Source organism: Arthrobacter sp. Leaf234 (assembly GCF_001422665.1).
In the GTDB taxonomy this organism is placed as follows: domain Bacteria; phylum Actinomycetota; class Actinomycetes; order Actinomycetales; family Micrococcaceae; genus Arthrobacter_D.
In genome coordinates, this window is record NZ_LMLU01000001.1 from 1,411,963 (window position 1) to 1,642,648 (window position 230,686).

Consider the following 230,686-nt stretch of genomic DNA (forward strand, 5'->3'; position numbering starts at 1 on the left):
ACCGGATCTCGCTGACGGAGTCGATGACGCCCGTGGTGGACATGTCCTGCACGTAGGACTCGTAGCCCGACCAGTCGTCGAAGTGGAAGGGGAGTCCCGCGGTGGGCAGCTGCTGGAACATGAGGGCCCGCTGCGACGCATAGCCCGTGTCCTCGCCGCCCCAGAACGGCGACGATGCCGAGAGCGCCTGGAAGTGGGGGAAGTAGTTGGTCAGTCCGTCGACCACCGGCAGGGCCTTGTCCCGCGCGTCGAGGCCCACATGGACGTGCACGCCGTAGATGACCATCTGCTGGCCCCACCACTGGGTGCGGTCGATCAGCTTGGCATAGCGCTCCTTGTCCGTGACGGGCTGGGATCGGGGGGCGCTGAAGGGGTGGGATCCGGCGCAGAACAGTTCGATGCCCATGGGGTCGGTCACTTCCCGCACGGCGGCGAGGGAACGGGAGAGGTCCTCCTTCGCCTCCGCCACGGTGCTGCAGATCCCCGTGACCAGCTCGACGGTGTTGAGCAGCAGCTCCTGCTTGATGTGCGGGTGCTCCTCGTCCTCCTGGAGCTCGGGGTGGTTCGCGCTGACCCCGCGGAGCACCTGGTCGGCCACCGAGACGAGTTCGCCGTTGTACCGGTCCACGAGGGCGAGCTCCCACTCGACGCCGAGGGTGGACTGCGCTGACTGGGCGAAATCGATCTTCAAGGAGACGCTCCTGAAACGGTACGGGAAGGGGTGCGGACGCCTCGTCGATGCGCCGTCGCAGGGAGGACTGTCCCCAGTGTAGTGACGGAGCCGGGTGCGGCGATGCGTCCCCGCGTCGACGGTGGGACAGGATGGGGAGTTCTCCCCATCGCCCGGAACCCGCATCAGCACCTAGAGTGCAGGAGGGACGCGGCGCTCAGGCCGCCGTCCGGAGCTGAACGCATGGGGGAATGGATATGGCGATACCGGGGTACGACATCGACGTGGCCGCATGCCGGGGCGTGCTGGCCGGCGTGACGGCCGAGAGTGTGGAGATCGACACCGCGCGCGCCGACCTCAGCTCGGCGATCGATGCGGCGATGACGGCCTCCCGCAGCCAGCAGATCGGCGGAGCCCTCATCGCCCTCTGGAACAACGTGCTGGTCCTCCAGTGCGAGGCCGCGACGACCAGGGTGGAGAACGCCTTGAATGGTGTGGGTGCTGCGATCAACGCCTATGTGGAGGGGGACGCCGCCATGGCGGACACCGCCCGCGCCCGGGTGACGGAGATGCCCTCCCTCGACATCGACGACGCGAAGGAGTGACGGTGGGCTTCGACACGAGCGGCCTGGACGACTGGGCGCTGACCGCCGACCTCGACGCCGCAGCCGCGGAGATCGCCACAGCGGGGACCGCGGTCAGCACCGCCGTCGACGGCCTGGCCACCAGCTGGTCGGGACTGTCCGCCTCCTACAGCGCACCCGAGCAGGTCGACGTCCTCGCGGTGTTCAGCAGCATCACACCCCACGGGGACGTCCTCGAACTCGCCGCCGCGCAGGCGAAGACGGCGCTGACGGCCTTCGCGGACACCGTCCGCCAGCTCGAGGCCCGGCGTTCAGCCCTGCTCGGCGAGGTGGCCGCCTTCGAGGCGGACCCGCCACGCGTCGATCCCGCCGATCCTGATTCGGACGTCGACCAGCTGCAGCAGGGCCTGCTGCAGCACGACATCACTGCGCTGGCGCAGGACTACGACGACGCGGTCCTCGCGTGCGTCGCGGCACTCAACGGCATCGACGGCACCACCGACGACACCGTGAGCACCCTGAGCGGGCCCGAGGTGGGACTGGTCGTCGCGGGCGGAACCAACTACTCGGGCACCTACACGTTCAAGCGCGTCGACATCACGGCCTACCGCCAGGTCCCCATGCCGTGGCAGGACTTCAGGTTCACACCCCTCGATCCGAACCTGCCGCTCACGCCGGCGGAGATCGCGGGGAACCGGTACCTGACCATCGACGGCCGCGACGTCCACATCAGCAGCCCGGACCACCCCGACTACGGCCGCACGGTGTCCGAGGCCTACACGCGGAACGGGTTCGTGCCCGCGGTGGATTGGCGTCCGTCGGTGAACCAACGGCTCTACGACAGCTCAGCGGCCTACCGGGCGCGCGTGGACGCGAACCCCTCCAACTGGCGCATCCCCGATCCGGCGGCGCCGAGGCCCACCTTCGGCGAGCTGCCGAACGGGCTGAAGGGCATCAGAATCGGCGGCGGCGTGCTCGCGGTGGGGATGGCGGGACTGACCATCGCGGACGAGCGCGGCAAGGCCTACGACCGTCTGCTCGTCGAGCACCCGGAGATGAGCGAGGCGGACCGGAATGCCCGGGCCACCGAGCTCGGCGTGGTGCGCGGTGGGGCGAAGACCGCGTTCGACGTCGGTGCGGGTATGACGGGCGCCGCTGTCGGGACCATGATCGGCGGTCCGGTGGGTACGGTGATCGGCTTCGGCGTCGGCATGGGCATCTCCTACCTGGCGGACCAGGAACTGCCGGACTGGCTGGGCGGGGAGAGTGTCAAGGACGCCGTCGCGGACGGTGCGGAGGCGGCGTACGACGCCGGCAAGGAGGTCGTGTCCGACATCGGCGGAGCGATCTCGGACGGATGGGACTCGGTCTTCGGCTAGGCTGGCCGCGCCGCCGAGCGTTCGACGCCGACGCCCGGCCGAGGACCCTGTGATCCTGCCCGCCCCTTCGCCCCACGGAGCCCCTGATGTCCCCGATCCTCCTGTTCACCGCCCTCCCGCTGGGTCTCTTCCTGATCGTCGCGAGCATCGCGACGATCCGCCGGACCTGGACCTTCCTCGTGGTGGGGGACGGGTTCCTGCCGGGCAAGCCCAGCCTGGCGATGCTGCCGATCGGCGTCTTCCTGGTGGGTATCGCCGTCGATGACGCCCTGCTCGACCTGCCCCAGCCCGCAGCCGGGCTGGTCGGTCTCGTCCTGACCGCCTGCCTGGCTCTGGGCCTGCTCGGCTGTTTCTTCATGCCACGCTTCCTCCAGCCCCGCTGGATGAGGGAGTCCGACGACCGCATCAGGAACGGGACGGACGCCTTCTCCCGGAAGTACGGGCCGACGGACGGACAGGAGGGCGGGCAGCAGGACGGCGCACCCCGGGACCGGACAGCGACCCGGACGGACACCCCGATGCAGGACCCGATGCAGGACCCGATGCAGGACCCGATGCAGGATGCGATGCAGGACCCGACGCAGGACCGGAAGGCGCCATGACCACGCAGCTCGATCAGGGGTGGACCTGGGAGACGGCCGGCCCCGTCTCCGTCCCGCGGCTCGGCGCCTGGCAGCGGCTGTCCGAGCGCGGCGCCGCACTGGTGCTCGCGCATCCCGAGGTCCCCGAGGGGACGTTCCGGCCGAATCTCGTCGTGCGCCTCGGTGAGAGCGGCGGTGTATCACTCGCCCTGCTCGCGACGAGGGCCGTCATCTCCTCCCTCCGGTCCCTGCCGGGAGCCCATGTGGTCGGGCACGAGGAAGCGACCCTCGGCGGACATCCCGCCCGCCGCCAGAAGATCACGTACGAGGAGGCCGGCCAGGCCGTCTGCGCCGTGCGGTGGCTCTGCGTGATCGGCGGGCTGTCCCTCGAGATCACCTGCAGTTTCGCGCCCGAACAGCTGCTCGGGATGGAACCCCTCCTTCACCGGATGGTTTCCCTGGCGACCGTCGAGGCAGGGCCGACCACGCCGCCCACCACGCCGCCGGCCGGGGCTCCGGCGGCGACAGGTCCCGAGCCAGCCCTCGACCGGACCGCCTCCGAGCACCTGGGGCGTCCCCTCGAGGATCTCTCCCGCATCGCCGCCGTGCAGCCGTTCGTCGCCGGCGGCCACCTCGTCGGTGACGAGGCCCTCGGCCTGCTGATGAGCCGTGCCGAGGACCGCGTGGGCGCCGTCCATCCGGCCGAGGAGGGTCCGCTGCGTGCCGAACTCGTCGCAGCCGGTCTGCTCGACGCAACGGGTGTGCCGACGACGGCGGGACGGCAGCTGCTCGCCCCGCTGAGGGAGCGGACCTTCTCCTTCACGGTCGGCGCCTCCCGCGCCGATCTCGCGACCTCCCTCACGGCGTGGGTCGGCCCGGCCGGTGCCTTCCTGGTGTCCGGACCGGCCCCGGCAGGGGACCCTGCGACCCCGGCGCTCGGCCGGAGCCGGGTGCAGGCCGTGAACGCCGCGAGCCTGCCCGCCCTGATCGTCTCCTGGCTGGGCGTGGGACCCGCCTGGAGCTACACCGGCGAGCATCTCGCCCTGACCGCGGAGGCCTTCGCCCGCCGGCTCGAGAACGGCCCGGTCACCAGTCCGCCGGGCCGCGATCCGGGCCTGGTCCGCATGTGGCGGGAGCCGTGGCTCGCCTGGTCGCTGCAGGACGCCGGCTCGGAGGCGCCGGCGAGCACGTGGCTCTCGGCAGGCACGGCGGGTCAGCACCTCGTCTTCGTGAACGGGACAGGAGGCGTGGAGCTCGAACCGTTCCAGTCCGCCGCCGTGTGGAGCGTCCTGGCCCGTCACGTGCACGACGGCATGGTGCGCCTGGGCGCCTACTAGGCCGGACGCCGCACGGCAGGGAGAATGGCCGGGTGCCCATCCTGAACAAAGACATGACCCTCTGCATCTCCCTGGCAGCCCGGCCGAGCAACATCGGCACGCGCTTCCACAACTACCTCTACGAGGAGCTGGGGTTGAACTACATCTACAAGGCGTTCACCACCACCGACCTCCCGGCCGCCGTCGCGGGGCTGCGCGGCCTGGGCATCCGGGGATGTGCCGTGTCCATGCCCTTCAAGGAGGACGTGATCCCGCTCGTCGACCGGATGGACCCGTCGGCCACCGCGATCGACTCCGTGAACACCATCGTGAACGACGACGGCGTCCTGACCGCCTACAACACGGACTACCTGGCCGTCGAACGGCTGCTCCGCGAGCACGCCGTCCCGTCGGCATCCTCCGTGCTGGTCCGGGGTTCGGGCGGCATGGCGAAGGCTGTCGTCGCCGCCCTGCGGGACTCCGGGTTCGGGCGGGTCACCGTCGTCGCCCGCAACGAGCGGACCGGGCGGGCGCTCGCCGGCCTGTACGGCTTCGACTGGCGTGCCGAGGCCGGCGATGCGGTGGCCGATCTCCTGCTCAACGTGACCCCCCTGGGCATGGCGGGCGCGGACGCGGATGCCCTCGCCTTCCCGCAGGCCGCGGTCGACGCCGCGCGGGTGGTGTTCGACGTCGTCGCCTCCCCGTCGGAGACGCCCCTGGTCCTCGCCACGAGGGCGGCCGGGAAGCCCGTCATCACCGGGGCCGAGGTGGTGGCCCTGCAGGCGGAGGAGCAGTTCGTGCTGTACACGGGGATCAGACCCACGCCGGAGCAGGTCCGTGCGGCGGGGGAGTTCTCGCGCCGGGAGGCCTGACGCACGCGGCCGTCGCCGTCGTCAGACCCGCAGCCACCGCACGGCGTACGGTTCGAGGGTCAGCGCGGTGTCGAGGCGGATCACCCCGCCCCCGATGAGGTCGACGGCCGTCCGGGGCAGCCCGGACAGCGTGGTGGACGCGATCACCTGATGGGTGTCGGCGACATTGGCGAACACGACGACGGTGGAGTGCTCGCCGTCGAGCAGCCCGGGCCGCTGGTACCCCAGGACGTGCGGGTTGTGCGTGTGGAAGGGCAGGAGCCGCCCGCCGGCGAATTCGGGCGTGCGCTTCCGTATGCCGATGAGTCCCGACAGGCCGCTGAAGAGGGCGCCTGCCCCGGTGGCGGGGTCCGTCCTCGCGGCGTAGCGCTCGGCGGGGTAGGCGGGCCGTCCCACCCAGCGGCTGTCCCCGGCCTTCGCGGGATCGTCCACGTAGGAGTAGTCGTTCAGCTGGCCCACCTCGTCCCCGAGGTAGAGCAGCGGGATGCCGCCCGTGCTGAGGATGATGGAGTGGGCCAGGAGGATGCGGGCCACGGCGGCGCCGTCGCCGGCCTCCAGTCCCGCGAGGGAGGCCGTGGTGCCCGAGATACGGCAGTCGCCGGTGCGCGGATTGTCCTGGAACGGGACACCGCGCGCGAAGCTGTCCGGGAAGCGGTCCACGTAGAAGGCGTTGAGGAACCGGCGGTGGTCGTGGCCGTCGATCCCGAGTTCCGCGGCGTCCTCGTCGGAGAAGGTCCACCCGATGTCGTCATGGCTGCGGACGTAGTTGACCCATGCGGTCCCGTCGGGGAGGTCGTGCCGGCGTTCCAGCGCCTGGGCGAGGAGGGAGGCGTCCCGCGTGGCGAGCGAGTTCCAGATCAGGGCCATCTGCAGGGGGTTGTAGCTCAGCTGGCACTCGCCCGGGTCGACGTACTGCACCACCTCGTCGGGGTGCACGATCGCCTCCGACTTGAACAGGAGCGACGGCGCCGCGAGGCGGCACACGGCGTTGAAGGCCTGGAGGAGGAGGTGTGCCTCGGGCAGGCTCTCGCAGGCGGTGCCGAGTTGCTTCCAGATGAAGGCGACGGCGTCCATCCGGATGATGTCGACGCCCTGGTTCGCGAGGTGGAGCATCTCGCCGGCCATGGCCCGGAAGACCTTCGGATTGCGGTAGTTCAGGTCCCACTGGAAGGAGTAGAAGGTGGCCCAGATCCAGCGTCCGTCCTCGAGCTGCACGAAGGAGCCGGGGTGGTCGTCGGGGAAGATCTCGCGTACCGTCCGCTCGTAGGCGTCGGGCAGCTCGCGGTCCGGGTAGATCCAGTAGAAGTCGGCGTAGTCGGGGTCGCCGGCAACGGCCCTGCGCGCCCAGTCGTGCTCGTTGGAGGTGTGGTTGAAGATGAAGTCGACCACGAGGGCGATCCCCTCCTCGCGGAGCTCCCGGGCGAGGTCCGCGAGGTCGTCCATGGTCCCGAGCCGGGGATCGACGTCCCGGTAGCTGGACACGGCGTAGCCGCCGTCGGAGTTCGCCTCGGGCGCGAGGAAGAGCGGCATCAGGTGCAGGTAGGTGAGCCCGAGTTCGCGGAAGTAGGGGATGCGCTCGCGTACACCGGCGAGATCGCCGGCGTACAGGTCCACGTAGCAGACGCCCCCGAGCATCCTGTTCGACCTGAACCACTCGGGTGCCATGGCCCGCGAGGCGTCGATGTCCTTGAGGTCCGCCGGGCGCTCCTGCCAGGAGCGGGCGGCGTCCAGCACCACCTGCACCAGCTCCGCGTCCGCGTCCGGCCCGTAGATCCGGTGGAACAGGGACTGCAGGCGCGGGAACTCCGTGTCGAAGCGGGCCTCGAAGGACCTCCACTCGGCATCCGGCGTGTCCGCCGAACGGGCGGACTGCAGCTCTGCTCGGATGCGGTCCTCGGCCCGTGGCGTGGTCATCCGTCAACCCTATTCCAGGCGGATGCAGGAAGCGCCACGTCCCTTACGGGACGCGGCGCTCCATGATCTGGTGCTCGGCGCGGAGTTACTCCGAGACGGGGATCGACTGCGCCTTCAGCGAGTCGATCGTCTTCTGCTGGCCGGTCTCGAGGGCGTCCATCAGCGTGCCCGAACCACCGATGGCGGCACCGAACCCGTCGGAGACGTCGGTGTAGGTCTGCGTCATGGTCGGTCCCCAGGTGAAGTCCGGGTTCACGTTCGAGGAGGCTTCGGCGAAGACGTCGTAGATCTTCTGTCCGCCGTAGTAGTCGACACCGCCGGCGAAGGCTTCGAGCTCGGTGGCCGACTTCGCGGCCGGGTAGAGGCCGCCGAGTTCGTTGGCGAGGGCGAGGGCTTCGGGATCGGTGTTCAGCCAGAGCGCGAACTTCGCGGCTTCAGCCGGGTGCTCCGAGCCCTTCAGCACCGCGGTGGAGGAACCGCCCCAGTTGCCTGCGGTCTCGCCGCCGTCCTCCCACTGCGGCATCGGGGCCACGGCCCACTTGCCGGCGGTGTCGGGCGCGCCGTCGGACAGGGTGGTCGCGCCCCAGACCGCGGAGACCCAGGTCCACTGCTGGCCGGTGTTGAAGGACGCGTTCCACTCGTCGGAGAAGGAGGGCAGGGTGGAGACGAGGTCCTCGGACAGCAGGTCCTGCCAGTAGGTGGCGACCTCCTCGGACTCCGGGCTCGTCAGGTTGACGTCCCAGTTCTCGCCGTCGTTCGCGAACCACTGGCCGCCGTTCTGCCACACCATGCCGGCGAACCAGTTGACGTCGGTCTTCGGGAAGTTGGTGATATAGGAACCCTGGGCCTTGATCTCCTCGGCCGCCGCGGCGTACTCCTCCCACGTGGTGGGCACCTCGATGCCGGCCTCCTCGAAGAGGTCGGCGCGGTAGTACATGGCCATGGGACCGCTGTCCTGGGGGACCGCGTAGACCGAGCCCTCCTCGCCGAAGGTCACCTGGCCCCACGTCCAGTCCACGAACTGGTCCTGGGCGTCGGCGACACCCTCGCAGCCGGCGATGTTCTCCAGGCCGTCCTGGACGCGGAAGTTCGGCAGTGCGTCGTACTCGATCTGGCCGAGGTCCGGGGCGTTGCCGGCCTGGATCTGGTTGAAGAAGTTCTGGTACGTACCCGAGTTGCCGTTGGGCCCGGTCTGGACAGTGACCTGGATGTCCGGGTTCGCCTCGTTCCAGAGCTCGACGACCTGGTCCATACCCGGCACCCAGGTGGTGAACTCGAGGGTCACGGGACCGTCGGAGGCCTCGCAGGGGGCTGCCTCGGCCCCTGCCTCGGCTCCGGAGCTGTCTCCGCCGGCTGAACAGCCGGAGAGAGCCAGCGCAGAAATCATGGCAAAGGCCGCGGTGACTTTTCCGTAATGCGCGCGCATTGTCTTTCCTATCGGTTGATTGAGCAGTGCGGTGCGGGGGCGGACGCCCCGACACCTGTGGTGCTGGTCGGGAAGATCGGTGGTGCTACTTGACGCCGCCGGCGCCCAGGCCGCTGCTCCAGAACCGCTGGAGCGCGAGGAAGGCGATGATCAGCGGGACGATCGACACGAGCGCTCCGACGATCACGAGGGAACGCAGTTCGGGGATCTGGCTGATCTGGCTGTTCCAGGCGTAGAGGCCGAGGGTCACCGGGAAGAGCGCCTGGTCGCGGAGCATGATCAGGGGCAGGAAGAAGTTGTTCCAGATGGCCACGAACTGGAAGAGGAAGATCGTCACGAGGGCCGGTGCCATCAGGCGCGTGGAGACCGTGAAGAACGTGCGGATCTCGCCCGAGCCGTCGAGGCGGGCCGCCTCGAGCAGTTCGCCGGGAACGCTCGCCGCGGCGTAGATGCGTGCGAGGTACACGCCGAACGGGCTCACGAGGCTCGGCAGGAAGACGGCCCACATGGTGTTGGTGAGCTCGACCTGGCTGAAGATCAGGAACAGCGGCAGGGCGAGCGCCGTCGCCGGGACCAGGACACCGCTGAGGACGATGTTGAAGATCGCCTCGCGGCCCCTGAACTCGTACTTCGCCAGGGCGTACCCGCACATCGCCGCGATGACCGTGCCGATCAGGGCACCGACTCCGGCGTACAGGGCGGAGTTCAGCAGCCAGCGGCCGAAGAGGCCGTCCCCGTAGGAGAACAGGCGGCCGAGGTTCCCGAAGAACGTCCCGAAGGAGTTCGCCGTGAACCACAGCGGAGCCGTGGAGGTGATCTCGCCGCCGGTCTTCGTGGACGTGGTGAGGAGCCACCAGATCGGCGTCAGGAAATAGAGGGTGAAGACTCCCATGATGAGCATCGCGGCGCTGCGGGACATGATGCTCTGGCGCGGCCCGCGGGCATGCGTGTCGGCACCGGGCGCCGTCGTGCTCCCGCCGCGGCGGCTCCTGGGGGTGGTGGCTGGGGCTGCCGTCACTGGGTGACCTTCCGCTGGGTGGACTTCAGGAAGACGAAGGAGAGGATGAACGTGGCGAGGGCGAGGACCACGGAGAACGCCGCGGCGAGATTGTAGTTCGGCACCGACGCCGTGGTGTAGACCGCGAGGTTCGGGGTGAACGTGCTGTTGATCGCCGAGCTGAAGCTGCGCAGGGTCTGCGGTTCCGCGAGCAGCTGCAGGGTGCCGATGATCGAGAACACCGCGGTGAGGATGATCGCGGGGATCACGAGGGGGATCTTGATCCGCCAGGCGATCTGGAGGTTGCTGGCGCCGTCGAGCCGTGCTGCCTCGTAGATCTCGGTGGGGATCGCGAGGAGCGAGGAGTAGATGATCAGCATGTTGTAGCCGACGTAGACCCACGTCACGATGTTCGCGATGGCCCAGAGCACCAGGTTCCCGCCCAGGAAGTCGACGTTGGAGGTCACGGCGCCGAAGGGCGAGAGTGACGGCGAGTAGAGGAAGCCCCACATGATCGCCGCGATGACGCCCGGGACGGCGTACGGGGCGAAGAACGCGAGGCGGAAGAACTTCTTGCCCTTCAGCAGCGGGGAATCGAGGAGCAGGGCGAACAGCAGGGCGAGGCCCAGCATGATCGGCACCTGCACCACGCCGAACAGGAGGACGCGGCCCACGGATTCCCAGAACGCCGTGTTCTGGAAGACCTGCTCGTACTGCACGAGGCCGCCGAAGACCTGGCGCGGCGGTCCGAAGGTGCCGTCGCGCTCGACCGTGAGCAGTGACTGCACGATCGCGTAGATGATCGGGACGGCGTAGAAGGCGAGGAACAGCAGCGCGAACGGGGCGATGAACAGGGCCACCGCACGGCGCTGCGCTCCGGACGAGCGGTTCTTCCGCGTGGCCGGTGGCGCCTTGGGCGCGTCGGCCGGGGTGCTAATGACGGTCATGGCCTGCATCCTTTCGGCCCTGGGGCGAGCCGTCGGTGTGGGGGAGTGCTGATTCCGGGGTGTCGGTGCGGACGACGCGGACCGCGCCCGCGGGAACCACGACGACGTCGGCCACGGCCTCGGCGGTCAGCAGTTCCATCCCGCGGACCCGGTGCTTGCGGTCCTCGGTGGAATGGTTGATGAGGAAGACGTAGTCGTGGCCGTTGCCGCGCCGGGTCACGCACTCCAGCCCGGACTGTGCCTCCGGGAGGTGGACGCCGGCGGCCACGGCCGCCCGCAGCAGCAGGTCCTTCAGGACCCCGCCGTCGAGCACGGTCGCGGCGTACCAGGCCTCGCCGGCCCCGGCGCGATTGCGGGTCACGGCCGGAGCGCCTGCGTGGTGGCCGGTCGCGTAGCGGAGGACGGCCTCGGCCGTCGTGAGGTGGAGCGACTCGGACCAGAGCGACGCCGGTGACCCGTTGTCCATCGTCAGCGGATGTGCCGGGTGGAGCGGGAAGAACTCCTCGGACCGGATGCCGAGCAGGTCCCGGAATGCGCCCGGGTAGCCCCCCGGCCGCACGCGTTCGTTCTCGTCGACGATCCCGCTGAAGAAGGTGACGAACGCCGAACCGCCGGCGCGGACGAAGGCGCTGATCCTGTCGGCGTCCTCGTCGCGGATCAGGTAGAGATGGGGGACCACCGCGAGTTTGTAGCCCGAGAGATCCGCTCCGGGAGCGACGACGTCGACGGTCAGTCCCGCGTCCCACAGCGCCCGGTAGGCCGCGTGGACCTGCTCGATGTACCGGACGTCCCCGGAGGGGTGCGATTCCTGGTCGTGCGCCCACCAGGCCTCCCAGCTGAAGACGAGGGCCACGTCGGCGTGCACCGTGGTGCCGGCGAGCTCACCCAGCCTGCCGAGCGCGGAACCCAGGTCGACGACGTCGCGCCAGGTCTGCGAGTCGGTACCGGCGTGCGGGACCATCGCCGAGTGGAACTTCTCGCTGCCCTGCAGCGACGCGCGCCACTGGAAGAAGCACAGGCCATCGGCACCGCGGGCGAGGTGTGTGAGGGAGGTGCGGAGCATCTCGCCGGGTCCCTTGGCGATGTTGCGGGGCTGCCAGTTCACGGCTCCGGTGGAGTGCTCCATCAGCAGCCAGGGACGGCCCTGGGCGAGCCCCCGGGTGGCGTCCGCGGTGAAGGCGAGCTCCGCGAGGGGGGCCTCGAGGCGGTGGTCCACGTAGTGGTCGTTCGCGATGACGTCCATGTGCGGCGCCCAGGACCAGTAGTCCTGGTTCCGGATGTGCGCGGCGACCATGAAGTTGGTGGTGACGGGCGCATCGCTGGTGCGCCGGAGGACGGCCTCCTCCGCGCGGTAGTGCGCGAGGAGTTCGTCCGAGCTGAAGCGGTTGAAGTCGAGCGTCTGGGTGGGGTTGGTCGCGGACAGCGTGAGCCTCGGTGGGAGGATCTGCTCCCACGCGGAGTAGCGCTGGCTCCAGAAGGCGGTGCCCCAGGCGGCGTTGAGCGCGTCCAGGGTGCCGTAGCGCGTGCGGAGCCACCCGCGGAACGAATCCGCGGAGACGTCGCAGTAGCACAGCGAGTTGTGGCAGCCGAGTTCGTTGGAGACGTGCCACAGGCGCAGGGCGGGGTGGTGGCCGTAGCGGGTGGACACCTGCTCGACGAGGGCGAGGGCACGCTCGCGGTAGATCGGCGAGCTGGGGCAGAAGGCCTGCCGGCCGCCCGGCCAGCGGGCGGTGCCGTCGGCCGTCCGCGGCAGGATCTCCGGGTGTGCCGTGGTCAGCCAGGCCGGGGTCGATGACGTCCCGGTGCCGAGATTCACGCCGATCCTGTTCGCGGCGAGGAGGTCCATGACGGCGTCGAGGTCGTCGAAGCGGAAGGTGCCCTGCTCGGGTTCGATCTCTGCCCACCCGAAGATGTTGACGGCGACGAGGTTGACGCCGGCTTCCTTCATGAGGCGGACGTCCTCGTCCCAGACGGACCGGTCCCACTGCTCGGGGTTGTAATCGCATCCGAACACGAGCTGCCCGGTGCCGGACAGTCCTGCGACGGTGGTTGTGCGTGCCAAGCCTGCTCCTCGATGCTGCGGTGCCGATCCCGTCGTCGGGGAGGCGCCGGCGCATTCTGTGAACGCTCCCACAAGCGGGCGGCAGGACTCTCCTTCGAGGATCTGTGAACGTTCCCAGAGTAAGGCTCGTCACATGCGCTGTCAACGCGCGGTGCGCGCTGGTCGCTCGCGTGGTGGTCCGCATCGACGTGGACCAGCCCCCCCGCGGTCCCGAGATCATCACAGCGACGGCCCGCTCTCGCACAGCATCGGACGCGACGCCAGGGTCGGCCTGTGAATGAGGTGGCAGCGGCCGTGGGCAACAACGTGGACTGGTGCTCCGCCGTCTGTCGCGCCCACGGCGTCCCGGTCACGATGGGGAACGGCATCTGGCGGACCGGGACGACGCCCCCGCGCTTCTATCCCGACGCCATGACGCTCCGTCCGGGGCTGACATCCTCGGCACTCGTGGAAGGTCTGGGTGATCGCCCCGCCTGCGCCGTGAAGGACAGCTGGGCTTCGCTCGACCTCCGTGCTGCCGGCTTCGTGCCGCTCTTCACCGCGTCGTGGATCCGGCGGGTACCGGACGACGCCGCCGGCACGGCGCTCGCATGGACGCGGGTCGACGGCCGTCCCGGCGCGGCGGTCCGGGAGGACGCCGCCGAACTGCCCGGCCTGCTCCGTCCGGGACTCTTCAGCGAGACCGCGGTGCGGATCCTCCTCGCCCGCGACGGGGCGACCGTGGTGGGCGGGGCGATCCTCTTCAGGAGCGCGTCCGTCGTCGGGCTGTCGAACGTCTTCACCACCCCAGAGGGGCGCGACGCCGTCTGGGGTGACCTGCCTGCCGTCGCGCAGGCGATGGACCCCGGCGTGCCGGTGGTCGGTGACGAGCACGGCACCGATCTCGACCACGCCGTTGCTGCGGGATTCCAGGCGATCGGCCAGGTACGGGTCTGGCGTCGCGGCGGGGAGGACCGCTAGATCATCCCTGGACCGATCCTGCGCACCGATCCTGCGCACCTGTGATGCCGCCGACGCGCCGTTCCTTCGCTGCCGCCGTCGCACCGTTTCTTCGCACCGTTCTCGCGCTGCCGCCGTCGCACCGTTCCTTCGCACCGCTCCTGCGCTGCAGCCGTTGCATCCTTCCTGCGCCGCCGCCGGAGCGCCACCGAGGGCGGGCCGGACCAAGGCCGATCCGTCGTCGGTTGGACGCCCGTCGCACCGATCCGAGAAGCCGTTCGGAATCAGTGGCCGCAGCTACGGGAGCGGCTGTACGGTTCTCGCACCACCCGCTTCGGAAAGGTCGCAATGATGAGACGTCTCCTTCGAATGTCCGCGCTCCTCGCCACGTCGGCGGTGGCGCTCGCCGCAGTCGGCAGCCAGCCCGCCGCAGCCATCACCGGGGGTCAGCCCGACGGCGAGGCGCACCCCGCTGTGGCACTGATCCTCGCGTACGACGAGGACGGTTCGCGGTACCGCTGCTCGGCCACCCTGATCGAGCCGACGGTCCTCCTCACGGCCGCGCACTGCACGGAACCCGCCGTCGGCAGCACCCTGGTCACGTTCGACACGGTCGTCGCCGAGACGCCCCCGCTGCCGTTGCCCGTGGCCGCAGACCCCTCCGCCGGATACACCGACGAGGAGATCACGGCGGCAGGGTTCTTCTCCGGCACGGCCCTGACCCACCCCGAGTACTCGGACTTCACGGATACGGACAACTGGAACGACGTCGGCGTCATCGTCCTCGATGAGCCCGTTATCGGCATCGAGCCGGCCGTCGTCGCCCCGCTCCGGTACCTCGACCGGTTCGCGTCGCCCGTGCTCAACAGGACCCTCTTCGAGGTCGTGGGATACGGGACCGAGGTGCGCAAGCCGGCGACGGGTCCGCAGAAGCCGCAGCCCATGTCCTACCCTCTGATCCGGCGCAGCACCACCTCCCCGGGACAGAAGCTGACGCCGCAGATCCTGCAGCTGCAGGGCAACCCGAATGACAACCGCGGGGGAGGAGGGACCTGTTTCGGTGACTCCGGGGGGCCCGTCTTCCTCGATGGCTACCTCGTGGCGGTCACGAGTTACGGGTACACCTCGAACTGCCGCTACCTCGGCGGCTACCAGCGGGTCGAGATCCCCGTGGTCCAGGAGTGGCTCGAAGCGACCCTCTGACCCCGCCCGAGCCCACGCGGCAGGAGCCGTTCCCGTTCGTGGGGGCGGCTCCTGCCGCGTCCTGCACACCGGGCTCCCGCGCCGCCGTGCACGCCTTTTCGCGCGATCGTCCCTCATCACCGGCGTGTCCCGGCGCGACACGCACCCTGCCCCCGGAAAGCCGTGAACGACGCCGCGGGTCTGGACCCCCGGACCGGCCCAGGCCGGCTGCTGGTCCCCGCCCCGCGTCACGAGCGGCATTTCTGCGGGCGAGTGCTTGCTAAGCAGACTGAACAGGGCCACAGTGAGGTGGAAAACCTAGGGGAGGCCGACCATGAGTACTTCTGCCGAGCACGTGTCCGACGCTCCGACCACGACCGGCGAGCCGGAACTGAAGCGGGTCCTCGGACCGAAGCTGCTCCTGCTCTTCATCGTCGGCGACATCCTCGGGGCGGGGGTCTACGCCGTGACCGGGACCATGGCCGGCACCGTCGGCGGAATCGTGTGGCTCCCGTTCCTGCTGGCCTTCATCGTCGCGACCATGACCGCCTTCTCCTACCTGGAACTCGTGACGCAGTACCCCCAGGCGGCCGGGGCGGCGCTCTACACCCACAAGGCGTTCGGCATCCACTTCGTCACGTTCCTCGTGGCGTTCGCCGTCGTCTGCTCCGGGATCACGAGCGCTGCGACATCGGCCAATGTCCTCGCCCAGAACTTCTTCGGCGGCCTCGAGGTGAACGGGTGGCTGGAGATGCCGGGGCAGGGCGTCATCACCATCGTCGCCCTCGCCTTCATGCTGCTGCTGGCCGTGATCAACCTCCGCGGGGTCGGCGAGAGCGTCAAGTTCAACGTGGTGCTGACGCTCGTGGAGATGACCGCGCTGTGCATCGTGATCGGTGTCGGTTTCCTGGCGATGGCTCAGGGGAAGGGCAACGTCGGCGAGATCTTCGTGTTCACCGACGCGCAGGACAAGGGACTGTTCCTCGCCGTGACCGCGGCGACGTCGATCGCCTTCTTCGCCATGGTGGGGTTCGAGGACTCCGTGAACATGGTGGAGGAGACCCAGAACCCGGAGCGCATCTTCCCGCGCACCATGCTCACCGGCCTGGGGATCGCCGTCATCTTCTACATGCTGGTGGCCATCTCGGTGGTCACGGTGCTCAGCCCCACCGAACTCGCCGGGATCCGTGAGGCCGAGGGCGCGGCGTTGCTGGAAGTGGTCCGCGCCGGTTCGCCGGACTTCCCGATCGACAGGATCTTCCCGTTCCTCGCCGTCTTCGCGGTCGCGAACACCGCACTCATCAACATGCTCATGGCCAGCCGGCTGATCTACGGTATGGCTCGTCAGGGCGTGCTTCCCCGCCCGCTCGGCAAGGTGCTCCCGGTGCGCTGCACACCCTGGGCCGGGATCGCGTTCTCGACCGTCCTGGCCCTCGGGCTGATCCTGTACGTGACCAGCGACCCGGACAGCAACATCGTCGCCAACCTCTCCGGCACCACGGCCTTCCTCCTGCTGTGCGTCTTCACCGTCGTGAACATCGCCTGCGTGGTGCTGCGGCGGAAGCGCGATGTCAATCGCAAGGTCTTCTTCACCTCGCCCGGACCGCTGCCGATCGTGGCCGCGCTCCTCTGCGCCTTCCTGGCCGGTCCCTGGGTGGGGCGCGACGTCGTCCAGTACCAGATCGCGGGCGGCCTCATGGCGATCGGGGTGGTGCTGTGGCTCGTCACCTGGCTCGTCAATCGGCGCACCAACACGACCGCGGGTGACCTGAGCAGCCTGGACGGCTGAGCGACAGGACGCCGACCAAGCAGGCTCATCGCCCGGCAGCAGCGACCCGACAGGAGCGACCCGACAGGAGCGGGCACGCGCCGACCGGGACGTAGCGTGGGATCGAGTCCGAAGTGCCCGGCATTCTCGGTGATCGGCGAGACCTCGTGCACTCCGTTCGGCCCTCGCCGGTCGGACTCCGCCGTCAGATCATCCCGTCCGGCCGCGGTCCTCTTCGCCCCTGGTCGGCTGCGACCCGGCGTCTACTGAGCTTCGTTGTACGCGTCGATGATGGACTGGGTGATGCGTCCCCTCGAACTGGGGTTGTGCCCATTGTCCTTGGCCCACTGGCGGATCTGCTGCGTCTCCTCGCGCTTGGACTTGGTGGTCGACGTCGTCGTCGCCTGGCGACCCTGTCCACTCTGCCCGCGCCGGCCCGCCGTGGACTTCCGCCCCTTATCGACGTAGAGGGACAGGACCGAGCGCAGTTTTTCCGCATTCTCTGCCGTGAGATCGATCTCGTAGTCGGTGCCGTCGACGCCGAATCGCACGGTTTCCTGTGCTTCCGCACCATCGAGGTCGTCGACCAATTCCACCTGGACGCGCTGTGCCATTGTTCTGCTCCTGAATTACTCGTTATCGATGAATGTGTTCCCCTTCTCCTGACTCTATCCCGGAAATGACTAAGCCTGCTTCTGATCATCCACATCACCGCACACGACACCGCTGTGCTTTTCCTCCGTCGGCGCGTTCCGGGAGAACCGAGCGGCACATGCCACAACTCAGTCGACGTCGTCCGTCCGTGCAGTGGCGCTGTTCTGCGCGGGCTGCAGCGGAGGTGCACCCCCTCCGGCCGTGGACGTCGCCGGCGCGGAGGAATTCGAGCTCTTATGCCAGGTCTGACAGAAGTGGTAATCGGCTGCACCTGGTCTCTCCCTACGGCTGCCGGAATCGGTCCGGTCACGGCGGAGACCTTCCTCGACAGCGCAGATAATCGATCCTGCTCATTGCGGGGAAAGATATCCGACGGTGTGGCGTCCTTCCGGAGGAGGGATAGCCAGGCGAAGGGGTTGACCTGACATCGCCGATGGGATCTAGGTGCTCGTGACCGACGATATCGATGGTGCTCGGACTGCATACCGCTGGCCTTCACCGTCGGGGAAGACATCGCGCCGCTGACATCGGATGACGTGCCTCTGCATCTCACCGGTGAGGAGTCCTCCGCTCTGCCCCTTCATCGAGTCATCGACGTCGACGACAGCGGGCGACCCGCGCAGGCCCGGCGGACCACGCGGTGTGCCCGCTAGCCTGTGCGCATGGAGATCCTCCGCTACGCCGCCTTTACGGACACGCCCGACGGCGGTAACCCGGCCGGGATCGTGCTCGACGCCGACCATCTCGATCCGGCGGAGATGCAGGCCATCGCCGCGGACATCGGGTACGCGGAGAGCGCGTTCGTCCTGCGGCGATCCGCCGGTCGAGCACAGCTCCGCTATTTCGCCCCGGAGGCGGAAGTACCCTTCTGCGGCCATGCGACGATCGCCACGGGCGTGGCCCTCGCGGAGCGTGAGGGCATGGGGCGACTCCTGCTGGACACGCCGGTGGGGCCGATCGACCTCGTCACGGAGCTGGCGGACGGACGTCTCGTGGCGTCGCTCGTGACGGTCGAGCCGCGCGTCGAGGAAATCGACGGTGGTGTGCGCGCGGAGTTGCTGCTCCGCCTGGGGCTCGGTGGGACGGACCTCGACCAGAGCCTGCCCGTCCTGCTCGCCTACGCGGGCAACGTCCATCCGGTCGTCCCCGTGCGGAGCGCGGCCGTCCTGCGCGGGCTCGACTACGACTTCCCCGGTCTGAGGAAGCTCATGGCAGCCCAGGGCTGGAAGGCGACCGTCGCCGTCGTGCATCGGCGGGACACGCTCCTCTTCGACGCCCGCAATCCGTTCCCCCCGGGAGGCGTCCGCGAGGATCCCGCGACGGGATCAGCGGCGGCCTCGCTGGGCGCCTACCTGCGGCACCTCGGCGAAGTCGCGCCGCCGGCAACGCTGACGGTCCATCAGGGCGCCGACGTGGGCCGCCCGTCGCAGATCACGGTGCTCGTTCCACCCTCGGGGGGCCTGACGGTCCGGGGCGGCGCCGTGCCCCTCGTGGCGACGTCGATCCCCTGACAGGACGCAGACAGGACGCAGACAGGACGCAGACAGGACGCAGACAGGACGCAGGGCATTTCACGGAGTGGGCCGACCCCGTCCGGCCTCTGATCGATCGGACGCCGGCCGATCAGGTCCTGCGCCATGACGTCCATGACCTGGCACCCCACCTCGGGACCTACGTCCATGGACGAGTGGCGCTCGTCGGCGACGCGGCGCATGCCGTGCTCCCCACGATGGGGCAGGAAGCGAATTCCTCCCTGGAGGGCGGCGCGTGCATCGGTCTCCTGGTCGGCCGGCCCGTCAGGGAGAGAGAGTCCCTGGAGGTCGCACTAGGCAGGTTCGAGGCAGCCCGCCGCCCGCGTACGCAGAAGATGGTTAGCTGGTCACGGGGTGCCGGGCAGGTGGGAGCCGACGTCGAGGGCAGGACCCGTGTCGCCATCCGCAACACGATGATGAGGATGGTGCCGGCCGGACCGGCAGTGACGGCAGGAGCATCGGTCCTCGCCTGGAGAGCATCGCACTGAGCGGAAGCGAGCAGGATGAGGGCCTCAGGCCGGGGCGCCCGTCCTGCCCGGGGCCTGCTCCGCTGCCGGAATCGGGGCTCGGAGGACGGGCGGCCCCACCCCGGACGAGGACGCGACGGCCGCGGCCGGTCCAGGACGGGGCCGCGCGTCAGCGCTGGTCCAGGGGCAGGGCGATATCGGTCACCGCTGCTCCGATCGTGCCGCGGGAGGTCGCCGTGCCGCTGAGCAGGGCGATCTCGTAGAGGGAGCCGTTCACGGCGGCGAAGCCCGTGACTCCAACGGTGGTGCCGTCCCGGAGCGTGGAGTAGATGTCGAAGCCGGTATCGCCACCGGCATCGACACCGAGCATCCCTGTCGGGGCCAGCGATCCGGCATTGGCGGGAGACTGCACGGCGATCTGGTTCAGGGCGGTGTCCAGGTCGAACAGCGTGGTCGCGGTGTTCGGATCGAGGTCGTTGTTGGTGTAGGCGGCGCCGTTGATCCCGGTGGCGATCGCCGGCGCCGCATAGCTCAGCGCGCCGTCCGCGACGGTCGGCGCACCTGCGGTGGCGAAGGGCTGGCGCAGGTTCTGGCCGCTGTCGCTGGTGATCCTGAGCGCGTTCGCGGCGGGGTTGAAGTCGACGCCGAACGTCGAGCCGCTCAGGGCGACGGTGAGCCGGGTGACCAGGGTCGCCAGGCCTGTCCCCGCATCGATCCGGTACACGCCGGCGCCGGCGGCGTTGTTGCCCACGCCGTAGAGGTGGCCGTCCTGCACGCGGTAGTCGATGCCGATCAGGCGCGTGTCACCTCCGGTCAGACCGGTCACGCCGACCGCGCCGCGCACCTTGCCGGGCTTCGCGGTCTCGAAGTGCACCAGTGCGGTCCCGCCGTCGGCCAGGCCCACGACACGCAGCTTGCCGGCTCCGTTCCCGCCGCCGTTCGAGTGCTGCGCGGACGCACTGCCGGCCTGGGAGGATCCGCCCGTTGCGCTGGCGACGGCCGGAACCAGGCCCACCGCAGCGATCGTGGCGAGTGCAAGGACACCCAGTGTGGTCTTCTTCTTCATCGTGTTCTCCTCGGGAAGCGCCGGTCCCCGGGGTTCGGCGACTCGTGAGGGGTATACGCGTTCCGGGGGAGCGGCGTTCACGCCCCGCCCAGGGACGCGGGATGCGGCGCCTCCGTGCCCGACGGGACGTCGCGGATCCTGGCGTAGGACATGAGGTCCCGTCGTCGGCCGCCGATCTCGAGGTAGCCTCGCAGCAGCCCCTCGACCGCGAATCCCGCCGACGTGGCAGCGCTCGCCGAGGCGATGTTCCACGGCTCGACGTGCAGTTCCAGGCGGTGCAGCTCCGGGAGGGTCCAGGCGAACGGGACGAGGGCGCGCAGGGCGTCGGTGGCGACGCCCTGGCCGCGGGCCCGGGGCATGACGGCGTACCCCACCTGTGCGCGACCGAGGGCGCGGTCACGCAGCCACAGCCCGATCATGCCGAGTGCCTGGCCGCTGCCTGCCTCTGCGACGGCGAAGGAGAACCCGGCACCCTCGACGTGCCGTTGCCGCTGGCGCGCGATGTAAGCCGGGGCACCGGCGCGATCACACGACGGCGGGAGGGTCCCGATGAGGGGTACGTAGGGGGATCGGTCGAGAGCTCCTGCACCATCGGTACGTCCCGGTCCTCGAACCGCCGGAGCATCACCTGTCCGGCGGACGGCGCTGTGGCCGGCCACGCCGGTAGCTCCCACGGCGGATGGTTCACGGCCGGAGACCGAAGGCGGCGAGACCGAGATCCGCGTGTCGGCGGAAACCCATCGAGGCGTAGAAGGGGTGTGAGCCGGTGGCGTCCGGGGTGCCCTCGGCATCGGTGGTGAGCGCGAGGAACATGCACTGCTGGTAGCGGTGCCTGATGTCCTGCAGCAGTGCCCTCCCGATCCCGCTCCGCCGCGCGGCGGGCGCGACGAGGATGTCCTGCAGATAGCAGATGGATTCGCCGTCCGAGACGGTCCGGGCGAGACCGAGCAGCGTGCCGGCGTCGTCCCGGGCCGTGAGCACCAGGTGCGACCCGGCGAGGCTGCGTTCGAGCCGGGCTGGATCACGGGTGTACGCTGTCCAGCCGACCGCGGCGTAGAGCGTGAGGGCTTCGGCGGTCGGGGGGATGCTCTCGCTGATCGTGGTCACGCCTCCACCGTAGCGGCCGACAGCGGGCTCGGCGCGGGCGGCCGTGGCAGGCGCCGGATCAGTCGGCTCGGGTGTGGAGGCCCTGCCTCAGGGGTCGGCGATCGGGGCCGTCAGCGCACCGGTCACCGCGATGAGGTCCGCGGGGGAGAGCTCGACGTCGAGCCCCCGCTGCCCTCCCGAGACGAAGACGGTGGAGTGCTGCAGTGCCGTCACATCGATCACCACGGGCGAGGGAAGCCGCTGCCCGACCGGCGAGATCCCCCCGAGGACGTAGCCGGAGCGCCGCTGCGCGTCGGCCGGGTCCGCCATCACGGCCCTGCGCCGACCGAGGGCCGCTGCGAGTGCCTTCAGGTGCAGGGAGCCGCTGACCGGGACGACGGCGACGGCGAGCACCCCGTCCACACTGGCCATGAGGGTCTTGAAGACCCGGGACGGCTCGACGCCGAGCGCTTCGGCGGCTTCGAGGCCGTAGGACGAGACGCCGTCGTCGTGATGGTAGGGATGAGCGGTGAAGGCGATCCCGGCGTCGGAGAGGGCGGCCAGCGCGGGGGTGCTGCGCTGGCCGGCGGTCCGTCGGGCCACGGTGTCTCCTTCGAACGTCCTACGAGACGGTCGCGACGTCCCGTGCCGCGGCGAGGTCCCACAGATCGGGCTGGCCCCAGGCACCCGTGAAATCGCAGGTGAGGATGAATTCTGCCATCACAGCACCCGTGAGGACGAGTCCTTCGAGGCAGTCCACGCCGTTGTGCCGCAGGCGCTCCACGCCCTCCTGCGCGACGAGGGCCGTGATGAGGTCCTCGGTCGTCAGGGGAGTGTCGGTGCGGGTCGAGCACCAGTACAGGTACAGTCCCTCGAGCTCATCGGCAGGGACGAGGGACCCGTCGGCGGTGACGGCCGTGCAGTCCTGCAGGAAGGTGGGGATGTGCTGCGTCATGGGGGTGTCCTTTGCAGTATGGCGTACAGGTGCCGGGAAGGGATGGGCCGGCGGGGGTGGAATCGCTCGCAGGGGCCGAGGCAGGGGGGAATGACGTGCAGGGCCCGGAGCGGGAGGTGCGGGAGGAGTGCCACGATGGGCGTCCACCGCGTCAGGAGGGGGTGCGGATCCGGGTGCGGAGCACTGGGTCGACGATGTCGGGCGGGCACGGCAGGGCCGTGCGGCTCACGCCTGGACGGCGGACGGAAGGATCCGCAGGACGGCTGGTACGGCAGCCTGCGGGCGGCTGTGGAAGAAGGGCTTCCTGGTCGTTCATGGTGCACGCCCCCGATCGGGGATGGTGCTCTACTGACCGGCACGCGATCCGAGGATCGGCGACCAACGAGAAGAACCGAGGTCAGCCGCCTTCTTCTAGACAACTGCTCCCCACCCTACGCCTGTTCCACGCCGGCGGCCCCGGGGGCTCGGCTAAAGTACACGTATGCCCCCGCCCCGCACCCGGAACCGCCGGGCGACCATCAACGATGTCGCGACCGCGGCCGGGCTCTCCAGAGGGACCGTCTCCCGCGTCGTCAACGGCGAGCGCTATGTGTCCGACGAGGCGCGGATCGCCGTCGAGGAGGCGATCGCGAGCGTCGGCTACGTGCGCAACTCGGCCGCCCGGAATCTCGTCACGCAGGAGTCCCGCGCCATCGCGCTGATCATCCACGAACCCCACTCGCTGCTGTTCGAGGATCCCAACATCGGCTCGATCCTGCTCGGGGCCAACGAGGTGCTCTCGAGGGCGGACTACCAGCTGGTCTCACTCATCATCGACTCCGACCGCGACAGCCGCCGCGTGGCCGACTACCTGCGGGGCGGGCTCGTGGACGGCGCCGTCATCGTGTCCGCGCGCGCCTCGGATCCCATCGCGTCCGCCGTCCGCGACATCGGGGTACCGGCGGCGTTCGTCGGCCACCCACCCGGGACCCCGGACCTCCCCTACGTCGCCATCGACAACTCCGCGGCCGCGCGGTCCATCACCGAGCGGCTCGTGGCGACGGGCCGCAAGCGCATCGGGATGATCGCCAGTGCGATGGACCGCGATTCCGGACAGGACCGCTTCGCCGGCTTCCGCGAGGCGATGGGTTCGCGCTTCGATCCGTCGCTCGTGGTGGAGTACCCGCTCTACACCTACGCCGCGGGGCTTCAGGGGATGCAGGAACTGCTGCGCCGGTGCCCGGAGATCGACGGCGTGTTCGCCGCGTCCGATGCCGTTGCCGCGGGGGCCATGACGGCGCTGCAGGAGTCGGGGCGGAAGGTGCCCGACGACGTCGGGATCGTGGGGTTCGACGACAGCAGCTGGGCGCTGCGGACCCGCCCGCAGCTCTCGACGGTCCGGCAACCCGCTGACCTGCTGGGCAGCACCGCGGCCGAGCTCGTCCTCGCGCAGATCCGGGGCCTGCCCAGTGCGGTGCAGGTCCTCGACACCGCCGTCGTCTGGCGCGATTCCGCCTAGTAGCCGCAGGTCAGGAGCATCAGCATGTGGATCGGGTCCATCGAGTTCGACATCCTGCTGGGTGACGTGCATTCCCTCAAGGGCAAGCGGTCCGTGGTGCGGCCGATCGTCGCGGACCTCCGGCGCTCCTTCGAGGTGTCCGCAGCCGAGGTGGGCCACCAGGACCTGCACCGGCGGGCGATCGTGGGCGTCGGACTGGTCAGCGGCGACCGGCAGCACGTGGTGGACGTGCTGGACCGCGTGGAGCGCCACGTCGCGTCCCGCCCGGAGATCGAGCTGCTCAGTGCTCGGCGGCGACTGATCGACAGCGAGGACTAGGCGCGCTCACGGCTTCGCGCCGGCCGCTGCGAGCGGTGCAGCGCACCGTCGTCGAACGCGGTCAGGAGCGCCCGGATGTCCTTGTGCACCTCGACGGCCCCTGCCTCGCGGAGCTCGGCCGCGCTCGTGCCGCCGGAGGCGAGCCCGACGGTCGGGATGCCCAGTTCCGAGGCCGCCAGCACGTCCCAGACGGAATCCCCGACGAACACCGTGTTCGCGGCGTCCAGTCCGCCCGCCGCCAGCGCTGCCTGGAGGATGTCCGGATCGGGTTTACTGTTCTCGGCGTCTCCCGAACTCGTCGCGGCGCTGATGGCCTCGTCCGCGCCGATGATCCCGCGCGAGACGGCCAGCTCCTGGTGCGAGGCGGAGGAGGCGAGGACCACGGTGAGGCCCCCGTCGGCGCAGCGCCGCAGCAGCTCGCCCGCGCCCTCGAAGCTCCGGAGCCCGGGCCAGAAGGTCGAGAACACCGCGGAGCGCGTGGCATCGAGCTCGTCGTCCTGCTCGGTGTCGCGATCGTCGCCCAGCAGGTGGGCCACGAGCTTGTCCCCGCCCATGCCGATCGCACGGTGGATCTCCGCCATCGGCAGGTCGTGGCCGAAGCGGCGGAAGGCCTGCCACCACGCCATCGTGTGCTGGTAGTTGGAGTCGACGAGCGTTCCGTCCACGTCGAAGAGGACCCCGTGCCGTGTCGGCCGGTCGTCCGTGCTGCTGGCACTGTCCGTCATGCCTGTGCTCCTTCCCTCCGTCGCCCGTCCTGGTTCCCCACGAGTCTAGGAAGCCCGGCGTACCCGCGGGAAGGGCGCCGCCGGGTTGCGGTCGTCCCGGATGTGTGGCTCGGTCAGGGGGCGGGGACCGGCTCGACGACGATGACCACCCGATCCTCGCCGATCCGCGTCAGGACGAGGGTCGCCTTCCTGCGGCCCTTGCCGGACCCGGTCAGGAGCTGTTTCCGGACCTCCTCCGGGGTGACGGAGGTCCCCCGTTTCTTGATGTCCAGCACGCCGATGCCCTCGGACCGGACCCACGCCTTCAGCGCCTTCACGTTGTAGGGGCGGACCTCGAGGACGCGGTAGGCCCGGGCGAAGGGCGTGTCCGTGAGCGTGGGCGCGCAGATGTAGGCGATCATCGGGTCCAGCAGGTGCCCGCCCAGCTGCTGTGCGAGGTCCGCCACCAGCTCGGCGCGGATGACGGCGCCGTCGGGCTCGTAGAGGTAGCCCGCGGGTTCCCCGACCGCCGCCGTCGGGCCGTCCCCGAAGGATGCCTCCGACACCATTTCCGCCGCTCCCCGGGCCCCGAGCAGGAGCGCTGCGCGCCGGACGCCCGGCCGGCGGAGCGCGTTGAACCAGAGCGCCACCTCCGTGACATCGCCGTCCACGGAGACCCATTGCGCCTCGCACGTCCCGGGGACCGATTCGTGCGGCATGCCGGGGCCCATCTTCACGCCGACGGGCATGCCGCTGTCGGCGAGCTGCTGGACGAAGGAGAGCGGGGGGGAGAACGCCTCGGGATCGAAGAGGCGGGACGTGCCCGACGTCGTCGTCGTCCTCCGCGCCGGATCCAGCCACACGCCGTCGTACCCGGCGGTGTCAACGAAGGCGGCGTCGGCGTTCACCACGCGGGCGTTGGGGAACGGCATCAGGTTCATGGTGGCCGCGGCCGCCGTGGTCTCGTCGAGCTCGACGGCGGTGACCTCGCGGTCGAGGGTGGCCAGCGCCATGCTGTCGGCCCCCAGCCCGCAGCCGAGGTCCGCCACCTTGACGAGTCCGGCGTCGACGAAGCGCCGTGCATGTTGTGCGGCGACGCTCAGGCGTGTGGCCTGCTCGAGCCCGGCGGTGGTGAACACCATGTGGTCGGCGAACGGCCCGAACTTCGCCGAGGCCCTGGCCCGCAGGCGCGACTGCGTCAGGGCGGCGGCGACCACGCCGGGAGCGTGGCCGGCCTTCCGCAGCTGCTCGGTGAGGCGGAGGCTGTCGGCCTCGGTGTAGGGCCCGAGCGAGTTCAGCAGCTCCCAGCCCTCGGGGGTCAGGATGTCCGCGATGTTGTCCGAAGCCATGGTGCCAGCCTAGGCGACGCAGCCGTCGGACCGGGTCCGGCCGCCTGCGTCATCGCATCGTCGGACCGTCGACATTTGGCACTCGCCTTGACCGAGTGCCAGCCCTTGCATACAGTCAGAGTTGGCACTCACTCCCTGTGGGTGCTAGTCCCGAGGGAAGCGTTCGCCGGCACCGCGACGACGGTTCACGCCCATCCCGACGGCCCCAATCCATTGGTATCGAACGCAAAGGAGAGCCCGAGTGTCGGTCTCTATTAAGCCCCTTGAGGATCGCATCGTTGTCCGCCCCCTCGAAGCCGAGCAGACCACTGCTTCCGGCCTCGTCATCCCGGACACGGCCAAGGAGAAGCCCCAGGAGGGCGAGGTCGTGGCAGTCGGACCGGGTCGTGTCGACGACAACGGCAACCGCGTCCCCGTCGACGTCGCCGAGGGCGACATCGTCATCTACTCGAAGTACGGCGGAACCGAGGTCAAGCACGGCGGCCAGGAGTACCTGGTGCTCTCCGCCCGCGACGTCCTCGCAGTCGTCGTCAAGTAGTAACCCCTTGAGAAGCCCCGGCCCGCAGTGGCCGGGGTTTTTCTCGCTGCACAAGCCTGAAAGGAATCAACAATGGCAAAGCAGTTGGAATTCAACGACGCCGCCCGCCGTGCCCTCGAGGCCGGCGTGGACAAGCTCGCGAACACCGTCAAGGTGACGCTGGGCCCCCGCGGACGCAACGTCGTGCTGGACAAGAAGTGGGGCGCCCCCACCATCACGAACGACGGCGTCACGATCGCCCGCGAGATCGAACTCGACGACCCCTACGAGAACCTCGGCGCGCAGCTGGCCAAGGAGGTCGCCACCAAGACCAACGACGTCGCCGGTGACGGCACCACCACCGCGACCGTCCTCGCCCAGGCACTCGTCAAGGAGGGCCTCCGCAACGTGGCCGCCGGCGCGGCTCCCGGACAGCTCAAGCACGGCATCGAAGTGTCGGTCGAGGCCGTCGCCAAGCGCCTGCTGGAGAACGCACGCGAGGTCGTCGGTCAGCAGACCGCCAATGTCGCGTCCATCTCCGCCCAGAGCACCGAGGTCGGAGACCTCCTTGCCGAGGCCTTCGAGAAGGTCGGCAAGGACGGCGTCATCACCATCGAGGAGTCCTCCTCGACCGTCACGGAGCTGGTCCTCACCGAAGGCATGCAGTTCGACAAGGGATACCTCTCCCCGTACTTCGTGACCGACGCCGAGCGCCAGGAAGCCGTCCTCGAGGACGCGCTCATCCTCATCAACTCCGGGAAGATCTCCTCGCTGCAGGAGTTCCTGCCGCTGCTGGAGAAGGCCCTGCAGGCCGGCAAGCCGCTGTTCATCATCGCCGAGGACATCGAGGGCGAGGCCCTGTCCACCCTGGTGGTCAACAAGATCCGCGGCACCCTGAACGTCGTCGCCGTCAAGGCTCCCGGCTTCGGTGACCGTCGCAAGGCCATGATGCAGGACATCGCGACCCTCACGGGTGCGCAGGTCGTCTCGCCCGATCTCGGCCTCAAGCTCGACCAGGTGGGTCTCGAGGTCCTCGGCTCCGCCCGCCGGATCACTGTCACCAAGGACGCCACCACGATCGTGGACGGCACCGGCAGCGAGTCCGACGTCGCCGACCGCGTGGCGCAGATCCGCGCCGAGGTCGAGCGCACCGATTCCGACTGGGACCGCGAGAAGCTCCAGGAGCGCCTCGCGAAGCTCGCCGGCGGTATCGGCGTGATCAAGGTCGGCGCTGCCACCGAGGTGGAGCTCAAGGAGAAGAAGCACCGCATCGAGGACGCCGTGTCCTCCACGCGTGCCGCTCTCGAGGAGGGCATCGTCGCCGGTGGTGGATCCGCACTGGTCCACGCCGGCAAGGCGCTCGACACCGACCCTGCCGTCCTCGCACTCGAGGGCGACGCCGCCACGGCGATCGGCCTCGTGCGCCGTGCCCTCGCGCAGCCGCTGCGCTGGATCGCGGAGAACGCCGGACACGAGGGCTACGTCGTCGTCTCCAAGGTCTCCGATCTCGAGGTGGGTCACGGCTTCAACGCCGCGACCGGCGAGTACGAGAACCTCGTGGACGCGGGCATCATCGATCCCGTGAAGGTGACGCGCTCCGCACTGCGCAACGCGGCCTCCATCGCGGCGCTGGTGCTGACCACCGAGACGCTCGTGGTCGAGAAGCCCGAGGAGTCCGAGGGCGACGAGGGCCACGGCCACTCGCACTAGGACGCCTGCCTGAACGGCACACGATCCCGGCACGTCCAGCAGCACCCCGGCTCATCGAGCCGGGGTGCTGCTGCATGTGGCCTCTTCCGCGCAGTCACCCCGGATGCCCTGCCCGGCGCATCGAGCCCAGGCAGGATCCCGCGACAAGCGGCAGGGTCGAACACTCCCACTCCGCACAGCCCGCAGGGGGATCCGGGCGACGACGTCCCGACGACGACGAAGCCCCGGCCACTCCTTCGAGTGCCGGGGCTTCGGGCGCTGCGGGCGTCGGGCCCGGAGCGTGGGATCAGGCGTCGACGACGATCGCCGTGACGACCGGCTGGCGGTTGTAGAAGCGGCGCATCCAGTTGGCCGTGGCCCGTTCGATGATGTCCTCGGGGTCCTGTCGGCGGCCGCCCTGGCGGTTGGACGCGGCATCGCGCAGTGCCTTCTCGACGGCGGCTCCGGCCTTGTCGAGGTCCTCGTCGGAGCAGGAGAAGCCCTTCGTGAAGAACTCGGGCGACTCGACCATCTCCCCGTTGTCCGGGTCGATGATGGCGAGGACCGTGACCACGCCCTCCTCGGCGAGGCGACGGCGCTCCACGAGGTCCTCCTCGGTGATGCCGCCGACGCTGTCGCCGTCGACGAACACGAGGCCGGCGTCGACCTTGCCGGAGAGCGTGGCGCGGCCGCGCGCGAGGTCGACGGTCACGCCGTCCTGGGCGATGACCACGTTGCGGGGATCGACGCCGGTCGCGACGGCGATCTCCGAGTTCGCGCGGAGGTGGCGCCACTCGCCGTGGACCGGCATGACGTTGCGCGGCTTGACGATGTTGTAGCAGTAGGCGAGCTCGCCGGCGCTGGCGTGGCCGGAGACGTGCACCTTGGCGTTGCCCTTGTGGACCACGTTGGCGCCGATCTCGGTGAGGGCGTTGATGATGCCGTAGATCGCGTTCTCGTTGCCCGGGATGAGCGAGCTCGCGAGCAGGACGGTGTCACCCTCGCTGATCCGGATGGCGTGGTCCTTGTTGGCCATGCGGGACAGCGCGGCCATCGGCTCGCCCTGCGAACCGGTGCAGATCAGCACCACCTTGTGGTCGTCGCTGCGCTCGAGCTTCTTGAAGTCCACGAGCAGGCCCTGCGGGATGTTGAGGTAGCCGAGGTCCGCCGCGATGGTCATGTTGCGGACCATCGAGCGTCCCACGAACGCCACCTTGCGGCGGTGGCGGTGCGCGGTGTCGATGATCTGCTGGATGCGGTGGATGTGGCTCGCGAAGCTCGAGACGATGATGCGGCGCGGGGCGGTGCGGAACACGGCGTCGATGGCCGGGCCGAGGTCCTTCTCCGACGTCGTGAAGCCCGGGACGTCCGCGTTGGTGGAGTCCGTCAGGAACAGGTCCACGCCCTCGGCGCCGAGGCGGGCGAACGCGCCCAGGTCCGTGATGCGGCGGTCGAGCGGGAACTGGTCCATCTTGAAGTCACCCGTATGCAGCACCATGCCGGCGGCGGTGCGGATGGCGACGGCGAGGCTGTCGGGGATGGAGTGGTTGACCGCGACGAACTCGAGGTCGAAACCGCCCATGGTCCGGCGGTCACCCTCCTTGACCTGGACGGTCTTCGGGGTGATGCGGTGCTCCTTGAGCTTCGCCTCGATGAAGGCCAGCGTGAGGCGCGAGCCGACCAGGGGGATGTCCGCGCGCTCCTTGAGGAGATACGGGACACCGCCGATGTGGTCCTCGTGCCCGTGCGTCAGGACGACGGCCACGACGTCGTCGAGCCGGTCCCGGATGTAGGAGAAGTCCGGGAGGATGACATTGATGCCGGGCTGGTGCTCCTCGGGGAACAGGACTCCGCAGTCGACGATCAGCAGTTTGCCGTCGAACTCGAACACGGTCATGTTTCTACCGATCTCACCGATCCCACCCAGGGCGACAATGCGCATGGCTCCCTTGGCCAGGTCCCGTGGTGCTGTCAGTGCGGCAGGTCTTTTATTCACAGATTAGGTTTCTCTCAGTGGTGGCGGGCGCAGGGGAGGCCGCCGGACGTGTGTCGTCGAGGCCGGCCAACCCGGCAGATCCCTGAAGTGGTCCCGGTCGAGCCGGGCGGATACTCCTTCTAGGGTACGACGTCCGGTGCCGCATCGGCGGATCAGGTCCGGCCGGGCGGCTCGCCCGGCCGGTGACGTGAGCGCTGTCACCGGAATAGGGCACCCCGATGAACCGTTCTAGACTGGCAGAGCCCGCCGGCGTCAGCGCCGAAGGCCCCACCCCACTCCCATCGGGCGACACCGAAAGAGGCGCAGCAGTGAGCGAGCAGTCCGGCCAGAACCAGACCCACGACCCCTTCGGATTCATCGGCCTGACGTACGACGACGTGCTCCTCCTCCCCGGCCACACCGATGTCATCCCTTCCGAGGCCGATACCTCCTCGCGCATCTCGAAGCGCATCACGGTGCGCACGCCCCTGCTCTCCTCGGCCATGGACACCGTCACCGAGTCCCGCATGGCCGTCGCCATGGCGCGGCAGGGCGGCCTCGGCGTCATCCACCGCAACCTGTCCATCCAGGACCAGGCGGACCAGGTGGACCGCGTGAAGCGCAGCGAGTCCGGCATGATCACCAACCCGCTGACCATCGGTCCCGCTGCCACCCTCCAGGAACTGGACGAGCTCTGCGGCCACTACCGCGTCTCCGGCCTGCCCGTCGTCGACGACGCCGGGCACCTGCTCGGGATCGTCACCAACCGGGACACGCGCTTCGTGCTCGAGCGGGACTTCCCGACCACCCGCGTGCACGACGTCATGACGAAGATGCCGCTCGTCACCGGGCAGGTGGGCATCAGCGGTGACGACGCGATCAACCTCCTGGCGAAGAACAAGATCGAGAAGCTTCCGCTGGTCGACGGCGAAGGCATCCTCCGGGGCCTCATCACCGTGAAGGACTTCACGAAGGCTGAGCAGTACCCCCTGTCCACGAAGGACGACGACGGACGCCTCCGGGTGGGGGCCGCCATCGGGTTCTTCGGCGACGGCTGGGAGCGGGCCATGACCCTCGTCGAGGCGGGCGTCGACGCCTTGTTCGTCGATACCGCCAACGGTCACAGCGCGGGTGTGCTCGAGATGATCTCCCGCCTGAAGGCCGAGCCGTCGGCGGCGCACGTCGACATCATCGGCGGCCAGGCGGCGACGCGCGAGGGTGCCCAGGCGCTCATCGACGCGGGGGCGGACGGCATCAAGGTCGGCGTGGGCCCGGGTTCCATCTGCACCACGCGCGTGGTCGCCGGAGTCGGTGTGCCCCAGGTCACCGCCATCTACGAGTCGGCCAAGGCGGCCATCCCCGCCGGGGTCCCGGTCATCGCGGACGGCGGGCTCCAGTACTCGGGAGACATCGGCAAGGCCATCGTGGCCGGCGCGGACACCGTGATGCTCGGCTCGCTCCTGGCGGGATCCGCCGAGGCACCGGGTGAGCTGATCTTCGTCAACGGCAAGCAGTTCAAGACCTACCGCGGCATGGGCTCGCTCGGGGCCATGCAGACGCGCGGCAAGAACACGTCCTACTCGAAGGACCGCTACTTCCAGGCGGATGTCACGGGTGACGACAAGCTCATCCCGGAGGGCATCGAGGGGCGTGTGGCCTACCGCGGTCCGCTGGCGTCCGTGGCCTACCAGCTCGTCGGCGGCCTCCGCCAGACCATGTTCTACACCGGTGCGCGCACCATCCCGGAGCTGAAGGCGAAGGGCAAGTTCGTCCGCATCACGGCGGCCGGGCTCAAGGAGTCCCACCCGCACGACATCCAGATGACGGTGGAGGCACCCAACTACGGTTCCAAGTAGCGCAGCCCCCGGCATCAGCCCCCTCACCGAGGGGGCTGATGCCGTATGAGCGGACTGCCGCAGCCCGAGGCCACGGCCCGCCGCAAGCTCCGCCTCGGGCCCTACGCGCGCGCTGTGGGGCAGGTCCTCGCCGTCAGCGCGAAGGCGTCGCCGGGCGCCGTGGCGATGAAGGTCGCCGGCTCCCTGATCTCCGCGGTGCTGCCGCTCGTGACCACCTACTTCGCCTCACTCACGACGACGGCCCTCGCGGCCGCCTATGCGGGTGAGCCCGACGCCGGCCGGGCGGCCATCACCTACGTGATCGTCACCGCCGTCCTCGGGCTCCTGTGGGGTGCCTTCACGAGCGTGGACCGCTACATCCAGCAGGTCCTCAGTTTCCGCGTCGGTGCGATCGTCGGTGACCGCATGTACGAGCGGTTCCTCGCCCTCGAGTTCTGGCGGTACGACGACAAGGAGACGGTGGACCTCTACGACCGGGCGCGCCGTTTCTCCGACTCCTACGCGCGGGTGCTCGACCGCATCGCGGCCATCTTCACCCAGCTGGCGTCCGTGGTCCTCGCGATCGGGGCGCTCCTGCTCGTGAGCTGGTGGATCGCGCTGATCGTCCTCGTCGCCATCATCCCCAGCGTGTACCTGCAGTTCCGCCTCTCGCGCGAGCAGATGGCGCACTGGAACACGCAGGTGGATTCGCGCCGCCAGCGGCGCATGATCGAGAACAACCTCATGAAGCCGCAGCACATCGCCGAGATGCGCCTGTACGGGATCGTCCGCTACCTGATGGGGCTGCGCTCGACGCTGCGGGACGCCGACGAGAAACGGCGGCTCGATTTCCAGAAGCGCTACATCCCCAAGCAGCTCCTCGCCGATGCACTGCAGTACGGCGCGGAACTCCTCGCCCTGGTGTGGATCGTGGGGCAGATCATCGCCCGCGCGCAGCCCGTGGGCCAGTTCCTCTACGTGCAGCAGATCGTCAGCCGGGCCCTGAGCACCGCGAACAACCTCGTGTCCTCGCTGAGCTCCATCGACGAGGACCTCGCGAACCTCAAGGACTACGAGCAGTTCATGGACTTCCCGCTGTCCACCTCGGCGACGGGGCGCCTGGAGGCGGCTCCGTCCGCCGTCGAGCTCAGGGACATCCACTTCACCTACGCAGGCGGCGAGGCCGAGGTGCTCAGGGGCGTCTCGATGTCCTTCGAGCGTGGGACGCACGTCGCGATCGTGGGGGAGAACGGGGCGGGGAAGTCCACGCTGATCCGTGTCCTCGCGGGCCTCTACCAGCCCAGCAAGGGCGAGGTGCTGCTCGACGGACGCGACCTCCGGGACATCGGGATCGACGACTGGCACCAGCACCTGGCGGTGATGTCGCAGGACTTCCTGCGGTACGAGTTCGCCACCGCCGAGAACAACATCTACTTCGGCGATGTGCACCGCCCGCGTGACGACGAGCGGGTGCGCCGCGCCGCGCGGGACGCCGAGGCGATGGAGTTCATCGAGAAGATGCCCAACGGCTTCGAGAACTACGTGAGCAACTGGATGGAGGACCCGCGCGGCCGGAAGGGCAGCGGTCTCTCGGGCGGCCAGTGGCAGCGTCTCGCGATGGCCCGCAACTTCTACCGCGACGCGCCGTTCGTCGTCATGGACGAGCCGACATCGGCCATCGACGCCCTCGCCGAGCACCGCATCTTCACCCGCCTGTTCGCCGACCGGAGCCGCACCATCATCGCCATCAGCCACCGCCTGGCGACGATCGAGAAGGCAGATATCGTGCACATGCTCGAGGACGGGCGGGTCGTCGAATCCGGCACGCACCGGGAACTGGTGGCGCTCCGCGGACGGTACTTCCGGATGTTCGAGAGCCAGCTCCCCGAGGACTAACGGGCAGCGCCGCGTCACGGCCGGAGGAGGACGTCCTCACCCATGAGCGCAGCGCGGAACCCGTCGTCGCGCACCACGACGTCCTCGAGGACGAGACCCTCCGGCAGTCCCTCGATCTCGTGCTCGAGGGACACGGAGTTGCGGACGATCGCTGCGATCGCGCCGGAGAGGAAGTCCGGCCCCCCGACGTCGATGGAACGTGGCTCGAGGACGAGGCGGCCGTCCTCGACGTCGACGGTGCCGGTCGCGGTGACGCGCAGGTCGCGGCCGAGTGCCTCGACGGTGCGGACCACGGTAGCCTGACCGTCCTCCGCCGGGCGCACCTCCGCACCGCCGCCCAGGTCGGCCGCGACGACGTCGAAGGGGACGGTCGCGTCGACGGTGAGCTCCGCGGCGACCAGGCCGTCCGGGCCCGTCACCACGTCACGGCCGGCGGCGCGCACGTCCGTCAGCATCGAGCCCGAGGCGAGCACGGTACCCGCGTCGAGCCGGAGGTCCCCGAACCACACCTCGTCGTCGGACAGGTCCGCGGGCGGCGCAGGGGCGCCGGCACCGCCGTCCGGGGATGACGACGACGGCGCGGACGGGACGGGCCCGGCCGATCCGGCGTCGGCCGGCTCACTGACGATCCACCAGAGGACGCTGCCCGCGATGAGGACGAGCACCACCATCCCGGCCGCGCCGATCAGCCAGTCCCGGGCGCGTGTCCATGTCATGAGGCCAGTCTGGCGTGTCCGGTGGGGGAGGGCGAAACGCCGCCCGGCGCAACGGGCCCTGCAGGTCCCTGGCCAGGGGGCGGGATCGAGGCACGCGGCCGACCGTCGGGGCCGCGCCGGGCGGCGCGGACCGGCTGCGCCGGCGGGGACGGGCGGGACGGGCGACGCGCCGACTGCGCCGGCGTGGTGGTCATGGGCGGTCCAGGGCCGACGACGACGGCGGGCTGATCCCGACGGCGGGGCGGCTTTGCGCTGCGTCCGCGGCTCCTGAGAGGATAGCCGGGCAGGACGATCACGGAACGATGGTCGCGGAACAAGGACGGTTGAGCATGCTGGGGACCTCGAAGGCCCGGAGCGCCGCGGTGAGCGGGGTGGCCCGAAGGGGCTGCTGTGCGCCCCTGCCGTCGCCGGCCCACCAGCATGCAGCGGACAGCCCACAGGGCTGACACCGCAGGACCGCCCGCCTCGCGGCGGTTCCTCCCACGGGACCCCTCGACGCGGTCCCCCGTGCCCGGCGCCGGCAGAGCGCGCATCCCCTCGATCCTCCTCTGCAAAGGTGTTCATCCATGCTTCCTGTCTCCAGCTCCGCCATCCGTTCCTCCTTCATCAACGCCACGCGGTCCGAGGCCGCCAAGCTCACGCCGCCCAGGAACCTCGCCACCCTCGACTGGGACGGGCTCGACGTCCTCGGCTGGCGTGACGAGAAGATGCCGTTGCGCGGCTACCTGGTGCTGCCGACCGACCGTGGGCTCACGGGCATCCTCCTGCGCGCCCCCGAAGGCGGGGCGCGGAAGAACCGCTCGGTGCTCTGCGAGCTGTGCCGCGACGTGTACTCGAAGGAGGACGTCCTGCTCTGGGTCGCCCGCCGTGCCGGCCAGTCCGGGCGCGACGGCAACAGCGTCGGGACCCTGATCTGCGCGGACTTCGTCTGTTCCTCGAACGTCCGCCGGCAGCCTCCCGCGAGCGAGATCCACCCGGACCCCGCCGTCGTCGTGCGCCGCCAGATCGCCGGACTCCAGGACCGGACCGCGCAGTTCCTGGACCGCGTGCGGCGGCAGTAGTCCGGTCGGAGGTCCCGGCCCTGGGGCGGGACCTCCGACCTGGTAGGCCGGACCCGCCTGGTCACGCCGCCGGGACACCGGCGTCAGGCCGTCCCGGCGGCGTCACGGAGCGTCGACGCCGCCGGGACGGTACGCGTGCTGGGCTAACCTAGAGCAGTGACTTACGAGATCGAGATCGGCCGAAGCAAGCGCGGACGCAGGGCATATTCGCTGGACGACGTGGCGGTGGTGCCCTCCCGCCGGACCCGGGACCCCCTCGACGTCTCGGTCGGCTGGCAGATCGACGCCTACCAGTTCGAGATGCCCGTCATCGCGGCGCCGATGGACTCGGTGATGTCCCCGGCCACGGCCATCGCCCTGGGTCGACTCGGCGGCCTCGGTGTCCTGAACCTCGAAGGACTGTGGACCCGGTACGAGGATCCGCAGCCGGTGCTGGACGAGATCGCCGGGCTGAGTGCCGGGGACTTCAGCCCCGCCGCGACGCTGCGCATGCAGGAGCTCTACGAGGCACCGATCCGCGCCGAGCTCATCACCAGCCGCCTGGCCGAGATCCGCGAGGCCGGCGTGACGGTCGCGGGATCGCTCACCCCGCAGCGCACCCAGCAGTTCTACAAGACCGTCCTCGCCGCGGGCGTGGACATCTTCGTCATCCGCGGCACCACGGTGTCCGCCGAGCACGTCTCCAAGAACGAGCAGCCGCTGGACCTCAAGAAGTTCATCTACGAGCTCGACGTCCCCGTGATCGTCGGCGGCGCAGCCGGCTACACGCCCGCGCTGCACCTCATGCGGACCGGCGCCGCGGGCGTCCTCGTCGGCTTCGGCGGCGGTGCCACCACCACCACGCGCCGCGCGCTCGGGATCCACTCGCCACTCGCGTCCGCCATCTCCGACGTCGCCGGCGCCCGCCGCGACTACCTGGACGAGTCCGGCGGTCGGTACGTGCACGTCATCGCCGACGGCGGGATGGGCGTCAGCGGCGACATCGTGAAGGCGATCGCCATGGGGGCCGACGCCGTCATGCTCGGGTCTGCGCTCGCCCGGGCCGAGGAGGCGCCCGGGCAGGGCTGGCACTGGGGCCAGGAGGCGCACCACCACGAACTGCCGCGTGGCGACAGGGTCGCCATCGGCACCGTCGGACCGCTCAAGGAGGTGCTGTGGGGTCCCTCGCACCACACGGACGGGACCTCGAACCTGATCGGTGCGCTGCGCCGGGCGATGGCCACCACCGGCTATTCGGACCTGAAGGAGTTCCAGCGGGTGGAAGTGGTCCTCTCGCCCTATGTCTCCAACGACTGATGGGATTACAGTTGCCGTAGCTCCCCAGGGGCTCACAACCTCCCGACGAAGGGTATGGCCATGGCATCCGGTGCACTCAGTCCGCAGGACCGCGACGACGCGCTGAGGGCGCTCAGGGACACGACGGAGCCGGGCAGGGAACTCGACCTCCTGATCGTCGGCGGAGGAGTGGTGGGCGTCGGTGCCGCGCTCGACGCCGTCACGCGTGGACTCTCCACCGGAATCGTCGAGGCCCGCGACTGGGCGTCGGGAACGTCGTCGCGCTCCTCGAAGCTGATCCACGGCGGGCTGCGCTATCTGGAGATGCTCGATTTCGCGCTCGTCCAGGAGGCGCTGAAGGAACGCGGACTGCTGATCCAGCGCATCGCGCCGCACCTCGTCAAGCCCGTCCCTTTCCTCTACCCATTGACCAAGCGCTTCGTCGAGCGTCCCTACGTGGGCGCGGGGATCGCCCTGTACGACGCCATGAGCATGACCGGCGGCAACTCGCGCGGTGTCCCCTTCCACAAGCACCTGAGCCGGAAGGGCACGCTCCGCGCCGCTCCCAGCCTCAAGGACGACGCCATGGTGGGCTCCATCAGGTACTACGACGCCCAGGTCGACGACGCCCGCTACGTGGTCAACATGGTGCGCACGGCGCAGCACTACGGTGCCCGGGCCGCGAACCGCGTCAGCGTCGTCGACTTCCTCCGCGAGGGCGAGCGCGTGGTCGGGGCCCGGGTCAAGGACCAGGAGAGCGGGGACGTGTTCGAGATCCGCGCCAAGCAGGTCGTGAACGCGACCGGGGTCTGGACGGACGAGACCCAGGCGATGGTCACCGATCGCGGCCAGATGAAGGTCAGGGCGTCCAAGGGCATCCATCTCGTGGTACCCCGCGACCGCTTCCAGTCCACGGTGGGCCTGATCCTCCGCACCGAGAAGTCCGTGCTCTTCGTCATCCCCTGGGGACGCCACTGGATCATCGGCACCACGGACACCGACTGGGACCTGGACAAGGCACACCCGGCAGCCACCTCGAAGGACATCGACTACGTGCTGGAGCACGTCAACAAGGTCCTCAAGCGGCCCCTGACGCGCGAGGACGTCGAGGGTGTGTACGCCGGGCTGCGGCCGCTCCTCGCGGGTGAGAACGATTCCACCGCGAAACTGTCCCGCGAACACGTCGTCGCGCACCCCGTGCCGGGGCTCGTCGTCGTCGCCGGCGGCAAGTGGACCACATACCGGGTCATGGCGAAGGACGCCGTGGACGAGGCGACCCGCGCTCTCGACGAGAAGGTGCCCGAGAGCTGCACCGAGACCGTCCCGCTGCTGGGCGCCGAGGGCTACCGGGCGGCCTGGAACATGCGGGCCAGGCTGGCCGACGACGCCGGCGTGCACGTCGCGCGCGTCGAACACCTCCTGCAGCGCTTCGGCACGCAGGCCACGGAGGTGATGGACCTCATCCGCGAGGACCCCTCGCTCGGCCGGCCGCTGCCCGGCGCGGACGACTACCTCCGCGCGGAGGTCGTCTTCGCCGTCACCCACGAGGGTGCCCGGCACGTCGACGACGTCCTCACGCGACGCACCAGGATCTCCATCGAGTCCTGGGACCGCGGCGTGTCCGCGGCTCCCGTCGTGGCCGAACTCATGGCGCCGATCCTCGGCTGGAGCGAGCAGCAGGCCGAGCGCGAGGTCACGCACTACCGCGCGCGGGTGGATGCGGAGCGGCTCAGCCAGGAGCAGCCCGACGACGTCTCGGCGGACAGTGCACGCATGGGTGTGCACGATATTGTCCCGCTAAGCTAGGAGAGCCGGGCGGGCCGCGACGAGCGCTCCTCACCGGCGCGCGGCGACCGGGCACCCGGTGGCCGCGGCCGCGGGACCTTCGAAAGGCACACAGTGAGCGACCTGTCCTCCGAGCTGCACGACGCCCTGCTGACCACACCGGACCTCGTGATCCTCGAGATGGAGGCGGCCTCCAAGGAGGACGCGGCAGCGCAGCTCGCGAGCCGCCTGCATGCGGCCGGGCGCATCTCGGACCTGCAGGCCTTCCTCGACCAGGTGAACTCCCGCGAGCACCAGATGGCGACGGGCCTGCCGGGCGGCGTCGGCCTGCCCCACGCGCGCAGCGAATACGTGAACCAGACGTCGATCGCCGTCGGGGTCACGCGCTTCGGCCACAGCCTGGACTTCGGCGCGGTGGACGGGCCCGCCACCCTCGTGCTCCTCATGGCCACCCCCGCGCAGTCCTTCTCGGAGCACCTGGAGGTCCTCGCGACGATCGCGCGCAGCCTCTTCAAGGAGAACTTCCGCGAGTCACTGCGTCGCGCGCACGACGCCGAGGTCATCGCGGAGCTCATCAACTCCTCGCTGGTGTTCTTCGACCACTAGGGCCCCGGCGGGCGTCCCTTCGTCCGCACCGTCCGGTTCCTCCGGTCCTCCGACGCGGCGTGTCCTGTACCGACACGCCGGACCTGCCTCAGAACCCGGGAACGACGGCCAGGCCCGGCGGGAGGGCGGAGCCGCGGCTGCGGGGGTCCCGCCTCAGTGCTCCACCGACATGCTCCACCGACGTGCTCCGCTTACTCGCTCCGCCAGGAGTTCCAGAGCGAGGCGTACGCCCCACCGAGCGCCAGCAGCTCGTCGTGCGAGCCGAGCTCCGCGATGCGGCCCTCCTCCACCACGGCCACACGGTCGGCGTCGTGCGCGGTGTGCAGCCGGTGGGCGATCGCGACGACAGTGCGGCCCTCCAGGACCGCGTTCAGCGAGCGCTCCAGATCACGGGCGGCCTGCGGATCGATCAGCGACGTCGCCTCGTCCAGGACCAGCGTGTGCGGATCGGCGAGGATCAGCCGGGCCAGGGCGAGTTCCTGCGCCTGGGCCGGAGCGAGCTCGTAGGCACCGGAACCCACCTCGGTCTCCACGCCCTCCGGGAGCTGCTTGACCCAGTCCAGCGCCCCGACGCTGCGCAGCGCGTCCTCGATCTCGCCGTCGCCGGCGTCCGCGCGCCCGAGCCGCACGTTGTCGGACACCGAGCCCACGAAGACGTGGTGCTCCTGCGTCACGAGTGCCACCTCGCGCCGCAGGTCGTCGAGCGGCCGGTCCACGAGCGGCACGCCGCCCACGGTGACCGAGCCCGATGTCGGCGGGTGGATCCCCGCGATCAGGCGTCCCAGCGTCGACTTCCCGGCCCCCGACGGTCCGACGACGGCCAGGCGCTCCCCGCGCACCAGGGTCAGGTCCACCGCGTGCAGGACGTCGTGGCCGGGGCGGTAGGCGTAGCTGGCACCCGAGACCACGATGTCCTCGTCGACAGGCTCCGCCGTCGTCGCCCGGCGGTCCGGCTCGACGTCCTTGATGCCGACGATCCGCGCCAGCGAGGCAGCACCCACCTGGATCTCGTCGGTCCACATGATCAGCAGGTCCACGGGGTCGATGAGCCGCACCGCGAAGAGCGCGACGGCTGCCACCGCGCCCGGGGTCACGAGGCCCTGACCGGCGAGCCAGCCGCCCCACAGCAGCACCGCCGCGGCGGGCAGCCAGAAGGCGATGTCGGCGGCGGGGAAGAGCACGGAGCGCAGCCACAGCGTGTAGCGCTCGGCCCGGAAGCTCGACCCGAGGGCGTCGTCGAGGTCCTTGCGGCGCTGGCCCCCGAGGCTCAGCGCGTCCACGGTGCGCGCGCCCTCGATGGTCTCGGTGATGGTGCCGTTCACCACGGCGTACGTCTCGCGCTCACGCATGTAGCCGGCCGCGCTGCGCCTGAGGTACCAGCGTGTCGCCGGCCAGAGCAGCGGCAGCCCGACGAGGAGGGCGAGGGACAGCACGGGCGAGGTGACGACGGCGGCGCCGAGGGTCAGGACGATCGTCACGACGGACACGACGACCTGCGGTACGCCGAAGCGCACCGTGTGGGACACGGCGTCGATGTCGTTGGTGGTGCGGGCCACGAGATCGCCCGTCCCCGCTTTCTCGACGGTGGAGAGCGGAAGGGCGGTGACGTCCCGCAGGAAGTCCTCGCGCAGCTCCGCGAAGACACGCTCCCCGAAGACCATGCCCGAGCGGACGGCGAAGCGGCGGAGGACGGACTGGACGGCGAGGAACCCGAGCATGCCGAGCGAGACGGCCGCGACGAAGCCCGACGTCGTCCCCGCAGCGAGGGCGTCGATGAGGATACCGAGCAGCAGGGGCCCGGCGAGGCCCGCGACGGCCGACCCGACGTACAGGGCGATCACGGAACCGAGTCCCTTCCGGTGGTGCCGGATGAGGCGCGCCGCCTCGTCCCGCACCGTCCGGGGTGCGGCGACCGGGAGTTTCGCGGTGCTACTCACTGCGGATCACCACGTTCCTGTACTCGTCGTTGCGGGTCATGAGCTCCTTGTGCGTCCCCCGGTCCGTGACGCGCCCGTCCTCCATGAACAGGACGCGGTCCATCGTCCGCAGCACCAGGGGGCTCGCCGTCACCACCACGGTGGTCCGGCCCTCGCTCCGGCGTGCGCCGGCGAGGCGCGCGGCGATGCGCTGCTCGGTGTGGGCATCCACCGCGCTGGTCGGCTCCACCAGCACCAGGTTCTCCGCTTCGGTGAGATAGGCGCGTGCAAGGACGAGGCGCTGGCGCTGACCACCCGAGAAGCCCCTGCCACGCTCCGTGACCTCGTGGTCCAGCCCGCCCTCCAGCCCGTCGAGGATGTCCAGCGCGCTCGCCGCCTCGAGGGCGGCGAGGACCGCACCGTCGTCGTGCGTGCCGCGCGGGTCGAGCTGGGCACGGAGCGGACCGCTGAACAGGTGGGGGCTCGCTTCGCTGACGACGACACGCGCACGGATGTCGGCGAGCGGGACGTGCCGCAGGTCGGCGGCGCCCCAGCGCACGGTGGCCTCCTCGAGGACGGCGTCCTCGAAGCGGCCGAGGCGCGTGACGGCGTCGGTGGACTCGGCGGGTTCGCGGGAGACGACGGCGGTGAGCAGGCCGGGCTCGACGACGACGCCGGAGCGCTCGTCGACGAGGACGGACCCGGGCGGGGGCGCCGGGACGGTGGTCGCGCTCTCCGAGACGTTGGCGTCCACGGACAGCACGGCAATGATCTTGCGCGCGCCGACATGGGCGCGGATGAAGCGGGCCACGGAGTCCGCCGCTGCACGGACGGGGGTCATGAGGAAGATCGAGAAGCCGTAGAGGGCCACGAGTTCGCCCGGCGTGATGTCACCGGAGAGCACCAGGGACGCGCCGACCCAGGTGAAGACGACGCTGAAGGCACCGGCGATGAAGACCTGCGAGGCCTCGAGGTCCGCGAGGGAGTGTGCCACCCGGATGCCGGAGTCGCGGGTCGCGGCCGATTTCACGCGGTAGCGGTCGACGAAGATGTGCTCCCCGCCGATCCCGCGCAGCACGCGGAGACCGGCCACGGTGTCCGCGCCGACCGCCGTCATCCTGCCCGAGGCCTCGCGCTGCTCGCGTTGCCGCGCCTGCATGGGTTTCACCACGAACAGCAGCAGCGCGCAGCACACCGGGACGCCGATCAGCACCACGACGCCGAGGACGGCGGAGGTCTGCCAGATCAGGACGGTTACCACCACCCAGGCGGCGGCCGCCCCGGCCAGGCGGGTCAGGACCTCGTAGACCTCACCGAGCCGGAAGGCGTCCGAGGCCGCCGTCGAGACCACCTCGCCCGTCGAGAGTGCGGTGGGCAGGGCGTCCCCGGTCCGGGCGATCTTGTGGCCGACCAGGCGGACGGACCGGAAGGCCGCCTGCATCCAGTTGCTGACGCCGGCCCGGTGGGTCGCGGTGTCCGAGACCGCCTGCACCACCATGAGCCCGAGCAGTGCTGCTGCCCACCCGAGGAGCGCGCCTGCGTCCCCGCCGATCACGCCGTCGTCGATCGCCCTGCCGAGGACGAAGGGCATCACGGCCTGCGATGCCATCCAGACGGTGCCGAGGAGGATCCCCGCGGCGAGCGTCGCCTTCTGGAAGCCGCCCAGCCAGAGCAGGTAGCGCGCGGGGGAGCGCAGGTCCGGCTCGGAGGTCAGGGGATAGGGAAAAGCACGCACGAGGATCCATCCTAGACCGCGTCCGCACGAAGCGATAGGGATTTCCCAATCAGTTTTCGGGTCGCTGTGCCGGCAGTGATCCTCCTCATCGTCATTCGCTGTTCTACAGAGGTACGAAGTACCGTGGAGGGGTGTTGAAGACCGCGCTCAAGCCTCGATGGATCCTCATGCTGATCCTCGCGATGGCGATCGCCTCGGTCTTCGTGCTCCTCAGCCAGTGGCAGTTCACCTCCTCCCGCGAGGAGCCGCCGCCCGCACCGAGCACCACCGAGCAGGTCCGCCCTCTCACGGACGTGCTCCAGCCCCTCACCCCGCTCTACGCCACGGCCGCTGACCAGATGGTCTCGCTCGACGGCGAGTTCCTGCCCGGTACGCAGGTCCTCGTCCGGAACAGGCTCCTCGAGGGCGACGAAGGCTCCTGGGTGGTGCAGGGATTCGCCGTGACGCCGGCTGCGGGCGCATCCGACGCAGCTGCCTCGCCCGCGGAGTCCGCCTCCGGTGATACCGCCTCCGGCGACGCCGCGGCAGCAGGGGCTGCGGTCATACCCGTCGTGCTCGGCTGGGTGCAGGAGGACGGTGACGCTTCGGCGCTGCCGGAGCAGGAGGGACCTGCCTCCGTCGTCGGCCGGCTGCTCCCACCCGAGGCGCCCGAGGTGGAGCGACCCGTCGAGGGAGAGGTTCCCACGCTGTCCACGGCGGAGCTCGCGAATCTCTGGGACCTCCGGACCTACTCGGCCTTCGTCGTCGCCTCCGACGTGTCGGTGGGCGGTGCGGCGGTCCCGTTCGCTGCGGACATGGCCCGTGTCGTCGTCGGCCCGCAGCCACAGGAGACCCCCCTCAACTGGCTCAACATCTTCTACGCGATCGAATGGTTCGTCTTCGCCGGATTCGCCTTCTTCCTGTGGTGGCGGCTCGTCGCCGACGACCACCGCCGCATGCTCGAGGACGCGGCGGACGCCGCCGAGGAGGCCCGTGGCGCCCTCACCGAGGGCAGCCCCGGCGGCAGTTCCGAGAGCTTCGACGCCACCAGAACCACCACTCCTCACGAAAGCGGTGCCCACCGTGACTGAACCAGCACGCAACTCCTCCGCACGGACCACCGGGCGGTCCGCGCCGGCGAAGCAGAAGCGTCGGTTCGGCGGCACCCATGCGCAGATCCGCTCGGCCCTGAAGCTCTACAAGGTGCTGGCCTACGCCACCGGCGTGATGCTGCTCCTCGTGGTCGTCGAGATGGTGGCGAAGTACGGGTACGGCACGGAGATCGTCGCCGGGGGCGGGGCTCCGCTGCAGTTCCTGCCCGAGGTCGTCGCCGAGACCGCGGGCGGGTTCAATCTCTCGACGGCCGTCCTGATCGTGCACGGCTGGCTGTACGTGGTCTACCTCATCGCGGACTTCCGCCTGTGGCAATTCATGCGCTGGCCCTTCAGCCGCTTCATCCTCATCGCGCTCGGCGGTGTGGTCCCCCTGCTGTCCTTCGTCGTGGAGAAGCGGATCCATGCCCAGGCGGAGAAGGACCTCGCGGAGCACCCCGAGGCAGCGCCGCGCTACTGATCCTCCGACGGGCGCCCGTAGGTTCGCGTCGTCCCCGCCGTGACGACCGCAGGGACGGTCCGCAGCTCCCGTGGCCGGCGCGGCGACTGATGTGCGGCAGGGAAGTGCGCAGACTATTGTTGACGGGTGACTACCCCCGAGAACGGCTCCGAACACCGCCCTGTCCTCGTCGTGGACTACGGTGCGCAGTACGCCCAGCTGATCGCCCGGCGTGTCCGTGAGGCGGACGTCTACTCCGAGATCGTGCCGCACACCCTGAGCACGCAGGAGATCCTCGCGAAGAACCCCTCGGCCATCATCCTCTCCGGCGGTCCCTCCAGCGTGTACGCAGAAGGGGCGCCCAGGGTCGAGGCGGACCTGTTCGAGGCCGGTGTGCCCGTGCTCGGTATCTGCTACGGGTTCCAGGCCATGGCCAGCGTCCTCGGTGGCACCGTCGCGAAGACCGGGCTGAGGGAATACGGCTCGACGGACATCACCTCCGACGGAGTGTCCCGCTCCATCCTCGAGGGGACGCCCGAGCACCAGAACGCCTGGATGAGCCATGGCGACAGCGTGCAGGAGGCTCCCGAGGGCTTCGAGGTCCTCGCGAGCACGGCCGGTGCCCCCGTCGCCGCCTTCGCCAACGAGGCCCAGGGGCTGTACGGCGTGCAGTGGCACCCGGAGGTCAAGCACTCGCAGCACGGCCAGGCAGTCATCGAGAACTTCCTCTTCCGTGGTGCGCGCCTGGATCCGAACTGGACCACGCGCAACATCCTGGAGGAGCAGGTGGAGCGCATCCGTGAGCAGATCGGGGATGCGCGGGTGATCTGCGGTTTGTCCGGTGGGGTGGATTCGGCCGTGGCCGCGGCACTCGTGCAGCGCGCGGTCGGCGACCAGCTCACCTGCGTCTTCGTGGACCACGGGCTCCTGCGTGAGGGCGAGGCGGAGCAGGTCGAGCGCGACTTCGTCGCGGCCACGGGGGTCAAGCTCCACGTCGCCAACGAGCAGAAGCGCTTCCTCGAAGCGCTCGCCGGCGTCTCGGACCCGGAGACCAAGCGCAAGATCATCGGGCGTGAATTCATCCGTGCCTTCGAGGAAGCCGAGCGCGCGATCATGCGGGAGGCCGAGGCGGAGGGCGAGCCCATCCGGTTCCTCGTGCAGGGCACCCTGTATCCCGACGTCGTCGAATCCGGTGGCGGCGAGGGTGCAGCGAACATCAAGAGCCACCACAACGTGGGCGGGCTGCCGGAGGACCTGCAGTTCGAACTCGTGGAGCCCCTGCGCACGCTCTTCAAGGACGAGGTGCGGGCCGTCGGTGCCCAGCTGGGACTGCCGGCGGAGATCGTCGGACGACAGCCGTTCCCCGGCCCGGGTCTCGGGATCAGGATCGTCGGCGACGTCACGGAGGAGCGCCTCGCCCTCCTGCGCAAGGCCGACGCCATCGCGCGCGCCGAGCTCACGGCAGCCGGACTCGACAACGAGGTCTGGCAGATGCCGGTGGTCCTCCTGGCCGATGTCCGCAGCGTGGGCGTCCAGGGCGACGGACGGACGTACGGGCACCCGATCGTGCTGCGCCCCGTGTCGAGCGAGGACGCGATGACCGCGGACTGGTCGCGCCTGCCGTACGACCTCCTGGCGCGCATCTCCAACCGCATCACCAACGAGGTGGACGGCGTCAACCGCGTGGTGCTCGACGTGACGAGCAAGCCGCCGGGAACCATCGAATGGGAGTAAGCGGACCGGGGGATGGGGCCGGCCCCACTCCCGTCCGCCCGGGCCGCGTTGCTATCCGCGGGGTCCGTCCGCTTTTCGGATAGCTTGGAAGACATGCCCATCTGGTCGAGATCAGCTCGTGACAATGCAGGGAAGAAGGCCGCCGTGCCGGAGCAGGACCAGCGGGACGTGGCACGTACGCCGTCGGATCGCCAGCAGGACGCGGCGGGAGCATCGTCGCACGCCGCCGGAAGCACATCGGGTGTCGCCGGGGAACCGTCCGCCGACACGTCCGCGCAGGATTTCCTGGTGCCATGGCTGGAGGGCCTGGGCCCGCAGGCCGTCGGCAATACGCTGCTCCATTTCCGGCCGTCCGCCGGAACGAGTATCGACCTCACGCACGCGCATCCCTCCGGACTCGCCCAGCTCCTCGCCGGGCGGCGCACGCGCCTGTCCACCCTCCTGCGTGATCCCGTGCAGTACAGCGCGGCCAAGGCGGCGGCGCGGGCTCTGCGGGCGAAGATCTTCGAGCTCGGGACCGAGCGCGGCATCGACGTCGGCTACCTCGCCGCCGGCACGGCGTCGTGGCGCGCTGTCGACGGGTCCGGGCGTTCGGAGACGCTCAACGCCCCCGTCCTGCTCACCGCCGTGTCGTTGACGGTGCACCCCTCGCAGGACGACTACGAGCTGCAGATCACCGAACAGGCCCGGATGAATCCCGCGCTCGTCCGGCACCTCCGGAACCAGCAGGGACTCGACGTCGATCCGGGAGCCATCGCCCGCCTCGCCTACGGGACCGCACGGTTCGATCCGCACCCGGTCCTGGAGCGCATGCGCATCCTCGCCGACGGCGTGCGCGGCATGTCCGTGGAGCACCGCGTCCTGGTGTCCACCTTCGCGGACCTCGCCGGCGTCAAGGGAGATCCCGCCCTCCATCCGGACCACCCTGTGCTCTCGGCCCTCGTGGGAGCGGCCCGCGGTGACGAGGCCGCCGCGTCCGCCCTGAAGGGTGCGGCCGATGACCTCGCGTTCCCCGGCCCCGACGCGCGCGATCCCGGCCAGGAACTGCTGGTGCTCGATGCAGACCGGGCCCAGCAGGACGTTCTGGACCTCGTGGACGCCGAGGTCAGCCTGGCGGTCGCCACCCCTCCCGGGACAGGCCAGACGCAGACCGCCCTCAACGTCGCGGTGCGTGCCGCGGCCTCCGGTCGGCGGGTGGTCGTCGCGGCCGAGCGCCGTGGGACCCTCAACGAGTTCGTGCAGGACCTGGACGGGCTGGACCTCGGCTCCCTGGTGCTGCAGGTGGGCAGCCAGACGGGTCCCGCGCAGCTGCGCGAAGCGGTGATCCGCGCCCTGGTCCGCAACGAGAAGGCGGTCGAACCGCAGCTCGAGAGTCTGCACGCCACCCTGACCGGGCACCGGCACCAGCTGACGGAGCACGTCCGGAGCCTGCACAACGTGCGCAGCCGCTGGGGTTGCTCGCCCTATCAGGCCATGCAGTCCCTCGCGGGATTGACGGCGCTCGACCCGGCGCCGTCGACGACCGTCCGGCTCAAGCGCAGCGTCCTCGACTCGATCGCCAACCGGCAGGAACTCACGGAACGCCTTCGACGGGCAGCGGAACTCGGGAGTTTCAGCAAGGCCTCGACGGAGAGTCCCTGGTACGGGGCGCAGCTGCTCAACCGGAAGGAGACCGAGCACGCGCACGGGCTCGCCGAGCAGCTCTCGACCGAGCTCCCCGAGCTGCGCGGGAAGGTGCAGCGCGTCGCAGAGCACTCGCACATCACGCTGGGCGGAACGGTGCGGGAGTGGGGTGAGCAGCTCGAACTGCTCGTCGCCGTCCGCGAGAGCCTGGACAAGTTCACCCCGGACATCTTCGACCGACCCGTCACGGACCTCATCTCCGCGACGGCGCCCTCCTCCTGGCGCAAGGAGCGGGAGATCGAGATGAGCTCCATGACGCGGTCCCGGCTCCGGCGCGTGGCCAAGGAGTACATCCGGCCCGGCGTGCACATCTCGGACCTCCACACCTCCCTGCTCGAGGTCCAGCAGCAGCGCACGCTGTGGACACGGTACGCCCTCACCGAGCGTCACCCATCCGTCCCCACGGGACTGGCGGAGATCCACGCTTCCTATCGTGCTGTCGAGACGCGGCTCGCGGAACTGACCGGCATCCTCCGCCACACGGCGCGCCGACCCGATCTGGCAGGACTGGACCTCGACGGGCTGGAAGTGATCCTCGGCGACCTCGCTGCGGACCGGCAGACCCTCGAGACGCTGCCGGAACGGACGCTGCTCCTCGACGAGATGCGCGAGCAGGGCCTGGCCGATCTGCTCGACGATCTGGCGGAGCGGGAGATCGGCATGGACCGTGTGGGCTCCGAGCTCGAGCTGGCCTGGTGGCAGTCCGCCCTGGAAGCCATGATCAGTGGCGACGACTACCTGGCCATGTCCGACGGTGCGTCCCTCCGCACACTGGAGGCCGAGTTCCGCCTGGCGGACAACGCGCACATCGCCTCGGGACCGGCGCGCATCCGGTGGACGCTCGCGCAGCGGTGGCGAGCCGCGGTCGAGGATCATCCGGAGGACGCCGGCCGCCTCCGGCAGGAACTCAAGGACAGCACCCTGACCCTCGAGGCCTTCGCGGGCCTGCACCGGGATCTGGTCGCGGCCCTGCTGCCGGTGTGGGCCGTGAGTCCACTCACCATCCGCGGCGCGGTGCCCGAGGGCTACGGGTTCGATCTCGCCGTCGTCCTCGATGGTGAGTCGATGTCGCTGCAGAGCGCGGTGCCCTGCGTCGCACGGTCCCGCCAGGTCGTGGTGTTCGGCGACGACCGCCTCGCAGGGCCCAGCCGGTTCAGCATCGAGGTGCAGTCGGCCGATCGGGCGTCCGCGCTCGAGCCCCTGCCCAGTGCCTTCGATGCGCTCCGCGGCGTCCTGCCCGTCCGGGGTCTGACGGAGATCTACCGCGGGATCGATCGCAGCCTCGACACCTACCTCAGCGAGGCCTTCTACGACGGGAAACTCTCCCGCCTCCCGCAGGCGTCCGAGGTCACCGGCGAGGGGCGCGGACTGGTGGTCGAGTACCTGCCCAACGGCACCGGCATGCCGAGTTCGGAGCACGACGGCGTGGAGAGCGTGGCCGTCGAGGTGAACCGCGTGGTGGAACTGGTCTTCGAGCACATCCGCCACCGCCCCAGCTTCTCGCTCGCCGTCGTCACGGCGAGTGCCCGGCATGCGGCACGCGTGGGGGAGGCCATCCGCCTGCAGATGGCGGAGTTCCCCTGGGCGGCGGAGTTCTTCACGCCGGGCAGGGAAGCGTTCCGCGTGGTTCCCGTCGAGCGGGCAGGGGGACTGGTGCGGGACGACATCATCTTCTCGCTGGGCTTCGGGCGCACCCCCCACGGCCGCGCCCTGCATTCCTTCGGTCCCCTGTCCGCTCCCGACGGGCGGCGCAACTTCGTCATGGCGATGACCCGCGCCCGGCGACTCCAGCACGTCCTGACCTGCTTCCAGCCGGCGGACCTGGATCCCGAGCGGCTCACCGCGGGGGCCCTGGACTTCTTCGAACTCCTGCAGCGCGAGCTCGGTGACGGCGGGCATCAGGGGACGGCTGCATCGCAGAGCAACGAGGATCCGCTGGTGGCCGATCTGGTGGACCGCCTCCGGCACCGCGGGGCTCACGTCTGGGACCACTACGCCGGTGTCCTCGACATCGTCGCCGTGCGGCCCGCGGACATCGCCGCCGACGGCAGTGCGGCGAGCATGCAGGACGAGCAGCCCGCGCCGCTGGCCATCGAGTCCGACGGGACGGAGCGCTACGGCGCGATGTCCGTGCGCGAGCGCAGCAGGCTGCGTCCGCAGGTCCTCGAGCGCATGGGCTGGCGCTACCTGCCGCTGTGGACCATCGAGGTCTTCACCGATCCGGACGGATGCGCCGAGCGGGCAGCGTCGGTCATCGGACTGCCGCCGCGGGACGCGTCCGACCAGCCCGGAACACGGAAGGACACCGCGAGGATGCGACAGGACGAGCAGCACCCGGCCCGCGGTACCGCGGTGGGACGCGCGGGTGACGAGACGGAGACCTCCGCCGACGTCCTGCCGAAGCTCGCGGCGGAGGATGACGCGCGGTCATGGGGTGACGCCGAGGGTGACCACGACGAGTGGTTGAAGGAGCAGCGCCCGCCGCACTGGGGCTGAGGCAAGGCGGCATCGGGCGTGGTCCAGGGGCGACGGCGTCCACCCGGTCATGGAGCCGTCAGCACCAGATGGACGTCGCCGGCGCTCGACGAGCCGGCGAGGTCGAGAGCGGTCTGGGGAGATGCCGCCACCACGACGAGTCCGGCCTCGTCGCCCGCTCCGGGCCAGCCGCCCACGTCGCCGCCCGCGTCCGTCCAGAGCACGGCGACGGATCGCGCGAGGACCGTCGATCCAGCGGCGGACTCGTACCCGTCACCCGTCCGCAGGATGACGTCGACCAGTTGCCCCGGCGCGAGGAGTCGCACCACGGCGGGATCGGCCGGTCGGAGGGGCACCGCGACCGTCCCGGGCGGGGTGCCGGTGAGGAGTCCCTCGCCGATCAGCGACGTCCGGGACACCGGCGCACCCAGTGACACCGGCGCGGCGACCTGTCGACCCAGGACCTGCGTGGTGGTGGTGGCAGCGCCGACGGCGAGTGCTTCCTCGGGCAGGCGGACGACGGCGATGTCCGCATCCGTGAGGACCGTGCCGACGGCGAGATCCCGCGTTGCCGTGACCACCGCCGTCGTCGGGTAGTCCTGACCCACCGCCGCTTCCACGGCCACGCCTGCCGCCGCACAGAACAGCAGCGCCGCGAAGAGCCTCTTGTGTCGGTGCACGCTCCTGCGGAGACGATAGCGGAGGCGATAGCGGAGGGGTGGGCCCTGGGGGCGGCCGGAGCGGTCCATGTACCGACCGTAGGCGGGATGGTCCCGAGGCGGTGGTGCGTGCCGGGCTATGTGGGCAACGGAGGCTACGCGCCGATGCGGAGGTTGTGCAGGCAGCGTGCGGACATCGTGCAGGCAGGCCCGCCATGCCGGGCGGTGCGCGCGCGTGACGGGAAGCCGGGGAGAGCAGGTGGTACGGACACGCGGCCGGTCGATGCCGCGGTGCCGGTGCGTCAGGTCAGGAGGCCGCTGCGGTCCCGCCGCCGGACGAGGAGGCCGCCGGCTTCGCGGTCTGCGTCGCCTTCGAGGACGAGGACGAGGACGAGGAGGTCGAAGCGGACGAGTCCGGGGTGGAGGACGTCGAGGAGGACGGTGCCGCCGTCGTCCCGGCGTCCGTGCTCGTCGCGGTCGAGCGGGAGTCGTTGCGGTAGAAGCCCGACCCCTTGAAGACCACGCCCACGCTGTTGAACTTCTTGCGGAGCGCTCCGCCGCAGGCAGGGCAGACCGTCAGTGAGTCGTCCGTGAACGACTGCTGGATGTCGAAGGCGTGGCCGCAGTCCTTGCAGGCGTAGGCGTACATGGGCATGGAGTTCCTCCTGGCGAGCGTCGTGGTCCCCGGATGGCTCGGTGCGACTGTCGCTGGCACTCTCCGGGGGCGAGTGCCAGTCTACACCGCTGCACCCGACTGCCGGACGTACAGCGGCCCGTCCGCGGTGAAGATCCCGTCGAGCCGCTGGTCATGGGGCTCGACCGGGATGACGCCGTCGGCCAGCACCTCCGAGCGGTAGACGACACCCCACCGCGGGACGGCTGACGGCACCTCGGCCAGGAAGCGATCGTAGTAGCCGCCGCCCTGTCCGACGCGGTGCCCGGAGCGGTCGACGCCGAGGGCCGGAACGAGGATCAGTCCGACGCCGGCGAGATCCCCGAAGGCCCGTCGCGGCCCGACGGGCTCCAGCACCGGGGCGCGGACGGAGCGCTCCAGTGCGATGTCAGGGGACCACAGCACCCAGGACAGGCGGTAGCCGGGATAGCAGACGGGCAGGACGACGTCGATCCCACGGGCCCGGAGTTCGGCGAGGAGGGGAGCGGTGTCGGGTTCGGGGTCGCCGGCGAGGTAGGCCGTGACCAGGGGGCGCGGTCCTGGACGGGCCCCGGCACCGTGCAGCAGCCCGTCGGCGTGATCCGCCACCACACGCGCGAGGTCCACGGACTGTGCGCGCCGGTCGCCGGGCTCGAGGTCGGCCCGTGCGGTCCGGAGCGCGGAGCGCAGCCTGGCCTTGGCCGTATCACCTGGGAGAAGCGTCATTCCACCATTGTGCTCATCCAACCGGCGATCGGCCGCCTGTTATGTAGTGTGGTGCCATGACTTTGCGATCACGCGTGACGAAGGCCGTTATCCCTGCGGCCGGCCTGGGGACCCGCTTCCTTCCTGCAACCAAGGCGATGCCAAAGGAAATGCTTCCCGTCGTGGACAAGCCCGCCATCCAGTACGTGGTCCAGGAGGCCGTCGACGCCGGCCTCTCGGACGTCCTGATGATCACGGGGCGGAACAAGCGGGCGCTCGAGGACCACTTCGACCGCGTCCCCTTCATCGAGCAGACACTCGAGGCCAAGGGGGACCACGAGAAGCTGGCCGCCGTCCGCCGTCCGTCCGAGCTCGGTGACATCCACTACCTCCGGCAGGGTGACCCGAAGGGTCTCGGCCATGCGGTGCTCCGTGCCAAGCTGCACGTGGGGGACGAGCCGTTCGCCGTCCTCCTCGGTGACGACCTGATCGACGAGCGTGACGCCCTCCTCGAGACCATGATCGAGGTGCAGGCGAAAACGGGTGGATCGGTCATCGCCCTGATCGAGGTGGATCCCGAGCAGATCAGCGCGTACGGCTGCGCCGACATCACGGGTATCGACGGCGAGGACCACGTCCGGGTGAACCAGCTCGTCGAGAAGCCGGCGGTGGAGGATGCGCCGTCCAACCTGGCCGTGATCGGCCGTTACGTGCTGCACCCGCGCGTCTTCGACGTCCTCGAGACGACGGCCCCGGGACGCGGGGACGAGATCCAGTTGACCGACGCCCTGCAGACCCTCGCCGCCGCCGAGGGCGAAGGGTCAGGCGTGTACGGAGTGGTCTTCCGCGGTCGCCGCTACGACACCGGGGACAAGCTCAGCTACCTGAAGGCCGTGGTGACGCTGGCCTCCGAGCGCGAGGACCTCGGCCCCGATCTCCGCGCCTGGATCAAGGACTTCAGCTCGACCATCTCGGACTAGCACGCCATGTGGTCGGCGCTCGGCTGGCCTGTGACGCTCAGGACCGGGTCCCTGGTCCTGAGGCCCATCCGCCATCGGGACAAGGCAACCTGGACGGCGCTGCGCCATCGCAACGCGCGCTGGCTGGCGCCGTGGGAGGCGTCGAATCCGGACCCGGAGGGGTTCCTCCCCACCTACCACCAGATGGTGCGGTCCCTGACCGCGCAGGCCCGGGCTGGTTCCTCCCTGCCGTTCCTCATCACCGAGCAGGAGCCCGGCTCGCGCGATGCGCGGCTCGTCGGACAGCTGACGGTCTCAGGCATCACGTGGGGTTCGGCCATGTCGGCGACGCTGGGGTACTGGGTGGATTCCGCCCGCGCCGGCCGGGGGCTGGCTCCGACGGCGGTGGCTCTCGCCACCGACTTCTGTTTCAGGGACCTGGGCCTGCACCGTATGGAGATCAACATCCGCCCGGAGAACCGCGCCAGCCTGAGGGTCGTCGAGAAGCTGGGATTCCGCGATGAGGGGCTCCGCCCGCGCTACCTGCACATCGCCGGGGAGTGGGCCGATCACCGGAGTTTCGCGCTGACGGAGGAGGAGGTCCCGCGGGGACTACTGATGCCGTGGCTGGAAACCCTGCGGTCCCGGGGCCAGTAGGGCGCCGTCGAATTCCCCGGGCAGCATATTAGGGCCCGACACACCGGTCCCAATGCTGCACGGAGGACCCGAAAGCTCCTACCGTTCTGAGTGTGGTCTTCTCCCTGGATAGCTCGTTGGTGCTCGTCGCGATCGTCGGTCTCTGGCTCGTCTGGGTGGCGCCCTTCCTCCTCCGGAGAGCTGTGCCGGACCTCGCTGCACACCCCCTCCCCGTGACGAAAGCCGGGACGACACGTTCCAGGAAGACCGTGATGACGATGAGCGCGTTTCAGGATGACCGGCACCGCGGCCAGGGAGCGCCCCAGGCCGACTTCGCAGGAACCACCGCAGGCACCACCATGGGCGCCTTCGCGGACTCCGACGGCGCCGCCCGGTCGGCCCGCGTGGGACTCGGCTCCGTCCACTGGGGCCGCCTCTGCGTGGCCCTGGTCGGCGCACTCGCACTCCTGTCCGTCCCCGTCACGCTCGTGCTGACGGTGCTCGGTCTCGTTCCCGTGGCGACGCCCCTGATCGGCGTCGCAGTGGTCGCGGCCGCCGTCGTGACCCTGAGGACACTCACCCTCCGCAGTCGGCGTGCGCGGGTGGACCGTGCTTTCGCCGAGGCCATGGCTCCCGTCCGCCCCGATGCTGCCGTGACGGCACCTGCGGCGTCCGTCGTTCCCGCTCCGCGACGTCCGACCGCCCTGTTCGACGCCGACGAGACGCAGGTCCGCGTCCTGACGGCGATGGAGCTGCGGACCGCCGCCCTCGCCGTCGCGCACGGGTCGACCGTCGTCGACATCCGGCCGGAGGCCGAGGAGGCCGAGGGCTCCGTTCTCCCGGAGAACGAGCGCACGACGGGTGCCGCGTGGGCTCCGGTCGAACTGCCCCGCCCCACCTACGTGGACGCGGCCAAGGTCGAGCGCCAGGCGCCCGCGCCGCTCGACCTTCCCGAGGCGCCGAAGCCGTCGTCGAGGACGCCGATCAAGGCGGCCGAAGCGGCGGCCCGGTCCGCCGAGGCCCCGGACCCTTCCGCGGATCGTGCACCGGCCACCGGACGGATCAACCTCGATGACGTGCTGCAGCGACGGCGCGCCTGACCGGTGCCGGGACCAGCGGGTGGTCGCCTCCGCGGCCCGTGCCTGCGTTAGCCGGATCGCGGCCGGCGCGTGAGGGCCCGCGATGTGCGGATCACCCGCGAGCAGGGGACGCTGGTGCTCCTGGGTTCCGAGGTGCCGGGAGACATCCTGCGTGACCTCCTGGCGGACCGTGGCTGGGACCTTCGTTCGTGGCAGCCGGGATCCCTCCATCACCGACCCGGCGCCGGGGTGACGGGTGTGTTCCCGATCGAGGTCGTCGCGTCTGTCGCCCCCGGCCACCGCGGCGGTCCCCGCCCGACGCCGGCCCCGGGGTACGCCTGCATCACCTCCTGCACCCTCCGGGAGCCGGGTGAGGAGGTCCGGGTGATCCACCGGCGCGACGCGGACACGCTCTTCGCATGGATCCATCCGGCCGATCCCCGTGTGCCGGGACTGCCGCTCGCACTCGACGTCGGACGGGCCACCACGCTGGCGTTCGGCAGCAGCTACGACCCACGCGACACCGTGCTCGACCTCCGCAGCTACCGGCCCCTCCGCCGTGCCGTCGTCCACGTGCAGAACGGAGAGGACCGCCGGTACCTCAAGGCACTCCGGCGCAACGCCGCAGCACCCCTGGCGGAGCGCCACCGGCTCCTGCAGGAGGCGGGGGTACCGGCTCCTGTGCTCGACGGTGAGCCCGTCCAGGACGTCATCGCGATGCGTCCGGCGACGGGCAGGCCGCTCGCCGATCTCCTGATGACCGACGGAGCCGCAGAGGTGGACCCGCACGCGCTGGTCCGGGTCCTCACGTCGCTGCCGGCAGCGGTGATGTCCCTGCCTGTCCGCGCACCGTGGTCCGCGAGGGTGCTCGACTACGCCGAAGGCGCCGTGGCCGCCCTCCCCTCGGAGGCGGACCGAATCCGGAGGGTCGCCGCCGGCATCGATGGCGCCGTCCGGTCCACCGCGGCGGGCCCGCTGGTTCCCACGCACGGGGACTTCTACGAGGGGAACCTGCTGATCCGCGACGGTCTCGTGTCGGGGCTGCTCGACGTCGACGCGCTGGGGCCAGGTCGGCTCGTCGACGACCTCGCGTGCTTCCTCGGACACCTGGCCGTCCTGCCGGGACTCCACGAGGGCTACACGGAGGTTCCGGAGGCACTGCTGCGCTTCACCGATGCCTTCGAGCGCCACGTCGACCCGGCAGCCCTGCGCAGCCGAGCCGCGGCGGTCAGCCTCACGCTGGTCGCCGGCGCACGGCGACGGGCCGCGTCGGTGGCCGGGGAGGGCGCGGGGACGGCAGCGGGCACGGAAGCGGGCACGGAAGCAGGGACCGGAGCGGGGATCGGGACAGGTACGCCCTCCGGGAGGTACCCCGTGCCGGACGAGGGGCTGGGCGAGGCCGGATCGCGCTTGGCGGTGGCGGAACGCTTCCTCTCCGAGGCCGAGGACCTGGGAGCGCGGCGCCGCGGCGGGACGACCTGACGCCCGCAGGAGCCGTCCCTGCATCCCGTGGGCGGCAGGGGCCCGTCGGCCGACGGGACGAGGGCTGCCCGGTCAGGCCTGCGCCCGGGTGACCTTGGTGTCCATCTGCAGGACCGGTGTCCCGTCCGCCTCCTCGAGGTCCAGTCGGACGGAGACGCCGATGCCGGCCAGGGACGTGAGGTGCGTGCCGCCGCAAGGGATCTCGGCGCGCTCGCCCGGCAGGTCGCACACCCAGTAGCGGCGATCGGTCAGGCCGCCGCCGTCGCTGCGGATACTGATGGGAGCGCGTGTCGCCGTCCACGCGGCGAGCGTCTCGTTGACGGTCGCCGCGATCGCCGCCGGGTCGAGGTCCTCGACGCCGAAGCCCTTCCGCCGGAGCGACTTGCCCAGCCGGTAGCGGTCCCGGGAACCGAACGCGCCGATCACGGTGGTGTCGATCGCGAGGGCGTCGAAGTTCGGGGCGCCGAGGGCATCCACGGTGACGTCCTTCTTCCACCGGCCGGCGAGGGCCCGGTTCAGGGCGAGGGACGCCAGGTGGCAGCCCGTATGGCCCGCGGACACGGCGGCACGGTGCGTGGCGTCGACGCGCACCACGACGTCGTCACCCTCCGCGGGTGTCGACTCCGAGGCCAGGACATGCACGACGACGAACGCCCAGCCCTCGGTCCCCTTCCGGACCGGCGACTCGGCGCCGAGATGGAGGGTGGTGCCGTCGGTGGCTCCGACCACGCAGTCGCTCACCTCCCACACGCTCCCGGCGCCCGCCAGCACGCCGCGGTCCGGTCCCTGGTCAGGCCAGGCGGAGTCGACGGGATGGAAGGCCGTGGTGTCGAGCAGGACCACCCGCCGGCCGTCGTCGCGCATCTCGACGTGCAGCACGCGCGCCGTCGAGTCGACGGCGCCGGAGGGGTAGGTCACGAGCGTGTCGTGGCGGGGGAGGGTCATCGGAGCTCCTGGAGGGGTGGGCGGCGGCGCGGGTGCGTCGCGACGGTCGGGGAAGCGCGCGTCAGGCGCTGGGCGGCTGCTGTACCAGCCGCTCGAGAAGGGGTTCGGTGCGGTAGGGGATGTGCTCGTGCAGGGCGAGCACCGTCTCGGTGCGGATGACGCCCTTGATCCGCAGGACGGAGCGCAGCGCCACCTGCAGCTGGTGGGTGTCGGTGGCTGCGACGCGGCACCAGACGTCGCCGCGACCGGAGATCTCGTGCACCTCGAGTACCTGGTGGAGGGTCCTCAACCCGGCGATCACACCGTCGAGCTCGCGGTGCGCGACCTCGATGGTGATGAAGGCGACGACGTCGTAGCCGAGCGCCTCGAGGTCGAGCTCCCGGCCCCCGGGGCGGAGCGCCCCCGCGCGCAGCAGCCGGCGCATGCGGGCCTGGGCCGTGTTCCGGGCCACCCCGAGCAGGTCGCTCAGCTCGCTGACCTGCGCCCGGGGGTCACGGACCAGCTCGAGCAGCAGGCGCAGATCGAGGGTGTCCAGCTTGCTCATGTAGCTCACTTCCCGTCAGTCGCCGGCGTCCCCGTTGCGCACGCCGCTCAAAAACCGATGCAGCGACATCACAGGGAGTGCAGTGGACCTCATCCTATAGAAGTCCGGGCAGACCGCTGCCCCGGGAGGCGCCTACGCTGGGCGCGTGTGCGCGAGGAGAAGTGGTGGGATGAGCGTCATCAACGAGCTGCGGATGAGACCGGCGACGGTCGAGCGCCGCAGCTGGGATGCCTCGCTGGCGGTCCGCCTCGGGCTCGCCGTGACGGTGATCTCCACCCTCCTCATCGGCGCGAACCTCGCCACGCCGATCTATCCGCTCATCCAGGCGGACCTCGGCCTGACGCCCTTCGCCGTCACCGTGGCCTTCGCCTCCTATGTCCTCGCGCTGATCACCGGTCTCGTCCTCGCGGGCCACTGGTCGGACCACATCGGCCGGCGGGCGGCGCTCGTCGTGGCCGTCGTCCTCGGGCTGCTGGGAGCCGCGCTGTTCGCGGCCGCGACCTCGCTGCCCATGCTCGCTGCCGGTCGGGTGCTCCAGGGTGCGGCCGTCGCCCTCGCCACCGGTGCCAGTGCGGCGGCCCTGCGCGATCTGCTGCCCTCCCGGCCCGACTGGGCGTCGCGCTTCACCCTGATGGCCTCCGCCGGGGGAGTGGCCGCGGGTCCGGTGATCGGCGGCCTGCTCTCCCTCCTGCCCGCACCGACCCGGACGCCCTTCGTGATCTACCTCGGGGTCCTGGCCACGCTGCTCATCCCCCTCGTGCTGCTGCGTGCGCGCCCGGCCGTGAAACCGGCCGCCGGGGACAATCCGCTCGCGGTACTCCGGCCGCGCCGACCGGCGGTGTCGGCAGAGGCCCGGCGGGCGTTCTGGACGGCCTCGAGCGTCGGCTTCCTCAGTTTCGCGGTCTTCGGATTCACCCTCAGCCTGGCTCCCACCTGGTTCGCGGACATCGCCGGCACGCAGTCGCGCCCACTGATCGGGCTCCTCGCGGCGCTCGTGCTCGGGTCCTCGGCCGTCAGCCAGCTGCTGTCGCCGCGCGGACGCTTCGTCGTCCCGGTGGGACTCGCCGGGATGGCGCTCGGTGTCGGCCTGCTCCCTGCGGCCCAGTCGACCGGCAGCCTCCCGCTGCTGGTCGGGGCCTGCGTGGTCGCCGGATTCGGACAGGGCATGGCCTTCCGGGTGGTGTTCAACGAGGTGTCCGTCCGCGTCGACCCGGCGCACCACGCGCAGACCATCAGCGCCGTGTACGTCATCACCTACCTGGGCAGCGCTGTCCCCGTGCTCGGGCTCGGCGCCGCAGCGGGCAGCTGGGGGCTCACAGCGTCCGTGACGGTGTTCGCGGTGCTGGTGGCCGCGGTCTGCGCCGTCCTCGCCGTGGTGTCCCTCGCGGTACGCCTGCGGCGACCCCGCTGACCCTTAGGGTCCGGGAGCCACCGGTGCCCGGGACGGGTCGGCAGCCTGCCGGGGCGACGGGGCACCCCACCGCGGCTTTGTAGGCTGTAGCCATGCCTGACATCCCCAACGCCCCCTCCACCCCCCAGTCGTCGGGCCCGGGGGAGGCCGGCCCTTCGGCGGAGCCGACCACGTCCCTGGTCGTGGGACTGGACATCGGTGGCTCCAAGACCCACGGAGCGCTCTGGGCCGACGGCGTGCTCGTCGGCGAGGCACGAGCGGGCAGCGCCAACGTGCAGAACGTGACGCCCGACGATGCCGCGCGGAACCTGGCGGAGCTGTTCCTGGAGCTCACGCCGGCCGGAGGCGCGGACGTGGCGCAGGTCGTCGCAGGCTCCGGGGGAGTGGACACCGCGGAGGACGCCGAACGGCTGAGCGGGCTGATCCGTCCGCACGCCCCCGGCGCCGCCATCGACGTCGTGCACGACACGCGGCTCATCCTGGCGGCCGGCGGTGCCAGGACCGGCATCGCCGTCATCGCCGGCACGGGCTCCGTCGCCTGGGGCGTCGACGGGGACGGCCGGGAAGCCCGCTCGGGGGGCTGGGGATATCTCCTCGGGGACGAGGGCAGCGGCTACTGGGTGGCCCGCGAGGCCGTGCGGCGGACCCTGCACCGCCACGACGCCGGTCAGCAGCCCGACGACCTCGATGCCGCGGTCCTCGCACTCAACGGGGTCGCCACGCCCACCGAACTCATCGGGCTGTTCCATTCGGGTGCCGGGCGGACCTACTGGGCTGCGCAGTCGCGTGCCGTGTTCGACGCCGCACGGACCGGTCACACGGAGGCCGGTGGCATCATCGACCGCGCGGCGGAGGACCTCACGCAGCTCGTGCTCGACGTCGTCGACGTCATCGGGCTGCCGGGTCCCGTCGTCCTCGGGGGCGGGCTCGCGATGCACCAGCCCGACCTCCAGGCGCGCCTCCGGCACCGGTTCTCCGACCGCGGCATCGATGACGTCGTCTTCCTCGACCGGGACCCCGTGATGGGCGTGCAGTTCCTCGTCGCGGACGGCGGCCGGGCCGGGCGCTGACCCGCGGCAGCCGACGGACCGCCCGCAAACCCGTCATCGGGCCGCCGGGCCCGCCGTGGCGCGGGTGCCGACGTAATGGACCCGTGACCCATATGCGGTCTTGTCCGCTCCGAAGTCAGGGTTAGACTCAGAACTTCCGACAGCTTGAACTGACCGCTGCGCGCCCCGCCCAGTGACCATCCAGACGGCAAGCCGGACCCGTACCTCGTGCGGACCCGCGGGCGCAGCCCGGCCGAGAAGCTCCTGCCCGGAAAGGCACAGCTGCCATGACATCCCTAGAGCAATCGTCCGGCCCGCTCCCCATGATCCGGTTCAACGGCATCACCAAGACCTACGACGGCGGCCGACCCGCCGTCGACGACCTGAGCATGGACATCGACCGGGGCAGGATCACGGTCTTCGTGGGACCGTCCGGCTGCGGCAAGACCACGTCGCTGCGCATGATCAACCGCATGGTCGAGCCCACGTCGGGCACCATCCTCCTCGACGGGCAGGACGTCGCCCTGCAGAAGGCCGCCGAACTCCGCCGCTCCATGGGCTACGTCATGCAGTCCTCCGGTCTGATGCCGCACCGCTCGGTCATCGACAACATCGCGACCGTCCCCCGCCTGAACGGGGTGCCCCGGGCGGAAGCGCGGGCGCGCGCGACGGAACTGCTCGACGTCGTCGGCCTCGCGTCGGAGCTCGGGCGCCGCTACCCCGGGCAGCTCTCCGGCGGCCAGCAGCAGCGCGTCGGCGTGGCGCGCGCCCTCGCCGCTGACCCTCCCGTGCTGCTCATGGACGAGCCGTTCAGCGCCGTGGATCCCGTGGTCCGTGCGGAGCTGCAGGAGGAGCTGCTGCGCCTGCAGCGGGACCTGGCCAAGACCATCGTCTTCGTGACCCACGACATCGACGAGGCGACGATCCTCGGCGACAAGGTCGCCGTCTTCGCCGTCGGGGGCCGCCTCGCGCAGTTCGCTGCGCCCGAGGAGATCCTCCGAGCGCCCGTCGACGACTTCGTCGCCGGCTTCGTGGGGCGGGACCGCGGATTCCGGCACCTCTCCTTCCAGCAGGGGGACCACGTCACGGTGCATCCGATCGAGACCATCGAGGTGGATCAGCTCGCGGATCCGACGGTGTCGGTGCGGTCGGCGTGGACGCTCCTCGTCGACGCCGACGGACGCCCCCACGGCTGGGTCCCGCAGGCCACCCGCGGCAGCATCGCCACGCAGGCCGACGCCGTGCCGGGAGGATCGCTCTACACCCGCGGCGACACGCTCCGCCGAGCGCTGGACGCCGCCCTCTCGTCGCCGTCGGGCCTCGGGGTGGCGGTCGACGACGACGGGCGCGCGATCGGTGTCGTCCGGGCCGCCGAGGTCTTCGAGCTCATCGAGCGCGCCCGCCTCGACCGCGGACGCGCCGACCACAACACGGCGGTGTAGGGATGGACTGGGTCCAGGGAATCGTCGAGTACATCCCCGCCAACGCGGCCCTGCTGCGTGAGCTCACCGGGAACCACCTCGTCCAGTCGATCCTGCCGATCGTGTTCGGGGTCCTCATCGCCGTGCCCCTCGCGCAGATCGCCCGCCTCAACCAGCCGGCGGGTGCCGTCATGCTGACGGCGTCGTCGCTCCTGTACACCATCCCGTCGCTGGCGATGTTCGTCTTCCTGCCCCTCGTGCTCGGCACGAGCATCCTCAGCATGGTGAACGTCGTCGTCGCCCTGACCATCTACGCGGTCGCGCTGCTCATGCGCTCCACGGTCGACGCGCTGAACTCGATCGACGACGGCGTCCGGCAGGCCGCCGTCGCGATGGGCTACACGCCCCTGCGCCGGTTCCTGACCGTCGACCTGCCCCTGTCCGTGCCGGTCCTCATCGCGGGCGTGAGGGTCATCTCGGTCACCAACATCTCGATGGTGAGCGTGGGCGCGCTGATCGGGGTGCCGAGCCTCGGCCGCCTCTTCACCGACGGCCTCACGCGAAACTATCCCGAGCAGATCGCCGTCGGGATCCTCGTGACGCTGTTGCTCGCCCTGGTGCTCGATCTCCTTCTCGTGCTGCTGGAGCGGGGCCTCACACCTTGGACGCGCGCCACCCCGGCCCGCACCGCCCGGGCTGCGGCCCTCGAGGCGAGGACGGTGGCCGCCTGATGGACTACTCGAGCAGCAACCTCTTCGTCCAGATGGGCGAGTGGCTGTCCGACCCCGTGAACTGGAGCGGCTCCCGCGGGATCCCGATGCGCGTCCTGGAGCATTTGGGCTACGTGGGCCTGACCATGCTGATCGCCTGCGCCATCGCCATCCCGCTCGGCCTGTTCGTCGGGCACACCGGCCGTGGCCGGGTGCTGATCGTCTCGGGCATCGGCATCCTCCGGGCGCTCCCCACCCTCGGCATGGTGTTCCTCTTCGCCCTGCTCTTCTACCGGGGGGTGCTGCCCTCGGTCTGGGCCCTCGTGCTGCTGGCCGTGCCACCGGTGCTCAGCGGCGTGTACGCCGGGATCTCCTCGGTGAACCGCACCGTGGTCGACGCCGCCCGCAGCATGGGGCTGACCGAGCGGCAGATCCTCTTCCGGGTGGAGGTGCCCAACGGTCTCCAGGTGATGATCGGCGGCGTCCGCGCCGGGATCCTGCAGGTGGTCGCGACCGCGACGGTGGTCGCCTACGCGAAGGCGGACGGCCTGGGGGTGTTCCTCGTGGAAGGGACACAGATCAACGACAACGGCCGACTCTTCGGGGGAGCCGTGATCATCGCGGTCCTCGCGATCGCCGTCGACGGCCTGATGGCCCTCATCCAAAAGTTTGCGATCTCGCCGGGGCTGCGGGCCCAGCAGCCGCCCGCGGGACCGCTGAAGGAATCTGGCCGGCAAGAGGCCGTAGCCAGTGCACAAGGAGGAACAACATGAAGAACCTGTCACACCCGCGCGCCGCTCGGCGCGCCATGATGGGACTGGCCGGCGGCCTGACGGCCATGCTGGCGTTGACTGCCTGCGGTGCCAACAGCGACCCCCAGGGGGAGACAGAGAGCGCAGGGCCCGAAGGGTCCATCGTTGTCGGCTCAGCTGATTTCCCGGAGAGCCAGATCATCGCGGAGCTCTACGCAGGTGCGCTGAATGCCGCCGGCGTCGAAGCGACCACCAAGCCGAACATCGGTTCGCGCGAGATCTACTACCAGGCCATGGAGGACGGCTCCATCAACGTCATCCCGGAGTACAGCGGGAACCTCCTGCTGCTCGCCGACACCGAGGCGACGGCCGCCTCGGCCGAGGAGATCATGGCGGCCCTTCCCGACGCCCTCGCGGCCAAGTCCCCGGATGCGGACCTCGGTGTCCTCGAGCCCAGCGAGGCCGAGGACAAGGACGCGCTCGTCGTCACGGCGGCCACGGCCGAGGAGTACGGGCTGGAGTCCATCGCCGACCTCGCCGAGGTCTGCGGCGAGATCACCCTCGGTGCGCCGAGCACCTTCCAGGAGCGCTCGTACGGTCTGCCGGGCCTGAAGGAGAAGTACGGCTGCGAGCCGGGCAGCTTCGAAGCGCTGAACGACGGCGGCGGTGAGCTGACGCTCCAGGCGCTCCTCAACGACGATGTCCAGGTGGCCGACATCTACACGACGACGCCGTCCATCGAGGACAACGACCTCGTGGTGCTCGAGGATCCCGAGAACAACTTCATCGCCCAGCAGGTCCTCCCGCTCATCAACACCGGGACGGTGAGCGAGGAGGCACAGGACGTCCTCAACGAGGTGTCGGCGCAGCTGACCACCGAGGACCTGCTGTCCCTGAACCGCGAGGTCAGCGGCGAGGAGAAGCGCAGCCCAGCTGACGCCGCCGCCGACTGGCTGGCCGACAAGGGTCTCGCCGGCTAGCCCGGGAGCTTCCTGCCCGTGGACAGCAGGGGCCCGGGACGCGCATCGCCATGCCGCGTCCCGGGCCCCTGCTGTGGCATCCTGATCCAATGGCCACCTACAAGCAGTCGGAAAAGCTCCGGAACGTCCTCTACGACATCAGGGGGCCGCTGCTCGAGCACGCCATGACCATGGAGGCCCAGGGCCACCGCATCCTCAAGCTCAACATCGGCAACCCGGCGCCCTTCGGGTTCGAGGCGCCTGACGCCATCCTCGTGGACATGATCCGCAACCTGCCCAAGGCGCAGGGCTACAGCGATTCCCGCGGCATCTTCTCGGCGCGCACCGCCGTCGTCCAGTACTACCAGGGCCGCGGCATCAACTCCATCGACGTCGATGACGTCTACCTCGGCAACGGCGTCAGCGAACTCATCACGCTGTCCATGCAGGCCCTGCTCAACGCGGGCGACGAGGTGCTGATCCCCACCCCGGACTACCCGCTGTGGACGGCCTCGGTGGCGCTGGCGGGAGGCACCCCGGTCCACTACCTCTGCGACGAGGACAACCACTGGTGGCCCGACCTCGAGGACATGGCCTCGAAGATCACCCCGGACACGCGGGGGATCGTGCTGATCAATCCGAACAATCCGACGGGTGCCGTCTACCCCCGGCCCGTCCTCGAGGGGATCGTGCGCCTCGCCCGCGAGCACGGGCTGATCCTGTTCGCCGACGAGATCTACGAGAAGATCCTGTACGACGACGCGGTGCACGTCAACGCCGCGTCCGTGGCGGGCGACGACGTCCTGTGCCTGACCTTCAGCGGTCTCTCCAAGGCCTACCGGATCGCCGGCTTCCGCAGCGGCTGGATGGCGATCTCCGGTCCCAAGCGTGACGCCGCGAACTACATCGAGGGCATCAACCTGCTCGCCAACATGCGCCTGTGCGCGAACGTCCCCGCGCAGCATGCGATCCAGACGGCCCTCGGCGGGTACCAGAGCATCAATGACCTGATCCTGCCCGGCGGACGCCTCAAGCAGCAGCGCGACAAGGCGGCGCAGCTGCTCAACGCGATCCCCGGCGTCAGCTGCGAGGTGGCGCAGGGGGCGCTCTACCTGTTCCCGAAGCTCGACCCCGAGGTGTATCCGATCGAGGACGACGAGAAGTTCGCCCTCGATCTCCTCAAGCAGCAGAAGATCCTCGTCTCCCACGGCAGTGCGTTCAACTGGGTGAACACGGACCACTTCCGCATGGTGACGCTCCCGAGCGTGGAAGTCATCGAGGACGCGATCGGCCGGCTCGCCGACTTCCTCTCCACCTACAAGCCCTGACAGCCGGCAGGCGGGCAGCCTGTCCCGCCCCATCCCAGGAGGACCCATGGTGCCACCAGCAGATACCGCCGACGAGATGCGCAGGCTCCTCCTCGCGGGGCCGGACTTCTCCCTCGCCGCCGTCGACCCGCACTCGACCCCCGGGTTCGACGGCGGGAAGAAGAAGGGTGCCGCGGCGCTCGCGGACGGCGGGGAGGTCCTCTCGTCCCTGCAGGAGAAGCTGTTCGCCGAGAGCCGGGCCGGCAGCGAGATCGCCGTGCTGCTCGTCCTGCAGGGGATGGACACCTCGGGCAAGGGCGGGATCGTGCGCCATGTCGTCGGGCTCGTCGATCCGCAGGGCGTCCAGCACCATGCGTTCAAGGCGCCGAGCGAGGAGGAGCGCAAGCACTCCTTCCTGTGGCGTATCCGGCACCAGCTCCCGCGGCCCGGCATGATCGGCGTCTTCGACAGGTCGCACTACGAGGACGTGCTCATCCATCGGGTGCGGGGGTTGTCCCCCGCGGAGGAGATCGAGAAGCGGTACGGGGCCATCCGCCGGTTCGAGGCGGAGGTGGCGGCGTCCGGGACGCGCGTGCTGAAGGTCATGCTGCACATCGGCAGGGACGAGCAGAAGGCCCGGCTCGCCGAGCGCCTCGAGCGCAAGGACAAGTACTGGAAGTACAACCCGGGCGACGTCGACGAGCGCGGGTACTGGGACCAGTACCAGGAGGCCTACCAACGCGCGGTCGAGCGCACGAGCACCCCTGAGGCCCCCTGGTTCGTGGTTCCCGCAGAACGCAAGTGGTACGCCCGGCTCGCGGTGCAGCGGCTGCTGACCGCTACGCTCGAGGACATGCAGTTGAGCTGGCCCCGCGCCACGTTCGACGTCGAGGCCGAGAAGCAGCGCCTCGCCGCCACCTGACTGCTGACTGCCGGGCGGGACTTTCCTCCGGGAGCGGGGCGACGAAGGACGGACGGGCACCATGAGCGAGGAACGCCGGCGCGAACTCGGTGAGTCGGATGCGCCCGTCGAGGACGAACTCAAGGAGTCCTTCGACAACACGGTGATCGAGGGCGCGGAGCGTCTCCACCGCACCATGAGGAACATCCTCGTGACCGGGGTCTTCGGTGGCTTCGAGATCGGGCTCGGCATCATGGCCTACCTCGCGGTACTCCACGAGACCGGCGACGAGCTGCTCGCGGGACTCGCGTTCGGCACCGGCCTCGTGGCCCTCCTCCTCGCGCACAGCGAGCTGTTCACGGAGAACTTCCTCCTTCCGGTGGCCGCCGTCGTCGCGAAGGAGGGCAGCGTCGTCCAGCTCGCCAAGCTCTGGGGCGGCACCCTCGTCGCGAACCTCGCGGGCGGCTGGGTGTTCGTCTGGATCATCATGCAGGCGTTCCCGCAGTGGTCGGAGACGGTCTCGGAGAGCGCGCACCACTACGTCGACGCGCCCTTCTCCCTGCAGACCGTGGCGCTCGCAGTCCTCGGTGGCAGCACCATCACCCTCATGAGCCGGATGCAGCAGGGCACCGACGACGACGTCGCCCGGATCGTCGCCACGATGATCGGCGGCTTCCTGCTGGCCGGGCTCCAGCTCTTCCACTCCATCCTGGATTCCCTGCTGATCTTCGGCGCCATCCATTCGGGCGCCGACATCACCTACGGCCAGTGGCTCGGCTGGTTCGGGTACACCCTGCTGTTCAACATGCTGGGCGGCCTCGTGCTGGTGACACTGCTGCGGCTGGTCCGCAGCAAGGAGCTGATCGAGGAACGCCGTCAGCGCGCCCCGACCGATCCGGACGCGCCGCACAGCACCTAGCCGGCCCGTCGGATCCCGGCGCACCCGACCGCGCACCCGACCGCGTCCATGGACCGGATCGGACCGCATGCCGTCCCGCGCTGGTACACGGATCCGGGAGGCGGGTTTCAGGAGGCGGATTCTGGGCCGGGCATGGACCGGACGGACGCACCCGTCACCGCGCCCGTCAGCGCCGTGGACCGGGCACGGGCTGAGCTGTACTCCAGCGTTGCGCGACGAGGTCGTAGGTCGCCGCGACCACGTCGCCGTCCGGCCTCGTGGTCATCTGATCGATCGGATCGGCAGGATCGCTGATGCGGGCGCTACTGTCCCTCGGCCCTGTCCCTGGCAGCTGCCAGGCGGACCTTCGCTCCTTCGAGCCAGGATTCGCAGCGGTCGGCGAGTGCCTCCCCGCGCTCCCACAGGGCCAGGGACTCCTCGAGGCTCACGCCGCCCGCCTCGAGCCTGGCCACGACTGCCACGAGTTCCTCCCGTGCCTGCTCGTAGGACAGCGTGTCCACCGCTGCGGGGTCGGGGGCCGACGTCGTGCTCTCTGTCATCTGGGGTTCCTCGTCGTGTCGCCGTGCAGTGGTCGGGGTCCTGGTCCCACCCACCGTGCGCCGGGTGGCAGGTCGTGCTGGTCTACGTGGCCTTCGTGGCCTTCGTGGCGGAGCGGGGTCAGGGCGGACCGCCGGACGCTCTGCGGTCCGTCGCTCCAGCCGCTGCACCCTCCGCCTCGTCGGTCGCCGTCGCACCGAAGCGGCCACCCGCCACCCTGACCCGCAGGGTGTCGCCGGCGGTGACCTCCGAGGGGTCGGTCACCACGTGTCCGGCCGCAGTCTGCACGACGGCGTAGCCGCGGTCGAGCGTCTTCTGGGGAGACAGGGACCTGACCCGTTCGCGGAGGTGGAGGACTGCGTCGGCCTCGCGTTCCACGGCCGCCGTGGTGCAGCGCAGTGCCCGGGAGCGGAGGCGCCCGACGTCGGCCTCCCGGACATCGATCATTCCCTCCGGCTTCGCGAGCGAAGGCCGCGACCGGAGATTCGCCAGGCTTTCGCCCTCGCGCTGCACGAGGACCCTGATCGACCGCTCGAGTGCTCCGCGCGCATGACGGATGCGCCCGAGTTCCTCGGTCACGTCGGGCACCACACGCTTCGCGGCGTCGGTGGGTGTGGAGGCCCGGAGGTCGGCGACCTCGTCGAGCAGGGGGCGGTCCGCCTCATGACCGATGGCGCTGACGACGGGCGTCGAAGCCTTCGCGACCGCGCGGACGAGGGACTCGTCGCTGAAGGGCAGCAGGTCCTCGAGCGCTCCGCCACCGCGGGCGATGATGATGACGTCGACGCGCGGATCGGCGTCGAGCTGGGCCAGCGCGGCGGAGACCTGCGCGACGCTGCTGACGCCCTGGACCGCCACCTCCCTGACCTCGAACTCGACCGCGGGCCACCTGAGCGCGGCGTTGCGCATCACATCCTTCATGGCATCCGAATCGCGCCCCGTGATGAGGCCGATCCGGTGCGGGAGCAGCGGCAGCGGCTTCTTGCGCGCCGGGGAGAAGAGCCCTTCCGCCGCCAGCGCCTGGCGCAGGCGTTCGATGCGTGCGAGGAGGTCACCGATGCCCACCGGTCTGATATCGATCGTCTGCATCGAGAGGCGGCCCGTCTTCACCCAGAAGTCCGGCCGGAGCCGTGCGACGACGCGCGAGCCGCGCTCGAGCGGGGAGGACACACGGTCCATGACGGTCCCGTAGACGGAGAGGGAGAGGGACACCTCGGAATCGACGTCGCGGAGGGTGATGTAGCACATGCTCGCACGGCGGTTGAGTTCGATGACCTGGCCCTCGACCCACGCAGCCGGCGCACGCTCGATATGGGCCTTCAGCTTCTCCGACAGCAGATGCAGGGGCCATGGCGCATCAGGGGAGGTCTCCGCCGCCGTCGCGGGCACCGTGGAAGCTGCGCCGGCCGAGGGCGCGGGTACCCGCACGTGCTCGCTGGTCATCGGTGTCCTGTCCTCCTGGTGGTCCGGCGCGCCGTCCCGGTCGGAGAGCGGCAGCTATCATCTGTATCACCTGCGACCCCCGGGACGTCGCTCGGCCGGCGTCTATGTGCGTTTCGAGGCTACCGCCACCGGCCGGTCCCGCTGGGCCGCCGCTGCGGTGAACAGGCATAATCATGGGTCGGACCTCGAGCCTAAGGACTTCATGCGGACCCTCCTCTCTGCCCTGCTGGCCCTCCTCGCGCTCTGCGCGGCAGCGATCGGGCTGGCCTCGGCCTGGATCGACGAGAACCTCGTGCAGGAATCGGGGTTCGTCACGCTCGCTGCCCCCCTCGCGGAGGACGCCGACTTCCAGGCTGCGCTGTCGGACTCGCTCGTCGAGGAGGTGACGGGTAGCACGGGTCTGCCGGACCGGCTCGATTCCTTCGTCGAGCCCCTCGTCCGCAACGCGGCCGGCGCCGTCATGGAGGCATCCGGCTATCCGGCAGCCTGGTCGGAGACGCTCCGCCTGTCCCATGCCTTCACCTTCGCCCAGGCGCCCGACCCCGGCCCGGCCGTCCTGACACTCGATCTCGAACCCGTCGTGCACCTGGTCGCCGATGGCATCGGAGGCGGCCTCGGCGTGGACGTCCCGCTCCCGGAGGACACCACGATCGACATCGGATCGATCGAGCGCGGCGGGCTGCTGAGCGGGGTCGCCGACGTCGTGCAGTCCTGGGCGATGTACCTCGCCGGTGCGGGCATCCTCGCCGTGCTGGCGCTGCTGGCCGCCCGGCGGCGGGGTACCACCCTGGCGTTGCTCGGACTCGGAGTGCTGGGCATCGGAGGGCTGGGGCTGCTCGCCCGTGAGTGGGTCCCGGCCGCCCTCGACCGGGCCCCCGGGACGAGCGCGATCGCCGACGTCTTCGTCCGGGGTCTCGCCGAACGCGCCGGTGCCGACATCGCGGTGTCCAGCGTTCCCGTGCTCCTCGGGGGCCTCGTGGCCCTCGTGCTCGGAGTCGCCCTCCAGCTCGCCGTCGGGCGCCGGGGTAGGGCTTAGCTCACAGCGGAGCCGCACGCGGATCAGCCGGGCGTCTGTCCCCGACCCGGTAGAATCGAGGCATGACCAGTACCACCGTTCAGGTCCCCATGCCCACCATCCCGCGCCGACGCCGCTCCCCGGAGGACGTCGCCGCGGGCGCGCCGGTGGCGGGACCGAAGAAGGTGCTGCTCGCAGCGCCGCGCGGGTACTGTGCCGGCGTCGACCGCGCCGTGATAGCCGTCGAGAAGGCTCTCGAGCACTACGGCCCTCCGGTGTACGTGCGCAAGCAGATCGTCCACAACCTCCACGTCGTCTCCACTCTCGAGGCGAAGGGCGCGGTGTTCGTCGACGAGACGGACGAGGTTCCCGAGGGCGCCCTGGTGGTCTTCTCGGCGCATGGTGTCTCGCCCGCCGTCGTGCAATCGGCGGAGGATCGCGGACTGCGCACGATCGACGCCACCTGCCCCCTCGTCACGAAGGTGCACAAGGAGGCGCAGCGCTTCGCCCGCGACGACTTCGACATCCTCCTGATCGGCCACGAAGGTCACGAGGAGGTGGAGGGCACCGCCGGTGAGGCACCCGAGCACATCCAGATCGTCAACGGACCGGAGGACGTCGACAAGGTCCAGGTCCGCGACCCGGAACGGCTCATCTGGCTCTCGCAGACGACCTTGAGCGTCGACGAGACCATGTTGACCGTCAACCTCCTCAAGGAGCGGTTCCCCACGCTGCAGGATCCGCCCAGCGATGACATCTGCTACGCGACGTCGAATCGCCAGGCCGCCATCAAGAAGATCGCCCCAGAGTCGGACCTGGTGATCGTGGTCGGTTCGGCCAACTCCTCGAACTCGGTCCGCCTGGTGGAGGTCGCGCTCGAGTACGGTTCCAAGGCGTCACACCGGGTCGACTTCGCGAACGAGGTGGACGAGTCCTGGTTCGAGGGTGTCGCGACGGTGGGTATCTCCTCGGGTGCCTCCGTTCCCGAGAACCTCGTCCAGGACGTCCTCCGGCTCCTCGCCGACTACGGCTACGGGGACGTCGAGGAGGTTGTCACGGCCGAGGAGGACATCATCTTCTCGCTGCCCAAGGAGATCCGCGCCGCCCTCAAGGCGATGGGCGATCCCTCGCAGGGCCGCGGCGGTCGCGGTCCCCGGCCGGATCGCGGCTCGCTCAACTAGGCTTCGACGCGTTCCGCGGCCGTCGCACCGCATCGGCCGCCAGGGCAGACCCGATCGGCGTCGGAATCGCCAGAGTCCTCCGTAGCGATCGGCACGTCAACCCGCGGTACCCTCGAGCAGTTCATGGGCCGTCAGGGACCGGGGCGTCGCGTCGATGGTCGCAGCGGGCTGGGCCGAACCCGCAGCGCTGCTACCCGCGCGCTGCGCACGGGCGGTACCGAGCAGGCTTACTCCAGCGCCCTGTGGGCCTTCCGGGCCGTCATGTGCCCCGTCGGCCGCAGCGTCCACCGCATCGAGGGAGGCCGAGTCGAAAGCGCCGATCCGCCGTGCAGTCGGCAGGACCCTCGATTCGAGCGCGCCGACGAAGGAGTTGTAGCGCTCCACCGAGGTCTTGAGCGATGCGCCGAGACGCGTCACGTGGCCGCCCATCGTCCCGAGCCGTTCGTAGAGCTGCTTGGACAGATCGAAGAGTTCCCGGGCATTGTCCGTGAGAACAGCCTGCCGCCAGCTGAACGCGGCGCCCTTGAGGATCCCGAGCAGGGAGACAGGGGAGGCCAGGGCCACGTTCCTCGAGAAGGCATAGTCGAGCAGTTCGGGATCGGCACGCAGCGCCTCGGACAGGACCGACTCGACGGGAATGAAGCAGATGACCAGCTCGGGGGAGTTCGCGGCGCCTTCCCAGTACTTCTTCTTCGCCAGCGCATCGACGTGCGCTCGCAGCGCCTTCCCGTGCTGGCGCAGCAGCTCGGAGCGGCGTGCCTCGAGGGCTGCGGCATCCGCCTCTGCCCAGTCGTCGGACCTGCCGTCCAGTTCCTGAGCGGTGAGGAAGGCGCTCAGTGGCACCTTCGCATCGATCACCAGTTGCTTGTCACCGGGCAGCTGCACCACCATGTCCGGCCGCGCGCGGTCCCCGCCCTCGCCCCCGTCGAAGGAGACCTGCTCCATGAAGTCGACGCGGGAGAGCATCCCGGCAGCCTCCACGACCCGGCGCAGCTGCACCTCGCCCCACTGCCCGCGGGCGCTGGTGCTGCGCAGTGCTCCCGCCAGCGAATGCGTCGTCGAGAGCAGCCGCGCGTCGACCACCCGGGCTTCCTCGAGCTGCCGGGCGAGCTGTCCGTACTGCTCCACGCGGTCGCGCTCCAGCAGGCCGACTTGCCGCTGGACCTGGGAGAGCTTCTCCGCGACAGGGGCCAGGGCCCGCAGCACCTCCTGGTCCGTCGAGGTCTTCCCTGACAGCTCACGGTTGTGCTGCTGCAAGAGGTCCCGCTGCGCCGAGGCGGCCGCCAGGTCCGTCGTCGTCCTGCCGAGGCGGGCAGCGGCGTCGTCGAGCTCGGTCCGGAGCTCCTCGGCACGGGTGCGCTGAGTGCGGGCGACGAGGAAGGCGCCCACGGCGCAGCCGAGGACGAAGGCGAGGAGGACGAGAAGGAGGGCGGTGGTGCTCATGCCCACACTGTCGCAGGAACCTCCGACATTCAGGCCCACCACACCGGAGGAGGGTCCGTCGAGGCCCGGTAGACTTGTCTCCCGTGGCTCTTACTATCGGCATCGTCGGACTGCCCAACGTCGGCAAATCAACCCTCTTCAACGCGCTGACGCGCAACAACGTGCTGGCTGCGAACTACCCGTTCGCGACCATCGAGCCGAATGTCGGGGTGGTCAGCCTTCCCGATCCGCGTCTTGCCAAGCTCGCCGAGGTCTTCAGCTCGAAGCAGCTCCTCCCTGCGACGGTGTCCTTCGTGGACATCGCGGGCATCGTGAAGGGCGCGTCCGAGGGCGAGGGCCTCGGCAACCAGTTCCTCGCCAACATCCGCGAGGCCGAGGCGATCGCCCAGGTGATCCGCGTGTTCGACGATCCCGATGTCATCCACGTGGACGGCAAGGTGGATCCGCGCTCGGACATGGAGACCATCAACACCGAGCTCATCCTCGCCGACCTGCAGACGCTCGAGAAGGCGATCCCGCGCGTCGAGAAGGAAGTGAAGATCAAGAAGCGCGAGGCCGCCCAGCTGGCCGCGATGCAGGCGGCGCAGGCCGTGCTCGAGCGCGGCGACACGATCTTCTCCTCCGTCGCGGGCGACAAGCTGGAGATGGAGCACCTCCGCGAGCTCAGCCTGCTGACAGCCAAGCCCTTCATCTACGTGTTCAACGTCGACGACGCCGTCCTCGGCAGCGCGCACCGCCAGGCCGAGCTCAGTCAGCTCGTCGCTCCCGCCGACGCCATCTTCCTCGACGCCAAGCTCGAAGCGGACCTCGTGGAACTCGACGAGGCCGAGGCCCGCGAGATGCTCGAGATGAACGGCCAGGAGGAATCCGGCCTCGACCAGCTCGCGCGGGTCGGGTTCCACACCCTCGGTCTGCAGACCTACCTGACGGCGGGCCCGAAGGAGAGCCGCGCCTGGACCATCAAGAAGGGCGCAACGGCGCCCGAGGCCGCCGGTGTCATCCACTCCGACTTCCAGCGAGGCTTCATCAAGGCCGAGGTCGTCTCCTTCGACGACCTCATCGATGCCGGTTCGATGAGCGAGGCCAAGTCCCGGGGCAAGGTGCGCATCGAGGGCAAGGAGTACGTCATGTCCGACGGCGACGTGGTGGAGTTCCGGTTCAACGTGTAGCTCTCGTGTCCCGACATCCCGTGGGTGGTTTGTCGCCCGACGGAAGCCCGATCAGGCTTTGACGACCGGGAGGTCCGCCCACTTCGTCGTGTAGTGCGGCGAGAGCATGTCGCGCTTCATCGTCCACTCCGAGCCTGCCCTGAGGCCGGCGTGACCGAGACCGATGGAGGAGCGCCCGAATCTCTGGCTGATCTCGTGGAGCAGCGGGCCGGTGTCTTTCGCACCGGCTCTCCCGCCCTCCGGGTCCGCGTCGTCGCCCGAGCCCAGCTCGAGGTTCAGGAGCGAGTCCTGTGTCCCGACGGGCTGGAGGTCGGTGATGATGACGCCGGCGCGGATGTAGGAGACGCCTTCTTCGATGACGGGCAGCAGCCTGTGCGCAGCCCGTGTGAGCTCGAGCGGATCAGCGGTGTGCACAGGCAAGGGAATGCAGATGCTGGGCGAGCTCCTGGTGCCGGTGCTGAAGGGTGAGGTACCGGCGAACGCGGTGAGCACTCTGCCCTGGAGGTCTTTGCGTGCCAGGCGTGACGCAGCTCCCTGGGCGTAGACGCTCAACGCCTGCCGCATGGCCTCCGGAGTGCTGACCGGATGAGCGAAGGACCGGGAGAACATGACCTGCTCGTTGCCTGTGGACTCGTTGGACGTGATGCAGGGCGTGCCCTGCAGTTCCAGCACGGTGCGCATCAGCACCACCGAGAACTTCTTCCGGATCACCACCGGATCGGCCTGCGTCAGGTCCCACGCCGAGTCGATGCCGAGCGCGTTCAGGCGTGCAGCGCTCCTGGCGCCGACACCCCAGATGTCGGTGACCTTCAGCCTGCGCAGGAGCGCCTCACGCTGCCCGGCCGGGATGAGCTCCCAGTGGCAGACACCGTCGAGCTTCGTGTTCCCCTTGGCCCACCGGTTGGCAAGCTTCGCGAGTGTTTTCGTGGGCGCGATGCCCACGCAGACCGGGAGCCCGGTGTTCCTCTCTACCGTCTGCTTGATGGTCCTGCCGGTGGTGCGTTGTTCGAGGTGAGTACCGCGGAGGGTCAGGAACGCTTCGTCGATGCTGTAGATCTCGAGGTCGGTCGTGTGCCGGCCGAGGACTTCCATGACGCGGGCGCTCATGTCCCCGTACAGCTCGTAGTTGCTCGACCGGGCCTGCAGCCCCCAGGCCTTCGCCTGCTCCGCGATCTGGAACCACGGAGCCCCCATGGGGATACCCAGAGCTTTTGCCTCGGCGCTGCGGGTGATCACGCAGCCGTCGTTGTTCGACAGCACGACCAGCGGTTTCCCCTCGAGCGACGGGTCGAAAGCCCGCTCGGAGGAGACGTAGAAGTTGTTGACGTCGACCAGGGCCACACTCGACCTCGTGGGCGTCGAAGCCCGGATCCGTGACTCCGGGTCAGACACGGTGCAGGCACCTGGTCGCGACGCCCCAGATGACGAGATCCTCAGGATCCGGAACAGGGATGTCCGGGTAGACGGCACTGGCCGCGACGAGGGTGACCGCCCCGGCACCTGAGCCGGGATCACGGCTCGCGACTCGCAGCCTCCGGATGACGAACTCCCCGTCGAGGACGGCGATGACCACGGACCGGTCCCTGGGCTGCAGGGCCCGGTCGACGATCAGTTCGTCGCCGTCGGAGATGCCGGCACCCTCCATCGCGTGCCCGGACACCCGCACGATGTAGGTGCTGGTGATGTCCGGGATGAGATGCCTGTTGAGGTCGATCCTGTCCTCGAACCAGTCCTGTGCGGGCGAGGCGAATCCTGACGGCATGAGCTCGGTGCGGGCAGCAGCCGGAGCCGGCCGGCCGATCGTCGTCCCTGAGGCTCCGAACTCATCCACGCGTCCGCGCACCTCTTCCTTTTTCTTGCCGGCCCACCTGGAGCGCGGCCCCGGCTCAGGCACCTGATCCTAGACGTCGCCGGTGACACCCGATGTCCGCTCACGCCGGGGGGTCCTGCTGAGGCGACGTCCTGATCGGTCCGCCGAGCGTCAACCCGGTACCCGGTCAGTCGCCTTTCACGTCGAGGATCTGGCGGAGGGTGTGATCGACGCGGACGAGCACTCGCGCAGGGCACGCAGGTTCCGTGGGAGGTCGTGCGCGCTGTCCAGGGTGCGGACGGCGATCATGCCGCAATCGATGTCGACGCCGGCTGCGGCGGGGATGATGGTCCGCTCGGTGGGAAGGACGGTACCCGAGGCGCATCCCTTGCCGAGGTGCGCGTCGGGCACGCTGGCCAGGTGCGGGTACACGAAGGGCATGGACGCCGTCTCGATCAGCTGCTGCCGTGCGGCATCGTCGAGGACGCCGGCGAAGCTGAGGTACCTGGGGGCGAGGAACTGCTCTGGCATGTGTGCTCCTTCTCGACGGACACTCCTGCTGCCGGCGACGCTCCGGTCCGGCCCTCACCACATCCGGCTGTTGGTCTCCGAGACGAAACCCCGGCCGTCGGAGAACCAGTGGATGGTGGGGCTGTTGCGCGCGGTCGGGGTGGTGAGCTCCGCGAAGAGATCCGCATTGAACCGGTTGTTGAGCTCGGGCGAGCTGAGCACCGTCTCCCTGGTGATGACGAAGACGGGCCCCTTCAATCCCTTGCTCTGGATGGAGAGGTGCACCTCCCTGTGCTGGTCGAGCCGCGCCTTCAGGGCGCCGATGGCTGCCTGCACGTTGGCGTCGTCGTCCCACACCGCTGCATGCTGGTCGACGAACAGCCAGGCCATGATGCTCCTCATCCGTCTGGTCGCCCGCCCCGCCGGGGCAGCGATCCGTTGTCCGCCGGCCTGCCGGCGCCGCCGCGGTGTCCTAAGCAAAACACCCGCCGCGCGAGCGTTCAAGCCGCGGGCGGGCGACGACGTCGGACTGTACAGACCCGCGGCGGAGCGCCGGACCGCGGGTACGGTCGCCACCGGCGGGGGAGCCCGGCCCGGCCCACGCGGCGCTGAAAAGATGCTGGAGAAGACCTGTGAACATTTGGTTGCAGCTCGATAACAACAGGGGAGTGCCCAGTCCGATGGATACCTGCTGGTAACAATGTGCCCCTAGGCTGTCGCTCATGTGAGTGACATCACCCCCTGGGGGTCGCGTGTCGGCTGTCATGCAACACCGCGTGAAGCTGGAACCACACTGAGAAATAGGAGGCGGAATGCGTTTCGGACGTACTTCCAAGGCTTTGGGGGTTGCTGCTGTCGCGGCGCTCGCATTGAGTGCCTGCGCTGCGAACACGGGAACAGAGACTCCCGAGGAGAGCGCCGAGGGCGAAGCAACGGGCGGAAACATCCGCGTCGTAGAAGTGAATGCCTTCAGCTCGTTCAATTCGAACAGCTCCGAGGGCAACGTGGACATCAACGGCAAGATCGCCTACGCGACCCACTCCGGCTTCGTCTACATCAACAATGACCTCGAGGTGGAGAAAAACGAGGACTTCGGCACCATGGAGGTCCTCTCCGAGGATCCCCTGAGCGTGAAGTACACGGTCAACGAGGGCGTCAACTGGTCCGATGGCGAACCGGTCGACGGCGGAGACCTCCTGCTCTCCTGGGCCATCGGGTCCGGCTACTTCAACGACGCCACCACCGACGACGCCGGCGAGATCGTCTCCGGGGCGACCTACTTCGACTACGCGGGCGACACCGGCGGACTCGCCCTCACCGAACTGCCGGAGATCGGCGACGACGGACGGTCCATCACCCTGAACTACTCGGAGCCCTTCGCGGACTACGAGGTGGCGTTCGGCCTCATGACCGAGGGCGGCATCTCCACTCCCGCGCACGTGCTGGCCGAGAAGGGCGGCCTGGCCGACGAGGACGCACTGATCGAGCTCATCGAGACCGAGCCCAAGGGTGACCCCGAGAGCCCGGTCGAGCGTCCCGAGGTGCAGGCCCTCGCCGACTTCTGGAACACCGGCTTCGACACGAAGTCACTGCCGACCGACGAGTCTCTGTTCCTCTCGAACGGCCCGTTCATCGCCTCGGCCATCACGCCGGACCAGTCGATGACGCTGACCCGCAACGAGGACTACAGCTGGGGCCCGGAAGCCAAGGTGGACGAGATCACGGTCCGCTACATCGGCGAGGCTCCGGCGCAGGTCCAGGCCCTGCAGAACGGCGAGGTCGACATCATCGCGCCTCAGGCATCCGCGGACACGGTCGAGCAGCTCGAAGGGCTCGAAGGCGTCACGGTGGAGCAGGGCAACCAGCTCTCCTACGACCACCTCGACCTGAACTTCAGCGGTGTCTTCGAGGACGAGGCCGTGCGTGAGGCTTTCATGAAGACGGTTCCGCGCCAGCAGATCGTCGACACGATCGTGAAGAAGATCAACCCGGATGCGCAGCCGCTCGATTCGCAGCTGTTCCTGACCGACCAGGCTCCCTATGAGGAGTCCTCGTCCAACAACGGTTCCGAGGCCTACGGCGAGGTCGACATCGAGGGTGCCAAGGAGCTGCTCGACGGCGCCACCCCCGAGGTCCGGATCATGTACAACCGCGACAACCCGAACCGCCTCAACTCGTACACGCTGATCGCGGAGTCGGCCGCCCAGGCCGGGTTCAAGATCGTCGACGGTGGACTGGGGTCCTCCGACTGGGGGGCCGCGCTCGGCAACGGCACGTACGACGCCACGATCTTCGGCTGGATCAACTCGGGTGTCGGCGTGTCCGGCGTCCCGCAGATCTTCAAGTCCGGCAACGGCTCGAACTTCAACGGCTTCTCCAGCCCGGAGGCCGATGAGCTGATGGACGAGCTGATCGTGACCACGGATCCCGACGAGCAGGACGCCCTGCAGGTGCAGATCGACAAGTTCATCTGGGATTCGAAGTACGGACTGCCCCTGTTCCAGGTTCCCGGCGTGGACGCGTACAGCGACAACGTCACCGGCATCGAGTACATGCCGAACCAGACAGGCGTCTGGTGGAACTTCTGGGACTGGCAGGTCGTCCAGTAGCCTCACCGCTGCATCAGGCACGCTCGTAGAGAGGCGCCGGGACAGGGGAACTCGCCCGTCCCGGCGTCTTTTTTCGTGCCGTGCGCCGCGGTCCGCCGGCGTTGCGGAAGGGCCGACGCCGCTGGTCCCGGGCGGGCGGACTGATTGGGAAACGCCACATTCCGTACCCCGGGACCCTGCACTACACTTTCGCCAAAGCGCGGGTAGACCCCATCCGCATCCGACATTGAGGCTTTGAAACACATGGTGACCTACATCGTCCGGCGTCTCGTGACCGCCGTCCTCATCCTGTTAGGCGCGTCCTTCGTCGTCTACCAGCTCACCGCCCTCTCGGGGGACCCGCTGGAGGACCTCAGGGCCAGTAACGCGCCCAACAGGGAGCAGCTGATCCAGGCCCGCACGGAGCTTCTCGACCTCAACACCCCTGCGCCGCTGCGCTACTTCGGCTGGCTGTCCGGGGCCGTGAAGTGCCTGGTCCCCTTCGCGGCGACCTGTGACCTGGGAGCCAGCATCCAGGGGGAGTCCGTCACGACCTCGCTCGCCCGCGCGATGGGCAATACCATCACCCTCGTCAGCACCGCCACCGTCCTCGCCATCATCATCGGCATCTCGCTGGGCATCATCACCGCACTGCGGCAGTACAGCGGCCTCGACTACGGCGTCACCTTCATGTCCTTCCTGTTCTTCTCCCTGCCGATCTTCTGGCTCGCGGTGCTCCTGAAGGAGTTCGGCGCCATCGGCTTCAACAACTTCCTCGCCGACCCCGACATACCGGTCAGCACCATCGTCGTCGTCGCGATTGCGAGCGGCCTCATCTGGGCCCTGTTCGCCAGCCGGTCCTGGAAGCGGAAGGGCATCGCCTTCCTCCTCGGCGCCGTCGTCGCCGCCGCCCTGCTCTTCGTCCTGGACCTCGTCGACTGGTTCTCGACGCCGGGCCTCGGCCCGATCGTCATCCTGGTGACCGGAGTCGGCATCGCGTTCGGGATCGTGCTGCTGACGGCGGGGCTGCGTAACCGCAAGGCGCTCGTCTCCTCGCTGATCATGGTCGCGGTGGGGCTCGTGGCCTACTACGTGGTGAACCCGATCCTCAACGCCGCGACCATCTGGATGATCATCATCCTCGCGGTCATCACCGTGCTCGTCGGCATGGGCGTCGGATTCGCGATGGGCGGCTACGACCGGGGACAGAGCATGCGCGCGGCCGCCCTCACGGGCGTCCTGATGGGCCTGCTGATCGTGGTGGATCGCTTCATGGTCACGTGGCCCTCCTACGTCAGCAACTCACGCGTGCGGGGCCGCCCGATCGCCACGGTCGGCGCGGAGACCCCGGGCCTCGACGGGACCTTCTGGATCAACGGCCTCGACACCTTCACCCACCTCCTCCTGCCGACGCTCGCGCTCCTGCTCGCGTCCCTCGCCAGCTACAGCAGGTACTCCAGGGCCTCGATGCTCGAGATCATGAACATGGACTACATCCGGACCGGGCGCGCGAAGGGCCTCAGCGAGCGGACCGTCGTCATGCGGCACGCCTTCCGCAACGCGCTCATCCCCCTCGCCACCCTCGTCGCCTTCGACATCGGCGCCCTGATCGGCGGCGCCATCATCACCGAGCAGGTCTTCGCCTTCGCCGGCATGGGCCAGCTGTTCGTCCAGGCGCTGCAGCGGACCGATCCCGATCCCATCATGGGCTTCTTCCTCGTGGCGGGCATCCTCGCACTCGTCTTCAACCTGGTCGCCGATATCGTCTACTCGTTCCTCGATCCTCGCGTAAGGGTGAAAGCATGAGCATCCAGACTCCCTCGGACCTCCCGAGCGGCGAAGCGGCCACCGTCACCGGCCCCACGCATCCCGCACCCGAACCGGAGGCCAAGGGCCTGTCGCAGGGCCAGATCGTCCGCCGGAAGTTCTTCGACAACACCGCGGCGATCATCAGCCTCGTCGCCTTCGCCGTCATCTTCCTCATGGCGTTCACCTCCGTGGGCTTCGCGGGCATCCCGGGCTGGTGGAAGTACAACCACACCGAGTTCCTGCCCCTGCTCAACGGTGGGGCGCCCACCGTCACCGGCCCGTTCAGCTGGGGGGACCATCCGTTCGGGCAGGACTCGATCGGCCGGGACTACTTCGCCATGACGATGCGCGGGACGCAGAACTCCATCATCATCATGTTCATCATCGGCGCACTCGCGGGACTCGTCGGCGTGATCGTCGGCGCCTGCTCCGGGTACTTCCGCGGCTGGACCGAGGCCGTGCTGATGCGCTTCACGGACATCATCATCATCATCCCCGTGGTCCTCGCCGCAGCGACGCTCGGCCAGGCCGTGAACCGATACGTGGGGTCGGGGGCGCAGATCTGGCTCCTCGGCCTGTTCCTCGGCCTGGTGCTCTGGACGGGGCTCGCCCGCCTGGTGCGCGGCGAGTTCCTGACGCTGCGTGAGCGCGAGTTCGTGGACGCGGCCAAGATCGCCGGCGCGTCCAACACGCGCATCATCTTCAAGCACATCCTGCCGAACGCCGTCGGCGTGATCATCGTCAACACGACCCTGCTCATGTCCTCGGCCATCCTGCTCGAGACCGCCCTGAGCTACATCGGGTTCGGCGTCAAGGCGCCGGACGTGTCCCTCGGACTCATCATCAGCCAGAACCAGGAGGCCTTCCAGACCAGGCCGTGGCTGTTCTGGTTCCCGGGACTGTTCATCGTGCTGATCTGCCTGTGCATCAACTTCATCGGCGACGGCCTGCGGGACGCCTTCGACCCGCGGCAGAAGAAGTTCAACGCCGGCCGGGCGAAGGACGCAGGGAAGCCCGCGGCGTGAGGTCCCTCCTAGGAGACGACGCCGGGCGTCAGGGCCGTCGCGACGACCAGGAGGACGCCCACCGCGAGGGGCGCCAGGTTCCAGCTGCGCCGCGCCTTCTCCTGCCGGTCCACGTCGAGCCGGCCGGTCTCGACCAGGTCCTGCCAGTGCGAGCGGACGAGATACGCCGCGTGGCCGGAGTCGGTGTTCTTCAGGTCGCCGGGTCGAACCGACCCACCGGGTCCGTAGCTCGTCGACGGGAGGTTCGTCAGGTGCTCCACCTTGCCGGAGTGCGTGCCCCACACGCCGGGAGCGGGAGCTGCCCAGGCGGTGTACCCGCGCGACGGCGTGACCAGTTTCAGGGCGTACCTGGTATCGACGTCGACCAGGGCGTTCCACGGGACGCGCACCGTGACCAGGGGATTGCGGAGCGTGACGGCGTCTTCGGCGACGAGGACCGCCGGATACCAGAACAGCCACCACCCCCCGTAGGCGATGCCGAGGAGCGGCCACGCGGTCAGCAGGCCGGCCGGGCCGTCCGTCGCCACGACGGAGGCGAGGCCCCCTGCGGTCACCAGTACGGCGAGACCCGTGAACCACCTGCTGGTCTGCGCCTTGAAGACGGTGGCTCCGGCCACACTCGAGCTGTCCATGGCTCCATGGTCCCAGCACCGACGCCGCCCGCGGCAATCGAGGAGCCCCGGCCCACCGGCGCGGGCTCCGCCACGAAGGAGAACCCCTCATGAGTACACAGGTCATCGGCGGTACGCCAGAAGCCGGAGCGGGCGGCCCGGCAGCGCAGGGGCCCGTGCTCGAGGTCCGCAACCTCAGCGTGGACTTCGGCGTCGACAAGCAGTGGGTACCCGCCGCCATCGACCTGAACTACGAGGTCAACGCGGGTGAGGTCCTGGCGATCGTGGGCGAGTCGGGCTCCGGCAAGAGCGCGAGCTCGATGTCGCTCCTCGGCCTCCTGCCCTCCAACAGCCGCGTGACGGGGGAGGTGCTGCTCAACGGCAAGTCCGTCCTCACGATGTCCCCTGCGAAGCTGCGGCAGATCCGCGGCAACGACGTGGCGGTCATCTTCCAGGAGCCGATGACGGCGCTCAATCCCGTCTACACCGTCGGCTTCCAGATCGTCGAGACCCTGCGGCTGCACAACGAGATCTCGCCGGACGAAGCCAGGCAGCGCGCCCTGCGCCTCCTGCAGATGGTGGAACTGCCCGATCCCGACAAGGCCTTCCGCTCGTACCCCCACCAGCTCTCCGGCGGGCAGCGGCAGCGTGCCATGATCGCGCAGTCCCTCTCCTGCGACCCGAAGCTGCTGATCGCCGACGAGCCCACCACGGCCCTCGACGTCACCGTGCAGGCCGAGATCCTCGACCTCATGAGGAACCTGCGGAACCAGCTCAACAGCGCCATCGTGCTCATCACGCACGACATGGGTGTGGTGGCCGACCTCGCGGACCGGATCGCGGTGATGCGCAAGGGGCGCATCGTCGAGACCGGCACGGCGGAGCAGATCTTCAACAATCCGCAGCACGAGTACACCAAGGCGCTGCTGGCCGCCGTGCCGCACCTCGGGCAGGGTGACGGGAACGACGACGTCGACATCACCGCGGCGCTGGCGGCGGCGACGCACACCGAACTCCAGTCGGTGGACCACGCCGAACTCGAGCGGCGGGAGAACGAGGTCCTCGCGCAGCTCGACGACGAGGTGCGGGTCACCGCGCCGTCGGCCGAGCCCGTGCTCGAACTGGTCGACGTCGCCATCGAGTACCCGAAACAGGGCCGCGTGCCTGCCTTCCGGGCGGTCGAGGGGGCGAACCTCACGGTGTATCCCGGACAGGTCATCGGACTGGTGGGCGAGTCCGGCTCGGGCAAGACGACCATCGGGCGGGCGGCTGTGGGACTGCTGCCCGTCGCAGCGGGCTCCCTGAAGGTCGTGGGCACCGACATCTCGGGCTTCCGTCCGTCGTCGAAGGAACTGGGCGCCGTGCGACGGCACGTCGGCATGGTCTTCCAGGACCCGTCGTCGTCCCTGAACCCGCGGCTGCCCATCGGCGAGAGCATCGGCGAGCCCATGTTCCTCGCCGGCGAGGCGAAGGGCGGTGCCCTGCAGAAGCGCATCGAGACGCTGCTGGACCAGGTGGAGCTCCCTCGCTCCTATCGGAACCGGTACCCCCACGAGCTCTCGGGAGGGCAGAAGCAGCGCGTGGGTATCGCCCGGGCGCTCTCGCTCCGGCCGAAGCTCATGGTCGCGGACGAGCCGACGTCGGCCCTGGACGTGTCGGTGCAGGCGAAGGTGCTGGAACTGTTCCAGAACCTGCAGCGCGAACTCGGTTTCGCCTGCCTGTTCGTCACCCACGACCTCGCCGTGGTGGACGTCCTCGCCGACTACATCTGCGTCATGAAGCGCGGGCGGATCGTCGAGCAGGGCAGCCGTGACCAGATCCTGCGCAGCCCGCAGGATCCGTACACGCAGCGCCTCCTGGCCGCCGTACCGCTGCCGGATCCGGCCAAGCAGCGGGAGCGCCGCGAACTCCGGGCGAAACTCATGGCGACGAGCGACTGACAGCGCGCGCTCCCGCAGGGGATCGCCGGCTGCTCGCGGAAGCCCGTCCTGATGACTCAGGGCGGGCTTTCGCGTGCCGGGCCCGGGGTGGCCGGCCGGCGGTCGCCGCCGTGGACCCACAGGGCGCTGTACAGTATTCGAGGCCGGATCCCGCCAGTCGTTATCCAAGCGTGACCAGCACACGCCGGTACCGCTGGCCTGCGGAAAGACCCGGATGCCGCCTCCTGTCGGGACCCGGTTCAGCGCCCAGCCTCCCCAGATGTTCAGGGAAGCAACGAAACGGGCATATGATTTTTCGGTGTGAGTTGGCTCTCGCTCTCTGCGGAGCCACTAGACCGGCCACATCAGCGCCGGAAGAACCCAATACCTAGGAGGCGGAATGCGTTTCACGCGCACTTCCAAGATGCTCAGTGTCGCGGCCATCGCCGCGCTGTCGCTGAGTGCATGCGGCGGCGGAAGCAATGAATCCGGCACGAGCGAAGGCACCACCGATGCCGTCATCGTGGTGGACGGATCCGAGCCCCAGAACCCGCTGATCCCCACCAGCACCAACGAGGTGGGTGGCGGCGCCATCCTCGACCTCATCTTCGCCGGGCTGGTCAGCTACGACGCCGACGGCAAGCCGGAGAACGAGATGGCCGAGTCCATCGAGACCGAGGACGCCCAGAACTACACGATCACGCTCAAGGAGGGGAAGACCTTCACCAACGGCGATCCCGTCACCGCGAGCTCCTTCGTGGATGCCTGGAACTACGGAGCCGCCGCCAAGAACGCGCAGCTTTCCAGCTACTTCTTCGAGAGCATCGAAGGGTACGAGGAAGCCAGCGCCGAGGGCTCCACCGTGGAGACCATGAGCGGGCTCACCGTCGTCGACGACCGCACCTTCACCGTCAAGCTCTCGCAGCCCGAGTCCGACTGGCCGCTGCGCCTCGGCTACAGCGCGTTCTTCCCGCTGCCCGCCGCCGCCCTCGAGGACCCCGCGGCGTTCGGCGAGAACCCGATCGGCAACGGCCCGTACAAGTTCGCCGCCGAGGGTGCCTGGCAGCACAACCAGCAGATCGAACTCGTCCCCAATGACGAGTACGAGGGCCCGCAGGAAGCGCAGAACGGTGGCGTGACGTTCAAGATCTACCAGAACGACACGACGGCGTACCAGGACCTCATCTCGGACAACCTGGATGTCCTGAAGACGATCCCCACGAGCGACATCAAGAACTTCAAGAACGACCTCGGCGAGCGCTCGATCGAGTCGCCGTACGCGGGCAACCAGACGATTGCGATCCCGTACTACCTCCCGAACTGGGAGGGTGAGGCCGGCAAGCTCCGCCGCCAGGCGCTGTCGATGTCGATCAACCGCGACGAGATCACCGAGGTCATCTTCAACGGTGGCCGCGAGCCCGCCAAGGACTTCACCGCCCCCGTGCTCGAGGGCTACAGCGACGAACTGCCGGGGAGCGAGAACCTCGAGTACAACCCCGAGCAGGCCAAGAAGCTCTGGGAGGACGCCGAGAAGATCGCGCCCTACGACGAGTCGCAGCCCCTGACCATCGGCTACAACGCCGACAAGGGCGACCACAAGACCTGGGTCGAGGCCGTGGTGAACAACATCAAGAACAACCTCGGCATCGAGGTCGCGGGCAAGCCGTACGCGACGTTCAAGGAAGCGCGCACCGAAGCCACGGAGGAGACCCTCACCGGTGCACTGCGCGCCGGCTGGCAGGCCGACTACCCGTCGCTGTACAACTTCCTCGGGCCCATCTACGCCACGGGTGCCGGCTCCAACGACGCCCGCTACAGCAACCCCGAGTTCGACCAGCAGCTGACCGACGGTCTCGCCGCCAGCACTGTCGAAGAGGGCAACGAGGCGATGAACGCGGCGCAGGAGGACCTCCTCGAGGATCTCCCGGCCATCCCGCTGTGGTACCAGGTCGCCCAGGGCGGCTGGAGCAGCAACGTGGACAACGTCGAGTTCGGCTGGAACGGTGTTCCGCTCTACTACGCCATCACCGGCAAGTAACCCCTAACGGACGAGGGGGCCTGCCCGCCTGCGGGCAGGCCCCCTTTCCGTGCTCCAACGAAAAGGTCCAACACCTCATGAGCAACCCCCACCTGCGTCCCGTGCGGACGCCGTCGGCATCGGGAGGTCGGCGCTGATGGTCTGGTACATCGTCCGACGTTTCCTCCAGCTGATCCCCGTCTTCCTCGGTGCCACCCTGCTGGTGTACTTCCTGGTCTTCAGCCTCCCCGGTGACGCCACCGCCGCGATCTGCGGCGAGCGCGGCTGCACCCCCGCCGTCGTGGCCGGCCTGCGCGAGCAGTACAACCTCGACCAGCCGTTCTGGATCCAGTACCTGCTCTACCTCAAGGGCGTCCTGACCTTCGATCTCGGGACGAACTTCTCCGGCCGGCCGATCGCGACCATCATCGCGGAGGTCTTCCCGACCACTGCGAAGCTCGCCATCATGGCCCTCGTCATCGAGGCCGTGTTCGGGATCGTCTTCGGCCTCATCGCCGGTCTCCGCAAGGGGAAGATCTTCGACTCCTCCGTCCTCGTCCTCTCCCTGATCGTGATCGCGGTCCCCATCTTCGTGCTCGGCTTCCTCATGCAGTTCCTGATCGGCGTGAAGCTGCAGTGGACCAATCCGACCGTGAGCGGCGACGCCACCTTCACGGAGCTGCTCCTGCCGGCGGTGGTGCTCGGGCTCGTGTCCTTCGCCTACGTCCTCCGCCTCACCCGCACGAGCATCATCGAGAACGTCAACGCGGACTACGTGCGCACGGCAACGGCCAAGGGCCTCAGCCGCCGCCGCGTCGTCGTCGTCCATGTCCTCCGCAACTCGCTGATCCCGGTGGTGACCTTCCTCGGCGCCGACCTCGGCGCCCTCATGGGAGGCGCGATCGTCACCGAGGGCATCTTCAACGTCAACGGCGTCGGCAACACCCTCTACCGTGCCGTGCTCAACGGGGACGGGCCGATGGTCGTCTCGATCGTCACGTTCCTCATCCTCATCTTCTGCCTGGCGAACCTGCTGGTGGATCTCCTGTACGCGTGGCTGGACCCAAGGATTCGATATGCCTGAACCAACACACACCTCACCCGGCACGCAGGGCCCGGCGCCCGTGGTCCGCACCAAGACCTCCGCCTACCCGATCGAGCACTTCGTCGCGAACGTCGACGAGACGCCGGTCCGCGCGACGGACAGTACGGTGTCCGACGCCGCCCCCCGCAGTCTCTGGGGGGAGGCCTGGCGCAGCCTGCGCAAGCAGCCGCTGTTCATCATCAGCGCCGTCCTGATCCTCGCCGTCATCTTCGTGGCACTCTTCCCCGGTGTCTTCACCAACGAACCGCCCAACGAGAACTGCCTGCTCGAGAACTCCGACGGCGGGCCCGTCGCGGGACACCCGCTCGGCTTCACGGTCCAGGGCTGCGACATCCTCTCCCGCGTCGTCTACGGCACGCAGTCGTCCCTCACGGTCGGGCTGTTCGCCACCCTCGGCGTGGTCCTGATCGGTGGCCTCATCGGCGCCCTCGCCGGCTTCTTCGGTGGCTGGGTCGACGCGATTCTCGCCCGCATCGGCGACATCTTCTTCGCGCTCCCGCTCATCCTCGGCGCGATCGTCGTCGTGCAGCTGCCGGTCTTCCAGCAGAACCGCAACGTCTGGACGCTCGTCGTCATCCTGGTCACGTTCGGCTGGCCCCAGATCGCCCGCATCACGAGGGCCGCCGTGATCGAGGTACGCAACGCCGACTTCGTGACCGCGGCGCGCTCGCTCGGGGTGTCGCCGCTCGGTGCCCTCGTCAAGCACGTCATCCCGAACGCCCTGGCACCGGTCATCGTCATCGCGACCATCTCGCTCGGGACGTTCATCGTCGCGGAGTCCACGCTGTCCTTCCTCGGGATCGGGCTCCCGCCGGACGTCATGTCCTGGGGGAATGACATCTTCTCGGCGAAGCCCTCGCTGCGGAGCAACCCCATGGCCATCTTCTGGCCGGGCCTCGCCCTGTCCATCACCGTTCTGAGCTTCATCATGCTGGGCGACGCCCTGCGTGACGCTCTCGACCCGAAGGCGCGCAAGCGATGAGCCACAGCACAGGTCACCAGACCGCCACGCCCCAGCCGCTCCTCGAGCTCCGGGACCTGGCCATCACCTTCTCGACGTCGAACGGAGACGTACCGGCGGTGCGCAACGCGCACCTGACCGTCATGCCCGGCGAGACCGTCGCGATCGTGGGGGAGTCCGGGTCCGGGAAGTCGACGACGGCGCTGGCCGCGATCGGCCTCCTGCCCGCCAACGGACGCGTGTCCAACGGCAGCATCATCTTCGACGGCGAGGACATCACCCACGCCTCGGAGAAGCGGATCGTCGAGCTCCGGGGTTCGTCCATCGGCATGGTGCCGCAGGACCCGATGTCCAACCTCAATCCGGTCTGGAAGATCGGCTTCCAGGTGCGCGAGACGCTGAAGGCCAACGGCCTGCCGAGCGGGCCGCAGGACGTCGCGAAGGTACTCGCGGAGGCGGGCCTGCCCGACGCCGCATCGCGCGCCAACCAGTACCCGCACGAGTTCTCCGGCGGGATGCGCCAGCGCGCCCTGATCGCCATCGGGCTCTCCTGCAGGCCGCGCCTGCTCATCGCGGACGAGCCGACGTCGGCCCTGGACGTGACGGTGCAGCGGCAGATCCTCGACCACCTCGACACCATGACGGAGGAGCTCGGCACCGCGGTGCTGCTCATCACCCATGACCTCGGCCTCGCGGCCGAGCGCGCCCACAAGGTGATCGTCATGTACAAGGGTCAGGTCGTGGAGGCCGGGCCCGCGCTCAAGCTGCTCACCAACCCGCGCCACCCCTACACGCAGAAGCTGGTGGCCTCGGCGCCGTCGATCGCCTCCCGCCGGATCGAGTCGGCGAAGAAGGCCGGTGTCCGGACGCAGGACCTGCTGGCACCCTCGGTCACGGCAACCGCCGCGCTCGACCGGGTGATCGAGGTCGAGGACCTGACGAAGGTCTTCAAAATCCGCGGCAGCTGGGGCACGTCGACCGACTTCACCGCGGTGGACAAGGTGTCCTTCTCGATCGCCCGCGGCACCACCACGGCCGTCGTCGGCGAGTCCGGATCCGGGAAGTCGACCGTCGCGAAGATGGTCCTCGGCCTGGAGGGGGCGACGTCGGGCAGCATCCGGTTCGACGGCGTGGACATCACGACGCTCGGGCGCAAGGAGATGTTCGACTTCCGCCGCCGCGTGCAGCCGATCTTCCAGGACCCCTACGGCTCGCTCGATCCGATGTACAACATCTACCGGACCATCGAGGAGCCCCTGCGGGTCCACGGTGTCGGTACGGCGAAGATGCGCGAGAAGAAGGTCCGGGAGCTCCTCGACCAGGTGGCCCTGCCGTCCGCGATGATGCAGCGCTTCCCGAACGAGCTCTCGGGCGGGCAGCGCCAGCGCGTGGCGATCGCGCGTGCGCTGGCCCTCGACCCGGAGGTCGTCATCTGCGACGAGGCCGTCTCGGCACTCGACGTGCTCGTGCAGGCGCAGATCCTGAACCTGCTCGCCGACCTGCAGTCCGAGCTCGGGCTCAGCTACCTCTTCATCACGCACGACCTCGCCGTGGTCCGGCAGATCGCCGACCACGTGGCCGTGATGGAGAAGGGGAAGCTCGTGGAGCAGGGCACCACCGACCAGGTGTTCGACAACCCGACGACCGCGTACACCCAGGCGCTCCTCGCAGCGATCCCGGGTGCTGCCCTCGAGCTGCCGCCCGAGGTCGCCTAGTCCCACCGCGCATCGCGCGGCGCGGCCCGAGCCGGCCGCAGCACCACGACGACGGCGGTCCTCCACCCGGAGGGCCGCCGTCGTTCTGTGCCGGTACCGATCCGGACAGCCATTGACAGGCCGCATTAGGTCTGTTTTTCCCCAGCGCCTAGACTGGTAAGAGGGCGTGCAGTGCAGCCGCCGTCAATTTCCCCGCAGTAGATACCGAATTGAGTAATCACGCATGTCTGAAACCACAGGCAACACCGCTGTCCGCAGCGATCTCCGCAACGTAGCCATCGTGGCCCACGTTGACCACGGAAAAACCACCCTGGTCGACGCCATGCTGAAGCAGACCAATTCGTTCGCGGCCCACGGCGACGTGGCCGACCGCGTCATGGACTCGGGCGACCTCGAGCGCGAGAAGGGCATCACCATCCTCGCGAAGAACACCACGGTGTTCTACGACGGCCCCGCGGCCAAGGGCGAGACCATCACCATCAACGTCATCGACACCCCGGGCCACGCCGACTTCGGCGGCGAGGTGGAGCGCGGGCTGTCCATGGTCGACGGCGTCGTCCTGCTCGTCGATGCGTCCGAGGGCCCGCTGCCCCAGACGCGCTTCGTGCTCCGCAAGGCCCTCGCGGCCAAGCTTCCCGTCATCCTCCTGGTCAACAAGACGGACCGGCCGGACTCCCGCATCGAGGAGGTCGTCAGTGAGTCGATGGACCTGCTCCTCGGACTCGCCTCCGACCTCGCCGACGAGGTGCCCGACCTGGACCTCGACCTCATCCTGAACGTGCCGGTCGTCTACGCGGCGGCCCGCGTGGGTGCCGCGTCGATCGAGCAGCCGGCGAACGGCAGCGCGCCGTCCAACGACAACCTGGAACCGCTGTTCCAGACGATCATCGACCACATCCCCGCGCCCCGCTACAACCCGGACGGTGTCCTCCAGGCGCACGTCACCAACCTCGACGCCTCGCCGTTCCTCGGCCGCCTCGCTCTGCTCCGCATCTTCAACGGCACGCTCCGCAAGGGCCAGCAGGTCGCCTGGGCCCGTCAGAACGGTGAGCTCAAGACCGTCAAGATCACCGAGCTGCTCGCCACGAAGGCCCTCGACCGTGTCCCCACCGACTCCGCGGGACCCGGCGAGATCGTCGCCGTCGCCGGTATCGAGGGCATCACCATCGGCGAGACCCTGACGGACGTCGACAATCCCCAGCCGCTGCCGCTCATCACGGTCGACGACCCCGCGATCTCCGTCACCATCGGGATCAACACCTCGCCGCTGGCAGGCAAGGTCAAGGGTGCAAAGGTCACCGCGCGCCAGGTCAAGGACCGCCTCGACAAGGAGCTCATCGGCAACGTCTCGCTCCGCGTGCTCCCCACCGCCCGCCCCGACGCCTGGGAGGTCCAGGGCCGCGGCGAGCTCGCGCTGGCCATCCTCGTGGAGCAGATGCGCCGCGAAGGCTTCGAGCTCACGGTCGGCAAGCCGCAGGTGGTCACCAGGACCATCGACGGCAAGATCCACGAGCCGATGGAGCACATGACCATCGACGTCCCCGAGGAGTACCTCGGCGGCGTTACGCAGCTCATGGCCGCCCGCAAGGGACGCATGACCAACATGGCGAACCACGGTACCGGCTGGGTCCGCATGGAGTTCATCGTGCCCGCACGAGGCCTGATCGGCTTCCGCACCCGCTTCCTCACGGACACGCGCGGCGCCGGTATCGCCGCGTCCATCTCCGAGGGCTACGAGCCATGGGCCGGTGACATCGAGTACCGCACCAACGGGTCGATGATCGCCGACCGCGCCGGTGTCGTGACCCCGTTCGCGATGATCAACCTGCAGGAGCGCGGCTCCTTCTTCGTCCAGCCCACCTCCGAGGTGTACGAGGGCATGATCGTCGGCGAGAACTCACGCGCCGACGACATGGAGGTCAACATCACGAAGGAGAAGAAGCTCACCAACATGCGTGCGGCTTCCTCGGACACCTTCGAGAACCTGACGCCGCCGCGGAACCTCACGCTGGAGGAGTCGCTCGAGTTCGCCCGCGAGGACGAGTGCGTGGAGGTCACGCCGGAGTCCATCCGTATCCGCAAGGTCATCCTGGACGCCAACGAGCGCATGCGCGCATCGCGTTCACGCGCCCGCGCCTGATCACGGCTGTCCCCGCGCACCATGGTCCCTGACGACGCCGGCACCTCCCCAGCAGGGGAGGGCCGGCGTTCGTCGTTCCCGTTCGGGGATGGTCCCGGTCGGTCGACCGCGGGCGTCGCGCCCGCGGGACCGTCCCGGGAGGCGTCCGACGCCGTGAGAGGCGCTCCTCCCGGGCGTATCCCGTCGATCCTCGGGAGCGTGGCTGCGGGAGTCGTGGCGGCGGTCTTCGGGACCCTGCTGCACGGGCAGCTCCTGTACGTCGGCTCCGCCGCGATCCCGATCGGCGCGCTCGGGGCCCTGGTCCTCGCCGCGAGCCTCTTCCTGCTCAGCGGACTGTGGGCGCGCACCGTGATCCAGACGGCCGTCGCGGGGGCCGTGGCCTACGGCGTCGTGGCCCTGATCTCGACGTCCCCGAAGACCCTGATCCTCACCGGCGCCTCGGAGTCCGCCCCGGGGACGGCACTGGCCGGTAACCTGTGGCTCTTCGGTGTGCTGGTCGTGACGCTCGGCACCGTCGTGGTGGGGAGCATCGTGCTGAGGCCGGTCGGGTCCGCGGGCCGGAGGACCTGACGGGACCGGGTCCTATCCTCAGTCCGCGGTGCGGTCCAGATGGTGCGCGAGCATGATCGACGTGGCTGTGCCGTCGGGGTCCGGTTCGCGCCGCGCATAGTCCTCGAAGACCTCGCGGATGCGTCCCATCATCTCGGCGCGGTGGGAATCGTTGAGCTTGATGCCCATCCGCCAGACGTCGATGTCGGCGGGCTGCAGGCCCTCGATCTCCTGCAGGAACGTCTCGACGAGGACGGGCGCGGCATTGGGGATGCGGCTGTTCCAGGAGAGGCCGGTGGCGCGGTAGGGGATCTCCTTCGCGCCGCGGTTGCCCGTCCTGGCGTCGTCCGCGGCGAGGAAACCCGTGGACAGCAGGGTCCGGACATGATGGAGGGCCGTTGCCGGATTCAGCTCCAGGATCTCTGCGATCTCCTTGTTGGTCCTCGCCTTATGGAGGCACAGGCGCAGGATGCGGATCCTGACCGGTGAGCTGAGTGCCCGCCCTCGGGCCTGGAGATCCTCGTCGACAGTCATCCCCCGATTGTACGGGCACCCGGGTCATTGATTGATAGGTCCCAATCACTGTGACGGGTGATGACGTGCCGCCACACCGACTCCGGCCAGCGCCCGACCAGCACCCCACCAACACCCCACCAGCATCCGGTCGGCGCGTGGTCAGCGCCTCGGCGCCCGCCGAGGGGGCGGAGGTGGCACGGCCCTCGCGGCGGTGATGTCGGCGAGCGGGACGACGACGTCCCCCCGCCGCGTCCGCACCGTGCACGAGCCGGGATCGAGCGCCACCAGGTCCCCGAGGGAGTCCGAGAACCCGTCCCCGTCGCGGCGGCGCACCACCACCCTCGTGCTGAGGGGGAGCGAGGCGAGGAGGTCGGCGGGGTTCTGCACGCGTCAAGCGTAGGCGCACTGCACCTCCGACGTGCCGGCGGGTGGACCAGCGATCTCCGTGGATCCGGTCCGGGCGGGGCGGGGCCTTGCGTTAAGCTGGAAGCCGTACCCCAGGGTGCGTCAGCCGACCCCAGTCACCAGGAAAGGCGTGGGAAGTGACCTACGTAATCGCGCAGCCATGCGTGGATGTTAAGGACAAGGCCTGTATCGAGGAATGCCCTGTCGACTGCATCTATGAGGGCGAGCGGTCGCTCTACATCCACCCCGACGAGTGCGTGGACTGCGGTGCGTGTGAACCCGTGTGCCCGGTGGAGGCCATCTACTACGAGGACGACACCCCCGAGCAGTGGGCCGAGTACTACAAGGCCAATGTCGAGTTCTTCGACGTGCCCGCTCCGGCCGGTGCGGCGCTCGGGTCGCCCGGCGGAGCGGCGAAGGTCGGCAACGCCGGGTTCGACCACCCGATCATCGCGGCGCTCCCGCCCCAGAACCAGCCCGCCTAGGTGGTGGCCGGGGAGCCGAGACCGTTCGGCCTACAGCTGCCGGACTACCCGTGGGACGCCATGGCGCCCTACCGGGAGATCGCCGCACGGCACCCCGACGGCATCGTCGACCTGTCGATCGGCACCCCCGTGGATCCCACGCCCGGCCTCATCCAGGACGCCCTGGCCTCGGCGGCGGACGCTCACGGCTACCCGACGACCCACGGGACGCAGGCACTCCGTGAGGCCATCAGCGACTGGTTCGCGCGCCGCAGGGGAGTGACCGACCTCGATCCGCAGGACATCCTGCCAACTGTCGGTTCCAAGGAGCTCGTGGCGTGGCTGCCCCTGCTGCTGGGCCTGCGGGCCGGTGACGTCGTGGTGCGTCCCACGGTCGCCTATCCCACGTACGACGTCGGGGCCCACCTCGCCGGCGCCACCCCGGTCGCGGCCGACTCCCTCGACGAGCTCCCCGACGACGTCCGCGCACGCGTCCGGCTCGTGTGGATCAACTCGCCCGGCAATCCGACCGGAGAGGTGCTGGACGTCCCAGCGCTGAAGACGGTCGTCGACGACGCCCGCGCGCTCGGTGCCGTCGTCGCCTCGGACGAGTGCTACGGCGAACTGGGCTGGGGTGCGTGGGATCCCGCCGACGGCGGGGAACCGGTCCCGAGCGTGCTCGACCCGCGGGTCTCCGGCGGCTCGCACGCGAACCTCCTCGCGGTGTACTCGCTGAGCAAGCAGTCGAATGTCGCCGGGTATCGGGCCGCCTTCACGGCCGGCGACCCGGCGATCGTCGCCAACCTCGTCAACTCGCGCAAGCACGCCGGCATGATCGTGCCGTATCCGGTGCAGGAGGCCATGCGCACAGCCCTGGCGGACGATGCCCACGTCGCCGCGCAGAAGGACCTCTACCGCCGTCGTCGGGGGGTGCTCGTCCCCGCCCTGGAGCGCGCGGGCTTCACCGTCTCGGGTTCGGTGGCGGGCCTGTATCTCTGGGTGACCAACGGGCAGGGGACCTGGGACACCATCGGCATGCTGGCCGGGCTCGGGATCCTCGCGGGTCCCGGCGTGTTCTACGGGGACGCGGGGAACGGCTTCGTCAGGGTCGCCCTGACGGGCACAGACGAGCGGGTCGATGCGGCCGCCGCCCGGCTGGCGGACACTCTCCGCTGAGGACGCGTGCCGTTGCTGTTCCACAACGAAGGCCAGCAGGATTAGTGGTGGAGGGCTGCCGGACGGTAGCGTTTCAGCTGAATATGCGATCGCCGGAACGACGCGTGTCCTCCTGCGCAGCGATGATCGTGGCGACACCCCCGCTCCAGCTCCTGAAGGAGAATCAATGACAGAGCAGAAAGCTGCCTCCCTGCACTACGACGGAGGAGAGCTCAGCCTGCCGCTGGTGCCCGCTGTCGAGGGCAACAACGGCTACGACGTGTCGAAGCTGCTCAAGCAGACCGGCCAGGTCACCTTCGACCCCGGTTTCATGAACACCGCGGCCACCAGCTCCGCGATCACGTACATCGACGGCGACGCAGGGATCCTGCGGTACCGCGGCTACCCGATCGAGGAGCTCGCGAAGAACTCCAGCTTCCTCGAGGTGTCCTACCTCCTCATCTACGGCAACCTGCCCACGCCCGAGGAACTCGGCGCGTTCGACGGCCGGATCCGCCGCCACACGCTGCTGCACGAGGAGCTCAAGGGCTTCTTCGGCGGCTTCCCCCGCGACGCGCACCCGATGCCCGTGCTGTCCTCCGCCGTCTCGGCGCTGTCCACGTTCTACCAGGACTCCCTCGATCCGTTCGACGACGAACAGGTGGAGCTCTCGACGTTCCGCCTGATGGCGAAGCTGCCCGTCATCGCCGCCTACGCCCACAAGAAGTCCATCGGACAGCCGATGCTGTACCCGGACAACTCGATGAACCTCGTCGAGAACTTCCTGCGGCTCTCCTTCGGCCTGCCCGCCGAGCCGTACGATCTCGATCCGATGATGGTCAAGGCACTGGACCTGCTGCTCATCCTGCACGCCGACCACGAGCAGAACTGCTCGACGTCGACCGTCCGCCTCGTCGGAAGCTCCAACGCGAACATGTTCGCGTCCGTCTCTGCGGGGATCAATGCCCTGTTCGGCCCGCTGCACGGCGGGGCCAACGAGGCCGTGCTCAACATGCTGCGCGACATCCAGGCTAAGGGCATGCAGCCCGAGGACTTCATGGAGAAGGTCAAGAACAAGGAAGACGGCGTGAAGCTCATGGGCTTCGGGCACCGCGTCTACAAGAACTACGATCCGCGCGCGAAGATCGTCAAGGCCACGGCGCACGACATCCTCAGCAAGCTCGGCGGGAACGACGAGCTGCTGGACATCGCGATGAGGCTCGAGGAGAAGGCGCTGGCGGACGACTACTTCATCGAGCGCAAGCTGTACCCGAACGTGGACTTCTACACGGGCCTCATCTACAAGGCCATGGGATTCCCGGAGAAGATGTTCACCGTCCTGTTCGCCATCGGCCGCCTGCCCGGGTGGATCGCCCAGTGGCGCGAGATGATGCAGGATCCGCAGACGAAGATCGGCCGTCCACGCCAGCTCTACACGGGTGAGGGCGAGCGCCACTACCCGGCCAGCTAGCACCGCAGCACGGACCGTACGACGACGGCCGCCCACCTCGCGAGGTGGGCGGCCGTCGTCGTGGTACCGGGGCGTCAGGCGTTCTGGTGCATGGTGGCGTAGCCCTGCGGGTTGTTCCGCTGCCAGCGCCAGTGGTCCTCGCACATCTCGGCGAGCGTGCGGGCGGCGGACCAGCCGAGGTCGGCGAGGGCCGAGGAGGGGTCCGCGTAGCTGACGGCGGCGTCCCCGGGGCGGCGGGGGGCGAACTCGTACGGGATCTCGCGGCCCACGGCTGCCGAGAAGGCGGCGAGGACCTCGAGGACCGAGGACCCGTTGCCGGTGCCGAGGTTCCAGGTGTGCACGCCGCCGTGGGCCACGAGGTAGTCCAGCGCGGCGAGGTGGCCGGCGGCGAGGTCGACGACGTGGATGTAGTCGCGGACCCCCGTGCCGTCCGGCGTCGGGTAGTCGTTGCCGAACACCAGGACCTTCTCGCGGCGCCCCACGGCCACCTGCGCCACGAACGGCAGGAGGTTGTTCGGGATGCCGGTGGGGTCCTCGCCGATCGTGCCGGAGGAGTGCGCGCCCACCGGGTTGAAGTAGCGCAGCAGGGCGATGTTCCAGCGGGCATCCGCCGCCCCGAGGTCGCTGAGGATGTCCTCGATCTGCTCCTTGGTGCGTCCGTAGGGGTTGACGGCGTCGAGCGGGAGCTTCTCCGTGAGCGGTACTTCCTCGGACGCCCCGTAGACCGTGGCGGAGGAGCTGAACACGAGCGTGCGCACTCCGGCGTCGTCCATGACGCGCAGGAGGTTCAGCGTCCCGCCCACGTTGTTGTGGTAGTAGTACAGCGGCTTCTCCACCGACTCGCCGACCGCCTTCAGTCCCGCGAAGTGGATCACGGCGTCGACCTGCTCCTCCGCGAAGATCGCGCGGAGTCGGGCCTCGTCGAGGAGGTCGGCGTGGTGGAACACCGGGGAACGGCCGGCGAGGGTGGCGACGCGCTGCAGGGAGGTCTCGGTGGAGTTCAGCAGGTTGTCGACGACGACGACGTCGTGGCCGTTCTCGAGCAGGGTCAGGACGGTGTGCGAGCCGATGTAGCCACTGCCACCGGTAACGAGGATCTTCATGCTCCCATCCTAGGCGGGCGCTCACTCGGGCCCGCGGGATGACGGCGTCCCCGGCGGTCCCTGCACCTCTGGAGCGTCGTGGATCCGGAGGCTACTGTAGGACCAGCATGACCGGTCCGAAGGAGGCCCATGTCGTACCCCGACCCCGGCTACAGCACGTACTTCACCGTGGACACCTCGGAGGTGCTGCTCGTGGCGCTCTACCTGAGGGACTGCGCGGACTTCCGGGGGCTCGGGAGGCCGGCGCTGCCGCCGGTCACTCCTGCGGTCCGCCCGGTGGACCTCCGGCGCCTGGTGGAACCCGTCGGGGGGTCGGCCACACTGCGCGTCGAGTGGGAGGCGTGGTGGCACAGCCTCCTCTCGCACCGCATCAGTGACGCCGTCCTCCCGGTCCCGCCGCGCTTCGAGGCGCTCGACGGCATGGAGGCGCTGAAGGCCCTCCTGCGGGCCCGTGTCGGGGCGGCGACCGACTGGGCCGAGGAGCGGTGCGCGGAGTACGCCCTGCACGCCGGCTCACGCGGGGCCGAGAGCATTGAATACCTGCTGTCCCGCATGATCCAGGAGCGCGAACTCGAACTGGGCCGGGCGGCGCGGCGGTTCACGCTCCAGGTGATCGAGCTGCCCCTGGGGGTGCGCCGCGCCTGGTGGGTGGAACCGGACAAGCTCCTCATGTGCCAGGAACTGTTCGACGACGAACAGTCCTTCCGCAGTTACGTGGAGCCCGTGATCAGGATGCTGGCCTGACCTGCCCGTGGCTCAGGGAGTGGCGCCCGCGACGGTGATGGTCACGATCCCCGACTCCGTTCCGACCGTGCTCCAGCCGCCCTCGGCCCGGTCCCACTCCAGGCCCGAGTGGGAGACCGAGGTGATGTGGAGGGTCGAGGCATTCGCGACGGCCCACTGTGCGGCCGCCCACCCGAGGTCGCCCGAGACGTCCAGCCTCAGGAGGGTGCCGTCGGCGGTGCCGCCCAGCGGCCCGAAGGCCTCGTCAGCGGCGGCGGAGACCGCGAGGACATCGCCCGTCGTCGTCGGGTCGCGGAGCGTGCAGTCCAGTGCGGCGGGTGAGTTGCCCGTCAGGGCCGAGGCGAACGCGCGGCCCTCGGGCTCGTGGTCGGCGTAGGCTTCCGGGAAGGCCGAGCGCTGCACGGTCTGCGCCGCCTCGGTGATGGGCAGGTCCTCGTAGCCCGGGACCTGCACGAGTGCGTCGTAGAACGCGCCGGTGGCGTAGGCGGGCCTCATGATCTGCTCCTCGGTACCCCACCCCTGGGACGGACGCTGCTGGAACAGCCCCCGGGAATCCGGCCCGGCGTCGTCGCCGTAGTCGATGTTCTCCAGGCGCGACTCCTGGATGGCGGTCGCGATCGCGATCGACGCAGCGCGGGCGGGCAGCCCGCGCTGCACCGCGATCCCCGAGATGAGGGCGGCATTCCCCGCCTGCGTCGGAGTGAGCTCGAAGGTGTCGGCGCCCACCGTGGCGTTGCACCGCTCACGGACCAGGACCTCACTCCGGTCCAGCTGGGTCACCGCCAGCCCGGCGCCGCCCACGACGACGACACCGAGCACGGTGAGCATCGCCGCCGTCCGGACGCGCCGTCGACGCCGCCTGACGGCTGCGGACGGAGATCGGGGGGTCACGGGTCAGTTGGCATGCAGTGCCGGGTTGAGCGCGATGCCCTCACCCGTCCGCGGCTGCGCCTCCACGGCTCCGGTCGTGGAATTGCGACGGAACAGGATGCCGGGCTCGCCGGAGAGGTTCTTCGCCTTCACGACGCTCCCGTCCTGCAGCGTGACCTTGGTGCCGGCCGTCAGGTAGAGTCCGGCCTCGACCACGCAGTCGTCGCCGAGCGAGATGCCGACTCCGGCCTCGGCGCCGAGCAGGCAGCGCTCGCCGATGGTGATGCGTTCCGTGCCACCGCCCGAGAGGGTGCCCATGATCGAGGCACCCCCGCCGATGTCCGAACCGTCACCGACGACGACGCCGGCCGAGATCCGGCCCTCGACCATGGAGTGGCCGAGGGTCCCGGCGTTGAAGTTCACGAACCCCTCGTGCATGACCGTGGTGCCCTCCGCGAGGTGCGCGCCGAGGCGCACGCGGTCCGCGTCGGCGATCCGCACACCGGCCGGCACCACGTAGTCCACCATGCGGGGGAACTTGTCCACCCCGTACACGGCGACGGGTCCACGGGCGCGCATGGCGGCCCGCACCGTCTCGAAGCCCTCGGCGGCGGCGGGGCCGTGGTTCGTCCAGACGACATTGGCGAGGAGACCGAAGACACCGTCGAGGTTCACGGTGTTGGGCTGGACCAGCCGGTGCGAGAGAAGATGCAGCCGCAGGTAGGCGTCCTCGGTGCCGGCCGGTGCGTCGTCCAGCTCGATGGTGATCTCGACGACGCGCTGGGAGACTCCCCGGGCTGTGTCGACGCCGGCCCTTGCCAGTGCCTCGAGGGTGTCGCGGAGACCGGACCCGGTCGCGCCTGCCGCTCCGCCGATGGTTCCGTCCGAGGGCGCCTCTCCCAGCCAGGGTGCGGGGAACCAGGTGTCGAGGACCACGCCGTCCGTGGTGACCGTGGCGAGGCCCAGACCACCGGCCGGCCGCCGGGAGTCGCCGGGCAGGGGTGGGTTCGGCAGGGGAGTCGTCATGGGCAGCAGTCTACCGAGCGATAGTGTTTGAGCATGATTCAGACACCCTCCCCGGCGCTCGATCCGACCGCCGACGTGGCGCACCTGACCGCACGCCTGATCGATCTCGAGAGCGTCTCGGGGGGCGAGCGCGGGATCGCCGACGCCATCGAGCAGGTCCTGCGGCCCCTCACGCACCTCGAGGTGGTGCGCGACGGCGACTGCGTGATGGCCCGCACCACCCTCGGGCGCGCCGAACGCGTGATCCTGGCCGGGCACATCGATACCGTCCCGCTGCCCACGGCGGGTGGATCCCGGGGTACGGTCCCCTCGACCTGGGACGGGGACGTCCTCTACGGGCGCGGCGCCACGGACATGAAGGGCGGGGTCGCGGTGCAGCTGGCACTCGCGGCCGCCCTGACGGATCCGACGCGCGACATCACGTTCGTCTTCTACGACCACGAGGAGGTCGAGGCGTCCCTGAGCGGGCTCGGCCGCGTCGCGGCCTCCTTCCCGGACTGGCTCGTCGCGGATTTCGCCGTGCTGCTGGAACCTACGGACGGGACGGTCGAGGGCGGCTGCAACGGCACCGCCCGCTTCGACGTGCGCGTCGCGGGCCGCGCCTCGCACTCGGCCCGTGCCTGGATGGGCGTCAACGCCATCCACGGCGCGGCGGAGATCCTCGTGCGCCTGCGCGACCACGAGCCGGCGACCGTGCACGTCGACGGCCTGGACTACCGCGAGAGCCTCAACGCCGTGAAGATCGTCGGCGGGACCGCCGGCAACGTCATCCCGGACAGCGCGGTGATCGAGGTGAACTACCGGTTCGCCCCCGACAAGAGCCCGGAGCAGGCCGAGGAGTACGTGCGGGCGCTGCTCGAGGGGTTCGAGGTGGAGCGCACCGACGCCGCTGCCGGGGCGCGTCCGGGACTGCAGCATCCCGCCGCCGCAGCCTTCGTCGCCGCCGTGGGGGCGGAGCCGAAACCCAAGTACGGCTGGACGGACGTTGCACGGTTCAGTGCCCTCGGCGTGCCTGCGGTGAACTTCGGGCCGGGTGACGCGCTCCTCGCGCACACCGACGACGAGCACGTGCACGCCGACGCCGTCCGTGCGTGCCTCCGAGCGCTCACCACCTGGCTCTCCTGACAGCACCGTCGACAGCACCGTCGACAGCACCGACGAGGAAGGGCCCGGTTCTCCTGAACCGGGCCCTTCCTCGTCCGTGCCGCGTGCCCGGCCGGACAGGCCGGTCGCCGCAGCGTGGTGTGTGTCAGGTGGCGGCCGCCTCCGGCACGAGGGGTCCGGGCGCCACGGGCTTGCGGCCCTTCGTCCTGAAGCTCAGGAGGACCGACAGCCGGGTCGCGAGGGTCGACAGCGCGAAGTTGATGAGGATGAAGATCGCTGCCGCGACGAGCAGCGAGGGGATGACATTGCCCTCTCCGACGCCGAGCCGACGGGTGAACTGCAGCAGCTCGGGGTAGGTGATGATGAAGCCGAGCGCCGAGTCCTTCAGGATCACCACGAACTGGCTGACGAGCGCCGGCAGCATCGCGATGAGTGCCTGCGGCACCTCGATGTTCCGCAGCGACTGGTTGCGGGTCAGGCCGATCGCCATGCCCGCCTCGCGCTGGCCCCGGGGCAGGCCGTGGACGCCGGAGCGGACGAGTTCGGCGATCACGGAGCCGTTGTAGAGCGTGAGCGCGACGACGACGGCGATCAGGGGCGCGTCCTGCGGCTTCACGGCGCCCGAGCTGCCGAGGGCGAGCCAGAAGAAGATCATCATCAGCAGGACGGGTACGGCCCGCAGCACCTCGACGACGGAACCGGCGACCGCGCGGATCGGTGCGGAGTGGGACAGGCGTCCCACGCCGAAGATCAGGCCGAACAGGACGGCCGTGACGATCGAGATCCCTGCGGCCTTCAGGGTGTTCACGAGACCGGGGAGGATGAAGAACTCCCAGGTGCGGGACTCCAGGAACGGTGTCCACATGCTCGCGGCGAGCTGGCCCTTGCCGGCCAGTGCCGACAGGATCCAGGCGAGGACGGCGACGGCGACGAGGACACCCACGATGTTGCCGATGAGGATGACACGCCGCGCGCGCGGACCCGGTGCGTCGAAGAGGACCTGCTGCGCGCTCATCGTGCCACCGCCAGTCTGCGTGAGGCCCACGTGGTGAGGAGCCCGATGGGAATCACCAGGATCACGAACCCGAGGGCGAACGTGAGGAAGATGGGGATGACCAGGTCCGAACGGAACTCGATCATGGTCTTCATGAGTCCGGAGGACTCCGTGGCGACGGACCCCGCGGCGGCGACCGTCGAATTCTTGATGAGCGCGATCAGCACGTTCCCGAGCGGGGCGATGGCCCCACGGAACGCCTGCGGCAGGATGATCAGGCGCGCGGCGGGCAGGAAGCTCAGGCCGATGGCCCGGGCGGCTTCCGCCTGGCCGAGCGGGACGGTGTTGACGCCGCTGCGGATCGCCTCGCACACGAAGGCCGCGTGGTAGAGCGCGAGGCCCAGGATGGCGATCCGGAACAGGCTCGCGTTCAGATCGCTCGCCAGGCTGATCTGCATGACGGAGAACAGGCCGAGGAAACCGAACGCGAGGATGATGGTCAGCGGCGTGTTGCGGAAGATGTTGACGTACGCCGCCCCGAACCACTGGAGGCTCGGGATCGGGGAGATGCGGAACAGGGCCAGCACCGTACCGATGACGAGCGCGAAGATGGCCGCCCAGAACGACAGCTGGATGTTGACCCAGAACGCGGCGGGTACGTCATAGGTTTCGAACAGCGACAGGTAGTTCTCCACGGTTCACCTCTTTCCTGGTGGGGAACATGGCACGGGTGGGGCGGTCCATGCGGACCACCCCACCCATGGCAGCGATGCTAGGCGCAGGGCGCCGGGGTGGGCGGGTTGAGATCCGCGTTGAACTCGTAGTCGGCCCCTTCGGTGTTGCTCATGATCGCTTCCTCCCACGCGCCGTCCTCGATCATCTTCGTGATGGCCGCGTTGACCTCCTCGCAGCGCTCGGTGCTGCCCTTCGGCAGGCCGACACCGTAGTTCTCCTCCGAGAACGTGTTGCCGACGACCTTGAACTTGCCGGCGTTGGCCTCCTGCGCGGCGAGGCCGGCGAGGATGATGTCGTCGGTGGTGACGGCGTCGATCTGGCCGCCACCCATCGCCGTGACGCACTCGGCGTAGCCGGGCTGCTCGACCAGCTGGACACCGGGGTACTGGTCCTTGATCTTCTGCGCCGAGGTGGAGCCGGTGACCGAGCAGAGGTTCTTGCCCTCGAGGTCCTCGGGCCCGGTGATGTCGCTGTCGGTCGGGACGAGCAGGTCCTGGCCGGCCACGAAGTACGGTCCGCCGAAGTCGACGGTCTCCTTGCGGGTGTCCGTGATGGAGTAGGTCGCGAAGATCATGTCGACCTGGTTGTTCGAGAGCAGGTTCTCGCGGTTGGCCGACGGCGCCTCGACGAACTCGATCTGGTCCTCGCCGAAGCCGAGTTCGTTCGCCACGTACGTCGCGACGTCGACGTCGAAGCCGGAGTAGGTGCCGCCCTCGTCGTAGCCGAGGCCCGGCTGGTCGAACTTGATGCCGATGCGGACCATCTCGCCGCCGGACTCGCCGCCCTCGCTCTCGGCGCTGTCTCCGCCACCACAGGCGGACAGTGTCAGTGCGGCCACCGCGGCCACCGCGGCTGCTGCGTATCGGGTCTTCTGCATGGGTGCTCCTTGTGTTGCGGCCCCGGAAGGCCTTGGGTGCGAGTGGTGATGTAGGGGGATCAGTGGGAGAGGATCTTGCCCAGGAAGTCCTTGGCGCGGTCGCTCCGGGGGTTGGTGAAGAACTCCTCCGGGGTCGCCTGCTCCATGATCTGTCCGTCGGCCATGAAGATCACGCGGTCGGCGGCACGTCGGGCGAAGCCCATCTCATGCGTGACGACGATCATCGTCATGCCCTCCTTGGCGAGGGCGACCATCGCGTCGAGGACCTCGTTGATCATCTCCGGGTCGAGGGCGGAGGTCGGCTCGTCGAACAGCATCACCTTGGGCTGCATGGCGAGGGCGCGGGCGATGGCCACGCGCTGCTGCTGGCCGCCGGACAGTTGCGCGGGAAGTTTCTGGGCCTGGTTGTCGACGCCGACGCGCTTGAGCAGGGACATGGCGAGATCCTTGGCGGGACCGGGCTTCATGCCCTTGACCTTGACGGGGCCGAGGGTGACGTTCTCGAGGATCGACTTGTGCGCGAACAGGTTGAAGGACTGGAACACCATGCCGACGTCGGCGCGCAGTTTCGCGAGTTCCTTGCCCTCCGCCGGGAGCACCTTGCCGTCGATGGTGATCTCCCCGTCGTCGATGGTCTCGAGGCGGTTGATGGCCCGGCACAGCGTCGACTTGCCGGAGCCCGAGGGACCGATCACCACGACGACCTCGCCGCGCGCGACGTCCAGGTCGATGTCGCGGAGCACGTGCAGGTCGCCGAAATGCTTGTTGACCTTGCGGAGGGAGACGAGGGGACGTGTCGAGGACGCAGGCGTAGACGGTTGCGCTTCACTTGTCATGGGAGAAATGTAGCGAACTATTCCTCCTCAGCAAGACGGAGCAGCCCGGCGGCGCCGATTGTGATTCAAGAGCAACCAAATCCGCAGCGTGTGCCGCTCGTTGGTTAGCCTAGGGAAATGTCTCCTTCCCAGCACCCTTCGGCGTCCGGTGACGCGTGGCTCCCGGCAGCGGACGACGACGTCGCGGATCCGTCCGTCGTGGCGCCGTGGCTCGCGTCCGGCGAGGCACGTCCCCCCGGGCCGTCACAGGCCACGCGTCGTCGGGGATCGGTGGAACTGCGCCGCGGACAGGCGACCGGGCCGCAGTCCGACAACACCCTGCTCGACGCGCCGGATTCCGGTGCCTTCACGCGCACGGATCCGTGGCGGGTCCTGCGGATCCAGAGCGAATTCGTCGAGGGGTTCGGCACCCTGGCCGACCTCGGCCCGGCCATCAGCGTCTTCGGCTCCGCCCGGACGGCCCGCGACTCCCCCTTCTACGGTATCGGGGAGGAGGTGGGCCGGCGTCTGGTCGAGGCCGGCTACGCGGTCATCACCGGCGGCGGACCGGGTGCCATGGAAGCGGCGAACAAGGGTGCGTGCGAGGCCGGGGGAGTCTCCGTGGGGCTCGGCATCGAGCTGCCCTTCGAGCAGGGCATGAACGAGTGGGTGGACCTCGGCATCAACTTCCGGTACTTCTTCGCCCGCAAGACGATGTTCGTCAAGTACGCCAGCGGCTTCGTCGTCCTGCCCGGCGGCTTCGGGACGCTCGACGAGCTGTTCGAGGCCATGACGCTGGTCCAGACGGGCAAGGTGACGTCATTCCCGATCGTCCTGATCGGCGTCGACTACTGGCGGCCGCTGCTCGACTGGATCAGGGGCACCCTGCTCACGGAGGGGACCATCTCGGAGAAGGATCTGTCCCTTCTCCACCTCGTGGACACGGCGGAGGAGGCCGTCCGGATCGTCGCGGCGTCCGCCGGCCGTTCCGGCACTTCCTGAGCTTCACGCGGGCGCGCCTCTGGCACCATTGCCGTGTGACTATCTTCCTGGTGATCCTCGCCATCGTGCTGGTGGGTGCCACGGCGCTCCTCGCGTCCGGTCGGGAGGTGCCGGCGGTCCTGCGGCCCCGGGGCGCCCGGCGGGCGAAGCCGTCCGTCCTCCGCCGTGCCGCGGACGGGCCCGACGACGCGGCCGGGCGGGACCCGGCGGGCACCCCGACGGGTGACGACGACAGCCGGCTCCTGACGCCGGGCAGCGACGAGGACCCTTCGGCACGAAGAGACGGACTCGGGTTGGTCGAGCCGGTGGCGAGCCTCCCGCCGGTCCTGCTGCCCGATGATCCGTCGGGGACCGACGTCGATGCCGTGCGGTTCGGACTGGGCCTGCGCGGGTACCGGATGGACCAGGTGGACGAGGTCCTCGATCGACTCTCGAGCGCGCTCGAGGCCAGGGACGCCACGATCAGGGCCCTGCGGGCCGAGCTCGCGGGACGGGACGGACGCCGGTGAGCGGGGCTGTCCCGGGGTCGGACGGTCGCCTGCGCTGCGGCTGGGCCGTGTCCAGTGCGGAGTACGAGCGGTACCACGACCTCGAGTGGGGGCGGCCGGTCACGGGCGAGACGGCACTCTTCGAACGGCTGAGCCTCGAGGCGTTCCAGTCCGGCCTCAGCTGGATCACCATCCTGCGGAAGCGCGAGGCCTTCCGCTCCGCGTTCGCCGGGTTCGAGCCCCGCACCGTGTCCGCCTTCGGCCAGGCGGACATCGAGAGGCTCCTCGCCGACCCGGGCATCGTCCGGAACCGCCAGAAGATCGAGGCGACCGTCTCGAACGCCCGCGCGCTCCTCGCCCTGCCCGCCGGGACGACGCTCGGCTCGGTCCTCGCCGCCCACCGCCCTGCGCAGGTCGCCGCTCCGGCCACCCTCGCGGACGTCCCGGCCATCACGCCGGAGAGTACCTCCCTCGCCCGCACGCTCCGCGGTCTCGGCTTCCGGTTCGTCGGCCCGACGACGGCCTATGCCATGCTGCAGGCCACGGGCTACGTCGACGACCACCTCCAGGACTGCTGGGTGCGGGATGCACTGTCCGCCGCCGCCCCCGCGATCGTGCCGGGGAGCAGCGCGGCCACGGGGGCGCGCCGCCCGTGATCAGCCGCGGACGGACCGACACGGCGACGGCGGCCGGCCCCGCTCCCGTCGCACGGAGCGGGCGCGGGACCGTCGTGTCCCGGCTCCTCGCGCACTGGTCCGTCCAGGTGCTCGTGCTCTTCCTCGCGGGGCGCCTCGTCAGCACGGCGATCCTCCTCCTCGCTGCATCCCGCCAGGGGGCAAGTCCCTGGTCCGGGCCCGCGCCCGCCTACGGCACCTTCATCAACTACTGGGACAGCGGGTGGTACGAGCGCATCTTCCGTGAGGGCTATCCGACGGACCTGCCCACGGACCTCTTCGGCATCGTCACGCACAACCAGTGGGCCTTCTACCCCCTGTACCCGGGTATCGTCCGCAGCCTCGACGTCGTCACGGGCCTCGGTTGGGGCGTCCTCGCTCCGCTGGTCGCGTGGCTCGCCGCTGCGGGCGCGGCCCTCGTGATCTATCGGCTGTTCCGGCTGCGGGCCGGTCACCGCACCGCGCTCGCGGGTGTCGCGGTCGTGTCGCTCGCCCCGGTCTCGCCGATCCTGCAGGTCCCCTACGCCGAATCCCTGCACCTCCTGCTCCTCGCCTCCGCGCTGCATCTCGTGTCGACGCACCGGTACTACGCGGCGATGCCCGTCGTCGTCCTCATGTGCCTGTCCCGTCCGGCGGGAGTGCCGTTCGCGCTGGCCCTCGGCGTCCTGTTCGTCCACGAGGTGTGGACCTGGCGCCGCGCGGGGGCGGATCCGGTGCTCCGGAGGGAATCGGCCGGCCGGGTCCTGCCCCTGCTGCTGCTCGGTGGCGTCGCGTCGCTCTCCGCCGTGGCCTGGCCCCTCATCGCCTGGATCGCGACGGGTCGGCGCGACGCCTACGTCGCCACCGAGACCGCGTGGCGTGGCGAGGCGCTCACCCCCTTCCTCCCGTGGTTCGAGAACCCGGCGGCCCTCGTCGGGCCGGCAGCGGCGTCCCTCGTGGTCCTGGCGCTCCTCCTCGGCGGGATCGGACTGTTCTCCGCGCGCCCCGTCCGGTCGCTCGGGCTGGTCCTGAATGCGTGGTGCGCCGCCTACCTGCTGTACCTCGCGGCCTTCTGGGACCCGCAGTCCAGCACCTGGCGCATCCTGGTGCCGCTCTTCCCCCTCGCCCTCGCCGCTGCGTCACTGCAGCGAGGCAGGATCCTCTGGGTGCTCCTGCCGCTCTCGGTGGTCCTGCAGTTCCTCTGGGTCGACTCGCTGTGGGGCTGGACTCCCACGGGATCGAACGGGGATTATCCACCCTGAGTGTGATCCACGCCGCACCCGAATTAGCAGGAGCAGGGCTTGTGCTGAATAATGAAGGGGATGACGTGCACCGCCGGGCCTCTCACCGGGTCGACGGGACGGAGCACCGTTTACTGTCGCGCTACCGCTGACCGCGGTTGCGCCCTGTTGAAAGGGACACCCCTATGGCTGCCATGAAACCGCGTACCGGCGATGGACCGATGGAAGTCACCAAGGAGGGGCGCAGCCTCATCATGCGGGTACCCATCGACGGCGGCGGACGCCTGGTCGTGGAACTCAACGCGGAAGAGGCAGGCAACCTCAAGGACTGCCTGCTCACCGTCACCGGCTGACACCGCTCCGTCCACCCGCCGCCCCCGCTTCGCGATCAGGCCTTCTTCGCGGTCAGGCCTTTTGCTTGACGGCGAGGAGGAGTCCCGTGCCGGTCGGGAGGAGTGCCGAGACGAGGGAATCGTCGTCTCGGACCATCCGGCCCACCTGCCGCAGCGTGTTGGTCGACTGCTCTCGGACGGCGGGTTCCGCCACGCGGTCCTGGTCGAGGGCATCGTTGACGATGAGGATGCCGCCGTCCTTCAGCAGGCGGATCGCCTGCTCCACGTACGCCGGGAGTCCCGCCTTGTCGGCGTCGATGAAGACGAGGTCGTAAGCGCGATCCGTCAGCCGGGGCAGGACGTCCGCGGCGCGCCCCGAGATGGTGCGGGTCCGGTTGGAGGGTATGCCCGCTTCCGCGAAGGCCTCCCGAGCCGCCCGGAGATGATCGACGTCGGAATCGATCGTGGTCAGCACGGCGCTCCGTCCGAGCCCCCTCAGGAGGCAGACCCCCGAGACGCCGGCACCCGCGCCGACCTCGACCGCCGTCGTCGCCTTCGAGGCAGCCGCCAGCACGGTCAGGGCAGCGCCGACTGCAGGTGTCACCGGAGAGACGCCCAGCTCGTGGGACCTGTCGCGGGCACGGAGCAGGATGTCGTCCTCGTCGGGAAGCCCTTCCGTGTAGGACCAGCTGCTGTGTTTGTCGGCGGCCATGGGCATCCGTTCTGTTCTGGGATAAGGGGGACTGTCGGAGGCCGGAGCCCCGCCCCAACACTACTGTCTGGGCTGCTCGCACTTCCATGCGGGCGGCCGTTCCGGACCGTTCGCCGGTGAGCCGGAGAGTAACCGACAGCGAAGCCGATACCCGGAATCAACACGCGCCGGCCTGCCAGCTACCTCCCAGCTTGGTGCGAAAGACTTCGAACTCGGGACATCCGGCACGAGCACGGTCCCGAATCCCTGATACCACCGCCTGCTGCATGGGCATCGGCGTGGTGGCCCGATCGGGATACGCGGCGAAAAGGGGTAGATGATGTCCAGCGTGAAGGCGGCACAGCCCGCTGGTGGGTCCGCAGTGGCGGACGATCCCATCCTCGATGAGCACGGCAACCCGTGGGTGGCCCCGTCCTGGGAAGAAGTGGTCACCAACTACTCGCCGAAGGTCTACCGCCTGGCCTACCGCCTGACCGGGAACCGCTTCGACGCCGAGGACCTCACGCAGGAGGTCTTCGTGCGGGTCTTCCGGTCCCTCGCGAACTTCAAGCCGGGCACCCTCGACGGCTGGCTGCACCGCATCACCACCAATCTCTTCCTCGACCAGGCGCGGCGCAAGACCCGCATCCGGTTCGACGGCCTGACGGAGGAGGCCGAGAGCCGCCTCCCCAGCAAGCACCCCGGCCCCGAGCGCAGCTTCGAGTTCAACAACCTCGACATCGACGTGCAGTCGGCGCTCGAGGAGCTCCCCCCGGATTTCCGGGCCGCCGTCGTCCTGTGCGACCTCGAAGGCCTGGCGTACGACGAGGTGGCACAGGTGCTGGGGGTCAAGCTCGGCACCGTACGCTCGCGCATCCACCGTGGCCGCACGATGCTCCGCGAGAAGCTCGCCCACCGCGATCCGCGACCCACCGGAGGAAGCGGCACTGCCCTGGGCGTCCCGCGGATCGCCGGTCTGGGCTAGGGACGGTGCTTCACCCCCGTCGCCTCCTGCAGGACCTCGTGGACGGCGAACTGCCGGACCGGCGCCGGATCGGCGTCGAGCGCCACGTCGCCCGCTGCTCCGCGTGCGCTGCGACCGTGTCCAGGCTCCGCGCCCTCAAGAGTGCCCTGCTCGGCCTGCGCAGGCCCGTACCCGACCCGGAGTTCCAGCGACGACTGCTGGCTCCCACCGCCGCGGTCGAGGGTCCTCCGCGGTTCCAGCGGCGTGAGGACCGGGCAGGATCGAGTGCTGCGTTCGTCCGGGACCATCATGAGCGGACCGAGCCCCACCGGCGCCGTCGTACCGCCGTTGCCGCAGCCGGCGGGACCGTCGTCGTGGCCGGGGCGATCCTCGGCAGCGCCTATATCGTCGGGTCCGAGGCCGCCTCCACCACGATCGAGGCGGCCGACGGCTCCACGGCACTCCGTGCAGGCTGGGAGTCGGTGGCGCCGCGCACCCCGACGACCCTCGACGCCGAGCAGCTGGACACCCTCCGAGCCGGAGGGTGGTACTGCCCGGAGCTCGAATCGCTCGGCTTCACGCTCAGCAGCGCCGAAGGGATCACGGTGGACGGCAGGCCCACGCTCGAGCTCACCCTCGAGAACGACGGCTCCACCGTCACGGTCTACGAACAGAGGAAGGTCGGCGACGAGGGCGGGGGTGCGGCCGCACCCTTCAGCGCCGTGACAGGGCGCGTCGTCACGGCCGACGGCTTCGAGCACGTCGGCGGAGCCGACCGCGACCTGTGGGTGCGCTCGGGCGAGCCGTGGCAGGTGGTGCTGGATTCCCCGACGGTCACGTACACCGTGGTGTCTTCGATGCCTGCCGCCGCCATGCCGCAGACACTGAGCCAGCTCGTGACCACGGAGCACGCCCAGCTGGCCGTGACTCCACCCCGCCAGGAGGAATCGATGATGGAGCGGATCGTCCGGGGACTGTCGATGATCACGCACCCCGGGGGAAGCTCCCACTAGCCGCGGTCCACCGGCCGGTCGGATGACTCGGGCATGACGGTCCGGTGAATCTTCGGCGATGCATGGCGGGGTCCCACCGCGGGGACACCCGTGACGGTGACGGGCCTCCGGGCGGGAAGGTAGTCTTTTCAGGTGTTGGGAATCAACGGCCTCGAACTCGTGGTCCTGGCGATCATCGCCGTCGTGGTGCTCGGCCCGGAGCGCCTTCCGGAGTACGCCGCCCAGCTCGCTCGGCTCGTGAAGGGCCTCCGCCGCATGGCCAGCGGAGCACGCGAGCAGCTCCGGGAGGAAGTGGGACCGGAGCTCGACGAGGTCGACTGGCGCAAGCTCGACCCCCGCCAGTACGACCCGCGGCGCATCATCAAGGAAGCCCTCCTCGACGACATCGAGGACGTCTTCAAGCCGGTCAGCGAGGGTGCCCCGAGGCCTGTCGCCGCCGCCGCGCCCGCTGCCGCCGCACTCGCTTCTGCCCGACCTGCCGTGACGGTTCCCCTCGGGCCGCGTCTCGAAGCAGGACAGGCCGCCCCCTACGACCTCGAGGCGACCTGAGCCCTGCGTGCACGCCTACCGTGGCGTGACGTTCAGCCTCAGTCCGTAGAGGCCGCGGGGACGGCGGGCCAGCGCGCCGGCGATCCGCACGAGTTCGATACCCGCCCTGGATGCCAGGTGGTCGAGGACCAGGGGGACGCCGTCGTCCCCGCCCTGCCGGAGGGCGACGTCCAACGGGATGCTGCCGAGCAGGGGGATGTCGATTCCCAGCGTCGCCGTCAGGCGGCCCGCCACCGCCCCACCCCCGCCGCTCCCGAAGAGGTCGAGCCGGGTGCCGTCGGGCAGCTCGAGCCACGACATGTTCTCGATCACCCCCGCCACCCCCTGGCCGGTCTGCGCCGCCATCGCCCCTGCGCGCTCCGCCACGTCCGCCGCGGCGCCCTGCGGAGTGGTCACCACGAGCAGTTCCGAGGTCGGCAGGAGCTGGGCCACCGAGATCGCGATGTCGCCCGTGCCCGGCGGCAGGTCGAGGAACAGGACGTCCAGGTCGCCGAAGTAGACGTCCGTCAGAAACTGCTCGAGTGCACGGTGCAGCATGGGCCCTCGCCAGGAGATGGGCTGGTTGCCCTCGACGAACATGCCGATCGAGATGACCTTCACGTCATGGGCGACCGGCGGCAGGATGAGTTCGTCCACGCGGGTGGGCTGCTGGGTGATCCCCATGAGTGCCGGTACGGAGAACCCGTACACGTCGGCGTCGACGATGCCCACACGGAGCCCCTGTGCGGCCATCGCGACCGCCAGGTTGACGGTGACGCTGGACTTGCCCACGCCGCCCTTTCCGCTCGCGACGGCGTAGACCCGCGTCAGTGAGCCAGGATCGTTGAAGGGGATGCCCCGGCGGCCGCCGGCGCCCTTCAGCCGTTCCTTAAGGGCATCGCGCTGCTCCTGGTCCATCACGCCGAGGTCGACCTCGACCCGCCCGACGCCGGGGACGGCGGACAGTGCCGCCTCGGTGTCCTGCACGATGGTGTCGCGCAGCGGGCACCCGGCGATGGTGAGCAGGACGCGGATGCGCACCGTCGCCCCCTCGACGGACACCGTGTCGAGCATGCCGAGTTCGGTGATGGGGCGGCGCAGTTCCGGATCGATCACCGTGGCGAGGGCGGCGTGGACGGCGTCCTCCGGGGGCCCGCCGACGGGAAGGTCGCTGCTCACCGGACGGGCTTCCTCCCGGCCGACTGGACCTTGGGCATGGCCACGGTGTTCTCCGGGGGCTTCCGTGGCTTGCGCTTGTGGAGGGTCAGCTCCTGGCCGTCCGTCGTCTCCAGCAGTTCCTCGAGGACCGACCGCAGCTCCGAACGGACGTAGTCGCGCGTGGCGACCTCCCGCAGGGCGATGCGCAGCTCAGCGATCTCGCGGGTGAGGTACTCGGTGTCCGAGAGGTTGCGTTCCGCCCGTTGCCGATCCTGCCGCAGGGAGACGCGGTCGCGGTCGTCCTGCCGGTTCTGGGCGAGCAGCAGCAGGGGGGCGGCGTAGGAGGCCTGGAGGGACAGCATGAGGGTGAGTGCCGTGAAGCCCAGGGCCGCGCTGTCGAACCGGAGGCCCGCCGGACCGAAGGTGTTCCAGCACAGCCAGATGATGCAGAACACCGTCATGTAGAGCAGGAACTGCGGTGTGCCCATGAACCGCGCGAAATTCTCCGTCGCGCTGCCGAACCGGTCGGGGTTCGGCCGCGGGCGGTTGAGGAACCGCTTCCGCGTCTCCTTGGGCGTGTCCAGCCCCCGGGAGCTGGACCTCATCTTCTCAGCCACGGCGGCCACCCCGTTTCGGTTCCGGTGCATCGTCCTGCGCCCGCCAGTCGTCCGGGAGCAGGTGGTCGAGGACGTCGTCGACCGTCACCGCGCCGACGAGGCGCCCCTCGGTGTTGACGACCGGCAGCGAGTTCAGGTTGTAGGTCGCGAGGATGCGCGACACCTCGCTGACGTCCGCCTGATCGCCCACCGCCTCGAGACCGGTGTCGATGATGTTGCCGAGCGGCTCGGGCGGGGGGAAGCGGAGGAGCTGCTGGATGTGCACGACGCCCAGGTAGCGGCCCGTCGGCGTCTCGAGCGGTGGGCGGCAGACGAAGATCGAGGAGGCGAGGGCAGGTGTGAGTTCCTCCCGGCGCACGTGCGCCAGGGCCTCCGCCACGGTGGCCTCCGGCGGCAGGATGACCGGGACCGTCGTCATGAGGGATCCCGCGGTGTCCTCCTCGTACTCGAGCAGGCGGCGCACGTCCTCGGCGTCCTCGGGCTCCATGAGCTGGAGGAGCTCCTCCTTCTGGGCCTCGGGCAGCTCGTTGAGGAGGTCGGCGGCGTCGTCCGGGTCCATCTCCTCGAGGACGTCGGCCGCCCGCTCCCGGGTGAGCGAGGTCAGGATCTGCACCTGGTCGTCGTCGGGCAGTTCCTGGAGGACGTCGGCGAGGCGATCGTCCTGCAGCTCCCCGGCGACCTCGATGCGGCGCTTGTCGTTCATCTCGTGCAGGGCGTCGGCGAAGTCGGCCGCTTTCAGGTCGTCGTGCTGGGCGACGAACTGCGTGGCCCCCTGGGGCTCGTCGGTGGCGCCGTGGAAGGCGTGGAGCCAGTCGATGATGATGCGCTCACCGCCGCGCCGCAGCCCGCGCAGCGGGGAGGTCGAACCACCGCGTCGGACGAAGAGCTGCGACACGTGCCAGTCACCCGCGCGGTTGCGCTCCATGGCGACGTCCTCGACGACCGCGTTCCCGCTGCCGTCGCGCAGCGTCAGCCGGCGGTCGAACAGCTCCGCGACCACGAGCATCTCCGCCCCGCGCTGTTCGAACCGGCGCAGGTTGACCAGGCCGGTGCAGATGATCTGCGACGGATCCATCGAGGTGATCCGGGTCATGGGGACGAAGACGCGTTTCTTCCCGGGCACCTCGACGACGAGGCCGATCACCTGCGGCGGTTTGCCCGGACCGCGGTCGAGGACCACGGCGTCACGGAGACGCCCGAGGCGGTCACCAAGGGGGTCGAAGACGTCGAGGCCGAGGAGCCGGGCGACGAAGACGCGGGTCGGGTTGGTAGTCACTGCCCTAGGCTATCGGGCGGCACACGACCGGGTGGCATCCTGCGGCCGTGCGACGCCGGACGGTCGTCCGGCTCGTTCCCGGCAGGCGTGCGGCGGACACCGGGCGAACTGCCAGTTCACTCCCGGCGATACCGCCCCCACGGACGGCGGTGGTACGCAAGAATGGGGAGCATGTCGACACCACCTCTCGGAACAACTGCCTCCCGCGACCTGGGCCGCGTGCTGCCCACCGGCGAGACGATCGGGCGGTACACCAGCTACCTCGATGCGCAGAAGGCCGTGGACTACCTCGCCGACAACAAGTTCGCCGTACAGCGCGTCGCGATCGTGGGCAACGACCTGAAGGCCGTGGAGCGGGTCACGGGGCGCCTCAGCTACCCCCGCGTGGCCCTGAGCAGTGCGCTGTCCGGCGCCTGGTTCGGACTGTTCGTCGGCCTGATCCTGAGCCTGTTCGCGAACAGCGACATGGTCAGCACGGTACCGTCCTCGATCCTGCTCGGGGCCATCTTCTGGCTGCTCTTCGGCGTCATCACCTACGCGTTCCAGCGCGGCAAGCGGGACTTCACCTCGACGAGCCAGGTGGTCGCGACCAGCTACGACCTCCTCGTCGAGCCGAGCCTCGCCGGTGAGGCTCGCCGGTTGCTGCAGCAGCTGCCCATGAACGGTCAGGCCCAGCATCCCGGCAGCAACCCGGCGGCGTGGGGCCAGGGGCAGCAACCGCCCCAGCAGGGACAGGCACCGGAGCGACCAGCGTCCTGGAACGATCCGTTCCCCACCCAGCAGCCCCAGCAGCAGCCCGGACAGGCACAGCCCGCGGACGTCGAGGGTCAGGCGGCGGGCTCGACGGCCGGACCCGGCACCACCGGACCGCGGCGCGGACAGTTCCCGGACCTGCCCGACGGCCGCCCCCAGTACGGGGTCCGCGTCGAGGATCCGGCCGGACGTGCGATGCCCGGCCCCGACGGGCCGCAGGTCGGCGCCGATGGTTCCGCCGCAGGCACCGAGGGGCCGGGAGCGCACCAGCAGGGCGCGCAGGCGCCCGGGGACGGCGACGGTCCGGCCGGCTCCGGTTCCTCGGCGGTCGGCGGACCGCGCTAGTCGAGGGTGCGATCGACGCCGACGAGTCGGCGTCGATCGAAGCGAGAGAACGAAAAGGCAGGGACCCCGCGGTCCCTGCCTTTCCTGTCCCCCGGCGCCGGGGCCCGCGACTACTCCCTGGATGGCCCCCAGATCCCGGCCATCCAGTCCTCCACGTCCTCGGGCTTCCGCGGGAGGGCGGCACTCAGGTTGACCGGCCCGTCGGCGGTCATCAGGATGTCGTCCTCGATCCGCACGCCGATGCCCCGGTACTCCTCGGGCACGGCGAGGTCCTCGTCCTTGAAGTACAGGCCGGGCTCGATCGTGAACACCATGCCCTCGGTCAGCACGCCGTCCAGGTACAGTTCCCGCTTCGCCTGGGCGCAGTCGTGCACGTCCATGCCGAGGTGGTGGCTGGTGCCGTGCGGCATCCACCGTCGGTGGTGCTGGCCCTCATCCGCGAGCGCTTCCTCGAGCGTGACCGGCAGCAGTCCCCAGCCATCGAGGTTCTCGGCGAGGACGGTGACGGCGGCGAGGTGGATCTCACGGAACTTCCGGCCGGGCTGCGCTGCGGCGAAGCCAGCGTCCGCCGCGTCGAGCACCGCCTGGTAGACCTTCCGCTGGACGTCGGAGTACCGGCCGTTGACGGGAAGGGTCCGGGTGATGTCTGCGGTGTACAGGCTCTCCGCTTCGACGCCGGCGTCGAGGAGCAGGAGCTCCCCGGCCTTCACCTGCCCGGTGTTGCGGATCCAGTGGAGGGTGGTCGCGTTGTTGCCGGAGGCCGCGATGGTGTCGTAGCCGAGGTCGTTGCCCTCCTCCCGGGCCCGCGTGAAGAAGGCGCCCTCCACGACGCGCTCGCCGCGGGGGTGGCTGATGGCGCGGGGGAGGGAGCGGACCACCTCGTGGAATCCGCTGACGGTCGCCGCGACGGCGGCCTCCATCTGCTCGATCTCCCAGGCGTCCTTGATGAGCCTCAGCTCGGACAGGGCCTCGGCGAGCACGGCGTCCAGGGCGTCGGCCTTCTCCAGGTCCACCCCCGTGTTGATGCGTGAGGTGTCCACGAGGGCGTCGGCGTTGAGGTCCACCTCCCGGAGCAGGCGGATCCCGGTTCCGCCGATCTCGACCACACCGGCGTCCTGGGTGATGGCGACCTCGAGGTCGCCGAGGTCCGCGGTCTCGAGGGCGAGCTGAGCCCTGATCTGCGCCATGGACAGCCGCTGGCCGATCCAGAACTCGCCGTACCGGGCGTTGGCGTAGAACTCCGCGCTGTCCCGTCCCGCCAGTTCGCGGAAGTACAGCGTGGCGACGTGGTGGCCGCCGTCGTCGCCCGTCCCGGGATCGACGGGCTCGAGGACGAGGACGGCGTCCGGCTCGTGGTCGAGGCCGAGGCCCGTCAGGTGGGCGAACCCGGAGTGCGGGCGGTACCGGTAGTCGGTGTCGTTCGAGCGGACCTTGAACGGGCCGGCCGGGATCACCAGGCGCTCGCCGGGGAAGCGGTCGGAGACGGCACGCCGGCGTCGGGCGGCGTGCGCGGCGACGGGCGCCTCGGGCGGCAGCTCCTCCGAGGACCGGGCCCAGTCGCCGGCCATGAAGGCCTTGAAGGCGTCGGAATCGGGCCGCTGCGAGCGGTTCTCGTTCCGATCGGAGAGGGGCTGGCCCTCGGGGGAGTCGGTGGGATTCAGGCCTGCGGGTGCGGTGTCGTCGGTGCTCACCCCGTCATCGTCTCACCGGGGCGGCATGGCAGGAAAGTCGGGCCGTTGAGGAGTCCGGGCGCCGAGGTGTGGAGCAGCAGCAGGGACGACAGCGACAGGACACCCCACGACGACGATCGCGATCGCCATCGTCCGGGCAGGACAGCGGGCCGCGTCGTCGAGCGGCCGCTGCGGACGATCACCGCAGGAGCGAGGAGGGGCGTGCCGCGGGGAAGCTCGTCCTGCTCATCGCCGAACACCGCCGGGGAGTCGACAGGAGCTGCCCCCTCCCGGCGCGTAGATTGGATCCGGTGAGAATCGACCTGCACACGCACTCCAACGTCTCGGACGGCACCGAGGCCCCCGACGTCCTGATCGCCTCCGCCGCGACCGCAGGCCTCGACGCCGTCGCGCTGACCGACCACGACTCGACCGCGGGGTGGAGCAGGGCATTCACCGCGGCCGGCGCACTGGGAATCACCTTCGTCCCGGGTATGGAGGTCTCCTGCCGCACGGACACCGGCATCAGCGTGCACGTCCTGTCCTACCTGCACGATCCGCTGCACGCCGGGCTGGGCGAGGAGATCGCCAAGTCGCGGCACGCACGCCTCACGCGGGCCCGCCGGATGGTCGAGCTCATGTCCGAGGACTACCCGATCACGTGGGAACTGGTGCAGGAGCACGTGACCGAGGGCGCGACCGTGGGACGTCCGCACATTGCCGATGCCCTGATCGCGCTCGGGATCGTGACGAGCCGGTCCGAGGCCTTCGAGCGCATCCTGACCGCGCGGTCGCCGTACTGGGTCAGCCACTACGCACCGCATCCGGCAGCCGCCGTCGCGCTCATCCGCGAGGCGGGCGGCGTCCCGGTCTTCGCGCATCCGTCCGCGTTCAACCGCGGGGCCGTGGTGGGCGGCGCCGTCATCGACGAGATGATCGACGCCGGACTCCTGGGCCTCGAGGTGGAGCACCGGGACAACCCGGAGGGCGCACGCGTCGAGCTGCGGCGCATCGCCCGCGACAACGGCCTGCTCGTGACCGGCTCCAGCGACTATCACGGCACCGGCAAGCCGAACCTGCTCGGGGAGAACGTGACGAGCGCGGAGACCCTCGAGGCGATCATCGGTCTAGCCACCGGGACCCGGGCGGGCTGACGGGCGTTCCGGTCCGCCCTCCGGGCACCAGCGGCCTGCAGGACGGATGCCCGGTGGACCGGCTAGGGTGCTCCGGTCCAGGGGGCCAGGCGCCGCTCCATGATCCCGATGGCCTGCGGATTGCTGTCGACGCAGACGAAGCGCCGGCCGAGCTTACCGGCGACGGCGCCCAGGGTCCCCGACCCCGCGAAGAAGTCCAGGACCCAGTCGCCCTCGCGGCTGCTCGCGGCGACGGCACGCCGCAGCAGCCCCTCCGGCTTCTGCGTGGGATATCCGGTCTTCTCCCGGCCGGTCGGGGACACGATGGTGTGCCACCACACGTCGGTGGGCAGCTTGCCGAGCGCCGCCTTCTCCGCCGTCACGAGGCCGGGAGCCATGTAGGGTTCCCGGTCCACCTCGTCGCTGCTGAAGTGGTACCCGGCCGGGTCCTTCACGTACACGAGGATGTTGTCGTGCTTCGCGGGCCACTTCCGCTTCGCCCGGGCGCCGTAGTCATAGGCCCAGATGATCTCGTTCAGGAAGCAGTCGCGCCCGAAGAGGGCATCCAGCATCACCTTGGCGTAGTGCACCTCGCGGTAGTCGAGGTGCACGTAGAGCGTGCCGTCGGCGGCGAGGAGTCGCCAGGCCTCGGCGAGCCGCGGGGCGAGGAAGTCCCAGTAGTCCTCGAACACGTCGTCGTAGCTCGCGAGGATGCCCTTCACGGTCGAGTAGGACTGTCCCTTGAAGCCCACGCGGTCACCTGACCCCGGGGCCGCCCGCACCATCGAGGTCTGCTGCCGCCGCTGCGCACGGCCGGTGTTGAACGGCGGATCGACGTAGATCATGCTGAACGACGCATCGGGCAGGGTGGGCAGGTACTGGGCGTTATCGGCGTGGACCACGAGATTGGCGCCGTCCGCGCTCCACACGGGAGACACGGACGGCGCAGGAAGTTCCGTCACCGAGGACTAGTCCTCCGAGCCGCCGGCAGGGTTCCCGACGACCTCGCCGTTGCGGCGGCGCGTGCGGCTCCGGCGGGGGCGGTCGCCCGCAGCCGTCTCGCCGGACACGGCGTCGGCGGCACGACGGCGGCGTCCGCCCTCGGGGTCGGCTGCCCCGGTCGCTGCGGGTGCTGCAGCGGACGACGTCGACTCGGCGGGACCGTTGCTGTCCGCTCCGCGGCCGCCGCGGCCGCGGCCTCGCGAGCCCCTGCCGGAGTCGCGCTGCTGTCCGCCTGCTGCGCCGTCGCGGCTCTGGCCACCCCGCCCGCCGTCTCGGCTCTGTCCGCGACCGCCCGCGCCCGCGGCACCACCGGCGCCGTCCGGGCGCCCGCCGCCACGCTTGCCGGTCTCGCCGAGGTCCTCGAGGGTCTCGGCGTTGATCCCGGCGAGCTTGCGGTCCTTGCGGGGCAGCCGGCCCTTGGTGCCCACGGGGATGTCCAGATCGGTGTACAGGTGCGGCGACGACGAGTAGGTCTCGACCGGCTCGGGCGCGTCGAGGCCGAGCGCCTTGTTGATCAGGCCCCAGCGGGGCACGTCGTCCCAGTCGACGAAGGTGACCGCGGTGCCCTTCTTGCCGGCGCGGCCCGTGCGGCCCACGCGGTGCAGGTAGGCCTTCTCGTCCTCGGGGCACTGGTAGTTGATGACGTGCGTGATGTCCTCGACGTCGATGCCGCGGGCAGCGACCTCGGTGGCGACGAGCACGTCGATCTTGTCGCCGCGGAAGGCGCGCAGGGCCTGCTCGCGGGCTCCCTGGCCGAGGTCGCCGTGGATGGCGCCGGCCGCGAAGCCACGGTCGATGAGCTCCTCGGAGAGCTTCGCCGCGGTGCGTTTGGTCTTACAGAAGATGATGGTCCGGCCGCGGTTGCGGGATTGGAGGATCCGGGCCACGACCTCGGCCTTGTCGAGGTTGTGAGCCCGGTAGATGACCTGCCGGATGTCCTTCTTGGTGATGCCCTCGTCCTCGGGGTCCGCTGCCCGGATGTGCGTGGGCTGGGTCATGTAGCGGCGCGCCATCGCGATGACGGGGCCGGGCATGGTCGCGGAGAAGAGGAGTGTCTGGCGGACCGGCGGCGTCGCGGCGATGAGGGTCTCGACGTCGGGCAGGAACCCGAGGTCCAGCATCTCGTCGGCCTCGTCCAGCACCACGATCTTGACGTTCTTCAGGACCAGGAGCTTCTGCCGGTACAGGTCGATCAGGCGGCCGGGGGTCCCGACCACGATCTCGACGCCCCTCTTGATGGCCTCGATCTGCGGCTCGTAGGCACGCCCGCCGTAGATGGTGACGATGCGCGCGTTGCGCTTCTTCGCCGCCGTCGTGAGGTCACCTGCCACCTGCACGGCGAGTTCGCGCGTGGGGACGACGACGAGGGCCTGCGGTGCACCGGGGACGGGCAGCTTCTCGTAGCCGGCGTCGTCCGGCCCGACGACACGCTGGATCGCCGGGATGCCGAAGCCGAGCGTCTTGCCGGTTCCGGTCTTGGCCTGGCCGATGATGTCGTGTCCGCCGAGCGCGATGGACAGGGTCATCGCCTGGATGGGGAAGGGGTGGGTGATGCCCGCATCCGCGAGGGATTCCACGATGTCCGGGCGGACGTTGAAGTCGGCGAAGGTCTCCGCGACGGGAGCGTGGGGCTCCTCGGTGGTGACCAGCGTCTCCTCGACGTCGATGGCGTCCTCGGAGTTGTCGGCGACGAGGTGGTGGGCGTCGGCCGCGGGGGAACTGTTCGTGTCGTGATCTGTGTTGTGCACGTTCTACCGTTCATTCAGGCCGTACGGCCGCTGAGGCTCGACGCCCGGATGGAGTCCATCCGGTGCGGAGCGTATCGGCGGGCGCAGGGCGTCCAGTGGAAGCCGATCGCGGGCTTGCAACTGCGTGCGGGCTGCGGAGGGAGACCTGCGCCCGCGGGAAAACTCGGGATCGAGTAGGTACTGCGGGTTATCGAAGAGGGATAACGACCGGGCATCCATTACTACGCTCCAAGCCTACCCTGCCCGCCCCCGGGAGCGTGTCATCGCCCGCGCGTGCACGCCGCGCCGGGTGCGGGGTCACCGCGCGTCAGTGGGTTTGACCTCGAAGCGGAGGCGCCGGCGGGCGATGTCCGCCTCGAGGAGCACCACCGTCACGCGCTCTCCCGCCACCAGCTCCCCGTAGCACTTCGCCTCCAGCGGCGGCTCGGTGACCTGGACCGTGCCCGAGAGCCGCGGTGCCTGCTTCCCGGGTGCGTCCGCCACGGCGGGTGGGGAGGCCTGCAGGACGACGGCGGAGAACGCCTCGCCGATGCGGTTGCTCAGCAGCGCGGCCTGCACGGCGTCCATTGCTCCGGAGTCGAGGCGTGACGCCGTCTGGTTGGACGACGCCATGAGGGCGTTGAGGTCGGGAAGGACGTCCCGCACCCAGGCGGGCACCTCCTCGCCTGCACAGAGCGATGCACAGATCACGAGGACGAAGCGGTCGACGAGCCGGCGCAGGGGAGCGGTGGTGTGCGTGTACGGGGCGGCGATGGCGGACTGGACGACGGCCTCGGGCACCTCGCCGTCGAAGGCCGTGTAGCCGGCGCCGCGGAAGAGCGAGGCCGCGGCGTGCATGAGGGCCAGCTGCCGGGGATCGGTCACGTCCAGCGTGCGGAGGAACGCGCCGTAGGGGAGGTCCTCGGGCCACGGGTGGTCGAGCGCCTCCGACTGCCGCCGGAACTTGCCGAGCGCGCCGTCGTCGGGCTCGGGCATGGTGCGCAGGACGCCGATGCCGCCGTCGATCATCATGCGCGCGGCCGCCATGCCCGTCATGAGCGAGATCTGGGCGTTCCAGTCCTCGCAGGGGAGCGCCGGCTCGGTGAGGATGCTGTAGCTCTCGCCGTCGTGGATGATCTCCTGGCGGGGGAGGTTGAGGCTGGCTCCGCCGCGGTCGAGTTCCTGCTGGATGCGGAGCAGGCCGATCTCCTGCAGGAGCTCGAGCTGCGCGTCCGCCCTGCCGGCGTCCACGTCCGCCTGGACCTCCGCATAGGTGAGCTGGCGGCGGCTGCGCACCACGGCCCGCTCGACCGTCACCGATCGGACGACGGCGGCAGCGTCCAGCCGGAAGTGCCAGACGAAGGCGGGCCGGTCCTCCTCGGGCAGGAGACTTGCGGCGTCCTCGGAGATGACCTCGGGATGCAGTGAGATGCGGCCGTCCGGAGCGTACATCGTCTGTCCGCGCAGCCGTGCCTCGGCGTCGATCGCGCCGCCCGGAGCAACGAACAGCGGGACGTCCGCGATGGCGTACCAGACCTCGAACCCGCCCGCGGGCTCCGGGAGGCGGGCCAGATGGACGGCCTGGTCGAGGTCGGTGGACCCCGGCGGGTCGATGGTCAGGAACGGGAGGTCACGGAGGTCTGCACTCGGCGGGCGGTGCGCGGCAACCGCCTCCTCCGCCTCCCGCAGCACGTCGGCCGGGAAGTCCTCCCTGATGTCGAGTTCCTCGCGCAGGAGTCGCAGCGACTCCGTGAGGCGCTGCTGGGACTCCCGGTCCCTCAGATCCATATGCTGTGCTGGCACAGGGCTCAGGGTAATGCACGTCACAGACATCCGGTGCGAGCACGGCCCGGTGGCGCTGCGGACCCTGTCCGGTGTCGGCCGGGGCGCGCGGGCGTCCGGATCCTGCCGTCAGTCGGTCGGCGGGCGCAGGGAGTCGACGGCCTTCGCGACGCGGCGCGTCCGTGTATCCGCCCCCTTGGCCTGCTCGATCGGCACCACGAGGGCCTTCCGCCGGCTGACGGAAAGGGCGTCGAACGCGGCGACGAGCCGCGGATCCGACGACAGGGCGACGGCGAGATCCTCCGGCACGTCGACCGTCCGCTCGGCGAGGTCCAGTTCGAGGCGGACGTGTACGGTCTGGCGCGCGGTCAACCCTGCGGCAGTGCGGTGATCCCCGCTGACGGGGATCATCGCGCGGCCGTTCAGGGAACCGACGGTGGTGCGGAACGTGTAGGAGCCGAGCGTCACCCGGACCGGCGGGCGCCGTCCGCCGTCGAGCGCAGCAAGGACCTCCTCGGGCACCTCGATGCCGGTCGCGGTGCGGCCCGAAAGCTCGAGGACACCCGAGAAATCCATCCGGTCCTGCCTTCCGCCCGGCATCCTGCCGGAGCCTCGTCCGTCCGTGCGATGATCACCCGCCACGGTCCGGAGGTGATGATCCTAGACCGCTTCGGCGCGCCGGGGACAGAGGGATCCGCACACGGGCCTCGGACGCGCTTGCCGGACCTCCCGGAGTGCGTACTCTTAGCAGAATGAACAACGGCTCCTCCGACAGCACGGCCCTTTCCGCGACCGATACGGGCCGGACGCAGGACCGGTCTGCCGGAGCATCTGTCGGCGCCGGTGCGCCGACGTCACCGGCTGGACCCGGTGCGCGGCATGCATCGGTCCCGGCCGATGCCGGGCAGCTGCCGGCGAGTGCCGCGGACGACGCACTCGGCAACCCCCGCTACGCGAGCTTCGTCACCGACCTCCTCGGTGTCATCGCCTACGGTGAGCTGTCCGGTTTCGAGCGACTCTCCTCCGATGCCCGTTTCTCGCCCAGCCTCGCGGACCGGGCCAGCCTCGGGCGGCTCGCAGTCCTCGAGTTCGAGCACTTCGAGCTGGTCAGCCGGTTCGTGGCCGGTCTCGGCGTCACGATCGAGGACGCCATGGCGCCGTTCCAGGCCTCGATCGATGCCTTCCACGAGCGCACCCGCCCGGGCGACTGGTACGAGTCCCTGATGAAGGCCTATGTCATCGACGCCTTCTCCGGCGACTTCTACCGGGCGCTCGCCGACAGCCTGGACCCGAGAACCCGTGACCTGATCGGCGCGATCGACTCGGGCGACGGCGCCGCGCACCTCCAGCGGCGCCTGAAGGAGGCCCTGGCGGACGATCCGCGGCTCGCCTCCCGGCTCGCGCTCTGGGGGCGGAGGCTCGTGGGAGAGGCCCTCACGCAGGCTCAGCGCGTAGGGATCGAGCGGGAGTACCTGGCGGGACTGCTCTTCGCCAACGAGGCCGACCACACGCAGCACACCACCGCCCTGTTCTCGCAGCTCACGAGGAACCATTCGCGGCGCATGAGCGCGCTGGGCCTCACGGCCTGACGCCCGGCGCCGGTCGAGGGACCGGGCACCGGTGCCCGCCGCGCGGTCCGCACCCTGCCTCGCCCCGGCACAGCTCCCGACCAGGGGCCGGACACACGAGAACCCGCGGCCGATGATCGGGGCCGCGGGTTCTCGTCGGACGAAGGATCAGGAGTGCTAGAGGGCGCCGAACCCGACGCGGCGGGATTCCTCGGCGCCGATCTCCACGTACCCGAGGACGGAGGTCGGGACGATGACCTGGCGACCCTTTGAGTCCTTCAGGCGGAGCTCGGAACCGCTGCCCATGGCTGCTGCGACGAGGTCGGCGATGGCGTCGGCGCTCTCGGAGGACTCGAGCACGATCTCCCGGTTGACGTTCTGGATACCGATCTTGACTTCCACGGCGGATGCCTCCTGTGTAGTGAGCGTTACTGCTTCGAACCTACTCTAGATCTCCTTGGGGAAGCGGCTGATTCCGCGCCAAGCTAAACGGTAGATCAGCTCCGCGGCGGCATCGATGTCGAGGCTGCCCTCCGTCTCGAGCCAGTAGCGGGCGCTGATCTGTGCCATCCCGGCGAGGCCCCGGCCCAGGAGCGTCGCCTCCACCGTCGAGAGCTGGGTGTCGCCGGCGATCACGCCGGCGATCGCGCTCGCGAACTGCGCGTTGAACTCCTCGAGCCTGCTGCTGACGTCGGGCTCGTTGCTGATGTCCGACTCGAAGACGAGCCGGTGCGCCCGGCTGTCCTGGGCGATGAACTGGAAGTAGGCGCGCATCGTCGCGTGCACGCGCAGCTTGTTGTCGTCGGTGGAACGCAGGGCGTCGTGGAGCAGCTGGGTGAGCTCGGCCAGGTGGCTGTCCAGCAGGGCGAGGTACAGGTCCCGCTTCCCGGGGAAGTGCTGGTACAGCACGGGTTTGCTGACCTTGGCCGCGACCGCGATGTCGTCCATCGCGGCCCCGTGGTAGCCGTTGCCGACGAACACCTCCTGCGCTGCCGCCAGGAGTTGCCGACGTCGCTCGTCCCGCGGCAGCCGGACGGCTTTTCCTGCGGTGCTCGGGTCGGCGCTCACGGGGAATCCTTGGGTCCTGGGGGCGGATGGGGCCAGATCAGTCTACCCATCAGTCCTCCTGCGATGGCTCCACCGGTGCGCGGCGGAATACCCTTGGGCATGACCGCTTCACCGACCGCTCCGAACACTTCCGCCGACGTCGGGACACCGATCGGGACGCCGACGGGGGCGCCGTCCGGGCCGTCGGTCGGGGCGCGTTCCGGGACGCCGCCCACGACCGTGTCCGGTCTGCCCGCGCTCGTGGAGCCGGCAGCCGGCCTCACCCCCGAGGAGATCCTGCGCTACTCGCGCCACCTGATCATCCCGGACTTCGGCATGGAGGCGCAGCTGCGGCTGAAGAACGCCCGGGTGCTGGTGATCGGCGCCGGCGGCCTCGGTTCGCCCGCGCTGCTCTACCTCGCGGCAGCGGGCGTCGGCCTGCTCGGGATCGTGGACGACGACGACGTCGAGCTCTCCAACCTGCAGCGGCAGGTCATCCACGGCATGGCCGACCTCGGGCGGTCTAAGGCGGAGTCCGCCCGGGCGAGCATCCTGGAGCTCAACCCGCTCGTCGGCGTGGTGCTGCACGAGGAGCGGCTCGACCGTGGGAACGCGCTGGACCTGTTCTCGCAGTACGACCTGATCGTCGACGGCACCGACAACTTCGCCACGCGCTACCTGGTGAACGACGCCGCGGCGATCCTCGGCAAGCCCTACGTCTGGGGGTCGATCCTGCGCTTCGACGGCCAGGTGAGTGTCTTCTGGCAGGGCCACGGACCGACGTACCGCGACCTCTACCCGGAGGCGCCGCCGCCCGGCTCCGTACCCTCCTGCGCCGAGGGCGGGGTGCTCGGCGTGCTCTGCGCGCAGATCGGTTCGGTCATGGTCAACGAGGCCATCAAGCTGATCACGGGCGTGGGCACCACCCTCCTCGGGCGGGTCCTGGTGTTCAATGCACTGGACATGAGCTGGCGCGAGTTGCGCGTGCGCCCCGACCCGTCGGCGGAGCGGATCACGGAGCTGATCGACTACGAGCAGTTCTGCGGGGTGCCCTCGGTCGGTTCCGGTTCCGGTTCCGGTTCCGGCGACGCCGGCACGGCCGGGACGAGCGAGGACGGGCCGGTTCCCCTGGTCACGGTGGACGAGCTGGCGGAACTCCTGGCCGCACGGTCCGCCGGCAGCGTGGACTTCGACCTGCTGGACGTCCGGAACCCGGAGGAGTACGCGATCGTCGCCATCGAGGGAGCCCGGCTGGTCCCGCAGCACCTCATCCTCGACGGCGAGGACCGGATCGATGCCGCCCGTCCCGTGATCGTCCACTGCAAGTCAGGGGTGCGCTCGGCCGCCGTCGTCCGCTTCCTCCGTGCGCAGGGCCACCCCGACGCGCGGTCCGTGCAGGGCGGGATCATCGAATGGATCGGCCGGATCGAGCCCGGGAAGCCGGGGTACTGAGCGGCGTCCTCGGGGGGACGGGACGGCCGCGACGGTCGCAGGGGACTGGCGGAGTCAGGCGCTCCGGGCGGGGCGCCCGTGATCGACGGGGCACACGGCGCCATCGGGGTGGACATGGCCGGTGTGCGGCGGAACGGCAGGCGGCAGGGTCGCGTCCGAGGTCCCGGTCCCCTTCTCGGCCGCTGGAGCCACCTCGATGCCGTAGAGGGCCTCGAGTGCTGCGGTGTACTCGTCCTGGCGACCCTCGGCGGCGAGCTCACGCGCCCGTACGGTCGGGACGTGGAGAAGCTGGCGGACCATGCGGCGGAGGGCGAACTCGACCTCCTCGGCGGCAGCCGTGCACCCGTGCTGCGCCCGGACGCGCTCCATCTCGGAATCGAGCACGGCCTGCGTGTGCTGCCGGAGGGCGACGATCGCAGCGTTCATCGCGCGGGTCGCCTGCTGCTCCTCGAAGGTGCGGGCGGCGTCACGCACGAGGTCGCCGGCCTGGGCGAGCGCGTCCGCCTGCTCCTCGGGGGCCGCTGCTCGGACGGATTCGAGCGTGATGAGCTCGACGTCGTCGAGCATGCCGACGGCGGGATCGAAGTCGTGGCTGAGGGCGAGGTCGATCACGACGAGGGGCCGGTTGCCGCCCTCGCGGATCCGCTGGAGGTCGGCCGCATCGATCCGCGCGTCGCTGCCGCTGCAGCCGATGACGACGTCGGCGCGGCGCATCGCTCCGGGGAGGTCGGCGGCGGTGACGGCAGTGCCGCCGCGCGTGGCAACGAAGGCCTCGGCGCGACCGGACGAGGAGAACACCGAGATGTCGATGCAGCCGCGGTCCTTGAGTGCTGCCATAGTGGCGCCCGCGTAGGCGCCGGTCCCGAAGAGCACGACCGTCTTCCGTGACCAGTCGGCGTCCGCGGAGATGTCCCCGGCGAGTTCGAGGGCCACGGAGACGATCGAGCGGCCGCGGCTGCCGAGCGCGGTCTGCGCCCCGACGTCCTTCGCGGTCCTCGACGCGGCCTGGAAGAGACGCACGAGCCCGCCGCTCGCAGCCCCCGAACCCTGCGCGTCGATGAGGGCGCGCCGGACCTGGCCGGCGATCTCGCGCTCGCCGATCACGGCGGAATCCAGTCCGGCGCCGACGGCGAAGAGGTGCTCGGCGACGTCCTGGCCGGTATGGGTCTCGAAGGATGCCGAGACGGACTGCTCGGGAATGCCGGAGTACTCGCTGATCGTCGAGACGATGGCGGATCGTGCCGCTTCGACGTCGTCCTCGGACGGTGCCTCGGCGTAGATCTCGAAGCGGTTGCAGGTGGCCAGCACGACGGCGCCGGAGACAGCCCTGTCATCGGCGAGCACGGCGGCAGGGACCTGGGGGGCCCCGACGCTCAGTCGGGCGACCGTCTCCAGGTCCACATTCGAGTGTGTCGCTACAAGTGAAAGAAGTACCACAACCCCTCGATCATACCGAGAACGGCCCTTCCCCACTGAATAGGCCAGCCTTACCGGAGCTTGCAATCCGCGGAATCCTGCGGAATCCTGCGGAATCCTGCCCCACTCGGACGGGCGTGATCTTGGGCACGCCCGGCCGGCCCGTGGCGGCGCCGGTTATCCAAACGCTGTGAACTTCGGCAGAATCGGCGGTATGGACCTTGGAGCATCGCACCCGCTGGTCGACGGACGCACGTCCGGCTCGGCACTCATCTCCGCCTATCGCGGGCAGACGCCGCATCGGCGGCCCGTGTGGTTCATGCGCCAGGCCGGCCGCTCCCTGCCGGAGTACCGGGCCCTCCGCGCGGGGACCGACATGCTCGAGTCGTGCCTCGATCCGGAGATGGCCTCGGAGATCACCCTGCAGCCCGTCCGCCGCCACGACGTCGATGCGGGCATCTTCTTCTCCGACATCGTCATCCCGCTCAAGCTCGCAGGCGTGGACGTGGACATCGTGCCGGGTGTGGGCCCGGTCCTCGGCTCGCCCATCCGCTCCGCGGCCGACGTCGCCGCCCTGCCCACACTGACCGATGAGGCGCTCGAGCCGATCAGGCAGGCGGTGGCCCTGACCGTGGCGCAGCTCGGGACCACGCCGCTCATCGGGTTCGCCGGCGCGCCCTTCACGCTCGCCGCGTACATGGTGGAGGGGAAGCCCTCCCGGGACCACCTGGGTCCGCGCACCATGATGCACGCCGATCCCGGGACGTGGTCCGCGCTCACCGACTGGGCGGCGGACGCCTCCGGCGCCTTCCTCCGCGCTCAACTCGAGGCGGGCGCCAGTGCGGCCCAGCTCTTCGACTCGTGGGCGGGATCCCTGGGTCTCGCGGACTACCGCACGCACGTCGCGCCGGCCTCGCGCCGGGCCCTCGACCACGTACGGGGCTCCGGCGCACCCCTCATCCACTTCGGCACCGGTACGTCGGAGCTCCTGGTGGCGATGCACGAGGTCGGCGTGGACGTGATCGGTGTCGACTACCGGCTGCCGCTGGACGAGGCCAACCGGCGCCTCGGCGGCTCGGTGCCGCTCCAGGGCAACATCGACCCGGCACTGCTGCCCGCGCCGTGGCCGGTGCTCGAACGCCATGTGCGCGAGGTCCTCGCAGCCGGCGCCTCGGCGCCCGGGCACGTGGTCAACCTCGGGCACGGCGTCCCCCCGGACACCGACCCCGATGTGCTCACGCAGGTCGTGGAGCTCATCCACTCCGTGGAGCCGTAGGCATGGACCAGGGGGTCGGGCGTGGCCGGCGGGAGACGCCCGCCGGCGCCGCAGCAGCGGACCGCGGGGCAGGTGGCCGGACCGGCGCCGTCGTCGGGTCCGGTCCCGCCGCGTCCGCGGACGGGCCTTCGCTCGCGGCTTCCCCACCGGCGGTAGCTCAGGGAGCCCCGGCGACCATGCCCGCAGCGGCAGCGCCGCCCGCACCCGCACGGGAGGCGGCATCGGACGACGGCGCGGCCCCGGCACCCGCCCGCCGCCGGACCGTGGTCATCGGCGGAGGGCTGGCCGGCCTCGTCGCCGCGCGGACCCTGCTGGCCCGCGGACTGGCCGTCACGCTCCTGGAACGGTCCGATCGTTTCGGCGGGACCGTGGACGGCAGATCGCTCGGAGGATTCCAGCTCGACAGCGGTGCCGAGTCCTTCTCGACGCGCTCGGCCACCGTCCCGGCGCTCGCCGGAGAGCTCGGACTCGGTGACCGCATCGTCACGCCCGATGCCACGGGTGCCTGGGTGCAGCTGCCCGGCAGGGACCTCCGGGCGGCGGCGCAGCCCCTGCCGAACTCCGGGGTCCTCGGCATCCCCGCTGATCCGGGCGATCCCGCCATCACCGCGGTGATCGGCCGGGCAGGGTCGCTGCGCGCGGCCCTGGACAGGGTGCTGCCCGTGGGATCGCTGGCGACCCGCAGCGGAGTCAGCCTCGGTGAACTCGTCCGCACGCGGATGGGGGAGGAGGTGCTGACGCGCCTGGTCGCGCCCGTCGCCGGTGGTGTGTTCTCCGCCGATCCGGACGATCTCGACGTCGACTCCGTGGCCCCCGGGCTCCGGGCGACCATGGGACGGCTGGGATCCCTCGGTGCGGCGGCCGGAGCGCTGCGTAAGGCCGCACCGGCGGGGGCCGCCGTCGGTGGCCTCGACGGTGGCATCGCCCAGCTCCGCGATGCGCTCGTGGAGCAGCTCAGGGCCGACGGCGCCGACCTGCGGACGGGAGAGCAGGTCTCCGGCGTGACCCGCGACGGTGCGGGCTGGACGGTGACCACCGAGCACTCGACCCTGACCCGTCGCATCGGGGCGGACGCCGTCGTCGTGGCCACCGAGGGTCGCGCCGCCGTCGACCTGCTGGCTCCTGCCATCCCGGCCCTCGCCGACGAGCGCCCCGATCCGGTGCCCGGCGTCGCCCTGGTGACGCTGATCGTGGACGTCCCCGAACTCGATGCCCGGCCGCGCGGGACGGGCGTCCTCGTGGCCCGGGGTGTCGAGGGGGTCGCCGCGAAGGCACTGACGCACTCGACCGCGAAGTGGGCGTGGCTGCGCGACCAGGCGGGGCCGGGCTCGCACGTCCTGCGGCTGTCCTTCGGGCGGGTGGGGGACACCCCGGCCGACGTCGGGCTCGCCTCACCGGACGAGCTCCTCTACCGGCACGCGCTCGCGGACGCCTCGAACCTGCTCGGTGTCGGCATCGACGAGGCGGACGTCCTCGACTGGGACGTGGTGCGCTGGGCAGGCGCGCTGCCGCACGCCTCCGTGGGTCACCGCGAGCGCGTCGCCCGCATCCGGGGGGCAGTGGCCGCGGCTGCGGAGTCGCTCGCCGTGACCGGCGGATGGCTGGCAGGGACGGGACTCGTGGCCGTCATCGACGACGCGCGGGCGCGGGCGACAGCCCTTGCTGACGTCCTGCTGAGGGGCGACACCGGCGCCCCGATGTGACGTTCGTCTCTTCTACCGTTTGTAGAAGAGAAGGATTTCGAATCGTCTTCCGGCGGGGGCAGACTAGTACCATGACTGAGCCGAACGGTAGCAACCCCGCCCACGCTCCACAGCAGACCGGAGAGGGCGCCGAAGCCCCCGGTGAGCTGTTCTACACGCTCTGGACGGTCTTCAAGCGGGGTTCCGCGACGACCGATTCCGGTGCCCACACGCTCGACGAGGTCGTCGCCTCCTTCGAGCAGGACGGCGTGGTGCTCCGTGGCTTCTACGACGTCTCCGCGATGCGGGCCGACGCCGACGTCATGGTCTGGCTGCACGGGCCCCGCCCCGAGGACCTCCAGATGGCGGTCCGCAGGCTCAGGAGGACCGAGATGTTCGCCGAGACCACCATGGTGTGGTCCGCCATGGGCGTGCACCGCGACGCCGAGTTCTCGAAGTCCCACAGCCCGGCGTTCTCCCGCGGGGTGGCTCCGGCGGAGTGGGTCTGCGTGTACCCCTTCGTCCGCTCCTACGAGTGGTACATCCTGCCCACCGACGAGCGCCGGGAGATGCTCATGGATCACGGGCTGAAGGGCCGGAAGTATCCCCAGGTCATCTCCAACACCGTGTCATCCTTCGCCCTCAACGACTACGAATGGATCCTGGCACTCGAGGCTCCGGACCTCGTCGACCTCGTCGACCTGATGCGATACCTGCGGGAGACCGAAGCACGCCGCCACGTGCGCGAGGAAGTGCCGTTCTACACCGGCCGGCGGATCAACCACGACGAGATTGCAGAGGTGCTCCAGTGACGACACAGGCATTCAACCCCCTCGACGGAGTCGACGAGAACGGCCGCATGGCGCCGAAGGCGTACGACGCCGTCGTGCTCGCCTCCTTCGGCGGACCCGAGGGCCAGGACGACGTCATCCCGTTCCTGCGCAACGTCACCCGCGGCCGCGGCATCCCCGACGAGCGGCTCGAGGAGGTCTCGCACCACTACCGGGCCTTCGGTGGCGTCAGCCCCATCAACAGCCAGAACCGCGCCCTCCGCGCGGCGATGGAGGCCGAGCTGCGCAACCGCGGCATCGACCTGCCGGTCTTCTGGGGGAACCGCAACTGGGAGCCGTTCATCGCCGACACCCTGCAGGAGGCGTACGACGCCGGACACCGCAAGGTGCTCGCCGTCACCACGAGCGCCTACTCCTGCTACTCCAGCTGCCGCCAGTACCGCGAGGACCTCGGGATGGCACTCGTGAAGACCGGCCTCGAGGGACGCCTCGAGGTGGACAAGGTGCGCCAGTACTTCGACCACCCGGGCTTCGTCGAGCCGTTCGTGGAAGGTGTCACCGGGGGACTCGCCACGGTCCGTGCAGGTCTCGCGGAGCAGGGCACGCCTGACGCCCCCGTGCACATCATGTTCTCCACCCACTCGATCCCCATGGGTGACGCCGAGGCCGCCGGGCCGCGGAACGGCGACGGCGGGCCCGCCCACGAGGAGGGCGCCTACGTGGCCCAGCACCTCGCGACAGCGCAGGCCGTCCTCGACCGCATCCCCGAGGCCGCCGGTGTCGACTGGTCGCTCGTCTACCAGTCCAGGTCCGGTGCCCCGCACATCCCGTGGCTCGAGCCCGACATCAGCGATGCCCTGCGTGACCGCTACGAGGGCGGCACCCGCGGCGTCGTGATCGTGCCGCTCGGTTTCGTCTCCGACCACATGGAGGTGGCCTGGGACCTCGACACCGAGGCGCTGGAGACGTGCGGCGAGCTCGGTATCGTGGCGGACCGCGTCCCGACCCCCGGCACGCACGCCACGTTCGTCGCCGGCCTGGTCGACCTCATCCTCGAGCGGACGATCGACAACAACATCGCCGACCGTCCGTCCGCCACCGCGCTCGGCCCCTGGTACGACGTCTGCCGGCCGAACTGCTGCGCGAACCGGCGCGGGGAGAAGCCGACCATCGCCTCCGTCGACTCCACCGTGGGGACGCCGCTGCCCAACCCCGGTATGTGATGTCGGCGGGAACCATGGACACGCAGGCCGGGGCGACCGGCGCCATCCGGGTGGGGACCAGGGGCAGCGCACTCGCGATGACCCAGACGACGACGGTGGCCGAGCGCGTGGCCGACCTCGCAGCCCTGCCGTACGAACTGGTGCGCATCCGCACGGAAGGGGATGTCCTCCGGGGGTCGCTGTCGCAGATCGGCGGTACGGGTGTGTTCGTCGCGGCGCTGCGTGACGCGCTGCTCGAGGAGCGCTGCGACATCGCGGTCCACTCGCTCAAGGACCTGCCCACCCTGCCTGCTCCGGGCCTCACCGTGGCGTCCGTCCCGGAGCGGGAGGACGTCCGTGACGCCCTCTGCGCCCGTGACGGACTGACGCTCGCGACCCTGCCGGACGGTGCGCGCGTGGGGACCGGGTCGCCCCGCCGAGCGGCCCAGCTCCGTGCCGCGCGGCCGGGCCTGGACGTCGTCGACATCCGCGGGAACGTCGACACGCGCCTCGGACGCGTCGCGGGACTCGTGATCGGCGCGCCGGGTGATCTCGACGCCGTCGTCCTCGCCGCTGCCGGCCTCAAGCGGCTCGGCCGTGACGACGCGATCACCGAACTGATCGATCCCGCCGTGATGCTTCCAGCACCCGGACAGGGAGCGCTGGCCGTCGAGTGCCGCGAGGCCGAGGCCACCCCCGGGATGCGTGAGGCCCTGGCCGCCTACGACCACCTACCCACGCGCCTGGCCGTGACGGCGGAGCGGGCCGTCCTGCTGCAGCTCGAGGCCGGCTGCGCCGCTCCGATCGGTGCCCTCGCCCGGCTGCAGGGCGAGGAACTCGCGCTCGAGGCGGTGGTGTGCAGCCTCGACGGCCGGGCGATCCTCCGCGTGACGCGATCGGCTCCCGCAACGGACGCGGTGGCCGCCGCGCGGCTCGGGGTGGAGCTCGCCGAGGAACTGCTCGCTGCCGGCGCCGCCGATATCGCACCCCTGAGCAGCTGACCCGCGTGGTCGGCGGCCCGGCGGCGAGGAGCGTGATCGTCCTCCGCCATCCTGCACGGGCGGTCCGCATCGCCGATGCGCTCCGGGCGGCGGCGCTGTCCGTCTTCGCGTTGCCGCTCACGGAGACCGAGCTCCCGGGGGATGTCGACGCCGTCCTGAAGGGGCTCACGGCCCTGGCTCGGGGGGAGTACCGGTGGCTCGTGGTGACGAGCGGCAACACCGTCCAGGCGCTCGATGCTATCGGCCGGGCCCATACGGCGGGCCTCGCGGCAGCGGCGGGTGGGACCAGGGTCGCGGCCGTCGGTTCGGCGACCGCACGCCTGCTCGAGGACGCGGGTGTCGCCGTCGACCTGGTACCCGGCGACGCGACCTCCGCGGGCCTGCTCCGCGCCATCGGGCGAGGGCACGAGCGGATCCTCCTGCCGCAGGCAGACCTCGCACCCGACGACCTCCGGGCGGGCCTCACCGGCCTGGGCTGGCGGGTCGAGCGGATCGAGGCCTACCGCACGGTCCCGTATCCGGCGCACCCGTCCCGGCGCGTCCCCGGCGTCGTCCAGGACGGAGTTCCGCCGCCGCTGCTGGTCCCGGTCGACGTCGTCGGGCTGGCGACCGCCGGTGTCCAGCCCGCCGTCGTCTTCACCGCGCCGAGCACGGTGCAGCAGTTTCGTGAAAGGCTGGCCGCCGGGCCGTTGGCGTTCCACCCCGTCGCGATCGGTCCGACGACCGCGGCAGCACTGCGCGGGCAGGGCTGGGAACCGGGGGCGACGGCGACCGGACCCACCCCGTCCGCGATCAGGGCGGCGGTCCTGGAAGCTTTCGGGACCGAACCGGTGACCCTGCCATCGGGACGGCCGGTGTCCGGGTCGACGGCACCGCCCGCAGGACCCGCTCCAGAACCACCACCCGAACCCACCTCAGCACCCACCTCAGCACCCACCTCAGCACCCACCTCAGCACCCACCTCAGCACCCACCTCAGCACCCACCTCAGCACCACCGATCGGAGACCAGCCATGAGCTTCCCCCAGCACCGACCGCGCCGGCTGCGCTCCACGCCGGCGCTCCGCCGCATGGTCGCCGAATACCGCGTCCACCCGTCCGAGCTGATCCTGCCCGCCTTCATCCGCGAAGGACTCACGGAGCCCTCTCCCATCCTGTCGATGCCCGGCGTCGTCCAGCACACCACGGAGTCGCTCAAGCGCGCGGCGGCCGAGGCGGTGCAGCGCGGGGTCGGCGGCATCATGCTCTTCGGCATCCCCGAACACCGGGATGCGACCGGCAGCGCCGGCATCGACCCCGACGGCGTCCTCAACCGGGCGATCGCCGACGTCCGGGCCGAGGTCGGCGATGCGCTCGTCGTGATGAGCGACGTCTGCCTCGACGAATTCACCGACCACGGCCACTGCGGCGTCGTCGCGGGTGACGGATCGGTCGACAACGATGCCACGCTGGAGCTGTACGCGCAGATGGCCGTCGAGCAGGCGAACGCGGGGGCGCACGTCCTCGGGCCGTCCGGGATGATGGACGGGCAGGTCGCCGTCATCCGGCAGGCGCTCGACGAGGCGGGACACCAGGACACCGTGGTGCTCGCCTACGCGGCGAAGTACGCCTCGGCGTTCTACGGTCCGTTCCGCGAAGCGGTCGACTCGCAGCTCACCGGCGATCGCCGGACCTATCAGATGGACGCCGCCAACCGGCGCGAGGCCCTCCTCGAGGTCGAACTCGACATCGAGGAGGGTGCGGACATGGTGATGGTCAAGCCGGCCATGAGCTATCTGGACATCCTCGCGGATGTCGCGGCCATGTCACCCGTGCCCGTCGCCGCGTACCAGATCTCCGGTGAGTACGCGATGATCGAGGCCGCCGCGGCGAACGGCTGGATCGACCGCCGCCGCGCCATCGAGGAGTCCGTCCTCGGCATCAAGCGTGCCGGTGCGCAGATGATCCTCACCTACTGGGCCTCGGAGCTCGCGCTCTGGCTCGACGAATCCCACAGCTAAGGAACCCACCATGACGACGTCCACGACCTCGGACTCCCTCTACGAGCGTGCCCGCCACCTCATGCCCGGCGGCGTCAATTCGCCGGTCCGGGCCTTCGGATCGGTCGGCGGCACCCCCCGCTTCCTCGTCGATGCGCACGGCGCCTACGTCACCGACGCCGACGGCACGCAGTACGTCGACCTCGTCTGTTCCTGGGGCCCGGCGCTCCTCGGGCACTCCCACCCGGAGGTCATCGCCGCCGTGCACCGCGCCGTCGACCACGGTCTGACGTTCGGCGCATCGACGCCCGCAGAGGCGGACCTGGCGCAGCTCGTCAAGGAACGGGTGCCCGCCGTCGAGCTCCTGCGGATGGTGTCGACCGGCACCGAGGCGACCATGACGGCCGTCCGGCTGGCGCGCGGCTTCACGTCCCGTACCCTGATCGTCAAGTTCGCGGGCTGCTACCACGGCCACGTGGACAGCCTGCTCGCCGCCGCGGGTTCCGGCGTCGCCACGCTGGCGCTGCCCGGTTCCGCAGGCGTCACGGAGGCCACGACGGCGGAGACGCTCGTGCTGCCCTACAACGACGTCGAAGCCGTCGAGGAGGCCTTCCGCACGCACGGCGAGCACATCGCCGCCGTCATCACCGAAGCCGCACCGGCGAACATGGGTGTCGTGACTCCTGCTCCCGGCTTCAACGCCTTCCTCAGCCGGATCACCACCGAGCACGGCGCCCTGTTCATCGTCGACGAGGTGATGACCGGATTCCGGACGCACCCGGGCGGCTACTGGAAGCTGACCGGCGGGGCCGACGACGCCGAGCACCCGTGGACCCCGGATCTCCTCACCTTCGGCAAGGTCATCGGCGGCGGGATCCCGGCGGCGGCCCTGGGCGGTCGCGCCGACGTGATGAACTACCTCGCACCGATCGGGCCTGTCTACCAGGCCGGAACGCTCTCGGGGAACCCCATCGCCATGGCGGCCGGTGTCGCCACCCTCACCGCAGCGACGGACGACGTCTACCGCCACGTCGACGCACGGTCGCTCGAGGTGAGCGACGCCCTGTCCGCCGAGCTGACGAGGGCCGGGGTGGACCACTCCATCCAGCGTGCCGGCAACCTCTTCAGCGTGGCCTTCGGCACCGCCGAGCACGGTGTCCGCAACTACGCCGATGCGCAGGGCCAGGAGGGCTTCCGCTACGGCCCGTTCTTCCATTCCATGCTCGACTCGGGCGTCTACCTCCCGCCGTCGGTCTACGAGGCCTGGTTCCTCTCCGCAGCCCACGACGACGCCGCGATGGAGCGCATCCATGCGGCGCTGCCGGCGGCGGCGAAGGCCGCCGCGGAAGCCGTCCCGAGCGATTGAGCCTGACCGGCTGACGCCGGGCCGCCCGCCGATCGGCGCACATCAGGCGACGGCGGCGGCCTGCGGTACGGGGACGGCTTCTGTCGCCGGCATCGTGCCGGACGCGTCGTGGACTTTCCCGACGCCGGATCCGACGCCGGACTCAATGCCGGACTCGATGCCGGACTCGATGCCGGAGCGGGCGATGTCGGGACCGGCCGCGCCGGCGGTCGCCGTCGGTCCCGCGCCTGCGGGGAGGACCTCGACCGCTCCCGCGGGCAGGACCTCGACCGCTCCCGCGGGTGCGGGTCCGCCGGATGCGCCGGCAGCGGAGGTCCGTGTCGCGTCGTCCACCCGCTCCGCTCGGAGGTCGACGGAGTGTTCCGGCCGTCGCGTGTCCTGCTCGCGGGGCACGACGGGCCAGGCCCGTTCGATCACGGTGTCGGGCTCGGTCCGGCGCAGGTACTCCTCGAAACTGGCCGCTTGGCGGTCGGCCCACACGACGAGCGCGCTGTGCAGTTCCCGCGCCGGACGCTGGAGGAACGGGAACCGGTCGGCGAGGATGTCACCGACCCGCAGGGTCGCCAAAACATCCGCGGCGGATGTGTGGGCGTTGTCGAAGCGCACGCCGTAGTGCTCGCACAGTGCCGTCAGCGTCCGCTTGCCCCGCCGGTACCGGTCGGCCTGCTTGTCCATGATGAAGGGATCGATCACGGGCGAGGGCACCGGTACGGCGATGCCGTGCCGGCGTCCCTCCTCGGCGAGCACGGTGAAGTCGTAGCGGGCGTTGTAGGCCAGGACCGGGATGTCCGCGGCGAACAGGCGCGCGAGGACCGCGGCGATGCCGCCGACCACCGCGCCGGCGTCCAGGCCGAGCGAGCGGGCGTGGTCCGTGGTGATGCCGTGGATCGCCGCCGCGCCCGCCGGGATCTCGATACCCGGATCGGCCAGCCACTCGTGATGCTCCAGTACCGTTCCCGCGCCGTCGACGACGATGATGGTCGCCGTGACGATGCGTGCCGACAGGGGATCCCGTCCGGTCGTCTCCAGGTCGAAGGCCGCCCTCGGCGCCGTGTGCCAGCTCGTCATGGCATCACCGTAGTCGCGGGGTCCGACCAAATCGGTGCGCCGCTCCGCTGCCCGCCGGTCTAGGGTTGAGCCCATGCGACCACGAGCAGACGGCCGCCGGCAGCCGCCGGGCCCGCGAGAGGCCGCCGCGGGGTCTCGGCCGATGGCGCGGGCCGATCCCGCAGGCTACGCCGGGGCGGTCCTCGACGTGACGGCGATGATCCCTCCGGGGAAGGTGCTCACCTACGGCGACATCGCCGAACTGCTGGCCTGCGGAGGGCCGCGGCAGGTGGGACGGGCCCTCTCTCTCGCCGCCCGGGACGTGCCGTGGTGGCGCGTGCTGCGGGCCGGCGGTCGTCCTGCCCAGGGCCTCGCGCGGGAGGCACGGTCCAGGTACGACGACGAGGGCACTGCCCTGGCCGTACCTGCGGACCCCGTGGACGAGGACGACTACAGGGTGGTCCTCGCGGAGGCGCGCTGGTGGCCGTCCCCCGCCCAGCAGGACGCCCTGGCCCGTCTCGGCGCGTCCGTGAGCCGTCCCGCGCCGTAGCGCAGGACACCCGTTGCGGTACGCCTGATTGTCCGTGGGATGTGATGGTCTTGAACCATGACCAGCACGCTCCACGAAGGACCGCCCGCACCCGCGACCGGCGGCCGTCCCCACCGTGACGACGGGCTCAGGGACGGGTACGAGGGTGTGCTCGCCTCGCTGCAGGACCACGCCGGCCAGGTCCTCGTCCTCGGTGCTCCGGGCAGCGGCCGGTCGACGCTGCTGACCGATCTCGCGGTACGCCGGATCGAAGCCGGCGTCCTCGATCCCGACGGTCTGCTGCTGCTCGGTCCCACACGGGCTGCCGCCACGAGGTTGAGGGATGACCTGACCGCGAAACTCGACCGGAGCATCAGCACGGCTCCCGCGCGCACGTGGTCCTCCTATGCCTTCGACCTCATCCGTCGGGCGAGGGCGGAGGGCCGGACGCCGCTCATCACGCGGCCGCCGAGGCTCCTCTCGGGCGCCGAGCAGGATCTCATCATCAAGGAGCTCCTCTCCGGCCATGACCGGGCGGGCGCGCCGCGGCTCGTCTGGCCGTCCGACCTCTCCCTCGCCCTGCCGACCCGTGGGTTCCGCCAGGAGATCCGCGACCTGTTCGACCGCGTGAGCGAGTACGGCGTACCTGCCGAGGACCTGGCTGCCTGGGGAGAGCGCTTCGACCGCCCCGACTGGGTGGCCGCCGCCTTCCTCTACCGTGAGTACCGGGACGTCCTCGACCTCCGTATGCCGGAGGCCTTCGATCCGGCGGGCATCCTCACCGCAGCGCGGGAGATCCTCGAGACCGACCCCACGTTCCTCGATCAGGAGCGGGCCCGCCTGCAGCTCGTCCTCGTGGACGACTACCAGGAGGCCAACCCCGCGGTCCACGCGCTCCTCGGGCTCATCGGGGCAGGGAACGACGTCGTCATCACCTCCTGCCCGGACACCGTGGCGCAGGGCTTTCGTGGAGCCCGGCCCGAACTCGCGGGCCGGCTGTCCGGCCTCTTCGGTCGGCGCGATCGCTTCTCGACGGTGCTGCTGCCCGGGTCGCTGACGCTGTCGGGCGGTCTCGCCCGGGCCTGGGAGAAGGTGGCATCCCGCATCGCGACCACCGGAGTGAGCACGGCCTACCGGTCCCTGCCCGCGGCGGATGTCGAGCCCGCACCCGCGGGAGACCCCGTCGCGGGGATCCCCGGTGCGGGCGTGGCCTCCGCTCATGTCCTCGACAGCGCGTTCCACGAACAGCGCTTCATCACGCAGCGGATCCTCGAGGCACACCTGTTCGGGGAGCGCAGCCTCGATGACATCGCGGTGATCGTCCGCAACGGCGCGCAGGTCTCCGCAGTGCAGCGCTTCCTGTCGGCGCAGGGGATCGCGGTGAACGTCCCGGCCGCGGAGACCGCCATCAGGGAGGAACCCGCGGTCCGGCCCCTGCTCGATCTCTATGCCGTCGTGGTGGGGCGCGCGGAGCTCGACACCGAGCTCTGCATCTCCCTGCTGACCTCGAGGATCGGGGGAGCCGGCAGCCTCGACCTCCGACGGCTCCGTCAGATCCTGCGGCGGACCGAGCTGCAGCTGGGCGGGGGCCGGACGAGCGACGAACTGCTCACGGCCCTCTTCTCGTCGCCGGAGGAGATCGCCGCGCTCCCGGCGGAGGGTGCGCCGGTGCGACGCCTGCACCGGATGCTGGAGGCCGGCAGGTCCGCCGCCGCGGATGCCGGGCGCGACCCGGAGACCGTCCTGTGGGCACTGTGGTCGGCGTCGGGTCTCGCCCAGCAGTGGTCGGGGGCAGCCCTGGCGGAGGGCCCGTCGTCCACCCGGGCCGACCGCGACCTGGACGCCATGATGGCCCTCTTCCACACGGCCGAACGCTTCGTCGAGCAGATGCCGGGCGCCGATCCCGAACTCTTCCTCGACTACATCCTGAGCCAGGACATCCCCATGGACACCCTGGCCCAGCGCACCAAGCGGCAGGCGTCCGTCTCCGTGCTGACACCGGCGAGTGCTGCCGGCCGCCACTGGCCCATGGTGATCGTCGGTGGGGTGCAGGACGGCGTCTGGCCCAATCTCCGCCTGCGCGGGGAGCTCCTGGGTTCGGGGGAGTTGCGCGCCCTCCTGGACCACGGCGAGACCTTCCGCAGTACCCGCGACCCGGTGTCACTGCTGCAGGACATCCGCTTCGACGAGCTGCGGACCTTCTCGCTGGCCGTCTCGCGCGCCACCGAAGAACTGATCTGCTGCGCCGTGGCGTCTCAGGACGAGCAACCGTCGCCGTTCCTCGACGTCGTGGACCCCTTGCCGGCCGGTGTCACCGAGAGGGCCCGCACGCAGGTCCTCAGGCCGCTGACGCTCCGGGCCCTCGTCGCGGAGCTGCGCACCTTCGCGCAGGATCCGCAGGTGGCCGGCGTGCTCACGCGAGAAGCGGTCCGGCACCTCGGACGCATGGCGACCCTCGAGCCGCCCGTTCCCGGCGCGCATCCGGACCAGTGGTGGGGGGTGCTGGGCCTGAGCACGAGCGAACCCGTGGTTCCGCCGGAACAGCCCATCCCCGTCTCGCCGTCGAAGGTCGAGTCCGTGCTGGCCTCTCCGCTGAGCTGGTTCGTCTCGGCGGCCGGCGGCGAACGCACCACCGACTTCGCCCGTTCGCTCGGAACGCTCGTGCACCAGATCGCGCAGGACCTGCCGGACGCCACCGGCAGCGAATACGTCCGGGAGCTCGAACGTCGCTGGCCCCAGCTCGGCATCAAGGACACGTGGGAGGGACAGGCGGATTTCCGCCGCGCCGAGGGCATGGTGCGGAAGCTCGCCGCCTATGTGCTGGCGATGCGGAAGGACGGCAGGTCCTTGCGCGCCACCGAGGTGGACTTCTCGGTGGACCTGGAGGTCGAGGTCGCGGGCGCGGCGCGGGTCGCACGGCTCCGTGGGCAGATCGACCGGCTGGAGCTCGATGCGGAAGGGCGTTTCGTCGTCGTGGACCTGAAGACGGGCAAGAGCGCGCCCGCAGGAGGGGACATCGCCCGCCATCCGCAGCTCGCGGCTTACCAGACGGCTGTCGCTTCCGGCGCACTGTCGGGTGATCCGTCGGATGATCTGTCGGGTGGGGAGTCAGCAGGATCCGACGCCGGGCTCGAAGGACAGGGTGCGGTCGCGGGAGCGGCCGAGGACGGAGCGGGGCGCGCCGATCCGATGGCGAGCCTTCCCGGAGGGGCGTCGCTGGTGCAGCTGGGAACCACCGCGAAGAACGTGTCGGTGCAGGACCAGCCCGCGGTCGGGCCGGACGACGCCTGGGCGCGGACCATGATCGGGGATGCAGCGGCCCTGATGGCTGCCGCCTCCTTCGAGGCGGTCCACGACCCGCGGCGGTCGGGGTTCGGCGGCAGCGGTTGCCGGCTCCCCGAGGTGTGTCCGCTGTGCGAAGAGGGCAAGCAGGTGACGCAGTGACGGGCATCGCCGGTGACGGCTCGTCCCGTCCGGCCGAGCCGGGCCCGGCCCGTCGGCGCTATTCGGCCCGCCGCCTCGCGGAACTGCTCCACTCCGATCCCGATGCTCCCGTGCAGTACCCCACGGAAGACCAGGCACGCGTCATCGAAGCGCCACTGGAACCCATGCTGGTCATCGCCGGCGCCGGGTCGGGGAAGACCAAGACCATGGCGGACAGGGTGGTCTGGCTCGTCGCCAACGACCTGGTGCGCCCCGAGCAGACCCTCGGGGTGACCTTCACGCGCAAAGCCGCCGGCGAACTCGCCTCCCGTGTCCGACAGCGCCTGGCGCAGCTCTACGCCTCGCGCCCGGACGACGGCACCTCCGTCGGCAGCGACCTCCTCGACCGGCTCGACCCCACCATCTCGACCTACCACTCCTTCGCGAACGGCATCGTGCAGGACTACGGTCTGCGGATCGGCATCGAGCGGGACTCCGTGATGCTGGGGACTGCGCAGTCCTGGCAGCTGGCCTCCTCCGTGGTCGAGGCCTTCGACGGCGAGTGGGAGCATTTCACCGCCGCGAAGAGCACCCTCGTGAAGGCGGTCCTCGACATGGCGGGTGAGTGCGCGGAACACCTGGTCAGCCCCGCGACCGTCCGTGCCGAGCTGCGTCGGCACATCGACCTTGTGGCCGCCCAGTCCTACGTCGCGGGGGCGGCCCGGCCCGCGACCCAGAAGGTGCACGACCTCCTGAACAAGCTGCGTACCCGGATCACCGTCACCGAGCTGGTGGAGCGCTACGCTGCCGCGAAGCTCGCACGCCGCCAGCTCGACTTCGGCGACCTCGTCTCCCTCGCCGCGCGGATCGCGCAGGACATCCCGGAGGCTGGACGGATGGAGCGTGAGAAGTATCGGGTCGTCCTGCTCGACGAGTTCCAGGACACCTCGCACGCCCAGATGGTGCTGTTCTCCCGGTTGTTCGCCGATGGCCGTTCGGTCACCGCCGTCGGTGATCCGCACCAGTCGATCTACGGCTTCAGGGGCGCGTCGGCGGGCCAGCTCGCAACGTTCCGAACGGCCTTCCCCGTCGTCGCACCGGAGGGCCGGGCGCCGTCACCGGTGGCCCACCTGTCGGTGGCCTGGCGCAATTCGACGTCGATCCTCGAGGCCGCCAACACGGTGTCCGCACCCCTCAACGTCCCTGCTCCGTGGCTGCGCAGCTCCTCGGTCCAGCAGGTGCCGGGCCTGGTCGCCAGGCCGGACGCCCCCCTCGGCGAGGTCACCCTCGGGCGGTTCCGCACCGACGCGCCGATCCCTGCGGACTCCGCACCCGAGGCGGTTCCCGGGCCGGGCACCGGCACCGGGGCCCTGTCCGGTTCCGCCGGACAGCCGCTCAGCGAGGCCGAAGCGATCGCCCGCGAAGTGCTGCGGCAGCGTCGACGGTCCTTCGAGACGGGCGACGACGGTACGGCACTCCGACCCACGATGGCGGTGCTCTGCAGGGGCCGCAAGCAGTTCGATCCGATCCGGCGGGAACTGGAGCGGGAAGGCATCCCGGTGCAGGTCGTGGGTCTCGGCGGGCTGCTGCGCACACCGGAGATCGTGGATCTGCTGGCCACCCTGCGGGTGCTCGGCGATCCCGACCGCTCGGATTCGATGCTCCGGCTCCTCGCCGGAGCCCGGTGGCGGCTCGGTCCGGCGGACCTGATGGCGCTGGGCGACTGGTCACGGCAACTCGCGCGGACGCGGGAGGCGATGTTTCGTCGGGGAGGCATCTCGGCGGCGGAGCTGGACGAGGACCAGAGCCGGGACGCCGTCGTGGCTCCCGATCTCGCCGAGGCGGGGAGCCTCGTCGAAGCGGTCGACTACCTTCCGCCGTCGGACTGGGTGTCTTCGTCGGGACGCTCCCTCAGCGACACCGCTCGTCGTCGGCTCGATGTGCTGAGGAAGGAACTGCGGACCCTCCGTGGCTTCGTCGGCGATGATCTGGGCAGCCTGATCGGGGAGGTGGAACGCACCATCCTGCTCGACATCGAGGTCGCCGCGAAGCCGGGCGTCAGCATCCACGAAGCCCGCCGCAACCTCGACGCCTTCACGGAGGCCGTCGCCGGTTTCGTGTCCAGCGCCGAGCGGGTCGATCTTCCGGCCTTCCTCGCCTGGCTCGAGGCTGCCGACCAGGAGGAGGACGGGCTGCCCGTCACGCAGCTCGAAGCCAGCCGGGACGCCGTGCAGCTGCTGACCGTCCACGCCTCGAAGGGCCTCGAGTGGGACGTCGTCTTCGTGCCCGGACTGAACGGGAAGTCTTTCCCAAGCGGCAAGGACTCCCGATGGAGCAGCGGTGACTCCGCCATTCCCTGGACCCTGCGCGGAGACGCTCCCGAGTTGCCGCAGTGGGACTGGGAGCAGCCGGACCAGAAGGAGTGGCTGGTCAGCGAGCAGCAGTTCACCGACGAGGCCCGGGCCCACGCGGAGCGGGAAGAGCGGCGCCTCGCCTACGTGGCCTTCACACGCGCGAAGCACGCTCTCGTCTGCACGTCGTCCGCCTGGGGCGGGGGGCGGTCCAAGCCTTCCGGTCCATCGCCCTACCTGACCGATCTTGTCGCCCTGGCTGATTCCGATGCACCCGGATTCTCGACGCCGTCCTGGCTCGCAGAGGGCGAGGAAGGTGACGCCAACCCTGCCAACGCTCGTCCGGAACGCGCGGCCTGGCCCGTCGATCCGCTCGGACCCAGGCGCCGGAACCTGGAAGGAGCTGCACGGGCCGTCCTCGAGCAGACGGCACTGCCGACCCTCGACGTCGATGTCGACGGCGGGCGGTGGGGGCGGGAAGTGAGGCTCGCGCTCGCTCGGCAGGCCCGTGAACGGGAGCGGACGCCCCTCGGACTTCCTTCGCACATCTCGGCGTCCACGCTCGTCGAACTCCGGGAGGATCCGGAAGCCGTCCTGCAGCATCTTCGACGGCCGCTCCCGCGACGGCCCGGATCGGCGGCCCGGAAGGGTACCGCGTTCCACGCGTGGATCGAGGAGTTCTACGGGTCCGGCGGCATGCTCGACCTCGGAGAGTATCCTGGCGGCGCCGATGCCCACGTGGACGAGACGCTCGGGCTCCAGGACATGGCGGCGGTGTTCGAACGGTCGGAGTGGGCGTTGCGTGAACCTGCCGCCATCGAGGCTCCGATCGAGACGAAGATCGGCGGCATCGTGGTGCGCGGACGCATCGATGCCGTGTTCCGGGATGCCGACGGCGGCTGGGACCTGATCGACTGGAAGACCGGCCGTCCGCCCGCTCCGGACCGGCGCGCGGCTAAGGCCGTCCAGCTGGCCGTCTATCGTCTCGCGTGGTCACGGCTGAAGGACGTGCCCCTCGACACGGTACGCGCCGCCTTCTTCTATGTGGCGGACAACCTGGTGGTGCGGCCCCATGACCTGGCCGACGCCGCCGACCTCGAGCGCATCATCACGACGGCGACGCTCGCCGCCGATGCAGCGGGATGAGCGCCGGTTCGGCGGAGGGTGACGTGCGGGGGCGGCGTCGCCCTCCGCGTCGGGTCGGAGAGGCGGCACGGAATATAGGCCCCCGAGCCGGGAGGACGACGACTACCGGGCGCGCCACGCACCACGGCCAGCGGACCCGGACTCAGCGTCCGTAGGAGACGATCGGCAGCGTCGACGTGGCGACGTCGTCGGGGGAGCCCGCAGAGGTGTCGCCGCCGCGGAGCAGGGTCACCTTGGACGAACCGCCGGTTGCCGGGCGTTGCCGGGCGGCGACCAGACGGGCGTGCGCCAGCGACGACCCGGACGGAGTGTCGGCCTCGCGGTGCCCGCGTCCGTGATCCGACCCATGGTCCACGGGGCGGGAGCCGCCCTCCGTCGACGGGTTGGCGGGCCGGGACGCCGCGCTGGGATCGTAGGCGTGACTGCCGGTGCGCTCCAAGTCATCGCCGCCGCGACGCCCGGACGGTGCGTCGTCACGGTCCTCTGTCGCGTGGTCGGGCCGAGGAGCGGTCGGACCGGTGCCCGAACTCTCCTCTGCAGCTGTGTCCGAACCGTCAGCGACGTTCCGACGCACGGTGGAGCCGGCAGCCGGCCGGTGGTCGGACTGCGGGGTGGAGGACCACGATCCGCCCGTCGAACCCGGAGTATCGTCCCCGGCGGGCTCGTCCTCGGCGTCGTCGCCGTGTTCGTCGCCCCACTCGCGCCGTTCCTCCTCGGCGCGCTGTGCCCTCTCCGCAGCTTCGTGCTGCTCGCGCTCGATCGACTCCACATCGGCTGCGAGCGTGGCGAGCATGCCTTCGGCTTCGTGGATCATCGCGCCATCGTCAAGGGCGACTCCGCGGACCAGCCACTGTGCCAGCGCGAACTCCGCCGCGAGCGCGGCCCTGCGGGAGAGGTGGGGGTCGACGGCGGAGGTGCGGGCCGCGCCGTATGCGGCATGCACGGCATCGACGAAGGTACTGTCCTCGGCCGCCGCCAGCCAGGCGAAGTCCTCGGCCGGGTCGCCGATGCAGAGGTCGGTCCATCCCGTCACGGCGGACACCCGGCCCGCCGAGACGAGCAGGTGGTCCTCGTGGAGATCGCCGTGCATCACGGTCGGGCTGAAGCGCCAGAGCGCCACGTCCTCCAGCGCGTGTTCCCAGCGGCGCAGCAGGACGGGAGGGATCTTGCCCGTGGTCGCGGCCTGATCCAGTTCGTTCAGCTTGCGCTGGCGGTACTCGTCGGCCTCGTAGCCCGGCAGGTCGGCGCGCTGCACCATGTCCTTGGGCAGTTCGTGGATCGCGGCGATCACCCGCCCGAGCTCCGCGGCCATCGGGCGGCCACCGGCGGCCAGGGCTTCCAGCGTGCGTGTGCTGCCGGCCAGGTGCGAGTAGACGAACGTGCTGAGATCGCCCTGCCGGACACTCCCGGCCATGTGCGGGATGAGGAAGGGAAGTTCAGCCTTGACGGCCGGGGTGAAGGCCCGCAGAGCCTGCAACTCCGTCTCGAGGCGCATGCTTGCCTCGGCATGTTTCGGTGACCTCACCCGCCACTGCTTGCCCGCATCGTCGACCAGGAGGGCGGAATCGAAGTCCGCAGCATCATCCGGTGCGCCTGCGACGCCGGTCGGGGCCAGGCCGGGCACTGCGGCACTGGCGATGGCAGCAAGTTCCATGGGTGTCCGTTTCACAAGTTCCACCGTAGGTCGTCCGTCCTCCGCCCGCTCCGTTCCGGCGCGGCGAGTCGCCAGATGGACTACTCGTCTTCCCGTTCGGACCACTCCTCCACCCGGCCCCCGCGGAATGTGTTTTGGGAGAGCGAGAACGTACCGTAGAACCATGACCGAACCCCTCCGGACCCTGGTGTTGCCTCCCCTCGGATCGCTCCCGCTCTCCCGCGCCGATTCCGATCGCGACGGAGTCGCGAGGGTCGCCGACGGCCTCCTGGATCGCCTCTGGGAGACACCGGAGACCAGGGTCCTGACCCTCGTCCGGGGCAAGGCCCCCGTGACCGCCGACGCGTTGCTGCTGTTGTCGCCCTCCGACGTGCAGCGGCCCGAGCTGGTCGTGTATCTGGGCCGGATCAACGAGGGTGCGGTGGACGCCGGAGCGCCTGTGGTGCTCGCGGTCCTGCCCGAGGAGGACCCCGTGATCTCCCCCACGCAGGGGTGGCTGGGGCTGCGGGAGATCGCCGCGTCGCTGGACGCCCGTGACGCGGGGCTCTTCGTCGAGGCGGCGGCGATCGCCAACTGGCATGCCACGCACAGCCACTGCCCGCGCTGCGGCGAACCCACGGACGTCCGCGACGGCGGATGGGTGCGCCAGTGTCCGAAGGATTCATCCCAGCACTACCCGCGCACCGATGCCGCGATCATCGTCTCGGTCGTGGACGACGACGACCGCCTCCTCCTCGGCTCCGCTGTCGCCTGGCCCGAGGACCGGTACTCGACACTGGCCGGGTTCGTCGAGCCCGGGGAGTCGCTCGAGGCCGCGGTGATCCGGGAGGTGGGGGAGGAGTCCGGTATCGAGATCCAGTCGCCGGAGTACCTGGGCTCCCAGCCCTGGCCCTTCCCCGCGTCGCTCATGCTCGGCTTCACGGCGCGCGCGGTCACGACCGACGCCGTACCGGACCGTGACGAGATGCGGTCGCTCCGCTGGTTCACGAGGGAGCAGCTGTTCAGGGAGGTGCGTGACGGCACCATCGCCGTCGCGGGTGGTGTCTCGATCGCGCGTGCCCTGATCGAACGCTGGTACGGCGGACCGCTGGACGAGGAGCCGTCGGAGGCGCGTCCCTAGTGTCCGAGCTGCTGCTCGAGGACAGCATCCTCCAAGGACTGGACGACGAACAGCGGACCGTGGCCAGCACGCTGAACGGTCCGCTGTGCGTCCTCGCCGGCGCGGGGACGGGAAAGACCCGGGCCATCACCCACCGCATCGCCTACGGCGTGCACACCGGGGTCTACAAGCCGCAGCAGGTCCTCGCGGTCACCTTCACCGCGCGGGCCGCGGCGGAGATGCGGACCAGGCTGAGGGATCTCGGCGCCGGGGGAGTCCAGGCACGGACCTTCCACGCCGCGGCGCTCCGGCAGCTGCAGTACTTCTGGCCGCAGGCTGTCGGTGGGCCACTGCCGGCCCTCGTCGACCATAAGGCACAGCTCATCGCCGAATCGGCCCGGCGATTGCGCCTGTCGACGGACCGCGCGGCGATCCGCGACGTCGCCGCGGAAATCGAGTGGGCAAAGGTGTCCATGCTCACGCCTGACGCCTACACGGCCGCGGCGGCGGGCCGGGCGGAACCCGCGGGGATGGACCTGATCACGGTGTCCCGCATCTTCTCTGCGTACGAGGACCTGAAGATCGACCGCAATCTCATCGACTTCGAGGACGTCCTGCTCACCACCGTCGCCATCCTGGAGGAGGACGAGAAAGTCGCCGCCACGGTACGGGCCCAGTACCGGCACTTCGTGGTGGACGAGTACCAGGACGTCTCCCCGCTCCAGCAGCGACTACTCGACCTGTGGCTCGGCGAGCGTCGCGAACTGTGCGTCGTGGGTGACGCGAGCCAGACGATCTACTCCTTCACCGGCGCCACCTCCCGGCACCTGCTCGATTTCACCAAGCGGTACGAGGGTGCGCAGGTGGTCCGGCTCGTCCGGGACTACCGCTCGACCCCCCAGGTGGTCAGGGCCGCCAATACGCTGCTGGCGGCACGGAGCAGCGAGGCCGATCGCCGGGCCGTCAACACCACGTGGTCGGCTCCGCTCGAACTCGTCGCCCAACGGCCTGCCGGTCCCGAGCCGGTGTTCACGGAGTGCAGTGACGACGAGGCGGAGGCCGGGGAGTGCGCGAGGCGGATCGGCGTCCTCCTCGACCAGGGCGTCAAGGCCAGCGAGATCGCGATCCTCTACCGCACCAACGGCCAGTCGGAGGCGTACGAGCAGGCCCTGGCGAGTGCCGGCATCGGCTATCAGCTGCGCGGCGGAGAACGGTTCTTCCAGCGCCGTGAGGTCCGTGACGCCCTCCTGCAGCTGCGGGCGGCGGCCCGCACCCAGGGTGACGACGACGTCCCGCAGCAGGTCCGTGACGTGCTCGCGTCTCTGGGCTACACCTCGGTCGCGCCGCAGAACTCCGGAGCCGTCCGGGAGAAGTGGGAGTCGCTGGCCGCGCTGGTCGGACTGGCTGACGAACTCAACCGGGTGCGCGGGCCCGAGTCCTTCACCCTGCAGACGTTCGTCGCCGAACTCGAGGAGCGAGCCGCAGCCCAGCACGCCCCGACGGTGCAGGGTGTGACGCTCGCCTCGCTGCACTCCGCCAAGGGGCTCGAGTGGGACGCCGTCTTCCTCGTCGGGCTGAGCGAAGGGCTCATGCCGATCTCCTTCGCGGACACGCAGGAAGCCGTCGACGAGGAACGCCGCCTCCTCTACGTCGGCATCACGCGCGCCCGGGTCCACGTCGCGCTGTCCTGGTCCACCTCCCGTTCGCCGGGCGGTCGGGCGAGCCGGAAGCCGTCGCGCTTCCTCGACGCGCTCCGCCCTGCGACAGCCGGGCAGGCGAGTTTTCGCCAGCCCCGAGCGAAGTCGACGCGCAAGTCCTCCGCACCAGCGGTGTGCAGGGTCTGCAAGCGACCGCTGCTCACCGGTGCCGAGCGGAAGATCGGGCGGTGTACAGAGTGCCCGGCGAGCTACGAGGAGGAGACGTTCGAGGCGCTCAGGGCCTGGCGGCGGGAGGAGGCACGGGAGAAGGAGGTGCCGGCCTTCGTCGTCTTCACCGACGCGACCCTCATCGCGATCGCCGAGGCGCGCCCACAGACACTCGACGAGCTGGGCGAGCTGGCGGGGATCGGATCGTCGAAGCTGGAACGCTACGGCGAGGCCGTCCTCGAGATCATCAGTGACGCGTCCTGACCCTGCCGGGCCGGACCTCGCAGCGCCGCTGCCGGTCGTCGTCGTGCGCTCGGCCCGAAGACGACGGACCGTCAGCGCGGACATCAGGGACGGGGTTCTCCGGGTCTCGATCCCGGGCCATTTCTCCGCCTCCCAGGAGAAGCACTGGGTGAAGCGGATGGTCGAGCGAATGGCGCAGAAGTATCCGACGGCGCCGCAGATCGAGAGCGACGCCCCCGTGCCCGACCTCCTCCTGCGTGCCGAGGACCTGGCGCGCAGGTTCCTCGACGGACGGGGTGTCCCGGCGCGGATCAGCTGGGTCACCAACCAGAACTCCCGGTGGGCCTCGGCGACTCCCGCGCACCGAACCATCCGCCTCTCGCATCGCCTGCACGGGATGCCCGACTGGGTGGTGGACTACGTGATCCTGCACGAGATGGCCCACCTCATCGAGCCGTCGCACAGCCCGGCCTTCTGGCGCCTGCTGACGTCCTATCCCCGGACGGAGACGGCCAAGGCCTTCCTCGACGGAGCAGCCTTCGCCGCGCACCGCAACCTGATGGATGCGGGCGGCGGGACCGGACCGATGGCCGACTCCTGAGCAGTGACTGTCAGGAGTGAGGAACGCGGCCGACCCGCCACGCCGTGATCGGCGTCCGGATCAGCGGTTCGTCCCGCCGCCGTGGGAGTCGGGGTCCTGGCTGCCGTCCGGTTCCTTCCCGGCCCCGGGGGTCTCGTCCTGCTCCTGCACGACATCGGAGGCCGTTCCCCCACCCGTCTCGTCGGCCTTCCCGGGATCGTTGGCGGGGGCATCGGCGCTGCCGTCCCTCGGGTCAGCGGCGCCGTCGTCGGACGGTTCCGCCGCGGGCTCGAAGCCACCCGAGAGAAGTCGCTCGAGGGCCGCGTCGACGTCCGCATCGGAGGACTCCAGCAGTCTCCGGCGCTCGGAGAAACCGGCGGGATCGTCGAGGTCCTCCGCAGTGGGCAGGAGGTCCGGGTGCTGCCACAGGGCGTCACGGCCCTCGATGCCGCGCTCGGTCGTGAGGAGTGACCACAGGGCGGCCGCATCGCGCAGGCGCCGCGGTCGCAGTTCCAGTCCGACGAGGGAGGCGAACGCGTGCTCGGCTGGTCCGCCTGTCGCCCGGCGGCGGCGCACCATCTCGCGCAGGGCCCCGGCCGAGGGCAGGTTGGCCGCTGCGGCGGCCGTCGTCTCGTCCACCCAGCCCTCCACCAGGGCGAGCGTTGTCTCGAGGCGCACCAGCGCCGCGTCCTGCTCCGGCGTGCGCTCGGGCATGAAGACTCCCTGCGAGAGAGCGCCCTGAAGACTTTCCGGGTTGGTCGGGTCGATGTCCCGCGCGGCTTCCTCGATCTTGTTCATGTCGATATGGATGCCGCGGGCATAGCGCTCGATACTGCCGAGCAGGTGCCCGGTCAGCCAGGGGATGTGGGTGAACAGCCGGACGTGTGCGGCCTCGCGCACGGCCAGGAAGAGCTGCACCTCCTGTTCGGGGATGTCGAGCCCCTCGCCGAAGGCCGCGACGTTCGCGGGGAGGAGCGCCATCCGGCCGTCGGCCAGCGGGACCCCGATGTCGGTGGAGCCGACCACGTCCTTGGACAGTGCGCCGACGGCCTGACCCAGTTGCATGCCGAACATCGCACCTCCGACGTTCTGCAGCATGGACGCCGGCCCGCCCATCATCCCCATCATGGACTTCATCTCCTCGGGCAGCTGCTCGGAGATCACATCGGACAGGGCCTTGGCAATGCTCGTGGCGACCGGCTCCGTGAGCCGCCGCCAGGTCGTCATCGTCGCCTCGACCCATTCGGCGCGCGACCACGCGCGGCCGAGCTGACCCGTGCTCGGGAAGTCGGTGACCGGATCGAGCCACATCTCGGCCAGCTTCAGGGATTCGTCGACGCTGCGCCGCTGGAGTGCCGTGACCGATGGATCGTTGTCGGAGGCGGCAACCCGTCGCGCCTGGTCGTGGGCCATGGTCCAGTTGACGGGCCCTTCGCTGGGCGTCGAGAACATCGCCTGGACCTGCTGCATCATCATCGCCATGGCCGCCGGGTCGGAGGGCAGACCGGCTGCCTTCGCGATCTCCTGCGGGTCGAACCCACCGGCGCCACCGCCGAACATCTTCGACAGCATCTCGGACAACGGGTCCTGGGGCGTGTCGTCGTCGCCGTTCGAGGGGTTGGATGGGTTGGTCACTGATACCACCGGTCCTGGGAGTAGCTTGGCGGGTCCGGGCGTGGACGGCTGTGCCATCCGCGCCGGCTGTGAGGATCACGCTACCGGCCACGGGCAGCCGGTGTCCCGCACCCCGTGTGTCGTTCGCTGAGGGCAAAGACGCGCCCGCACCCGGTCCGGCGTCGTGGTGGCCGGGTGATGTCGGCGCACGGATCGCGAGCCGTATCGGTCCGAGCGTCTATTCTGAGGAAGCCGGAAGGGCGCGCGCAGCGCCGCAGCACGGCACGCCAACAGAGAGAAGCGCAGTGACGCAGCCTGTCCACTTCGAGTCCTACAGCCCCGAGGAACCGACCCGCCCGAGGGATCCGCGCTTCCGCGCCATGGCCATTTCCGGTGGGCTCGCCGTGGTCCTGTCGGCGGCGGCCGTCCTTCTCCCCGCGCCCTACGTCATCGAGGCGCCGGGCCCGACGTTCAACACCATCGGCGAGGTCGACGGCCAGCCGCTCATCACGGTGGAGGGCAGGGAGACGTTCCCGCCGGAGGGTGAACTCGATCTCACGACCGTCTTCGTCAGCGGGGGTCCCAACGGGCAGGTCAACGTGCTCGACACCCTCCGTGCGTGGGCCGACCCGGCTGAGAACGTCGTCCCCGAGCAGCTCGTGTATCCGGAGGGCACCACGTCCTCGGACGTACAGGAGCAGAACGCGGTGGCCATGACGTCGTCGCAGGAGTCCGCGATCGCCGCCGCGCTGTCGCACGAGGACATCGACTTCACCGAGGAGCTGTCCGTCGCCGGCTTCGCCGAGGACTCCGCATCCGAGGGGATCCTGCAGGCGGGTGACGTCCTCCGCAGCGTCGACGGTCGCCGGATCGAGGACATCGACGTCCTGCGGTCCACCCTCGCCGACGCAGGGGGTGCCCCGGCCGAGCTGGCGATCGTGCGGGACGGAGCCGAACGGACGGTCACCGTCACGCCGAAGGAGTCGGAGGCGGGCGGCTACCAGCTCGGGATCGTCCTGTCGTCGACGTTCGACTTCCCGTTCCAGGTGACGATCCAGCTCGACAACGTGGGTGGGCCCTCGGCCGGCACCATGTTCGCCCTCGGCATCATCGACACGCTCACCGAAGGGGACCTGACCGGCGGCAGGCACTTCGCGGGGACCGGCACCATCGACTCCGCGGGAGCGGTCGGCCCGATCGGGGGGATCGCGCAGAAGCTGGTCGGAGCTCGGTCCAGCGGCGCGGAGTTCTTCCTCGCTCCGGCGGACAACTGCGGGGACGTGGTCGGCCACATCCCCGACGGGCTCACCGTCGTCAGGGTGGAGACACTCGACGACGCCGTGCGGGCCGTCGAGACGTTGGGCTCCGGCGGCGACGCGTCCGGATTGCCATCCTGCTGAGGTCGCGACCGTCGCCACCACGGCAGGTGCTGCAGGTTCAAGCCCTCCGACGACACGGTTCGATGACGATCCTCCGCCTCGGGCGATCAGCGGGAACCTAATTGGTCCGCCTGATCGTGGACAGGGCAGAATGAAAACACGAAGGGCGTGACTGCGCGCTGTCTTCTGTCCGTGCGCGGGCTGGGGGAGCGTTGTGGAACACCGGTCGTCGTGACCCGCAGCAGCTAACGATGAGGTAGATGTGACATCCGGACCAGACCGTCCGTTCGGCAGTAGGCCGAGCCCAGCAAGTGCAGCAACGAGCCGGCGCCGCAGCCCGCTGATACCGACCATCATCGTCGTGGCGGTGATCGTGATCGCGTTCGTCTACCTGTCCCAGGTCTACGCGGACGTGCTCTGGTACCAGCAACTCGGGTTCCTCGAAGTGTTCGTGACGGAGAACCTGTCGCGGATCGTCCTCTTCGTCATCGCGTTCCTCGTCATGGCCGGAGCCGTGTTCTTCAGCCTCCGCATCGCGTTCCGGAGCCGCCCGATCTACGCTCCGGACAGCGCCATCCAGGACAATCTCAACCGGTACCAGGCGCAGCTGGAGCCCATTCGCCGGCTGCTGATGCTCGGGATCCCGGTGGTCCTCGGAGCGTTCGCCGGAACGGCCGCCTCCTCGCAGTGGCAGGAGGTGCTGCTGTTCGTGAACCAGGAGCCGTTCGGCAAGCAGGATCCCGAGTTCGGCATGGACTACGCCTTCTACATGTTCACCCTGCCGTTCCTGAGTTTCGTCCTCGGGTTCCTGATCAGTGTGGTCATCATCAGTGCCATCGCGACGATCCTCACGCACTACCTCTACGGCGGCATCCGCCTGGAGGAGAAGGGGCTCTTCACCACGAAGGCCGCCCGCGTCCAGATCGCCGTCGTCGCTGCACTCTTCCTCGTCCTGCAGGGCGTCAACTACTGGCTCGACCGCTACGACACCCTGCTGAACCAGGGCACCTGGGCCGGTGCGCTCTACACCGACGTCAATGCGGTCATCCCGACCAAGGCGATCCTCGCGGTCGCCGCGATCATCGTCGCGGTCCTCTTCGTGGCATCGGCCTTCATCGGCCGCTGGCGCCTCCCGCTCATCGGCACGGCGATGCTGATCATCACGGCGCTGCTCGCCGGCGGCGTCTACCCGGCAGTCGTGCAGCGCTTCCAGGTGCGCCCGTCCGAACTCAGCCTCGAGAGCCAATTCATCGACCGCAACATCGACCTCACCCGCGAGGCCTACGGGCTGGACCAGGTGGAGGTGGAGCCCTACACGCCGGAGGCGGTCCCGCAGGCCGGCGCGCTCGGCGACGACGGGGAGACCACGGCGAACATCCGCCTCCTGGATCCGAACCTCGTCTCGGACGCCTTCAGCCAGCTGCAGCAGTTCCGCCAGTACTACCAGTTCCCCGAGACCCTCAATGTGGACCGGTACGAGATCGACGGCGAGGTGCAGGACACCGTCATCGCCGTACGTGAACTGGACACCAACGGTGTCCCTGACGGCTGGGTCAACGAGCACGTCTTCTACACCCACGGCTACGGCGTCGTGGCGGCAGCCGGTTCGACCGTCCAGCCCGACGGCCGTCCGTCCTTCCTGCAGTCGGGTATCCCCAGTACGGGAGTGCTCGGCGACGAGTCGACGTACGAGCCCCGCATCTACTTCGGTGAGGACTCGCCCCTGTACTCGGTCGTCGGCGCTCCGGAGGGCCAGGCACCGGCGGAGATCGACCGCCCCCAGAACGAGAACTCCGACAACGAGTCCCGGACGACGTTCAGCGGCGAGGGTGGACCCGATGTGGGCAATGCCTTCAACCGTCTCGTCTACGCCCTGAAGTTCCAGTCCACGGACCTGCTGCTCTCGGACCAGGTCAACGGCTCGTCGCAGATCCTCTACGATCGTGATCCCGTGGACCGCGTGCGCAAGGTGGCTCCGTACCTGACGCTGGACGGCAACAGCTACCCGGCGATCGTCGACGGCCGCGTGAAGTGGATCATCGACGGCTACACGACGAGCGCGAGCTTCCCCTACTCGACCGAGCAGGAGCTGGAGTCGGCGACACAGGACTCGCAGACCGCGGAAGGGCTCGCCACCGCGCTGCCCGCCGAGCGCGTCAACTACATCCGCAATGCCGTCAAGGCGACGGTGGATGCCTACGACGGCTCCGTCAACCTGTACGCCTGGGACGACCAGGATCCCGTGCTGAAGTCGTGGCAGAACGTGTACCCCTCGTCGTTGAAGCCGTACAGCGAGATGTCGGCCGATCTGATGGCCCATGTCCGCTACCCGGAGGATCTCTTCAAGGTGCAGCGCGAGCTGCTCGCCCGGTACCACGTGACCGACACGGACGCCTTCTACAACAACAGCGAGGCGTGGAACGTCCCGGGTGATCCGGGCCAGACCTCCGACGGTCAGACGTCGACGGCGCTCACCGACCGCCAGCCGCCGTTCTACCTGACGCTGCAGATGCCGAACCAGGATCAGGCCGCGTTCTCCCTCACCACGCCGTTCATCCCCTTCGTACCGGCGGGGCAGACCCCGAGGAACGTGCTCTACGGGTTCCTGGCCGCGAACGGTGATGCGGGAACCGGCGAGGACGGCGTCAAGAGCGAGGACTACGGACGCCTGACGCTCCTCGACAGCTCCGGCCAGGATTCCGTGGTGGGCCCGGGCCAGGCGCAGAACCTGTTCAACTCGGACACCACGGTGTCCCAGGAGCTGAACCTGCTGCGGCAGGGCGCCTCCGAGGTCATCAATGGGAACCTGCTGACGCTGCCGATCGGCGGCGGCATCGCCTACGTGCAGCCCGTGTACGTGCAGTCCTCCGGCAGTTCCTCCTTCCCGGTCCTGCGTCGCGTCCTCGTGAGCTTCGGCGACGACGTCGGATTCGCACCGACACTCGCCGAGGCCCTCGACCAGGTGTTCGACGGCAATTCGGGAGCGACCACCGGTGACGAGGAGAATGTCGGAGCCACGCCGGAGGATCCGGCGACGCCCGCTGAAGGCGGGGACGAGGGTGCAACCCCTGCTCCTACGCCGACGCCGGGAGCAACCTCGGGTGCCACCCCGCCGGCGACGAGCGGCGATCCGGCCGCGGACCTCCGCACGGCGCTCGACGATGCGAACACGGCCATCCAGGACGGTAACGCAGCACTGGCATCCGGCGACTTCGCCGCCTACGGTGAGGCCCAGGACCGTCTGCAGGATGCCCTGCAGCGCGCGCTCGATGCCGAAGCGCAGGTTTCGGGCTCCGGCGAGTAGTCCTCAGGAGCCCGGGCAGCCGCTCGATTTGCCTCCTGGCCCCGCGGCCGGTAACGTTAGTTACACGCCGCGGGGTGGAGCAGTTCGGTAGCTCGCTGGGCTCATAACCCAGAGGTCACAGGTTCAAATCCTGTCCCCGCAACGAAAAGAAAGTCCGGTCCACCTGAGGGTGGGCCGGACTTCTTGCTGTGCAGGGAAGACGTCAGGCGGTAGCGCCCCGACCAGCGCTTGCGTCGGTGCGCTTGGGCCGCCTGCCGCAGTCGCATGGTCGGCCTCGATCATCGCATCGCCGACGGACCCGGAATTGTGCCGGCAGCGCGCTGCGCGTCCTCACCCCGCCCCGTGTGGCTCTGCGCCGCCTGCGCGTCCTCACCCCGCCCTGTGTGGCTCTGCGCCGCCCTCAGGAGTCCGACAGCGCCTTGTACGCGCTGAGAGCGCGTTCCCGGCTCTCCTTGAGGTCCACGACCGGCGCGGGATATCCCGGCGCGGAGCCCTTCCATGGTTCGTGCACGTTCTCGGCGTCCGCAAGCTCCGGAACGAAACGCACCAGGTAGGCGCCCTTCGGGTCGAACTTCTTGCTCTGCAGGACCGGGTTGAAGATGCGGAAGTACGGGCTGGCGTCGGCGCCGGAGCCGGCCACCCACTGCCAACTCGCGGCGTTGCTGGCAGCATCGGCGTCGACGAGGCAGTCCCAGAAGAACTTCTCGCCGACCCGCCAGTCGATCATCAGGTTCTTGATGAGGAAGGATGCCGTCGCCATGCGGACACGGTTGTGCATCCAACCGATCTCCCACAGCTGACGCATTCCGGCATCGATCAGGGGGTACCCCGTACGTCCCTGCTGCCACGCCTCGAGCTCCGCCTGCGTCGAGCTCTCCCAGGTGAAGGCGTCGAATTCGGGGCGGTAGTTCACCGTGGCGAGCTCGGGATTGAAGTACAGCAGCTGCCAGCTGAATTCCCGCCACCCGAGCTCCGATCCGAAGACGCGGATGTCCTCGGCCGTTGAGCTGTCCTTGTGGTCCTGGGCGGCGTGCCAGACCTCGAAGGGGCTGATCTCGCCGAAGCGCAGATGCGGGGAGAGCATGCTCGTGCCGTGGACGGCCGGGAGGTTCCGGCTGTTCTTGTAGCCACGGGCAGCGCCGTCGAGGAAGTCGTCGAGCCGCTCGTGCGCGCCGGCCTCACCGGGGGTCCATGTGTCCCGGAGCCCCTGGGCCCAGTCGGGTCCGGTGGGAAGGAGGCCCCACGCGGGGAGCTGGTCGGAGTCCAGGCCGGGTCCGTCGGGCGATGAGAGCGAATCGGGCGATGCCAGCGGTGTGCGGGGGGTCCTGAAGGTGAGGCAGGCGCGCCAGAAGGGCGTGAAGACCTTGTATGCCTGGCCCGACCCCGAGGTGACCTCCCACGGTTCGTACATCAGGTTCGCCTGGTAGCTCGTGGCGTCGACGCCATCGTCGGTCAGGGACGTCTTGAGGGCTGAGTCGACCGTGCGCTCCGCCAGGCCGTACCGCCGGTTCCACACCACCGCGTGGGCGCCACTGTCCTCCACGAGTCGGCGGATCACGTCACCTGCGGCGCCGCGACGGAGGACCAGCGGGATACCGAGCTGTTCGAGGGAGTCGCCCAGCGCCGAGAGGGAGTGGTGGAGCCACCATCTGGAGGCACCGCCGAGGGGACGAATGCCCTCCGACTCCTCGTCGAGCACGTAGCAGGCGACGACGTCGTCCCCGCTGTCCGCGGCCGCGACCAGCGCGGGATTGTCGGAAATACGGAGATCGTCGCGGAACCACACCAGTGTCACAGCCATGGCCTCAATCTAGACCGTGCCACCGACGCGCCGGACAGGGCGGACGACAGGGGGATCATGGCCACGTGGCCATGATCCCACTGTGCTATGCGGTCGCCACGGCGCTCCTACCGATCAGTAGGTGGTCTCGCCCGTCGTCGACGGCGTCCCGTCGGCTGCACCGCTGCCGGTGCCCTGACCGATCGCCGACTGCGATCCCGAGCCTGACTTCAGTGCCGCCAGGCGTGCCTCGATCTCCGTCTGCTCGCCGAGGTCCTCCAGGCTCTCGAACTGCGCATCCAGGCTCGACGACGTAAGCTCCTGCTGTCCACGGACCTTGGCCTCCTCGCGCCGGATCTTCTCCTCGAAACGGCCTACCTCGCTGGTGGGGTCCATGAAGTCGATGCTCTTCACGGCGTCGTGCACCTGCTGCTGCGCCTGGGCGGTCCGGGCCCGCGCGATGAGCTGGTCGCGCTTGACGGTCAGCTCACCGAGCTTGCCCTTCATCTGGTTGAGGCCGTCCTTGAGCTTGTCGACGATCTCGGTCTGGGACGCGATGGTCGGCTCGGCTCCCTTCGCCTCATTCTCGGCGGCCATCTGGCGCTGGATCGCGACCTTGGCGAGATTGTCGAACTTCTGGGCGTCGGTGGTGTCGCCCGTCCCGCGGTACTCGTCCGCCTTGCGTGAGGCGGCAAGGGCCTTGTTGCCCCAGCTCCGTGCGTTCTCCACGTCCTCGTTGTAGTCGTCCTGCATCATGCGGAGATTGCCGATCGTCTGCGCGACGGCGCTCTCGGCCTCGGCGATGCTGTTGGTGTAGTCACGGACCATCTGGTCGAGCATCTTCTGCGGATCCTCCGCCTGATCAAGCAACGAGTTGATGTTGGCTCGCGTGAGCTGGGCGATCCTGCCGAAAATTGACTGCTTTACCATTGATTTTCCCTTTCGATTCTTCATGATGGTCTATGCCCTGCAGGCGGGGGAGCGGCTAGAAGTCCCCTCCTCCACCGCCGAAGTCGCCGAAACCGCCGCCTCCGCCGTCGAATCCGCCGAAACCTCCTCCACCGAAGCTGCCGCCGCCGCCGTCGAAGCCGCCACCGCCGTCGCCTCCGCCGAAGCCGCCGCCCCCGAATCCTCCTCCACCGAAGCCCCCTCCGTTGAGGAGGGAACCGAGGAGGATGCCGCCGAGCAGCGCGCCGCCCATGCCGTCCCCGCCACGGCCGCCGTGCATACCACCCATGCCCATGCCGCCGCGCCCGAAGCCCTCCACGTCCTGCTCGGCGAGCTGGGCCGCATGGTCGGCGAGGGTGGCGGCCTGCTGGGCGTGGGACAGGGCCGTCACGGGATCGGACCGCTCCAGATCGAGGGCGTGGTCGAGGTTCCGCTCCGCCTCGGCCAGGCGCGTTCGTGCCTCGCTGCCGACGCCGCCGCGTCGGGCCCGGATGTAATCGGCGGTACCGGAGATGCTGGACTGCGCAGCGATGATCGCGTGCTGGAGCGAGTCCTGCGCACGCCGGGCGTTCTCCGCCTGGTCACGGACGCCACCGAGAGCGGCGTCGAGCTGCGCGTGCGCCGCCTCGAGCCGCTGCAGCAGGGCCAGGGGATTGCTCCGCGCGCTCTGGCGCTCCTGCCGCACGGTGGTGACGGCGGACTGCACGGCGGCGATCGGCCCGGCGAGGTCCCGGTACTGCCCCGTCCGGTCCATGGCCTGGGCTTGTGCGAGGTCCTGCTCCGTCTCGGGGAGGGCACGTTCGAGCTCGCGCTCGGCTGCGGCCAGTTCTTCGGACCGCTTGTCGATCGCGTCGAGCAGGACGGTGCTCTGGTGGACGGCCTCCTCGGCGGCACGGACGGCGACGACGGCGCGGCCGGTGTCACCCGCCGCCATGCGCGACTGCGCCTCGGTCGCCGCGCTGTCCACGAAGGAGAGGCGCTCCCGGGCCTGCTCGATGTTGTCCGCCACCTGGCTCGTGGCGGTGTCAAGATAACGCTCCTGCAGCGACCTGAGACTCTGTTCCGCGGCGCTGAAGCGACGGCGGGCCTGCTCTGCGGCGGATTCCGCGCCGGCCAGGGCCTCGGGCGCGTTCCGTTCGAGCTCGCGCAGGGCGTCGAAATCGGCCTTGTGCGCCTGCAGGGAGGAGTTGACGTCCTCACAGCGGCGGATGATCTCGCCGAGCCACTCGCGCTGCTGCTGCTCGGTGTCGGGGATGTGGTCGTCCAGCTGCTGCTGGAGCTTGAAGGATTCGCTCATGTGGCGCTTCGCGGCCGCGATGTCCTGCGAGAAGGTGGTGATCGCCTCGGCGCCGTATTGGGCCTCCGCGAAACCGAGCTCCTGCTCGCTCGACTTGATGGCGTCGTCCGCCGCGACGAGCAGGCTGCCCGCGCGGGTCCGCAGGTCCTCGACGCTCAGTCCGGCCAGGGGATCGACGACCTCACCGCTCGCCGACGGGACCGGCCCGTAGCCGTACTCCTCGCGCTTGCGCTGCGCGCTGTTCCCGCTGCGGTTCTTCAGCAGCAGGTAGCTGCCCGCGCCGGCGACGGCGACGAGCCCGCCCACGAGGACGAGGCCGCCGACGGCTCCGCCACCGGAGGCGGTGCCGGTGCCCGATGACGAACCGCCGGTGCCTCCATCGGTGGTGCCACCCCCGGTGCCGCCCGATCCCGACAGGGCCTCCGCTGTGCCCTGGACTGCAGCGAGGCCGGCTTCGCTCCAGGCGTTCTCGCTCAGTTCGGGGACAATCTCGTTGTCGTAGATGTCCGTTGTCGATGTGTAGACGGCAGACCGCTGCCCTGCGACGAATCCGGCGTCCCTCGCGCCCACGGCTACCGCCAGCACAGCTTCATCCGCCGAATCAGCATTCCGTTCGGCAACTGCCCTCGCCCAGTCACGAGGATCCGACGGATTCTCGAAGGTGTCGACATAGGCGACCCGCACCGTGAAGCCCTCCTGCGAGCGGAGCTCCTCGATCGCGGCCTCCAGGTCGGCCTCTTCGCTGTCCGAGAGGGCACCCGCGGCGTCGACGACGTAGTCGCCCGCGGAGAAGGTGAGCGGCTCGTCGGCGAAAGCCGCCGCGCTCGTGAACAGTGGGACGGCCACGACGGCTCCCACGACAGCAGAGACGCAGATGCGCCTGCTCGACATTCGCATTTTCGACCCTTCAGCACGTCCCCCGGGCCGCACCCGATCCCAGGACTGGGGTCGGCGGATGCCGGAGGCTCCCTGTCCTTCCGATTCTATGGTTGGGGTAGGGGAGCGTCCACCATGACTCCTGCGCCCCTAGCGAAAGCGCGGCGGCCTGCCGCGAAGCACAGACCGGGCGGGTGCCGGCCGGGGAGCAACCGGATCGCCCTCCTGCCGACACCGTCTCCCCGCTGTGCATCCCCTCGTCGTCCACGTCCGCCCGGTACGCACGACGGCCCCACCGTGGACCGTCCGAAGATCGCGCCACCGAAAGCGGAGGATACTGGGTGCGGACGTGCCGGTTCAGGTATCCGGGCAGGCGAGAGGTTCCAGCCACCTCCCAGACACCCCACAGTGAATGTCAGCGTGACGCTCAGCAGCTGTTGCCATGATGTGGTCAACAGCAACGAAAGGACTCCCAGTGAACGAGCAGCCAGGCTCCCAGGGCAACCCGGAACGCCCCCTCCCTCCTCAGCCGCAGACCCCGCCGTCGTGGGGGACGGGCTGGAACCGGGGGGAGAGTTCGAACCATCAGGGCGCAGACGGAGGCGGGGCCGCGCCGGACGCTCGGCCCGAGCCGCAGAACCCGCCGGCGCAAGGAGCAGGGCACACCGACGAGGCCTACCCTGAGACGGCCACGCATCAGGCATCGAACCCGCGCACGGCCCAGCACCCGGCGGCACCGCTTCCCCCGCAGGCAGCCGATCCGCGGCAGCAGGCCTTCCAGCAGGCTCAGGCCGCGCCCCACCCGGCCTACGCGGGCCACCAGCCCTTCTACGGCGAGCAGAGCGGGTACGGCCGGGCCGGTCAGCCCTCGAACGGGCGGGGCACCGTCAAGGAGCGCAAGCGCGTCGGCCTCGCCACGTTCGCCGCGGGCGTCCTCGTCGCGGGGCTCATCGGCGGTGGGGTGGCCACCGCGGGCGTGAATGCGCTGGACGGAGGCACGACGGCGGCAACGAACCAGTCGGCGCCCGAGTCGGTCGTCGTCAACAACACGGATGACGTGAACACCATCACGGGCGCGGCCGTCACCGCGTCTCCGAGTGTCGTCACGATCGCGGTGAGCGGAGGGAGCGCCAGCGGATCCGGATCGGGCATCATCCTCGACACCGACGGGCACATCCTCACCAACACGCACGTCGTGACTCTCGGCGGGCAGGTGTCCGATCCCTCGGTGGAGGTCAAGCTGAACGACGGACGTGTCTTCCCCGCCACGGTGGTCGGCACCGATCCGCTCAGCGACCTCGCCGTCATCAAGGTCGACGCCCCCGACCTGAAGGCAGCGACCCTCGGCAACTCCGACGAACTGAACGTCGGTGACACAGCGATCGCCATCGGTGCTCCGCTCGGACTCAGTGGGACCGTCACCGACGGGATCGTCTCGACGCTCAACCGGACCATCAGCGTGGCGTCCTCCGCGGTTCCTGAGGAGCAGCCCGACAGCAGCGGCTCCGAGGACGGTGAGGGCTTCAACTTCCTGCCGCCGGGCGGGTCCGGTGGTCAGCAGGCCCAGTCCCAGGGTTCCATCTACCTGAACGTCATCCAGACGGACGCCGCCATCAACCAGGGCAACTCGGGCGGCGCGCTGGTCGACGCCGACGGCCGGATCATCGGGGTGAATGTGGCGATCGCCTCGGCGGGATCCGGCGAGTCGACCGGCAACATCGGCGTCGGCTTCTCCATCCCGATCAACTACGCGGACCGGATCGCCCAGGAGATCATCGCCGACGGCGAAGCCACCCACGGGTTCCTCGGTGTCAGTGTCACGGCTGCGGCCGGCGACGGCTCGCAGTCGGACTCGTCCTTCTCGTCGGGCGCGCTCGTCGAGTCGGTCGAGCCGGGATCCCCGGCGGAGGGTGCCTCCCTCGAGGTCGGCGACGTCATCACGAAGGTCGGCACCTTCACGATCTCCGATCCCCAGTCGCTCACCGCGGCCGTCCGGATCCAGACCGTCGGCCAGCAGGTACCGGTCGAGATCATCCGCGGGGGTGAGAGCCGCACCATCGAGGTCACGCTCGCGCAGGCTCCCACGCCCTGACCCGACTCCGGGGCGGTTCGGCCGACGCCCGACCGTCGTCCGAACCGGTCGGTGGTCCCGCTGCACGCCGCTGACGGCTTCCTGCAGCACCCCAGGAGCACCGAGAACAGAAGGCGGACCCGGATCAGGGTCCGCCTTCTGTTCGTCGGACCGGTGCGGGCGCAGTGCCGACGGCGGATCCGGCCCGCGCCCGGGCGCAGGCGTCACCGCGCTGTGGTTAGCTAGGCGGTGGGAAGATCCCCGAACGAGGAAGGTCATCAATGGACGAGGCCCCAGCAAACGGACTGCACATCGCGGTCCTCGTGAAGCATGTTCCCGACGCCCAGTTCGACCGGCACATCAGCGGTGACGACCTGACGACGGTCCGTTCGGAGAGCATCCTGTCGGAGCTCGACGAGTACGCCCTCGAGGCGGCGCTCGAGCTGGTCGAGACGCACGGGGGACCAGCATCCGGCCATCGCGTCACCGCGATCACGATGGGGCCGGCAGGCGCCGTCGCCGCTGTCAAGAAGTCCCTCCAGATCGGCGCCGACGACGGCGTGCACCTGACCGACGAAGCCCTCGGCGGCTCCGATGCCTCCGCCACCTCGAAGGCCCTCGCAGCCCTCCTGCGACACGTCGGCCCCTTCGACCTGATCCTCACCGGCATGGCCTCCACGGACGGGGAGACCTCCCTCGTGCCGGCGCAGCTCGCGGAGCGCCTCGCCCTGCCCCAGGTCACCTTCGCCGCCTCACTCGACCTCACTCCCGGCGAAGACGGCTGGAAGCTGGCGGCACGTCGCGACAACGACACCTTCGCAGAGACGATCGAGGCCCCGCTTCCCGCCCTGGTCTCGGTGACGGATCAGATCAACGATCCCCGCTACCCCAACTTCAAGGGCATCATGGCGGCCAAGAAGAAGCAGATCCAGGTCCTGTCCCTGACCGATATCGGCCTCGAGCCGGACGAGGTCGGGCTCGAGGGATCGTGGACCAGGGTCGAGGCCGCCGCGCCGCGGCCGCCGCGCACCCAGGGTGTCCTGATCACGGACGAGGGCGACGCCGGCATCCGGCTCGTCGATTTCCTCGCCGGCCAGAAGCTCCTCTAGTCCGATGCTCGCCTTCCTTCCCGGAGTCCGCCCATGACCACAGTCCTCGTCTTCCTCGACCACGCCGGAGCGAGCCTCGCCAAGAGCGAGCGCGAGCTCCTCTCCCTCGGTGCCACGCTGGGCGACGCCGTCGTCGCCCTCGCGGGGGAGGCCGAGCAGGCCTATCTCGACGGCATCGGCTCCTACGGGGTCGGGGAGGTCTACCGCCCGGACTCCGCCGAGGCGTCCGACGTCCTCGTCGCGGGCAAGGCCGTCTTCCTCACGGAGGCGGTCCGCGCCTCGGGCGCGGAGATCCTGCTGCTCGGGAACTCCTACGAGATGAAGGAGATCGCCGCGCGGGTGGGCGTCCGGCTCGAGTCCGGCGTCATCACGGACGTCGTCGCCCTCGCAGGGGACCTGACGGCGACCAAGGTCGATTTCGCCGGGTCCTATTCCGTCGACTGCCGGGTGACCACCGGGATCGCCGTGCTCACCATCAAGCCCAACAGCGTCGAGGCGACCGAGGCCGGGCTCCCGTCCCCGCCCCGCGAGGTGCGGATCCCCGTCGAGGTCCCCGAGGCGGTCGCCAGGATCACCGGGCGGACGGACAAGCCGGTGAGCGGGCGTCCCGAACTCGCGGAAGCCCGTGTGATCGTCGCCGGCGGGCGGGGGGTGGACGGGAACTTCGGTCCGCTGGAGGACCTCGCCGACGCCCTCGGCGGTGCGGTCGGTGCGTCGCGCGCAGCGACCGATGCCGGGTGGATCGAGCACTCTGCACAGATCGGGCAGACGGGCAAGACCGTGTCCCCGCAGCTCTACATCTCCGCCGGCATCTCCGGGGCGATCCAGCAGAAGGCCGGGATGCAGACCTCGAAGGTCATCGTCGCGATCAACAAGGATGCGGATTCTCCCGTGTTCGAGATCGCGGACTTCGGGATCGTGGGCGACCTCTTCACCGTCCTGCCCCAGGCCACCGAGGAAATCCGGAAGCGCGGGCTGTAGGGCATGACCGAGGACGTGCAGCCCGCCGCGCCTCGCCGGGTCCTGGTGTTCGCCGCCCATCCCGACGACATCGACTTCGGCGCCTCGGCGACGATCGCGTCGTGGACGGCCGGTGGCGCATCGGTCGAGTACTGCGTCCTGACGGACGGTGACGCCGGCGGGTTCAGCGACGAGGACCGCCCGGGCATCGCCGCACTCCGGCGGGAGGAGCAGCGTGCCGCGGCGGCACTCGTGGGCGTGCAGGAGGTGACCTTCCTCGGCGAGCCGGACGGCTACCTCGAACCCACGGATGCCGTCATCCGGGAGATCGTCCGGCGCATGCGCGAGGTCCGCCCGGACGTGGTGCTCTCCATGCACCCGGAGCGGAGCTGGGACAGGATCCAGAAGAGCCACCCCGACCATCTGGCATGCGGCGAGGCGGTGACGCGGGCCGTCTACCCGGCCGTCGAGAATCCCTTCGCCTACCCGGAACTGGAGGCCGCCGGGCTGCACAGCTACCGCGTGCCCTGGCTGTGGTTCTACGGGTCGCCGACCCACCACGAGAACCGCTTCGTCGACGTCACGGGCAGGGAGGACCAGAAGGTCGCGGCGATCACCGCGCACCGGAGCCAGCACCCGGACGTGGACCGGATGCAGACCCGGGTCCGTGCCTTCCTCCAGGACAATGCGCGGCGGGGCGGCCTGCCCGAGGGCAGCAGTGCCGAGGCCTTCCACGTGGTCGGCGTCAACACCGATGAGACCATCGCCGGCTTCTAGTCCGTTCGGTCAGGAACTCACCACCGGTCGTTCCTCCCGAGCGATCCGGTTCTCCTTCGTCACGAGCGGGCTGGCTGCCCCCTGCAGGCAGGGTGGAGAGACTCTGCGCAGGATGAAAAGAGCCCCGCCGGTGATCCGGCGGGGCTCTGTCAATTGTTCGGCGTGCTGTCAGCGGCCGTGGTCACGCTCCGAGCGGGATCTGGGCGACGATGGGGAGCGTCGGTACCTCCGAGCCGCCCTCCGGCTCGACCGTGATGGCCAGGGCACTGAAGCCGCTGATGTCGGACACCTCGGTCACCTTGCCTCCCGCGACATCCTCCCCGGTCATGGTGCTGACCGAGACCGGGGCCGTGCCATCGGCGGGGACACGCCACATCTGGTAGACGAAGCCGTCGGCAGGAGCGGGGACCCCGGTCAGCGTGACGACGGCGGCGTCCTGCTCGCCGGAGACTGCGAGTTCGGCAGTGCCTCCGGACTGGAGCGTGAGCTCCTCCGTGCGGACGTCGGAGGCCTGCAGTACCTGCTGCTCGAGGCTCGTCTGCTGCAGGTTCTGGGCGATGGTCACGCCACCCACGGCCAGGACCACCGCTGCTGCGGCGGCGACGGCCCAGCGGGCTGCCCGGGAGGACATCAACGCCTTGGCAGCCCTGCGGCCGGCCAGTTCGTCGGGGACGCCGGTAATGTCGGAGCCCTGGGGTGCGGTGGACCGGGAGGGCCCGCCGCTGGCCGTGGCGGTGGTCGGGGCGTCGGAGCCGTCGGTGCGGGCGCCGGGGAGCTGCGCCACGATCCGCTCGAAGAGGTCTGCGGGAGGGTCGATCTGATCCGTGGCGTAGGCGGAGGCGACCGTCTCGCGGCACGTGCGGACACGGTCTGCGAAGGTAGCGGCTACGGCCGGATCGACGTCCGCCAGGAACGCTTCGATGACCCGGCGTTCCTCGGCGCTGATGGCATCGAGCGCGTAGAGTTCCGCCCACTCGAGCACGTGGCCACGGGCCAGGTCGGTGTCGAGGTCATCTGCAAATTGTCTGTTCATATCCTTGTCCTGCATCTCAGTTCACCCCCAAGCATGTCTTGAGTCGGAGTAATCCATCCCGGATTCTTGATTTGATGGTCGGCACCGCGACGCCGAGTTTCTCGGCCACCTCGCGATAGGTGAGCCCACCGTAGTAGGCCATCTTCACTGATTCCTGCTGCGTCGCGGTGAGCGTGTCCAGACACCTCACCACGCTCTCGGCCTCGAGGCGCTGCGTGACGGTGTCAACGACGTCGTCATGATCGATGGTCTGCGTCGCCGCCCCGTAGCGGGCCTCGCGGTCCGTGGCACTCTGCTCCGAGCGCACCTTGTCCACGGCCCGCCGATGGGCCAGCGTCATCAGCCAGGCCATCGGACTGCCGAGCGCCGGGTTGAAGCGATTCGCGGTGTTCCAGACCTGGAGGTAGACCTCCTGGGTCGCGTCCTCGCTCAGCTCCGGATCGATGAGGACCCGCCGGGCGAGTCCGTAGACCCGCTTCGACGTCTGCTCGTAGAACAGGGCGAAGGCCGTGCGGTCCTGCTGCGCGGTCCGCAACAGCAGATCGGTGAGGGTGGGACCGGCGCTGGGATCAACGGCCACCTCGTCCGCTGCGGGTGAGATGGGACTGACCCGGCTTACTCGTGGCGTTTCCATAGGGCTCCAGCATAAAGCGCCGGATCCCTCAAACCGAACAGCATCGGGAGGGTCGTGCTGCGGGGGACGAACGCGTCCCTGCTGCAATAGCACCATCCATTCCTCCGATCGGTTCGGGGCTCTGCCCCGTCACCCATCATTCGCAGCAGGTGCAGCGCCGGATGGCTCGGTGGTGCAGCTACTGCTCGGGCCGGGAGGCGACGGCGATGAGTGAGTCGGCGTTCAGGACGAAGTCGTCACCGAGCCGGTCCATGAAGGTGTCGCGGACCCGGGCGAGGGCCTCGGCATCATCCGGGAGAAGTCCGCGGTAGCCGCTGCCGAGGGCCAGCGACCAGGCGTAGTCGGCTTCGAGGGGGACGGCCAGGCCCAGCTTCTCGACCGTGATGTCGGTGAGGCCGCGCGCGGCCAGCCACGCCCGCAGGAGATCCGCGGAGGCGAGGCGCCGGCAGTTCTCGACGAAGACGGGGGCAGCGCGAGGGTCGGAGTCCTCCCCATCCGTCCCCTCGGGTCCTCGGCGTTCCGTGTCGACACCACGCAGGACCTCCAGCAGCAGCTCGCCGAAGGGCTCGAGGGCGCCTTCGTCCCAGGCGCTCATGGCCACCCGGCCGCCGGGACGCAGCAGCTGCACGATCCGGTCCATGCCGGCGTCCATGTCGTCGAGGAGGAAGATCCCGTAGCAGCTGATGACGGCGTCGTACTGCTCTTCCGGGACCCAGTCGGCAGGCTCGACGCGGTGGAACGAGACGTTGCCGAGTCCGAGCGCCTCGGTCTTCGCCGTCGCGAGGTCGAGCATGGCCGCGGAGCGGTCGATCGCGTCCACCCGGCCGGCGGGACCCGCCAGCTGTGCGGCGGGCACCGTTCCGCTGCCCGTACCGGCGAACAGATCGAGGACCCGCTCGCCCACGAGGATGTCGGCCGCGGCGACGACGGCATTGCTCACCGGGTTCCACACGGCGGGCGCGAGGCGGTCGAAGTCCTCCGCGCCGCCGTCGGGCAGGGTTGCGGCATGGCGAACGGGCATGGGGGCTCCTAGGCGGGGTTCATCGCTGGGCACCTGCGAAGTCCTGCTGGCGCCAGGCTTCGTAGAGCACGATGGATGCGGTGTTGGCGAGGTTGAGCGATCGGCGCGAGGGGAGCATGGGGACCCGGACGCGGGCGGTGACGCGAGCGTCCTCCTTGACCTCGGACGGGAGTCCGTCGGACTCCCGTCCGAACATGAGGACGTCCGAGGGCTCGTAGGCGATGTCCGTGTAGGAGACGTCGCCGTCGGAGGTGTACGCGAAGACCCGTCGGGGCTGCAGCGCGGTCCATGCCGCCTCGAGGTCACGGTGCACGTGCAGCACCGTGAGGTCGTGGTAGTCCAGGCCGGCGCGCTTCAGTTTGGAGTCCTCGAGGCTGAAGCCCAGGGGTTCGACGAGGTGCAGCTCCGCGCCGGCAACGGCGGCGAGTCGAATGGCGGCTCCCGTGTTGCCGGGGATTTCAGGAGTGTGGAAGAGGATGCGGAACACGATCCCATCCTAACTTTCCGCGCCGGCGAGCAGACGCGCGAGGACCGGCAGCTGCACCACGCTCGGTGACGGCCCGGAGGCGAGGAAGGAACGGATGGTCCGGACCGCGGTGCCGGCGTTGACCACCTGGACGAGGCCTGGCGCCGACCGGTCGAATCCCGGGGGGACGTCGATCACCGGGGCGAAGGGGTTGTCGGGAGCGCCGTGGATGAGTACCCACCCGGTCACATTGCACTCGGGGAACAACTCCTGCACGGTCCGCACACTCGCACCCATGCGGTAGTCGACCGGGCGGCCCTGCTGCCGGAGGACACGTCCGTCCCAGGAGAACGTGCCCGGGGGAGCGGTGAAGGAGTCGATGACCGCCATGCGGTAGCCGGCCAGCAGCACATGCCCGGCCTCGGTGTCGTCCCGGTCGTCGAACTCGAGCCCGTTGACGAGCCGCGCCGCCGGGTAGGTGGGCAGCAGTGCGCGCTCGAGCAGGGCGGCCGTCCGCAGTTCCCCGTCGATGCGCGCCCGGACCCCCGCGTTGAGCCTGCCGAACATGCCCGGTTGCCGGGGCGCACCGTGCAGCTGCTTCCCTGCAAGGATGAGCGGTACGGCAGGTGGGGACGACGGCGAGAAGGGCGGCAGGTACGTGGCCGGAGCTCTGGCTGCTTCTTCGTCCTCGAGCCGCGTGCGGCCGGGCTGCGGCGACCGGGCTGCGTCCGGGCGGCCGGCTGCGGCTCCGGGGGCGGGCGGGGCTGCGGGCCGGCGTCGACCCGTCTCGGCGTCGTACCGTTCGCGTCGGAGCGGATCTCCGAGTGTCTCGTAGGCCACGGTGACGTCGTGGAACCGTGCCGCGCTCCCGCCGAGATCCGGATGGGCTGCCCGGGCCGCGCGGCGGTAGGCCTCCTTGATGGCCTTCGCGTCGGCTTCGGGAGGCACGCCGAGGACATCGTAGTAGGACGTCCGTGCTGCCTCTGCCATCGATGGCCCTTCCAGGGGATGTTCGCGTCGACCGTTCAGGTGTCCGCGGTGGTCCGGTGGCGCCCCGCTGAGCCGTCCGGTACCACCCGAGACTAGAGGCCCGCCGGTGGCCGCACAAAAATCCGGGCGGAACGGCTGCCCGTACCGACCCTGGTACAACGGCGCAGCCCGTCGGTAAGTTCTCGGGAGTGACGGGACCCACCCGGCCGCGGACGCAGCGCACCGACGGTCAGGCGCCCCGCCGGTACAGCGTGTAGAGGGCGGACTCCTCCGTGAGGAGGGAGGCGAGATGCATCGGGACGGCGTCCTCCGGACTGTCGCCGGTCGAGATGCGCGGCCCCTCGCCGCCGACGAGGAGCGGACTGATGGACAGGGCCAGCTCGTCCACGGTGTGCGAGCGGATGAAATCTCCCAGCACGGCGGGTCCGCCCTCGCACAGGACCCTCAGCAGTCCACGCCGGCCGAGCTCGGCGAGGACCGCGGACGTCTCGACGGTCCCGGTACCGCAGTCGACGACGTCAGCCACGGCCGACAGGGCGGCCCGCTTGCCGGCGTCGGCGGTGCCTGCCGTGAGGATGACCGGGCGCACGGGCGCCTTCGTGAAGAAGCCGCTCTCCGGGTCGAGGTCCAGGCTGCCGGAGATCACCGCGATGGCCGGGTGCGCGGCGAGCCCGCGCTGTGCTCGCCAGGCGCGCGCGTCGTCGTCGACGAGTTTCCCCTCGTAGCCCTCGGCGCGGATGGTGCCCGCGCCGACGAGGACGACGTCGGCGAGCCGGCGCAGTACCGTGAAGATCCGCTGGTCGCCGTCATTGCCGAGGCCGGCGGAGAAGCCGCCGCTCGTCGCCGCGCCGTCGGCCGCCGCCACGAAGTTGAAGCGGACGTAGGGCCGGTCCACGGCGGGGTAGGCGTAGATGCGGTGGAGTGCCTCGTCGTCGATGCCGGCGGAGGTGCCGGTCGAGGTGCCGGTCGAGGTGCCGGTCGAGGTGCCGGTCGGGGGGAGGAGGGACGTGATCATGAGGCCGCCGGTTCGTTGTAGTCGCCCATGTTGTGGCGGAGGTACAGGGGTTCGCGCCAGCCGAGGACTGCCTCGGTCAGATCGATCGCCGCGCGGGATGCCGCGACGTTGTGCATGCGGAGCACCCTGGCACCGCCGAGGATGCAGATCACGGCCGCCGCGAGCGACCCCTCCACCCGCTCGCGCTTCGGGCGGTCGAGCGTCTCGCCGATGAAGTCCTTGTTGGAGACGGCGGCGAGCGTCGGGAAGCCAAGGCCGGCGATCTCCGCGAACCGTCGTGTGATCTCCAGCGAGTGCACCGTGTTCTTGTTGAGGTCGTGTCCGGGGTCGATGAGGATGCGGTCCTCGCGGATGCCGAGCCGGACGGCGTCGTCGACCCTGCGGAGAAGGAAGTCCGCGACCTCGCGGACGACGTCGTCGTAGGTGGGGCGCGGGTAGACCGTGCGGGGAGCCGCGAGGCTGTGCGTGATGACGAGGTGCGCGCCGGCGTCGGCGACGACGGCGGCCATGTCCGGGTCCCGCAGGCCGGTGGTGTCGTTGACGACGTTCGCGCCGGCCGCGAGCGCCTGGCGCGCCACCTCGGGGAGGAACGTGTCCGCGGAGATGATCACGTCCGAGACCGCGCGCACGGCACTGATGACCGGGACGATCCGATCGGCTTCCTCGGCGGCGGGGACGGGATCGCCGGGGGAGAACGGCGCGCCGCCGATGTCCACCCAGTCCGCGCCGTCGTCCACGGCCTTCAGGGAGGCATCCACCGCGGCCTGGAGCGCGAAGGTCGCCCCGCCGTCGTAGAAGGAGTCCGGGGTCCGGTTGACGACGGCCATCAGGGCGACCTTGCGGTCGAAGTCGACGGTGCGCGTGCCGAAGGTGTGCACCGCGTGCCGCAAGCCGGGCAGGTAGGTGCCGGGCGAGGAAGGAGCCGCTGCGTGACTGTCCACCCTGCATTCATACCACTGCACCCTGCGCGTCCCGCTGCACGTCCGGGGTGGTACCGCCCGCGGTGACCGACGCCACCGGAATGGGCTGCGCGGCGTGGCGCCCGTAGAATCGGAGCATGCCCGTGTATGTCGATCACGCGGCGACCACGCCCATCTCGGCGCCGGCGCTCGCCGCACTCACCTTCGAACTCAGCCGCAGCGGCAACCCCTCCTCGCTGCACGGCTCGGGTCGTCGCGCCCGCCGGTCGGTCGAGGAATCCCGCGAGACGCTCGCTGCTGCTGCCGGGGCGCACGCCTCGGAGGTCGTCTTCACCTCGGGCGGCACCGAGGCGGACAACCTCGCCATCAAGGGCCTCTACTGGGCGCGGAGGTCCGCCGATGCCGCGCGCACCCGCATCCTCTGCAGTGCCGTGGAACACCACGCCGTGCAGGACACGGTCGAGTGGCTCGAGCGGCACGAGGGGGCCGAGGTCGTGTGGCTGCCCGTCGACGCCGCTGGTGTCGTCTCGCTCGACGCCCTCAGAGCCTCGCTCGCGGACGCGCCGGAGCGTACTGCCCTCGTCACGGTCATGTGGGCCAACAACGAGGTCGGGACGGTGCAGCCCGTCGAGGCCGTCGTCGCCGAAGCCGCCCGGCACGGCATCCCGGTCCACAGCGACGCGGTCCAGGCCTTCGGCTCCCTGCCCGTCTCCTTCGCCGCCTCCGGACTCGCCACCATGGCCGTCAGCGCACACAAGATCGGCGGACCGGTGGGGGTCGGCGCGCTCCTCGTCCGCCGTGACGTCACCCTGACGCCCGTGCAGCACGGCGGCGGACAGGAGCGGGACATCCGGTCGGGCACGCTCGACGGTGCGGGTATCGCGGCCTTCGCGGCCGCCGCGGACGACGCCGTCGCGCATCTGCCCGTCGAGGCGCTGCGGCTCGCGCGGCTCAGGGACCGCCTGATCGAGGGCATCGCGCGCCAGGTGCCCGACGCCGTCCTGCGCGGGATACCGCACCCCGCGCCCGAGGGCGCACGCCTGCCCGGCAACGTCCACTTCACCTTCCCCGGCTGCGAAGGGGATTCGCTCCTGTTCCTCCTCGACCTGGTGGGCATCGAGTCATCGACCGGCTCGGCCTGCACCGCCGGCGTCCCGCGTCCCTCGCACGTCCTCCTCGCCATGGGCCTGAGCGAGGACGAAGCCCGCGGCGCGCAGCGTTTCAGCCTCGGGCATACATCCACGGACGACGACGTTGACGCCGTGGTGGAGGCCATCGGCGAAGCCTACGGGCGTGCCCGTACGGCGGGCATGGCAGGACACGCATCGACCATCCAGACGGCAGGGACGGGTTTTTCGGCATGAGGGTACTGGCAGCGATGAGCGGCGGCGTCGATTCCGCGGTGGCGGCGGCACGGGCGGTCGAGGCGGGACACGACGTCGTCGGCGTCCACCTCGCGCTCTCCCGGATGCCCGGGACGCTCCGGACCGGCAGCCGGGGCTGCTGCACCATCGAGGACTCGAGGGATGCCTGGCGCGCCTGCGACATCCTCGGGATCCCCTACTACGTCTGGGACTTCTCCGAGCGGTTCAAGGCGGACGTCGTGGACGACTTCGTGGCAGAGTACGCCGCCGGGCGCACCCCGAACCCCTGCATGCGCTGCAACGAGCGCATCAAGTTCGCCGCACTCCTCGAGAAGGCCCTGGCCCTGGGGTTCGACGCCGTCTGCACCGGCCACTACGCCCGGGTCGTCGAGGACGCCGACGGCAACCCGGAGCTGCACCGAGCCGCCGACTGGGCGAAGGACCAGTCCTACGTGCTCGGGGTCCTGACGCACGAGCAGCTCCGGCACTCGATGTTCCCGCTCGCCGAGACGCCGTCCAAGGCCGAGGTCCGCGCCGAGGCCGAGCGCAGGGGACTTTCGGTGGCGAACAAGCCCGACAGCCACGACATCTGCTTCATCCCGGACGGCGACACGCGCGGCTGGCTCGAGGAGCGGATCGAGATGACCGAAGGGGACATCCTCGACGTCGACGGTCAGCGGCTCGGAAGCCACCCCGGCGCCAATGCGTTCACGGTCGGTCAGCGTCGCGGCCTCAAGCTCGGCACGCCCGCCGCGGACGGCAAGCCCCGCTTCGTCCTCGAGATCCGGCCCAAGCAGAACGAGGTCGTCGTCGGTCCCGAGCACCTGCTCGCGATCGACGAGATGACCGGCATCAAGGTGTCCTGGGCCGGCCTCCCGATCGGCGAGGTCGCCACGGGCGAGGAGTTCGACTGCATGGCGCAGGTGCGCGCCCACGGCGATCCCGTCGCCGCCCGGGCACGCGTCCACGCAGGCGAGGGTGCCCCGACGCTCGTGGTCCGGCTGGTCGAGCCCATGCGCGGCGTCGCCCCGGGCCAGACCGTGGTGCTCTACCAGGGCACGCGTGTCCTCGGGCAGGCGACCATCGATGCCGCGCGCTCCGCGCTCCGACCGGACCTCGCGGCGGCCGAGGGCTAGTCGCAGTTCACAGACCCCCTCCAGGGTCTGCTTGACTGGAGTCATGACGCATCCCCGCAGTGGTTTCGACCCGTCTGCCAGCTCGCTCGCAGGGGGCGTCGCCCCCGAGGTGATGGCCGAACTGCTCTCCGTGAGGAGCTCGATCGACAACATCGACGCGACGCTCGTCTATCTGCTGGCCGAACGCTTCAAGGCGACGCAGCGCGTGGGCCACCTCAAGGCCGAGCACGATCTGCCCGCCGGGGACCCGCAGCGCGAGGCCGCGCAGATCGCCCGGCTCCGGATGCTCGCCGAGGAGGCGCAGCTGGACCCCGCGTTCGCCGAGAAGTTCCTGAACTTCATCATCTCCGAGGTCATCCGGCACCATCAGGCCATCTCGGAGAACCGCCGTCCGGACGCGACCGGTGGGCCCCGTGCCTGAGACCGGGTCCGCGACCGTCGGGGCGACGGCGGCGGGGGACTGGCCCGGGACCGACCCCCTCGAGGCCGACCGCGCGGTGCGCGGCGAGCTCGGCGGTGCGAACCTCCCTTTCCTCCCGGCCCTGCCCGCGCGCGGACCCGGGAGTGACGACGTCGGCCGCACCCTGGGGATGCTCGTCGAGCTGCCGTTCGACCTGCAGCCGCACGGGTGGCGCCTCGTCCAGCGCCCTGGCGCCGACCAGCGCCGCGCCGAATCCGCCCTGTCCTCCGACCTGAACGCGCTCGGCGACGTCGCGGGCGCCGAGGACCGTCCTGCTGCCGCACTGAAGCTGCACCTGCACGGTCCGCTGTCGCTGGCCGCCGGCCTGCACCTGCACAGCGGCGAACGCGTCCTGATCGACCACGGAGCCCGGCGGGAGCTCTATGCATCGTTGGCCGCGGGCGCGGCAGACGTCGTCCGGCGCGTGTCCTCCGTGGCGCGCGGCGCGGACCTCGTCATCCAGTTCGACGAACCCGACGCGGACAGGATCCTCAGCGGCCGGGTGCCGACCGCCAGCGGCTACCGTACCCTCCGCGCGATCGACCGGCGCGAGGCGACGGAAGCCTGGGGCCTCGTGGCGTCGTCGGTCCTGGCCGCAGGAGCGGCCGGTACCGTGCTCGCCCCCGGCACCACGGACACCGCGCTGGAAGCGGCCCGGGAGGTCGACGGCACGGCGCTGGCCCTGCAGCTGCCCGCCATCTCCGACCGCCAGTGGGAGGCGCTCGCCGAGGGCGTCGAGGCAGGCCGGGCGCTCTGGTTGGCGATCCTCGATCCGCGGGCCGGTACTCCACAGGTCAGCGCGCTCGTGGAGCCGGTCCTCGCCGCCTGGCGTCGCGTCGGACTCCCGCCGCGGGCTCTCTCGGCCGTGACGGTCACGACGCCGTCGGGCCTCGCGATGCGATCGCCCGCGGATGCGGTGCGGGCCCTGACGCGACTGGCCCAGGCCGCGGACGCCCTCGACCAGGTACGCGCGGAGGGCTGACGGCGGCGACCGTCAGACGCGCTGTTCCCAGCGGCTCGGCTGCGCGGCGGCGGGCAGGGCGCCGTCGAACGGATGGGTGGCGTACTCGAACACCCCCGCATACACGAGCAGGGTGCCCAGTTGCCGGTGGATGACATTCGTCGTGATGCGGAAGGCGCCGAGGTCGTCGTCCCACCACTGCTCCACGTAGGCGAGTGCGCCGAGGACGTCGGGCAGGGGGAGCCGGAGCCCCGCGAACACGCGCGTCTGCGAGGAGACCATGCGCATCCGGCCCTGCTCCGAGGCGGTGCAGGTCAGGAGCGTGGCCATCCGGCGGTGCCGTCCCACGTAGTCCGTGAGGATGCCGTCCTGCAGCGAGGTGGTGTCCTCGAAGACCCGCACCGCGGTGCCGAAGTCCAGTTCGCGGCGCGCCGTGAGTGCCGGGCGTCCGAACGGATCGGTGTGCGGGTAGTTGTCGATCGTGAACGGGACGTCGGTGTTGTACTCCGGGAAGAACGCGTTCTCGAGCGCCGTCAGCCGGAAGGCAGGCCGCGCGAACCACGCCGGGGAACCGGCGACGTCGAACACGCCCCGCCCGTGGCCGGCGAGGCCGCTGCCGGCATGCAGGCCGAAATACTCGCGCAGCTCGGGCTGGAGGCGTCCGAACCCGGTGCCCATCGCCTGCTGGTAGATCGAGGTCATGCTGCCCACTTCCGTCGCTCGGACAACCAGTCAACCATGCTGCTCGCCGTGAACCCGCCGTGCGTGCGCAGCCGGGGCTGCGCGGGACCTCGGTCCCACGTCCGAACGCGTCCTCCAGGAGGTCGCGTACCGCACGCGGAGAGCGAGGCATACCCCGGGCGATCCGACGGCCAGGGAAGCCCGTCACAGCCGGCCGGCGGCCTTGAGCCGGATGTACGCGTCGGCCAGCTGCGGCGGCAGCTCGGACGGCACGGCGTCCACGACCTCCGCGCCCAGCAACCGGATCTGCTGCGCCACGGCGGCGCGGTCGAGCAGGGCGCGCTCGGCGGCGGCCGCACGGAACGTCGCCGCCGCCGTCGTCCGGTCGCCCCGCATCTCCTCGAGCCGCGGGTCGCGGACCGACGCCACCAGGACCACATGGCGTTCGGTGAGGCCGGGCAGGGCCGGCAGCAGGCCCTCCTCCACCGCGCCCGCGTCGAGGGACGTCAGCAGGACCACGAGCGAACGGTGCGCCGACGCCGCGCGCACCTGCGCCGGGACCCGGGACCAGTCCGCCTCGATCAGCTCCGCCTCCAGGGGCGCCATCGCCGTCACGAGGGAGCTGAGGAGGTTGCCCTTCGCGGTCGAGTCGACGCGCGCGCGCAGCCGGCGGTCGAACGCCAGGAAGTGCACCTTGTCACCGCCCCGCTCGGCGAGCACGGACAGCAGCAGTGCCGCCTCGATCCCGGTGTCCAGCCGGGGTTCGTCCAGCACCCGCGCAGCGGACGTGCGCGAGGTGTCCAGCACGACGACGACGCGACGGTCCCGCTCCGGGCGCCACGTCCGCACGACCGTGTCGCGTCGGCGTGCGGTGGCGCGCCAGTCGATCGAACGGACGTCGTCGCCCCGCACGTAGTCCCGCAGGGAGTCGAACTCCGTCCCGGCACCCCGGATCTGCACGGCGGACTGCCCGTCGAGCTCCCGCAGCCGGCGCAGCTTCGAGGGCAGGTGGCGCTTGGAGTTGAACGGGGGCAGGACCCGCAGGACGCCGGGAGCGGGGACGGCCAGCTGGCGTGCCGCCATCCCCAGCGGGCCGGAACTGCGGATGGTGACGGTGCCGACCCGCAGGATCCCGCGCCTGGACGGCTGCAGGAGCACGGACATCCGCCGTGATTCGCCCGGCGGTATCACGACGCGCTGCTCCGGATCGCGTGCGCCGGCAGACGGTTGCCAGGCCTCCCGCACGGTGGCACGAAGCCTCCGCGCCGTGTCGTTGCGCAGCACGAGCGCGCTGGTGCACTCCTCGCCGAGCCGCACGCTGTCCGGCAGGGTCCGGACGATGCCCACGCGCCTCGGCGACGCGGCGAGCGCTGCATCCACCGCCGCGAGGACGGCGAGCAGGGTGGCCCACAGCAGGATCGGCGTCGCGCCCGGGAACAGGATGACGGGCACGACGCCGAGCAGCGCCAGCAGGACGAAGCGGCCGGTGATGACCACGGTGAACTCCTCTCGGGCCCCGCACGGTCCGTGCGGCGGCCCTTCGGGTGGGTCGGTCTACCGGGGGACGGGGACGGTACCGAGGATGCTGCCGAGGACGTGGTCGACCTCCACCCCGTCCATCTGCGCCTCCGGCCGGAGGGCCACGCGGTGCCGCAGCGCGGGCAGGGTGAGGGCCTTGACGTCGTCGGGCGTCACGAAGGTCCGGCCCGAGAGCCAGGCCCAGGCGCGCGAGGTGTTGAGCAGGGCGGTGGCACCGCGCGGTGACACGCCCCACTGGAACGACGGCGAGCTGCGCGTGGCACGGACGAGGTCCACGATGTAGGCGAGGACCTCGGGAGCGATCGACACGGCGTCCACCGCGGCCCGGGCGCGGTCGACGTCACCGGCATCCGCGACGGCACGGATCCCGGCGGCACCGAGGTTGCGGGGGTCGAAGCCGACGCTGTGCCGGCGGATCACCTCGATCTCGTCCTCCCGGCCGGGCAGCGGCAGCGTGAGCTTGAGCAGGAACCGGTCCAGCTGCGCCTCCGGCAGCGGATAGGTGCCCTCGTACTCGACCGGGTTCTGGGTGGCAGCGACGATGAACGGCGTCGGCAGTGCCCGGGAGACGCCGTCGACCGATACCTGGCGCTCCTCCATGGCCTCCAGGAGTGAGGCCTGGGTCTTGGGCGGCGTCCGGTTGATCTCGTCGGCGAGCAGGATGTTCGTGAAGACGGGGCCCTCGCGGAACGTGAACTCCGAGGTCGCGGACTCGTAGATGAGCGATCCGGTGATGTCACCCGGCATGAGGTCCGGGGTGAACTGGACCCGCTTCGTGTCCAGGTCGAGGGCAGTTGCGAGCGTCCGCACGAGCAGGGTCTTGGCGACGCCGGGAACACCCTCGAGCAGGACGTGGCCGTCGGCGAGGAGGCCGATCAGCAGACCGGTCACGGCGGCGTCCTGTCCGACGATGGACTTGCCCACCTCGCTGCGGACCCGGAGCAGCGCCGCGCGCGCGGACCGGCTGTCCTCGGTCTCGCCGCCCTGGGCGACGTCCGGGCGGTCGGCCACGCGGGTCGCCGGGTGGGACCCTCCGGAGCCGGCTGTCGGATAGTTCCGAGACGCGTCCTGCCCGCCGGGTGTGTCGGTCATGATGACGTGATCTCCTTCTCGAGGTCGAGGATCTCCTGTGCCCAGTGCACGAGGTCGCGGTGCGAGGTCGGGGTGTGGTGGAGCAGTCGCTGTTCCAGCTCGACCCGGGGCCGGCCCGTGTGGCGGGCCGCTGCGTCCACCACCTCCAGCGGTGACGCCGAGCGGTCGACGCGCAGTCGACGGGCCATGCGGGCCAGCGTCGCGGCGCGGAGGTTCCGGGCCGCATGGTCCACCGAGCGTGCGTCCTGATAGAGGCGCGCACGTCCCTCCGCTGTCTCCGCCGCGCGGACGACGACGGGGAGCGGTTCGGCGGCGAGCGGACCGAGGCGCCTGCCGCGCCAGAGCATCGCCAGTACCGCACAGGCGAGAAGCCAGAGCAGCAGGGGATTCACCCACGGCGGGAGGAGGGTCAGCGGATCGATGCCCTCACCGACCGAGACGATGTCCGCCCCGGTGGGTTCGTACCAGACCAGTGTCGGGGAGGATCCGAGGGCGCGCAGCGCCAGCGCGGCGTGGCCCTCCTCGGTGATCGAGGCGTTGGACAGGAGCTCCGGCGCGCCGAGTACGGAGACCCGCCCGCTGCTGCCGGTGACGTACAGGCCACCGGTCCTGGCATCGTCCTGGTCGGTGTCCTGGTCGGTGTCGCCTCCCGCCGGTCCGTCCGCAGCGGCCGGGAGTTCGACGGCGAAGCATTCCGTGCTGCCCGCGTAGGCCGTCCCCGCTACGGTGATGCGGCCCGCCGCCGTCGCGTCCGGGTCGGCGCACTGCGCCGCCACGGTCGGGGCGTCCCCGGCGAGACCGACGGGTGCCGGTCCGACGACGGCGAACCCGTCCGCCAGTTCCGACAGCTGGCGGTCGCCTGGCGCGGCCAGGACGGCGCGATCGGAGGCGGATGCCAGCTCGGCCACCTGATCCGCACTGAGGTACTGCCGTGGATCGTTCAGGAACAGGGTTGCGGGACCGGCCGACAGCGCGTCGAGAGCGTCCTCGGACGACGTCGCCCGAACGACGTCGATGCCCTCGGCGGACAGGACCTCGGTGACGGCCATGGCACCTGCGGGGCCGGGATTCCCGGGGGACAGGGGGCGGTCGTCCTCCTCCGGGCCGGGGATGAGATTGACGAGGAGGACGAGCGCCAGGACGAGGGCGCCGACGAGCAGGGGGAGAACCCGGCGGGCGCGGGTGCGCGCCGTGCGCAGGGCGCTGCCTCCGTCGCCCATGATCTCGCCGTCCGGGCCGGGAGCCGTCCGCCGTCCGGGTGGCACGGTCCCTGCGGAGGGCACGGTCCCTGCGGAGGGCACGGTCCCTGCGGAGGGCACGGTCCCTGCGGAGGGCGCAGCCGGACGGGAGCGGGGTCCAGCGGCGACCTCACCGGATCCGGCTCCTGCCGGGGGCGTCACCGCGGGGCCGCCAGGACGTCGGCGCCGTGATCCGGCGACCCTGCCGGGCGTGCTGAGGAGAAGCTCGCGTCGAGCAAGGACGCACGCCGGTACTGCTCACCCGTCGCCGTGCCCTTGCCGTAGTGCGTCTCGTTGAAGAGGTCGGCGAGCCAGGCGATGTCCGGGGAGAGCGCGGGGTGGACCCGGCCGAGCTGGACGGCGGCTTCGGTCGCCGTCCTGCCCGGCTGTTCAGCGATCACCACCCGCTCCTCGGACGCACGGATGACGGCCCGCAGCACGTCCGCGACCGCCCTGTTCCAGTCCCCGCCGGCCGCGTGGGCCGATGCCCGGTCCCGGTACTGTGCCGCGGTGAGGTGTGTGTCGTCGTCGAAGACCGCGGCCTCCGGCGTACGCCCCCGGGCATTGAGCCGGGGCTTGATGAGCACGACCGCGACCACGATCACGAGCGCGGCCCCGATCGCGAGGACGAGCGTGCCGGGTCCCGCGCCGAGGCTGCCGATGCCGTCGAACAGGCGGGCGATCCCGCGGAGGAGGTCGGTGAGGATCCGCTCGAAGATCGAGGGCTGGGCCTCCACGTACACGGTCTTCGCGAGTTCGTCCTCGAGCAGGCCTCGCGCCTCGTCGGCGTCCGGGGCAAGGCCAAGGGACGGCAGGACGGGTGGGATCACGTGCTGCTCCGCGGCGTCGTCACGCGTCCCTCGCCGACCGCATCAGGGACGTCCGCCCGGCTGGTGGCCGAAGGCGGTCGTCCCACCGGGGAGCGCGTCCGAGGGCGCGATGCCGGCCTGCTCGTGCTCGCGCATGAGGACGACATCGAACCCCTCGCGCCGGATCCGCAGGTCGACGTAGAGGAGCGACGTGACGCCGGCCTGGAAGGCGTAACCGATGGCGGTGAACAGTGCGGTGATGGCCTGCGTTGCGGCAAGGACCGGCAGGGAGTCGAGGGCGTCGGGCGTCGCGGAGGAACTGGCGCTGAAGCCGAGGAAGAGCGACACCGCGAAGGTGAGCGGCGTCGAGATGACCGACGCGATGATCGACACGATGATGCTCGTCAGGATCACGATCCCGAAGGTCCGCCACCAGTTGCCGCGCGTCAGCTGCCACGAGCGCCTGATCGAGGTCCAGGGACCGGTGCCCTCGAGCATGAGGGCCGCCGGGGCGACGACGAGCTTGATGCTGACCCAGATCAGCACGGCGACGGCCACGAGCACCAGCGGGATGATCACCAGCGCCGAGTACTCCTCGAGCCCTGCGATCGCGAGGACCGAGATCCCGACGAGCAGCAGCAGGCCGACCAGGCCCGCCGCGAAGGACAGCAGGCCGAAGCCCAGGAGAGGGAGGAGCCGGCCCCGGGCGAGCCGCCAGGCCTGGCCGAAGGTGGTCTTCTGGTTGATGACCGCGCGGGCGATCGGGATGACGAGGATCCCCTGCAGCACGAGCAGCGCCACGCCCGACACCACGCCGGCGATCGAGGCGAAGACCCCCAGGCCGGCGACGGCGCCGATGATCGTGTCCGTGGACGGGTTCGGCTGGTCGAGCACCTCGATCGAGGAGAAGAGGTTGCCGAGCAGCAGTACCGTCACCAGGGCCACGACGGCCTGGAGGAGGATCGCGATCCCGAAGGTGGCCACGGGATTCTTGCGGCAGGCCTGGAAAGCGCCGTCGAGGATCTCGCCGAGCCCGAGCGGACGCAGAGGGATGACGCCCGGTTTGGGCGGCGCCTGGTACTGGCCCGGATGGTAGACGGGTCCGCCGTACGGTCCACCACCCTGGCCGGGCCCCGGTCCCTGGTACGGGTTGCCCCATCCACGCGGCGCAGCGGAGACCGGACCGGGTCCGGCTGACGCCGGGCCCGCCGTCGGTGCGCCATGAGGACGTCCGTCCACGGGCGGCGTCGAGGGTCCGGACCACGCGGGATGCTGTCCGTACGGTCCCTGGCCCGCCGGTGCCTGACCGTAGGATCCCTGGCTGGTCGGTGCCTGTCCGTAGGGTCCCTGGCTGGTCGGTGCCTGTCCGTAGGGTCCCTGGCTGGTCGGTGCATGCCCGTACGGTCCCTGGTGCTCAGGATCCGGACGGTAGGACGGACCTGCGGTCTGTGCCGGGGAACGGCCCTGGCCGCCGGGTGACTGCCACGGCGACGGCGGGGTGTCGATGGATCCTTCGGCCGCCCGGGCCGCAGAATCCCGGGCGCCTGCGTCGTGGCTGCGCTCCTCGCGCCCGGGGTCGCCCCCGTCGTCCTGCCGACCGTCTACCTGATCACTCATCGCATCCCCTCGAACGGCGCTGCCGGGAGGCATGGACTCAGCATCCCCACCTGCATCATAGTGAGCGGTGACACGGATGCGCAGGAGCGCGCCGCGCGGGAGCGGCCGGCGAGCGGCCCGCTCCGCTGGACGGGGACACGACCCGCCTCCCTTCCGGTGGGGCTGGTGGGACTTTGTGGCCATGATGGGACAGTATTGGGGGATGAAGGCTCGCATACTGGTCATCGATGACGACGAGGCCCTGTCCGAGATGATCGGCATCGTCCTCCGGAACGACGGGTTCGACCCGGTGTTCTGTGCCGACGGGGCCGCGGCGCTCGGTGTCTTCCGATCGTCCCGCCCCGATCTGGTCCTGCTCGACCTCATGCTCCCCGGCATCGACGGGATCGAGGTGTGCCGGCAGATCCGCGCCGAGTCGGACCTCCCGATCGTGATGCTGACCGCGAAGTCGGACACCTCCGACGTCGTGCGTGGACTCGAATCCGGAGCGGACGACTACGTCCCCAAGCCCTTCAAGCCCGCCGAGCTCGTGGCCCGCGTGCGCGCCAGGCTCCGGCCCGCCGAGTCGAAGGCGCCCGAGACACTGAAGATCGGCGACGTCAGCATCGACGTCGCCGGGCATGAGGTGACGCGGGCCGGGACGCGCGTCTCGCTGACTCCCCTCGAATTCGACCTGCTGGTCGCCCTGGCGCGCAAGCCGTGGCAGGTCTTCACCCGCGAACTGCTGCTCGAGCAGGTCTGGGGCTACCGCCATGCCGCGGACACCCGGCTGGTGAACGTCCACGTGCAGCGGCTGCGTTCTAAGATCGAGCGCGATCCCGAGGCGCCCGAGATCGTCCTCACGGTGCGTGGTGTCGGTTACAAGGCCGGGCAGGGCTAACGCGGGAGGGCATGGCATTCGAGCCGACGTCCCCTCCGAGTCCTCCGTCGACGAGACACCGACACCCGCCCCCCGGGTGACCGGTGCCACCGTCGACCGCTCCGTCGGTGACTCCGGCAGGACTGCTCCTGGACCCGTGGGCACGTCCACCGCCGTCGAGGAGCTCGTCGACGAGGTCGGGGCCACCGCTCCGGCAGCGACCTCTCCGTCGAGCGACAGGCGCGCGTCCGGCCCCGCGCAGGGGGTGCTGGGGGGCGTCCGCACCGTGTACCGCTCAGTGTCCCGCCACTGGCGGCGCTCCCTCCAGTTCCGTACCGTCGTCGCGACGATGCTGCTGACCTCCGTGTCCTTCGTGGCCGTGGGCGGGTTCCTGTCCAACCAGATCACCAACGCCCTCTACGATCAGCGGTTCGACCAGTTCAGCGCCGAGGCCTCGGACGCGCTCGACGACGAGAAGGCGGTGTTCCGCAACTCGTCCGCGACCGACACGGACACCATCAACCGCCTGGTCCTCGACTCCGTGACCCAGCTGGTGGGCACCGATTCCGATGCGCCGCGCCAGTCCATCCTGGTGCCGCTGCCGACCGACAACGGCTCCGTCGTCTCGACGACGACCAGCCAGGCGGGGGCCACGGCGCGCATGCTCCCACCCGATCTGCAGGCTGCCGTCGCGGACGGCGAGGAGATCTACTGGGCGCCGATGGTGATCCCGGTGACGGGAAGCGGGGCGACCAACGCGCCGGGCCTCGCCTTCGGCACCCAGGTGACGCTGCCTCCCGAGCAGAACCCCGTTGCGCTCTACGTCTACTACGACCTCTCGACCATGCAGTCGACGCTCGACGACATCCACCGTGTGCTGTGGCTCGCCGGCGTCGTGCTCCTGATCGTGATCAGTGCGATCGCCTGGTACGTGACCCGAAGCGTCGTGCGGCCGGTCAGCTACGCGGCCTCCGTCTCGGAGAAGCTCGCCGCGGGCGAACTCCAGGAGCGCATGGAGGTGTCCGGTGAGGACGAGGTCGCGCGGCTCGGCGCCTCCTTCAACCACATGGCGGGCAGCCTGCAGGACCAGATCACGCAGCTCGCGCAGTTGTCGCAGATGCAGCAGCGCTTCGTCTCGGACGTCTCGCACGAGCTGAGGACGCCGCTGACGACGGTCAGGATGGCAGCCGAGGTCCTCCACGATGCGCGTGAGGAATTCAACCCGATCAACAAGCGCTCCGCCGAGATCCTCTTCGACCAGGTGGAGCGGTTCCAGGCGCTCCTCGCGGACCTCCTGGAGATCTCCCGCTTCGACGCCGGCGCGGCGGTGCTCGAGGCCGAATCGGTCGATATCGTCCAGTTGGCGCAGCACGCCATGGACGGTGCGCGACCCCTCGCAGAGCGGCTCGGCTCCGACCTCGTCATCGTGTCCGGGGAGTCGATGTGCATCGTCGACGCCGATGCGAGGAGGATCGACCGCATCCTCCGCAACCTGATCGTCAACGCGCTCGAGCACGGCGAGGGCAGGCCCGTCGAGGTCCACATCGCCTGCAACCCGGAAGCCGTCGCCGTCGCGGTGCGGGACCACGGCATCGGCATGACTCCGCTGCAGGCCTCCCGCGCCTTCGACCGGTTCTGGCGCGCCGATCCCGCCCGCGCCCGCACCACGGGCGGCAGCGGACTCGGGCTCTCGATCGCCATGGAGGACGCGCGGCTGCACAGCGCCTGGCTCGAGGCCTGGGGGGAGCCCGCCGCGGGAGCCTGCTTCCGCCTGACCCTGCCACGCCACCAGGGCACCGACCTCGCGTGCTCGCCCCTCGCGCTGCCGCCCTCCTCCGCTCCCGTGCCCGCCTCGCAGCACGCGGCGCAGGGAGCCGGCACCCGCGCGGACGCTCCGGCGCCGCGACCACGGAACGACGACGAAGGGCGAGGCAGTGGACACTGATCGTCGGCGGGACCGCGGCGCCGCACACGCGCGGAGGCCGCACCGGGCCGGGCCAGCCCTCTCGGCCCTCCTGGCTCTCGTCCTGCTGGTCACCGGGTGTTCGGCGATCCCGACGTCGGGCCCCGTCGGCGTGATCTCCGCGTCGGACGGCGAGCCCGACGTCGTGGCGCCCGTCTTCGACCCGCAGGGGCCGTCCAGTGGAGCCACACCCGAGCGCATCCTGCAGGATTTCATCAGGGCCGGCACCGGAGCGGGTGAGGGCTACAGCGTGGCTCGCCAGTTCCTGACCGCGGAACTGGCGGAGGCCTGGCAGCCCGAGGAACGGATCGTCCTGTTCCGCGGTGATCCCCGGGTCGAGAAGCGCGAGACCGAGGGCGTCTACCAGATCCAGCTCGAGACCACGGGGACCGTCGACGCGCGGGGCGTCCGGACCAACAGCGCCGGACCGTCCACGGAGACCCTCGGGGTCCGCATGGTCGAGGTCGACGGCGAGTGGCGCATCGACGAGATCCCGGACGGCATCATGATCGCGCAGAGCAGCGCGACGGATCTGCTGACATCACACAGCCTCGCCTTCTACAGCAGCAACTACCGCTACTGGGTGCCCGACGCCCGCTGGTTCGTGCGGCGGACGGGCGTGACGGCGCGGATCGTCCAGGCCATGCTCGCCGGACCTGCGCCCTATCTGCAGGGAGCAGTCACCAGTGCCTTCCCGGAGGGCGTCACCCTCGCCCGTGATTCGATCCCCATCACCTCGGGGCGGGCCTCGGTCGAACTGTCCCCGGAGATCCTCGAGGACGCGACCGATCTGAAGCTGCAGCAGATGAACCAGCAACTGGAGGCCAACCTCGTCGGACTGAACGACGTGACGTCCGTCGAGATGACCAGTGGACAGCCGATCCAGCTCGGGGATCGCGCTCCCGACCTGGTGACCCCTGAACGTACGCCCGATGTCGGGGGCGAGCAGGTGGCCATCGCCGACAACGACCTCGTGCGGGTGCGGAACGGAGGTATCGTCGCCATCGACGGCCTACCCTCGGTCGCCGAGTACGACCCGGTCGACCCGGCGACGTCCGTGTCCGGCAGCGCCTATTCCTTCGTGAACGCTGACAGGTCCGCCCTCTTCGTGACCGCTCCGGGCAGCCAGGTCCGCGAGGTCCTGTCGGGCACCGGACTGACCCAGCCCTCGTTCGACCCCGAGAACTGGCTGTGGACCGCGCGTTCCGTCGGGGCGGGCAGCGAGGTCCTCGCCCTTCCCCCGGGCGGCACGGAGGAGAACGCGGTCGTCCTCGCCGCGGGATGGCTCGGGGGCCGGATCGTCAAGGACCTGCGCATCTCGCGTGACGGTTCCCGTGCCCTGGTCGTCGCGGAGCGTGAGGGTGCGGGCGAGATCCTGCTCGCGGGTATCACCCGGTCGGCGCAGGGAGCCCCGCTGGGGCTCACCACACCGGTGAGCATGCCTGTCCCCGGCCAGGTCGACACGGCCAGGTGGGCGGGACAGAGCACGATCGTCGCCTCGTCGATCGGTATCGACGAGGAGGCCGTCCCGGTGGTGCTGCACCTCGACGGCGCCGTGGAGACGATGGCCCCACTCGAGGGCGTGGAGGGCATCAGTGCCGGGTCGGACGCCGAGGACACCTTCTATGCGCAGGCCGACGGATCCCTCTACCGGCGCATCGTGACGAGCTGGGTGAACGAGGACCTGGCGGTCAGCGACCCCGCGTTCCCGGGGTGAGGATGTCCACTTAGGGCCATCCGCCGGTGACCCGGGGACAGCCCCGTGATGGGCTCTGGGCATGCACCCCGGTGACTTCCTGGACCGACTCGTCTTCGCCCGCTTCTCCGTCCGCGTCGCGGCTGCCGTCACGGCGTTCGTCGCCCTCGTCCTGCCGTCGTCCTGCGTTCTCTGCGGCCGGTGGGACACCTCACTCTGTCCCGACTGCCTCACCGTCTTCCGGCGCGCGACGTCCCGGCCGTACCGCGCCGAGGCCGACGCGGAATCCCTGCCCGACGTCCCCGTCGGGATCGCCGCCCGCGACGCCGGCCGGGGCCCGTGGCAGGGAGGCGGACGGGTGGCGGAGGCGGTTCCAGCGCTCGTCGAGGTCGGGCCGCTGCCGGTGGTCGCCGCCGGTCGCTACGGTCGCGCGGTGTCGGGGGTGCTGCTCGCCTTCAAGAATCATGGGCACGTCGATCTGGCCCCTCCGGTCGCCGCGGCGCTCGCCGGTGCACTGCACGAGGCGGTCCGAGGGCTCAGCGCGCCAGGGATGGGCGCCGCGTCACCCGTCCTGCTGGTACCGGTGCCGAGCCGATCCTCGTCGTCGCGCCGTCGCGGGTACGAACCGCTGATGATCCTGCTCACGAGGCTCGAGCGGACGGGGACCCTCCCGGCGGGGACCGCTGTCGTCCCGGCGGTCCGGCAACGGTCCCTTCTCTCGCGCTGGTGGATGGGCCGGCGCGGGCGTCGGGCCGGCGCGCTCGTGCGGTCCACCGTGGCAGCGCTGCGTGCCGGACCGCAGGGCGGGCAAAAGGGTCTGGGGCGGCGGCGACGAAGGTCGAACGTCCTGGGGACGATGCTCCTCGCCGGACGGGCACGTCACCGTGTACCGGGCAGCTCCTGCATCATCGTCGACGACGTCCTGACGACGGGCGCGACCATCAACGAGATGCACCGGGTGCTGCACGCCGGAGGAGCCCGTGTCCAGGGGGCGGTCGTGGTCGCCGCGACCTCCTCGCCCGCCGGTACCGCTCCCGCCAGTCCTGCTCCCGGCGGCACGAGCCCCGCCGGTACCGCCCCTGTCCGCCCGTCCGGCGGGCCTGGTCGGACACCGGGCAGCAGCACCACGGTGGCGCCGGGGCCGGTCCCGGGGACACCCAGCAAGCTACCGGAAGTTTTGCAGCGTGGAGGGGTGAATAAAGGACAGCTGTGAACTACCGTGAAGTACGGGTACCACACAGTGACGACACGTACCCGTCGGCGGCGGCTCTGCTCAACGCCACGGCCGCCGTCGTGTCACCTAGCGATGTGGAGGGCACCATGGAATTTGTGATCAATGGTCGTAACCTGGCGGTATCGGACCGTTTCCGTGAGTACGCGACGGAGAAGATCGACAAGATAGAGCAGCTCGGCGACAAGGTACAGCGCGTCGACGCCAAGATCACCAAGGAACCCAGCGCACGCATGGCGGACACCTCGCTCACGGTCGAGCTGACGGTGCTCTGCAGGGGCCCTGTCGTCCGGGCCGAGGCCTCGGCGGGCGACAAGTTCGCCGCCTTCGATCTCGCCTACGCCAAGCTCCTCGAGCGCCTCCGCCGGGCGCGCGACCGGCGGAAGGTCCACCACGGTCGGCACACCCCGCTCGCGGTGCGCGTCGCGACGGCCGACCTCGAGCCCGCCGACCCGGTGCAGCCCATCTACCTCGAGACGCCGGTCATCGAGCCGACCTCCCACGAACCGGTCGCGGAGACCGAGGACGTCGATACCTATTCGTCGCCGGACGACGTGCCCGCCGGGGACTCGCCGGTGCTGATCCGCCGCAAGGTGTTCTCCGGGACGCCCATGACCCTCGACGACGCCGTCGACAACATGGAACTCGTGGGTCACGACTTCTATCTCTTCGTGGATTCCGCCACCGGTGCTCCCTCCGTCGTCTACCGGCGGCAGGGCTGGACCTACGGCGTGATCACCCTCGACTCCAAGTGCGCGGAAGGTACCGAGGAACCCCACGAGGAACTGCTGGCCTACCGGGCGCGTGAAGCCGCCACCGCCTAGCCCATCCAGGGGTCGGCACGCCGCCCCACCACGACGACGAGGAACTGCCTCCGCGCCCGGCGCGGGGGCAGTTCCGTGCGGGAGACCTCACCGGACGATGCAGACACTCACCATCGCGCAGGCACGACGCATCGCCCTGGCCGCACAGGGCCTGCACCGCCCCAGGCTCGAAGCACCGACGTCGCTCCGGGCTCTGCGTGCCGCAGCCCTCCGCCTGCAGGTCCTGCAGATCGACTCCGTCAACGTCCTCGTGCGATCCCACTACCTCCCCCTCTTCTCCCGGGTCGGGTCCTACGACCGCGCCCACCTGGACGCCATGTCCTCCGTCGCGCCGCGCTCCCTGGTCGAGTACTGGGCCCACGAGGCGAGCCTCGTGCCACCCGAGCTGTACCCGCATCTCGTGGCGCATCAGCGGCGCACCTGGATGGGTGCGTCCAGCGTCCCTGCGGAGCAGCGAGCCCTTCTCGAGTCGACCATCCTCGGGCTGCTCGCCCGGGGAGTCCCCCTGACGGCATCCGCCGTCCAGCGGGAGGTGGGCGGGGACCCGTCCCGTCCGGCCGAAGGCTGGGGCTGGCGGTGGACCGCCGCGAAACGCGTGCTGGAGGATCTGTTCGCCCGGGGGAGGATCGGCTCCGCCGGACGCAACGCACAGTTCGAACGTCTCTACGCGCCCCTGACGGCCGTGCTGCCGGATCCGCGGCTCGCCGGCCAGGAGGTGGACGCCACGGAAGCGCTCGCCGTCCTGGCGGACCGGGCCCTCGGTGCGCTCGGCGTGGCGTCGGCCCGCTCGGTCGCCGACTACTTCAGGACGCCGGTCCGGCAGACCCGCGCGGTCCTGGAGTCGCTCGTCGGGGCCGGGTCGGTCCGGAGCATCGCCGTGCGTGGGGAGGCTGACCCCTGGTACCTGCACCCCACCGCCGAAACCATTCCGCGCAAGGCGCAGGGCCGGGCCCTCCTCAGTCCCTTCGACTCCCTCGTCTTCGAGCGCGACAGGCTGCTGCGGCTGTTCGGCTGCCACTACCGCATCGAGATCTACACCCCGGAGGAACGCAGGGTGCACGGCTACTACGTCCTCCCGTTCCTCCTCCGGGACGGCATCGCCGCGCGGGTGGACCTCAAGGCGGATCGGCCCGGCCGCACGCTGCTCGTGCGCGGCAGCTATGCGGAGAAAGAGGCGCCCGCGGACACCGCGCACGAACTCGCTGCGGAGCTTCACCTGCTCGCGGGCTGGCTCGGGCTGGACGACGTCGTCGTCGAGGACCGTGGCGACCTCGCCCTCGCGCTCGCCGGTCAGGTCGGCAGGATACCCTGAGCGGAAGACGCAGGCCCGGTCGCCGTAGCGCGCCGCACGGGCCCCGGAACGGAGGGGCGGAACGTCCCTCCCGTAGACTAGAGACGCCATCTTTGGGCAGCATCAGATTGGGAGCAGATACCAGTGCCATCACTTCTTGAACGAGTACTCCGCACCGGCGATAAGAAGACACTGAAGCGACTCCGGAACTACGCTGACGCGATCAACGTGCTGGAAGACGAATTCCGTGAGATGTCCGACGCGGAGCTGCGCGGCGAGACCGACCGGCTGAAGCAGCGCCATGCGGACGGCGCCTCCCTCGACGACCTTCTGCCCGAAGCCTTCGCCGCAGTTCGCGAGGCATCGAGCCGGACGCTCGGACTGCGCCACTTCGACGTCCAGCTGATGGGCGGCGCCGCCCTGCACCTCGGCAACATCGCGGAGATGAAGACCGGCGAGGGCAAGACCCTCGTGGCCACGGCACCCGCCTACCTCAACGCCCTGAGCGGCAAGGGCGTCCACGTCGTCACCGTCAACGACTACCTCGCCGAGTACCAGTCGGACCTCATGGGTCGCGTCTACCGCTTCCTCGGCCTGACCAGCGGCTGCATCCTCTCCAAGCAGGATCCCGCGACGCGCCGTGAGCAGTACGCGGCCGACATCACCTACGGGACCAACAACGAGTTCGGGTTCGACTACCTGCGCGACAACATGGCGTGGAGTGCGGCGGAGCTGGTGCAGCGTGGCCACAACTTCGCCGTCGTCGACGAGGTGGACTCGATCCTCATCGACGAGGCGCGGACGCCGCTGATCATCAGCGGGCAGGCCTCCGGCGACGTCAACCGCTGGTACAACGAGTTCGCGAAGGTCGTGCAGAAGCTCACCGTCGAGGCCGACTACGAGGTGGACGAGAAGAAGCGCACGGTCGGCGTGCTCGAGGACGGGATCGAGAAGGTCGAGGACTACCTCGGCATCCACAACCTGTACGAGTCGGCCAACACCCCGCTGATCGGATTCCTCAACAACGCGATCAAGGCCAAGGAACTGTTCAAGCGGGACAAGGACTACGTGGTCCTCAACGGCGAGGTCATGATCGTCGACGAGCACACGGGACGCATCCTGGCGGGTCGCCGCTACAACGAGGGCATGCACCAGGCGATCGAGGCGAAGGAGGGTGTGGAGATCAAGGCCGAGAACCAGACGCTCGCCACCGTGACCCTGCAGAACTACTTCCGCCTCTACGAGAAGCTCTCCGGCATGACCGGCACGGCCGAGACCGAGGCCGCCGAATTCATGTCCACGTACAAGCTCGGCGTGGTACCCATCCCGACGAACAGGGAGATGGCCCGCAAGGATCTCTCGGACCTCATCTACAAGAACGAGGTCGCCAAGTTCGACGCCGTCGTCAAGGACATCGTCGAACGCCACGAGACCGGCCAGCCCGTGCTCGTCGGCACCACCAGCGTGGAGAAGAGCGAATACCTCTCGAAGCAGCTGGCGAAGGCCGGTGTACGCCACGAGGTCCTGAACGCGAAGAACCACGCGCGGGAAGCCGCGATCATCGCGCAGGCCGGGCGCAGGAGTGCCGTCACCGTCGCCACGAACATGGCCGGACGAGGGACCGACATCATGCTCGGTGGCAACGCGGAGTTCAACGCCGTCGCCGCCCTCGAGAAGCTCGGGCTCGACCCCGCGGACAACGCGGAGGAGTACGAGGCCAAGTGGCCCGAGGCCCTGGAAGCAGCCAAGGAGGCCGTGAAGTCGGAGCAGGACGAGGTCCGCGAGCTCGGCGGCCTCTATGTGCTCGGCACCGAACGCCACGAGTCACGGCGCATCGACAACCAGCTCCGTGGCCGGTCCGGACGCCAGGGCGATCCCGGCCGCTCCCGTTTCTACCTCTCGCTCACCGACGACCTCATGCGTCTCTTCAACTCGGGCGGTGCCGAGCGCATCATGAACAGCGCCACCATGCCCGACGACGTCGCCCTCGAGTCCAAGCTCGTCTCGAAGGCGATCGAGAACGCGCAGGGACAGGTCGAGGGCCGCAACGCGGAGCAGCGCAAGAACGTCCTCAAGTACGACGACGTCCTGAACCGGCAGCGCGAAGCCATCTACGGGGACCGCCGTCGAATCCTCGAGGGCGGCGATCTCAAGGAGAAGGTGCAGTTCTTCCTGGAGGACGTCATCACGGCGATGGTCGACGAGACCACGGCGCAGGGTCACGGGGACGACTGGGACTACGAGCTGCTGTGGACGAACCTCAAGACGCTGTACCCGATCACGCTGACGGCCGACGAGGTCATCGACGAGGCGGGCGGCGCGTCGAAGCTCACGCGCGATTTCCTGCACGACGAGATCCTCTCGGACGCCAAACTGGCCTACCAGGCACGGGAGGAAGCGCTCGGTGAGCAGACCATGCGCGAGCTCGAGCGGCGCGTGGTCCTGTCGGTCATCGGCAGGAAGTGGCAGGAGCACCTCTATGAGATGGACTACCTCAAGGAGGGAATCGGCCTGCGTGCCATGGCCCAGAGGGACCCGCTGGTCGAGTACCAGCGTGAGGGGTTCATCCTCTTCCAGGCGATGATGGAGTCGATCCGCGAGGAGAGCATCGGCTACCTGTTCAACCTCGAGGTCGAGGTCGAGGTCGCCGCGCCGGCCCAGACCGGGCTGCCCGGGGTGACCGACGCCAGGGGCATCGTCCAGGCCCCGACCATCAAGGCGGCGGGGCTCGAAGCTCCCGCGAAGCCCGCAACCCTGAACTTCACGGCGCCGAACGCGCAGGGCGAAGCGGAGATGCATGTCGAGCGGAACAAGCCCCAGGCCGCTCCCGCTACCGGCAAGGCCACAGGCAAGAAGGCCCGGAAGAAGTAGTCAGCCGATCTCCAGGGCGGTCACCCGCCACACCCCGCGCCGTTGCTCTATGCGAAGAGCGACGGCGCGGACGCGTGTCCGGTCGAAGGCGACGACCGAGGCTTCGTAGACCCCTGGGCTGATCGGGCAGACCCGTGCCGACCGGACCAGGACCTGGCGGACACCGGTCCCGGTCGGGGAGCCGCTGCTCCCCGACGCGGCACCGATACAGCGGACGAGATTCGCTCTCAGGTGCAGGCGTTCGTAGTTCTCCGGGTCGAGCCAGCGTGACACCTGCTGCAGCGGCCGGACGCCGCTGAGGACCTCGAGAGCGCCCTGCGCCACGGACCGGGCAATCCCCGAGATGCGCTGCACGATCTCCCGGTCCGCGTCCGCGTCCGTGATCGCGGGGGCCGGAAGGGCCCGGCCGGCCGGCGCGGGACGCGCCGGGCCGGCAGCACGGTCGGCCCCGGCGCCGTCCGTCGGGGTGAACGGCAGGACGGTCGCGCCGCCGGAAGCCGGAGGCCCAGGGGGCCTCGCCACCAGGGGGCGCGGAGCACCGCTGACCTCGGCGAGGTGGTGGTCAGCGGTTCGATGGAGCTGCGTGACGGCGGGCATGGTGTTCCTCTCGTGGGCCGGGCATGGTGATCGGGTGATGTCGTCCGATCGGCGTCGCTGCGACCCTGTGGAGGATCGCGTCCGCCCGGAGCGGGGCGCGCTGAAGGACGGCGGGGTGGTGCTGCTCTTCGGGGATGGTGCGCGTGCTCAGATCTGTGGCGCGCGGAGGACCTGACCGGGCAGGAGGAGGGACGGGTCGTCCCCGATGATGGTTCGATTCGTGTCGTACCACGCGGGCCACGCCTCGGCGACATCGGCAGCGGTGCAGAGGGGGCCGAGGTGATGCTCGACGATGGACCAGAGAGAGTCCCCGGGCGCCACCACCACGGCCACGCGGTCAGGATCGGAGCGCGTCGGTGTCCGGACGAGCGGGCCTCCCGCTGTCGGCATCGGGGCCGGTTTCCATCCGGGCGAGACGGGAGTCCGATCGTCCGGCCCTGTCGCCGATGCGGCGGCGACGGGTACGGATGACCAGGAGGGGGATATGGCGAGCTTCGGTGCCGGATCCGCCGGGAGGGAGGACCCGACGCCCGCCGAAGGTGGTGGTCCCGCCTGCGCGTCCTGGAGAGGGACGGCCGTGGACGTCCGCACCATCGAGGACGGGTTCATCTGGGCGGCATGGGCGACGGCAGGCACGGTCACCAGGTTGATGCCGACGAGGGCGGCGGCGAGACGCCGCATGAGTGCAGGCGTGCACCGCTGCGCCAGCCGGGCTGCCGTCGACGGACCGCGGCGCAGGACCAGGTCGGTGGCGATGGCGACGAGGAGCGTGAGAACCCACCAGACGACGGCGACGACGCCCACGACCGATATCGCCACGCCGATGAACCCGTCGACGGACGTCCGATCGGGAGTGGTGGACATCGCTGCGAGAGCCCGTCCCGCAAGGGCCGCTACGCCGCCGCACACGAGGATCAACCCTGCTGAAAGTGCGTCCGTTCCGCTCATGATGACCTCCACTCTCAGTTTGATCTCATTTGATGCAGTTTGTCTACGTTTGATTCCTTCGAACCGGTTTGTAGCTCGTTGACGATGCCCGGGTTCAGGCCTAGCGTGAACGCATGCGATGGGATGCCCTGTTCACCGATCTGGAAGCACAGCTGCACTCCGCGTCTGTCGCGCACCGGGAGGGCGAGATCAGGGACAGGACGCGGTCGGAACAGTCCCGGGTGACGATGTCGCAGAGGCTCATCGCCCAGATCGATCGGCACCTGTCCGTCTCGACGCGGGGCGGCAGGACGGTCTCCGGACGCGTGACCAATGTCGGCTCCGCGTGGGTCTCCCTGGTCGTCGAGGGCAGGTCGGTGGTCGTCCCGTTCACCGCAGTGCAGGTCCTACGCGAGCTCGACCGGGTGGCCGGTCAGCCGCTCACCGGGGTCGAGGCGAGACTCGGCTTCGGGTCGGTGCTCCGCGAGCTGTCCCGCGACCGGTCCGTCGTCGCGCTCTGGCTGGGGAGTCCGGCCGCGCAGGTCATCGGCGTGATCGAGCGCGTGGGCGCGGACTTCCTCGAACTCGGACTCTCGGGTGCGGGCCAGGATCGCAGGTCGTCGCAGGGCAGGGAAGGCCTGACCATCCCGTTCACCTCGATCGACACGGTCGACGCCGCGCACTCGGGGGCATGAGCGCTGCAGGGGAACCTGGGTGGTCGCCCTCCCCGGGCGACCCGTGAAGCTCAGCGGACCTGCGGCGCTTCGCTCTCGGCCCTGAGCGCCGAGGCGGTCCTCTCGTAGGCCTGTGCTATGTACTCCTCGAGAACGCGCGTCTCCACCCGCCACTGGCCGCGGCCGCCGACCTGGATCGCGGGGAGCTCGCCCGAACGGACGAGGGCGTAGGTCTGGGAGGAACTGATGTTCAGCACCTCGCCGACGTCCGCGAGCGTGAGGAAACGTCGTTCGGCCACGGGTCCGCCTTTCCTGGTCGGGTGTCGTCCTTGAACAGTCTGCCATCGCACCAGCGCGGTCAGGCCGACTTTCCACAGTTTGACCCGATTTGGCGCTCTTCGGTTCCCTTCAGACCGTCCGTGCACGAGACTGGCTGTCCAAGCGTGGTCCGACGCGGAGTACGCCCTGTGGGGGGAGACCCGAGTGAGCATCGACGCGCGCACCACGCCATCGCCGGCCGAGGCACCGCGGCTGAGAAAGCCCTCCTGGAAGGATCCCCGGCTCCTCGTCGGGCTGCTGCTCGTGCTCGCGTCCACGACGGGGGTGATCGCCCTGCTCCAGAGCCAGGACATGACGACGCAGGTCTACTCCGCGCGCATGGATCTTCCCGTCGGAGCGACCCTGACGGCGGAGGATCTCGTCGCGATCCCCGTGCGCCTCGGCGACGCGGCGGGATCCTATCTACCGGTCTCGGAGGGAATCCCGGAGGGCATGGTCGCGACACGGCTCGTCGCACGCGGCGAACTGGTGCCGTCCGCTGCCCTCGGGACCGCGGACGAGCTCGACCGGAAGCCCGTCGGCCTCACGGTCGAGGATCCTCTGCCCACCGGAGCGGACGCCGGCGACCGGGTGGACGTCTGGATCTCCCTCCGGACCGACACGAATACGTACGACGAACCGCGACTCCTGCTCGAAGCGGCCGAGATCGCCGAACTGACGGTCGGCGAGTCGGCCCTCGGCTCGAGCTCCTCGACCCTCGTGCAGGTCCTCGTCGAGGACGATGCCATGCCCGAGTTGCTCAACGCCCTGTCCAACGACGCCCGCATAGCCGTCGTGCTGGATCCTGGCGCCGGTTCGTGAGCATCCCGATCATCACGCTGGGCGCGACGGCAAGCGCCTACGTACCGGGCCTCGAACAGCTGCGCGGCCCGGTCACGGTCGTCCGACGGTGCGAGGACCTGCCGGAACTGATCGCGGCCTGCCAGACGGGCCTCGCGCGTGCGGTCGTCATCGCCCCCGGTGCCGCCGACCTGACAGTGAGCCTCGTCGACCGCCTGGCCTTCTCCGGAGTGGTGGTGGTCTCGCTGTACGACGGATTGCCGGACCCGGCCGCGGCAGTGTTGGACGGGGTCGACTACGTGCAGTCGTCGATCGCGCCCTCGGCACTCGCCGACGCGGTGACCAGGGCTGTCGAGCGGTTCGACGCCACCTCGTCGGTCCGGCGAACGTCCCATGCGTATGCGGACCCGATAAATCTCTCCGCGGATCCCGTCACTCCGGAGGTCGAGCTCGCCGAGCCGCCGGGGGAGGGGCGCATCATCGCGGTCTGGGGTCCCACCGGCGCGCCCGGTCGCACGATCGTGGCGATCAACATGGCGGCCGAGCTTGCAGCGACCGGCGTCCCCGTCCTGCTGGTCGATGCCGATTCCTACGGCGCGAGCATCGGTGCGTCCCTCGGGCTCCTCGACGAGTCCGCCGGCCTCGCGCAGGCCTGCCGGATCGCAGATCAGGGTGGCTTCAACGGAACCGCTCTCGGGCGGATCTCGGTCAGTGTCGCCATCAAGGGCGGTCGGCTGCGGGTCCTGACCGGCATCACGAGACCTGATCGCTGGCCCGAGCTGCGTCCCGCCGCGCTCAGCCAGGTGTTCTCCGCCGCCCGCGCGCTGGCGGCGGTCACGGTGGTCGACTGTGGATTCTGCCTCGAGGCGGACGAGGAGCTGAGCTTTGATACCCTCGCACCCCGCCGCAACGGTGCAACGCTGCGCTGCCTCGAGGTCGCGGACACGGTGATAGCGGTGGGGTCGGCGGACGCCATCGGCGTGCCCCGCCTGGTCAAGGCGCTCGCCGAACTCGCCGACATGATCCCGGCGGCCGTACCGCACATCGTCTTCAACCGGGTCCGTGCCGCTGCCGTGGGCCGTGGGCCGGAGACGCAGCTGAGGGAGGCCTGGGAGCGCTTCGGTCCGGTTTCTGCCATCGAGGCCTTCCTGCCGGCGGATGCCTCCGCTGCGGACCAGGCGCTGCTCGCCGGCACGGCACTGCTCGAGACGTCACCGGCATCGCCGCTCCGCCTCGCCATCGCAGGACTCGCCGGTGTCCCGGCCGCCGAAGGGCGGCGCCGCGGTGGGCGTGTGTCCCGCGGACGCGACGTGAAGTTTGAGGTGAACCCCGATAGGGTTCAACGGTAAGAGGTCGCAATGGAGCGGCCTTTCATTTCGTGACGGAGGCCCTTTCCATGTCGTCTGGATCCAGGACAACGGATCAGTCAAGCTCGGACACGTCAGGGGAGGAATTCGTAGAGCATTACTTCGAGCACCTCGCGGACGAGGACGCCGCCGGTTATGCGCCGAGCGACCTCCGCCAGCGGGCTCTCGCGCACCGTGACCTCGCCCAGACGCGCGAGCCCGGGGCCGCGGCGATCGGCATCATGGACCAGGGCACCTCCAGCGTCGTCCTGATCGTCACCGACGACATGCCCTTCCTCGTCGATTCGGTCACCGCCGAACTCGTCCGGCAGAACGCGGCGATCCACCTCGTGGTGCACCCCACCTTCCTCGCCGTGCGAGAGGACCGATCGCAGGCGCTCACGGGGCTGCGACGTGTGCCCTCGACCGCCGGTGCGTCCAGCGGGGACACTGCCGCGCTGCCCAACATCGGCGAGCTCGTCGGCCTCGAGGGTCGGACGACGCACATCGAGTCCTGGATGTCGGTGGAGGTCACCCGGCTGGCCGACGCCGCAGCGAAGGAGTTAATCATCGACGGCCTGCACCGGGTCCTCGGGGACGTCCGGTCCGCCGTCGAGGACTGGCCCGCCATGCGGAGCGCCGTGCGCTCGATCGAGGCTTCTTTGGATTCCATCACGGGCGCAGCGGACATCCCGGACCTGCGGCAGGCGCAGGAACTCCTGCAGTGGCTCGACAGCGGGAATTTCACCTTCCTCGGGTACAAGGAGTACGACCTCGTCACGGATGACGACGGTGACGACGCCCTGCGCGTGCGCGAGGGCAGCGGACTGGGTCTGCTGCGGCTCGGCAGTGCCGGCGGACATCTCCAACAGCTCACGGCAGCAGGGCGTGCGAAGGCCCGGGAGCGACGCGCCCTCGTCATCACGAAGGCGAACTCGCGCTCCACCGTGCACCGTGCGGCCTACCTGGACTACATCGGGATCAAGAGCTTCGATGCCCAGGGCAATGTCAGCGGCGAGCGTCGCTTCATCGGGCTGTTCGCGACCAGCGCCTACACGGGCTCTGTGCGCAATGTCCCGCTGGTCCGGGACAAGGTCTCGGAGGTGCTGCGCCGCTGCGGGTTCCCGTCGGACTCGCACTCCGGCAAGGACCTCCTGTCCATCCTCGAGACGTACCCGCGTGACGAGCTCTTCCAGATCGGCGTGACGGACCTCGTCACCACCGCGCTCGGGATCCTGCGCCTCCAGGAGCGACGCCGCACGCGCCTGTTCCTCCGGCCGGACGTCTACGGGCGCTTCATGTCCGCGCTCGTCTACCTCCCGCGCGATCGCTACACCACCAGTGTCCGGCTGCGGATCGAGGGTGAGCTGCGAGCCGCTCTGGACGCCGACTCGATCGACTTCGAAGCGCGGATGAGTGAATCCGCGCTGGCCCGGCTCTTCTTCCGCATCCGGTTGCAGCGGGGAGCGGAGATCCCCGAGATCGACGCCGCGCAGCTCGAGGAGAGGCTCGTCCGGGCAGCACGGTCCTGGTCGGAAGGGATCGTGGAGGTCGCGCAGGAGCGGTTCGACCAGGACTCCGCGCAGAGCCTGGCGACCTACTGGGCCGAGTCGTTCCCGCCCAGCTACCGGGTGGACTACGAGGTGGAGGACGCTCTCGAGGACATCGCCCGCTTCGAGAGGCTCGCGGAGTCGGGCGCGGGGGTGCCGCAGCTGCACGTGTATGTCCCGGAGCATGACGGGCCGGAGGATGCGCGGCTGAAGCTCTACCTCACCGAGGCGAAGAGCCTGACGCAGATCCTCCCCTACTTCCACAACCTCGGCCTGGAGGTGCTGGACGAGCGGCCGTTCGAGATCACGCGGGCCGATGGGCGGTCGTTCTTCCTGTACGACCTCGGGCTGAGGTACCCGGCCGGTATCTCCGCCCTCGGTACGGCGTCCCTGCTCCAGGACGCGTTCTCCGCCGCGGTGTCCGGCAGCAGTGAGTCGGACGCCTTCGACCGCCTCGTGCTGAGCGAGGAGCTCGGCTGGCGCCAGGTGGTGATCCTGCGGTCCTATGCCAAGTACATGCGCCAGATGGGCAACACGAACTCCTACGGCTTCGTCGCGGACACGCTGCTGCGGAATCCGGTGGTGACCCGCGCGCTCGTCGCACTGTTCACCGCCCGCTTCGATCCCGACCTGGAGGGTGACCGGGACGCCGCCTCGACAGCGGCCCGAGCCGCACTGGATGAAGGTCTCGAAGGGGTTCCGACGCTCGATGCCGACCGCGTCCTGCGGACCTTCGCCAATCTCATCGAGGCGACGCTGCGGACCAACTACTTCCAGGACAAGCGGTACGTCAGTCTCAAGTTCGACACGGCGCGGATCGACGGTGCACCGTTCCCGCGGCCCAAATTCGAGATCTGGGTCTACTCCCCGCAGGTGGAGGGTGTGCACCTCCGGTTCGGCAAGGTAGCGCGCGGGGGGCTGCGCTGGTCGGACCGCCGCGAGGACTTCCGCACGGAGGTGCTCGGCCTGGTCAAGGCGCAGACCGTCAAGAATGCGGTGATCGTGCCGACCGGTGCCAAGGGCGGGTTCTTCGCCAAGCAGCTCCCCGATCCGTCCGTGGATCGGCAGGCCTGGCTGGCAGAGGGACAGGCGAGCTACCGCACCTTCATCCGGGGATTGCTCGACATCACGGACAACGTGATCACGAACGGGACCACCGAGACGGTGGTGCCGCCGTCCCGCGTCGTACGGCACGACGACGACGACACCTATCTGGTGGTCGCGGCGGACAAGGGGACGGCCTCCTTCTCGGACATCGCCAACGAGTTGTCGGCCGAGTACGACTTCTGGCTCGGTGACGCGTTCGCGTCCGGGGGGTCGGTGGGGTACGACCACAAGGCCATGGGCATCACCGCCCGTGGTGCCTGGGAGTCGGTCAAGCGGCACTTCAGCGAGCTCGACGTCGATACCCAGACCGACGACTTCACCGTGGTCGGTGTCGGTGACATGAGCGGAGACGTCTTCGGCAACGGCATGCTGCTCTCGGAGCACATCCGCCTCCTCGCGGCCTTCGACCACCGCCACATCTTCCTCGATCCCGACCCCGACGCCGCTGCCTCCTTCGCGGAGCGGCGGAGGTTGTTCGAGCTTCCCCGGTCGAGCTGGGAGGACTACGACAGCAGCCTCATCAGTGAGGGCGGCGGTGTGTTCCCTCGGCAGGCGAAGTCCGTTCCCGTGTCGCCGCAGGTCCGCCACGCACTCGGACTGGATGACGGTGTCACGCGGATCAGCCCGCCCGAGCTGCTGAAGGCGATCCTCAGGGCTCCGGCCGACCTCCTGTACAACGGGGGTATCGGGACCTACGTCAAGGCCTCGGACGAGACCCACGCCGAGGTCGGGGACCGCGCCAATGATGCCATCCGGGTCAACGGCGACGAACTGCGTGCCCGGGTGGTCGGCGAGGGCGGCAACCTGGGCATGACCCAGCGCGGCCGGATCGAGGCAGCGCTGTCGGGAGTCATCCTGAACACCGACGCGATCGACAACAGTGCGGGCGTCGACTGCTCCGACCATGAGGTCAACATCAAGATCTTCGTCGACCGGATGGTGCGCGCGGGTCGCCTGCAACCCGAGGAGCGGGCCGGGTTCCTGCACTCCATGACCGACGAGGTCGCGCGCCTGGTGCTGCAGGACAACATCGACCAGAATGTGCTGCTGCTCAACGACCGGCAGCGGGTCGTCGAATGGAGCCCGAGCTACGAGCGCATGATGGACTGGCTCGAGCAGAAGGCCGATCTCGACCGTGATCTGGAGGCGCTCCCGACGACCGCGGTGCTGCGGCGACGCATCGATGCCGGTCAGGGACTCACCTCTCCGGAACTCAGCGTGCTCGCGGCCTACGCGAAGATCGAGCTGACGAAGGTCCTGTCGGCCAGCACCCTCGCCGATGATCCCTATTTCAGTGAGACGCTGAGGCGCTACTTCCCCCGCCAGCTCGTCGAGCGCTTCGACGACCTGCTGGACACCCACCCGCTGCGTCGCCAGATCATCTCGACCGTCATCGCCAACGACATCATCAACCTGGGCGGCATCACCTTCGCATTCCGGGTGATGGAGGAGACGTCGGTGCCGGAACCGGTGATCGCCCGGGCCTTCGTGGCGCTGCGTGAGATCTACTCCTTCGACGAGACGGTCGACGCCCTCGCCGCGCTGCCGGCGGACTTCCCCACGGAGCACTGGACCACGGTGCACCTGGACCTGCGCCGGCTGCTCGACCGCGCCGTCCGCTGGTTCGTGAACCACGTGGAGCAGGGGACGCCCGTCCAGGCCGACATCGACGCCTTCAAGCCGCTCATCGCGCCGTTCATGGCACGCCTGTCCGGCTACCTGCGCGGAGGCGACCTCGAGCGGGCACGCGTCGGGGTCGAGACGGCGACGGCGTGGAACCTGCCGGAGGAGCTCGGGCGGCACTGGGCCGAGCAGTTCGAGTCGTTCGCGCTTCTCGATATCGCCTACAGCACGCGACGCGTGGACGAACCGGTGGAGAACATCGCGCAGGTGTACTACGCCGTGTACGACAGGTTCGAGGTCGACAACCTGCTCGAGCGGATCACGAAACTACCGCGGAGCGACCGGTGGCAGGCGCTCGCCCGGGCGGCCCTCCGTGACGATCTCTACTCGACCGTCGCGGACATCGCCGTCGCCGTCATGCGCGCCTCGCAGGACATGCGCCGGCGCGACGCGGCCGACCGGCTGCAGGCCTGGCAGGAGCAGAACGCCGACCAGCTGCAGCGGGCGAGCAACATGTTCGCGGAGGTCAACCGGCTGGAGCAGGACGACATCTCGTCCCTGTCCGTCGCGCTTCGACTGCTGCGGTCCATCGTCCGGTAGCGGGAGGGCCCCACCCCCGGTCGGCAGCAGCCGACCGGGGGTGACAGACTGAAGACCCGACCGTGGGAGCAACGGTCGGAGCGGTCGGGCGGCGCAGCCGGACCCGGACCGCCACGCCGAACGACGAAGGACTTCATGGCCATCTTCACTGACCCGATCCGCGAATACGCTGGATTCGAGCCCGGCGACGCCGAGTGGCTGCACCTGCTCGTCGGGGACTGGCAGATGGTCGCGGACCTCGCGTTCGCCGACCTCGCGCTCTGGTTCCCGCTGGACGGCGGCGGCTATGTCGCCCTCGCCCACGCCCGGCCCTCGACGTCGCACACGGTCTTCCACAGCGACTTCGTCGGCGAGCGGATCCGCGCGGATCTCCAGCCGCTCGTCGACGTCGCGTGGGAATCGCAGAAGATCGAGCGGTCCGGGGAGACGAACTGGACCACCGAGATGGCGATGCGCGTGGAGGCCGTGCCGATGGTGCGCAACGGCCGGACCCTCGCCGTCGTGACGACGCACATGGATCTCTCGAGTTCGCGCATGCCGTCGCGGCTCGAGCTGACGTACCGCCAGTGCGCGTACGATCTGCTCCGCATGGGGACGCTCGGACTCTGGCCCGATTTCGCCACCCCCACAGGATCGCGACGGGGCGCCCCCCGAGTCGGCGACGGCCTCATCCGGCTCGACGTCGACGGCATCGTGCAGTACGCCAGCCCGAACGGTGTCTCCGCCTTCCGTCGGCTCGGCGACGTCGAGACGCTGGAGGGCCGTCCATTGGCAGAGATCACCACGGCGCTGCTCAAGGACCGGCGGATGGTGGACGAGACACTGCCGCTGGTCGTCACCGGGCGCATGCCCTGGCGCACCGAGATCGGCTCCCGAGGAGTCAGTCTCTCGCTGCGCGCCATCCCCCTGCGGGACGAGAAGGAGCGGTTCGGTGCTCTTGTGCTCTGCAGGGACGTCTCCGAGCTGAGGCGCAGGGAGATGGAGCTCGTCTCCAAGGACGCGACCATCCGTGAGATCCATCACCGGGTGAAGAACAACCTCCAGACCGTGGCGGCGCTGCTGCGGATGCAGTCGCGCAGGATGGTGAGCGAGGAGGGGAAGCTCGGTCTCGAGCAGGCGATGCGGCGGGTGTCGACCATCGCGCTCGTGCACGAGACCCTGTCCCAGGGGCTGGCGCAGAGCGTGGACTTCGACGAACTCATCTCGCGCCAGTTCCGCCTGTCCGCCGAGGTCGCCTCGCCGTCGCAGGCGGTCCGCACGGAGAGGAGCGGGGATTTCGGGGAACTGCCGAGCGACCTGGCGACCCCGCTGGCCCTCGTGATCAACGAACTCGTCACCAACGCGGTGGAGCACGGCTTGTCCGGACGAACCGGGACGGTGTGGCTGATGGCGGACCGGCAGACCGAGGCCGACGGCGAGGACACGCTCAGGGTGACGATCGCGGACGACGGGGTCGGGCTGCCTGCGGGTGGTCACGCCGAAGGGCTGGGCCTGCAGATCGTCCGGACCCTCGTCACGAGTGAACTCGGCGGCACGATCGAGTGGAGCACGCGACCGGGTGGGGGGACATCGGTCACCCTCGAACTCGGGCTCCGGCTGAACCAGGGTATGTGAACCGGGTCATCGCCGGAACGAGGAAGGGCCGCCCATCGGGCGGCCCTTCCTCACTCATCCGAAACCCGAAGGCCCGGGTGCATCGCGTCCGTCAGGACGCGCGCCGTGCCCGGGCTGCCCGGCGCTTCAACGCCCGGCGCTCGTCCTCGCTCAATCCGCCCCACACTCCGGCATCCTGCCCGGATTCGATGGCCCACTGCAGGCAGGTGTCCTGCACCTGGCAGCGGCGGCAGACGCTCTTCGCCTCTTCGATCTGAAGAAGCGCCGGTCCGGTGTTGCCGACCGGGAAGAACAGCTCCGGGTCCTTGTCCAGACAGGCTGCGCGACTACGCCAATCCATGTTGATCACATTCTCCTTCAGCCACGCACACATGGGTCTTGTGAAAAGATTCACGAGGGGGCTCATAGTAAAGGGGCCGACATCGGCCCCCTGATTTGCTCTGCTTTTAAGGCTGTCACGTTACCAATCGGTAAACAAGGGTTTTACAGTTCTAATTGGTGGCGCGGGTGAGGGGTATGTCACAGCAGGGGCGACGTCGCCGACATGTGGCGCGCCCGCACCGGTCGGGTAGGGTGCGAGGATGTCCACCGATCCCGCCGTCCAGCAGCCCGCGAGGCCGGGCAGCGTCCTCGTCATCGCAGGGATCCTCCTGCTCGAGGGTGTCGCACTCGGGGTCCTGGCCGTGGTCTCGATCCTGACCATCTTCACGGCAGCCCCTCTCTCCGTCGGTGGATCGGCCTTCATGGCCGTCCTGCTGCTGATGGTGGCGGGTGGCCTCTCCATCCTCGCCGTCAGGCTCACGGGAGGTTTCCGGTGGCCGCGGTCGCCGGCACTGGTCGTGCAGCTCTTCCTGGTGATTCTCTCCTTCCCCTACTTCTCCTCCGGGAGTCCGCTCGTGGGATTCCTGCTCATGGTGCCCGCCGCCGTCGTGATCGTGCTGCTGTTCTCCCGCCGTGTCCTGGATTTCACCGTCCGAACGACGACCCCCGAACGAACGCTGTAGGTGCCGGCCCCCGACCGGTGACGTCGCTTCGTGCGCCGGACTCCGATGGTCCAGGGGCGTGAGCGATCTGCAGCTCCTGCACGCCGGAGAGGCCGCAGGCGAAACCTCGACCGAGGACCGACGGCCCACTCGAGTCGATCCGGACCCCGAGGAAGTCGCCGTCCGAAGGATTCCGCGGCGACAGGACGATGCCCTGCCCCGAGGCGCGGGCCGGCAGTGACAGGGGGACCCGGGCCATCAGGGCCGGGCTCGGAGCGGCGGTCAGCACCGCGGCGGCTCCCCGGGTGACGAGCGACGAGAGTGCCTGCTGCACGTCGGCCTGTAGCTGGTCGGCGTCGTCGACGAGGAGGAGGGAGCCCTCGCAGCTCGAGCCGCTGGTGCCTGCCACGCCGCGCCAGTACGCGGCCGCGCCACCCGCTGTAGCTCCCGGTCGCGGCCTGAGCACCTGGAGCGGTGCCTGCAGGAGCCTCGATGATGCCTCGAGGACCCGGAGCGTGTTGGACCGTCCAGAGGCGGCATGTCCGAGGACGAGGACGGCCTCCCCGCCGCGCAGCTGGAGCCGGTACGGCCGGAGGTCGTCGCCCTGCAGGCCGAGAGCCAGCGCGGTCCCGGTCTGGTCGGAAGCCCCGGTGGCGAGCGTCGCTTCGTGGAGCTCCTCGAGGGTCACCGCCTTCGGGAGGGCGTGGACCGGGAACGGTGCCCGGGTGGGAGCCGGCGGCTGCTCCTGCGGCATCTCGGCTGCCAGCACCAGTTGGCACACGGCGTCTCCCGTTGCCCCGGCGATCCGGCCCTGCACGAGCCCACGTCCCCTGAGGGCGTCGATCGGCGGGATCCTCGGCCACGTCATCGTCGTTTCCTGGTGCGCGCCCAGCGGGAGATAGACGCGGTTCGGCACCAGCGCGAAGAAGCGCGCCGTCGTGAGTTCGCGGTCACCGGTGATCAGGACGGAGACGCCGCAGGCCGCGCCGTCGCGCACGAGGGCGTGGAGATCATCCTCCGCGCGCGCCCGACGTCCCTGGCGGAACAGCGTGCTCCAGCGGCCCCAACCGGTGACGGCCAGCACGACCGGGGACCCGGGACGGGTCCCGTCCGTGGTGAGCGCGGCAAGCCGTTCCAGGACGCGGGCCGCTCTGGCGGGTTCCGCTGCCCCGACGTATGCCCCGGTGTGGCGGCTGTCCGCCGGGCTCGCGAGGGAACCGTCACCGTCCAGCAGGTACAGGTGGACCTCGTGGTCGGCCTGGGGGAGTCCGGCGACGACGGCGGCGACTGCGTCCTCCAGGCCGCTCGCGGGCAGTCCGATCAGCGCAAGGTGCGAGTGGTCCTCCGGTCTCCACAGGAGGGCGCGCTGTTCCTGGCGTTCCGGCAGGTCGATGAGGCCGAGCGCGACCTGCCCGCTGCGGGCGACTCCCGAGCGCATGGCCGCATCGGGGTGGGCGCCGTGGTCTCTGCCGTGATCTTCGCGCTGGTCCTGGCCACGCTCCGAGGCGTCCGCCATCCCGTGCCGATCGGCGGCCGGGGGATGTGCACGGCAGTGAGCCGGCGTCAGGAAGGCCGGGAGAGGCGGTAGCACGGGTCCGGGCGGTCGACGCCGGCCAGGACCACCCGCCGCGTCGACGACGGCTTCGACGGCATCCGCGAGGACCGACGCGGACGCAGGCGGTGGCTCCGCGGGCGCACCATGAATCCGGTGCCGGTCGGGCTGCCCCATGTCCCGTTCGTCGAGGAATCGAGTCAGGTACTGCCAGTCGGGTGACTCGGCCCTCCTCGGCGGGGTGGACGATGATGCCACCTGGAAGGAGAGGGGCTCTTCCGCACCGCGTCGGAGGAATGCACGGCCGGGAAGATCGACGGGGATCTCCGCGGCAGCACCGGAGCCGAGAAGATCCTGTGATTCCGTCGCGGTCTGGACGCGCAGGAGGATCGATGACGTGATGTTCGCGCGCAGGTCGGGCGTGATGGCACCCTGAGCGCGCTGCGTGGCGAGGACCAGGTGTACCCCGAGCGATCGTCCCAGCGCGGCGATCTTCATGAGATCCGCGACCGCCGTCGGGACGTCGTCGCTGAGCATGCGGAACTCGTCGATCACGACGACCAGTCGCGGCGGACACGTCGCGGGAGACGTTCGCCGGAGCGCGTCCGTATCGGGCACGCCCTGGTCGGCGCACAGTGCTTCCCGCCGGCGCAGTTCTGCGCGCAAGGACGCGAGTGCGCGGGCCGTGGATTCGGAGGACAGGTCCGTCATGCTCCCGACGCAGTGCGGGAGAGCGGCGAGCGCCCCGAGTCCCGAACCGCCCTTGTAGTCGATCAGGAGCAGATTCAGGTGCTCCGGTGGCTGGTGCAGGGCAAGTCCGATCACCAGCGTGCGCAGGAGCTCCGATTTCCCCGAGCCGGTGGTCCCGGCCACCAGCAGATGCGGTCCGTCCCTGACGAGGTCGAGCAGAAGCGGACCGGAGGACGATCGACCGATGAGCGCCGTCGGATGGTCCGGATCGGACACCTGCCACTGTCCGGCCACGGTGTCGCGGACGGACAGCGGACCCGGTACCTCCGACCAGAGCGACGCCGACGTCGGTGGCGCACCGAGCAGGGTCCCGGGTTCCTCCTGGTCACCGCCTCCGGCCCGCCGGTCAGCGGCTTCCGAGCGCGCCAGGGCCCGTGCCGCCCGTTCGAAGCTGTGCTCCGACACCCCGTCCGGGACGATCTTCACCTGCTCACCGTCGAGATGGACGACGCCGTCGTCGGCGCTCAGCAGGACGCACCGATCGCCGGCGGCGACCTCCGTGGCAGCACCGGGGCGGGAACTGCGAGGGTCCGCGAGGAAGCGGAGGATCACGACTGTCGCTGCGCCGGGAGTGACCGGCACGTCCTCGGCGTCGTGGAGCACGACGAGCACACCCGGCGCGCGGGTGAGGTGGGCGAGGACGGCCGGGTCGCGGGTCAGGACGACGTGCGGGAGGAACCGGGCGTGCCGGGCCAGGTCCTGCGGAGCAGCCCAGATCACCACCACCGTGCGAGCCGCCCGTGGATGAGCCGTCTGGAGCAGCAGCGCTCGCCGCAGGCCGCGGACCGCCTCTGCGGCACCGGTGACGGTGAACCTCGTTGTCCCTCCGTTCTCTCGCCCGCACGGCAGGAGGAAGGGGACGTCGTGGAGCATGGGCGGGACGAACGGTGTGTCGGACCCGTCCGAGGACACATGGGCAGGCTGATGCGCTGTCCCGAGGCGTAGGAGGACGACGGCGGATGTCCGCTGCCGTGGCGGCGATGTCGACATCTCGCTGCCCGCCGGCCGCAGGGCGTCCAGGGCCGATCGCCCGGGATCGGGGACTGCCACGACACGGCGCCGCCGGTCGCGATCAGCTGCGTCCTGGAGTGCGGAAGCGAAATGGGCGGCGCTCCGGCGGTAGGCAGCAAGCGGCACGAGCCCCGTGACGGCGGACAGTGCACTGAAGGCGAGGAAGAACCACATGCCGGTGGTCAGGGCCAGCACCACGCCCAGCACCAGCGGAAGCAGCGCGGTGAGCACGAGGACCTTCGACGGCCGCTTCGGTACCCGGTGACCGACAGGTAGGGGATCCAGGATGCACGGGTCCGTCGTTGGCGCCCAGCCCTGTCCATCCACGAGGTCGATGCTGCAGCGGCTCGACCCGAAGCGGAGTTCCGACGAGACATCGATCCCCGCCTTCGTCACGGCGATCCCGTCCACCCACGTGCCGTTGGCCGACCCCAGGTCCTCGATGACGATGGAGTGCTCTCCGATCGTGAGCAGGGCATGATTCCTGGACAGTCCCGGATCCGCCACGGTGATCGCTGTCCGGGCACGCCCGATCGTGTAGCTGCCACGGACCAGGGGGAAGACCTGACCCGCGTCGGGGCCCGAGTGCACCACGAATGCCAGAGGCGGGAGGGCCGCACTGCTCCTCTCGGGTGGCCGACCGGCGACGATCACGGAACCGGGTGGGACCTCCTCCGGCGGTGCCAGGTTCAGGGAGCCCAGAGGCCTCCCGTCGACACTGAAGGGCCCGGGGTAGCCCGCTTCGAGCAGCCGCTCGGCAAGGGCCGACCCGGTGGGAAGGCGAGCTGTGTCGACGACGATCTCCTCCGTCGCGAAGCCGTGCGGCGGTGCGGCAACCAGCGTGACGTGCAGATCCACCGTGCCTCCCGTCGTCGTCTGGTCCGAGGCTAGGCCGCACGGCCCGAGAGCGGGTGGCGAAGAGCAATGATGTGGACAACGTGCGTGCGACCCCGCCGGGCGACACCTCCGTCGGGGCACGGGTGCCGGGCTCACAGGGTCGTCCCGGCACCCGCCGGTACACTCGGTGAACGTGTCTACTCTGAAGGCCTCTGATGACGGTCGTTGAATCAAGCCGAACTGTCGCCCCGCGGGGTGGCGGTAGGGCCGCCGACCGTGGCTTCAGGGCCGAGGTGCAGGGTCTGCGTGCGCTCGCCGTCCTGATGGTCGTCACCTACCACGTCTGGTTCGGCCGGGTATCCGGTGGGGTCGACGTATTCCTTCTCATCTCCGCGTTCCTGCTGGCGCTGTCGTTCCTGCGCAAGGTCGAATCCGGGAGGCCGCTCGATCTCGGCCGCCACTGGCTGCACCAGTTCAAGCGCCTCCTGCCCGCCGTCGTCGTGGTGATCCTCGGCACGCTCGGTGCCACCTATCTCCTCGTACCGAGGTCACGCTGGCCCGACATCCTCGAGCAGGCCTGGGCCTCGCTGTTCTATGTCCAGAACTGGGTCCTCGCCTCCAATGCCGTGGACTACTACGCCGAGGACCACAGCCTCGCGAGTCCGCTGCAGCACTTCTGGTCGCTCTCGGTCCAGGGCCAGGTGTTCATCCTGTGGCCTCTGCTGTTCGTCCTCAGCGCACTGGTGGCTCGGCGCTTCCGCCTGCGGTTCCGCGGCGTCGTCCTCCTCGTGTTCGGTGCGCTGTTCCTGGCGTCGCTCGGTTTCTCGGTCTGGGAGACCGCCACGAACCAGGCCTACGCCTACTTCGACACGCGCGCCCGCCTGTGGGAGTTCGCTCTCGGTACGCTCCTTGCGCTTGCCCTGCCTTTCCTCCGGCTGCCCGGGGCCCTGCGGATCATGGCGGGCTGGGTCGGTGTCGGCGCGATGCTCAGTGGAGGATTCCTGCTCGATGTGCAGGGCCAGTTCCCCGGCTACGTGGCCCTCTGGCCGCTCCTGGCGGCCGCTCTGGTGATCGTCGCGGGCCAGACCGGTAGTGCTGTCGGAGCTGACCGTCTGCTGTCATCGAGGCCGCTGGTGCGCATGGGCGACCTCTCGTATGCCCTCTACCTCTGGCACTGGCCGGTCCTGGTGCTGTTCCTGATCTGGCGCGGTCAGCCGTCGCCGGGGGTCCTGGGCGGCGTGCTGGTGATCGCCGTGTCGCTCGTCCTCGCCTACCTCACCATGCGCTTCGTCGAGCGGCCGCTGCGAGCCCTGGTCTGGGCGGACAAGCGCCGTCGCCGCGCGCTGCTGGTGGTTGCCGTCAGCACGGCGCTCGTCGCAGCACCGCTGACCCTCTGGCAGCAGGCGATCACGCAGCAGGTCCGGGAGAGCGCCGCGCATGCCGACACGAACAATCCCGGTGCGCTGGTGCTTGATCCGCTCCTCGACCTGTCCGCCCCCGAGAACGTGCCGCCGATCCCTGCGACCACCGAGCTGAGCAAGGAGTACTTCCCGCTCGATCGGGTCTGCGAAGGAGCGGACGAACCCGACGACGAACTGCTCCGGGGCGAGTGCTATGTCATAGTGCCGCCGTCGGAGCCTGTGCGGGAGATCATCGTCGTCGGCGACTCCCACTCCCAGCAGTGGTCGACCCCCCTGGCCGAGATGGCGCAGGAGCGGGGCTGGAAGATGACCTTCGTCCTACTGGGAGGATGCAAGTTCGGGTCCGGCCCCGAAGGACGCACGCCGCAGTGCGAGCAGTGGAACGCGGCGGTGACCGACTACGTGCTGGCCCAGGCGCCCGACCTCGTCTACACGGTCGGTACGGTCGCCAGGAGCGACGATCCGCAGGATGTCCTGCCCGCCGGGTTCCCCGCGACCGCGCGGATGTTCGACGAGCGCGGTATCAAGGTGGCAGCCGTCCGGGACAATCCGCGCTTCACCTCGAACAGGGTGCTCTGCGTCGAGACGCAGGGTGTGGACAGTCCTGCATGCAACCCTCCCCGTTCGACGACCCTCACCGACCAGCCCCCGGTCGACGAGCTGCTCGCACAGGCCCCGAACGTCGCCTTTCTGGACTTCACCGACTATCTCTGCCGGGAGGATGACTGTCCAGCCGTCGTGGGCAACGTCTTCGTATATATCGACGACAACCACGTCAGCGCCACGTACCTCAGATCCATGCTGCCGATCTTCACCCAGCGGTTCGACGAGGCGGTCCGCCTGTAGGGCAGCCGCGCCGGGCTCCCCGGTCCTGCCGCCCCTCCGGTTGGGGGGCGCTCAGCTTCCGTCGGGTAGCCTTGAGCGGGCATGTCCGTCGTCAGAATCAATTCAGGAGCACTTGTGAACGTTGACCTCGTTGTCGTCGGGTCGGGCTTTTTCGGCCTGACCATTGCGGAAAGAGCGGCCACCCAGTTGGGCCTCAAGGTGGCTGTGCTCGACCGTCGGCACCACATCGGCGGCAACGCGTACAGCGAGAACGAGGCCCACACCGGTATCGAGGTCCACCGCTACGGGGCGCACCTGTTCCACACGTCGAACGAGCGTGTCTGGGACTATGTCCACAACTTCACCGAGTTCACCACGTACGTCCACAAGGTCTACACCCGGCACCGGGGTGAGGTCTTCCCCATGCCGATCAATCTCGGGACGATCAACCAGTTCTTCCGCACGGCTCTCGGCCCGGCGGAAGCGCGGGCACTGATCCAGGAGCAGGCAGGCGAACTGGCGGGTACGGATCCCCAGAACCTGAACGACAAGGGTATCCAGCTCATCGGGCGGCCGCTCTACGAAGCCTTCATCAAGCACTACACGGGCAAGCAGTGGCAGACCGACCCGAAGGACCTCCCGGCGGAGATCATCTCGCGGCTGCCGGTGCGCTACACCTACGACAACCGGTACTTCAACGACAAGTACGAGGGATTGCCGGTCAACGGCTACACCGCGTGGATCGAGCGGATGGCGGATCATCCCAATATCGATGTGCACCTCAACACGGACTTCTTCGACGAGGGTCACGAGTACTCGCGGTCGACGACGCTCGGCCAGGTTCCGGTCATCTACACCGGTCCCGTCGACAGGTACTTCGACTTCGCCGAGGGAGACCTCTCCTGGCGGACCATCGACCTCGAGGAGGAGGTACTCCCCGTCGAGGACTTCCAGGGATGTTCGGTGATGAACTACCCCGACGAGGAGTCTCCGTTCACGCGCATCCACGAGTTCCGCCACTTCCATCCGGAGCGTGACTACACCAAGGACGCGACCGTCATCATGCGCGAGTACTCGCGATTCGCCGAGAAGAACGACGAGCCGTACTACCCGATCAACACGTCGGAGGACCGCGCGAAGCTGCTTGCGTACCGCGACCTGGCGAAGGGTGAGAAGTCCGTGCTGTTCGGCGGCCGCCTGGGGACCTACAAGTACCTCGACATGCACATGGCGATCGGTTCCGCGCTCTCGATGTTCGACAACAAGGTCACGCCCCATTTCACGAGCGGACAGAGATTCGAGAGCGGCGGAGTCGACGCATGACCAGCAAAGCGTCGGAGGACGTCGGGAGCACGGCCGGAGCGGGGACGACCGCATACCAGGTCGTCCATAAGATCGTGCTCCCGGTCGAAGGGGACACCGATGTCCTGCCCCTCTATGTGGACTTCAATCCGGCGAGACGCGTGGTCGACCCGTCACGACGTGCGATCCGTCTCGGGGCACCCAAGACGACGCCGGCGTTCCCCGTACTGAGCCACCAGAGGTCCGACTTCATCGCCGGACGTACGAGCCTGAAGCTGCCAGCGCACCGGAGGGTGTCCCTCGGCACGTATTTCAACGCCTTCCCGGCCAGCTACTGGCGCCGTCACACCCCCGTACGCACCGTTCGACTGCGCGTCGAGGTGGATCTCGGGGCGGGCAGCGAGGCATCGGTCATCGTCTACCGCTCGAGTCCACGCGGCACGTCCAACAGGGTGGAGAGTGCGACGACGACGGCGAGTGGTGAACTCGTCTTCGATCTGCCGCTGGCCTCGTTCGTCGACGGCGGCTGGTACTGGTTCGACCTCGTCGCGCACGACGAGGAAGTCACCCTGTCCCGGGCCGACTGGTCCGTGCCCGCAGCGTCGGCGCGCAGCCAGGGGTCCCTCTCCATCGCGGTGACGACCTTCAACCGCCCCGAATACGCGGTGCGGCACATGCACACCCTTGCCAGTGACCCGGATCTGCTCGAGGTCCTGGACCGCCTGATCATCATCGACCAGGGCGACGACAGGGTCGCGAAGCAAGGCGCCTACCCAGCGGCCGCGGAGCGTCTCGGTGATCGGTTCCGCCTCGTGGAGCAGGCGAATCTCGGAGGTTCGGGTGGGTTCGCGCGAGGGATGGAAGAGGCCCTGCGCGACGAGGACAGCGACTACGTCCTGCTGCTCGACGACGACGTGAGCATCGAGACCGAAGGCGTAATCCGCGCCCTGCACTTCGCGAACTACACGACCGATCCCACGATCGTGGGCGGCCACATGTTCAACCTCTACGAGCGCGCGGTCCTCCACACATTCGGCGAACAGGTGGATCGCCGGCGTTTCTTCTGGGGGCCGGCGGCGAAGAGTCTCGAGGGCCACGACTTCTCCGAGCGCAATCTCCGGATGACTCCATGGATCCATCGCCGGGTCGATGTCGACTACAACGGATGGTGGATGTGTCTGATCCCGCTGCACATCGTCCGTGAGATCGGGCTCGCCCTACCGGTCTTCATCAAATGGGACGATGCGGAGTACGGGGTGCGCGCGCAGAAGGCGGGCTTCACCACCGTCACGCTCCCCGGCGCCGCGGTGTGGCACATGCCCTGGACGGAGAAGGACGACACGATCGACTGGCAGGCGTACTACCACCAGCGCAACCGGTGGGTCGCCGCGCTCAGCCACTCGCCCTTCGACCGCGGGGGCAGGATGCCCTTCGAGAGCCTCGCACTCGACGTCCGGCATCTCCTGTCGATGCAGTACTCCGCCGTCGCCGTCCGCATCCAGGCCCTCGACGACGTCCTCGAGGGACCCGCGCACCTCCATGCGACCCTGGGGGAACGTCTCCAGTGGGTCAGGACGACCCGGCGCGAGTTCACGGACGCTCGGGTCATGCCGAACCGGTCCGACTTCCCCGCGGTGCGGGAACGGAAGAACCAGCAGCACATCCAGGAGCCCGCGACGGTCCTGGAGTCCCTCGTCCGCGCGGCCCTTGCGCTGATCTCCCAATCGCGGCCGGTGCACGCCGACGCGGCAGAGCGACCCGCAGCGGAGATCCCGGCGATGGATGCGCGCTGGTGGCGACTGGCGCGCTTCGATTCGGCGTTGGTCACCGCCTCCGACGGGACAGGCGTGTCCTGGTACAGGCGGGACCGTTCGATGTTCTTCTCCCTCCTCGGCAAGACGCTCTCGCGGCACTGGAAGCTCGTGAGCAACTGGTCGGAACTGCAGGGACGGTACAGCGACGCCCTGCCCGACTTCACCGGTCGCCAGGCCTGGACCAGGACGTTCCGCCGGTACTCCGGGGAGATCGAGGGAGACACGGCAGATTGAGCAACGGGGTGCGGGGTTCCGCGGCGGACCTCCCGGGCGCCATGCAGACACCTGGTGCTGGCGGCGGACTCGCAGCCGTCCTCAGGAACAGATTCCTCCTGCGGCTTCTGGTGCGGAAGGAGATACGGGTCCGCTACCGCGGGTCGGTGCTCGGACTCCTCTGGTCCTACCTCAAGCCGCTCCTGCAGTTCTCCGTCTACTACGTCGCGCTGGGAATCTTCCTCAACCTGCAGGGCACGACCGAGAACTACGCGATCTACCTGTTCTCAGGGATCGTCCTCATCAACTTCTTCACCGAGGCCTTCGGTAACGCGACCCGATCCATCGTGGAGAACCGGGACCTGATCAAGAAGATCTACCTTCCTCGTGAGCTGTTCCCCATCTCGGCCGTCTGGGTCTCGGCGGTGCACTTCGTCCCGCAGGTCCTCGTCCTCGCGGGCGCCTGTCTCGTGGTGGGATGGCGTCCCGACATCCTCCAACTGTTCCTGGTCCTCGTCGGCTTCCTGATCGTCGCCTGTCTCGCCAGTGGGCTCGGTCTCCTCTTCGGGGCGGTGAACGTGTACTTCCGGGACGCGGAGAACCTGGTCGACATGATTCTCATGGTCGTGACATGGGCGTCTCCCGTCCTGTACAGCTGGGTCCTCGTCAGTGACGCTCTCGGCAGGTGGTTCTTCCTGTACCAGCTCAATCCGATGACCGTGGCGGTCGAACTCTTCCACGTCGGGTTCTGGGTACCCACCCTCGGAGACGGGGCGGCGGGTTCCGCCTCGATGCCAGGTCTCCTCGGTCTGTGGGTACCCGTGGCCGGGGCCGTCTCGCTGCTGGTCCTCGTCCTCGGCCAGTTCGTCTTCCGGCGACTGTCGGCCAACTTCGCGCAGGAGCTGTAGAGATGTCCACCGACGCGATCGTCGCCACCGGCCTGCGGAAACGGTTCGTCCTCCGCCATACGCGATCGCTGAAGGAGGCCTTCGTCTGGTTCGTCCGCGGGAGGAGGGGCGAGCTCGTGCAGAAGTTCAATGCACTGGACGACGTCGGCTTCACGGTGCGCACGGGCGAGACGGTCGCCCTCCTGGGCCTCAACGGATCCGGCAAGTCGACGCTTCTCAAACTGATCTCCGGGGTGCTTCAGCCTGATGCAGGAGTCATCCGTACCCGAGGCCATCTCGCCGGGCTCATCGAGGTCGGGGCGGGCTTCCACCACGATCTCAGCGGGAGGGAGAACGTCTACCTGAACGGCGCCATCCTGGGCATGTCCCAGCAGGACATCGAGGAGCGGTTCGACTCCATCATCGACTTCGCCGAGATCGGCGAGTTCATCGACACCGAGGTGAAGTTCTACTCGTCCGGGATGTACCTCCGCCTCGCCTTCTCGATCGCGGTCCACACCGATCCGGACATCTTCCTCGTCGACGAGATCCTCGCCGTCGGAGACGAACCCTTCCAGCGCAAGTGCCTGGCGAAGATCAGGGAGCTCGCGGCGGCGGGGAAGACGCTCATCGTCGTGAGCCACGATCTCGACCTGGTGTCCAGTGTCTGCGAGCGCGGGATCCTCCTCGAGAACGGACGGCTCGTGAAGGACGGCGACGTCGCCTCCGTCGTCGCGGAGCTGAGGCAGCGCGCGCGCGAGCACTAGGAAGCACGAGCGAGCACAAGCGAAGGCCGGGGGCCACCGGAGACGGGGCAGGCTCCGAATGCAAGCATTTCAGGAGAGGGAAGAATAGTGAGAGACGAGATCGCCGGCACGGCTCCGGTGACGAGCAGACGGGCCGTCGTCCTGGGGTTACTCGGGTTGCCGTTCATCGCCGCGGCGTGCACCAGCAGCCCCACGGAGGAGACCGACGCCCAGGACGCCGTCTTCCCGATCGAGGTGCGCCACCATTTCGGCGTGACGACCATCGCCGACCGGCCGGTCCGGATCGCGACGTTCGGTGTCGCTGCGGCGGACGTCTGCCTCTTGCTCGGGATCGCGCCCCTCGGCATGCCGGGATCGAACTCCACCCCCTGGTACAACCTGGGGCGCGTCGCCGAGGAGGCGATGACGCCGGTGCTCTACCCCGACGAGCTCGACCTGGCGCTCGCGGCGATCGAGGATCTCGAGCCGGATCTGATCTTCACCCTCGGCGCCGACATCACGCGTGACGAGTACAGCAGGCTGTCCGACATCGCGCCGGTCGTCCACGGGCCCGGCGAGGGAAAACCCTCCTGGCGTGAGACCGTCGACCAGGTCGCACGGACCATCGGTCGCTCCGGGAGGGGCACCGAGCTGATCCGGGACACCGAGCAGCGCATCCGGGAGTCGACCTCCGACTATCCGGATCTGCCCGGGACCACCTTCCTCGCGGTCGAGGCGTTCACGGCGGCAGGAGCGGACCTCGGGGTCTACGACGGCGCAAGCGGACCGGTCGGCATCCTCGAGGAGTTCGGTATCAGCGCTGCCCCGTTGCCGGCGGGCCTGGAGGAAGCCGAGGAGTTGGTGGACGACGTCTTCGGGCGGGTCGGTCAGGTTCGGTTGCCCCGCACCCGGGCGGAGGGACTCCGGGCGGACGTCCTCGTCCTGGTCGCGGAACGACGGCGGGCCCAGGAGTTGGCGGACGAACTGGCGGGGGATCTCGACCCGGCCGTGCAGGTCGTCCCCGCCCCGAAGGACGAGATGGGCGCTGCGATGATCATGGCGTCGCCGCTCAGTATCGACTGGCTGGCGCGGAACTTCGTTCCCGTGCTTGCAGAGGCAGCGTTCGACGCGCGCCAGTAGTCCGGCGTCCGGGAGGGCGTCGGCCGCCGGAACCCCCGTCGTCGGCGTGTCAGCGGTGGGAGGTGAACCGGTCAGCTGCGGAGGTCGGCAGCACCAGCTGTCGTCGTCGCGCCCTGTCCATCGTCTCCTCCGGTTCGAGGACGCCCCCAGCTTCTGGGTGGACTAAGCGGCGACGATCAGTGCCATCGATCTCAGCCTTCCCGACCTTGTGCGCATACTGGGAAACGTCGGTGTCGTCCACGGCTTCTACGACCTCGTCCTGCGCGCGTGGGCGCCGCCGTTCGGCCTCTCCGAGTTCGCGCTCCGTGTGCCGAGGCTGATCGCCGTCGGCCTGGCCGCGGAGCTGATGGTCGCCATCGGACGGCGGATCGGGAACGAGGGGCGCCGCTCGTCCGAGGAGACACTCGGCTACCGCGCGGGGGAGCGCTTCGACGGTACCGGCACCTCGGTGGTCCGATTAGTGCGCGACGGTGTCGCCGGTAGTTGACGATCAGGCTGTTCCGGCAGCACCATCCGACCGGTTCCGGCCCGAGCCATTGGCCGGATCCGCTCGCCCGGGCGATCATCCACGCCCCGCCATCCGGCTGGGATCGGCGAGGGCGGGAGCGCGCACCGCCGGGGTGATTCCACCGGCAGGCGAGCGCCCCGTCACGATCCGGTGCAGGCGTCCACACGGTAGAGACGGGCGTCGCCCTCTTCAGCCACGAGCGAGATGCCGGGGGCACTCTGGTCCTCCAGGGCCCGGAAGCCGATGTAGGGTTCGTCGCCCGGAACGATCTCCTGGTCGCCGAAGTCGAGGGCCCAGTACGCTCGCTCGCTCTCGATGGCATCACAGACCGCCACATTGAAGCCTGCTTCGTCCCAGTGATCGAGGAGCGCCTGCTCGGCGTCGGTGCGCTCACCGAAGATATGGGGCGCGATGGTGCGTCGATCGGCGAAGGCATACACGAGGGAGGCGCCGGTCCGGGGGTTGCCGACGATCACGTCCCCGGGCGGCACGAGGTCGGGGACGCGCTGCAGCAGCGCCAGCTCGTCGGTCGTGAGGAGTGGGGAGTCCTCCTCGAGTGCGAACACCTCCTCCATCCTGTCCTGGACGCCGGCCAGGGTCCCGCCCTGGGTCCCCAGTCCGAGGACGAGGAGGACCGCCACAGATGCGAGTGGACTGCCCGTCACCGTGGGCACCGCTCCCCGCACCTTTCGGGCGATCGACGGGTTCGCACTGCGGATCGCGCCCTCACCCTCGACCGCCTGCGCCTTCCGTGTCCGCCGCAGGAGACCCGTCAACCACTCCGCACCGAGCACACTCAGGGGGAGTGTCACGACGGGCAGCAGCGCCGCGAGGCGGAAGCTGTCGTTGTACCAGACGCCGGTCAGGAAGGTCCGGAACCAGCCCAGGCTCCAACTGGACACGACCATGTAGAGCACGCCCCCGACGACGAACATCATGAGGATCCACCACATGGTGCGGAACTGGCGGGCTGCGACATAGATCCCGGCAACTGTGAGGATCAGGAGTACCCATGCGGTGGTCGCGCCCATCGGTGCACTTCCGAGCACCTCGCCGATCGCCCGGGCGTTGGACTGGAAAGGTGTCCAGGGGGCGAAGGCCAACGACGGCCGGACCTTCAGCCATGCCACGAGCGTGATGCCCGCATACACGACGAACAGGACCCCCCAGAGCACCGGGCGTGATCCCTCGCTCTTCGCGTCCTGGATCTCCCTGACCGCCCGTCCTGCGACGACCGGTCCCGCGAACGCCAGAAGGGCGATCAGCGTGCTGGGATGGGCGAGGGCAAGGCCCGGGAGGACTGCGGCGGCGAGCAGGCCGGCCGAGATCGACAGCGAGCGGCGGCGGGCGGGGGTCATGCCGAGAGCCTCGACGGCCAGTCCCAGGGCGACCGGCAGCACGGCGATCGCGGCGTGGTTCGGGTAGAGGACACCGAACGCGACCATCATGTAGGGAAAACCGCTCATGCCGGCGCAGAGGACGCCTGCAGCGAGCAGGGGGATGGGCCGGTAGCCCACGATCCGGCTGATCAGGAATACGCAGGAGAGGGGCCAGACCAGGGCTCCCAGGGCGATGGTGCCCACATTGACGGCGACAGGGACAGCCGTACCGGTCATCATGACCACGAGTGCCATGAGATCGTGCATGGCGGCGGGGTAGAAGGCCTGCGATCCCTCGGTCAGGTTCCCGAGAGTCAGCGCTGAGCCGTTCTGGGTTTCTGCGATGTGCCGGATCGCATTCAGGTGGTACACGTTGTCGAACGTCTGCGAGAAGTTCCCGGGTGCGTCGAACGCTGCGATGTATCTGGTGCCGATGATGGCTGCGGGGAAGGCGATGGCGACCGGGACGAGCATCCGCACGACCCAGGCCGGGAGGCTCTCCCTCGGCAACGGCTGGTTGTCGACGAGGGCCACGTCCCCGTAGCGGCGGACCGATGCGAAGCCGGCGGCGCCCTTCGTGAGCAGGATTCGGCGCGCCAGCAGCACCGCTGCGGCCAGGCACACCGAGAAGACCAGGTAGGACACAGGGTTGTAGGCCACGCCGATGAACGGCAGCACGACGGCGAGGCATGAGCCGATGGACATCGATATCGGAGCGGACAGGGCGGCCAGACTGAGCCTCCTGACGCCGGCTGCCGCCAGGACGAGGAGTCCCGGCCCGAAGAAGACGAGCAGCGTGCTCGCGAAGGCAGGGGCAGTGGCCCACCAGCTCATATGGTCATTCTCCTCGTCGTGGTTCGGCGGGCCGCGGCCGGAGGATTCAGCGCCGGTCCTGCGACGGTGTCATCGCCCTCCGTGGCCCTTCCGAGCCGGGACATCCGGTGGCTTGCTCGAGGTGCACCAGACCATGATCGGCGGCTCCCGCGGGGTCAGCACCGGGGTCGCAACGCCTATTGCTATGATTGCACATCATGGGTAACAGACCGCCTTCCGGCATCCTGATCGTCATGCCTGCCTGGAATGAAGCAGAGGCGATCGGCGACACCATCAGGGACATCAAGCGGGTGGAACCCGATATGGACATCCTCGTGGTCGATGACGGATCACGGGACGACACGGCGAGGATCGCAGAAGACGCCGGAGCCGTGGTGCTGAGGCTTCCCTTCAATCTCGGAGTCGGCGGCGCCATGCGCACCGGTTTCAAGTACGCGCTGCGCAACGGCTACTCGGGTGTGATCCAGGTCGATTCGGACGGCCAGCACATGCCGGAGGACATCGCGAAGGTGCTGCAGGGGCTGGAGTCGGCCGACATCTCGATCGGAGCGAGGTTCGCGGGCAAGGGGGAGTACCAGGCCAAGGGACCGCGGCGCTGGGCGATGTCCCTGCTGGCCCGGGTCATCTCCCGCGTGGCCGGTACCAGGCTGACCGATGTCACCTCGGGTTTCCGCGCTGTGAATCGGCGGGGGCTGCACCAGTACATCGAGCACTTCCCGGCGGAGTACCTGGGAGACACGATCGATTCCCTCGTCGTCGCCCTGAAGTCGGGCTGTACCGTGACCCAGGTGCCCGTCGAGATGAGGGTGCGCCAGGCCGGTACTCCCAGCCAGAGCCCGTGGAAGGCCTCGATCTACCTTGCGCGCTCGGGCCTGGTCCTCTGCTTCGCCCTCGCCCGCAGGAGAACCATGCGTGACTACCAAGCTCCCTCGACCGGGGACATAGCAGGAGAAGGACCCGTACCAGCATGAGCGTGGCATTCTCACTCTTCTCATCGATCCTCATCGTCGCCGTCGTCCTCATGATGCTGCGCAACGGCAAACTCCGTGAGAAGTATGCGATCCTCTGGCTCGTCATCGGCTCCCTCACGATCGTCCTGGCGCTGTTCCCCAGCCTCCTGGAATTCGCTGCTGACGCGGTGGGCGTGATCGTGCCGTCCAACCTGCTCTTCGCACTGTCCATCCTCCTGCTCGTGGGAGTCTCCCTGCACGTGTCACGCGAGCTGACGATCCTCGAGGACGAAACACGGATCCTCGCCGAAGAAGTGTCGATCCTCCGGGCGGCAGTAGAGCGGCTGAACGACCCCAAAGCCACCCCTGTCCCCGGGCACGGGGCCGACAACCCGATGAACTTTGACCAGCAGAGGAAAGATTGATGACTATAGACGTGATGTTCCCCTACTACGGGGACGTGGCGATGATGAAGGCGGCCGTCCGGTCCGTCCTGGACCAGGACCACCGGGACTTCGTGCTCACCATCGTGGATGACGGATTTCCCGACGATTCGCTGCCGGCCTACTTCAAGGACCTGACGGACACGGACGAACGCGTCCGGTACTTCAGGAACGAGGTGAACCTCGGTGCGAATGCGAACTACCGGAAGTGCCTGTCGCTCATCGAGCACGACTACGTCGTGATCATGGGCGCGGACGACCTGATGCTCCCCAATTACCTCTCGGTGGTGCACGAGGGTTTCTCGCGCCAATCCGTGGACATCATCCAGCCGGGCGTGGACGTCATCGACGAGAACGGGACCATCTACCAGCCGGTCGGCGACCGCGTGAAGAGCTACCTCCGGCGCCGGCTCGTGGGGGAGAGCGCGAGCGCTGTCGTAGCAGGGGAACCGCTGGCCGCCAGCCTTCTCACGGGTGACTGGCTGTACTTCCCTTCCCTTGCGTGGCGCTCGACGGCCATCACGCGGCACAGTTTCAGGGAGCAGTACGACGTGGTGCAGGACCTTGCACTTGCCACCGACATCATCATGTCGGGCGGGAAGATGCTCGTCCTGGCGGAGACCTGCTTCCAGTACAGGCGCCACCGTGAGTCGGATTCCTCCGTGCGTGCGCTCGACGGTCGGCGCTTCGCCGAGGAGCGCGCTTTCTTCGACGAGTGCGTGAGGGACTTCCAGCGGCTCGGCTGGAACCGTGCAGCGACGGCTGCGAGCCGTCACGCGTCGTCGCGGCTCCACGCGCTGACCCTCCTGCCTCAGGTGGCCCGGCGCCGGATGTGGGGTGGCCTGCGTAAGCTGACCGCCCACGCCCTCACCAGATAGCGGTGTCCAGCGGGTCCGCAGCACCGCAGCCCGAGCAGGCCCGCCCGACCGTTTCCGGTACCTGGTACCTCGTCGGGTCGCTCCTGCAGGGGCTGGGCCTGCTGCTCATCCAGCCCTTCGCGATCCGTATCCTCGACGACCGGCAGTGGGGAATCGTGTCCACCTCGGTCGTCACGATCCAGGTGCTGGTGGTACTCATCTCGGCCGGCCTGCCGCTGGCGATCACGAACATCTGGTTCGCGCGGGAGCGCGGACAGGATCGGTCGCGTGCCATGTACGGATTCATGGTCCTCGCCTCGGCCGCCCTGGCAGTCGCCGTCGTCCTGTGCCTCCTCCTCCTCGGTGCTTTCGGGTCGGGTGGACCGGCCCCGAGCACGGTGCTCGCGGTGATCAGCGTCGGGGTGCTCGGGTCCGTCCTGGGTGCGCAGGCCGTCCTGAGGGCGCAGAACAGGCCCGGGCGCTTCGTGCTCCTGAGCATCGGCTCGTCCGTTCTGGCGAACCTGCTGGGCCTGGTGGGCCTGATCCTCGTCGCGCCCACCGCTGAGGTCTACCTGGGCGCCTACACCCTCGCCGTCGTCCTCACGGGTGCCGCGGCACTCGTCCTCGCCCGGCCGCGCCTGCCCTGGAGGGTTGCCGGTTCCAGTAGAGAGTCGATCAGGATCGCCGGCCCGCTGCTCCCGCACACGGGCGCGCTCATGCTGCTCACCCAAGGGTCCGTCCTGATCCTCGCCTATGCCGCGACCGTCGAGGACGCCGGCAGGTTCGGAGCCGTCCTCATCTTCGCGCTGGGGCCGATCACGATCCTGAACGCGCTGAACAATGCCTGGTCGACGCGCATGATGTCCGCGGCGCGCGGCGAGCTGGTGGCAGCCACGCGACGCGTGTCCGTCGAAGCCATCGCCTGGTCGACGGGAGTCGGACTGCTCGCCTCCTCCGGGGCGGTGGTCGGGTCCACCATCCTGTCCACCGAACCCGAGATCGTCCGGCCGATCGCTGCTGCCCTCCCGTTGGTGTCCATCGGGTACGCATTGTTCCTCGTGACCTCGAACCTCCTGTACATCGACGACCGCACCAGGCGCCTCGCCCTCGTGACACCCGGCGTCCTGGTGGCGATCGCCCTGCTGGCCCTCTGGCCCGCGTCACGATCGGAGGTCGTGGTCGTCGCGATGGTGCAGGTGCTCGGGTTCGTGGCCCTCGGACTGCTGACGTACGCGCTCGTCCGCAGGTCCGACGCGGGCCGGAGTCTTCCGCTCCCCTCCTTCGGCGGTGCCTTCGGGGTCCACGTGGTCGTCGTCCTCCTGCTCGGTCTGGTGCCGTTCGGCGTCGTGGCCGGCATGGTCCAGGCGGCAGTCGTCGCCGCACTCCTGGCGGGGGCGCTGTTCCTCGCACGGTCCCGACGCACCGCAGACAGAGCGACGTCGAGTTCCTGAGCTGCGGGCTCAGGAGCCGGCGGCCGCGAACCTCTGCGCGAAGTCGGGGATGAGTGAGCGGACGTAGCTCCTCGCCACATGGTCCTTGTCGAAATAGACGTGGAGTCCACCGATCGCGGCGTAGCAGGTATCGTCCGGGCAGAAGCGGTCGGACAGATCGATGACCCGGATGTCCGGTCGCTCGAGCGACCGTGCCGCCTCGGCGGCAGGGTCTGCCGGGAGCGCCTGGCTCTTCGCATTCGCGCAGTCGAGCGGTGATTCCTCGTTGCGGGCCATGCACTCGGGCGTCGAACGTTCCAGGGTCAGCGGTGTGTCCCTGATGACGAAGACCTCCGTCCCCTGGTCGGCCCAGGGGCCTACCCGATCCGAGAACGCGGTCCTGTACTGCTCGGCCTGGGACCGTCCGGTCCCGTCGTCGATCTCCTCGCCGACCGAGAAGGAGGAGAGGAAGACCAGGTCCGGTGCGTCGGCGAGGACGCGATCGGAGACGTCGGCGCTCCAGTCGAGGCATTTCTTCTGCACCGTCCCACCGGTGGCCGCCCCCATGAATGCCGATCGCTTCACGTCGACATACGGGCAGCCTCCCACGAGACTGACGTTGAGTGTCCAGTTGTTCTCGCGTGCGAGCGGCAGGATTGCCGCCTTCCACTGCTCCGCGTGGGAATCGCCGATCAGCCAGACCGTCTCGCTGTCGTCCTGTCCCTCGGAGAAGTCGCACAGCGTCAGGAGCTTCTGGTCGCCCAGCATGATGGGATCGGGATGGGTGGCACATCCCTCCGCGTCGAACCAGGGCGCCTCGCCTTCGCCGACGTTCGTCACCGCGGGCGGTCCGAACGGATCCGCGCAGGCGGAGGACGACAGGCTCTTGGCGCCGAAGCACTCGTCGCCCGAGAGCGCGTCGAGACGCTGCGCCTCCTCTGCCTGGGCGAGGGTCGCAGCCGCTACAGCACCCGCGCACGCCACGAGGACGAGGACAGTAGCCACGGCGGTCATGCCCAGCACCCTTCTCGGTGTCGCTCCCGGGAGCAGCCGGGAGCGGCCCGGGTCTTCGACGTACTTCTTCGTCAGTCCCGCCAGCACGACCGACAGCAGGAGGGCCCCGAGAAGATCGACCGCACCCAGAGTGCGACCCATGATCGACGGCAGCAGGATGATGACCGGCCAGTGCCAGAGATAGAGCGAGTAGGAGATGTTGCCGAGCGTCTGGACGGGGGAGACGGCCAGGAGCGCGTTGGGCGACCAGGAGGGGGACTGCGGCCCCGACATGATGACGAGTGCCGTGCCCAGCACGGGAACAGCAGCCATGTAGCCCGGGAAGGAGGTCGATTCGTCGAACACCAGTGCTGAGGCGACGACGAGGCCCAGGCCCGTCCACTGCGCGAGGCCCGCGAGCCGGAGGCGGCCGGGGAAGCGGTCGTCAGCGAACCACACGGATGCCGCAGCGGCGATGAGACCGCCGACGGCGAACTCCCACACCCGGGTGGGCGTCGCGAAATAGGCCTCGCTCCTACTGGTGTAGGTCAGGAAGACCGAGAACACGAACGACGCCGCGCCGACGGCGGCGAGTGCTGCCAGCAGGACTTTCCGCGGGGAACGCAGCCTGCCCGCCAGGAGATAGACCCCGAGGAGCAGGAGGGGCCAGACCAGATAGAACTGCTCCTCGACCGAGAGGGACCAGTAGTGCTGCACCGTGGAGGCCTGGTTGTTCTGCGCGGAGTAGTCGACGGCCTGTGCGGCAAGCGACCAGTTCTCCACATAGAGGGTGGCGGCCATCGTCTCCCTGCCGATAGCGAGAAGTCTGTCCGCCGGAAGGTAGATCGCAGCCGTCAGGAGGGATGCCAGGGCGACGAGCAGTGCAGCCGGCAGGAGCCGTTTCGCCCGTCGGGCGTAGAACTGACCCAGCCTGATCCGCTTCGATCGCTGCAGCTCACCGAGCAGGTGCTTCGTGATGAGATACCCGGAGATGACGAAGAAGACATCGACTCCCACGTAACCGCCGCTGAGGAGATCCGGCCAGAGGTGATTCGCCACGACGAGCGACACAGCCAGCGCCCGGAGCGCCTGGATGTCCCGTCGCTGTGGGGAGCCGGTCCCTTGACGTCGTGGCGACCCCACCGAGGCGGTCTGGTCTATCACTCATTCTCCTAGCACTCGAGATCATCGTCCGCGAGCTGGGAGGGACGTGTGCGATCCAATGATAGCCGCCTCGGTGGGAGGGCGTGCTGTTGATGGGTGTGGGGTGGGTGGGGGGGGTTAGGTTCGTTTGACGCCGGTGGTTGAGGTCCAGGTGAGTGTTCCGCGTTGGAAGGTCTGGGTGCAGCGGGTGGTGGTGGGGCAGGTGGCGCAGTGGGCGTCAGNCGTGCTGTTGATGGGTGTGGGGTGGGTGGGGGGGGTTAGGTTCGTTTGACGCCGGTGGTTGAGGTCCAGGTGAGTGTTCCGCGTTGGAAGGTCTGGGTGCAGCGGGTGGTGGTGGGGCAGGTTTGGTTGGTGGTGGGGTAGCCGAGGGTGCCGTTCTCGGCGCCGGCTTTCCGGTAGGCGGTGCGGATGGGTCCGGTTGCGGTGATCTTGGCTCCGGTCTTGGGGCTCCACATGATTTCGCCGTTCTGGTAGGACTGGTAGCAGCCTGCGTCGCGCAGTCCGCAGATCTCGTGGGTGAGGGGGTATCCGAGGATCCCGTTCTCTGATTTGGCGTTGCGGTAGGCGGTGCGGATGGAACCTGTCGTGCTGGTCCTGGCTCCGGTCGTGGGGCTCCAGTAGATCTCGCCGCGTTGGAAGCCCTGGTAGCAGCCGCCGTCACGCAGCCCGCAGATCTCGGCGGTGATGGGGTAGCTCAGTCTTCCGTCCTGGGCTCCGCTGGACAGGTAGAGGTCGCGGATACGGCCCTTCCGGCTGATGATCGCTCCGGTTGCGCTCGACCAGTAGATCTCGCCGCCCTGGAAGGTCTGGGTGCAGCCGCTGTCGCGGAGCCCGCAGGCCTGGGATGTGAGGGGGTAGCCCAGTCGTCCGTTCTCTGCGTTCGCTGCGCGGTAGGCGGTGCGGATGGGGCTGGTGTAGATGATCTGGGCGCCGGTGGCCGGCGACCAGGCCATCTCGCCCTTC

The 230,686-nt window shown here is 69.8% G+C and carries 194 protein-coding genes, 1 tRNA gene and 1 pseudogene (2 of these 196 running past the window's edge); 116 read left to right on the forward strand and 80 right to left on the reverse strand.

The genetic code is table 11. The features are described from left to right. On the reverse strand, positions 1–691 hold the 5' portion of the coding sequence (locus ASF21_RS06650; protein ID WP_055768341.1) for a glutamate--cysteine ligase. It extends 449 nt beyond the left edge of the window; 691 of the gene's 1,140 nt are visible here — the first part of the coding sequence; its start codon is at positions 689–691; its stop codon lies off the left edge, out of view. Between the two features lie 236 nt (positions 692–927). Here ASF21_RS06650 and ASF21_RS06655 point away from each other — a divergent pair, with 236 nt between their 5' ends. The 5 genes from ASF21_RS06655 (at position 928) to ASF21_RS06675 (ending at position 5,402) form a co-directional block, all read left to right on the forward strand. Further along, positions 928–1,275, forward strand: a complete 348-nt coding sequence (locus ASF21_RS06655) for a DUF6507 family protein (RefSeq protein WP_055768343.1) — start codon at positions 928–930, stop codon at positions 1,273–1,275. Positions 1,276–1,277: 2 nt separating this feature from the next. Beyond that, positions 1,278–2,633 (forward strand): hypothetical protein, encoded by a 1,356-nt coding sequence (locus ASF21_RS06660; RefSeq protein WP_055768347.1) that lies wholly within the window; start codon positions 1,278–1,280, stop codon positions 2,631–2,633. A gap of 86 nt (positions 2,634–2,719) precedes the next feature. After that, positions 2,720–3,235 carry a hypothetical protein gene (locus tag ASF21_RS06665; protein ID WP_055768350.1) on the forward strand — a complete coding sequence of 172 codons (516 nt, stop codon included), beginning with the start codon at positions 2,720–2,722 and terminating at the stop codon, positions 3,233–3,235. After that, a complete protein-coding gene (locus ASF21_RS06670) occupies positions 3,232–4,551 on the forward strand; it encodes a hypothetical protein (protein WP_055768353.1) in 1,320 nt (439 codons plus the stop codon). The genes ASF21_RS06665 and ASF21_RS06670 overlap by 4 nt, the downstream gene beginning before the upstream one ends. 32 nt (positions 4,552–4,583) lie before the next feature. Continuing rightward, positions 4,584–5,402: a shikimate 5-dehydrogenase gene (locus tag ASF21_RS06675; protein WP_268753674.1), complete on the forward strand. Its 819-nt coding sequence runs from the start codon at positions 4,584–4,586 to the stop codon at positions 5,400–5,402. A gap of 21 nt (positions 5,403–5,423) precedes the next feature. Here ASF21_RS06675 and ASF21_RS06680 read toward each other — a convergent pair whose 3' ends face one another. The 5 genes from ASF21_RS06680 to ASF21_RS06700 form a co-directional block, all read right to left on the reverse strand. Next, the gene (locus ASF21_RS06680; RefSeq protein ID WP_055768356.1) at positions 5,424–7,316 is read right to left on the reverse strand and encodes an amylosucrase; all 1,893 of its coding nucleotides are present in this window, start codon (positions 7,314–7,316) and stop codon (positions 5,424–5,426) included. Between the two features lie 85 nt (positions 7,317–7,401). Continuing rightward, complete coding sequence (locus ASF21_RS06685; protein ID WP_055768359.1) at positions 7,402–8,742, reverse strand: ABC transporter substrate-binding protein; 1,341 nt, start codon at positions 8,740–8,742, stop codon at positions 7,402–7,404. An 85-nt stretch (positions 8,743–8,827) separates the two neighbouring features. Continuing rightward, positions 8,828–9,661: a carbohydrate ABC transporter permease gene (locus ASF21_RS06690; RefSeq protein ID WP_055769295.1), complete on the reverse strand. Its 834-nt coding sequence runs from the start codon at positions 9,659–9,661 to the stop codon at positions 8,828–8,830. 95 nt (positions 9,662–9,756) lie between these two features. Next, positions 9,757–10,695 (reverse strand): carbohydrate ABC transporter permease, encoded by a 939-nt coding sequence (locus tag ASF21_RS06695; RefSeq protein ID WP_055768363.1) that lies wholly within the window; start codon positions 10,693–10,695, stop codon positions 9,757–9,759. After that, complete coding sequence (locus ASF21_RS06700; protein WP_055768366.1) at positions 10,673–12,748, reverse strand: beta-galactosidase; 2,076 nt, start codon at positions 12,746–12,748, stop codon at positions 10,673–10,675. The genes ASF21_RS06695 and ASF21_RS06700 overlap by 23 nt, the downstream gene beginning before the upstream one ends. A 273-nt stretch (positions 12,749–13,021) precedes the next feature. On the opposite strand from ASF21_RS06700, the gene ASF21_RS06705 reads away from it, so the two are divergent. From ASF21_RS06705 to ASF21_RS06715, 3 genes are all read left to right on the forward strand, one after another. Continuing rightward, entirely contained in the window at positions 13,022–13,708 is a 687-nt protein-coding gene (locus ASF21_RS06705; protein ID WP_157365758.1) for a hypothetical protein, read from the forward strand. 348 nt (positions 13,709–14,056) lie between these two features. Beyond that, entirely contained in the window at positions 14,057–14,890 is an 834-nt protein-coding gene (locus ASF21_RS06710) for a S1 family peptidase (RefSeq protein WP_235498673.1), read from the forward strand. A 313-nt stretch (positions 14,891–15,203) separates the two neighbouring features. Continuing rightward, positions 15,204–16,658 carry an APC family permease gene (locus ASF21_RS06715; RefSeq protein WP_055768374.1) on the forward strand — a complete coding sequence of 485 codons (1,455 nt, stop codon included), beginning with the start codon at positions 15,204–15,206 and terminating at the stop codon, positions 16,656–16,658. 242 nt (positions 16,659–16,900) lie between these two features. Here ASF21_RS06715 and ASF21_RS06720 read toward each other — a convergent pair whose 3' ends face one another. Next, positions 16,901–17,251, reverse strand: a complete 351-nt coding sequence (locus ASF21_RS06720) for a histone-like nucleoid-structuring protein Lsr2 (RefSeq protein ID WP_055768377.1) — start codon at positions 17,249–17,251, stop codon at positions 16,901–16,903. Positions 17,252–17,953: 702 nt separating this feature from the next. Here ASF21_RS06720 and ASF21_RS06725 point away from each other — a divergent pair. Both ASF21_RS06725 and ASF21_RS17535 read left to right on the forward strand, forming a co-directional pair. Continuing rightward, the gene (locus tag ASF21_RS06725) at positions 17,954–18,802 is read left to right on the forward strand and encodes a PhzF family phenazine biosynthesis protein (RefSeq protein ID WP_055768380.1); all 849 of its coding nucleotides are present in this window, start codon (positions 17,954–17,956) and stop codon (positions 18,800–18,802) included. 140 nt (positions 18,803–18,942) lie between these two features. Then, positions 18,943–19,311, forward strand: coding sequence for an FAD-dependent monooxygenase (locus tag ASF21_RS17535; protein WP_414826615.1), 369 nt, complete (start codon positions 18,943–18,945; stop codon positions 19,309–19,311). Positions 19,312–19,459: 148 nt separating this feature from the next. Here the strand turns inward: ASF21_RS17535 and ASF21_RS06735 are convergent, their stop codons facing one another. The 5 genes from ASF21_RS06735 to ASF21_RS06755 all read right to left on the reverse strand — a co-directional run bounded on the left by ASF21_RS06735 (position 19,460) and on the right by ASF21_RS06755 (position 22,397). Further along, positions 19,460–20,356, reverse strand: a complete 897-nt coding sequence (locus ASF21_RS06735) for a DUF4394 domain-containing protein (protein WP_055768387.1) — start codon at positions 20,354–20,356, stop codon at positions 19,460–19,462. Positions 20,357–20,433: 77 nt separating this feature from the next. Beyond that, positions 20,434–21,015 carry a GNAT family N-acetyltransferase gene (locus ASF21_RS06740; protein WP_235498674.1) on the reverse strand — a complete coding sequence of 194 codons (582 nt, stop codon included), beginning with the start codon at positions 21,013–21,015 and terminating at the stop codon, positions 20,434–20,436. A gap of 25 nt (positions 21,016–21,040) precedes the next feature. Next, positions 21,041–21,463, reverse strand: a complete 423-nt coding sequence (locus tag ASF21_RS06745; RefSeq protein WP_055768389.1) for a GNAT family N-acetyltransferase — start codon at positions 21,461–21,463, stop codon at positions 21,041–21,043. A gap of 87 nt (positions 21,464–21,550) precedes the next feature. After that, complete coding sequence (gene ybaK / locus ASF21_RS06750; RefSeq protein ID WP_055768392.1) at positions 21,551–22,045, reverse strand: Cys-tRNA(Pro) deacylase; 495 nt, start codon at positions 22,043–22,045, stop codon at positions 21,551–21,553. 19 nt (positions 22,046–22,064) lie between these two features. Continuing rightward, positions 22,065–22,397 carry a hypothetical protein gene (locus ASF21_RS06755; RefSeq protein ID WP_055768395.1) on the reverse strand — a complete coding sequence of 111 codons (333 nt, stop codon included), beginning with the start codon at positions 22,395–22,397 and terminating at the stop codon, positions 22,065–22,067. Positions 22,398–22,878: 481 nt separating this feature from the next. On the opposite strand from ASF21_RS06755, the gene ASF21_RS06760 reads away from it, so the two are divergent. Together ASF21_RS06760 and ASF21_RS06765 are read left to right on the forward strand one after the other, a co-directional pair. After that, positions 22,879–23,895, forward strand: a complete 1,017-nt coding sequence (locus tag ASF21_RS06760; protein ID WP_055768398.1) for a LacI family DNA-binding transcriptional regulator — start codon at positions 22,879–22,881, stop codon at positions 23,893–23,895. A 24-nt stretch (positions 23,896–23,919) separates the two neighbouring features. Further along, a complete protein-coding gene (locus ASF21_RS06765; RefSeq protein WP_055768401.1) occupies positions 23,920–24,213 on the forward strand; it encodes a DUF503 domain-containing protein in 294 nt (97 codons plus the stop codon). Here the strand turns inward: ASF21_RS06765 and ASF21_RS06770 are convergent. Next, positions 24,210–24,938 carry an HAD family hydrolase gene (locus ASF21_RS06770; protein WP_055768404.1) on the reverse strand — a complete coding sequence of 243 codons (729 nt, stop codon included), beginning with the start codon at positions 24,936–24,938 and terminating at the stop codon, positions 24,210–24,212. The two genes, ASF21_RS06765 and ASF21_RS06770, sit on opposite strands and share 4 nt — an antisense overlap. Before the next feature lie 113 nt (positions 24,939–25,051). Beyond that, complete coding sequence (locus ASF21_RS06775; protein WP_055768407.1) at positions 25,052–26,266, reverse strand: THUMP-like domain-containing protein; 1,215 nt, start codon at positions 26,264–26,266, stop codon at positions 25,052–25,054. Positions 26,267–26,507: 241 nt separating this feature from the next. Between ASF21_RS06775 and groES the strand changes: the two genes are divergently transcribed. Beyond that, entirely contained in the window at positions 26,508–26,804 is a 297-nt protein-coding gene (gene groES, locus ASF21_RS06780) for a co-chaperone GroES (protein WP_055768411.1), read from the forward strand. Between the two features lie 72 nt (positions 26,805–26,876). Next, positions 26,877–28,493, forward strand: a complete 1,617-nt coding sequence (gene groL / locus ASF21_RS06785) for a chaperonin GroEL (protein ID WP_055768414.1) — start codon at positions 26,877–26,879, stop codon at positions 28,491–28,493. 286 nt (positions 28,494–28,779) lie between these two features. Here the strand turns inward: groL and ASF21_RS06790 are convergent, their stop codons facing one another. Beyond that, complete coding sequence (locus ASF21_RS06790) at positions 28,780–30,414, reverse strand: ribonuclease J (protein ID WP_055768417.1); 1,635 nt, start codon at positions 30,412–30,414, stop codon at positions 28,780–28,782. Between the two features lie 272 nt (positions 30,415–30,686). Here ASF21_RS06790 and guaB point away from each other — a divergent pair, with 272 nt between their 5' ends. Together guaB and ASF21_RS06800 are read left to right on the forward strand one after the other, a co-directional pair. Beyond that, complete coding sequence (gene guaB, locus ASF21_RS06795; protein ID WP_414826606.1) at positions 30,687–32,303, forward strand: IMP dehydrogenase; 1,617 nt, start codon at positions 30,687–30,689, stop codon at positions 32,301–32,303. A gap of 45 nt (positions 32,304–32,348) precedes the next feature. Further along, a complete protein-coding gene (locus ASF21_RS06800; RefSeq protein ID WP_055768425.1) occupies positions 32,349–34,178 on the forward strand; it encodes an ABC transporter ATP-binding protein in 1,830 nt (609 codons plus the stop codon). A 14-nt stretch (positions 34,179–34,192) separates the two neighbouring features. On the opposite strand, the gene ASF21_RS06805 is transcribed toward ASF21_RS06800, so the two are convergent. Continuing rightward, on the reverse strand, positions 34,193–34,894 hold the full coding sequence (locus ASF21_RS06805; protein ID WP_055768428.1) for an LmeA family phospholipid-binding protein: 702 nt from the start codon (positions 34,892–34,894) through the stop codon (positions 34,193–34,195). A gap of 566 nt (positions 34,895–35,460) precedes the next feature. Here ASF21_RS06805 and ASF21_RS06810 point away from each other — a divergent pair. From ASF21_RS06810 to ASF21_RS06825, 4 genes are all read left to right on the forward strand, one after another. Next, positions 35,461–35,955: an FBP domain-containing protein gene (locus tag ASF21_RS06810; protein ID WP_055768431.1), complete on the forward strand. Its 495-nt coding sequence runs from the start codon at positions 35,461–35,463 to the stop codon at positions 35,953–35,955. A gap of 156 nt (positions 35,956–36,111) precedes the next feature. Then, positions 36,112–37,251, forward strand: coding sequence for a GuaB3 family IMP dehydrogenase-related protein (locus ASF21_RS06815; protein ID WP_055768435.1), 1,140 nt, complete (start codon positions 36,112–36,114; stop codon positions 37,249–37,251). Between the two features lie 60 nt (positions 37,252–37,311). Continuing rightward, positions 37,312–39,036 carry a glycerol-3-phosphate dehydrogenase/oxidase gene (locus tag ASF21_RS06820; protein ID WP_055769297.1) on the forward strand — a complete coding sequence of 575 codons (1,725 nt, stop codon included), beginning with the start codon at positions 37,312–37,314 and terminating at the stop codon, positions 39,034–39,036. 102 nt (positions 39,037–39,138) lie between these two features. After that, positions 39,139–39,621: a PTS sugar transporter subunit IIA gene (locus tag ASF21_RS06825; protein ID WP_055769300.1), complete on the forward strand. Its 483-nt coding sequence runs from the start codon at positions 39,139–39,141 to the stop codon at positions 39,619–39,621. 191 nt (positions 39,622–39,812) lie between these two features. Here the strand turns inward: ASF21_RS06825 and ASF21_RS06830 are convergent, their stop codons facing one another. Together ASF21_RS06830 and ASF21_RS06835 are read right to left on the reverse strand one after the other, a co-directional pair. Then, on the reverse strand, positions 39,813–41,558 hold the full coding sequence (locus ASF21_RS06830; RefSeq protein WP_055768438.1) for an ABC transporter ATP-binding protein: 1,746 nt from the start codon (positions 41,556–41,558) through the stop codon (positions 39,813–39,815). Beyond that, the gene (locus ASF21_RS06835) at positions 41,551–43,272 is read right to left on the reverse strand and encodes an ABC transporter transmembrane domain-containing protein (RefSeq protein WP_055768441.1); all 1,722 of its coding nucleotides are present in this window, start codon (positions 43,270–43,272) and stop codon (positions 41,551–41,553) included. The genes ASF21_RS06830 and ASF21_RS06835 overlap by 8 nt, the downstream gene beginning before the upstream one ends. A gap of 131 nt (positions 43,273–43,403) precedes the next feature. Between ASF21_RS06835 and ASF21_RS06840 the strand changes: the two genes are divergently transcribed. From ASF21_RS06840 to ASF21_RS06855, 4 genes are all read left to right on the forward strand, one after another. Next, positions 43,404–44,342 carry an SURF1 family protein gene (locus tag ASF21_RS06840; protein ID WP_235498675.1) on the forward strand — a complete coding sequence of 313 codons (939 nt, stop codon included), beginning with the start codon at positions 43,404–43,406 and terminating at the stop codon, positions 44,340–44,342. After that, entirely contained in the window at positions 44,335–44,823 is a 489-nt protein-coding gene (locus ASF21_RS06845) for a DUF3817 domain-containing protein (protein ID WP_055768444.1), read from the forward strand. Before ASF21_RS06840 ends, ASF21_RS06845 begins: the two co-directional genes overlap by 8 nt. Before the next feature lie 126 nt (positions 44,824–44,949). Beyond that, a complete protein-coding gene (guaA, locus tag ASF21_RS06850) occupies positions 44,950–46,536 on the forward strand; it encodes a glutamine-hydrolyzing GMP synthase (protein ID WP_055768447.1) in 1,587 nt (528 codons plus the stop codon). A gap of 93 nt (positions 46,537–46,629) precedes the next feature. Next, positions 46,630–50,715, forward strand: a complete 4,086-nt coding sequence (locus tag ASF21_RS06855; RefSeq protein WP_055768448.1) for a DUF4011 domain-containing protein — start codon at positions 46,630–46,632, stop codon at positions 50,713–50,715. Between the two features lie 47 nt (positions 50,716–50,762). Here ASF21_RS06855 and ASF21_RS06860 read toward each other — a convergent pair whose 3' ends face one another. The 3 genes from ASF21_RS06860 to ASF21_RS06870 all read right to left on the reverse strand — a co-directional run bounded on the left by ASF21_RS06860 (position 50,763) and on the right by ASF21_RS06870 (position 52,731). Next, a complete protein-coding gene (locus ASF21_RS06860) occupies positions 50,763–51,374 on the reverse strand; it encodes an RcpC/CpaB family pilus assembly protein (RefSeq protein WP_235498676.1) in 612 nt (203 codons plus the stop codon). A 286-nt stretch (positions 51,375–51,660) separates the two neighbouring features. Continuing rightward, positions 51,661–52,008, reverse strand: coding sequence for an FmdB family zinc ribbon protein (locus ASF21_RS06865; RefSeq protein ID WP_055768454.1), 348 nt, complete (start codon positions 52,006–52,008; stop codon positions 51,661–51,663). An 81-nt stretch (positions 52,009–52,089) separates the two neighbouring features. Next, a complete protein-coding gene (locus ASF21_RS06870) occupies positions 52,090–52,731 on the reverse strand; it encodes a 5-formyltetrahydrofolate cyclo-ligase (RefSeq protein WP_055768457.1) in 642 nt (213 codons plus the stop codon). Between the two features lie 56 nt (positions 52,732–52,787). On the opposite strand from ASF21_RS06870, the gene galU reads away from it, so the two are divergent. The 4 genes from galU (at position 52,788) to ASF21_RS06890 (ending at position 56,866) form a co-directional block, all read left to right on the forward strand. Then, positions 52,788–53,690, forward strand: a complete 903-nt coding sequence (gene galU / locus ASF21_RS06875; RefSeq protein WP_055768460.1) for a UTP--glucose-1-phosphate uridylyltransferase GalU — start codon at positions 52,788–52,790, stop codon at positions 53,688–53,690. Between the two features lie 6 nt (positions 53,691–53,696). After that, positions 53,697–54,326, forward strand: coding sequence for a GNAT family N-acetyltransferase (locus ASF21_RS06880; RefSeq protein WP_055768463.1), 630 nt, complete (start codon positions 53,697–53,699; stop codon positions 54,324–54,326). Positions 54,327–54,418: 92 nt separating this feature from the next. Then, positions 54,419–55,405, forward strand: a complete 987-nt coding sequence (locus tag ASF21_RS06885; protein WP_162237517.1) for a hypothetical protein — start codon at positions 54,419–54,421, stop codon at positions 55,403–55,405. A gap of 84 nt (positions 55,406–55,489) precedes the next feature. Further along, a complete protein-coding gene (locus ASF21_RS06890) occupies positions 55,490–56,866 on the forward strand; it encodes a phosphotransferase (protein WP_055768469.1) in 1,377 nt (458 codons plus the stop codon). Positions 56,867–56,938: 72 nt separating this feature from the next. Here ASF21_RS06890 and ASF21_RS06895 read toward each other — a convergent pair whose 3' ends face one another. Both ASF21_RS06895 and ASF21_RS06900 read right to left on the reverse strand, forming a co-directional pair. Further along, entirely contained in the window at positions 56,939–57,811 is an 873-nt protein-coding gene (locus ASF21_RS06895; RefSeq protein WP_055768472.1) for a hypothetical protein, read from the reverse strand. Between the two features lie 61 nt (positions 57,812–57,872). After that, positions 57,873–58,355 (reverse strand): Lrp/AsnC family transcriptional regulator, encoded by a 483-nt coding sequence (locus ASF21_RS06900; RefSeq protein WP_200914776.1) that lies wholly within the window; start codon positions 58,353–58,355, stop codon positions 57,873–57,875. A gap of 169 nt (positions 58,356–58,524) precedes the next feature. Between ASF21_RS06900 and ASF21_RS06905 the strand changes: the two genes are divergently transcribed. From ASF21_RS06905 to ASF21_RS06945, 9 genes are all read left to right on the forward strand, one after another. Then, complete coding sequence (locus ASF21_RS06905) at positions 58,525–59,766, forward strand: MFS transporter (protein ID WP_055768478.1); 1,242 nt, start codon at positions 58,525–58,527, stop codon at positions 59,764–59,766. A 92-nt stretch (positions 59,767–59,858) separates the two neighbouring features. After that, positions 59,859–60,836 (forward strand): N-acetylglucosamine kinase, encoded by a 978-nt coding sequence (locus tag ASF21_RS06910; protein WP_082471286.1) that lies wholly within the window; start codon positions 59,859–59,861, stop codon positions 60,834–60,836. A 302-nt stretch (positions 60,837–61,138) separates the two neighbouring features. After that, positions 61,139–62,257, forward strand: coding sequence for an ABC transporter ATP-binding protein (locus ASF21_RS06915; RefSeq protein ID WP_055768481.1), 1,119 nt, complete (start codon positions 61,139–61,141; stop codon positions 62,255–62,257). 2 nt (positions 62,258–62,259) lie between these two features. Beyond that, positions 62,260–62,967 (forward strand): ABC transporter permease, encoded by a 708-nt coding sequence (locus tag ASF21_RS06920; protein WP_082471287.1) that lies wholly within the window; start codon positions 62,260–62,262, stop codon positions 62,965–62,967. Beyond that, complete coding sequence (locus ASF21_RS06925) at positions 62,967–63,719, forward strand: ABC transporter permease (protein ID WP_200914777.1); 753 nt, start codon at positions 62,967–62,969, stop codon at positions 63,717–63,719. Before ASF21_RS06920 ends, ASF21_RS06925 begins: the two co-directional genes overlap by 1 nt. Then, positions 63,716–64,678 carry an ABC transporter substrate-binding protein gene (locus tag ASF21_RS06930; protein ID WP_055768484.1) on the forward strand — a complete coding sequence of 321 codons (963 nt, stop codon included), beginning with the start codon at positions 63,716–63,718 and terminating at the stop codon, positions 64,676–64,678. The genes ASF21_RS06925 and ASF21_RS06930 overlap by 4 nt, the downstream gene beginning before the upstream one ends. An 89-nt stretch (positions 64,679–64,767) precedes the next feature. Then, a complete protein-coding gene (locus ASF21_RS06935; protein WP_055768487.1) occupies positions 64,768–65,985 on the forward strand; it encodes a pyridoxal phosphate-dependent aminotransferase in 1,218 nt (405 codons plus the stop codon). Positions 65,986–66,031: 46 nt separating this feature from the next. Continuing rightward, positions 66,032–66,886: a PPK2 family polyphosphate kinase gene (locus tag ASF21_RS06940; RefSeq protein WP_414826607.1), complete on the forward strand. Its 855-nt coding sequence runs from the start codon at positions 66,032–66,034 to the stop codon at positions 66,884–66,886. Positions 66,887–66,947: 61 nt separating this feature from the next. After that, on the forward strand, positions 66,948–67,784 hold the full coding sequence (locus tag ASF21_RS06945) for a formate/nitrite transporter family protein (RefSeq protein WP_055768490.1): 837 nt from the start codon (positions 66,948–66,950) through the stop codon (positions 67,782–67,784). 302 nt (positions 67,785–68,086) lie between these two features. On the opposite strand, the gene ASF21_RS06950 is transcribed toward ASF21_RS06945, so the two are convergent. Beyond that, a complete protein-coding gene (locus ASF21_RS06950; RefSeq protein WP_055768492.1) occupies positions 68,087–68,323 on the reverse strand; it encodes an exodeoxyribonuclease VII small subunit in 237 nt (78 codons plus the stop codon). 118 nt (positions 68,324–68,441) lie between these two features. Continuing rightward, positions 68,442–69,764, reverse strand: a complete 1,323-nt coding sequence (xseA, locus tag ASF21_RS06955) for an exodeoxyribonuclease VII large subunit (RefSeq protein ID WP_055768495.1) — start codon at positions 69,762–69,764, stop codon at positions 68,442–68,444. A 202-nt stretch (positions 69,765–69,966) separates the two neighbouring features. Here xseA and ASF21_RS06960 point away from each other — a divergent pair, with 202 nt between their 5' ends. Then, positions 69,967–70,800 (forward strand): hypothetical protein, encoded by an 834-nt coding sequence (locus ASF21_RS06960; RefSeq protein ID WP_157365761.1) that lies wholly within the window; start codon positions 69,967–69,969, stop codon positions 70,798–70,800. A 62-nt stretch (positions 70,801–70,862) separates the two neighbouring features. After that, the gene (locus ASF21_RS06965) at positions 70,863–71,960 is read left to right on the forward strand and encodes a 4-hydroxy-3-methylbut-2-enyl diphosphate reductase (RefSeq protein ID WP_055768501.1); all 1,098 of its coding nucleotides are present in this window, start codon (positions 70,863–70,865) and stop codon (positions 71,958–71,960) included. 96 nt (positions 71,961–72,056) lie between these two features. On the opposite strand, the gene ASF21_RS06970 is transcribed toward ASF21_RS06965, so the two are convergent. After that, positions 72,057–73,403, reverse strand: a complete 1,347-nt coding sequence (locus tag ASF21_RS06970) for a DNA recombination protein RmuC (protein ID WP_055769307.1) — start codon at positions 73,401–73,403, stop codon at positions 72,057–72,059. Between the two features lie 83 nt (positions 73,404–73,486). Between ASF21_RS06970 and ychF the strand changes: the two genes are divergently transcribed. Continuing rightward, complete coding sequence (ychF, locus tag ASF21_RS06975; RefSeq protein ID WP_055768505.1) at positions 73,487–74,572, forward strand: redox-regulated ATPase YchF; 1,086 nt, start codon at positions 73,487–73,489, stop codon at positions 74,570–74,572. A 51-nt stretch (positions 74,573–74,623) separates the two neighbouring features. Here ychF and ASF21_RS06980 read toward each other — a convergent pair whose 3' ends face one another. The 4 genes from ASF21_RS06980 to ASF21_RS06995 form a co-directional block, all read right to left on the reverse strand. Beyond that, entirely contained in the window at positions 74,624–75,913 is a 1,290-nt protein-coding gene (locus ASF21_RS06980; RefSeq protein ID WP_055768506.1) for a Y-family DNA polymerase, read from the reverse strand. 43 nt (positions 75,914–75,956) lie between these two features. Continuing rightward, positions 75,957–76,334, reverse strand: coding sequence for a LexA family protein (locus ASF21_RS06985; protein WP_055769309.1), 378 nt, complete (start codon positions 76,332–76,334; stop codon positions 75,957–75,959). 246 nt (positions 76,335–76,580) lie between these two features. Beyond that, a complete protein-coding gene (locus ASF21_RS06990) occupies positions 76,581–76,913 on the reverse strand; it encodes an RtcB family protein (protein WP_055768509.1) in 333 nt (110 codons plus the stop codon). 54 nt (positions 76,914–76,967) lie between these two features. After that, positions 76,968–77,282 (reverse strand): hypothetical protein, encoded by a 315-nt coding sequence (locus tag ASF21_RS06995; RefSeq protein ID WP_055768512.1) that lies wholly within the window; start codon positions 77,280–77,282, stop codon positions 76,968–76,970. Positions 77,283–77,704: 422 nt separating this feature from the next. Here ASF21_RS06995 and ASF21_RS07000 point away from each other — a divergent pair, with 422 nt between their 5' ends. The 3 genes from ASF21_RS07000 to ASF21_RS07010 all read left to right on the forward strand — a co-directional run bounded on the left by ASF21_RS07000 (position 77,705) and on the right by ASF21_RS07010 (position 82,314). Beyond that, positions 77,705–79,501, forward strand: a complete 1,797-nt coding sequence (locus ASF21_RS07000) for an ABC transporter family substrate-binding protein (RefSeq protein WP_055768514.1) — start codon at positions 77,705–77,707, stop codon at positions 79,499–79,501. Between the two features lie 243 nt (positions 79,502–79,744). Further along, complete coding sequence (locus ASF21_RS07005) at positions 79,745–81,286, forward strand: ABC transporter permease (RefSeq protein ID WP_055768515.1); 1,542 nt, start codon at positions 79,745–79,747, stop codon at positions 81,284–81,286. Next, the gene (locus ASF21_RS07010; protein ID WP_082471289.1) at positions 81,283–82,314 is read left to right on the forward strand and encodes an ABC transporter permease; all 1,032 of its coding nucleotides are present in this window, start codon (positions 81,283–81,285) and stop codon (positions 82,312–82,314) included. The genes ASF21_RS07005 and ASF21_RS07010 overlap by 4 nt, the downstream gene beginning before the upstream one ends. Positions 82,315–82,322: 8 nt before the next feature. Here the strand turns inward: ASF21_RS07010 and ASF21_RS07015 are convergent, their stop codons facing one another. Beyond that, a complete protein-coding gene (locus ASF21_RS07015; protein ID WP_055768517.1) occupies positions 82,323–82,946 on the reverse strand; it encodes a PH domain-containing protein in 624 nt (207 codons plus the stop codon). A gap of 89 nt (positions 82,947–83,035) precedes the next feature. Between ASF21_RS07015 and ASF21_RS07020 the strand changes: the two genes are divergently transcribed. The 7 genes from ASF21_RS07020 to ASF21_RS07050 all read left to right on the forward strand — a co-directional run bounded on the left by ASF21_RS07020 (position 83,036) and on the right by ASF21_RS07050 (position 93,352). After that, on the forward strand, positions 83,036–84,865 hold the full coding sequence (locus tag ASF21_RS07020; RefSeq protein WP_055768519.1) for an ABC transporter ATP-binding protein: 1,830 nt from the start codon (positions 83,036–83,038) through the stop codon (positions 84,863–84,865). A gap of 379 nt (positions 84,866–85,244) precedes the next feature. Then, positions 85,245–86,882 (forward strand): peptide ABC transporter substrate-binding protein, encoded by a 1,638-nt coding sequence (locus tag ASF21_RS07025; protein ID WP_055768521.1) that lies wholly within the window; start codon positions 85,245–85,247, stop codon positions 86,880–86,882. A gap of 136 nt (positions 86,883–87,018) precedes the next feature. Then, positions 87,019–87,945 (forward strand): ABC transporter permease, encoded by a 927-nt coding sequence (locus ASF21_RS07030; RefSeq protein WP_055768523.1) that lies wholly within the window; start codon positions 87,019–87,021, stop codon positions 87,943–87,945. Then, the gene (locus ASF21_RS07035) at positions 87,938–88,948 is read left to right on the forward strand and encodes an ABC transporter permease (protein WP_082471290.1); all 1,011 of its coding nucleotides are present in this window, start codon (positions 87,938–87,940) and stop codon (positions 88,946–88,948) included. Before ASF21_RS07030 ends, ASF21_RS07035 begins: the two co-directional genes overlap by 8 nt. Next, positions 88,945–90,642 carry a dipeptide ABC transporter ATP-binding protein gene (locus ASF21_RS07040; protein WP_055768526.1) on the forward strand — a complete coding sequence of 566 codons (1,698 nt, stop codon included), beginning with the start codon at positions 88,945–88,947 and terminating at the stop codon, positions 90,640–90,642. The genes ASF21_RS07035 and ASF21_RS07040 overlap by 4 nt, the downstream gene beginning before the upstream one ends. Positions 90,643–90,865: 223 nt before the next feature. Beyond that, positions 90,866–92,782, forward strand: a complete 1,917-nt coding sequence (typA, locus tag ASF21_RS07045; RefSeq protein WP_055768529.1) for a translational GTPase TypA — start codon at positions 90,866–90,868, stop codon at positions 92,780–92,782. A 198-nt stretch (positions 92,783–92,980) separates the two neighbouring features. Next, the gene (locus tag ASF21_RS07050; RefSeq protein WP_157365762.1) at positions 92,981–93,352 is read left to right on the forward strand and encodes a hypothetical protein; all 372 of its coding nucleotides are present in this window, start codon (positions 92,981–92,983) and stop codon (positions 93,350–93,352) included. 18 nt (positions 93,353–93,370) lie between these two features. On the opposite strand, the gene ASF21_RS07055 is transcribed toward ASF21_RS07050, so the two are convergent. Together ASF21_RS07055 and ASF21_RS07060 are read right to left on the reverse strand one after the other, a co-directional pair. Beyond that, positions 93,371–93,865 (reverse strand): ArsR/SmtB family transcription factor, encoded by a 495-nt coding sequence (locus ASF21_RS07055; protein WP_055768535.1) that lies wholly within the window; start codon positions 93,863–93,865, stop codon positions 93,371–93,373. A 141-nt stretch (positions 93,866–94,006) separates the two neighbouring features. Next, the gene (locus ASF21_RS07060; RefSeq protein ID WP_055768538.1) at positions 94,007–94,234 is read right to left on the reverse strand and encodes a hypothetical protein; all 228 of its coding nucleotides are present in this window, start codon (positions 94,232–94,234) and stop codon (positions 94,007–94,009) included. Positions 94,235–94,389: 155 nt separating this feature from the next. Between ASF21_RS07060 and fdxA the strand changes: the two genes are divergently transcribed. The 3 genes from fdxA (at position 94,390) to ASF21_RS07075 (ending at position 97,342) form a co-directional block, all read left to right on the forward strand. Beyond that, entirely contained in the window at positions 94,390–94,737 is a 348-nt protein-coding gene (gene fdxA, locus ASF21_RS07065; protein WP_055768541.1) for a ferredoxin, read from the forward strand. A gap of 3 nt (positions 94,738–94,740) precedes the next feature. Then, entirely contained in the window at positions 94,741–95,892 is a 1,152-nt protein-coding gene (dapC, locus tag ASF21_RS07070; RefSeq protein WP_414826616.1) for a succinyldiaminopimelate transaminase, read from the forward strand. A gap of 166 nt (positions 95,893–96,058) precedes the next feature. Next, a complete protein-coding gene (locus ASF21_RS07075; protein WP_055768548.1) occupies positions 96,059–97,342 on the forward strand; it encodes a citrate synthase in 1,284 nt (427 codons plus the stop codon). Between the two features lie 74 nt (positions 97,343–97,416). On the opposite strand, the gene galE is transcribed toward ASF21_RS07075, so the two are convergent. Beyond that, the gene (gene galE / locus ASF21_RS07080; RefSeq protein WP_055768551.1) at positions 97,417–98,445 is read right to left on the reverse strand and encodes a UDP-glucose 4-epimerase GalE; all 1,029 of its coding nucleotides are present in this window, start codon (positions 98,443–98,445) and stop codon (positions 97,417–97,419) included. A 129-nt stretch (positions 98,446–98,574) separates the two neighbouring features. Between galE and ASF21_RS07085 the strand changes: the two genes are divergently transcribed. After that, positions 98,575–99,189 (forward strand): hypothetical protein, encoded by a 615-nt coding sequence (locus tag ASF21_RS07085; protein WP_055768554.1) that lies wholly within the window; start codon positions 98,575–98,577, stop codon positions 99,187–99,189. Positions 99,190–99,201: 12 nt separating this feature from the next. On the opposite strand, the gene ASF21_RS07090 is transcribed toward ASF21_RS07085, so the two are convergent. Further along, a complete protein-coding gene (locus tag ASF21_RS07090) occupies positions 99,202–100,017 on the reverse strand; it encodes a hypothetical protein (RefSeq protein WP_055768557.1) in 816 nt (271 codons plus the stop codon). A 66-nt stretch (positions 100,018–100,083) separates the two neighbouring features. Next, positions 100,084–101,085 carry a 2,3,4,5-tetrahydropyridine-2,6-dicarboxylate N-succinyltransferase gene (dapD, locus tag ASF21_RS07095; protein WP_055768558.1) on the reverse strand — a complete coding sequence of 334 codons (1,002 nt, stop codon included), beginning with the start codon at positions 101,083–101,085 and terminating at the stop codon, positions 100,084–100,086. Between the two features lie 33 nt (positions 101,086–101,118). Between dapD and dapE the strand changes: the two genes are divergently transcribed. Further along, on the forward strand, positions 101,119–102,210 hold the full coding sequence (dapE, locus tag ASF21_RS07100) for a succinyl-diaminopimelate desuccinylase (RefSeq protein WP_055768561.1): 1,092 nt from the start codon (positions 101,119–101,121) through the stop codon (positions 102,208–102,210). 124 nt (positions 102,211–102,334) lie between these two features. On the opposite strand, the gene ASF21_RS07105 is transcribed toward dapE, so the two are convergent. The 4 genes from ASF21_RS07105 to ASF21_RS07120 all read right to left on the reverse strand — a co-directional run bounded on the left by ASF21_RS07105 (position 102,335) and on the right by ASF21_RS07120 (position 105,631). Further along, entirely contained in the window at positions 102,335–103,204 is an 870-nt protein-coding gene (locus ASF21_RS07105) for an amino acid ABC transporter permease (RefSeq protein ID WP_055768564.1), read from the reverse strand. After that, complete coding sequence (locus ASF21_RS07110) at positions 103,201–103,878, reverse strand: amino acid ABC transporter permease (RefSeq protein WP_055768566.1); 678 nt, start codon at positions 103,876–103,878, stop codon at positions 103,201–103,203. The genes ASF21_RS07105 and ASF21_RS07110 overlap by 4 nt, the downstream gene beginning before the upstream one ends. A 77-nt stretch (positions 103,879–103,955) precedes the next feature. Continuing rightward, positions 103,956–104,795, reverse strand: coding sequence for a glutamate ABC transporter substrate-binding protein (locus tag ASF21_RS07115; RefSeq protein ID WP_055768570.1), 840 nt, complete (start codon positions 104,793–104,795; stop codon positions 103,956–103,958). A gap of 59 nt (positions 104,796–104,854) precedes the next feature. Continuing rightward, complete coding sequence (locus ASF21_RS07120) at positions 104,855–105,631, reverse strand: amino acid ABC transporter ATP-binding protein (protein ID WP_055768573.1); 777 nt, start codon at positions 105,629–105,631, stop codon at positions 104,855–104,857. A 117-nt stretch (positions 105,632–105,748) separates the two neighbouring features. Between ASF21_RS07120 and ASF21_RS07125 the strand changes: the two genes are divergently transcribed. The 5 genes from ASF21_RS07125 to ASF21_RS16365 all read left to right on the forward strand — a co-directional run bounded on the left by ASF21_RS07125 (position 105,749) and on the right by ASF21_RS16365 (position 109,347). Further along, the gene (locus ASF21_RS07125) at positions 105,749–106,612 is read left to right on the forward strand and encodes a TIGR00730 family Rossman fold protein (protein ID WP_082471291.1); all 864 of its coding nucleotides are present in this window, start codon (positions 105,749–105,751) and stop codon (positions 106,610–106,612) included. Between the two features lie 35 nt (positions 106,613–106,647). Then, positions 106,648–107,121, forward strand: a complete 474-nt coding sequence (locus tag ASF21_RS17480; RefSeq protein ID WP_321166885.1) for a DivIVA domain-containing protein — start codon at positions 106,648–106,650, stop codon at positions 107,119–107,121. Next, positions 107,118–107,756 carry a DNA-3-methyladenine glycosylase I gene (locus ASF21_RS07135; RefSeq protein WP_055768575.1) on the forward strand — a complete coding sequence of 213 codons (639 nt, stop codon included), beginning with the start codon at positions 107,118–107,120 and terminating at the stop codon, positions 107,754–107,756. The genes ASF21_RS17480 and ASF21_RS07135 overlap by 4 nt, the downstream gene beginning before the upstream one ends. Next, positions 107,753–109,015 carry a hypothetical protein gene (locus tag ASF21_RS07140; RefSeq protein ID WP_055768578.1) on the forward strand — a complete coding sequence of 421 codons (1,263 nt, stop codon included), beginning with the start codon at positions 107,753–107,755 and terminating at the stop codon, positions 109,013–109,015. Before ASF21_RS07135 ends, ASF21_RS07140 begins: the two co-directional genes overlap by 4 nt. 164 nt (positions 109,016–109,179) lie before the next feature. Then, complete coding sequence (locus ASF21_RS16365) at positions 109,180–109,347, forward strand: DUF3117 domain-containing protein (protein ID WP_082471292.1); 168 nt, start codon at positions 109,180–109,182, stop codon at positions 109,345–109,347. A gap of 52 nt (positions 109,348–109,399) precedes the next feature. On the opposite strand, the gene ASF21_RS07145 is transcribed toward ASF21_RS16365, so the two are convergent. Then, positions 109,400–110,038, reverse strand: a complete 639-nt coding sequence (locus tag ASF21_RS07145; protein WP_055768582.1) for an O-methyltransferase — start codon at positions 110,036–110,038, stop codon at positions 109,400–109,402. Between the two features lie 316 nt (positions 110,039–110,354). Between ASF21_RS07145 and sigE the strand changes: the two genes are divergently transcribed. From sigE to ASF21_RS07160, 3 genes are all read left to right on the forward strand, one after another. Then, positions 110,355–111,002, forward strand: coding sequence for an RNA polymerase sigma factor SigE (gene sigE, locus ASF21_RS07150; RefSeq protein WP_055768584.1), 648 nt, complete (start codon positions 110,355–110,357; stop codon positions 111,000–111,002). Positions 111,003–111,007: 5 nt separating this feature from the next. Further along, positions 111,008–111,994 carry an anti-sigma factor family protein gene (locus ASF21_RS07155; RefSeq protein ID WP_082471293.1) on the forward strand — a complete coding sequence of 329 codons (987 nt, stop codon included), beginning with the start codon at positions 111,008–111,010 and terminating at the stop codon, positions 111,992–111,994. A gap of 132 nt (positions 111,995–112,126) precedes the next feature. Next, entirely contained in the window at positions 112,127–112,543 is a 417-nt protein-coding gene (locus ASF21_RS07160) for a twin-arginine translocase TatA/TatE family subunit (RefSeq protein ID WP_055768589.1), read from the forward strand. 15 nt (positions 112,544–112,558) lie between these two features. Here ASF21_RS07160 and ASF21_RS07165 read toward each other — a convergent pair whose 3' ends face one another. The 3 genes from ASF21_RS07165 to ASF21_RS07175 are packed head-to-tail and all read right to left on the reverse strand — an operon-like array spanning position 112,559 to position 115,573. Next, a complete protein-coding gene (locus ASF21_RS07165) occupies positions 112,559–113,701 on the reverse strand; it encodes an Mrp/NBP35 family ATP-binding protein (protein WP_055768593.1) in 1,143 nt (380 codons plus the stop codon). Next, entirely contained in the window at positions 113,698–114,297 is a 600-nt protein-coding gene (locus ASF21_RS07170; protein ID WP_055769318.1) for a DUF1003 domain-containing protein, read from the reverse strand. The genes ASF21_RS07165 and ASF21_RS07170 overlap by 4 nt, the downstream gene beginning before the upstream one ends. Further along, positions 114,290–115,573 carry a magnesium transporter MgtE N-terminal domain-containing protein gene (locus ASF21_RS07175; protein ID WP_055768596.1) on the reverse strand — a complete coding sequence of 428 codons (1,284 nt, stop codon included), beginning with the start codon at positions 115,571–115,573 and terminating at the stop codon, positions 114,290–114,292. The genes ASF21_RS07170 and ASF21_RS07175 overlap by 8 nt, the downstream gene beginning before the upstream one ends. Before the next feature lie 171 nt (positions 115,574–115,744). On the opposite strand from ASF21_RS07175, the gene ASF21_RS07180 reads away from it, so the two are divergent. Further along, entirely contained in the window at positions 115,745–116,671 is a 927-nt protein-coding gene (locus ASF21_RS07180; RefSeq protein WP_200914778.1) for a general stress protein, read from the forward strand. Positions 116,672–116,781: 110 nt separating this feature from the next. On the opposite strand, the gene ASF21_RS07185 is transcribed toward ASF21_RS07180, so the two are convergent. Both ASF21_RS07185 and ASF21_RS07190 read right to left on the reverse strand, forming a co-directional pair. Further along, a complete protein-coding gene (locus ASF21_RS07185) occupies positions 116,782–118,362 on the reverse strand; it encodes an aminopeptidase P family protein (RefSeq protein ID WP_414826608.1) in 1,581 nt (526 codons plus the stop codon). Then, complete coding sequence (locus ASF21_RS07190; protein ID WP_055768601.1) at positions 118,359–118,601, reverse strand: hypothetical protein; 243 nt, start codon at positions 118,599–118,601, stop codon at positions 118,359–118,361. The genes ASF21_RS07185 and ASF21_RS07190 overlap by 4 nt, the downstream gene beginning before the upstream one ends. A 51-nt stretch (positions 118,602–118,652) precedes the next feature. Here ASF21_RS07190 and ASF21_RS07195 point away from each other — a divergent pair, with 51 nt between their 5' ends. Next, positions 118,653–119,495 (forward strand): PHP domain-containing protein, encoded by an 843-nt coding sequence (locus tag ASF21_RS07195; protein WP_055768604.1) that lies wholly within the window; start codon positions 118,653–118,655, stop codon positions 119,493–119,495. A 62-nt stretch (positions 119,496–119,557) separates the two neighbouring features. On the opposite strand, the gene ASF21_RS07200 is transcribed toward ASF21_RS07195, so the two are convergent. The 4 genes from ASF21_RS07200 to ASF21_RS07215 all read right to left on the reverse strand — a co-directional run bounded on the left by ASF21_RS07200 (position 119,558) and on the right by ASF21_RS07215 (position 124,561). Next, positions 119,558–120,436 (reverse strand): DNA-methyltransferase, encoded by an 879-nt coding sequence (locus ASF21_RS07200; RefSeq protein ID WP_082471295.1) that lies wholly within the window; start codon positions 120,434–120,436, stop codon positions 119,558–119,560. A 6-nt stretch (positions 120,437–120,442) separates the two neighbouring features. Then, a complete protein-coding gene (locus ASF21_RS07205) occupies positions 120,443–122,224 on the reverse strand; it encodes a DEAD/DEAH box helicase (protein WP_055768607.1) in 1,782 nt (593 codons plus the stop codon). Positions 122,225–122,521: 297 nt separating this feature from the next. After that, a complete protein-coding gene (locus ASF21_RS07210) occupies positions 122,522–124,006 on the reverse strand; it encodes an RNB domain-containing ribonuclease (protein WP_321166886.1) in 1,485 nt (494 codons plus the stop codon). A 108-nt stretch (positions 124,007–124,114) separates the two neighbouring features. Then, entirely contained in the window at positions 124,115–124,561 is a 447-nt protein-coding gene (locus ASF21_RS07215) for a YdeI/OmpD-associated family protein (protein WP_055768614.1), read from the reverse strand. Positions 124,562–124,737: 176 nt separating this feature from the next. Here ASF21_RS07215 and ASF21_RS07220 point away from each other — a divergent pair, with 176 nt between their 5' ends. Continuing rightward, on the forward strand, positions 124,738–125,574 hold the full coding sequence (locus ASF21_RS07220) for a ferritin-like fold-containing protein (protein WP_082471296.1): 837 nt from the start codon (positions 124,738–124,740) through the stop codon (positions 125,572–125,574). A gap of 156 nt (positions 125,575–125,730) precedes the next feature. Here the strand turns inward: ASF21_RS07220 and ASF21_RS07225 are convergent, their stop codons facing one another. Next, on the reverse strand, positions 125,731–125,955 hold the full coding sequence (locus ASF21_RS07225; protein WP_055768616.1) for a DUF3107 domain-containing protein: 225 nt from the start codon (positions 125,953–125,955) through the stop codon (positions 125,731–125,733). A 45-nt stretch (positions 125,956–126,000) separates the two neighbouring features. After that, on the reverse strand, positions 126,001–126,621 hold the full coding sequence (locus ASF21_RS07230) for a TetR/AcrR family transcriptional regulator (RefSeq protein WP_055768619.1): 621 nt from the start codon (positions 126,619–126,621) through the stop codon (positions 126,001–126,003). 99 nt (positions 126,622–126,720) lie between these two features. Between ASF21_RS07230 and moeB the strand changes: the two genes are divergently transcribed. Further along, a complete protein-coding gene (gene moeB, locus ASF21_RS07235) occupies positions 126,721–128,052 on the forward strand; it encodes a molybdopterin-synthase adenylyltransferase MoeB (RefSeq protein ID WP_082471298.1) in 1,332 nt (443 codons plus the stop codon). Between the two features lie 54 nt (positions 128,053–128,106). On the opposite strand, the gene ASF21_RS07240 is transcribed toward moeB, so the two are convergent. Further along, on the reverse strand, positions 128,107–129,489 hold the full coding sequence (locus ASF21_RS07240) for a glutamyl-tRNA reductase (protein WP_082471299.1): 1,383 nt from the start codon (positions 129,487–129,489) through the stop codon (positions 128,107–128,109). 193 nt (positions 129,490–129,682) lie between these two features. Here ASF21_RS07240 and hemE point away from each other — a divergent pair, with 193 nt between their 5' ends. From hemE to hemL, 8 genes are all read left to right on the forward strand, one after another. After that, positions 129,683–130,744, forward strand: coding sequence for a uroporphyrinogen decarboxylase (hemE, locus tag ASF21_RS07245; RefSeq protein WP_055768622.1), 1,062 nt, complete (start codon positions 129,683–129,685; stop codon positions 130,742–130,744). Positions 130,745–130,746: 2 nt separating this feature from the next. Further along, entirely contained in the window at positions 130,747–132,447 is a 1,701-nt protein-coding gene (gene hemG / locus ASF21_RS07250) for a protoporphyrinogen oxidase (RefSeq protein ID WP_235498678.1), read from the forward strand. Positions 132,448–132,518: 71 nt separating this feature from the next. After that, entirely contained in the window at positions 132,519–133,238 is a 720-nt protein-coding gene (hemQ, locus tag ASF21_RS07255) for a hydrogen peroxide-dependent heme synthase (RefSeq protein ID WP_082471300.1), read from the forward strand. Positions 133,239–133,285: 47 nt separating this feature from the next. Next, on the forward strand, positions 133,286–134,440 hold the full coding sequence (locus ASF21_RS07260; RefSeq protein ID WP_055769332.1) for a ferrochelatase: 1,155 nt from the start codon (positions 133,286–133,288) through the stop codon (positions 134,438–134,440). Between the two features lie 14 nt (positions 134,441–134,454). Then, positions 134,455–135,420 carry a hydroxymethylbilane synthase gene (gene hemC / locus ASF21_RS07265; protein ID WP_055769334.1) on the forward strand — a complete coding sequence of 322 codons (966 nt, stop codon included), beginning with the start codon at positions 134,455–134,457 and terminating at the stop codon, positions 135,418–135,420. 32 nt (positions 135,421–135,452) lie between these two features. Continuing rightward, positions 135,453–136,436, forward strand: coding sequence for a uroporphyrinogen-III synthase (locus ASF21_RS07270; protein ID WP_055768626.1), 984 nt, complete (start codon positions 135,453–135,455; stop codon positions 136,434–136,436). Further along, positions 136,433–137,419 (forward strand): porphobilinogen synthase, encoded by a 987-nt coding sequence (gene hemB, locus ASF21_RS07275; RefSeq protein ID WP_055768629.1) that lies wholly within the window; start codon positions 136,433–136,435, stop codon positions 137,417–137,419. The genes ASF21_RS07270 and hemB overlap by 4 nt, the downstream gene beginning before the upstream one ends. A gap of 10 nt (positions 137,420–137,429) precedes the next feature. Next, complete coding sequence (gene hemL, locus ASF21_RS07280; RefSeq protein WP_055768632.1) at positions 137,430–138,764, forward strand: glutamate-1-semialdehyde 2,1-aminomutase; 1,335 nt, start codon at positions 137,430–137,432, stop codon at positions 138,762–138,764. 372 nt (positions 138,765–139,136) lie between these two features. Here hemL and ASF21_RS07285 read toward each other — a convergent pair. Continuing rightward, positions 139,137–139,832 (reverse strand): annotated as a pseudogene (locus ASF21_RS07285) (3'-5' exonuclease); the annotation flags it as partial. A gap of 73 nt (positions 139,833–139,905) precedes the next feature. Between ASF21_RS07285 and ASF21_RS07290 the strand changes: the two are divergent. Genes ASF21_RS07290 through ASF21_RS07300 form a run of 3 tightly spaced genes read left to right on the forward strand, consistent with a single transcriptional unit; the run spans position 139,906 to position 147,260 of the window. Next, positions 139,906–140,361 carry an MGMT family protein gene (locus ASF21_RS07290; protein WP_200914779.1) on the forward strand — a complete coding sequence of 152 codons (456 nt, stop codon included), beginning with the start codon at positions 139,906–139,908 and terminating at the stop codon, positions 140,359–140,361. Positions 140,362–140,418: 57 nt separating this feature from the next. Beyond that, positions 140,419–143,784 carry an ATP-dependent helicase gene (locus ASF21_RS07295; protein WP_082471301.1) on the forward strand — a complete coding sequence of 1,122 codons (3,366 nt, stop codon included), beginning with the start codon at positions 140,419–140,421 and terminating at the stop codon, positions 143,782–143,784. Then, positions 143,781–147,260: an ATP-dependent helicase gene (locus ASF21_RS07300; RefSeq protein ID WP_157365765.1), complete on the forward strand. Its 3,480-nt coding sequence runs from the start codon at positions 143,781–143,783 to the stop codon at positions 147,258–147,260. Before ASF21_RS07295 ends, ASF21_RS07300 begins: the two co-directional genes overlap by 4 nt. A gap of 142 nt (positions 147,261–147,402) precedes the next feature. Here the strand turns inward: ASF21_RS07300 and ASF21_RS17485 are convergent, their stop codons facing one another. Continuing rightward, positions 147,403–148,914, reverse strand: coding sequence for a phosphotransferase (locus ASF21_RS17485; protein WP_321166887.1), 1,512 nt, complete (start codon positions 148,912–148,914; stop codon positions 147,403–147,405). Positions 148,915–149,077: 163 nt separating this feature from the next. On the opposite strand from ASF21_RS17485, the gene nudC reads away from it, so the two are divergent. The 3 genes from nudC to ASF21_RS07320 are packed head-to-tail and all read left to right on the forward strand — an operon-like array spanning position 149,078 to position 152,722. Then, the gene (gene nudC / locus ASF21_RS07310) at positions 149,078–150,034 is read left to right on the forward strand and encodes an NAD(+) diphosphatase (RefSeq protein WP_055768638.1); all 957 of its coding nucleotides are present in this window, start codon (positions 149,078–149,080) and stop codon (positions 150,032–150,034) included. Further along, positions 150,034–152,142, forward strand: coding sequence for an ATP-dependent DNA helicase UvrD2 (locus tag ASF21_RS07315; protein ID WP_055768641.1), 2,109 nt, complete (start codon positions 150,034–150,036; stop codon positions 152,140–152,142). The genes nudC and ASF21_RS07315 overlap by 1 nt, the downstream gene beginning before the upstream one ends. Beyond that, complete coding sequence (locus tag ASF21_RS07320; protein ID WP_055768645.1) at positions 152,129–152,722, forward strand: M48 family metallopeptidase; 594 nt, start codon at positions 152,129–152,131, stop codon at positions 152,720–152,722. Before ASF21_RS07315 ends, ASF21_RS07320 begins: the two co-directional genes overlap by 14 nt. A gap of 60 nt (positions 152,723–152,782) precedes the next feature. Here ASF21_RS07320 and ASF21_RS07325 read toward each other — a convergent pair whose 3' ends face one another. Next, positions 152,783–154,393, reverse strand: coding sequence for a zinc-dependent metalloprotease (locus ASF21_RS07325; protein ID WP_082471302.1), 1,611 nt, complete (start codon positions 154,391–154,393; stop codon positions 152,783–152,785). 227 nt (positions 154,394–154,620) lie between these two features. Here ASF21_RS07325 and ASF21_RS07330 point away from each other — a divergent pair, with 227 nt between their 5' ends. The 3 genes from ASF21_RS07330 to ASF21_RS07340 all read left to right on the forward strand — a co-directional run bounded on the left by ASF21_RS07330 (position 154,621) and on the right by ASF21_RS07340 (position 159,140). After that, positions 154,621–155,715 (forward strand): PDZ domain-containing protein, encoded by a 1,095-nt coding sequence (locus ASF21_RS07330; RefSeq protein ID WP_055768648.1) that lies wholly within the window; start codon positions 154,621–154,623, stop codon positions 155,713–155,715. Positions 155,716–155,956: 241 nt separating this feature from the next. Then, positions 155,957–158,998 (forward strand): UPF0182 family protein, encoded by a 3,042-nt coding sequence (locus ASF21_RS07335; RefSeq protein ID WP_082471303.1) that lies wholly within the window; start codon positions 155,957–155,959, stop codon positions 158,996–158,998. 68 nt (positions 158,999–159,066) lie between these two features. Beyond that, positions 159,067–159,140: transfer RNA gene (locus ASF21_RS07340), tRNA-Met, on the forward strand. A 258-nt stretch (positions 159,141–159,398) separates the two neighbouring features. Here ASF21_RS07340 and ASF21_RS07345 read toward each other — a convergent pair. From ASF21_RS07345 to ASF21_RS07355, 3 genes are all read right to left on the reverse strand, one after another. Continuing rightward, complete coding sequence (locus ASF21_RS07345) at positions 159,399–160,799, reverse strand: cryptochrome/photolyase family protein (protein ID WP_055768651.1); 1,401 nt, start codon at positions 160,797–160,799, stop codon at positions 159,399–159,401. Positions 160,800–160,913: 114 nt separating this feature from the next. Further along, the gene (locus tag ASF21_RS07350) at positions 160,914–161,708 is read right to left on the reverse strand and encodes a PspA/IM30 family protein (RefSeq protein ID WP_055768655.1); all 795 of its coding nucleotides are present in this window, start codon (positions 161,706–161,708) and stop codon (positions 160,914–160,916) included. A 55-nt stretch (positions 161,709–161,763) separates the two neighbouring features. Next, entirely contained in the window at positions 161,764–163,869 is a 2,106-nt protein-coding gene (locus ASF21_RS07355; protein ID WP_321166888.1) for a TPM domain-containing protein, read from the reverse strand. A gap of 505 nt (positions 163,870–164,374) precedes the next feature. On the opposite strand from ASF21_RS07355, the gene ASF21_RS07360 reads away from it, so the two are divergent. The 4 genes from ASF21_RS07360 to ASF21_RS07375 all read left to right on the forward strand — a co-directional run bounded on the left by ASF21_RS07360 (position 164,375) and on the right by ASF21_RS07375 (position 168,816). Continuing rightward, entirely contained in the window at positions 164,375–165,991 is a 1,617-nt protein-coding gene (locus tag ASF21_RS07360; RefSeq protein ID WP_055768664.1) for a S1C family serine protease, read from the forward strand. Between the two features lie 260 nt (positions 165,992–166,251). After that, positions 166,252–167,079, forward strand: a complete 828-nt coding sequence (locus ASF21_RS07365; RefSeq protein WP_200914781.1) for an electron transfer flavoprotein subunit beta/FixA family protein — start codon at positions 166,252–166,254, stop codon at positions 167,077–167,079. A 33-nt stretch (positions 167,080–167,112) separates the two neighbouring features. Continuing rightward, positions 167,113–168,060 (forward strand): electron transfer flavoprotein subunit alpha/FixB family protein, encoded by a 948-nt coding sequence (locus ASF21_RS07370; RefSeq protein WP_055768666.1) that lies wholly within the window; start codon positions 167,113–167,115, stop codon positions 168,058–168,060. A 3-nt stretch (positions 168,061–168,063) separates the two neighbouring features. Then, positions 168,064–168,816, forward strand: a complete 753-nt coding sequence (locus ASF21_RS07375; protein ID WP_055768668.1) for a PIG-L deacetylase family protein — start codon at positions 168,064–168,066, stop codon at positions 168,814–168,816. A 181-nt stretch (positions 168,817–168,997) separates the two neighbouring features. Here the strand turns inward: ASF21_RS07375 and ASF21_RS07380 are convergent, their stop codons facing one another. From ASF21_RS07380 to folP, 7 genes are all read right to left on the reverse strand, one after another. After that, the gene (locus tag ASF21_RS07380) at positions 168,998–169,849 is read right to left on the reverse strand and encodes an anti-sigma factor (protein ID WP_162237518.1); all 852 of its coding nucleotides are present in this window, start codon (positions 169,847–169,849) and stop codon (positions 168,998–169,000) included. Between the two features lie 16 nt (positions 169,850–169,865). Next, complete coding sequence (gene sigK / locus ASF21_RS07385) at positions 169,866–170,483, reverse strand: ECF RNA polymerase sigma factor SigK (protein ID WP_082471304.1); 618 nt, start codon at positions 170,481–170,483, stop codon at positions 169,866–169,868. Positions 170,484–170,661: 178 nt separating this feature from the next. Next, on the reverse strand, positions 170,662–171,504 hold the full coding sequence (locus ASF21_RS07390; protein WP_055768672.1) for a class I SAM-dependent methyltransferase: 843 nt from the start codon (positions 171,502–171,504) through the stop codon (positions 170,662–170,664). A 19-nt stretch (positions 171,505–171,523) separates the two neighbouring features. After that, positions 171,524–171,991: a tRNA (cytidine(34)-2'-O)-methyltransferase gene (locus ASF21_RS07395; RefSeq protein WP_055768674.1), complete on the reverse strand. Its 468-nt coding sequence runs from the start codon at positions 171,989–171,991 to the stop codon at positions 171,524–171,526. A 9-nt stretch (positions 171,992–172,000) separates the two neighbouring features. Continuing rightward, entirely contained in the window at positions 172,001–172,960 is a 960-nt protein-coding gene (locus tag ASF21_RS07400; RefSeq protein ID WP_055768676.1) for a J domain-containing protein, read from the reverse strand. A 229-nt stretch (positions 172,961–173,189) separates the two neighbouring features. Next, positions 173,190–173,975 carry a pyrimidine reductase family protein gene (locus ASF21_RS07405; protein ID WP_055768678.1) on the reverse strand — a complete coding sequence of 262 codons (786 nt, stop codon included), beginning with the start codon at positions 173,973–173,975 and terminating at the stop codon, positions 173,190–173,192. Further along, positions 173,972–174,916, reverse strand: coding sequence for a dihydropteroate synthase (gene folP / locus ASF21_RS07410; RefSeq protein ID WP_235498680.1), 945 nt, complete (start codon positions 174,914–174,916; stop codon positions 173,972–173,974). The genes ASF21_RS07405 and folP overlap by 4 nt, the downstream gene beginning before the upstream one ends. 116 nt (positions 174,917–175,032) lie before the next feature. Between folP and ASF21_RS07415 the strand changes: the two genes are divergently transcribed. From ASF21_RS07415 to ASF21_RS07430, 4 genes are read left to right on the forward strand one after another with little or no spacing between them, the layout of a single operon-like run. Then, a complete protein-coding gene (locus ASF21_RS07415; protein WP_055768681.1) occupies positions 175,033–176,259 on the forward strand; it encodes a cysteine desulfurase family protein in 1,227 nt (408 codons plus the stop codon). After that, the gene (gene mnmA, locus ASF21_RS07420) at positions 176,256–177,395 is read left to right on the forward strand and encodes a tRNA 2-thiouridine(34) synthase MnmA (RefSeq protein WP_055768685.1); all 1,140 of its coding nucleotides are present in this window, start codon (positions 176,256–176,258) and stop codon (positions 177,393–177,395) included. The genes ASF21_RS07415 and mnmA overlap by 4 nt, the downstream gene beginning before the upstream one ends. Positions 177,396–177,438: 43 nt before the next feature. Continuing rightward, positions 177,439–177,816 (forward strand): chorismate mutase, encoded by a 378-nt coding sequence (locus tag ASF21_RS07425; protein ID WP_055768688.1) that lies wholly within the window; start codon positions 177,439–177,441, stop codon positions 177,814–177,816. Then, complete coding sequence (locus ASF21_RS07430) at positions 177,809–178,837, forward strand: hypothetical protein (RefSeq protein WP_055769347.1); 1,029 nt, start codon at positions 177,809–177,811, stop codon at positions 178,835–178,837. The genes ASF21_RS07425 and ASF21_RS07430 overlap by 8 nt, the downstream gene beginning before the upstream one ends. A gap of 12 nt (positions 178,838–178,849) precedes the next feature. Here the strand turns inward: ASF21_RS07430 and ASF21_RS07435 are convergent, their stop codons facing one another. The 6 genes from ASF21_RS07435 to ASF21_RS07460 form a co-directional block, all read right to left on the reverse strand. Then, positions 178,850–179,518: a DUF4166 domain-containing protein gene (locus tag ASF21_RS07435; protein WP_055768691.1), complete on the reverse strand. Its 669-nt coding sequence runs from the start codon at positions 179,516–179,518 to the stop codon at positions 178,850–178,852. 183 nt (positions 179,519–179,701) lie between these two features. Beyond that, positions 179,702–180,994: a DUF58 domain-containing protein gene (locus ASF21_RS07440; protein ID WP_055768692.1), complete on the reverse strand. Its 1,293-nt coding sequence runs from the start codon at positions 180,992–180,994 to the stop codon at positions 179,702–179,704. A gap of 57 nt (positions 180,995–181,051) precedes the next feature. Next, positions 181,052–182,128: an AAA family ATPase gene (locus ASF21_RS07445; protein WP_082471305.1), complete on the reverse strand. Its 1,077-nt coding sequence runs from the start codon at positions 182,126–182,128 to the stop codon at positions 181,052–181,054. Further along, complete coding sequence (locus tag ASF21_RS07450) at positions 182,125–183,393, reverse strand: DUF4350 domain-containing protein (protein WP_157365766.1); 1,269 nt, start codon at positions 183,391–183,393, stop codon at positions 182,125–182,127. Before ASF21_RS07450 ends, ASF21_RS07445 begins: the two co-directional genes overlap by 4 nt. Before the next feature lie 131 nt (positions 183,394–183,524). Beyond that, positions 183,525–184,196: a DUF4129 domain-containing protein gene (locus ASF21_RS07455; RefSeq protein ID WP_055768699.1), complete on the reverse strand. Its 672-nt coding sequence runs from the start codon at positions 184,194–184,196 to the stop codon at positions 183,525–183,527. A gap of 42 nt (positions 184,197–184,238) precedes the next feature. Then, a complete protein-coding gene (locus ASF21_RS07460) occupies positions 184,239–185,792 on the reverse strand; it encodes a glycerophosphoryl diester phosphodiesterase membrane domain-containing protein (protein WP_055768702.1) in 1,554 nt (517 codons plus the stop codon). 202 nt (positions 185,793–185,994) lie between these two features. On the opposite strand from ASF21_RS07460, the gene mtrA reads away from it, so the two are divergent. The 7 genes from mtrA (at position 185,995) to secA (ending at position 196,527) form a co-directional block, all read left to right on the forward strand. Beyond that, positions 185,995–186,672, forward strand: a complete 678-nt coding sequence (mtrA, locus tag ASF21_RS07465) for an MtrAB system response regulator MtrA (protein ID WP_055768705.1) — start codon at positions 185,995–185,997, stop codon at positions 186,670–186,672. Positions 186,673–186,808: 136 nt separating this feature from the next. Then, a complete protein-coding gene (gene mtrB / locus ASF21_RS07470) occupies positions 186,809–188,596 on the forward strand; it encodes an MtrAB system histidine kinase MtrB (protein ID WP_235498681.1) in 1,788 nt (595 codons plus the stop codon). Beyond that, positions 188,586–190,331, forward strand: coding sequence for an LpqB family beta-propeller domain-containing protein (locus ASF21_RS07475; RefSeq protein WP_055768711.1), 1,746 nt, complete (start codon positions 188,586–188,588; stop codon positions 190,329–190,331). The genes mtrB and ASF21_RS07475 overlap by 11 nt, the downstream gene beginning before the upstream one ends. 61 nt (positions 190,332–190,392) lie before the next feature. After that, positions 190,393–191,523 carry a ComF family protein gene (locus ASF21_RS07480; RefSeq protein WP_055768714.1) on the forward strand — a complete coding sequence of 377 codons (1,131 nt, stop codon included), beginning with the start codon at positions 190,393–190,395 and terminating at the stop codon, positions 191,521–191,523. Between the two features lie 107 nt (positions 191,524–191,630). Next, on the forward strand, positions 191,631–192,365 hold the full coding sequence (gene hpf / locus ASF21_RS07485) for a ribosome hibernation-promoting factor, HPF/YfiA family (RefSeq protein WP_055769350.1): 735 nt from the start codon (positions 191,631–191,633) through the stop codon (positions 192,363–192,365). Between the two features lie 97 nt (positions 192,366–192,462). After that, positions 192,463–193,677: a winged helix-turn-helix domain-containing protein gene (locus ASF21_RS07490; RefSeq protein WP_055768717.1), complete on the forward strand. Its 1,215-nt coding sequence runs from the start codon at positions 192,463–192,465 to the stop codon at positions 193,675–193,677. A 123-nt stretch (positions 193,678–193,800) separates the two neighbouring features. Then, positions 193,801–196,527 carry a preprotein translocase subunit SecA gene (secA, locus tag ASF21_RS07495; protein WP_055768720.1) on the forward strand — a complete coding sequence of 909 codons (2,727 nt, stop codon included), beginning with the start codon at positions 193,801–193,803 and terminating at the stop codon, positions 196,525–196,527. Here secA and ASF21_RS07500 read toward each other — a convergent pair whose 3' ends face one another. Both ASF21_RS07500 and ASF21_RS07510 read right to left on the reverse strand, forming a co-directional pair. Then, positions 196,528–197,124 carry an Rv3235 family protein gene (locus ASF21_RS07500; RefSeq protein ID WP_055768723.1) on the reverse strand — a complete coding sequence of 199 codons (597 nt, stop codon included), beginning with the start codon at positions 197,122–197,124 and terminating at the stop codon, positions 196,528–196,530. Positions 197,125–197,271: 147 nt separating this feature from the next. Then, positions 197,272–198,072, reverse strand: coding sequence for a LysM peptidoglycan-binding domain-containing protein (locus ASF21_RS07510; RefSeq protein WP_157365768.1), 801 nt, complete (start codon positions 198,070–198,072; stop codon positions 197,272–197,274). A gap of 113 nt (positions 198,073–198,185) precedes the next feature. Here ASF21_RS07510 and ASF21_RS07515 point away from each other — a divergent pair, with 113 nt between their 5' ends. After that, positions 198,186–198,746 (forward strand): hypothetical protein, encoded by a 561-nt coding sequence (locus ASF21_RS07515; RefSeq protein ID WP_055768732.1) that lies wholly within the window; start codon positions 198,186–198,188, stop codon positions 198,744–198,746. Between the two features lie 50 nt (positions 198,747–198,796). Here the strand turns inward: ASF21_RS07515 and ASF21_RS17260 are convergent, their stop codons facing one another. Beyond that, the gene (locus ASF21_RS17260) at positions 198,797–199,024 is read right to left on the reverse strand and encodes a helix-turn-helix domain-containing protein (protein ID WP_055768736.1); all 228 of its coding nucleotides are present in this window, start codon (positions 199,022–199,024) and stop codon (positions 198,797–198,799) included. A 184-nt stretch (positions 199,025–199,208) separates the two neighbouring features. On the opposite strand from ASF21_RS17260, the gene ASF21_RS07525 reads away from it, so the two are divergent. From ASF21_RS07525 to ASF21_RS07540, 4 genes are all read left to right on the forward strand, one after another. Beyond that, the gene (locus tag ASF21_RS07525) at positions 199,209–199,865 is read left to right on the forward strand and encodes an SAF domain-containing protein (protein ID WP_082471307.1); all 657 of its coding nucleotides are present in this window, start codon (positions 199,209–199,211) and stop codon (positions 199,863–199,865) included. Then, on the forward strand, positions 199,862–201,193 hold the full coding sequence (locus tag ASF21_RS07530; protein WP_055768739.1) for an AAA family ATPase: 1,332 nt from the start codon (positions 199,862–199,864) through the stop codon (positions 201,191–201,193). Before ASF21_RS07525 ends, ASF21_RS07530 begins: the two co-directional genes overlap by 4 nt. Positions 201,194–201,240: 47 nt before the next feature. After that, positions 201,241–206,070 carry an NAD-glutamate dehydrogenase gene (locus ASF21_RS07535; protein ID WP_055768742.1) on the forward strand — a complete coding sequence of 1,610 codons (4,830 nt, stop codon included), beginning with the start codon at positions 201,241–201,243 and terminating at the stop codon, positions 206,068–206,070. A 135-nt stretch (positions 206,071–206,205) separates the two neighbouring features. Continuing rightward, positions 206,206–207,684, forward strand: a complete 1,479-nt coding sequence (locus ASF21_RS07540; protein ID WP_055768745.1) for a sensor histidine kinase — start codon at positions 206,206–206,208, stop codon at positions 207,682–207,684. 91 nt (positions 207,685–207,775) lie between these two features. On the opposite strand, the gene ASF21_RS07545 is transcribed toward ASF21_RS07540, so the two are convergent. Further along, on the reverse strand, positions 207,776–208,024 hold the full coding sequence (locus tag ASF21_RS07545) for a WhiB family transcriptional regulator (RefSeq protein ID WP_055769355.1): 249 nt from the start codon (positions 208,022–208,024) through the stop codon (positions 207,776–207,778). Positions 208,025–208,265: 241 nt separating this feature from the next. Between ASF21_RS07545 and ASF21_RS07550 the strand changes: the two genes are divergently transcribed. Continuing rightward, complete coding sequence (locus tag ASF21_RS07550; RefSeq protein ID WP_055768749.1) at positions 208,266–208,688, forward strand: hypothetical protein; 423 nt, start codon at positions 208,266–208,268, stop codon at positions 208,686–208,688. On the opposite strand, the gene ASF21_RS07555 is transcribed toward ASF21_RS07550, so the two are convergent. Then, on the reverse strand, positions 208,651–212,838 hold the full coding sequence (locus ASF21_RS07555; RefSeq protein WP_055768752.1) for an FtsK/SpoIIIE domain-containing protein: 4,188 nt from the start codon (positions 212,836–212,838) through the stop codon (positions 208,651–208,653). The two genes, ASF21_RS07550 and ASF21_RS07555, sit on opposite strands and share 38 nt — an antisense overlap. Before the next feature lie 194 nt (positions 212,839–213,032). Between ASF21_RS07555 and ASF21_RS07560 the strand changes: the two genes are divergently transcribed. The 7 genes from ASF21_RS07560 (at position 213,033) to ASF21_RS07590 (ending at position 221,652) form a co-directional block, all read left to right on the forward strand. Next, entirely contained in the window at positions 213,033–215,084 is a 2,052-nt protein-coding gene (locus ASF21_RS07560) for an acyltransferase family protein (RefSeq protein ID WP_082471308.1), read from the forward strand. Between the two features lie 114 nt (positions 215,085–215,198). Then, positions 215,199–216,386, forward strand: coding sequence for a UDP-galactopyranose mutase (gene glf / locus ASF21_RS07565; protein WP_055768758.1), 1,188 nt, complete (start codon positions 215,199–215,201; stop codon positions 216,384–216,386). Next, positions 216,383–218,413, forward strand: a complete 2,031-nt coding sequence (locus ASF21_RS07570; RefSeq protein ID WP_055768760.1) for a glycosyltransferase — start codon at positions 216,383–216,385, stop codon at positions 218,411–218,413. The genes glf and ASF21_RS07570 overlap by 4 nt, the downstream gene beginning before the upstream one ends. Before the next feature lie 41 nt (positions 218,414–218,454). Beyond that, positions 218,455–219,300: an ABC transporter permease gene (locus ASF21_RS07575; RefSeq protein ID WP_055769357.1), complete on the forward strand. Its 846-nt coding sequence runs from the start codon at positions 218,455–218,457 to the stop codon at positions 219,298–219,300. Between the two features lie 2 nt (positions 219,301–219,302). Further along, positions 219,303–220,046, forward strand: coding sequence for an ABC transporter ATP-binding protein (locus tag ASF21_RS07580; protein ID WP_055768763.1), 744 nt, complete (start codon positions 219,303–219,305; stop codon positions 220,044–220,046). 87 nt (positions 220,047–220,133) lie between these two features. Then, the gene (locus ASF21_RS07585; protein ID WP_055768765.1) at positions 220,134–221,165 is read left to right on the forward strand and encodes an ABC transporter substrate-binding protein; all 1,032 of its coding nucleotides are present in this window, start codon (positions 220,134–220,136) and stop codon (positions 221,163–221,165) included. A 208-nt stretch (positions 221,166–221,373) separates the two neighbouring features. Further along, the gene (locus ASF21_RS07590; RefSeq protein WP_055768769.1) at positions 221,374–221,652 is read left to right on the forward strand and encodes a hypothetical protein; all 279 of its coding nucleotides are present in this window, start codon (positions 221,374–221,376) and stop codon (positions 221,650–221,652) included. A gap of 161 nt (positions 221,653–221,813) precedes the next feature. Here ASF21_RS07590 and ASF21_RS07595 read toward each other — a convergent pair whose 3' ends face one another. Further along, positions 221,814–223,886 (reverse strand): DUF6541 family protein, encoded by a 2,073-nt coding sequence (locus tag ASF21_RS07595; RefSeq protein ID WP_055768772.1) that lies wholly within the window; start codon positions 223,884–223,886, stop codon positions 221,814–221,816. Between the two features lie 197 nt (positions 223,887–224,083). Between ASF21_RS07595 and ASF21_RS07600 the strand changes: the two genes are divergently transcribed. The 4 genes from ASF21_RS07600 to ASF21_RS07615 are packed head-to-tail and all read left to right on the forward strand — an operon-like array spanning position 224,084 to position 227,587. Next, entirely contained in the window at positions 224,084–224,857 is a 774-nt protein-coding gene (locus tag ASF21_RS07600; protein WP_055768775.1) for a glycosyltransferase family 2 protein, read from the forward strand. After that, positions 224,854–225,261: a DUF2304 domain-containing protein gene (locus ASF21_RS07605; RefSeq protein WP_055768777.1), complete on the forward strand. Its 408-nt coding sequence runs from the start codon at positions 224,854–224,856 to the stop codon at positions 225,259–225,261. The genes ASF21_RS07600 and ASF21_RS07605 overlap by 4 nt, the downstream gene beginning before the upstream one ends. After that, positions 225,261–226,157, forward strand: a complete 897-nt coding sequence (locus ASF21_RS07610) for a glycosyltransferase family 2 protein (RefSeq protein ID WP_055768780.1) — start codon at positions 225,261–225,263, stop codon at positions 226,155–226,157. The genes ASF21_RS07605 and ASF21_RS07610 overlap by 1 nt, the downstream gene beginning before the upstream one ends. A 2-nt stretch (positions 226,158–226,159) precedes the next feature. Next, positions 226,160–227,587 (forward strand): lipopolysaccharide biosynthesis protein, encoded by a 1,428-nt coding sequence (locus ASF21_RS07615; RefSeq protein ID WP_055768785.1) that lies wholly within the window; start codon positions 226,160–226,162, stop codon positions 227,585–227,587. A gap of 9 nt (positions 227,588–227,596) precedes the next feature. On the opposite strand, the gene ASF21_RS07620 is transcribed toward ASF21_RS07615, so the two are convergent. Continuing rightward, a complete protein-coding gene (locus ASF21_RS07620) occupies positions 227,597–229,723 on the reverse strand; it encodes an acyltransferase family protein (protein ID WP_082471309.1) in 2,127 nt (708 codons plus the stop codon). Between the two features lie 257 nt (positions 229,724–229,980). Further along, on the reverse strand, positions 229,981–230,686 hold part of the coding region annotated (locus ASF21_RS07625) for an LGFP repeat-containing protein (RefSeq protein ID WP_414826609.1) (this coding region is incomplete at its 5' end). 788 nt of the annotated region lie beyond the right edge of the window; 706 of 1,494 annotated nt are visible.

Coding starts and splice junctions, on each gene's coding strand:
- ASF21_RS06655 (WP_055768343.1), top strand. CDS start 928: ATGGCGATACCGGGGTACGACATCGACGTGGCCGCATGCCGGGGCGTG.
- ASF21_RS06665 (WP_055768350.1), top strand. CDS start 2,720: ATGTCCCCGATCCTCCTGTTCACCGCCCTCCCGCTGGGTCTCTTCCTG.
- ASF21_RS06670 (WP_055768353.1), top strand. CDS start 3,232: ATGACCACGCAGCTCGATCAGGGGTGGACCTGGGAGACGGCCGGCCCC.
- ASF21_RS06680 (WP_055768356.1), bottom strand. CDS start 7,316: ATGACCACGCCACGGGCCGAGGACCGCATCCGAGCAGAGCTGCAGTCC.
- ASF21_RS06685 (WP_055768359.1), bottom strand. CDS start 8,742: ATGCGCGCGCATTACGGAAAAGTCACCGCGGCCTTTGCCATGATTTCT.
- ASF21_RS06690 (WP_055769295.1), bottom strand. CDS start 9,661: ATGTCCCGCAGCGCCGCGATGCTCATCATGGGAGTCTTCACCCTCTAT.
- ASF21_RS06695 (WP_055768363.1), bottom strand. CDS start 10,695: ATGCAGGCCATGACCGTCATTAGCACCCCGGCCGACGCGCCCAAGGCG.
- ASF21_RS06710 (WP_235498673.1), top strand. CDS start 14,057: ATGTCCGCGCTCCTCGCCACGTCGGCGGTGGCGCTCGCCGCAGTCGGC.
- ASF21_RS06715 (WP_055768374.1), top strand. CDS start 15,204: ATGAGTACTTCTGCCGAGCACGTGTCCGACGCTCCGACCACGACCGGC.
- ASF21_RS06720 (WP_055768377.1), bottom strand. CDS start 17,251: ATGGCACAGCGCGTCCAGGTGGAATTGGTCGACGACCTCGATGGTGCG.
- ASF21_RS06725 (WP_055768380.1), top strand. CDS start 17,954: ATGGAGATCCTCCGCTACGCCGCCTTTACGGACACGCCCGACGGCGGT.
- ASF21_RS06735 (WP_055768387.1), bottom strand. CDS start 20,356: ATGAAGAAGAAGACCACACTGGGTGTCCTTGCACTCGCCACGATCGCT.
- ASF21_RS06755 (WP_055768395.1), bottom strand. CDS start 22,397: ATGACGCAGCACATCCCCACCTTCCTGCAGGACTGCACGGCCGTCACC.
- ASF21_RS06760 (WP_055768398.1), top strand. CDS start 22,879: ATGCCCCCGCCCCGCACCCGGAACCGCCGGGCGACCATCAACGATGTC.
- ASF21_RS06765 (WP_055768401.1), top strand. CDS start 23,920: ATGTGGATCGGGTCCATCGAGTTCGACATCCTGCTGGGTGACGTGCAT.
- ASF21_RS06770 (WP_055768404.1), bottom strand. CDS start 24,938: ATGACGGACAGTGCCAGCAGCACGGACGACCGGCCGACACGGCACGGG.
- ASF21_RS06775 (WP_055768407.1), bottom strand. CDS start 26,266: ATGGCTTCGGACAACATCGCGGACATCCTGACCCCCGAGGGCTGGGAG.
- groL (WP_055768414.1), top strand. CDS start 26,877: ATGGCAAAGCAGTTGGAATTCAACGACGCCGCCCGCCGTGCCCTCGAG.
- ASF21_RS06790 (WP_055768417.1), bottom strand. CDS start 30,414: ATGCGCATTGTCGCCCTGGGTGGGATCGGTGAGATCGGTAGAAACATG.
- guaB (WP_414826606.1), top strand. CDS start 30,687: ATGAACCGTTCTAGACTGGCAGAGCCCGCCGGCGTCAGCGCCGAAGGC.
- ASF21_RS06800 (WP_055768425.1), top strand. CDS start 32,349: ATGAGCGGACTGCCGCAGCCCGAGGCCACGGCCCGCCGCAAGCTCCGC.
- ASF21_RS06805 (WP_055768428.1), bottom strand. CDS start 34,894: ATGACATGGACACGCGCCCGGGACTGGCTGATCGGCGCGGCCGGGATG.
- ASF21_RS06810 (WP_055768431.1), top strand. CDS start 35,461: ATGCTTCCTGTCTCCAGCTCCGCCATCCGTTCCTCCTTCATCAACGCC.
- ASF21_RS06820 (WP_055769297.1), top strand. CDS start 37,312: ATGGCATCCGGTGCACTCAGTCCGCAGGACCGCGACGACGCGCTGAGG.
- ASF21_RS06855 (WP_055768448.1), top strand. CDS start 46,630: ATGCCCATCTGGTCGAGATCAGCTCGTGACAATGCAGGGAAGAAGGCC.
- ASF21_RS06865 (WP_055768454.1), bottom strand. CDS start 52,008: ATGCCCATGTACGCCTACGCCTGCAAGGACTGCGGCCACGCCTTCGAC.
- ASF21_RS06870 (WP_055768457.1), bottom strand. CDS start 52,731: ATGACGCTTCTCCCAGGTGATACGGCCAAGGCCAGGCTGCGCTCCGCG.
- galU (WP_055768460.1), top strand. CDS start 52,788: ATGACTTTGCGATCACGCGTGACGAAGGCCGTTATCCCTGCGGCCGGC.
- ASF21_RS06880 (WP_055768463.1), top strand. CDS start 53,697: ATGTGGTCGGCGCTCGGCTGGCCTGTGACGCTCAGGACCGGGTCCCTG.
- ASF21_RS06895 (WP_055768472.1), bottom strand. CDS start 57,811: ATGACCCTCCCCCGCCACGACACGCTCGTGACCTACCCCTCCGGCGCC.
- ASF21_RS06900 (WP_200914776.1), bottom strand. CDS start 58,355: ATGAGCAAGCTGGACACCCTCGATCTGCGCCTGCTGCTCGAGCTGGTC.
- ASF21_RS06905 (WP_055768478.1), top strand. CDS start 58,525: ATGAGCGTCATCAACGAGCTGCGGATGAGACCGGCGACGGTCGAGCGC.
- ASF21_RS06910 (WP_082471286.1), top strand. CDS start 59,859: ATGCCTGACATCCCCAACGCCCCCTCCACCCCCCAGTCGTCGGGCCCG.
- ASF21_RS06915 (WP_055768481.1), top strand. CDS start 61,139: ATGATCCGGTTCAACGGCATCACCAAGACCTACGACGGCGGCCGACCC.
- ASF21_RS06920 (WP_082471287.1), top strand. CDS start 62,260: ATGGACTGGGTCCAGGGAATCGTCGAGTACATCCCCGCCAACGCGGCC.
- ASF21_RS06925 (WP_200914777.1), top strand. CDS start 62,967: ATGGACTACTCGAGCAGCAACCTCTTCGTCCAGATGGGCGAGTGGCTG.
- ASF21_RS06930 (WP_055768484.1), top strand. CDS start 63,716: ATGAAGAACCTGTCACACCCGCGCGCCGCTCGGCGCGCCATGATGGGA.
- ASF21_RS06935 (WP_055768487.1), top strand. CDS start 64,768: ATGGCCACCTACAAGCAGTCGGAAAAGCTCCGGAACGTCCTCTACGAC.
- ASF21_RS06940 (WP_414826607.1), top strand. CDS start 66,032: ATGGTGCCACCAGCAGATACCGCCGACGAGATGCGCAGGCTCCTCCTC.
- ASF21_RS06945 (WP_055768490.1), top strand. CDS start 66,948: ATGAGCGAGGAACGCCGGCGCGAACTCGGTGAGTCGGATGCGCCCGTC.
- ASF21_RS06950 (WP_055768492.1), bottom strand. CDS start 68,323: ATGACAGAGAGCACGACGTCGGCCCCCGACCCCGCAGCGGTGGACACG.
- xseA (WP_055768495.1), bottom strand. CDS start 69,764: ATGACCAGCGAGCACGTGCGGGTACCCGCGCCCTCGGCCGGCGCAGCT.
- ASF21_RS06960 (WP_157365761.1), top strand. CDS start 69,967: ATGCGGACCCTCCTCTCTGCCCTGCTGGCCCTCCTCGCGCTCTGCGCG.
- ASF21_RS06965 (WP_055768501.1), top strand. CDS start 70,863: ATGACCAGTACCACCGTTCAGGTCCCCATGCCCACCATCCCGCGCCGA.
- ASF21_RS06970 (WP_055769307.1), bottom strand. CDS start 73,403: ATGAGCACCACCGCCCTCCTTCTCGTCCTCCTCGCCTTCGTCCTCGGC.
- ASF21_RS06985 (WP_055769309.1), bottom strand. CDS start 76,334: ATGCCGTCAGGATTCGCCTCGCCCGCACAGGACTGGTTCGAGGACAGG.
- ASF21_RS06990 (WP_055768509.1), bottom strand. CDS start 76,913: ATGCCAGAGCAGTTCCTCGCCCCCAGGTACCTCAGCTTCGCCGGCGTC.
- ASF21_RS06995 (WP_055768512.1), bottom strand. CDS start 77,282: ATGGCCTGGCTGTTCGTCGACCAGCATGCAGCGGTGTGGGACGACGAC.
- ASF21_RS07000 (WP_055768514.1), top strand. CDS start 77,705: ATGCGTTTCGGACGTACTTCCAAGGCTTTGGGGGTTGCTGCTGTCGCG.
- ASF21_RS07005 (WP_055768515.1), top strand. CDS start 79,745: ATGGTGACCTACATCGTCCGGCGTCTCGTGACCGCCGTCCTCATCCTG.
- ASF21_RS07010 (WP_082471289.1), top strand. CDS start 81,283: ATGAGCATCCAGACTCCCTCGGACCTCCCGAGCGGCGAAGCGGCCACC.
- ASF21_RS07015 (WP_055768517.1), bottom strand. CDS start 82,946: ATGGACAGCTCGAGTGTGGCCGGAGCCACCGTCTTCAAGGCGCAGACC.
- ASF21_RS07020 (WP_055768519.1), top strand. CDS start 83,036: ATGAGTACACAGGTCATCGGCGGTACGCCAGAAGCCGGAGCGGGCGGC.
- ASF21_RS07025 (WP_055768521.1), top strand. CDS start 85,245: ATGCGTTTCACGCGCACTTCCAAGATGCTCAGTGTCGCGGCCATCGCC.
- ASF21_RS07030 (WP_055768523.1), top strand. CDS start 87,019: ATGGTCTGGTACATCGTCCGACGTTTCCTCCAGCTGATCCCCGTCTTC.
- ASF21_RS07035 (WP_082471290.1), top strand. CDS start 87,938: ATGCCTGAACCAACACACACCTCACCCGGCACGCAGGGCCCGGCGCCC.
- ASF21_RS07040 (WP_055768526.1), top strand. CDS start 88,945: ATGAGCCACAGCACAGGTCACCAGACCGCCACGCCCCAGCCGCTCCTC.
- typA (WP_055768529.1), top strand. CDS start 90,866: ATGTCTGAAACCACAGGCAACACCGCTGTCCGCAGCGATCTCCGCAAC.
- ASF21_RS07055 (WP_055768535.1), bottom strand. CDS start 93,865: ATGACTGTCGACGAGGATCTCCAGGCCCGAGGGCGGGCACTCAGCTCA.
- ASF21_RS07075 (WP_055768548.1), top strand. CDS start 96,059: ATGACAGAGCAGAAAGCTGCCTCCCTGCACTACGACGGAGGAGAGCTC.
- galE (WP_055768551.1), bottom strand. CDS start 98,445: ATGAAGATCCTCGTTACCGGTGGCAGTGGCTACATCGGCTCGCACACC.
- ASF21_RS07085 (WP_055768554.1), top strand. CDS start 98,575: ATGTCGTACCCCGACCCCGGCTACAGCACGTACTTCACCGTGGACACC.
- ASF21_RS07090 (WP_055768557.1), bottom strand. CDS start 100,017: ATGCTCACCGTGCTCGGTGTCGTCGTCGTGGGCGGCGCCGGGCTGGCG.
- dapD (WP_055768558.1), bottom strand. CDS start 101,085: ATGACGACTCCCCTGCCGAACCCACCCCTGCCCGGCGACTCCCGGCGG.
- dapE (WP_055768561.1), top strand. CDS start 101,119: ATGATTCAGACACCCTCCCCGGCGCTCGATCCGACCGCCGACGTGGCG.
- ASF21_RS07105 (WP_055768564.1), bottom strand. CDS start 103,204: ATGAGCGCGCAGCAGGTCCTCTTCGACGCACCGGGTCCGCGCGCGCGG.
- ASF21_RS07115 (WP_055768570.1), bottom strand. CDS start 104,795: ATGCAGAAGACCCGATACGCAGCAGCCGCGGTGGCCGCGGTGGCCGCA.
- ASF21_RS07120 (WP_055768573.1), bottom strand. CDS start 105,631: ATGACAAGTGAAGCGCAACCGTCTACGCCTGCGTCCTCGACACGTCCC.
- ASF21_RS07125 (WP_082471291.1), top strand. CDS start 105,749: ATGTCTCCTTCCCAGCACCCTTCGGCGTCCGGTGACGCGTGGCTCCCG.
- ASF21_RS16365 (WP_082471292.1), top strand. CDS start 109,180: ATGGCTGCCATGAAACCGCGTACCGGCGATGGACCGATGGAAGTCACC.
- ASF21_RS07145 (WP_055768582.1), bottom strand. CDS start 110,038: ATGGCCGCCGACAAACACAGCAGCTGGTCCTACACGGAAGGGCTTCCC.
- sigE (WP_055768584.1), top strand. CDS start 110,355: ATGATGTCCAGCGTGAAGGCGGCACAGCCCGCTGGTGGGTCCGCAGTG.
- ASF21_RS07180 (WP_200914778.1), top strand. CDS start 115,745: ATGTCGACACCACCTCTCGGAACAACTGCCTCCCGCGACCTGGGCCGC.
- ASF21_RS07215 (WP_055768614.1), bottom strand. CDS start 124,561: ATGGATTTCTCGGGTGTCCTCGAGCTTTCGGGCCGCACCGCGACCGGC.
- ASF21_RS07220 (WP_082471296.1), top strand. CDS start 124,738: ATGAACAACGGCTCCTCCGACAGCACGGCCCTTTCCGCGACCGATACG.
- moeB (WP_082471298.1), top strand. CDS start 126,721: ATGACCGCTTCACCGACCGCTCCGAACACTTCCGCCGACGTCGGGACA.
- hemE (WP_055768622.1), top strand. CDS start 129,683: ATGGACCTTGGAGCATCGCACCCGCTGGTCGACGGACGCACGTCCGGC.
- hemG (WP_235498678.1), top strand. CDS start 130,747: ATGGACCAGGGGGTCGGGCGTGGCCGGCGGGAGACGCCCGCCGGCGCC.
- hemQ (WP_082471300.1), top strand. CDS start 132,519: ATGACTGAGCCGAACGGTAGCAACCCCGCCCACGCTCCACAGCAGACC.
- ASF21_RS07260 (WP_055769332.1), top strand. CDS start 133,286: ATGGCGCCGAAGGCGTACGACGCCGTCGTGCTCGCCTCCTTCGGCGGA.
- hemC (WP_055769334.1), top strand. CDS start 134,455: ATGGACACGCAGGCCGGGGCGACCGGCGCCATCCGGGTGGGGACCAGG.
- hemB (WP_055768629.1), top strand. CDS start 136,433: ATGAGCTTCCCCCAGCACCGACCGCGCCGGCTGCGCTCCACGCCGGCG.
- hemL (WP_055768632.1), top strand. CDS start 137,430: ATGACGACGTCCACGACCTCGGACTCCCTCTACGAGCGTGCCCGCCAC.
- ASF21_RS07290 (WP_200914779.1), top strand. CDS start 139,906: ATGCGACCACGAGCAGACGGCCGCCGGCAGCCGCCGGGCCCGCGAGAG.
- ASF21_RS07295 (WP_082471301.1), top strand. CDS start 140,419: ATGACCAGCACGCTCCACGAAGGACCGCCCGCACCCGCGACCGGCGGC.
- ASF21_RS17485 (WP_321166887.1), bottom strand. CDS start 148,914: ATGGAACTTGCTGCCATCGCCAGTGCCGCAGTGCCCGGCCTGGCCCCG.
- nudC (WP_055768638.1), top strand. CDS start 149,078: ATGACCGAACCCCTCCGGACCCTGGTGTTGCCTCCCCTCGGATCGCTC.
- ASF21_RS07325 (WP_082471302.1), bottom strand. CDS start 154,393: ATGGCACAGCCGTCCACGCCCGGACCCGCCAAGCTACTCCCAGGACCG.
- ASF21_RS07345 (WP_055768651.1), bottom strand. CDS start 160,799: ATGGCTGTGACACTGGTGTGGTTCCGCGACGATCTCCGTATTTCCGAC.
- ASF21_RS07350 (WP_055768655.1), bottom strand. CDS start 161,708: ATGGTAAAGCAGTCAATTTTCGGCAGGATCGCCCAGCTCACGCGAGCC.
- ASF21_RS07365 (WP_200914781.1), top strand. CDS start 166,252: ATGGACGAGGCCCCAGCAAACGGACTGCACATCGCGGTCCTCGTGAAG.
- ASF21_RS07370 (WP_055768666.1), top strand. CDS start 167,113: ATGACCACAGTCCTCGTCTTCCTCGACCACGCCGGAGCGAGCCTCGCC.
- ASF21_RS07375 (WP_055768668.1), top strand. CDS start 168,064: ATGACCGAGGACGTGCAGCCCGCCGCGCCTCGCCGGGTCCTGGTGTTC.
- ASF21_RS07380 (WP_162237518.1), bottom strand. CDS start 169,849: ATGAACAGACAATTTGCAGATGACCTCGACACCGACCTGGCCCGTGGC.
- sigK (WP_082471304.1), bottom strand. CDS start 170,483: ATGGAAACGCCACGAGTAAGCCGGGTCAGTCCCATCTCACCCGCAGCG.
- ASF21_RS07390 (WP_055768672.1), bottom strand. CDS start 171,504: ATGCCCGTTCGCCATGCCGCAACCCTGCCCGACGGCGGCGCGGAGGAC.
- ASF21_RS07400 (WP_055768676.1), bottom strand. CDS start 172,960: ATGGCAGAGGCAGCACGGACGTCCTACTACGATGTCCTCGGCGTGCCT.
- ASF21_RS07405 (WP_055768678.1), bottom strand. CDS start 173,975: ATGATCACGTCCCTCCTCCCCCCGACCGGCACCTCGACCGGCACCTCG.
- ASF21_RS07415 (WP_055768681.1), top strand. CDS start 175,033: ATGCCCGTGTATGTCGATCACGCGGCGACCACGCCCATCTCGGCGCCG.
- mnmA (WP_055768685.1), top strand. CDS start 176,256: ATGAGGGTACTGGCAGCGATGAGCGGCGGCGTCGATTCCGCGGTGGCG.
- ASF21_RS07425 (WP_055768688.1), top strand. CDS start 177,439: ATGACGCATCCCCGCAGTGGTTTCGACCCGTCTGCCAGCTCGCTCGCA.
- ASF21_RS07435 (WP_055768691.1), bottom strand. CDS start 179,518: ATGACCTCGATCTACCAGCAGGCGATGGGCACCGGGTTCGGACGCCTC.
- ASF21_RS07445 (WP_082471305.1), bottom strand. CDS start 182,128: ATGACCGACACACCCGGCGGGCAGGACGCGTCTCGGAACTATCCGACA.
- ASF21_RS07460 (WP_055768702.1), bottom strand. CDS start 185,792: ATGAGTGATCAGGTAGACGGTCGGCAGGACGACGGGGGCGACCCCGGG.
- mtrA (WP_055768705.1), top strand. CDS start 185,995: ATGAAGGCTCGCATACTGGTCATCGATGACGACGAGGCCCTGTCCGAG.
- ASF21_RS07480 (WP_055768714.1), top strand. CDS start 190,393: ATGCACCCCGGTGACTTCCTGGACCGACTCGTCTTCGCCCGCTTCTCC.
- hpf (WP_055769350.1), top strand. CDS start 191,631: ATGGAATTTGTGATCAATGGTCGTAACCTGGCGGTATCGGACCGTTTC.
- ASF21_RS07490 (WP_055768717.1), top strand. CDS start 192,463: ATGCAGACACTCACCATCGCGCAGGCACGACGCATCGCCCTGGCCGCA.
- ASF21_RS07500 (WP_055768723.1), bottom strand. CDS start 197,124: ATGCCCGCCGTCACGCAGCTCCATCGAACCGCTGACCACCACCTCGCC.
- ASF21_RS07510 (WP_157365768.1), bottom strand. CDS start 198,072: ATGAGCGGAACGGACGCACTTTCAGCAGGGTTGATCCTCGTGTGCGGC.
- ASF21_RS07515 (WP_055768732.1), top strand. CDS start 198,186: ATGCGATGGGATGCCCTGTTCACCGATCTGGAAGCACAGCTGCACTCC.
- ASF21_RS07535 (WP_055768742.1), top strand. CDS start 201,241: ATGTCGTCTGGATCCAGGACAACGGATCAGTCAAGCTCGGACACGTCA.
- ASF21_RS07540 (WP_055768745.1), top strand. CDS start 206,206: ATGGCCATCTTCACTGACCCGATCCGCGAATACGCTGGATTCGAGCCC.
- ASF21_RS07545 (WP_055769355.1), bottom strand. CDS start 208,024: ATGGATTGGCGTAGTCGCGCAGCCTGTCTGGACAAGGACCCGGAGCTG.
- ASF21_RS07550 (WP_055768749.1), top strand. CDS start 208,266: ATGTCCACCGATCCCGCCGTCCAGCAGCCCGCGAGGCCGGGCAGCGTC.
- ASF21_RS07560 (WP_082471308.1), top strand. CDS start 213,033: ATGACGGTCGTTGAATCAAGCCGAACTGTCGCCCCGCGGGGTGGCGGT.
- ASF21_RS07570 (WP_055768760.1), top strand. CDS start 216,383: ATGACCAGCAAAGCGTCGGAGGACGTCGGGAGCACGGCCGGAGCGGGG.
- ASF21_RS07575 (WP_055769357.1), top strand. CDS start 218,455: ATGCAGACACCTGGTGCTGGCGGCGGACTCGCAGCCGTCCTCAGGAAC.
- ASF21_RS07580 (WP_055768763.1), top strand. CDS start 219,303: ATGTCCACCGACGCGATCGTCGCCACCGGCCTGCGGAAACGGTTCGTC.
- ASF21_RS07595 (WP_055768772.1), bottom strand. CDS start 223,886: ATGAGCTGGTGGGCCACTGCCCCTGCCTTCGCGAGCACGCTGCTCGTC.
- ASF21_RS07600 (WP_055768775.1), top strand. CDS start 224,084: ATGGGTAACAGACCGCCTTCCGGCATCCTGATCGTCATGCCTGCCTGG.
- ASF21_RS07605 (WP_055768777.1), top strand. CDS start 224,854: ATGAGCGTGGCATTCTCACTCTTCTCATCGATCCTCATCGTCGCCGTC.
- ASF21_RS07610 (WP_055768780.1), top strand. CDS start 225,261: ATGACTATAGACGTGATGTTCCCCTACTACGGGGACGTGGCGATGATG.